The following is a 228948-nucleotide window of genomic DNA, read 5'->3' on the forward strand; positions in this document are numbered from 1 at the left end:
CGCAACCGTGGTTGGGGGTGCTCGTCCTCGTCGTTCCCACCGCGGCACTGCTGACCGCGACAGGTTTCCGGCATTACGGCCTGGGTCGGGCGGTCGCCGTAGCGGTGGCGATCACGCTGGCAGCCGCCGCGGTGAGCTGGGTAGTAGCGGTCTTCACGCTGGTCAGGGCGCTCAGCGGATCGGCGGTGGGAACGGCCTGGGCCATTCTGCTGTTCCTGACACCTGTGGTGTCGGTCCTGGCTCTGGGTGCACTGTCACTGCGTGTGGTGCCTGGCATGTCCTCAGACCACGGTGGCCGGCCCGCCGAGTGACCAAGGTCCTCAGTTGGAGGACATCGGTCATCATGGTGGGAGAACCCCTCGGACTGCGGCAACCGTCGACGTAGGTTGATCCAAAATCGTCGAGGGCGCGCACATGACCTCTATTCGCACAACCGAGCTGGCTTCGGACCCGCCGTGGACCGACGATGTCGATGCCGTCATCGACGCCGCGGCCGCGGCGTCACGGGAGTTCCGGGCGCTCGACCAGGACCGGGTCGACGCCATCGTCGAGGCGATGGTGCGCGCCGGATTGCGGGCGGCCGCCGAGTTGGCCGGCGTGGCGATCCAGGAGACCGGTTTCGGGGTGTTCGAGGACAAGGTCGTCAAGAACTACGTGGCCACCGAGTTCCTGCACGACTACCTGCGCGGCAAGAAGTCCGTGGGCGTCATCGACGAGGACGTCGAGAACAACATCTGTTACGTCGCCGAACCCATCGGCGTGGTGCTGGCCATCACTCCGGTGACCAACCCGACGTCGACAGTGTTGTTCAAAGCGATCGTCGCAGCCAAGACCCGCAACGCGATCGTGTTCCGGCCGTCGCCGTACGCGGTGCGTTGCTGTGAGCGCAGCGTGCAGGTTCTGCGCGAGGCGGCCGAGGCCGCCGGGATGCCGCGCGGCGCACTGCAGGTCATCCCCGACGCGGAGCACGCGGTGACACATCACCTGTTCGAACACCCCGAGGTGGACTTCGTCTGGGTCACCGGCGGCCCCAAGATCGTCGCGCTGGCCAACGCGTCGGGCAAGCCGGGGATCAGCGTCGGTCCCGGCAACGCGCCGATCTACATCCACCGCACCGCCGACATCAAGGGTGCGGTCGTCGACATCCTGATCTCGAAAACCTTTGACTCGTCGGTGATCTGCCCGGCCGAGCAGACCTGCATCATCGACGACGAGATCTACGACGCGACGATCGCCGAGTTCGAGCAGATGGGCGCCCAACTACTCAGCGACGACGAAGCCGCCAAGGTGGCCGAGTTCGCGTTCGGCTGCGCCGACAAGATCGCGCTGGAGGCGGTGGGGCAGAAGGCCTCGGAGTTGGCCGCCCGGGCCGGATTCACGGTGTCGCCGACGGTGAAGATCCTGCTGGCTGTGCTGCCCGCCGACCTCGACGAGTTGGCCGCCCATCCGCTGGTTGCCGAGAAGTTGATGCCGGTGCTCGGCGTGGTGCGGGCCCGCGACGTCCAGCACGGAATCGATGCCGCGGTGCTGGTCACCGAGCACGGCGGGCTGGGCCATACGTCGGCAATCTACGCCGGCGACGACGACGTCGTCGACCGGTACGCACAGGCGGTGCGGACCGGTCGCATCCTGGTCAACGCCCCGACCGCGGTCGGGGCGCTGGGCGGCATCTACAACAACCTGACGCCGACGTTCTCGCTGGGCTGCGGTACCTGGGGCGGGTCGAGCACCACCGAGAACGTCAACTACCGCCAACTACTCAACATCAAAACTGTGGCGCGTCGCCGGACCCCGCCGCAGTGGTTCCGAGTGCCGTCGAACACGTACTTCAACGAGGGCGCGCTGGACAATCTGCGCGACCTCGACTGTGAGACCGTGGTGGTGGTCACCGACGCGCTGACCGAGGAACGCGGTGTCGCCGACCAGATCCGCAGCAAGTTGCGGGCCCCGCACGTGCAGGTGTTCAGCGAGGTCACCCCGGAACCCGACGATGCGCTGATCCGGCGCGGAGTCGCGGTGCTGCAGCGCGCCGAGCCCGATGTGCTGATCGCCGTCGGCGGCGGTTCGGTGCTCGACGCCGCCAAGGCGATGCGGTTGTTCTACGAGCATCCCGAGATGAACCTCGAGGAACTGACGATGCCGTTCCTGGATCCCCGCAAGCGAGTGGCCGAGTTTCCGAGCGACCATCACCGGGTCCAATTGGTGGCCATTCCAACGACATCGGGCACCGGATCGGAGGTATCCCCGGCGGCGGTGCTGACCGTGGACGGGCGCAAGGAGACGCTGGTCGACTACAGTCTGGTGCCCGACCTGGCGATCGTCGACCCGAGCCTGACGGCGTCGATGCCGGTAACGTTGACCGCCGACACCGGCATCGACGCGTTGACCCACGCACTGGAAGCGGTGATCTCGATCTTCGCGTCGTCCTACACCGATGCGTTGTGTGCACAGGCGGTCCGGCTGATCTTCGCGGCATTGCCGCGGGCCTACAAGAATCCGCACGACCTGGCCGCGCGCACCGACATGTCCAATGCGGCAACCCTTGCCGGGCTGGCTTTTTCGAATGCGTTCGTCGGCACCAACCATGCGCTGGCGCATGCGGCCGGGGCGAAGTTCGGCATCGCGCATGGCCGCGCCAACGGCATCTTCCTGCCGCATGTGATGCGCTATAACGCCAGTTTGCCGACCAAGTTCATGCCCGCGCCTGGCTATTCGGCGTATGTGGTTCCGGAGAAATACGCCCAGATCGGTCAATTGGTCTTCGGTGGCCACGAGCCCGCGGACAGCCGTGAACGGCTGTTTCATGCGGTCGAACAGTTGTTGGACCAGCTCGATATGCCACGTTCGCTCCGGGAGTACGGGGTGCCCGAAGACGAATTCGTTGCGGCGCTGCCCGAACTCGCGATGACCGCCTTCGAGGACCTGAGTAACCGGACCAACCCGCGCATGCCGCTGGTCAGCGAGATCACCGAGCTGTTGCAGCTGGGATACTACGGTGTCGTCGCCGCCGAAAGCTAGGCAGTCGGGCGCCAGAATCCCTGGAATCCCTGATTCAGGTTCGTCGTACGAACCGGCGACAATTGCACCGGGTCGCCCGCCTCGATCATGGTGCCGTCGCCGACGATCATCGCCACGTGGCCGTCCCACACCGCGAGATCCCCGGGCCGCAGGTCGGCGGCGGTGATCGCGGCGCCGATGTCCTGCTCTTGAGCCAGGCGTGGAATATCCAGTCCCGCTTGGCCGTACGCCCACTGGGTCAAGCCGCTGCAGTCCAGTCCGACACCCGGCGTCGTCCCGCCCCACTGATACGGCACGCCGAGCTGGGTCAGTGCGTGGCGGACCGCCGACGCCGCGACCGGGTTGGGGGCCATCACCACCGTGCCGTCGGGCAACCGGACCGCCACCCCCTCGCCGAACGTCGCGGTGTCGGGGGTATCGAGGCCCTCGGGGCGGGCGAAGCCGGCCAGGTCGGCCAGCCCGCTCGAGCCGGGCGGTGCGCCACCCATCGGCGCACCCGCCAGCCCAGCGCCACCTCCGGATCCCGTCGGCGACCCGCCCGACCATCCCGCCGGTGTGGTGGGCGGCGTCGCCGGATCGCCGGAGGCGACCTCCGCCGTGTGCGCATCCAACTCGGCCTGAAGTTCCTCGACGATCGCGATGGCCCGAGCCAGCGCGTCGCGGGCCTCGGTGAGCAGTTGCTTGGCCATCCCCGGCGATTCCAGCTGTGGCTCCAACGCGGCGGCCTTGGCTTCGAACTCGTCGAGCAGGTCCTGCAACCGGCGATGCGCTCGGCTCACGGCCGCGGCGGCTTGATCGACGGTGGCGCCCAACCGTCCGGCGCGCTCAGCCGCTCCGTCGATGGCGGCCGCGGTGGACGCGGCGAATTGTGCTGCGGCCTGCGCGCCCGCGCCGGCCCAACCCGCGTCGGCGTCGCGCCAGGCCCGGTCGGCGTCGCCGGCGATGTCGGCGAGCAGGTCACGCACCCCTCCGAGCACCACGACCGGGTCGGCGGTCGGGTCGCCCGACCAACCGGGCCCGACCAGCGACTGCACGTGACGGATCGGCGCGGCCAGGGCGGTGACCAGCGGGCTGGGCATTACCGCAGTCCCGCCACCCGCACGCCGGCCTCGAAATCGGTGCTCTGGTAAGCCCGCGCCGTGGCGTGCGCGGCGTCGCAGGCGACCGACAGCGAGCCGCCCAGCGCGGTGATCGCGTGCGCCTCACTGACCGCGGCGCGGGTCAACGCTGCCAGGAACCGGGCGCCGACCGGGCCGAAGGCCGCCGCCGAACCACTGCCGACAGTGCCGAGCCGCTGCGCCACGGCGTGTAGGTCGGCTGCCTGGCTCGAGGCTGCGGTGCCGTAGCGGCGGACGGTATCGGTGTCGACGGACAAGCGCGCAAACATACGGTTAGGACGCGGGGAATCTGCGATCGGTTCCCGTTAAGGTCGACAGCCATGGACGTGCGCGTTGTCGACCACCCGCTGGCCGCGGCGCGGCTGACCACCCTGCGCGACGAACGCACCGACAACGCGGCCTTCCGTGCCGCGCTGCGCGACCTCACACTGGTGCTGGTCTACGAGGCCACCCGGGGGCTGGCGGTCGAGATCGTCGCCGTGCGCACCCCGCTGGCCGAGACCGCCGGAGCCACGCTGGCCAACCCGCCGCTGCTGGTGCCGGTGCTGCGCGCCGGTCTGGGCATGGTCGACCAAGCCCATGCGCTGATCCCCGAAGCCCGGGTCGGCTTTGTCGGGGTGGCCCGCAACGAGGAAACCCACCAACCGACGCCCTATCTGGAGTCGCTGCCCGACGACCTGAGCCGACAACCGGTCATCGTGCTGGACCCGATGCTGGCCACCGGGGGTTCGATGGCCCACACCCTGGAGCTGCTCTACGCCCGCGACGCCATCGATGTCACCGCGATCTGTGTGGTGGTCGCACCCGATGGGCTCGCCGCGATCGACAAGATCGCGCCCGATCTGCGGCTCTACACCGCGGCCATCGACTCGGGGCTCAACGACTACGCCTACATCGTGCCCGGTCTCGGTGATGCCGGCGACCGTCAGTTCGGTCCCCGCTGAGCCCATCCGCGCACCGCGGCGGCCACGTCGGACTGCAGCGCAGCCGCTCGGGCGCGCGCTGCTGCGAGCTCCCCGGCGCACCGAATCTCGATGTAGCACTTCAGTTTCGGCTCGGTACCTGACGGTCGCACCACCACCCGTACCGCCGCGGCGTCGTCGCCACCGGTGAACACCAGCGCATCGGTGGCCGGTAGCAGGTCCGAGACGCGCACCGCGACACCGGCCACCTCACCGGGCGGTCGGTGCCGCAACTGTTGCATCAGCGCGGCGGCCTGCTCGGGGCCCTGCACGCGGTGGGTGACCGCGGTCGTGGTGTGCACGCCGTGTCGGCGCGCCAGGTCGTCGAGTGCGTCGAGGACGGTGCGGCCTTTCCGGCGCAGTGCCACCACCAGATCGCAGGCCAGCACCGCGGTGCTGATGCCGTCCTTGTCGCGCACCGCTTCGGGATCCACACAGTGTCCGATGGCTTCCTCGTAGGCGTACACCAGCGTCCCGTCGACGTCGTCGTCGGCGCGGGCCAACCACTTGAAGCCGGTCAACGTTTCGACATGGCGTGCGCCGTGGGCCGCGGCGATGGCGGCCAGCATCCGCGAGGACACCACGGTACTGGCCACCACCGGGTTGTCCACTGCGCAGTGGGACAGGAGGTAATCGCCTAGTAGCCAACCGGTTTCGTCGCCGGTGAGCAGCCGCCAGCCGGCCGGCGTCGGGATCGCGACGGCGCAGCGGTCGGCGTCGGGATCCAGCGCGACCGCGATGTCGGCGTCGACGTCGGCGGCCAGGGCCAGCAGCGCGTCGACGGCACCGGGTTCCTCCGGATTGGGGAACGTCACGGTCGGAAAGTCCGGATCGGGCGGGAACTGGCTGCCGACGACGTGCACGTCGTCGAAACCGGCCAGTGCCAATGCATCACAGGCATACTCGCCGCCGACGCCGTGCAACGGGGTCAGCGCGACCCGCAGCGAACCGGCGCTGCGCCGCACCGACGCGGCGCGTTCGAGGTAGTCGCGCACCAATCCGGCCCCCGATGCCGTCACCGGCAGGCGCGCGATCTCGTCGGCGAATGGTGCTGTCGCGATGGCATTTTCGATTTCGCGGTCGGTCGGTGAGACGATCTGCAGCCCGCCGGACAGGTAGACCTTGTAGCCGTTGTCCCCGGCCGGGTTGTGCGACGCGGTGATCTGGACGCCGGCGGCCGCACCGGCGGCTCGTACCGCATAGGCCACCGCCGGCGTGGGCACCGGCGCGAACATCAGCGTGATCGCGAATCCCTGCGCCGCGAGTACCTCGGCGGCGGCCCGGCCGAACTCCGTGGACCGGTGCCGGGCGTCGTAGCCGACCACCACTGGCGCACCCGCCAGGGCGCGCTGGTCGAGGACCCGACCCAGCGCCCAGGTCGCGCGCAGCACCACCGCGAGGTTCATCCCGTTGGGTCCGGCGCGCAGCGGTCCGCGCAAACCGGCCGTGCCGAATGTCAGGGTGCGGGCGAACCGGTCGGACAGTTCGGTCTCGCTGCAGCCGGCGAGTTCGGCCGCCGCACCGGGGTCAGGGTCGTGGGCCAGCCATTCCTGCACCGAGAACATGACGTCAGTCTGCCCGCCGGGTATTCAGGACGGGTGCGCTGGTTGCTGAGGTGGGCGGTGCTGACGGGAGTGACGGTCGCGGCCGGCGTCGGGCTGACGCTGCTCGGGGTGCCGTCGGCGCTGTTGTTCGCCGCGTTGGTGGTGGGTATCGGGTTCGCGCTGATGTCGCGCACCCCGGCTACCGTCGCGCGCCCGTTCGGGCTGGCGGCGCAGGGCGTGTTGGGTGTCTACATCGGCACGATGGTCGAACCCGACGCACTGTCCACGCTGGGCGCGGATTGGCCGATTGTGCTCGCGGTGGCGGTCGCGACGCTGGCACTGAGCATGATCGCCGGTGTGCTGCTGGGCCTACACCGCGACGTCACCCCGCTGACCGGCGCGCTGGCTCTGGTCGCCGGCGGCGCATCGGGGCTGGTGGCCATTGCCCGAGAACTCGGCGGCGACGACCGGGTGGTCGCCGTCGTGCAGTATCTGCGGGTCGCGTTGATCACCGCGTCGATGCCGGTCGTCGTCATGCTGATCTATCGCGCCGACACGTCCCCGCCGGCCGCCGCCGGTCCGCAGCAGACCACCCCCTGGTATCTGAGCCTGCTGATGCTGGCCGCTCTGGTGCTGGTCGGGGGTTTCCTGGCCCGCAGGATCCGGCTTCCCGGCGCTGGACTGCTCGGCCCGCTGGCGTTGACGGTCGCGCTGGAGATCAGCGGCCTGTCCTTCGGGTTGAGCGTGCCGGTGCTGCTGGTGCAGACCGGCTACGTGCTGATCGGCTGGCAGGCCGGGCTGGCGTTCACCCGGGATTCGCTGCGCGCGGTGGGACGGCTGCTGCCGTTGGCGACGGTGCTGATCCTGGCGCTGGGTGCGGCGACCGCAGGCCTGGGCGTGGTACTGGCCAGGGTGGCCGACGTGTCGCTGCTGGAGGGATACCTGGCCACCAGCCCGGGCGGGGTCTACGCGGTGCTGGCCACCGCCGCCGAAACCGGCGCCAATGTCACGTTCGTCATCGCCGCGCAGGTGCTGCGCATCCTGCTGATGCTGTTCTGCGCGCCGCTGCTGGCCCGCGGGGTGGCCCGGCTGAGCCGACGGACTCAGAGCCGGGCGATCACCGACGACAACAACCCGCCCATCCGCGTCGCCGACTGACGGCCGGCTTCGAGCACCTCGGCGTGGCTGAGCGGCTCGCCGGTCATCCCGGCCGCCAGGTTGGTGACCAGCGAGACTCCGAGCACCTCGGCGCCGGCCTCGCGCGCGGCGATGGTCTCGTGCACCGTCGACATGCCGACCAGGTCGGCGCCCAGCGTGCGCAGCATCCGGATCTCGGCCGGCGTCTCGTACTGCGGGCCGGGCAGACCGGCGTACACACCGTCGGCCAGTGTCGGGTCGATCGCCCGGGCCACTGCGCGCAGCCGCGGGGAGTACGCGTCGACCATGTCGACGAACCGAGCGCCGACCAGCGGTGAACGGCCGGTGAGGTTGAGGTGGTCGCTGATCAGCACAGGCTGACCGACGTCGAGGTCGCCGCGCAGACCGCCCGCGGCGTTGGTCAGCACCACGGTGTGCACGCCGGTCGCGCAGGCGGTGCGCACCGGATGCACGACGTGGCCCAGATCATGGCCTTCGTAGGCGTGGATGCGGCCCAGCAGCACCAGCACTCGGTGCGCCCCGAGTCGCAGCGAGAGCACCTGGCCGCTGTGGCCCTGCGCGCTGGGCGGGCTGAAACCGGGCAGGTCGGCCATCGCGACCACCGCCGTCGGCTCACCGAGCTCAGACGCGGCCGGCGCCCAGCCCGAACCCAGCACGACGGCGACGTCGTGCTGCTCGACACCGGTGCGCTGCGCCAGCTCGGCGGCGGCGGCTTGCGCTGCGACTGCGTCCACGACGGGCAGCCTAGTTCGGCGTCGCTGCAGCAGTGAGATACTGGCGGCCATGCCCACCGCCACGTCGACTCGCGTCGAAGACGCCGTGTACCGGCGTCGTGGCGATCTGATCGAGCTCTCGCATGGCATCCACGCCGAGCCCGAGCTGGCCTTCGACGAGCACCGCAGCTGCGCCAAGACCCAGGCCCTGGTGGCCGAACGCGGCTTCGACATCACCGCTGGGGTGGCCGGCCTGGACACCGCCTTCCGCGCCGAGTTCGGTAGCGGCCCGCTGGTCGTCGGGATCTGCGCCGAGTACGACGCGTTGCCCGAAATCGGGCACGCCTGCGGGCACAACGTCATCGCCGCATCGGCGGTCGGTACCGCGCTGGCTTTGGCCGAGGTCGCCGACGAGCTCGGGCTGACGGTGGTGCTGTTGGGGACACCCGCCGAGGAGGCCGGCGGCGGCAAGGTGCTGATGCTGGAAGCCGGCGTGTTCGACGACGTCGCGACCACCGTGATGCTGCATCCCGGGCCGGTCGACATCGCCGCAGCCCGCTCGCTGGCGCTCTCGGAGGTCACGATCCGCTACACCGGCCGGGAGTCGCACGCCGCGGTCGCGCCGTATCTGGGGGTCAACGCCGCCGACGCGGTCACCGTCGCGCAGGTGGCGATCGGTCTGCTGCGCCAGCAGCTGGCGCCCGGCCAGATGGTGCACGGCATCGTCACCGACGGCGGGCAGGCCGCCAACGTGATCCCGGCGCGCGCCGAGCTGCGCTACACGATGCGCGCGACGCAGTCGGAGTCGTTGCGGGAGTTGGAATCTCGAATGGCCGGCTGTTTCGCCGCGGGTGCGGTGGCGACCGGTTGCGAGCACGCCGTCACCGAGGTCGCGCCGGCGTATGCGGAGCTGGCCCCCGATGAGTGGTTGTCGGCGACGGTGCACGCGGAGATGACCCGGTTGGGGCGGTGCCCGCTGCCGGCCGAGGTGGCGGCCTCGCTGCCGCTGGGTAGTACCGACATGGGCAATGTCACCCAGATGATGCCCGGCATCCACCCGGTGATCGGCGTGGATTCCGGTGGCGCGTCGATCCATCAGCCGGAGTTCGCGGCCGCGGCGGTGTCGGCGAGCGCGGACCTCGCGGTGGCCGAGGGGGCGGTGATGCTGGCCCGCACGGTGGTGGCGCTGGCCGAGAGTCCCGAGCAGCGCGACCGCGTGCTCGAACAGCAGGATCGGCGGGTCTCATGAGCGTGTTGGCCCACGCGGCGGCGCGCTGGCTGTCGGCCCACTACGACGAGATGGTCGGGTGGCGCCGGCACCTGCATCAGCATCCCGAGCTGGGGCGCCAGGAGTTCCAGACGACGCAGTTCGTCGCCTCCCGGCTGGCCGAGGCCGGGTTGAACCCGAAGGTGCTGCCCGGCGGCACCGGTCTGACCTGCGATTTCGGGCCCGAGCACGGACCGCGGGTGGCGTTGCGCGCCGACATGGACGCGCTGCCGATGGACGAGCGGACCGGGGCGCCGTACTCGTCGCTGGTGCCGGGGGTGTCGCATGCCTGCGGGCACGATGCGCACACCGCGGTGCTGCTGGGCGCGGCGTTGGCGATGGCCTCGGCGCCGGAGTTGCCGGTCGGGGTGCGGCTGCTGTTCCAGGCCGCCGAGGAGCTGATGCCCGGCGGGGCGCTGGACGCGATCGCTGCCGGCGCGCTGACGGGCGTATCGCGGATCTTCGCGCTGCACTGTGATCCGCGGCTGGCGGTCGGCAAGGTCGCGGTGCGGCCCGGGCCGATCACCTCGGCGGCCGATCAGATCGAGGTGACGCTGCATTCGCCCGGCGGGCACACCTCGCGTCCGCACCTGACCGGTGACCTGGTCTATGGGTTGGGCACGCTGATCACCGGGGTGCCCGGGGTGCTGTCGCGGCGTATCGACCCGCGCAACAGCACCGTGATGGTGTGGGGTGCGGTCAATGCCGGGGTGGCCGCCAATGCGATCCCGCAGACCGGCACGGTGGCCGGAACCATCCGCACCGCCAGCCGCGATACCTGGCTGACGTTGGAAGACATTGTGCGCGAAACGGTTTCGTCACTGCTGGCACCGCTGGGGATGGAGCACAACGTCCTGTACCGGCGCGGGGTGCCGCCAGTGGTCAACGAAGAGGTGTCTACGCGCATCCTCACCCACGCTATCGAAGCGATCGGCCCGGACGTGCTGGCCGACACCCGGCAATCCGGTGGGGGAGAAGACTTTTCGTGGTATCTCGAGGAGGTTCCGGGCGCGATGGCGCGGCTGGGCGTGTGGAGCGGTCGGGGCCCGCAGCTCGACCTGCACCAGCCGACCTTCGACCTCGACGAGCGCGCGCTCGGTGTCGGGGTGCGGCTGCTGGTCAACATCATCGACCACGCTTCAGGCTGACACGGGCGCTTCCCCCCCCTTAGTTGTTCGTGAGATCTCTTCCCCAAGCCGCTCCCGCGGGCTCGGCCAAGAAGCACCAAGCGTTGGGCGAGCACGCGCTCTTCACTGTCACCACCTGTCCAACCTTCAACTCGCCGATGACCACGGCGTCACCGTCGTCGTTGGATTTGTCGTAGAGGCGGGTATCGGCGTTCACCGTGGCTGTCAGCGCGTCCGGTGTTGTCGCTGGCGTGGGTGAAGGCGCTGGGGATGCAGAAGGCGGTGCCGCGGCGGGGACGCAATGGAACTTGGCTTTCGAGGACCAGGTGTTGACAGCACCTTCGCTGTTTTTGGCGGTGCCTCGGGCAGTGAGGTCATCGTCGATGTAACCGTCCCAGTGGGTTGTCAAGCCGTTGTTCCAGGTGAAATCGATGGTGATGTTGCGGCCACTGATTCGTCCGACGGCGGTACCGTTGGTCCACACCCCACTTCCGTTCTGCGTGTATCCGGCGTTACCGGAGAAGAAGTCGCCAGACTTGTCGACCACCACCGTCACGTTGTTGTTCTGCGCGACCTCCATCGCAGGGCTGTTGTAGGAGTAGCCACTGCATGCGGGTGCCAGGGGAAATTGCGGTAGCGCGTGGGCTGCCGGTGCTCCGAGGGGCGACGCCGCAGCTAGAGCTGCTACCGCAAATCCATTGAAAAGAAGTCCTTTTAATCGCCGACGGTCAGGATCTGACGGGATCGTCGCGCGCTCACGAACCGTGCGCTGCAATGACTCGAGCATGACATCTCCTGTCGTCGCGATTGGCCACTCCGAACCATCACGATGGCACTCGAGTCCGCGTCGAAGAAATAGGGTGTTTCCCTACCTCGCCATGTATGTCGCCGGCCCCCTTCCTGGGCTCACATACGGCCCGGGACTGTAACCCGGGTCACTCGCGACCGAGCGGGGTTGTCTCAACTTGATCAATTGGCTAGTCTATCTCAGTAATTCTTGACCCTCTATCGTCGAAGGCGTCTGCAGCGTAACGACTTTCGGGTAAACCTCAGGAGGAGTCGCTGGTGGACGGGCACGAACGGCCGCACTTCTACGGCATCGCCCGCTTCATTCGCCTGGCTTCGCTGCCCGTCGTCCTGATCTGGGTCGGGATCGCGGTTTTCCTCAACGTCGTGGTGCCCCAGCTCGAAGAGGTCGGCAAGCTGCGGTCGGTGTCGATGAGCCCCGACGACGCGCCGTCGGTCATCTCGATGCTGCGCATTGGGGAGGTCTTCGAAGAGTACGAGTCCAACAGCTCGGCGATGATCGTGCTCGAAGGCGAGCAGCCACTCGGCGAGGAAGCCCGCGCGTACTACGCCGACCTGATCACCGACCTAGAAGCCGACACCCGCCACGTCGAGCACGTACAGGACCTCTGGAGCGATCCGTTGACCGCGGCCGGCGCGCAGAGCGCGGACGGCAGGGCCACCTATTTCCAGGTCTACCTCGCCGGTAACCAGGGTGAGGCGCTGGCCAACGAGTCGGTGCGCGCGGTCCAGGATCTGGTGGAGGCCAGCCAGCCGCCCGACGGGGTGGCGGCCTTTGTCACCGGACCGTCGGCATTGGCGGCCGAACAGGAGGATGCCGGCAACGAGAGCCTGCGGATGGTCGAGGCGCTGACGTTCCTGGTCATCACGATCATGCTGCTGTTGTTCTTCCGCTCGATCCTGACCACGCTGGTGATCCTGGTGATGGTCGGGCTGAGCCTGATGGTCGTGCGCGGCACGGTGTCGTTCCTGGGTTTCTACGAGATCATCGGGCTCTCGACGTTTGCAACCAGCTTGCTGGTCACGCTGGCCATCGCGATCGCGGTGGACTATGCGATCTTCCTGATCGGCCGCTACCAGGAGGCCAGGGGCAAGGGTGCCTCCACCGAAGAGGCCTACTACACGATGTTCGGCGGCACCGCGCACGTCATCGTCGGTTCCGGTCTGACCATCGCCGGTGCGACGTTCTGCCTGAGCTTCACCCGGCTGCCGTATTTCAACAGCCTCGGGGTGCCGTTGGCGTTGGGCATGCTGGTGCTGATCGCGGTAGCGCTGACCTTCGGTCCGGCGGTGGTCACCATCGCCAGCCGGTTCGGTCTGCTGGAGCCCAAGCGCGCGATGCGGGTGCGCGGGTGGCGCAAGATCGGCGCGGCCACCGTGCGCTGGCCGGGCGCTGTCCTGGTGGCCAGCATCGCGGTGTCGCTGATCGGCCTGCTCGCCCTGCCCGGCTACCAGACCAGCTACAACGACCGCATCTATCTGCCCGACGACATCGAGTCCAGCATCGGCTACGCAGCTGCCGAGCGGCACTTCTCGCCGGCGCGGCTCAACCCCGAGGTGCTGATGGTCGAGACCGATCGGGACCTGCGCAATTCGGCCGACTTCCTCGTCATCGAGAAGATCGCCAAGGAGCTGTTCGCGGTGGAGGGCATCGGCCGGGTGCAGACCATCACCCGCCCGGATGGCACACCGATCAAGAGCACCTCGATCCCGTACATGATGAGCCGGCAGGGCGGCACCCAGGATCTGAATCAGAAGTACATGTCCGACCGGATGGCCGACATGCTGGTGCAGGCCGACGAGCTGCAGACCACCATCAACACGATGCAGGAGATGCAGTCGTTGATGACGCAGATGTCGGAGGTCACCATCAGCATGGTGGCCAAGACCAAGACGATGGCCGACAACGTCACCGACCTGCGCGACAACATCGCCAACCTCGACGATTTCCTGCGGCCGCTGCGCAACTACTTCTACTGGGAACCGCACTGCTTCAACATCCCGGTGTGCTGGTCGATCCGTTCGATCTTCGACCTCATCGACGGCACCAACCTGTTGACCGACAACATCCAGGAGCTCGTTCCCGACCTCGAGCGTCTCGCGCGGTTGATGCCGGAGTTGATCGCGCTGATGCCGCAGCAGATCGAGTCGATGCAGTCCCAGCGCACCATGATGCTGACGATGTATCAGACCCAGAACGGGCAACTGGAACAGATGGCGGCGCTGCGCGAGGACGCCACTGCGATGGGCGACGCGTTCAACGACGCGTGGAACGCCGATTCGTTCTACCTGCCGCCGGAGGCCTTCGACAACGCCGACTTCCAGCGCGGGATCGAGCAGTTCATCTCACCCAACGGTGAGGCGGTGCGGTTCATCATCGCCCACGAGGGAGACCCGTTGTCCCCGGCGGGTATCGAGAAGATCGACGCGCTCAAGACCGCGGCCAAGGAGGCGGTCAAGGGCACTCCGCTGGAGGGGTCGACGATCTACCTCGGCGGCACCGCGGCCACCTTCAAGGACATGGCCGACGGCACCCGGTATGACTTGCTGATCGCCGGAATCGCCGCGATCGGGCTGATTTTCGTCATCATGCTGATCCTGACGCGCGCGATCGTCGCGGCCGCGGTGATCGTCGGCACGGTGGTGCTGTCGCTGGGTGCGTCGTTCGGGTTGTCGGTGCTGGTGTGGCAACACCTGATCGGCATCGAACTGCACTGGATGGTGTTGCCGATGGCGGTGATCATCCTGTTGGCCGTCGGCGCGGACTACAACCTGCTGGTGGTGGCGCGCCTGAAAGAGGAGATCCATGCCGGGGTGAACACCGGCCTGATCCGCACGATGGGTGGCAGCGGGTCGGTGGTGACCGCGGCGGGCATGGTGTTCGCGCTGACCATGATGACGATGGCGGTCAGCGATCTGACCATCATCGGTCAGGTGGGTACGACCATCGGCATGGGTCTGATCTTCGACACGTTGGTGATCCGGTCGTTCATGACGCCGTCGCTGGCGGCGCTGCTGGGCCGCTGGTTCTGGTGGCCACAGCGGGTCCGGCCGCGGCCGGTGCCGTCGCCCTGGCCGCCACCAGTGGCGCGCGCCGACGCCCCAGCCGGGTAGCCGGGTAGCCGGGTAGGTTCAGGCGGCGCTGCCGACGTAGACGATGCCGGACGGGTGGGCGGTGGTGGCCGCGTTGACGACGGCCGCCGCGACGTCGGCGGCGCCGGTGATCTCGGCTGACACCACCGTCACGCTGATTCCGGCGTGCGCGAGATCCGATCGCATGGCGTAGAGCGCGGTTTCGCCGGCCCGCTGGCTGGCGGCGATGCCGGCGAAACCTTTGGGCACCGCCTTGTAGGGATAGAAGTGGGCCTGGTGGCTGGTGACGAACACGATCCGGGCGCCGGACGGCATCAACGGCATCGCCAGGGTGGCCAGCCGCCGCTGCGCCTGGCCGTGCGCGCGGGCCCGGGTGTCGCTGAGTGTGTGCAGACCGCCGGCGGGATGCAGGATGAGGGTGTCCAGTCGTCCGAAGCGGGCCCGCACGGTCTCGATCATCGCGGTGACAGCGAAGTCGTCGGCGACGTCGGTGTCAATGCTCGAGGCGTGGCCTCCGGCCTCGCGGATGCTGCCGGCGATGCTCTCGGCGCGGTCGGCGGCACCGCGATGGTTGAGCACGACGTGGACATCCGGGTCGGCGAGCTGGCGGGCGACGTCAGCTCCGAGGCGACCGTCGGCACCGGTGACAAGGACGATCCGCTGAGGTGACGTGCGCATGGCGGGTTCCTTTCCGTGACCGTCGGCGGTGACGAGCACTCGGAAACCACCGTACACCCTCTTTAAGAAAAGTAAGAGAAACGTAAGGTCACAGTAAGGCGGTGAATGGGTCGCGCTACGTCGACCCCGGGCCGACGTTCTTGGCCGGCCGGGTACGGATGTCGTGCACGTAATCGGCTGGGGCACCGGCGATTTCGGCGGCATCGGCCATCACGCCCAGGTAGCGCGCCGACGGCAGCCCACCCTCCCAGGCGTCGACCACATACAGCCAGGCCAGCACCGGATCGGTGTCGGTGTCCGACGACAGGCGCTCCACCCGGCACCGGATCTTCTTGTGGAAGCCCAGCTCGGAACCCTCCCAGCGGTCGAGGTTCTCCTCGTCTTCCTTGGTCATGTCGTAGAGCACCACGAACACCTTGGAGGTGGGGTCCTGCACGACGGTGGCCAGCGCACCCTCCCAGCTGATGTCCTCACCGCCGAAGGTCAGCCGCCAGCCGTGCAGCCAGCCGGTTCCGGCCATCGGGGAATGCGGGGCCCGCTGCAGCATTTGCTCGGGATGCATATTCGATCCGTAGGCGGCGTAGATCGGCACGCGAGAAGCTTAATCACATCGGCGGCGCGGCAGGTCGTCAAGATAGGTTGTAGCGGTGGTAACGCGCATCGTGATCATCGGTGGAGGACCAGCGGGTTACGAAGCGGCGCTGGTGGCCGCCGCGCACGGTCGCGATGTCACCCAGGTGACGGTCATCGATTCCGACGGGCTCGGTGGCAACTGCGTGCTCTACGACTGCGTGCCGTCCAAGACGCTGATCGCCTCGACCGGAGTACGCACCGAGCTGCGCCGCGCCGGCGGTCTCGGCTTCGACATCACCCTCGACGATGCGCCGATCTCGCTGGTGCAGATCAACAATCGGGTCAAGACGTTGGCCGCGTCGCAGTCCGCCGACATCGGCAGTCAACTGCTCAACCAGGGCGTGACGATCCTCGGTGGGCACGGCGAGCTGGTCGACGATGTGGCCGGGATGGCCAGTCACCGGGTCAAAGTGACCACCCACGACGGCAAGGTCGGTGTGCTCAAGGCCGACGTGGTGCTGATCGCGACCGGAGCCAGTCCGCGGGTGCTGCCCAACGCCGAGCCCGACGGCGAGCGGATCCTGACCTGGCGTCAGGTCTATGACCTCAAGGAGTTGCCCGAGCACCTGGTGATCGTCGGATCCGGGGTGACCGGCGCGGAGTTCTGCAACGCCTACACCGAGCTCGGGGTGGACGTCACCGTGGTCGCCAGCCGCGACCAGATCCTGCCGCACGAGGACTCCGACGCCGCCGCAGTGCTCGAGCAGGTGTTCGCCGAGCGTGGGGTCACCCTGGTCAAGAATGCCCGCGCGCAGTCGGTGACCCGGACCGAGCGCGGGGTGACGGTGACGATGACCGACGGCCGCACCGTCGACGGCAGCCACGCGTTGATCACCGTCGGCTCGGTGCCCAACACCGCCAAGCTGGGCCTGGAGCGGGTGGGTGTCGAGCTCAAGCCGGGCGGCTACATCCCCGTCGACCGGGTCTCGCGCACCCCGGCCTCGGGCATCTATGCCGCCGGCGACTGCACGGGTCTGCTGCCGCTGGCCTCGGTGGCCGCCATGCAGGGCCGTATCGCGATGTACCACGCGCTGGGCGAGGGGGTGTCGCCGATCCGGCTGCGCACGGTCGCCTCGGCGACCTTCACCCGACCCGAGATCGCCGCGGTCGGCATCCCGCAGTCGGCGATCGACGACGGCAGTGTGCCGGCCCGCACGCTGATGCTGCCGCTGAACACCAATGCCCGGGCCAAGATGAGCCTGCTCCGACACGGTTTCGTCAAGATCTTCTGCCGGCCCGCCACCGGCGTGGTGATCGGCGGCGTGGTGGTCGCGCCGATCGCCTCGGAGCTGATCCTGCCGATCGCGCTGGCGGTGCAGAACCGCATTTCGGTGACCGATCTAGCCCAGACGCTGTCGGTGTATCCGTCGCTGTCCGGCTCGATCGTGGAGGCCGCGCGCCGTCTGATGGCCCACGACGACCTGGACTGACTGTTCTGCCGTTGAGTCTGCGCTGGTGGTGGGGGTCTCTCGCACTTTTGCGCCGTGAGCGCAATCTCAACGCGCCCGGCGGGCTGCGCAGCCCAGCATCGGCACAGAGCGGCACGTAGGCTGGGCAAGTACTGACCGGTAACAAGGGAGTACTGCGTGGCTCAGCCAGAGCGGGAATCGAAACTTCAGCCCGAACAGCGCCGACGTGCCTGGGAGCGGCTGGGTAGCGAACAGTTCGACGTGGTTGTCATCGGTGGTGGAGTGGTCGGCGCCGGCGCGGCCCTGGACGCGGCCACCAGGGGCCTCAAGGTCGCCCTGGTCGAGGCCCGCGACTTCGCCTCGGGAACATCGAGCCGCAGCAGCAAGATGTTCCACGGCGGTCTGCGCTACCTCGAGCAGCTCGAATTCGGACTGGTGCGTGAGGCGCTGCATGAGCGCGAGCTGTCGTTGACGACGCTGGCTCCGCACCTGGTCAAACCGCTGCCGTTCCTGTTCCCGCTGACCAACCGGCTCTGGGAGCGGCCCTACATTGCTGCGGGCATTCTGCTCTACGATCAGCTCGGCGGTGCGAAATCGGTTCCGCCGCAGAAGCATCTGACCCGCGCCGGAGCGTTGCGCCTGTCGCCCGGGCTGCGGCGCAGCTCGCTGGTCGGCGGAATCCGTTACTACGACACCGTCGTCGACGATGCCCGGCACACCATGACGGTGGCGCGCACCGCGGCGCACTACGGCGCGGTGGTGCGCACCTCGACGCAGGTGGTGGCGCTGCTGCGGGAGGGTGACCGGGTCACCGGGGTGCGGGTGCGCGACTCCGAAGACGGCACGGTCACCGAGGTGCGCGGCCACGTCGTGGTCAACGCGACCGGGGTCTGGACCGACGAGATCCAGGCCTTGTCCAAGCAACGCGGCCGGTTCCGGGTGCGCGCGTCCAAGGGCGTACACATCGTGGTGCCACGCGACCGCATCGTCAGCGAGGTCGCGATCATCCTGCGCACCGACAGCTCGGTGCTGTTCGTGATCCCGTGGGGCACGCACTGGATCATCGGGACCACCGATACCGACTGGAATCTCGACCTGGCCCATCCCGCGGCGACCAAGGCCGACATCGACTATCTGCTGGGTCAGGTCAACAGAGTGCTGGCGACGCCGTTGACCCACGAGGACATCGACGGCGTGTATGCCGGCCTGCGACCGCTGCTGGCCGGGGAAAGCGAGGAGACCTCGAAGCTCTCCCGCGAGCACGCGGTCGCGGTGCCCGCCCCGGGCCTGGTCGCGATCGCCGGCGGTAAATACACCACCTACCGGGTGATGGGCGAGGACGCCATCGACGCGGCAGCGGAGTTCATCCCGACCCGGGTGGCGCCGTCGATCACCGAGAAGGTGCCGCTGATGGGTGCCGACGGATACTTCGCGCTGGTGAACCAAACCCAAAGCGTCGGAAAGGAATACAACCTGCACCCGTACAGGGTTCGGCACCTGCTGGACCGCTACGGATCGTTGATCGGCGAGGTGCTGGCGATGGCCGAGAAGCGCCCGGAACTGCTGGACCCGATCACCGAGGCGCCGGTGTATCTGAAGGTGGAGGCGGCCTATGCGGCTGCGGCCGAGGGAGCGCTGCATCTGGAGGACATCCTGGCCCGACGGATGCGGATCTCGATCGAGTACCCGCACCGCGGGGTGGACTGCGCCCGCGAGGTCGCCGAAGTCGTTGCGCCGTTCCTGAATTGGGGCGACGAGGACATCGACCGCGAGGTCGAAACCTATTGCGCGCGGGTCGACGCCGAGGTGCGCAGCCAGCAGCAACCCGATGACGAGTCCGCCGACGCGTTGCGGGTCGCCGCGCCGGAGGCGCGGTCGGAGATCCTCGAACCGGTGCCGCTGAATTGAGGCCCCCTCCGCTGCCGGTGCGTGACGGGCTGGGCCCGTCCCGGGTGCGGCTGCGCGGCGGGTCGGTGCTGGTCGAGATGGCCGACCGGTTCGGCGAGGCGGCTGCGCAAAAGGTGCTGGCCGGTGAGGTGTTCACCGCCGATGGGGTCGTGGTGACGGCTGCGACGGTGCTCGCGCCCGGCACCCATGTCTACCTGTACCGCGAGATTCACGACGAGGTCCCCGTCCCGTTCGACATTCCGGTGCTCTACCGCGACGACAACATCGTCGTCGTCGACAAGCCGCACTTCCTGGCGACGATGCCGCGCGGACGCCATGTCACCCAGACCGCGACGGTGCGGTTGCGCCGGGAGCTGGATCTGCCGGAACTGAGCCCGGCGCACCGATTGGACCGGTTGACCGCAGGGGTGTTGGTGTTCACCACCCATCGTCAGGTGCGCGGGGCTTATCAGACGCTGTTCGCCCAAGGAAGCGTGCGCAAGACGTATCTGGCCCGCGCGGGCGTCCGCGCGGATCTGACGTTCCCGCTGACGCTGCGCAGCCGGATCATCAAGCAGCGTGGGCAGTTACAGGCAATGCAGGTGCCGGGCGAGCCGAACGCCTCGACGCTCCTCGAGCACCACGGCGACGGACTGTACCGACTGACGCCGCACACCGGCCGCACCCACCAGCTGCGCGTGCACATGAACGCGCTGGGGCTGCCGATCTTCGGTGACCCGCTGTATCCGCACGTGATCGATGTCGCGGCCGACGACTTCAGCGCGCCGCTGCACCTGCTGGCCCAGAGTCTGGAATTCGTTGACCCGTTGACGGGTTTACCGCGGAGCTTTCTCAGCCGGCGCGAGCTGCCCAGCGGATAGGTGTGCGCTCAGATCGCAATTCCCCTCGGTCTTCCATTGCGATCTGAACGCACACCGTGGGCGTCGGGTCTCGACGCCCACGGAGCCGAACCTACGACATCCTGGCAGGCGTGCACCGGTAATTGTTGATTCCGTAATTAGTTACCGTTCGACGCGTATTTGCCGTTCTGACGTGCGGTTATCACCGCGAAGGGCCGTAACTGTCCGGCCTCCCAGTACCAATTGTCGTCGACGTCGATTACTGGCAAACCCGGTTGCCTTCGGAACCAGAGCGGTACTGGGTTTCAACGGCGCGGGTGCGCCGGGACTGCAACAATGACGGGGTTGTCGGCACGAAGGAGACGATGTTGGGCAAGTTCCTGCTCGCCGCGCTGATCATCGGCGGCGCGTTCGCTCCGGCTGTGGGCGTGGCTCCGCAGGCCCAGGCCGCGGTGTGCGGCTCGGTCGGTGGTGTGCACGTCAGCGTCAGCGGCTGCGCAGACCCGTTGTACGAACTCAACGACGTGCTGCCCCCGCCGCCGCCTCCGCCGCCACCTCCGCCACCACCACCGCCGCCGGGTGCGCCGCCACCGCCACCGCCGCCGCCACCACCACCTCCACCGCCTCCGCCGGTGTATTACGACCGCACCCCGAACGTGGATGTGTGCGCCAACGTCGGGCGCCGTATCAGCGTGAGTGGCTGCATCTAGATGGATCGGAGTGCTTTCGACCGGCTCTTCGACATGACCGGTCGCACGGTTGTGGTGACCGGAGGTACCCGCGGGATCGGATTCGCGTTGGCGCAGGGGTACCTGCTGGCCGGCGCCCGGGTGGTGGTTGCCAGTCGCAAGGCCGACGCCTGCGAGCAGGCAGCCCGCCAGTTGCGCGAACTCGGCGGTGAGGCGATCGGGGTCCCCACCCATCTCGGGGACGTCGATGCGCTGGGGCAGTTGGTGTCGCGCACTGTCGACGAGTTCGGTGGCCTCGACGTGTTGGTCAACAACGCGGCCAATCCGCTGGCGCAGCCGTTCGGGCAGATGACCGTCGACGGGCTGACGAAGTCTTTTGAGGTCAACCTGCGCGGGCCGGTGATGCTGGTGCAGGAGGCGCTGCCGCACCTGCGCGCCAGCGAGCATGCCGCCGTGCTGAACGTGGTCTCGATCGGGGCGTTCATCTTCGCGCCGATGTTGGCGATCTACGCATCGATGAAGGCAGCCATGATGTCGTTCACCCGGTCGATGGCCGCCGAGTTCGTCCAGCACGGCATCCGGGTCAACGCACTGGCCCCCGGTCCGGTCGACACCGACATGATGCGCAAGAACCCGCAGGAGGCCATCGACGGCATGGTCGGTGGGACGCTGCTGGGCCGTTTGGCCACCGCCGACGAAATGGTCGGCGCGGCACTGCTGTTGACCTCCGATGCGGGCAGCTACATCACCGGTCAGGTGATCATGGTCGACGGCGGCGGCACCCCGCGGTAAGACTCTGCCTCTCTCGCCGGTTGTGCTCTGGGGGCGGGATTTTCGCGATTTCTCCGCCCCGGGCGCACGCTCGGAGTCAGTTCTTCCGCAGGATCTTGGCGGCGGCTTCGGCCATTTCACCGCTGGTCGAGGACAGGATCTGGCTGCGGTTCTCCAGGTGCAGCGCGGCCTCCAGGCTGGACGCTTCCAGATTCGCCCACAGTACCTGCTTGGTTGACTCGACTCCGAATTTGCCGTAGCTGCACAATGTTTCGGCGATCTCCACAGCCGAGTCCACCGGGTCCTGCACCACCCGCGAGACCAGGCCGAGGTGCAGCGCCTCGTCGGCGTCGATCGCGCGTGCGGTCAGGATCAGGTCGAACGCCGGGCCCGCGCCGATGATGCGCGGCAGCGTGTAGCTGACCCCGATGTCACAGCCGCCCAAGCCGAGCTTGATGAACTGCGTGCAGAACCGCGCCGACGGTCCGGCCACCCGCAGGTCGCAGGCCGCGGCGATGCCCAGTCCACCGCCGTAGGCGACGCCGTTGACCGCTGCGATCACCGGCTGACGCAGTCGGTGGATCTTGGCGGTGAGCTCGGCGATGCGCTCCTGCCAGCGCATGCCCGACCGCGGGAATTCGGTGCCGCCGCCACTTTCGGCGGGGTTGGGGGCGCTCAGATCCAGCCCGGAGCAGAAGCCGCGCCCTGCTCCGGTCAGCACCACGACCCGGCAGGTGTTGTCGGCGCCGAGCTCGTCGAGCGCTCGGTGCAACTCCTCGACCAGCTGAAAGGACAAGGCATTGAGCTTGTCTGGCCGGTTCAGGGTCAGCACTGCGATATCGGACCGAGGGTGGGTGACTTCGAGGACGGACGACATGTCCGTACGTTAACCGCTGCGCCAGCCCGCCACGCCGACAGTGATCATGCGTAGTTGCTTGATCGCGACACTTCTGATCTGGTCGAGTGTGGCCTGGTCGTGGGCATCCTCGATGGCTTCGGCGATCACGATCATCGAGTTCACGAACAGTGAGGCAAGGACGTTGAGGTCCTCACCGCTCCACGTGTTCAACTCCGGAAAACGGGCCAGGTCGATGGCCAGTTCTGAGGTGATCAAGCGGATCTCGGTACGAATCGCATAGCGCACGACCGACACCCCGCTGTTGCGTTCGCGGCCGATGAACAGCCAGTGTTCGCGTCGTTCGTTGACGCCGTCGATCAGGATGTCCACGCTCGACTCGATGACGCGCTTGGGGTCCAGCTTGCCGGCCCGCGCACCGCGCAGCATGTCGCGCAGGCTGCGAAAGGACTCGTCGATGAGGACCAGCCCCAGGGCTTCCATGCTGTCGAAGTGGCGGTAGAAGGCAGCCGGGACGATGCCGGCCTCCCGGGTCACCTCGCGCAGGCTCAGGGCGGAGAAACTGCGTTCTTCAAGCAGCCGGAGCGCCGCGGCGATGATCGCCTGACGGGTGGCCTGCTTGCGCTCCTCGCGACTCGGCTGGTCGCGGGTGCTGCGGGAGCGTGATCTCTCGGGGCGACTGGATCGCGACCGTTCGACCCGCGGGCGATGCGTGCTGGCCACCTGTCGAGCGTACAGCCGTTTACCCAAACGCCCGCGCAAGGGCAGGCCACGACGCCGGTCCCGTGGGTGATCGTCGAAGACCGGTAATGCGAACTGACCGGTACGGACCTGCAGAGGTGCACATCAGCGCACAATTGTTCACCCAATGTGAAGGCTGCCACACCTGCGGTTGCACCCCTTGACGCGGGCCCGAAACCGGCGCACGGTGTACACATGTTCACTGAAAGTCTGACCAAGAAGGTGCGTCGGTCCGCCTTGCTGGACCTGCTGACCGGTCCGCACGGCGTCGACCGCTACACCGAGCTGGTCGACCCCACCTGGACGCGCGGCGACGCGCGTGCCCGGGTGGTGGCGGTCCGACGCGCGACGCCTCGCAGCGTCACGCTGACGCTGGCGCCGAACCGGGCCTTCACCGGATTCCGCGCCGGTCAGCACATCAACTTGTCGGTCGAGATCGACGGCCGCCGGCGCACCCGGCCGTACTCGCCGGCCAACGCCGAGTCCCACGGGCACATCGAGCTGACCATCGGGCACCACGACGGGGGTTTGGTCTCCACCCACCTCGTCGAACACGCCCGCCCCGGCATGATCGTCCATCTCGACTCCGTTGCCGGCGACTTCGTTCTCCCGGAGTCCGCGCCGAAGAAACTGCTGCTGGTCTCCGGCGGCAGCGGCATCACACCGGTCATGTCGATGCTGCGCACCCTGCGGGCGCGCGGGCACCGCGGCGAGGTCGTCTTCGTGCACTACGCCCGGTCGGCCCACGAGGCCTGCTACCGCGACGAACTCGCCGAGATCGCCGCGAGGATGCCCAACGTGACGGTGCGCCATGGTTATTCGCGCGAGACGGACGGCTCGGATCTGCACGGACGCTTCTGCGCCGAGCACGCCGGCATCGCCGATCCGGACGCGGTGTACGTGTGCGGGCCGCCGAGCCTGGCCGATGCGGTGCGCGAGGTGTTCCCCGACGCACAGTCCGAAAGCTTCGTGCCGCCGGTGTTCGACGGTGAATCGACCGGCGGGCGCGTCACTTTCGCCGCCAGCGGATTCGACGTCGTCGATGACGGCCGCCCGCTGCTCAATCAGGCCGAAGACGCCGGTCTGACCCCGGAAAGCGGATGCCGCATGGGCATCTGCTTCTCCTGCACCCGTCGCAAGTCCAGCGGCATCGTCCGCAACGTCGTCACCGGAGCGGTGTCCTCACCGGACGCCGAGGACGTGCAGATCTGCGTCTCTGCCCCGGTCGGCGACGTCGAACTCGACCTCTGATCCCGCACTGATCCCGCAACCACCATCTGGAAGGGAGCCACCCATGACCACCACCATCGAGCCGACCACCACCCCCACCGAGCCGGCCGCCACGGATCCGACGGCCCGGACGCTGACCAAGACGGTCGCCGGCAAGACGATCACGCTGACGCCCGAGCAGGCTGAGGCCTTTGGAAAAGAGCTGGATGCGCTCAAGGAGAGCGTCATCGCCGACCTCGGTGAGCGCGACGCCACCTACATCCGCCGGATGATCAAGGCGCAGCGCGGACTCGAGATCGGCGGCCGGGCCTTGCTGTTCGGCGGGATCATCCCGCCGTTCTGGCTGGCCGGCACCGCGATGCTGTCCCTGTCGAAGATCATCGACAACATGGAGATCGGCCACAACGTCATGCACGGCCAGTACGACTGGATGAATGACCCGGCGATCTCCAGCAAGGGATTCGAGTGGGACAACGCCTGCCCGGGTGACCAGTGGCGGCACTCGCACAACTACATGCACCACACCTACACCAACATCGTCGGTCTGGACCGCGACATCGGCTACGGCATCTTGCGGATGAGTTCCGACCAGAAGTGGCGGCCCTACTACCTGGGCAACCCGGTCTATGCGTTCCTGCTGATGGTGCTGTTCCAGTACGGCGTCGCGCTGCACGAGATGGAGAGCGAGAAGATCGCCGCCGGTGAGATCACGCTGACCGACAAGCGCGAGATCCTGCAGGGAATCTGGGCCAAGACCAAGAAGCAGACACTGAAGGACTACGTCGCCTTTCCGCTGCTGGCGTGTCCGTTCGCGCCGTGGGTGTTCGCCGGCAACATGACCGCGAACCTGGTGCGCAATGTGTGGTCCTACATGGTGATCTTCTGCGGGCACTTTCCCGAGGATGTCCAGGAGTTCTCCATCGAGGAGACCAAGGCTGAGACGCGTGGGCAGTGGTACTTCCGCCAGATCCTCGGTTCGGCGAACCTCACCGGTGGTCCGTTGTTCCACATCCTGACCGGCAACCTGTCGTTCCAGATCGAACACCACCTGTTCCCGGACATCCCGGCGTTCCGGCACGCGGAGATCGCCCCCAAGGTGCGCGAGATCTGCGAACGCTATGGCGTGCCCTACAACACCGGCCCGCTACCGCGGCAGTTCGCGACGGTGATCCGCAAGATCGTCAAGTTCGCCCTGCCGTTCTGACGTCGGCGGCCGGTCCGCCCGAAATAGGTAGGTCTTGTCGGAGCCGCTTCGACGTGCTGAGGTGTGCGAGGTCGGGTCTACGTCTCGGGAGGAATGTTCATGCGTGCTGCGATTGCGGCGATGACGGTGGTGGCTGCGGGTGCTCTCGGCGGTGCCGGAGTGGCCTGGGCCCAGCCCGCGACCCCGGGCGCAGGTGAGCTGACCTCGCAGCTGCGGGTGGTGCTCGATACCGGCGCGCCCAGCGCTGATCGGGCCGCCAAGCTCGCCGGCGGCCAGGCCGCGCTACCCACTGCCGACAACATCGCCAACCGGCTGAACTCCTACGGCGGTGTGGTGTCGTGGCAGGTGCAGAACCCGGTGCTCAACGGCGACCAGGTCGACGCCCAGCTGGCGGTCACGATCCCGATCTTCGGGACCAAGACCCACAACATCTACTGGGTCGAGCAGGGCGGCGCGTGGAAGCTGTCGAACCCGTCGGCCTGCGTGATCGCCAATGACGTCGCCGGGGTGGACTGCACCGTCTGATACTCCGGCGCACGTCCGCGTCACACTGGTAGTGGACGTGCGCAACGGCACCGCTGCGCGGGTGTGCGCATTCGGCGGCTGGCATCGTCCGATGAAGGACAGGTCAGGGCCGGATGGGAGGTCGAGCGGTGGCAGACCACGACGGTCGGCTGGTGGTGCCGGGGCAGACGGTCTGGCAGACGGCGCATGCGCCGCGGTTCAGCACGATCATCGACGGCGCCGACTACCTGGCCTACGTCAAGGCAGCGATGCTGCGCGCCCAGCGGCGCATCATGATCATCGGCTGGGACCTGGACTACCGGACGACGTTCGAGCCGGAGGGCGCGACGATGTCGGGGCCGAACTGGCTTGGGCTGTTTCTGCAGTGGCTGGTGTGGCGGGAGCGCCGCCTGCAGGTGTATCTGCTGAAGTCCAATCTGCGGCTGCTGCCCATTTTCGACGCGTTCTGGTTCGGTGCGGCGCCGGTGTCCTGGCTGAATCAGATCACCCCGAACCGGATGCACTTCGCGGTCGACGGCGCGCGGCCCACCGGTGCGGTGCACCACCAGAAGATCGTGGTCGTCGACGATGAGATCGCGTTCTGCGGGGGCATCGACCTGACGCTGGGGCGTTGGGACACCCGTGAGCACCCCGCCGAGGACCCGCGGCGGCAGTCGGTCGGCGACACCTACGGCCCCCGTCATGAGGTGGCGGTGGCCGTCGACGGTGACGCGGCCAAGGTGCTGGCCGAGCAGGCCCGCGACCGGTGGGCTGCGGCCACCGGCCGGAGGTTGCCGGCGGTCAGTGCTCGAGGTCAGGTGTGGCCGAACCGTCTCCCGGTGGTGTTGCGCGATGTCGAGATCGGGGTGGCGCGCACGATGCCGACGCTGTTCCAGCGCAGCGAGGTGCGGGAGGTCGAAGCCCTCAACCTCGCCGCGATCGCCGCCGCCCGCGACGTCATCTATCTGGAGAACCAGTATCTGGCGGCGCGCAGTCTGGCCGAGGCGCTCGCCGCCCGGCTCCGTGAGCCCGACGGCCCCGAGGTGGTGATCGTGCTGCCGCGCAGTTCGGAGAGCCGCTTGGAGCAGGAGTCGATGGACAGTGCCCGTCAACGGCTGCTGCGGCTGCTGTGGGAGGCCGATGAGCACGGCCGGCTCGGGGTGTACTGGCCGGCCGTCAAGGGCGGCGAGTCGGTCTACGTCCACTCCAAGATCTTGGTTGTCGACGACCGGATGCTGCGTGTCGGCTCGTCGAATCTGAACAACCGATCGTTGGGGTTCGACAGCGAATGCGATGTGGCGCTGGAGGCGCCCGACCGTGGGCGCGAGGACGTTCGACGCGAAATCATCTGGCTTCGCGATGATTTGGCTGCTGAGCACCTGGGGGTGCCCACCGTAGAGTTTCAGCAGGCGGTCGCTGAGCATGACTCGTTTCTGGGTGCGGTGGAGGCGCTGCGGGGCACCGGCCGCTCACTGCGCAAGTTCACCGAGTTCATGGTCTCGGCGGACGCGTCACCGTTCGCCGAGAACGATCTGATGGATCCCGGCCACGTCCCGCCGTCGATGACCGACAGCGTGCGTAGCCTCGCGGTCAACGTCATCACCTGGCCGCTGACCGACGCGGCGCCGTGGGTGTGGTCGCTGGCGCGTGGGTTGGTCCGTCTGATCGAGCCGGACGGCGGGGCGCCGCGTGCCGAGGAAGCCGATGTGGACGCCTATCCCGGCTCCTGACCGGCGCCGGTCACCGCTGACAAGTCGGGCACCAGAATGTGTTGCGGTCGCCGGTGCGGTCGCCGGAGATGGTGGTGCCGCAGCGTCGGCACGGTTTGCCGTCGCGACCGTAGACCCACACGTCCTGTCCGGCTCGGGTGTTTCCGGTGGTGGTGCGATTGATCCGTAACCTGTTGAGCCACAACATCTGCTGGGCGCGGCTGACCAGCCGAATCGGATCACCCACCTCGCCGACCGGGGTCGATGGTCGCAGCCCGAACACAAAACACAGCTCGTTGGCGTAGACGTTGCCGACACCCGCCATCACCTTCTGATCGAGCAGTGTCTCGGCCAGCGGCCGCGACGGCTCAGCCATCAGGTTCGCGGCGGCCACCTGCGCCGACCAGTCCGGTCCGAGCAGATCGGGCCCCAGGTGGGCGACAGCGGCCATGTCGATGGCCCGGTCGAGCACCTCCAGTACCCCGAGATCGACCCCCGACGCTCGGGTGTCGGCGGTTTCCAGCACGATGCGAATCTTGTAGGCCGGCGCCCGGACCCGACCGATCACCCATGCGCCGTCCATCTTCAGGTGGGAGTGGATGCTCGCCGCGCCCACCCGGATGAACAGATGCTTGCCGCGGCTGAGCACCTCGTCGACCACCTGACCGCTCAGGTCCACCGCCGCGTAGCGCGGCACCCGAATGTCGCAGCGGGTCAGCGTCCTTCCTTCCAGCGCTTCGCGCAGCGTCGCCGCGGCACGGAAGACAGTGTCGCCCTCGGGCATCAGCGCAGCCGCAGCCCGCGTGGCGTACGGGAGAACCCAGCGTGGACCAGCGCTTCGGCCACCAGCGAGCCACGCTGTTCGAGCACCGGTACCCCATCGATACGTTCCACCAGCAGCGCCGGAACCCGTTGCCGTGTCACAAGTTCGGCGACGGCGGCCGCTGCGGCATGGTGGGTGTGCGGGTCGGCGGTGAAACTCAGTAGCGACTTGCCGCCGCGCTCGACGAACCAGGCCAGCTCACCGTCGACAAGCACCACCAGCGCTCCTGCCTTGCGACCAGGCCGGTGGGCTTTGTCGGCGTCGGTGTCGCGGGTGGGCCACGGCAGTGCGGCGCCGTACGGGTTGGCCGGGTCGGTGGCGGCCAGCGCGATGGCGCGGTGGCTGTGCTGCTCGTCGTCGATGCTGTCGGCGTAGCTGCGCAGCCGGTCGACGGTGCTGGCGGTGGCGAACTGCGCCCCACCCAGTGATTCGACGAAATAGCCGCGCTGGCAACGTCCGGCGTCCTCCATGGTGGTCAGCACTTTGTACATCGAGGCGAACCCGCCGGCGATGTTCTCGGTGGCGACCGCGCCTTTGGTGAGCACGCCGTGACGGGCCAGCAGCTGATCAGCCTGATAGGTCGCCCGCACCGTGGTGTCCACCTCGGCGACGGGCAACAGCGACCATCGCCCTGCCACGGCAGGGTCGGTGTCGCGGTGCGCACCCAGGCTGGTGGAGCTGAGGCTGTAACGGCTCAGCCGCGGCGCACGCCGGTGCCGATGCGATGGTGCGGCAGCGCGCCGTGGGCCCGACGGGCGGGTTCCGGCCAGCAGTGCACGCACCGGCGCGAACGTGTCACCGCCGATGTGTCCGGCCCAGATCAACTGCCATAGCGCCGCTTTCAGTGATTCCGTGCTGACGCCGTCGACCGAAAGCTGCCGGAAGAAGTATGCCCCGCCGCCGCTGAGCGCATCGAGCAGCGCGCGGTGGGTCTCGGTCAGATCCAGCTCGCCGACGGCTGCCAGCGACAGCGGCGCGGTATCGGCCGGATGAAACGCCACCCAGCCATCAGCCGTCGACAGCGGCCCGACCCCGGACCACAGCACCTCACCGGCGGCCAGCAGCTCGTCGAGCATGCCCGGCTGATAGTCGCGCACGCGTTGGCCGAAGATCAACGGCTCCACGGCCGAGGCAGGTACCGGCACCCCGGCCAGCTGGTCGATCACCACGGCCAGCCCGTCGACTCCGGACACCGCGTCGCCGCCCAGCATCTGCCAGGCCGGCAGGAAGCGGCCCAGCGCCGCGGTGCTGACCGGTTCGATCTGGGCGCGCAGCGCCGCCAGCGATCGACGCCGCAGAATACGGAGCACCTCGACGTCACACCACTGTTCACCGGAATCGGCCGGCGCATCGCTGAATTCGCCGCGAATCAGCTTGCCGTCGGCGGCCAGCCGGCCCAGCACGTCGGCGGCCACCCGCACACCGAGCCCGAACCGGGTCGCCGCATCAGCAGTGGTGAAAGGCCCTCGGGTGCGGGCATACCGGGCCAGCAGCTCACCGAGCGGGTCCACCACCGGTTCCAGGAACGCCATCGGCACCCCGACCGGCACCGCCACACCGACACCGTCGCGTAGCCGGCCGATGTCTTCGACCGCGGCCCACCACGACTGCCCGCCGTAGGACACCGGCAGCGCCCGCTTGGCTGCCAGCAGGCCTTCCAGCCAGCCGCCGACGTCGTCGGCGTCGCAACGTTCCACGATTTCCGAAACCGTCAGCGGGCCCAGCAGCCGCAGCAGGTCGGCCACGCCTTCGGCATCGCGCGCGGCCCGCTCCGGTGTCAGATGCTGCAGCTGTCGGGTGGTCACCGCCATCACGTCGGCGTCGAGCAGCTCGCGCAGCTCCACCCGGCCCAGCAGTTCAGCCAACAGCGTGGGATCCAACGCCAGTGCCGCCGCGCGGCGTTCGGCCAGCGGGCTGTCGCCCTCATACATGAACGCGCCGACATAGCCGAACAGCAGCGACGCCGCGAACGGTGACGGTGTCGGTGTCTCGACCTCCAGGATGCGCACCCGGCGCTGGGCCACCCGTGACATCAGTTCGGTCAGCGTCGGTACGTCATAGACGTCCTGCAGGCATTCGCGCACCGCCTCGAGCACGATCGGGAAGTCGGGGTAATTGCGTGCCACATCGAGCAACTGGGCGGCGCGCTGGCGCTGGTGCCACAGTGGGGAGCGCTTCCCGGGATTGCGGCGCGGCAGCAACAGCGCCCGCGCCGCACACTCGCGGAACCGCGACGCGAACAACGCCGAGCTACTCACCTCGGCGGTGACCAGCGGCTCGATCTCGTCGGGTTCGAAGACGAAGATGTCGGCACCCGGGGCGGCGTCGTCGGTGTCGGGCAAGCGCACGATGATGCCGTCGTCGGAGGCAGTGGGTTTCTCGTCGATGCCGTAGCGCTCGTAGAGCCGCTTGCCGACGGCCAGCGCCAGCGGCCCGTGCACCCGCAACCCGTAGGGCGAATGCAGCAGCACCCGCCAGTCGCCGAGCTCGTCGCGGAAGCGCTCCACCACCAGCGTGGTGTCCGAGGGCACCGCGGTGGTTGCGTCGCGTTGCTCGGAGATCAGCTGCCACAGGTTGTCGATCGCGAAGGCGTCGAAACCAACCTGCTGACACCGTTGTTCGAACCCTGGACGGTCCAGCCGCGCCAGCTCGCCGGTGAACGCCCCGATCGCGGCGCCGAGTTCGGCGGGCCGGCCCACCCCGTCGCCGCGCCAGAACGGCAGCCGGGCCGGCTCTCCGGGGGCGGGCAGCACCAGCACCCGGTCGTGGGTGATCTCGGTGATGCGCCAACTCGTCGCGCCCAGCGAGATCACATCACCAGGGCGGGACTCGTACACCATCTCTTCGTCGAGTTCGCCGACCCGCGAGGGGGTTTCGGTGGCGAGGAAGACGGTGAACATCCCCCGGTCGGGGATCGCGCCGCCAGAGGTGACCGCCAGCCGTTGGGCGCCGGGCCGCGCGGTGAGCGTGCCGGCGTCGCGGTCGTAGACGATGCGCGGCCGCAGCTCGGCGAAGTCGGTCGACGGGTACTTGCCGCTGAGCAGGTCCAGGGTCGCCTCGAATGCACTGCGCGGCAGCGTCGCGAACGGGGCGCTGCGGCGCACCGTGTCGAACCAGGCATCGGCGTCGACGGTTTCCAGCGCGCACGCCGCGACCGTGTGCTGGGCCAGCACGTCGAGCGGGTTGGCCGGCACCTTCATGGTCTCGATCTGCCCGCCCAGCATCCGCTGCACGCTCACCGCGCACCCGATCAGGTCGGTGCGGTGTTTGGGCAGCAGCACTCCCTGGCTGATCTCTCCGACCTGGTGTCCGGCACGTCCGACCCGCTGCAGCCCACTGGCCACCGAGGGTGGCGTCTCGACCTGGATGACCAGATCCACCGAACCCATGTCGATGCCCAGCTCTAGACTCGACGTCGCCACCACGGCTTTGAGCCGACCACTCTTCAGCGCATCTTCGACCTCGGCGCGGGCCTCCTTGCTCACCGAGCCGTGATGCGCCCGGGCCAGCAGCGGTTCGGCCCCGCGGCTCTGGCCGCTGCCCATCAGATGTGCCGGCGCACCGCCGGCGACGGTCGGGTTGTGCGAACCCAGCTCGACGCCGAGGCGTTCGGCGTGAATCTCGTTGAGACGTGCGGTCAGCCGCTCGGCCAGCCGTCGGGAGTTGGCGAAGACGATCGAGCTGCTGTGCGCCTCGATCAGGTCGACGATGCGTTCCTCGACGTCGGGCCAGATCGAATTGTTCTCCAGATTGGCCATATCGGGCACCGGCACCTGCACGGTCAGGTCGAACGTCTTGGCCGCGGGCGGAGCGACCACCGTCGTCGGCGCCGACCCGGACAGGAACCGCGCCACCTCCTCGGGGGGCCGCACCGTGGCCGAGAGCCCGATGCGCTGCGCCGGCCGTTCCAGCAGCGCGTCGAGCCGTTCCAGCGACAACGCCAGATGCGCGCCGCGTTTGGTGGCGGCCACCGCGTGCACCTCGTCGACGATGACGGTCTGCACCCCGGTCAGCGTCTCGCGCGCCGCCGAGGTCAGCATCAAGAACAACGACTCCGGGGTGGTGATCAAGATGTCGGGCGGCTTACTGATCAGTTCCCGGCGCTTGGCCGGGGTGGTGTCGCCGGAGCGCACGCCGACGCTGATGGCCGGTGGGGCGACCCCGGTGCGCTCGGCGATGCGCGAGATTCCGGTCAGCGGTGTGCGCAAGTTGCGTTCGACGTCGACGGCCAGCGCTTTGAGCGGGGAGACGTAGAGCACCCGGGTGGTGGGTTTCGGGGCCGGGGTGCGGGCCAGCCCGTCGATGGCCCACAGGAACGCCGCCAGCGTCTTGCCCGACCCGGTGGGGGCGATGACCAGCGTGTTGTCCCCGTCGGCGATCGCCGACCAGGCTTGCGACTGCGCTGCGGTGGGCTCGACGAACGTGCCCGCGAACCACTCCCGGGTCAGCGCGCTGAACCGGGTCAGGGCACCGGCTGTCGACGACATGAGTCCATGGTGCCCGCCGGCACCGACAACGCCGTCGCACGTCATGATCGTTTCCTCCCGATATCGAGCATCGGTGCAGGTGAGCGCCTATAATCCAGGTCATGATGGCGGGGGCTGGGCGACCTCGGATTCCGGTGGTCATGCCGAACATGCGCTGGACTGCCGTGATCGCTGCCCCGGTGCTGGCGCTCACCGGCCTCGCCGTGATCCCTAACGTCGCGCCACCGTCCGCGCGGGCCGATTGCACGAGCACCGGACGGACGACGATCTGTTCGCAAGGCGAGTCGAGGGGCGTCGACACCGGTAGGGGGCCCAGCGGCGCGCAGGCACCATGGGTGCCCTATCCCTGCGAGTACGACTGGTACTTCTGCCCCAATACCTACGGCTGGACGATGGACCTCGACTACGCCGGAAGTGCCGACGACTTCACTCCGCCCGGTGGAGTCGGATGGCCTGGCTTCGGCGCTGGAACGGGCGGCGGCCCTGGGAAGGGTCAGCGCTGACCGGTGTGAACAACGCCGTCGCACGTCATGATCGTTTCCTCCCGATATCGAGCATCGGTGCAGGTGAGCGCCTATGATCCGGTCATGGTGGCGGGGGATTGGCGTCCTCGGATTCCGGCGGCAACGATGGGCCGGCCGCGCACCGCCGATCGGGTCATCAGCCGGCCGGACCTCCTCTCCCGCCTGTGCGCGACCGACGACGGCGGCATCGTCACCATCACCGCACCCGCGGGATACGGCAAGACGACCGTGGCCGCGCAGTGGGATGACCATGACCTGCGGCTGTTCGTCTGGGTCCGCATCGACCACCTCGACAACGACCCCACCCACCTGCTGCTGCATCTCGCGACCGCGGTCGGGTCGGCCACCGCCGGCGCCGAGGGCCGTCTGCGGTATCTGCGCGGACCGGGCCGGGAGCCGCTGACCCATCTGGTGCCGGCCGTGGTCGAGCTGCTCGAAGACGGTCCGGCGCTGGTGGTGGTGCTCGACGATCTGCACCACCTGAGGGCCCCGGCGGCCGTCACCGCGTTGCGCACACTGATCGACGAGGCGCCCCACACGACGACGCTTGCGTTGCTGGGGCGATCCCTGCCACCGCTGCACATGGCGCGTCGCCGGCTGTACCGTCGCGTCGCCGCGATCGAGGCCGATGCGTTGCGGTTGACCGACGCGCAGACCGCCGCGTTGCTCGCCTCGGTGCACCAGGCCTGTGATGATGCGACGACGGCCGCGGTGGCCACCTTGTGCGAAGGATGGGCTGCTGGTGTGGTGCTGGCGGCCATGGCCCTGCGGGACGGTGTTCCGCTCGAGGCGTTGACCGCCCGGCACACCATGGTCGTCGACTACGTGGTCCAGGAGGTCCTCGAGCGGCTTGACGCCGACACCGCCTCATTCCTGACCGAATCGGCTGTGCTGGAACGCTTCACCGCAGAGCAACTTGACGTGGTGTTGGATCGCGACGATTCCGATGCCAGGCTGGAATGCCTCGTCGACTACGGCAATCTGTTCCTGATTCCGTTGGACCGGGAGCGCCACTGGTTCCGATATCACCACATGTTCGCCGACGTGCTGCGCGGCAGGTTGCGTGACACCGCCCCGGAGCGCTACCGGCACTTGGCATCCCGGGCGGCGGAACTACTGGAGAGCGAAGGCGACCTCGACGGCGCGCTGATGCATGCCGTCGACGCCGGTGACCGAGCCCGCTGCGCGGCACTGGTGGGTCGGGAGGCGGTGCGCCTGGGATTCGACGGTCGCGCGGGTGTGCTCGCGCGGCGGCTGGCGCTCCTGGACGACCGCACCTTCGTCGAGTATCCGGACGCGGCGGTAGCGCGTGCGTGGCTCGGTGTCACCGCGGCCGACGCGGAGTTGATCCAGCGCTCGCTGCTGCTCGCGCACCACGCCGACGACGGCCGGCCGCTGGCTGACGGCACGCCGTCGGTGAAAGTCGCTGCCGCCCTGATCAGTTCACTGGTGGGTGTGGGCGGGGTGCACGACGTCATTCGGCATGCCGAGTCGGTCCGCGCGGCCGGCGACTACCTGGTCAATCCGTGGTGGGGTGCGGCGACGGTGATGATGGGAGCCGCGGAGTCCATGCTGGGGCGGGTCGACCGCGCCCGCGCGTTGCTGGAATCGGCGCTGCCGGTGACCGAGGATCTGCCGGGATTCCAGGCCGCCGCGCTGGCCCATCTGGCGTTGCTCGACCTGGGTGCCGGCACCGAGGACGCCGCGATCGAGCGCAGCTATCTGGCCCGAAAGCTGGCCGATAAGTTCGACCTGTGTGACGTCGTACCGATGGTCGTCGTCTATGCCACCGCCGCAGCGGTGTCATCGCGCACCGGGGATGTCGGGGGCGCACGGGAATCGGTCGCTGTCGCCGAGAGCCTGCTCAACCGTTTGGGAAATCTGGCGGCGCGCACCGCCATGCTCGGTCATGGGTTGCTGGCGTGGACGGCGGTGGTGCTCTGCGACAAGGACATGCTCAGGCGCCACCTCGACGCCGGCGAGCGCGCCCGTCTGCGGGAACCTGATGCGGTGGCGCTGGGACAGCATCTGGACCGGGTCAAGGCGATGGCCGCCGGCGGGCAAAGCCCGTTGACAGCCGCGGAGTTGCGGCTGCTGCCCCATCTGTCGACACATCTGTCCTTGCAGCGCATCGCCGAAACGTTGCTGATCGGTCGGGAGACAGCGAAATCCCAGACCGCATCGATCTACCGGAAGCTGGGGGTGTCCTCGCGCGGCGACGCCGTCGCCGAGGCGAAACGACTCGGGTTGTTGCCGAGCTGAGCCGCGGGACCGCGGCCACGATGCGTTTCACCCGTTGTGGGGGATGTGATTTCGCGTCCGGATACCTAGGCTCGACCTGCCCGGCCGCTCGATGGTGTGTGCGGAAACAGGTGAGAGGACGCGAACATGCGGTTGGCTTGTCTGATTGCTACACCGGTCCTGGCTTTCGCCGGACTGGCAGCCGTCCCGACCATCTCGCCGACGACTGCCCAGGCCGACTGCACCAGCACCGGGGGAACGACGATCTGCGCCCAAGGCGAGTCCCGGGGCGCCGACGGTGGTGGCGGACCGAGTGGGTCGGCGGGTCCGTGGGTTCCTTACCCGTGCGAATACGACTGGTACTACTGCAACGACAGCTACGGCTGGGGGATCGACTTCGACGTTGACCTCGGCGGTCCCGGTTTCAACCCTGGCGGGGGTTTCAACCCCGGCGGTGGAGGGGGGCCCGGTTTCGGTGGCGGATCCGGCGGTGGTGGCGGCGGCCTCGGGGGAGGTCGTCGGTGAGCGACGATTTCACCCAGACTGGGGGATGCCCGGCAGTCATTTGAGTTCCTAGAGTTTGATCCGTGGGCCGCCGGCTCACGGGCGATTCCGCAATGGCCGCGTCGGCGGCCAAACGCACCAAGGAGCACATGATGCGGGTTCGGTTTCTACTGGCCGCGGCGCTACTGGCGGTGCCCGCTCAGTTCATCGCGACACCAACGGCTTCAGCCGAGTGCACCACCGAGGGGAACTTCTCGATGTGCTCGCTGGGCGGACTGGACAACAACAACCAGCCGGGAGCCTACGTGCCCTTCCCGTGTGGTTACGACTACTACTGCAACGACGACTGGGGCTGGTTCATCCCCTGACAACCGGTCATCCGACCATCGACAGCGGAATCAGGAGCAAGAAATGTTGTCTCACAATACGTTCGCGCGACGCGTGCTGGTGGCTGCCGTGGGCTCCGGTGCGGTGTTGCTCAGCGCAGCTGTCCCGGCTTCCGCCCAGCCGGCCCCACCACCGCCGAACTGCACGGCCGCCGACCTGGCGGGCATCATGTCCGGCATCATGGCGGCCACGTCGGCGTACCTGTTCACCCACCAGCCGGTCAACGACTTCTTCACCTCGTTGAAGGACGTACCCAAGGAAGAGCGGCGCACAGCGTTGGTCGCCTTCCTCGACGCCAACCCGCAGGCCAAGGCCGAACTGCAAGGGATCCGCCAGCCGGCCGTGGACTTCCGGCAGCGCTGCGGCTAGCGGTCGACGGCGCGCGTCGGGCCGTAGGTGAACCAGTAGGTGCGCCCCCGCGGCTGAAGAACAGACAACGCCGTCGAGAGCACGCCCGCGGCAACGGGCTGGCGACACGTCACATCGCCTGCTGTTCGATGGCGTGGTGAATGGTGCGCACGCTCGGGCGAAAGCCGAGCCGCCGCGCCAACGCGCCATCCATCTGCAGGCGCCAGGGCTGTTCCAGCGCCTTCGACGTCGGCTCGGCGGCACTACCGGCGAGCGTGACGAGCTCGTACAGGGACGTCGGGGCCTCGTCGGTGAGGTTGACGATGCGCCCGTCCATCGCACCGGTGAGCGCGAGCCGGGTGGCGACGGCGATGTCGCGGTGATGTATCAGGCTCATTCTCTGCGCGGGATGGAATCCGGCGTTCGCGACGAGCTCGGGCAGGGATTCCACGTGACCGTCGCCGTCGCCGTAGACAAAACCGTAACGCTGGATCGCCCAGGTGAGACCGCTTTCCCGCAACGCGTTTTCGGCCATGAGCTTGCTCGCGGGGTACGCGTGCTCGGGCTCGACCGGGTCATCCTCACGACTCGGACGGGTGGCGTCGGCGTTGTAGACGTGCGCGGTGCTTGCCATGATGAAGCGTGCGTCCGGTGCATGACGCTGTGCCGCCGAGATGAGGTTGCGGGTCCCGTCGAGGTTCGTCTTCCACATCATGTCGGTGTCGGTTGTGCGAAACACCGCGGCAAGGTGGACGATCGCGTCGACGCCGGTTACGGCCGGCGCGAGCGATTCGCCGTCGGCGAGGTCACCGATCACCTCTGTCACCCCCTGAGGTGCCGTTCCCTGTCGGCGCACGACGGCGCGGCAGTCGTGGCCGTCGTCGACGAGGCGCGGCAGCAGTCGCGCGCCGATCAGTCCGGTGGCTCCGGTCACCAGGATCTTCATCACTCGTCCTTTCCCAATTGTCTTACGAGTCGCTCCGTCGCGGCTTGCAGCACTCGTATGGTGATCGCGATGTCGTCGGCGTCGATGTCGCCGAAGGCCATGGCATGTATGTGTGTCAGGTCAGGCAGGTCGCGCCAGAGCGCCTGCCCGCTGTCGGTGAGCCGCAGCAGCTTCTGACGCTGATCAGCGCTGTCGGGAATCTGTTCGATGAGCTCCTTGCGAACCAGGGCGATGACGACCGAACTCAGTGTCGCGCGTTCGACGTGCAAGATCCGTTGCAGTTCGCGTTGCCGGGTGGGTCCCGCGTGTGCGAGTTGGTAGAGCACGTACCACTGTGTGGCGCCGAGGTCGTAGGGCCGAAGCATGTCGTCCATGACCGCGCGGGCAGCGAGATAGCACCGTTTGGTCCACGCGCCGACCGTGTCGTGGTCTGTCGGCTTTTTGTCAGGCACCAGACAATACTGTCTGCTAGCAGACGAAAAGTCAATCTTGAGTAGTGGTCACCGCACGGACGCGCACCAGGAGGGAGGTCCGGCTCCGACCACGCCCGCCCTCCAGGTCGAGCGCCAACGTCATTGTCCGCCAATCCGTTCCGCGGCGAAATCGGCGCCCTGTGACGCCATACCGTTGCCCACATAAGCGCTGTGAGCTGTCCGGTCCAGGCCGCCGGCCGCGCATATCGGGTCGCGCTCGGCGCAGAGGTCCAATGTCCTGCCCTGGTAGCTGGGTCCGATCACCTGCGGTGGCGCGTCTTTGACCGCGAGATTCGTCACGAAGCTCGATGGGCGCCCGAACATGACAACCGCGGCCACGCGGTCGGCGACCCTGCCGCTGAGGGGACTGGGCATGGCGATCGGCGGCACGTATCCGGAGGGCATCGCCTCGCTGGTGGCGTAGGCGGTCACCGCCGCACCCTGTGAGTACCCGCCCAGAATGATGTCGGTGGTGGCGCAACGCTCGGTCGTGGCGTGAACACGGCTGAGGACATCGGCCACCCCTGAGGCCGCGCGGGGGAAATCCAGCGATGCCGGATAGTTCACGGCGTGCACGTTCAGGCTCTGGTCGGGCAGGCGCGCACGGAGGGCGTCGACGAATCCCTGCCCCGTCGCACCGATTCCGGGCGGCTCGAGAGTGCCGCGGGCGAAGATCACCTCGACGTCGGGGCAGTCGTCGGCCGCGGCGGCCGCGCCGGGATTGGCCAGGGTGGCAGCGGCAGAGAACACGATGGCGAGTAGAGCTGCGGCGCAGAGAGTTCGGCCGATGCGGTGGACGGCCCCGCACGCGCGTCCGTGATCAGCGAGAACGGACATGGGAAACTCCTCGTGACAGTGGTGTGGGATGACTGGCGGAGCTGGTCAGCGCAGCAGGGTTTCTGGGTGGATCGGCAGGTCGTGTATGCGGATGCCGGTGGCGTTGAAGACGGCATTGCCGATTGCGGCGGCTGATCCCACCGTTCCAAGTTCCCCGACGCCGCGAGCTCCGACGTTGCTGAAATCGGGGTCGTCGCCGTCCAGACAGATGGCGTCGATGAACGGCACATCGGCGTTGACCGGAACGACGTAGTCGGCCAGGTTGGCCGCCGCCAAGCGGCCGGAGGGTTCGATCGGATCGGCTTCCAGCAAGGCGTGGCCGATGCCGAAGATGACGCCACCGACGACCTGACTGCGGGTCGCCTTGGCGTTGATCACCCGACCGATGTCGACGACGGTGGTGAACCGCGACACCCGCGTCTCCCCGGTCATCGAGTGGACCCGTACTTCGCAGAAGTGCGCACCGAAACCGTGTGCCACGAACCGTGGAGACATGGTGTCGTCGTCGCTGTGGACGGCGATGATCTCCGAGGTTCCCATCCTGCGTAGGAGATCGGCGAAACCGATGCGCCCGTTGCCCGCTCGCAACGTACCGGCAGCGTAGGACACCGGTGTCTGCGAACCGGCCAGCGGCGAGGCCGAGTTCGTCGCAGCGGCCCTGGTGAGGTTGTCGATCGCGGCTCGTGCAGCGGTCCGGGCGGTTGGAGCCATGCTGCCGGTGGCGCGGGAGCCGACGGCGCCTGGCCCGGGCGGCAGGATGGTGTCACCGACTTCGGTGACGACACGGTCCATCGGCAGGTCCACCGCATCGGCGACCACGATCGCCAGCGCGGTGGCGGCTCCTGTGCCGATGTCCATGACACCGGATGACGCCAGTACCGTGCCGTCGTCGCGGAAGCGCACCTCGACCGCGTTGCCGGACCGGCCGGCGGCTGGGTAGATCGCGGTAGCCATCCCCACACCGATCAGCCACTGTCCGTCGCGGTTCGTAGCGGGCGTGGCTGAACGGCGTTCCCAGCCGAATCGGTTGGCTCCCAGTCGATAGCACTCGTCGAGTCTCTTGCTGGTCCACCGGCGATTGGTGCCGGGCAGCGTCGTCGCGTAGTTGCGCAGCCGCAGTTCCACCGGGTCCACGCCGGTCGCGACCGCCAGTTCGTCCATCGCCGTTTCTATGGCGAACGCTCCGGGCGCTTCGTTGGGCGCGCGCATCGCCCAGCTCGGCGGAGTGTCCAGGATGACTTGGCGCTGGTCGACGTGCAGGTTCGGGGTGCGGTACAGAGCTGCGGTGGTCTCGGCGGCAGTGCGCATCGGCCACCCACCCACGGCAGGAGCTTCGGCGTCGGATTCGTGGCTGACAGCGGTGAGTGTTCCGTCGGCGCGGGCGCCCAACCGCACGCGCTGACGCACCGCGGAGCGGTGCCCGACAATGCTGAAAACTTGGTTGCGGTTCAGGATCAGTTTGACCGGACGGTTCAGTTCCCGGGCCGCCGCGGCACCGAGAATGACATCTGACCACGGTAGTACGCGGCTCCCGAAGCCGCCGCCGACGTAGGTGGAGATGATGCGCAATTGTTCGGCGGCCAGCCCGAGCGCGCCGGTGATGCCGGCGGTGGCCCGGCCCGGAAACTGGGTGCCGGTGTAGAGGGTCAGGAAATCCTCACGCCAGACCGCCACGCATGCATGGGGTTCCATCGCCGCGGCATGTTGCGCCGGTTGGGTGACGATGGTCTCGATAGTGATCTCACTGTCGCGCAGTGCGGCGTCGATCGAGGCCACGCCGGGCGCGAGAACGGTCTGGTTCCCCGACTCCGGCATCTCGATGCTGATGCCCGGCCCGGCATCGGCAAGAGCCGTCCTCGGGGTGCGGGATCGGTAGTCGGTCCTGATCATCGCGGCCGCGTCGCGGGCGTGTTCGAAGCTGTCGGCGACCACGACGCCAATAGCTTGGCCGTAGAAGCGGACATCGTGGTCCTGCAGTGGACGGTAGCGTTCCCCGAGAGCATTCTCGGCGACGGGCTGCAGCCGCAGCGGCGCGAACGGTGTGTATATCGCCAGGACACCCGGTGCCTGCTCGGCCGCGTCGGTGTCCATGGCGGTGATTCGGCCCAAACCGATGGTGGCGGACACCAGGACGGCATGGACCAGGTCCGGTTCCTGGTAGTCGGCGGAGTAGCGCGCGGCCCCCGTGGTTTTCGGGCGCCCGTCCACGCGAGAGATTTCGCCGCCCAGCGGTGAGGGACTCATCCGAGCTCCGCAATTTCGGTAAGTGCTCGGACGATTGCCCGGCGCAGGAGATGAGGCTTGAACCCGTTGTGCCGCAGCGGCCGGGCATCGCCGGCCGCAGCTTGGGCCGCTGCGTCGAAGGTCTCCGCAGTTGCGGGCCGGCCGGTCAGTCGCGATTCCACTTCAGGTAATCGCCAGGGCACGGTGGCCACTCCGCCGGCAGCCAGGCGTGCCCGGGTGATGACCGCGCCGCGCAGCGTGATCGCCACAGCCACCGAGGTGAGCGCGAACTCATAGGATTGGCGGTCGCGGATTTTGAGATAGCCCGTCCGGGTGCCCGCAGGGAACCGGGGTGCGGTGATGGCGGTGATCAGTTCCCCAGGGTCCAAGTCGTTCTCCACCTCCGGTGTGGAGCCGGGCCTACGGTAGAACTGCTCGAGGGCGACACTGCGTTCGCCTTCAGCACTGCTCAGTTCCACCGCCGCCTCGGCGGCCACGAGTGCCACGGCGACATCACTTGCGTGGGTGGCCACACAGTCGTCGCTGGTGCCGAGTACCGCGTGGGTGCGGTTGTAGCCATCGATCGCCGAGCAACCGGCGCCGGGGCTGCGCTTGTTGCATGGCATCGATATGTCGCGGAAGTAGCTGCACCGGGTGCGCTGCAGGAGGTTTCCGCCCATGCTTGCCATATTGCGCAGTTGGGCGGAGGCGCTGAATTCCAGCGCTTGACTGACCATTGCGAAATCGCCTCGCACCGCTTCGTTTTCGGCGACGTCGGCCATACGCTCCATGGCGCCGATGCGTAAACCGTCCGCGTCGACCGTGATGCCGGTCAGTGGCAGGCCGTTGATGTCGATGACCCGCGTTGGGGTCAGCACCTCCAGCTTCATCAGATCGACCAGCGTGGTACCGCCGGCGAGGTATGCGTCAGCGGAGCCGGCGTGGGTGGTGGCTGCGGTCACCGACTCTGCCGTCGTGTAGGAAAAGGGCCGCATCTCACGACATCCGATCGCGGGCGGCCTTGACGGCCTCGACGATGAAGGGGTAGGCGCTACACCGGCAAATGTTGCCTGACATGTGTTCGCGAATCTGTTCGTCGGTGCGTGCGTGTCCACCTTCGATGACCGCTACAGCCGACATGATCTGGCCCGGAGTGCAGAAGCCGCACTGCAGGGCGTCATTGTCGATGAACGCCTGCTGTACGGGGTGCAACTCATCACCCTCGGCGAGGCCTTCGATGGTCAGGACCGCGCGGCCGTGCACGCTCGGCGCCAGGGTCAGGCACGAGAGCACCCTCCGGCCGTCGACATGCACGGTGCAGGCACCGCATTGACCGTGGTCGCATCCCTTCTTGGTGCCGGTCAACCCGATCTGATCGCGTAGCGCGTCCAGTAGCGTGGTTCGCGGATCGAGGTCGAGCGTGTGTTCCGTGCCGTTGACGAGCAAGGTGATCGGAATGGCACCGACAGCGGCGTCGACATCGGTAGGCCGGTCGGCCAGACGTGAGACCAAGACGGTGCCACCGACTGTCACCACGACAGCCGTGCCGGTCCATCCGATGAAGCTGCGCCGCGACACTCCAGACTCGCCAGCCGTGGCCGTTGCTTCAGGCCCGGGGTCCGTCGCCGTGTCGGTGGGCTCGTCTGTCATTCTGGCTCCGTCTGTTGATGAAATATCGACGTGTGCTTCACGATTGCAGCCTGCGCAGCTGCGATTCAGGGACGAGTGATCCCTGGCTAGCTCGGTCGCCATCTGAACGCTATGCGGAGCTGCGCAGGGCTGGATGCGACGCATAGCAAACACACATCTTTGACCGCTTCACCTGCAGGCCAAGACGCCTGTTCGAAATCGAACCTCTGGTGGCCGATTCGCCAATCCGTACCATGGGGGTGCGACAACGGGAACGGCCTGACGATCAGGCATGACTGAACAGAGGAGCAATGACGTGTTCGATAAGACCTTGACCAAGCGTGTGTTGGCGACGGCAATCGGCAGCGGAGCTGTGGTGATCGGATTGGCCGCGCCGGCGGCTGCCCAGCCTGCGGCACCGAACTGCACCGCGGGCGACTTCGCCAAGGTCATGTCCGGCGTCACCAACGCCAAGGGCGACTACCTGCTGGCCAACCCCGCGGTCAATGACTTCTTCACCTCGCTCAAGGGCACCCCGAAGGATGAGAAGAAGCAGGCGGTGACGGCCTATCTCGACGCGAACCCGCAAGTCAAGGCGGATATGGACGCGATCCGCCAGCCGGTGCAGGACCTGAAGAACCAGTGTGGAGACACCCCCGCCGAGAGTGAGTAGCTGAGGCGATGGCTCTCGTCGACCGGAGGCGCGCGCCCAAGCTGCCGCACCCCGGTCGACGGGTGCCGTTTCTCGGTGACCTGTTCGCGTTCGACGCGGACGCGCCGTCGCAGTCTGCGATGGCGCTGGCCACCCTGGGCGACGTCTTCGAGTTCCGCTTTGTCGGAGCGCGCTACGTAGTCGCCAGTGGTGCGGACGCGGTGATGGAGCTGTGCGACGAGAGCCGGTTCTGCAAGCACGTCGGCCCGGAGATCGACGCGCTGCGCATTGTCGGCGGGGACGGGCTGTTCACCGCCTACAACGACGAACCCAATTGGCAGCGCGCCCACGACGTGCTGATGCCGGCGTTCAGCCAGCAGGCGATGCGCCGGTACCACGCGGTGATGTGCGACGTCGCCGACGAGCTGACCGCACGGTGGGACCGGCAGACGACCGTCGACGTGTCGGCCGAAACCACCCGGGCCACGCTGGAGACGATCGGGTGGTGCGCTGCGGGCTACCCGTTCGGCGCCTTCGCCTCCGAGCAACCCCATCCGTTCGTCGAGCACATGGTGGCCGCGCTGAAGGGGTGTGACCACGTGGGGGCGTTGCGGCAGACGTTTCTGCCCCGATTCGTGGTGCGCCGCGCCGAACGCAAGGTCGCGCCGCACGCCGAGGCGCTGCACACGATCGTCGACGAGATCGTCGACCAGCGGCGCCGTGACGGGCTGGGCCACCACGACGACCTGCTCGAGTTGATGCTCGCCTCCGACCTCGAGGCCGCCAACATCCGCTATCAGTTGATCAATTTCCTGGTCGCGGGCCACGAAACCACCTCGGGTGCTTTGTCGTTCGCGCTCTATTTTCTCTCGCAGCATCCCGAGGTGGCTGATGCGGCGCGTGCGGAGATCGACGATGTCTGGGCAGACCGGGAACGACCGGGCTTCGAGCAGATCGCCAAACTGCGCTATGTGAGGCGGGTGTTCGACGAGTCTCTGCGGCTGCACCCGACCGTTCCGGGTTTCTACCGGGCTGCGCGCGAGGACACCGTGCTGGCCGGGGTGCACCCGATGCGCAAAGGTGACTGGGCGCTGGCGTTGACCATGACGTTGCACCGCGATCCGCGCTGGGGCGCCGATCCCGACGCCTTCGACCCAGACCGTTTCCTTCCCGAGCGGGTCAAGGCGCGTCCGGCGGCGCTGTACCGTCCCTTCGGCACCGGCCCGCGCTCGTGCATCGGCCGCCAGTTCGCGCTGCACGAGGCGGTGCTGCTGTTGGCGGTCGTGCTGCGTCGCTATGACCTGGAAGGCGATCCGGACTACGAGTTACAGATCGCGGAGCGATTGACGCTGATGCCCAAAAACTTCCACCTCACCCTGCGTCGGCGGTAGGTCGGCGTGGTCTACACGCCGAGCTTCAGGCCGGCGCCGGCGTCGACGAACAACTGCTGGCCGGTGACGAATCGTGCTTCATCGGAGGCCAGGTAGACGACGGCGTGCGAGATGTCCTCGGGTTCAACCCAGGGCGTGGGCATCGCCTGGAGTACCGGAAACACCAACTCGGCGTCTTCGCGCGTCGGTTCGGGTAGGTCGGGGCGGAACACCTTGTACATGGGCTGGTTGTGCAGCATGTCGGTGTTCACGTTGGTCGGGTGCACCGCGTTCACCCGGATGCTGTGCGGAGCCAATGTGAGAGCCAGCGCTTTGGTGTAATCGCGGATCATCTTCTTCGCCATGCCGTAGCCGGCGCCACCGGGTCCCTGCGGTCCGCCGCCGGTGGCCAGGTCCTTCTGGTCGATCAGCCCGGCGATGGATCCGGTCGAGATGATGGAGCCTCCGGCGGCCAGGTGGTCGAGACTGACGTGGATGGTGTTGATGACGCCGACGAAGTCGACGTCGAAGGCGTCGATGAAGCCCCGGAACGGGATGTGATTGCCCTGCGGGCAGATTCCGGCATTGGCGACCACCACGTGCAGGCCCCCGAGCTGGGCGACAGCGTCATCGAGGGCGGTCTTGAGCGCAGCCCGGTCGCGAACGTCGACAACGCCGGTGACGACTCTCTGCCCGGTCTTCTCGACCAGGTTCGCGGTCTCGTCGAGGTCCTCCGGGGTGGCCAGCGGGTATTCATTGGACTCGATGTCGGCACAGATATCCAGCGCGATGATGTCAGCACCCTCGTCGGCGAGATGAACCGCGTGGCTGCGGCCCTGCCCTCGGGCAGCGCCGGTCACCAGGGCGACTTTGCCTCTCAGTCGATTCATGCGATCCTCCCAAAGTGAGCCGATGCCGTCCGGCAATCTAGTGGATGGTAGAACACTTTTTGTTTATCTGTCACGGTGCGTGGGGTGCTCCGCCGGGCTCACATCGCGGTGCGGCTGTCCAGGCCCAGAGCGGCTGGATCACGGCTGAAGCCGCGCACCATGGCCTGCACGACGTAGGACGCAGCCAGCGAACCGCCGCGGGTGAAGACCCGTCCCTCACCCTGCACCAGCCCATTGCCGGACCAGAACGCCCGGTTGGAGTAGAGAAGCCAGTCGGTGATGTCGGCGTCGTCGTGAAATGCGATGTCGACCTTCATGATTCCGGTGGATAGGTCGTGGTGCGCCCTGGCTTCGCCGAAGCCGCGGTGCGGAAGCATGCCCGCTGCGATCGTCCAGTGGGTGGTCGACTGCGCCAGCAGGGCCGAGTGCAGATAGCTCTGCTCGGGCGCCGAGCGAAAGCGTATCCATACGTCGATCTGCGGCGGGGCCGTTCGATCGGGATCCGGGTCATAGGCGCCGTCGACGACGCGAATCTCCCGGCCGGGCATCCCGAATCCGGCGAATGGCACCGCGCGCTCGGGGCCCGGGACGTCGGGCATCGGATCGGTGTGGCGGATGGCGTCTGTCGCGCCCGAGTCGGCCAACAGCAGTCCGGTGCTCCTGAGGCTGCCGTGCTGGCTGATCCGAACCTGCGCGGTAGAGAATGTCCTCCCGCGACGCAACATGTCGACGTCCACATCCACAGGTGCCGTGAAGGACGCAGCTTTCAGGAAGATCATGGAGGCCGAAGTGACACGTTGATCGGGAAGGGTTTTCGACACCGCGACGATCGCATCGGCCAATAGCTGACCGCCTTCGACGACATCACGCTGAGTCGGTCCGTGCGCGGGTCCGGTGAACGAGTGCCCGCCCGCCGGTGAAACGTCGATCAGCCGGACGAGCTCGTCGGCGTCTCCCCAGAGCGGAAACGTCGCAGGAACCGCACTGCCGTCGGGCCAATTCTCCACCACCAGGACCTGTATGGCCGGTGAGTCAAACGATACATAGCCGGCGATGGGCGCCACCTCGCGCAGCGGGGTGGGGTACGACCATGCGACGTCGTCGACGGACTCATCTGCTCCGGTGAGGTGCCAGTAGGACGCCACGCCTTTGAAGGGGCAGGTGGTGTGCTTCGGCGACGGTGCGAGCACATCCCAGTTCACCGAGCTCTCGGGGAAGTAGAGGCGGTCGACGTGGTCGGTCTCGGTCAGTATCAGGCACGAATCACTCTCGGCGACCAGCACGTCACCGGTCCACACTTGGCCGGTGTGCGGGCAGTGCGTGATGTCGATCCGATAATCCGGGTAATCCGGCCAGGCGGATTTGACCTGTTCAGTCACTGGCCGGGAGGGGTTTGGCCTCTTTGAGTTCCAGTGCTGTCGTGCCGACGGACAGCGAACCCTTTCCGGCTTTGGTGACCAGTACTTCGGCACCGCCCGGGGTCACGTAGCGCTTGCCCATCAGGTTGCCGTCGGCGAAGGCCTCGTCGAGAGACAGCTGGGCGTCGCTGTCGACGTCGACCGGGATCATCGGAGCCCCGCCAGCGCGGAGGTCGTCGAGTTCGTCTGCGCTGCGCACGACGATCACCTGCGTGTCACAGACCTGGCTTCGCAGTCGTGCGCCGTTCTTGATCATGGGATCCTCCGGGTCGGCTAGGGGGTCATCGGAGCAGCGGGTGATTTGAGTGTCACATGTTCGAGTCCGACGTTGGGATTATCCAGCGCACTGGCGAAGATGCCTGCCATCGTGTCGGCGACACTTTCCGGGGTCATGTGTGTCGAGGGCACCAATCCGCGGGAAATCCACTCTCCAGCAACAACTCCGAGAAGTTCGGGATCGAAATCCGAGATGAAATCGGTCGGGACTGTGGCTCCGACCTCGACGCAGCTGAAGCGATAGCCGGGATGTTCCAGTCGCCATGCCACCAGACTGCGTTCCATGGCCGCCTTGCTGGCCGAGTATGCACCGAGCGCGCGGTGTGGATGGCGCACGGAGTCCGACGACAGCACCGCGACCACGGCCGACGGACTCAGTATCGGCAGGTGTGCCTGGATGATCTGGTGCACGCCGATCACGTTGGTGGACAGCACCTTCATCCAGTCTTGGGCATCGACCTCCGAGAACGCCTTGAGCGGCGCATATCCGGCGCTGATCAGCAGAAGGTCGACCTCGCCGAGCGCTTCGGCCGCAACGTGGCTGACACGGGCACAGTCGTCGGGTTCCCGAATGTCAGCCGACACCGAGGTCGCCGACACGGCGCTGGCGAGGACGTCCGGGGGCAGTTCGCGGCGTGCCACCACGACCAGGCGCGCACCGTCTGCGATGGCCCGCACGGCGAAAGCCCGGCCGATGCCGGCGGAACCACCGACGACGACCACCCGCTTTCCGGCCAGCGACCGTTCGGTCACGACGCACCCTCGGCGATCGACTTGATCTCCAGGTACTCCTCGAAACCGGCGACACCCATCTCGCGTCCGATCCCGCTCTGCTTGTAGCCGCCGAACGGCACGTCGACGCCGTAGAAGACGCCTCCGTTGACATTGACCGTGCCGGTGCGCATCCGGTTGGCGACCGCGCGAGCACGCTCGTCGGACGCGCTGACCACGGTCCCGGACAACCCGTAGCGCGAGTTGTTGGCGATCTGCACGGCGTGGTCATCACCGTCATGCGGTATTGCGACCAACACGGGTCCGAAGATCTCCTCCTGCGCCACAGTCGAATCCGGGTCGACATCGGCGAGCAGCGTCGGCTCGACGTAGAACCCGGTCGGCAGGTGGGCCGGAACACCGCCGCCGACGGCGATGGTCGCGCCCTCGTCGACGCCCGTTCGGATGTAGCCGAGCACTCGTTGCCGCTGCTCCTCACGGATCAGCGGACCCATCAGCACCGACGAGTCGGTCGGATCCCCGTACGGCCACCCCTTCAAGGTTTCGGCGAGCGTTTCGACTCCCTCCCGGTATCGCGCACGTGGCAGCAACAGTCGGGTGGTGTTGGCACAGCCCTGGCCCGCATGTGTGGTCGCGGCGAAGGCCGCCGAGGTCACTACCGAGCCGAGGTCGGCGTCATCGAGTGCGACGAGGGCCGACTTGCCGCCGAGTTCGAGGAAGAGTTTCTTGATGGTGGGTGCCGCGGCGATCATGATGCGGGTTCCGGTGGCGGTCGACCCGGTGAACGAGATCATGTCGACTCGCGGGTCCTCGCAGAGCTGCTGGCCGAGGCTGTGGTCGAGGGAGGTGACGATGTTGACGGTGCCGGCGGGGATGTCGGTGTGCTCGGCGATCAGTTGGCCGATCAGGGTGGCGCAGTACGGAGTGTCGGGAGCCGGTTTGAGCACGACGGTGTTGCCGGCCGCCAACGCGGGGATGACTTTGGCCAGGTTGATCTGGACGGGATAGTTCCACGGTGTGATCGCCCCGACCACGCCGACGGGCTCGCGGCGCACGGTGCGCCGGGTGGCGATGCCGAACGGTTCGGCGATGCCGAGGTCGGTCTCCCATGGGTAGTTCTCCGCGAGGTCGGCGACCCAGGGCAGTCCGGCCAGCGGTGCGTCGATCTGCGGTCCGTAGGTCAGCGCGATGGGACAGCCGACTTCTGCGACGGCCGTCGCGCGCAGTTCGTCGGCGTGCTTGGTCAACGCATCGTGGAGCTGGCGGATGCAGCGCACACGAAACTCGAGGTCGGATGCCCAGTCGGTGTCGTCGAAGGCGCGCCGGGCAGCCGCGATCGCGGTGTCCATGTCGGCATGTGTCGCGTGGGCGGCCACGCCGATGGTTGCTTCGGTGGCGGGGTTGACGTTGTCATAGGTTGCGTTGTCCGACGCGGCGACCAACCGTCCGTCGATCAGCATCCGCGGTTCCTGCCAGATGTCTGCCATGAACAGAACAGTAATACAAGAGATGTTCAGTTGAACAGACGCGATTCTGCAGTGGTCAGCGCAAACCGTTGACCGCGAACTTCTCGACATACTTGCGGACCGTCTCGGGCTTGGACATGTCGAACGTCTGCGCCTCGTTGACGGTGGAAAAGGAGTAGATGATGCGGGCCAGCCACTCACTGGCGGCGGTGACGTCAACCGACGCGCCGACTTCGCCTCGCTTCTGCGCCTCCCGGACGTAGGGCACGAGGAACTCGGTGGACCGCCGGACCGAGCTGTCGCCGTCGGCGATCATGTGGCGCATCAGCTCGGCGTCATCGGCCATCAGGCGGTTGCGGGTGCGGTGATCGAGCAGGATCTTCGCGTGGGTTTCAGCCATGGCGCCCAGCTTCTCGGCGAGAGTCCTTTTCTTGGTCATGGCTTCGGCCACCTGCTGGTAGAACTTCTGCGCACCGAATTCGATCGCCGCCTCGATGAGGACGTTGCGGTCCTCGAAATAGCGGTACACGGTGCCGCGCGACACGCTTGCCATGCGCGCGACGTCCTGCACGCTGGTGCGCTGGATGCCGAGCTGGGAGAAGCACTGGTTGGCAGCCTCGAGGATCTGGTTGCGTCGATCGACTTCGTCCTGATCCTCGACCTCGACGGTCGCGCGTGAGGTTGCCATGTCGCTCCTTGCCTTCGCGAGTGCCGTACGGCCGCTTCGCCAGCAATGATGCTACGCGACACTTCGTGTCCTGGTGTGCCGGCACGTCGGGGTCGGCCTGCCGGGGTGCTACAGGCCGACAAGGTCGGCGAGCAGCCGCCGCTGGAGGTCGCTGTCACCGAGGAGCATGGCTGACGACTTGGCCCGTTTGAAGTACAGGTGTGCCGGGTGTTCCCAGGTGAACCCGATACCGCCGTGCAGTTGGATGTTCGCCGCGGCCGCCCGCTGGTAGGCCTCGGTGGCGTGAGCTTTGGCCAGCGCCGCTGCGGCGGGCAGCGCATCGGGTTCGTTGTCTGCTGCATGAGCGGCGTATTGCGCTGCGCCCCGGGCGCATTCGATGTCGAGCATCAGGTTGGCGCAGGCGTGCCGAACAGCTTGGAACGATCCGATCGGACGCCCGAACTGGTGGCGTACCTTCGCGTAGGCAACCGCGAGGTCCAGACATCGCTGTGCGCCGCCGACTTGTTCGCTGGCCAGCGCGGCGGCCGCGTGCGCCAGCGCCCGCCGCAGTTCGGCTTCGCCGAGCCCCAGCCGGGTTGCGGGAGCGCCCACCAGATCGATGACGGCCTGGCGGCGGGTGGCGTCCAAGGTCGATTGCGGCCGTCTGGTGAGGCCGGCGGCATCGTCGACGCAGAACACCCCGACAGCGTCATCGGTGCGCGCCACCACCAGAACCACATCGGCGAGGTCGCCGTCGGGAACGTAGTACTTGGTGCCGTGCAGGGTCCAACCGTGATGGGACTGTTGTGCGCGGGTATCGATCCGGGCGGGGTCCCAGTGTCCTGCACGTTCGGTGAGGGCGAGGGTGGCGATCGAGGACCCGTCGGCGATCGCCGGCAGGTAGCGCCGTTTGGCGTCGTCGTCGGCACACTGGAGGAACACACCGGCGGCCAGCACGGCAGACGAGAAGTACGGCCCCGGGGTCAGCGCGGCCCCCAGTTCCTCCATGACGATCGCCAATTCGGCGTAGCCGAAGCCTTCACCGCCGAACTCCTCAGGAATGATCAGGCCCTGCAGATTGAGTTGGCCGGCCATCGCATGCCAGACCTGTGGGTCATATCCGCTGTCCGACTGCATCGCCCGGCGGACCTCCGACTCGGGTGAATGGTGCTCGAGGAACGCGCGCACCGCCGAGCGGAATTCGCGCTGCTCGGCAGTCAAGGTGAACGCTGCCGGCGTCGAGTCGGCGGTCATGTCAGGAATTCCTCGGGTCGTCGTCGGCGCGGCCGGTGGACGCGACGCGGGGCACCTCGCGGTGCCTGCGCAGGGTGGCGATCCAGGCGCCCGGGGCTGGCGGCGCCGCGACGGGCACATCGAGTCGTCCGGCACCGGCGCTCTGGAACTCCTGCCAGCTCGGGAAGGCATCATGAAAGTTGCCCTCGTGCGCGGTGGTGCCGGGCCACCGCATCTTTCGCGGGCCCAGCGGAGGCTCGGCGAGGTCGCTCTCGTACCAGAACAGCGGGGTGCGCCGCACGAAGAACCACTGTCGGTCCCGGCGCTCGTAGGTGTCCAGGTAGGCCATCAGCTCGATCACCCACGCCGATTCGGTTTCGAGCTCGTTGCGCGAGTAGACCAGCCCGGACGCATGTTCGGCGTCGTGGATGTCGATGACGTGCCCCAGCACACCGTGTGCCGTTCCCAGCAGGTCGTGGCGGAGCTCGGTGTCATACCACTGCCGAAGCGCTTGCCGACCCCGACGCCGACCGGGCACGCCCACATCGTCGACGAACAGGTTGACCAGCGCGTCGAGGTCGCGCATGTCCAGTGCGACGGCATATTTGGCCGCCAGCTGGCGGATCTCATCGAGTGCTTCCAGGCGTTCGACGCGGGCGGTGAGTTCGGCGAGGCCACCGTCGGTCACGACAGGACACCTTCGTCCATCATCTTGGTCAGCGCGCGCTTGTCGATCTTGTCGGTGGTGGTGTAGGGCAGCGGTTCGGCGTCGGTCAGGATGGCCCAGCGCTTCGGAACCTTGTACGCCGCAAGGCGGGAGCGGCACGCCGTCGCCAACTCCTCGGCGGTGGCTCGATGACCCTCGTTGAGCACGACGGCGGCGCTGACGACGGCGCCCCGCTCGGGGTCGGGCAGGCCGACCACGTAGGCGACTCGGACTTCGGGTAGCCGGCGCAACTCTGCCTCGACTTCCATGGGTGCCACATTGGTTCCCGACGTCTTGATCATCTCGTCGGTACGGCCGGCGAAGTACAGGTGGCCGTCGTCATCCCGGTAACCGGCGTCCTTGGTGTGCAGCCAGCCGTCGCGATCGACCAATTCATACCAGTGTTTGCCGATCATTCCCCGCATCAGAGCCGTTCCGCGGACACAGATCTCACCGGTCACTCCGTTGGGCACCTCGATGCCGTTTTCGTCGATCACCTTGTGCTCATAGCCGGGCGCGGACACGCCGAGCGATCCGCGCTTGGATTCGGGAACCTGCTCGTGCGGGGGCCACCAGGTGTGGCTGCTGCACGTTTCGGTCATACCCAGCTGGGCCACCCGCAGGGACGGATCGGCGGTGCGGCGCTCGGGCGGCAGCAGGACCTGTTGATATCCCTCGCGCAGATGCGACAGGTCGGTGGCGGCGAAGTCGGGGTGATTGGCCAGAGCGGGCCCGATGTGCGGGAAGCCTGTTGTGTAGGTGGCGCGTTCGCTCTCGAGGAGCCGCAACACGTGCCCGGCGTCGAACTTGTGCTCGGTGAGCACCGTGGCGCCGAACTGGAACGGACCGAGGAAGCCGAACACCAGGCCGGCCACCCAGAAGAACACCATGGGCACATAGATCCGGTCGGTCTCGCACCAGTCGTGCTCGGCGGCGATGAACCGGGAATGCGTGATCGCCGTGCCGTGGGTGTGGACGATGCCTTTCGGGTGCGAGGTGCTGCCCGAGGTGTAGATCACCAGCAGATCATCGGTGGGGCGAACGGTCTGCTCGCAGGCCGACAGGAAGTCCGGCACCACCGGTTGTGGCCACTGGGTGGGCCACGAGGTCGAGGTCGTCCCCAGCGCGAGTACGTTGCGCAACTGGGGTAGGTCCGGCGATCGCAGTGGCGACTCCAGCCCGCCCGCGGCATCGCGGATACGGCTGAGCATGTCCTTGCCGAGAATCGTCTCCATCGACAACACGGTGTGAATGTCGGCGTCGCGTAACACCCACGCCAGTTCTGCGGATTGCAGAAAGGTGTTCAACGGCACGGCGACGGCGCCGATTCTGGTGACGGCGAGAAACGCGGTCACGAACTCGGGCCCGTTGGGTGCCAGGATGCCGACCCGGACGCCCTTGGTCACTCCCAGGCTCAGCAGCCGCGCCGCCATGTCGACGGATTCGGAGTTCGCCTGCGCGTAGCTGATTCGGTCGACCGAGCCATCGGTCCGACAGGTGACGACCAGGTCACGGTCACCGTGCTGGTCGGCCACCGACGCCAGCACAACCGGGATGGTGGGCTTGTAGGGCAGCGGCGGATAGGCGAATGTCCTCATTCCACGACCCACTGCGGTTCGCGCTTTTCGGCGAAGGCGGCCATACCTTCCCGGTAGTCAGGGTGGGTCATCTGGTGCTGCAGAACGTACCGGTAGGCGACGTCGTTGGCGGCGTGCAAGCCGACGTCGAGGCTGGTCCACATCGCCTTGATGGAAGCCTGCGTGGTTGCCGGTGACAGCGCTGCGATCGACAGCGCGATCTCGCGTGCCCGTTGCTGCAGGCGCTCAGCCGGGACGACTTCGTTGACGAGGCCGATCTGGTGGGCACGTGCGGCACTGATCCTGCCGTCTTTGGACATCAGAGCCAGCTGCATGACCATCGAGAGCGGCATGCGGCGCAACAGCACTGCGGGTTCGAGAGCGAAGACGTTGCCCACCTTCAGGTGGGTGTCGATGAGTTCGGCATGGTCGGCGGCGATGATCAGGTCGGCGTCGGCGACCTGGTGCAGGCCGCCGCCGACCACCATCCCGTTGAGTGCGCAGATGACCGGCTTCCACACATTATGGTGCAGGCGGGATCCCGGGACTTTGTTCCGGATGCCGCTGGCCGCGGTGGCCTTGATGTCCTGTCCGGCACTGAACGCGCGGTCGCCGGCGCCGGTGATGATGGCCACGCGAATGTCCGGCTCGTCTCGCACCTGCCCCCACGCCCAACCCAACTCGGTGCGGGTCAGGTCGTCGGTGGCGTTCAGCCGCTCGGGGCGGTTGATGGTGATGGTGGCGACGTGTTCGCTGACGTCGAACAGAATTCGCTCCAGGTGCACTCCGAATCCTTCCGATCAGCGGGTGTGCTAAACAAAGTATCAAATAGTGTTCTATCGTACGACGGAATCAGGTCAGGGCATCCACTGGCCGCCCGACACCGAGATGAGCTGCCCGGTGATGTGTTTGGCCGCATCGGAGCACAGGAACGCGACCGTCGCGGCGATGTCCTGCGGCTCGCCCAATGCGCCGGTGAGCGTCGACTCGCGCATCGTCTCGAGCTGATCGTCGGTCTTGCGGGACAACAGCCACGGGGTGGCCGTCGTTCCGACCACGACGGTGTTGACCCGCACGCCGGACGGCCCCAATTGGACGGCCATCAGCCTGCTCAGCCCCTCGACGCCGGCCTTGGCGGCCGCGTAGGCGGGCGGACCCGTGCGCACCCCGTGCGCCGACACGGAACTGATGTTGACGATGGCGCCGGCCTTCTGGGTGACCATGTTCCGCGCGCAGACCTGGGCCATGATGAAGGTGCCGGTCAGGTTGACGGCGACAATCCGGTCCCAGTCCTCGTCGGTCTGGTCCAGAAAGGAGCCGGGCAGCGTCATACCGGCGTTGTTGACCAGCGCCGCGATCGGCCCGTGTTCGGTGGTGAGTCGACCGATCTCCCGCTCGACGGCGTCCCGGTCGGTGATGGACAGCTCGATCGGGAGCGCGGCACCGTTGCGCACAGCGTCGGTGTCGCGCGTCTGCGCGAGGGCTTTGGCGTTCACGTCGACGATCGCGACCCGGTAGCCCGCGTCCGCCAGCGCCGCCACGATCGCCGCCCCGATGCCGCGCGCACCGCCGGTGACGACGGCGAGTCCCTGATCACCCGGCACGACGTTGCCTGTCTGCCTTGACGAGACGCTCGATGCGGGTGATCGACGGGCGAAGCAGACCGACCGCCTCGCCCATCGAGGCGGTGAGATCGCCGCGCCCGTCTCCGGCCACCCACGTGTCGATGGCTGCGCGATTGGCTCCGTTGACCACACTGACCGCGAGCCTTGGGCGCAGATCGGTGTGCGGATCGGCGCCCAGGCGGATGGCCACCTCGCTGGTCATCTGCTCGATCCAATCGTCGTTGAGGCGCAACCGGGTGGCGCGCAGAGTCGGGTGGCCGGCATACATCCGCGCCCTGGTCAGGAATATCTCGGGCTGGGCGCTGATGGCTTCGGCGACCGCGGCCGACGCCTCAGCCAGCGCACCCCACAGGGATTGCGATCGAGAAGCGCGGAATCGGCGGGTGGCCTCGTGCAGTCGCTCGGCGTAGCCGTCGAAGAGGATGTCCTCTTTGGCGGCGAAGTGGTGGAAGAAGGTTCGCGGTGCGACGCCGGCGCGCTGCGAGATGAGTTCCACGGTGGTGGCTTCGTAGCCGTCGGCGTCGAAGAGTTCGAGGGCGGCATCGATCAGCGCCTGCCGGTTGCGCTGTCCGCGCATGCGTCGCTTGTCCATTGCGCTCATCCTCGCAACTGCGCGGTGCCTGAGGAAAGGGCGACGATCGATCCCTGACGCGTGCGGAAACGCACCCCGTCCTCACCGTGCCAGATCTCGGTCTGCAGCCCAGCGCCGAGCTGCACCGGCTTGGCGAACCGGCAGCTGATCGACTGCAGGCTGTCCGGGTCGCCCCGTCCGACAGCGTTGACCAGTGCCCGCGCGGCGAAGCCAAGGGTGCACAGTCCGTGCAGGAAGACGTCGTCGAAACCGAACTTGCGCGCGGCGGCCGGGTCGATGTGCAACGGGTTGCGGTCACCGCTGAGGCGGTAGATCGCCGCCTGCTCGGCTCGGACGTCGTCGTCGACGGTGACGTCGGGCGGCTGCTCGGGGTCCACGGGCGCATCAGGTCCGCGCTCGCCGCCGAAGCCGCCGGCCCCCAGCACCATGATCTGGCCGACCGCGACGAACGCCTCGCCGTCGGCATCGGCGCCCCGCGTGGTGACCTCGACCGCGGCGTGCTTGCCCCTGTCCCACACCGCGGTGATCGTGCCGGTCACGGCAAACTCGCCGCGTGCGGGCACCGGACGCGTCACCGTCAGGGACTGCGCCCCGTGCACGATGGGAAACGAGCCCAGCCCCAACAACGTTCGTAGGTCTTTGACCGCCCACCAGTTCGCGAGCAGCGCGAAGGTCGGCAGTACGGCGAGCTCGCCGTGCTCGTTGAGCAGTCGCAACTCGTCCGGTGGCCGTGCGCCGACGCCCAGCGCGTAGAGGATCGCCTCGGTCTCGGTCCACCGGTAGGTCGTGGGATCGACAACAGTGCCGACAACGTCGGTGGTCAGGGCCATCGAACCTCCGCAAGCGTGATGAACAGATTGACGTGCTGTGTTCTATCGTGCAATATAGTCGCAGTAACTGCAAATAGTTTCTGGAGTGGCCATGAAATTCGGTGTCTTCATCCTCGGCGACAAGCCCAACCACCTGTCCGACCAGGAAGTCTTCGCCAACGTGCTGGAAGAGGCCCGGTGGGCTGAGGAACTCGGCTACGACGAGGTCTGGCTGGCCGAGCATCACTTCTCGCCCTACGGCATGCTGGCTGATCTGCCGATGGTGGCAGCGGCGATCGCCGCGCAGACCGAACGCATTCGCATCGGGACCGCGTGCATGGTGGCCCCGTTCCACAATCCCATCCAGCTCGCCGAGCGCATCGCGATGGTCGACGTGCTCTCCGGCGGTCGATTCGACGCCGGATTCGGTCGCGGTTACCAGGCCCACGAGTTCAAGGGATTCGGCGTCCCGATGGACGAAGCCACCGGCCGATACCAGGAATGCCTGGAGATCGTGCACCTGTTGCTCACTCAGGAGAACGTGAGCTATCACGGGAAGTACTTCACCATCGAGGACGTCACGATCTACCCGCGTCCCGCCCAGCAGCCGGTACCGGTATGGGGCACGGTGATGAAGACCCCGTCGAGCTTCGAATGGCTGGCCGACAAGGGTTTCGGCGCCATCATCGGCAATCCCTACACCGTCGACCCCGACCTACAGGGAGCCCTGGACATCTACCTGGAGACGCAGGCCAAGAAGGGTCTGGAAGCCGCGACCGGCAACGTGTGGGCGCTGCTGAACGCGTTCTGTCACCAGGATGATTCCTTCGCCCGGACCTATCCCCGCGAGAGCGTGGAGCTCTCGATCGAGCGCCATCGCGCATACTCGAATCCGTTCGAACGCGGCGGCGACATCCCGGCCGACTACAAGGCCTACGCGGACTGGTTCGAGAAGCACGACAAGCAGAGCTACGAACAGGTGCTCAACTCGCATCTGACCCTGATGGGCAATCCCGATCGCATCATCGACAAGATGCGCACCGTCGTCGACATGGGTTGGCGCAACGTCATGCTGCGGATGTCACGAGGCGGTGCCATGGACCGGGCGAAGGTCTACGACTCGATGAAGTTGTTCGCCGACGAGGTGATCCCGGCGGCAACCGAACTCGCGGCAGCGCCCGCTTGAGCGAGGATCTCCGGGCCCGGCTACAGACGGTTCTGTCCCTGGACCCGGCGGCGCCGGCGATCGAGTCCGACGGTGTGTGGACCGACTGGGCGGCACTGCGCTCCATCGCCGACGGTGTCGAGCACCACCTCGCCGCAGCCGGCTTGGGTGCGGGATCCCCGGTGGGACTGGTCCTGCGCAATCATCCGGCGATGGTCGGCGCGCTGATCGGGGTCCTGCTGACGGGGGCCACTGTGGTGACCCTCAATGCCGCGCACGGGGACGCCGGACTCAGCGCCGACATCGCCGATCTGAATCTGGCCGCGGTCATCGCCGTCGAATCGGACTGGCAGCGCGACGGAGTTCGGGACGCGGCCGCAGGTGCCCTGGGGCTTCGCGTCACGGCGGCCCCACCCGAGGTCACCGTGCAGGACGGCCTGGAGGCGCCGGGGCCCGGTCCGTTCCGCAGCGAACCCGACGGCGTCGCCGTGGAGATGCTGACCAGCGGAACCACCGGACCGCCCAAGCGAATACCGCTGACCTACCGGGCATTCGAACGCACAGTGGCTGCAGCCAGTGCGCACTACTCGGCGTCCACCGACCAGCGGCCCCGACTGAGCTCCGGTGTGGCCATCGTCGCAGCGCCGCTGGTGCACATGTCGGGCATGTTCCGGACCCTCCTCAACATCTGCCAGGGGCGCCGGATCGCCCTGCTGGAGCGCTTCACCGTCGCCGATTTTGTCGGTGCCGTGCAACGGCACCGCCCTCGCGCGGTGAGTCTGGTCCCGTCGGCGATGGCGATGGTCCTCGACGCTGATGTCGCGCCTGAGGTCTTCGACACCGTCGAGGTGGTCACCTCGGGGACCGCGCACTTGCCGGTGGCCGTCCAAGAGGCTTTCGAGGAGCGCTACGACGTGGCGGTGCTGCCCTCGTATGGGGCAACCGAGTTCGCCGGGGGAGTCGCGGGCTGGAATCTTGCCTTGCATCGACAGTGGGCCGAAGCCAAGCGCGGAAGCGTCGGTCGTCCGCAGCGTGGCCGCGAGGTCCGCATCATGTCGGTGGACAAGGACGTCGAGGTCGGCGCGAACGTCCAAGGTCGCATCGAGGTGCGTACCGGTGACGGAGACTGGGTGCCCACCACCGATCTCGGTCGGATCGATGCCGACGGCTTCCTCTACGTCGAGGGCCGCACCGACGACGTGATCATCCGCGGTGGATTCAAGGTGGCACCGGCGGACATCGTGGATGCGTTGCGAACCCATCCGGGGGTGCGTGATGCCGGCGTCACCGGGCTGCCCGACAGAAGGCTGGGCGCTGTTCCGGTCGCCGCGGTCGAGGCCACGGCGGGCGCTGACGTCGATCCCGAGCAACTTCTCGACTTCCTGCGGGAGCGGCTCACTCGCTATCAGGTGCCGTCACGGATCATCGTCGTCGACGAACTGCCGCGCACCCCGTCGCTGAAGGTCAGCCAGCCCGGGCTTCGGGAACTGTTCTCCAGCCGTGAGGAGGTGCAGGCATGACGGGCGTCCGCGGTGTTGCAGCAATAGTCGGTGTCGCCGACGAGGTTTCACCGTCCGGAGTGATCGACGTACCCCTGCGTGAGCTCGAAGCGCGAGTCGTGCGGGCGGCGCTGGCGGACGCGGGACTGACGGTGCGTGACGTGGACGGCGTGTGCACGTGTACCGGGGGAACCCTGATGCACTCCGTCGAGCTCGCTGAATACCTGGGCATCACACCGCGTTTCACCGATGCCACCCAGACCGGTGGCGCCAGCTACGGCCTGTACGTCGAGCACGCGGCGGCGGCCATCGCAGCCGGACAGGCAGAGACCGTGGTGATCGTCTACGCATCGACTCCGCGAGCGGCCCGCAAGCGGGGTGACAAAGGGCTCGGCGTCTTCGCGACTCCTGAGCGACTGGAATGGGAAACGCCGTTTGGTGTGATGCTGCCGATCAGCGCCTATGCGCTGGCCGCGAATCGGCACATGGCCCAGTTCGGCACCACGGCAGAACAATTGGCGCAGATTGCGGTCGACACCCGCGCCTGGGCGACCCGAAATCCACGCGCACATCTGCGCGACGCCATCACCGTCGATGACGTGCTGGGGTCGGGCTACCTTGCCGAACCCCTGCACAAGCTCGAATGTTGCCTGGTCACCGACGGTGCCGCGGCGATCGTGGTGACCAGTGCACAACGGGCGCGCTCGCTGGCCAAGCCGCCGGTGCACGTGCTGGGCGCTGCTTCGGCAGCCTCGCACGCGATGATCTCGCAGATGCCGGATCTGACCGTCACCCCTGGCGCCCGGTCAGGTCCCGCGGCGTTCCAGGCAGCGGGCGTGAGCCCCGGGGACGTCGATGTCGTCGAACTCTACGACTCCTTCACCATCACCGTTCTGCTCGCGCTCGAAGATCTCGGCTTCTGCGCGAAGGGCGACGGCGGCGCGTTCGCCGGAAGCGGGGTGCTGGCCCCGGGTGGCGAGCTGCCCGGCCAGACCACCGGCGGCGGCCTGGCCTACACCCACCCCGGCGCGTTCGGTGCCTTCCTCCTCGTCGAAGCCGCCCGGCAGTTGCGGGGTGAAGGTGAGGATCGGCAGGTGCCCGGCGCCGAGGTGGCGCTCGCGCACGGGACCGGTGGGGTGCTCTCGGCGACGTCGACGGTGATCCTCGGGACGGAGGCGACGCTGTGAACGCCGAGATCTTGGATCTGCCGGTGCCTGAGCCGAGCGCGGTCTCGGCCCCGTTCTGGGATGCGACGCAAAACCGCGAGCTGCACATGCAGAGGTGCACCGACTGCGGTGCGCTGGTGTGGTATCCCCGCTTCGGGTGTCCGCACTGCGGCCACGACGACCTGCGGTGGGAACGACTCTCCGGCCGTGGGGTGATCCACGCCGTCAGCGTGCACCACCGGGCCCCGATCGCCGCGCTGGCCGACCTGGTGCCGTACTCGGTGGTTCTGGTCGATCTCGACGAGGGCGTCCGGATCATGTCCAATGTCTTCGGGCCGGCGCCGCAGGTGGGGGATGCTGTCGAAGTGGGTTGGCTGCCGCTGGCCGACGGTCGGAATCTGCCGACGTTCGAGCGCAGGTGAGTGCCGGTGCTGCCCAATCCCGAGCTGCTGGCTCGACGTCAGGCGCTGGTGATGCGCCATGTCGCTGCCGAGAACGAGCGTGATCTCGACCGAATCATGGCGACCTTCACCCACCCTCGCTACGAGATCGTGCCCACCGCAATGGTGTACGACGGTGATGAGGAGGTCCGGCAGATGATCCTGCGGCAGTGGGACGAGTTGCCGCAGATGAGCTACAGCGCCGAAGCGGTGTTCCATTCGGCGCATGGACTGGTGGTCGAGACCCGGACGACCTGCGTGGGCACCTCGGTCGACATGCTCAGCGTCAATGTCTTCGGCTTCGACGGCGAGGATCTGGTCCTGGAACGCTGCTACTTCGACCGGATGTTGTTCGCAGCGGAACTCGCCACGTTGCGTTCCTAAACGATTGAACAAAAAACGTCATATTGTAGTATCGGTGGCAGACCCGTCGAGGAGTGTGGATGTCCACCCAAACAGGTACCAGAACACTGTCGCCCGACAGTGACCAATCGTTGGCGCTGTATCGCCTCATGAGCAAGGTTCACCACGGTGACAAGCGCGTTCGCAAAGCGCTGTCCTCTGGTGAGGTGACCATGAGCTATTGGCCGGTCGACGGCCACGAGGCCATGTCCGCCGGCGCGATGCTGGCTCTCGACGACGCTGATCAACTCGTCACGACCTACCGCGGACTCGGCGACGTGCTCGCCAAGGGCATCGATCTGCGCGGCTACTTCGCCGAGATCCTCGGCCGCCGGGACGGGTTGTCCGGAGGCAAGGCCGGTGCGATGGGGATCTACGACCCTGCCCACGGAATCGCCTGGACCACGGGTATTGTCGGCGCGGGTCCGCTGATCGCCAACGGCATCGCTTTGGCGGCGACGCGGCGGGACACCAACCAGGTCGTCCTGGTCAGCTTCGGTGACGGCGCCACCAGCATCGGGTACGTACACGAAGCCATGAACATGGCCGCGCTGTGGGATCTGCCGGTGATCTTCCTGTGTCAGAACAACTCCTGGGCCGAATGCACGGCGCAGCACCGCTACACCCGGTCAACGCAACTGTCCGACCGGGCGCAGGGCTACGGGATGCCCGGTGTGACCGTCGACGGCACCGACCCGCACGCGGTGTACGAGGCGGTGGCCGCCGCGGTCGCCCGTGCGCGGTCGGGTCAAGGGCCGTCCTTCGTCGAAGCGTTGGCATATCGCCTGCAGGGCCACTATTTCGGTGACGCCATGGGCTACGCCGATCAAGACGAGTTGGCCGCGAAGCGGGCCGACCCTCCGTTTGCGCGGTTTCGGGCGCAGCTGATCGCCGACGGCGTCGCCACCGCCGCCGATCTCGACGCCGTTGACGCGGCCGTGGCGGCCGAGATCGACGCCGCATTCACCGCTGCGGTGGCCTCCCCGCCACCGGATCCCGCCGAACTCACCCGAGATGTGTTCAGCGGCAATGGCTCAGAACACTCCAACCATCGCGGGTCCGCTGCCGAGGCCTCGGACGGGGACACCGAGGAGCTCGGGTTGGTCGCGGCCATTCATCGCACTCTGGACCGGGCGATGGCCGAAGACGACTCGATCGTGCTACTCGGGGAGGACATCGGCGACCCCTCAGGTGGAGGCATGTTCAAGGTGACCGCCGGTCTGTCCAGCAAGTACGGCGAGGGCCGGGTGCTCGACACCCCGATCGCGGAGTCGTCGATCATCGGTGCCGCCATCGGCGCCTCGCTGGCCGGACTGCGTCCGGTGGCCGAATTGATGTTCATGGACTTCCTCGGGGTGGCGATGGACCAGATTGCCAACCACGCCGCGAAGGTCCGCTACATGTCGGGTGGCCGCACAGGTGCGCCGCTGGTCATCAGGACAATGGTCGGCATGGGTGCGGGTGCCCAGCATTCGCAGGCCTTCGAGGCGTGGGCGATGCACACTCCGGGGTTGAAGGTGGTGTGGCCGAGTACGGCCGCCGATGCCGCCGGCCTGTTGAAAGCCTGCTTGGCAGATGACGATCCGTGCCTGTTCATCGAATCGATGAAGCTGTACTACGGCGGCGGCAAGGGGCCGGTCCCGGTGGCCGACCATGTCGTGCCGCTGGGACAGGCCGACGTCAAACGAGAGGGCTCTGACGTCACCGTGGTCACCTACGGCGTCATGGTGCACGCCGCGCTGGAGGCCGCGCAGCAGCTCGCCGACGATGGCATATCGGTGGAGGTGGTCGATCTGCGCACGCTCGTGCCGCTCGACCTCGCGACCGTGCTCGAATCGGTCCGTAAGACCACCCGCCTGGTGGTGGCGCACGAGTCGGTCGGATTCTGCGGGCCCGGTGCCGAGATCGCCGCGACTGTCGGTACCGAACTGTTCGGTGTATTGGGTGCACCGATCCAGCGTGTTGCGGGCACCTACACGCCTGTGCCGCGCGCAGCCACTCTGGAGGCAGCGTGCCGACCGGGCGCTGCCCACCTCGTCGAAGCGATCAGGAGAATCCTGTGACGGAAGTGCGGCTGCCCAAGCCGGGTGATGCGATCACCGAGGCCGAGATCACCGAGTTCCTAGTCGAGGACGGTGCGTCGGTGACCGAGGGCGACCCGTTGTATTCGATCGCCACCGACAAGGTGGAGATGGACATCGAGGCGCCGGCCTCGGGCGTGGTGTCGTGGAAGGTCGAGGTGGGTGAAACCTACGACGTCGGCGAACTGATCGCGGTCATCGCGTGAGCGAGTTGCCGACCGAGGTCGACCTGGGGGCCGAGGAGTTGCGCGGCACAATCGACGGCGACACCTTGACCGTCACCATCGACCGCCCGGAGAAGCGCAACGCGTTGACCGCCGACGGCTACCACGGCATCAAGAAGGCGGCGATGATCGTCGCCGACGAACCGGCCCTGGACTTCCTGGTGATCACCGGCACCGGCGACGTGTTCTGCGCCGGCGGTGACATGAACGCTGTCGGCAACCCCGACCGGCGGTGGGACGCCTTCACCGAGGCCTATGACGGGACTCCGTTCGAGACACTGGGCAAGATCCCGAAGATCGTCGTCTGCGCGGTCAACGGGCTGGCACTGGGTGGCGGTCTGGTCATGACGCTCTACGCCGATCTCGTCATCGCATCCGACCGAGCTCGGATGCGGGTACCCGACCTCACCCGGGGTGTCTACGAAGCGTTCGTCGCGGCCCGGCTGCCGCAGCGGATCGGCACGTTGCGCGCCAATCACCTGATCTACGGCAACGATTGGGTGGAAGCCGACGAAGCGCAGCGCCTCGGACTGGTCGGCAAGGTTGTGGCGCACGAGGCCCTCGCCGCGGAGACCGCGGCTCTGCTGGACCGGGTACGCAACACCGGACCGGCGGCGCGGGCCGCGATGAAACGCGAAATGGCCAGGTCACTTCCCATCGTCGACGTCTCCGGGTATTGGGCGTCGATCGGAACATCCGAACAGATCGAGGCGTTCACCGCGTTCTTGCAGAAGCGGCCACCGCAGTGGTCCAGGTCGTCGGACCGGGACGCGTTCGTATCGACACGCCGGCCGGCATGGATACCGCCGCAGCCGGAATCCGAAGGGAGTGAGGACCATTGATCACCACCAGGTTCACCGAGACATTCGGCATCGAAGCCCCGATCGTGCAGGGCGGCATGCAGTGGGTTGGCCGCGCCGAACTGGCTGCCGCGGTGTCGGATGCCGGCGGTCTCGGGCTGATCACCGCCCTGACTCAGCCGACCCCCGCTGATCTGGCCAACGAGATCGCACGGGCGCGCGACCTGACCGACAAGCCGTTCGGCGTCAACCTCACGATCCTGCCGACCATCAACCCGCCGCCGTACGAGGAATACCGGCAGGTCATCGTCGACGCCGGGATCAAGATCGTCGAGACCGCCGGGTCCAACCCGGCGCCGCATCTGCCGATCTTCCACGACAACGGCATCAAGGTGCTGCACAAATGCACGTCGGTGCGACATGCCGTGAAGGCCCAGGACCTGGGCGTCGACGGCATCAGCATCGACGGCTTCGAATGTGCCGGTCACCCGGGCGAGGACGACATCCCTGGGTTGGTGCTGATTCCCGCTGCGGCCAAGGTGATCGAGATTCCGATGATCGCCTCCGGCGGTTTCGCCGACGGGCGCGGACTTGTTGCGGCACTAGCTCTGGGCGCCGACGGCATCAACATGGGCTCGCGGTTCATGTGCACGGTCGAGTCGCCGATCCACCAGAACGTCAAAGATGCCATCGTCGCCGGCAACGAGCTGGGCACGGAATTGATCTTCCGCACATTGCGCAACACCGGCCGGGTGGCCAGCAACACCATCTCCCGTGAGGTGGTCGAGATCCTCAACAAAGGAGGGCAATTCGAGGACATCGCGCACCTGGTCGCCGGCAAGCGCGGAGTCAAGGTCTATGAGACCGGTGATCTGGAAGCCGGCGTCTGGTGGATCGGCACCGCGATGGGACTCATCGACGACATTCCCGGCGCCGGCCAGGTCGTGACCCGCATCGTCGAAGAGGCCGAGCAGATCATCAGTAAGCGGCTGGCCGACGCGATCTCATGATGACTGAGCTCCCGCAAGGCACCTCGGACCTGACCGGGTGCGATGAGATCCTGGTGGCCGCAGACGGCCCGGTCCGCATCGTCACACTCAACAACCCCGGCAACGCCAACGCGGTGAACAACCGGATGCACGGTGCGTTCGCCCGGCTGTGGGCCACGCTGGGGGATGACCCCGAGGCTCGCGCTGTTCTGCTGACCGGCACCGGAGACTTCTTCTCTGCCGGTGGCGATCTCGTCGAGTGGTTGCACACCCATGTCGAGAACCCGGTCACCCGGCGCGAGGGGATGCGCGATGCCCGCCGCATTGTGCGCGACATGATCGACTTCCCGTTGCCCATCGTGGCCGCGGTCAACGGTCCCGCTGTCGGATTCGGTTGCAGTATCGCGGTGCTGTGCGACATCGTGCTGATGTCCGATCGGTCGTTCTTCGCGGACACGCACGTCGCGAGCGGCCTGGTCGCCGGCGATGGTGGATCGGTGTTGTGGCCACTTCTGATGAGCCTGCTCAAGGCCAAGGAGTATCTGCTGCTCGGTGAGCGCATCAAGGCCGACAAGGCAGTCGAGTTGGGGCTGGCCAACCGCGTGGTGGCCCACGCAGACATCAAGGCCGAAGGTCTGGCACTGGCGCATCGGTTGGCCGCTTTGCCCGCCCGCGCGGTCCAGGACACCAAACGCACGCTGAACCTGCACGCCGAGCGAGCCGTCACGGCGATACTCGAATACGGCATCTCCGCGGAGACCGAATGTTTCACCACGCCGGAACACCGCGCGGCCATCGACAAGTTCCTCGATCGATGACAGAGCGCACACCCGATTCGCTGGTCCTGGTCGAGGATCGCGACGGTGTCGCGCTTGTCCTGCTGAATCGTCCCGCGCAGCGGAACTCGCTGCGCTACGAGTCCTGGACTCAATTGGCGGAAGCACTCTCGCAGGCCGCCAACGCGCGCGCCATCGTGATCGCCGGCGCTGAAGGCTTTTTCAGCGCCGGAGGTGATTTGAAGTCAGGTCCGGCGCACGGCGCCGGACCGATGGGACCGGCCGGCCGCGTCGAGCACGCCCAGAACGTGATGGCGCAGTTGCGTGCGATCCCGGTGCCGACGATCGCCGCCGTCGAGGGTGCGGCCGTAGGTCTGGGGTGGAGTTTGGCGCTGTCCTGCGATCTGGTGGTGGCGGCGCGTGACGCGTTCTTTTCGGCACCCTTCGTCGCGCGTGCAGTGGTGCCCGACGGTGGCCTGGCGTGGCGGTTGAGCGAGCAGTTGGGACGGCAACGCGCGGCATCACTGTTGTTGCGGGGCAGTCGGTTGGCCGCCGAGGACGCGCACCGCATGGGCTTGGTCACCGATCTCACCGAACCCGGTTCGGCTGTGGATGTGGCGGTTGTGATCGCCCACGAGATCGCGGCGGCCGACACCGGTGCGGTGGAGCTCACCAAGCGGCTTCTGGCGGCCGTCGAGTCGACCCAGCTGGCGTCCTTCCAGCCGCTGGAGTTGGCGATCGCCACGGTGGCCCAACAGCGCTCGGCGGCCGACGCCGGTCGGGCGGAATTCGCTTAGCGGGGCAGGCCCAAGCCGGTGGTCGAGATCAGGTCGCGCTGAATTTCACTGGTGCCGCCGCCGATGGTATGGAGGAGGGAAAGCAGCAGCCCCTCCGAGAAGTGCCCGTGCAGCAGCGCATCGGGATCATCGGGCAGCAATGCCCCGGCCGGGCCGAGGATGCTGGCCCCCAGCTGTCGCAGCTCTGCGGTCAGCTCCGAGTGATAGAGCTTCGACAGTGACGGCAGCGCCGGATCGAGCTGGTCGGCGGCTTGCTGGTGGGCCACCCGGTAGGACAGCGCGCGCCCGACCTCGACGCGTTCGATCGCGCGTGCGAGGGCCAGCCGGTTGGCCGGGTCGGCCAGGGGGTCATGCGCCTGACCACGTTGACCGTGACACCAGTCCACCAACTCGTCGAGGTAACGCTGGGCCTGTGCGGCCCGGGTGACGTTCGAACGTTCGGCGACCAGCAGAGCCTTGGCGACCGTCCAGCCCTCACCTTCGCCGCCGACCAGGTTGGTGGCCGGAACCCGGACGCCGTCGAAAAACTCTTCGGCGAAGGTCGAGTAGCCGGTCATCGAGCGGATGGGGCGGCGGGTGATTCCCGGGGTGTTCAAATCGACCAGGAAAAAGGAGATACCGGCCTGACGCTTGCCGCCGAGCGGTGACGTGCGGGCGAGCACGAAGATCCAGTCGGCGAGGACACCGTTGCTGGTCCAGGTCTTCTGGCCGTCCAGGATGTACTCGTCGCCATCGCGGCGCGCGGTCATCCGCAGCGCCGCGAGGTCCGAACCTGCCTCGGGTTCCGAATAGCCCTGTGCCCACATCCGTTCCGAGCGCGCGATCTTGGGTAGGTGCTCGTCACACTGCTCGGGCGTGCCGAACCGGAACAGCACCGGCGCCAGCATGTTGACCCCGTTGGTGTTCACCAGCGGGGCGCCGGCGTAGGCGAGCTCCTCACGGATGACCACCTGTTCCACGACGCCCAGACCGCCCCCGCCGAACCGCGTCGGCCAGTGCGGCACGAACCAGCCCTGTTGGTGCAGCGCCTGACAGAACTGCACCGCGCGCTCGTGGCTGTCCCGCGGCAGGTAGTCGGGGTTGGCGGCGGTGTGTCGGAACTCGTCGGGAAGATTGTCGGCGATCCACTCGCGCAGCCGGCTGCGCAACTGGTCGATCTGCGGTCCGCCCCCGAGTCGGACGATGGGCGCAAGCGGCACGATTCAGACCCGGTCGGAGGGCTTGGCGGCCTTCTTCATCAGCTCGGCGACGTAGTTCTGGAACTCCTTGGAACCGGTCACGAGGGCCTGCAGGTCGTTACTGGCCTGCTGATGGGTGCGGAAACCCATCCCTTCCCACGCTCGCAGGATGCCGGCCTTGGTCGCCTGCAGGGTGATCAACGGCGCCTTGGCGATCTTGGCGGCCAGTTCCTCGACCTCGGCCTCCAGCCGGTCCCGGGGCACCACCCGGTTGACCAGTCCGAACTCGAGTGCCTGTTCTGCACTGATCTTCTGTGCGGTGTAGAGGTACTCGGCGGCGCGCTTGTAGTTCATGAAGACCCACGGCTCGAACATGGTTTCCGATCCCGGCAACCCGAAACCGGGTACCAACGGCATCTGGAACCAGGTGTCATCGCTGCACACCGTGATCTCGGGGAGCAGGGCCCAGGTGGTCCCGCCGCCGATCGCGTATCCGTGGACCTGGGCGATCACCGGCTTCGGAAATTCCCAGAGCTTGAGCACCGGCCACAGGAAGAGCTGAGCCGCCGAGCGCCAGACCTTGCCCGAGGCCTCCAGTTCGGCCTTGAACTCGGGATAGCTGCCGTCGGGGATGTGGCCGGAGCAGAACCCTTTGCCGTTGGCCTTGATGATGACGACCTTGATGCTGTAGTCGTACTGCGCGTCGTCGAGTGCTTCGTTGACGCTGTGCACCATCTCCGAGGACTGTGCGTTGGCCCGGTCCGGATTGTTCAGGATGATGCGCGCGATCGCCCCGTCCTTCTCGTAGATGACGTGGTCCAACTCTCGCGTTTCCACCTGCAAGCTCCTCCTCATTCGGCCCCGTGGCCCCTGAATGATAGTGCAATTAAACAAAACATGTAATAGTGTTTAGCGAGGAGGATGGTGACATGACGACGATGGACCTGCGCTGGGATCCGTTCGACCGCACGTTGCACGCCGAGCCCTACTCGGTATGGAAGCGTATGCGCGACGAGGCGCCGGTGTACTACAACGACCAATACGACTTCTACGCGCTGAGCCGGTTCGACGACGTCATGACCGCATCGCTGGACACCGAGACCTTTTCCTCCGAGCACGGCATCACCCTCGACATGATCACCGAGGATCCGTGGGGTCCGCCCAAAGCGATGATCATGATGGACCCGCCTGATCACACCGCGATGCGGAAAATGGTCAATCGCACGTTCTTTCGCAGCAGGATCGCCCAGCTCGAGGATCACGTGCGCCGACTGTGCCAGGGCTATCTGGATCGGCATGTCGGGTCCGGGGGATTCGACTACGTCGAGGACTTCTCGGCGAAGCTGCCCGTCATGGTGATCAGCTCTCTGCTCGGGTTCCCCGAGGAGGATCACGACAATCTGCGCGAATGGTCGGATGCGCAGGTCCACCGCGATGAAGGCAATCCCGAACGCACCGCGGCTGGAGACGAGGCTTCGGCCCAGTTGTTCGCCTACTACCGCGAACAGATCGCGCTGCGTCGCGGGCATCGCACCACCGATGTGGTCGGTGACCTGATGGCTTCGGACCTCGTCGCACCCGGAGCGGATCCACGCCAGTTGGACGACGGGGAGTTGCTGGTGTTCATCGCGATGATCAACGTCGCCGGCAATGAAACGGTGGCGCGCCTGCTCGGGTGGGCTGCCTTGACGCTGGCCCGTAACCCCGAGCAGCGGGCCACGCTGGTCGAGAACCCGGGCCTCATCGGCGGTGCCGTCGAGGAGTTGTTGCGCTACGACGCGCCTTCGCCGATACAGGGCCGATTCAGCCTGCGCGATTCCACCTATCACGACATCACGATCCCGGCAGGGTCGAAGGTGGCGCTGCTGACCGGGTCGGCCGGGCGCGATGAACGACAATACGAGCGCCCCGACACCTTTGACGTGACCCGAACGGGCATCCGTCACATCAGTTTCGGGCACGGCGCGCACTTCTGCCTCGGTGCGGCGTTGGCCCGGCTGGAGGCCAGGGTGGCGCTCGAGGAGACGCTCAAGCGATTCCCGGAATGGGAGGTCGACGAGCGCAACGTGTCCTACGTCCACACGAACTCCGTCCGCGGCCCGGCGAGCGTGCCGATCAGCCTGTGAGCACCGGGCTGACGGTTCGCACCGAGGGGGCGGTGCGCTGGCTGGTGCTGGACCGGCCCGAGGTCGGCAACTCGGTGACCCGCGCCATTCAGCGTGACCTGATCGACCAGTTGGCCGCCGCGTCCGGTGATCCGCAGATCCGGGCCGTGGTCTTCACCGCCGCCGGGGAGCGGCACTTCTGCACCGGGCCCAATCTGCGCGACCCGAACATGCGGCCTAGCCAGGACCGGATTGCCGGTGACGCGGCACGGATCCTGCGCACCGGATCGCAGGCCGTCGTCGCTGCGCTTCTCGATTGCGACAAACCGGTGATCTGCGCACTCAATGGGGTCGCGGCCGGTGTCGGTGCCAGCATGGTGCTGGCCTGTGACCTGATCATCGCCGTCGAAAGTGCCCGCCTGATCGAACTGTTCGTTCGTCGTGGCCTGGCACCCGACGGCGGAGCGGCCTACCTGCTCACCCGTAAGGTGCCGTTCAACGTTGCCAAGCGATTGATCCTCTTCGGTGAGGAACTGTCGGCGCCGGAGGCGCATCGCATCGGTCTGGTCAACGAACTCGTCGGCGACCACCGCGAGCTGGAGGCATTGACCACCGAATGGGCGCAACGTCTGGCGGGCGGACCGACACGGGCCATCGCTGCCGCCAAGGCGATGCTCAACCAGGCCCTCGATGTGGACAGGGCAGCCGCCTTCCACACCGAGGCGCTGCTCGTCGAACAGGTCGCGGGTACCGACGACGTCGCCGAAGGTGTGGCCGCGTTCACCGAGAAGCGAGACCCTGTGTTCAGGGGCCGCTGAGCACGTCGCTCAAGGGCGTGACGTGCCCGATTCGCCCTCCGGTCAGCAGCGGTTCGATGAGCAAGAGTTGACGCATCACCCGGCGATGCAGCAGATCGATCAGTGCGGCGTCCTGTCCGGGATCTGCCGCCAGCACGAAGCGCTCCAGTGCGGCGTCACCGGAAACCCGGTCGGCAGGACGTGACCCGAGCAGTTCTGCGATGTCATCGAGGTCGGCGGCGTCGACGGCGTGAGCGTAGGTGTTGACCCGATGGGTCAACCGGGCGACGGTCGCGACACTCGTGCGCTGGTATTCGGCGATGCCGGGGGTCACTTCCAGCGACTCGATCATGGCCGGCAGACCGGCGATGGCCCCGGGATAGGACGTCGGTAGGGGATCAGGCAGCGACACCGTCGACAACGCGACGTCGGCCTGTCGGGCGATGGATTCGATCGTGTGCAGCGAGAGCAGGTGGAACCATTCGATGTACTGAACGATGTCGGTCAACGGCAGGTCCAGATGCAGGAGCAGCGCGACCCCCAGCGGGGTGCACAGCGCGAACTTGGCGGTGTGGAATTCGATCGCCGCCCGGTCCAGGGGTATCCCTGAGCGCAGTTCGTAGCGCCGCAGCAGCCGACCCAAGTCGCCCATCGGCTCGGTCACGTTGCGTAACCGAAGGCCCGCGAGATCGTGGAAGACGTCGCCGATGTGGGCGAGCTCGACATCGATCAGACCGGTGATCCGGTCGTCGGCGTACATGAACTGCCCGGTGTCGCCCAACACGAAACGCGGGGTGGACCGGTGCGCCGGCACGTGGCGCCGCAGCCAGCCGATAGCGAACTCCAGCAGGGGTTCCGGGCGCTGCTTGAAGTCTCGGTAGCGCGACACAAACGTCTCGAAGTAACCGAGCGCGACGTCGTCGGGGCTGGTAGGGATCTGCAGGCCCGCGGCGGCAAATGCCGTCGGATCGATGCCGTGGGCACAGACAAGCGCATCGACGTAGTCGTCCATCACAGCGTCGATCTGCCGGTCCTCGGTGGCCCTGCACGGGTTGGGATCCCCGGGTAGCCAATCCATCACGACCGCTGACGCTTCGGGGATCTCACCGTGGATGCTCGGGACCGGGATACCGTGCGCTTCCATCACACGCAGAACCGTGGCCTCGGCTGACACAGTCGCGAAGCCGAATCCCTCACGATCGCCCCGCACATAGAGGCGCATTTCCTGACCGTCACGAGAGGCCGTCACGAACCAGGCTGGTCGCCAACGCTGTTGGCGTTCGATGCTGCGCACCGGACCGATGTTGGCGGTGATCCAGTCTTCGATGACGGCGTCTTCCACGGCTCCGGTCACCGGACAACCATAAACTGAAATGGCTAAACACTAGAACACTATGTGTACCCTTGTAAGAATAGCGAGGCCATGCGGGCCTCGTCAGTTGCTCCAGGAGACGCCTTGAGTTTGTTCGACGCATTTTCCTACCAGGGCAAGCGAGTGCTTGTCGTCGGTGGCGCCACCGGGATGGGCAACGCCACCGCACGGTTGGCGCTCGACGCCGGCGCGGAGGTCGTGGTGATGGACTACGCACCCTGTGATCTGCCGGGCGTCACGGCCATCGCTTTGAACCTGGCCGACAAGGCCGGCATCGATGCCGCGGTCGCCGAATGCGGTGGCACCGTGGACGCATTGTTCGCGTGCGCGGGTGTCGCCGACGGTCCCGGGATCGAGCGGATCAACTTCATCGGCCACCGCTATCTCATCGATCTACTACGAGGTAACGCCATGCTGCCGCGAGGCTCGGCGATCGGGTTCATATCGTCGGCGGCCGGGCTGGCCTGGCGTTCGAACATGGTGCAGCTCAACGAGTTCCTCGACATCGCGGACTTCGATGCCGCGGCTGCCTGGGCGGTCGACAACGGCTGCGCCCATTACATGTTCACCAAGCAAGCGGTGTGCGCGTATGTGGCGCGGGAGGCCATGGCTCTGATGTCGGAGGGCATCCGCATCAACGCGATCTGCCCCGGACCCACCGACACCCCGTTGGCCCAGGCGAATGCGGAACTCTGGCTTGATTTCGGCGCCGACTACCGCGCCGCGGTGGGTGTGAACGCCGCCACCCCGATGGAACAGGCCTTTCCGCTGCTGTTTCTGTGCAGCGACGCCGCCGCGGTGGTCAACGGAATCACCATGGTGACCGATTCGGGCTACTTGAGTGCCGGAATCACCGAGGTGTTCCCCGCCGGCACCCCGATGGCGAAAATGCTCCTGGACGGATGAGCGGCGGTGGGCATCGAGTTCTCCGGTCAGGTGGTCGTGATCACCGGGGCCAGTGGGGGGATCGGGCGGGTGCTGGCACGCCGCTACGCGAGGTCGGGCGCCGGCGTCGCGCTGGTCGCGCGACGTCCTGACGAACTCGCGGTGACCGCCGGCGTGATCACCGAGGAGGGCGGTTCCTGCTCGGTGCACGTCGCCGACATCCGCGACGAGGCCCAGTGCGTCGACGTCATCTCCGCCGTTGTGCGTCGATGGTCGAGGCTGGATGTCCTCGTCAACAATGCCGCCGTCCCGGGCGCCGATGAGCCGGTCAGCGAAGCCACCGTCGAGAACTGGCAGAACGTCCTGACCACCAACCTCATCGCGCCGGTGGTGCTGACCCGAGAAGCACTCTCGCGGGCGATGATTCCGGCAGGCAGCGGCAATGTGCAGTTCGTGTCATCGAGTGCGGCACGTGTCGTGCAGCCGCGCAAGGCGCACTACGCCGCAGCCAAGCTCGCCCTGACTGCGCTGGCCCAGACGCTGGCCGTGGAGGTGGGACGCACGGGGGTTCGGGTCAACACGTTGGTGGTGGGCAGTGTGGCCGGCGAACTGTTCGACACCTACGTGGCCCGCCGGTCCCGGGAAGAGGGTTTGGACGCCGGTGAGCTGCGCCGGCGCCTGGCGGGCCTGAACAAGCTTGGCAGGTTGGTGCAGCCGGACGAGATCGCCGAGGTGTCGATGTGGTTGGCCTCTGATGCCGCATCCGCGGTCACCGGCCAGGACATCGTCGTGACGGGCTGAGATGAACGTTCCCTCCGGCGCAGACGTGGCCGCGCTGCTCGCGCGCGAGGAGATCCGCACTCTTGCCATCCGGTATGCGGCGGCCATCGAGTCTCGTGACATCGAGATGATGGTCGAGTTATATTCGCCTGCAGCACGATTCGGCGAGCACGGAGACGGACCGCAAGCGCTGCGTGCGCTGATGGCCCAGAGCCTCGATGACAGCCTCTTCGCGGTCATCCTGGTCGCCAACCATTACATCGAACTCCGCGACGACACCCACGCCACCGGCCAGGTGTGGGCGCACTGCTATGCCCAGACGCGGGCGGGCGGCTTTCTCGATCAACTGATCAGATACGACGATCACTACGAGCGCATCGACGGGCGCTGGCTGTTCACCCGGCGCCGCCATCGACTTTGGTATGGAGTCGCCCACGAGAGCTCGCCCCTGGAGCAGCCTGCCGCCCGCTGGCCGCAGAGCCAGGTCGGTGTCGGTGACCTACCGTTGGCTGACCCCACCTTCTCGGCCTGGTGGCAGGATCTTCGCGATGACTGATATACGTTCTATCACAGCTGGTTTGGCCTTTCCCGAAAGTCCGATCGCCGTTTCGGACGGTTCGGTGCTGCTGTCGGAGATGGCTGCGGGCCGCATCACCCGGGTGCGTCCGGACGGCAGAACCGAAACGGTGGCCGAGGTCGGCGGCGGCCCGAACGGCGTGGCTTTGCTTGCCGACGGCCGCATGGTGGTGTGCCAGAACGGCGGGGCCCGATTCGGGCGAGGGCCCTGGCCCTACGACTTCCCGGGGTGCGCGCAGATCTTCCGGCCCATGGGTGCGCCCACCCGACCTGTGCCGCCGCAACTGCAGCTGGTCGATCCTGGTGGCGAGGTCCGCACGCTGGCACTCGACTTCACTGCCCGCGACGGCACGACGCTGCCACTGGTCCGGCCCAGCGACGTGTGCGCCGATGCCTGCGGGGGGTTCTACGTCACGGACGGCGGTACCACCCACGGCCGGAGTCGCACCATGACGGGACTCTTGTACGGCACGCCGGACGGCCGTCTGGAGGAGATCGTGTACCCACTCGAAATGCCCAACGGCGTTGCGCTGTCACCAGAGGGCGATCTGGTGTACGTGGCTGAGACGCGCACGCGCAGGGTGTGGGAGTTCTCGATGACGGGGCCCGGCCGGGTCGCCACCGGCCGCGGTCTGGCGACCGTTCCCAGCGGAGGGCCGTTGAACATCGGAGGAGCAGACGGCCTCTGTGTCGCCGCTGACGGCACCATCCTGGTGGCGACGCTGGGCGCCGGAGGGGTGACCGCCTTTTCGGCCGCAGGGGATCTGCTCGGGGCGTTGCCTCTCGACGATCCGATGACCACCAACATGACCCTCAATGCCGACGAGTCAACGCTCTATCTCACCCTCGCGTCGTCGGGCCGTCTGCTTGCCGTGGACAACTGGCGATCAGCACTCGACATACCGCAGTGAGCCTGTTCGGCAGGGAATCCGCAGTGCGGCCCGCCGGTACGCGGGCGGCGCTCGCACTGGGAACTCTGATGCCGAGCATCTGCGGCGCAGCGGTCATCGGTGTCATGGCCTCGCTGGGTCTGCCGACCGCGGGGGCGCTGGGAGATCCGTCGGTGTTGCGTACCAACATCGTTGCCGCCCTCGTCTACTCGGCGCTTTCGATACCTCCGGCCTGCGTCCTCGGATTGTGGTGGACCAGTGCGCCGGCGGCGTCGAATACGGCGTCGCGGCATGCCGTCCTGATGAAGATCCCCGCTCGCCTGACCGCGATCAGTGCGACGGTATGGACGGTCGCCGCGGCAGTGTTGGTCCTGGTCAATTTTCGGCGACCCTGGCTCGCGACGACGTTGGGTGTCTCGACGCTGTTGGGTGCCACCGTCACTGCCACACTGACGTACTGGTGGTGTACGCGGGTACTGCGCCCGCAGGTGGCCCCGGCGCTGACGCGTAACCCTCCGGTGCGCCGGGAGCGCCCCGGACTTCGCCTACGAGCGGTGGTCGCCTGGATGGTGGGCACCGGGGTGCCGCTATTGATGCTGATGTTCGTCGCAGTCAGTTCGCTTGTCGTCGACTACAGCGGGGATCGCCTCGCCATGGTGGTCCTGGGACTGGGCGGCGCCGCGGTGTTGAGCGGCCTGTTCGTCACCGCCTTCACCGCGGCCACCACCGCCGATCCGATCGATGAGGTGCGCCGGGGGATGTCCCTGATCGCCGACGGGCGCTACGACGTGGTGGTGCCGGTGTTCGACGCCTCCGAACTGGGGCTCCTGCAGGCCGGTTTCAACTCGATGGCAGAGGGGTTGCGGGAACGCGAGCGATTGCGCGACCTGTTCGGCCGGCACGTCGGACGTGACGTTGCACGGATGGCCGAGCAGACCCCGTCGCCGCAGCTGGGTGGGGTCAACTGCGATGTTGCGGTGGTGTTCGTGGACCTGGTGGGGTCGACCACGATGGCACTGGACATGACCCCGGAGGAGCTCGTGGCGGTGCTCAACCGCTTCTTCGCCATGGTGGTGGATATCGTCGAACGCCACCACGGCTGGGTCAACAAGTTCGAAGGCGATGCTGCGCTGGCGATATTCGGTGCACCACTGCCCATCCCGGACCACGCCGGTTCGGCACTGGCGGCCGCGCGGCAGCTCTGCGCAGCGATCTCATCGGGTTCGCTGCGCTTGGCGGCCGGTATCGGCGTGTCCGCCGGAACCGTGGTGGCCGGCAACATCGGTGATCCGCGCCGCTACGAGTACACCGTGATCGGCGACCCGGTCAACGAGGCGGCACGGCTCTCCGAATACGCGAAAAGCAGAGGTGGCGTCTCCGCGTCACGTTCAGTACTGGAACGGGCGGAAGCCGACGAGGCGGCTCGTTGGCGCTTCGTCGAGTCACAGGTTCTCCGAGGTCGCGACACCGCGACGGATATCGCGGCGCCCTGCAGCTAGTGTCCGGCGGCGGCAGTCTCAGGAACGTCGCGCGCTGTCCTTGGCCTCCGAGCCTGAGGTGGCGTCGCCGAGCGTGAACTGAGGGCGGTCTGGGGCGTGTTTTTCCGCCCTGGGTGCACGCTCGGCGAGAGTGGCCGCCGTGAGTGCACGCTCGGCGAGGGCTGGCGTAGGAAGTTGGCGGGCCTAGTCCTTCTTTTCCTTGTTCGCCATCTGGTTGGCGAGGTTCTCGATGAAGGCGCCGTAGCCCACACCGCCGTGATCGGACATCACAGCGTCATAGTCGTACTCCGGCGGCTCACCATTGTTGGGACGCCACCCGCTGTCGGCGGTGGTGGCCTTGAACCCCTCCTCGGGGAAGGCGTACCAGCGCCGGGCATTGAGCTCGACGATCTTGGCGGCCTCGTCATCGGGCACCGTGGCCAGCATCTCCTCGGCTCGGGCGCGACTGTTGGGCCAGAACGAGTCCGAATGCGGGTAGTCACACTCCCAGGTGATGTTGTCGATGCCGATCTGGTGACGCAGCGAGACGCCGACCTCGTCCTCGATGAAGCAGCCGGTGATGTTGCGCTTGAACAGTTCCGACGGGGCGATCGTTGGATGAATGTTCTGGTAGTACTTGTGCTTGCGCCACACGTAGTCGGCTCGCTCGATGAGGTAGGGCATCCAGCCGATGCCGCCCTCGGAGAAGGCGACCTTCAAATTCGGGTGCTTGTGGAACACCGGGGAGAAAACCAGTTCGATGGCCGCGGCCATCGACGTCGTCCCCATCAAGGTGACCATGACCGCGAACGGCGCCTCGGGAGCCGTCGACGGCGGCAACCCGCCGGACCCGAAGTGCATCACCGCGGTCATGTTGGTCTCTTCCAGCGCCGACCACACCGGATCCCAGTGCGGGGTGTGGAAGCTCGGCAGCCCGAGGTTCATCGGGTTGTCGGGCAGGCCGACCGCACGGCACCCCTTGGCTGCGTTGCGCTCGATCTCGGCGACCATCAGCGAGGTGTCCCACAGCGGGCTGATCATCATCGGGATGAAGCGCGCCGGGTCGGTGGCGCACCATTCGTCGAGCGAGAAGTCGTTCCATGCCTGCACGCCGAGCAGCGCGAGGTCCTTGTCCGTGCCCTCCAGGAACACCGTGCCGCAGAACCGCGGGAAGGACGGGAAGCACAGCATGGCGTGCACGCCGTCGATGTCCATGTCGGCCAACCGGGCCTTGGGGTCATAGCAGCCGGGGATCATGTCGTCGTAGCGCACCGGGTCGACGCCGAACTCCTCGGGGGACTTTCCGGCGACGGCGTTGAGGCCGATGTTGGGATAAGCCCGTCCTTCGTACACCCATTGGTGCATCGGCGGTTTGCCCTCGCGGGGAAACTCGACGATGCGGGGGCCGTCCTCCCGGTACTTTTTGGGGAGGCGGTCGGTCCACACATGCGGCGGTTCGATCAGATGGTCGTCGACGGACAGAAGCTTCATCGAGGGTTGCAGCGGCATCGTCGATCCTTCTCTGGAGTCTGCTGTTAGGCTCAGCAGTGAACAAAACAATTGAACACTGAATGCTCATTTGACTATAGCGCGGCCGGCGAGGAAGGGCGAACATGAATCCGAGCGATCGCATCCCGCGGGATGACTGGGCGGACCAGGACCTGCTGACGCGCAGCGAAGCTGCCGGGCGGCTGGAAGCCGAGATAGCAGAGGTGAGCAAACTGATCGCCGCCGGGCAGGGCGACGAACAGCTCGAACGCCGGCTGGCGGGCATGCAGGAGGCGCTGGCGCACTACCGGGAGCGGTGAGCACCCGCCCTGGGTAGGCCAAGCACGCGCTGAGCCACGATATTGCGCTGGACCTGCGCCGTCCCGCCGTAGATCCCCGCAGCCCGCGACCACACGTACAGATCCCACTCCAGCCCCTCGGCGAGCACCGGTGCACTGCCGCGCAGATCCATCATCGTGTGGCCGAAGGTCTGATCTGCTCGGGCCATGAGCAGCTTGTCGACCGAGCCCTCGGCGCCCGGCAGCGCGCCGCCGACGCGCTCGGTCAGCGACCGCTGCACCTTGATCTGCAAGGCGCGCAGCTCGCAGTAGGCCTCACCGAGGCGTTGGCGCGCCGACGGGGTGTCCGGCAGGATTCCGGAGCGGACGTCGGCTTCCAATGCCCGCAGCTGGACGGCCAGCCGGCTGATCCAGTTGATGTCACTGGGCCCTCGCTCGTAGGCCAGCAGCTGGTTGGCAATCGACCAGCCCTGCCCCCGCTCACCGAGCAGGTTCGTCGCCGGCACCTCGACATCGGTGAAGGTCACCTCGGCGAACTCGCGGTTGCGCGCAGCGTTGACGATCGGGGACACCTCGATACCCGGCGTCGACATCGGCACCAGCAGCACCGAGATCCCCTGGTGTTTCGGGGCGTCGGGTTCGGTGCGGCACAGCAGGAAGCACCAATCGGCCACCGCGGCGAAACTGGTCCAGATCTTTCGTCCGTTGACCCGGAACGCCTGCCGGCCGTCGACCTCGACAGCATCGGCTCTGGTTCTGAGGCTGGCCAGATCTGACCCGGCCTCCGGTTCGCTGAAGCCCTGGCACCAGCGCACCGCACCCGACAGCAGACCCGGCAACAGGTCAGCGCGCTGCTGCTCGGAACCGAACAGTCGCAACGCATTCGACAGATGCCCGACACCCTCGATCGGCGGAGCGCCGGCACGGCCGAGCTCGTCGTTGAGGATCGCCTCGTAGATCGGCGACAGGCCGTGGCCGCCGTACTCCCGGGGCAACGACAATCCGATGTAGCCGGCGTCGTAGAGCGTGCGGTGCCACGCATTGGCGGCGTCGGCTCGGGCGCCCGGGTCGTCGGGTACCTCCGCGTCGGCGGCATGCTCGTCGAACCAGGTTCGTAACCGGTCGCGGAACTCGGCTTCTTCAGTGGTGTCGGTGAAGTCCATGATCCTCGCTAGGTCAATGCCGGGTCGGTCAAGCGCATGTCGGCGATGGCCGGATAGTGTGCGGACTCGTCTCCGAAAAGTCTTCGCCCCAGCAGCATTCGGCGCAGACGCAGATGCGCCAGGTGCTCCCAGGTGATCGAGATCCCGCCGAGCACCTGCATCGAGGTCTCCACCACCTCGCGTCCCGCAGCCGAGGTGTAGGCCTTGGCCGTCCGCGCAGCCAGCAGGGCTTGGTCGGGTGGCAGGTGGTCGACCGCCCAGGCGGCGTGCCACACACAGCTGCGCGAGCCTTCCACCCGGATCAACGAATCGGCGAGCAGGTGTTGGATGGCTTGGAAGCTGCCGATCGGCACACCGAACTGGACGCGCTCGCCTGCGTAACGCACCGCATCGTCGAGTGCACCCTGCATCACCCCGAGGAGGTCGGCGGCCACGGCGGTCAGCGCCAGGGCCTGTACCCGGGCCCACCGGTCGGCATCGATCGGGTTGCCCACCGGTGTCGCGGTCTCCGCGTCACCGGCGACGCTGACCGCGCGCATCGCGCGGGTGAGGTCCAGGCCGCTGTCACCGGCGCTGCCTTCCAGCGGTGCAATCCGAATCGTGCGGTTGTGGCCGGCGGAGACGGCGAACAGCGCGTGGGTCGCCCCGGCGGCATCGAGCGCGATACCGGATCGGCCGCAGCCCGCGAAGTCGGCCAGATCCGACGCGAGCACGGGCGCCGGTCGCATCGTGCCGTCGGCGACCAGCTCGACCTCCTTCTCGGCGCCGGCAGCGTGCAGCAGTTCGATGGACACGACCGCCTGTCCGAGTGCGGGCACCGCGGTCAGTGTGCGCGCGAGTTCCTCCAGTGCCACGGCGGTTTCGACACCACTGGGCTCCAGGCCGAAGACCTCGGGAGCACGCAGCGCGGGCAGGCCGAGCTCGGTGACGCGCTGCCATTGCCTATCGAGGCGGTCTCCGGAGGCGATGTCGTCCGGTGTGGCGGTGGCCATGGACTCGGCCAGTCGCGCCACCGTGTCGCGCAGCAGTTCCTGTTCGGTCGTCAACCCGATGTGCATGGCCGGGCGCCTAACCGTCCTCGTGCAGGGTCAGCGCCACCTTGGGGCACAGCGAAACCGCCTGCCGAACCGCATCCTGGTGGTCGGCCGGTATCGGATCGGCGATGACCACCGCCAGGTCTGCGTCGTCGAGTGCGAAGACGTCGGCGGCCAGGCCGACGCACACGGCATTCGACTCGCAGAGATCGCGAATCACCTCGACGCGCATCGGCCACCCCTTCTGCGATCCCACGATGAAAGCTCTGTCACAATATTGGATGATAGAACGATAATTGTTCAATTGTTACATCACTCAGGAGGAATCATGGCACGCCTCGACGATCGCAACGCCCTGGTGACCGGCGGCGCTCAGGGACTCGGGCGGGCCATCAGCCGTCGGTTGGCGGCCGAGGGGGCTGCTGTCACCATTGTCGACCTCAACGAGGAGAAGGCCGCCGAATGCGTCGCGCTGATCGAGAAGGACGGCGGGGTCGCTCGATTCGTGCGGGCCAACGTGGCCAAGCGCGAAGACATCGCCAGTGCCGTCGAGGCGTCGGCAGCCGACGGGCGGCTGCATGTGCTGGTCAACGCCGCGCAGTACTTCGCGATGCCAAAGGCGCTCGAACTGGTCAGCGACAAGGACTGGGAACTCTCCGAGGCGACCGGTCCGAAGGCGACCTTCCGCTTCATGCAGCTCGCGCATCCGTATCTCAAGGCGGCCGGCCGGGCCTCGGTGATCAACTTCGTGTCGGGTTCGGCGTTGGCCGGGATCGCCTACACCGGCCCGTACTCCGCAGCCAAGGGGGCCATCGGCGCGTTGACCAAGGTGGCGGCCAACGAGTGGGCCGCCCACGGTATTCGGGTCAACGCGCTGTGCCCGTTCGCGTTGACCGACGTCCAACGCGACATGATCGGCACCGAGTGGGACAACTACACCAGGACCGCCGAGGCGTCACCGATGAAGCGCGGTGCCGACCCCGAGACCGAGATCGCGCCGGCGGTGGCGTTTTTGGCTTGCGATGATTCCGCGTTCGTGACGGGAACGGTGTTGCACGTCGACGGCGGGATGACCGAGCTGTCGACGGTCGACTACGCGAAGTCGCCGGGGGTGTTCGGCTGACCGGGCCGCCTCAGCGGAGCGTCATCTCGACGCTGGTGTAGCCGCGCACGGTCGCCGTCAGAGTTCGTTCGTGGGACCCGATGGTGTACCGCGGGAATCTGCGGGCGATGTGCTCGAACACCATCTGGGCTTCGCGGCGGGCCAGCCACTGTCCGAGGCAGATGTGGATTCCCCAGCCGAAGTACACGTCTGTGCCGCGCGGACGATCCAGCAGGAAGCGATCGGGATTCTCGTAGCGACGCTCGTCGCGGTTGGCGCTGCCCAGCAGCAGCAGGACCCAGTCGCCGGCGTCCATCGTGACGTCGTGCAAGGTGACCGGGCGGGTCAGGGTGCGCGCCACCCAGTGGCTCGGAGTGTCGTAGCGCAGCGCCTCGTTCACCGCGGTGGGGATCAGGCTGTGGTCGTCGACGATGCGTTGCCATTGATCGGGATGGTCGTGCATGGCGACCAATCCGTTGGAGATCAGCTTCTGAGTGGTCTCCGAGCCCGCGGCCGAGAGCAGATTGCAGAACATCAGCACCTCGTGCGGTGTCAGCGCCCGATCCTGCGCGACTTCTGGGTCGTGGAACGTGGCCTGCAGAACGATGCTGATCAGATCGTCACCGGGCGTCGCGCGGCGCTCCTCGATGAGCTCGCCGATGTAGGCGCTGATCTTGCGGTTGGCCTCGATGGCGCTGGCCGGCATCGCGACCTCACCTTCGTTGCGGGTCAGGAACGCCTCCCACCAGACGCGCAACTGTTCGCGGTCGGCCTGTGGCACGCCGAGCAGGTCGCCGATGACATCGGTCGGCACCGGAAACGCAAAGGCCTCCATCGCATCGATGGTGGTTCCGGCCTGAAGCCGGTCGAGGTGGCGGTCGACGGTCGCCTGCAGTGCGCTCTCCATCGCGGCGACAGCGCGTGGGGTGAAGAATCCCTTCAGGACGCCTCGGATGCGGTCGTGGCGGGGCGGGTCCATCGAGATCACCGAGTACTTGCGGCCATCGTCGTCCGGATTCTCCGGTGCGGGACCGAGTTTCGAGGAAAATGTCTCCCAATCACGGAGCGCACCCGCGACATCGTCGAAGCGGGACAGCACCCACCATCGCTGGTCGGGATCCCGATAGACGGGTGCTTCGTTGCGCAGACGCCGGTACACCGGGTAGGGATCGTCGAAGACCGCCTTGGAGAACGGCGAGTACATCAGCTCACTGGTGGTGGGCACCGCTAAACCTTATCACCGGATGAAACAATCGGACGATATCTGACTAGTTGACTAGTCCTCCGAGCGGGTGCGCTCGATGAATTCGAGCAGGTTCCCGTCGGGGTCGGTCAGCATCATGGCCCGGTTCGGGCCGAAGCGGACGGTGCGCGGTTCCAGCAGCCGACCCCCGTGCTCGACCACGGCTGCGGCCAGCGAGTCGATGTCATCTACCCGGAAGGACAAGTGGGTGAAGCCGAGCGCGTTCATCGCGCGTGGGTCGGTGTCGCCGATCACGGCGGGCCGGGTGTAACCGATCAGCTCGAGTCGGAAGCCGTCGCGGTGCAGATACACCAGATCCAGGATCAGATCGTCGACGTCGAGCAGACGCGCGGTCGCGTCGTCGGCGACGTGCATCTCGCCGATCTTCTCGAAGCCCAGCGCTGAACAGTAGAATTCGGTGGCACGCTCGATGTCGCGCACACAGACCCCGATGTGGGTCAGGCGGTGTCCGGACATCACGGCGCCAGGTCGTCGAGCAGCGCGTTGTGTTCACCCAGCCGGGGTGCGGGCCGTGTCGGTCCGGCGGGGCCGGCGCCGAACAGATAGGGCGCTCCGGGGTAGACGACGGTGCGGCCCAGGTCGGGGTGCTCCATCGGTACCTGCATACCGCGGGCCACGGTGTGCTCGTCCTCGAAAGCCTCGTGTGGGGCGAGGATGGCCCCGGCCGGAAAGCCCCGCTGCTGACTTTCGACGAAGAATTCCTTGGCCGGCAATCGCGAAGCGATCAGCCGGATGGCTTCGCGGGCCGCACTGACGATGGCCGTCGTCTCGTCCTCTTCGCCGATCGCGGCAAGGTCGACGGCCTCCTCGCGCTCGGCGGCCATCTCCAGGAAAACGGCTTCGGGCAGTTCCTCGACCAGATCCAGGTCACCGAGCCATGCGCGCAGGCCGGCGAACTCTTCGGGCTTGCGCGGCAGCACTCCGGTGGTCGCGTAGTGCCCGTCAGCGCAGCGCACCTGCACCGGCGCGCTCGGCACCGGGCCGGCGTGCCGTCCGGTCTGGCGCGTACAGATCATGTTCTTGACCAGCCAGTAATAGGTCGTCTGCTCGCAGGTTACGTTGCACGCCGCGGTGACGTTGACGTCGACGAGCTGCCCGGAACCGGTGTGATCGCGGTGCGAGAGCGCGATGAGCGCACCGAGTGCGGCGTACATGCCGCCGATGTTGGCCGACTGATCCCCGGCGCCACGAATGGGTGGGATGGTGTGATCGTCGTAGCCGCAATTCCACAGCGGCCCGGCTCCGGCCAGCAGCGTCAGGTCGGTGACCGGGTCGTCGGCGCGGACGCTGTTGAGGCCGAACGGGGTGACCGACACCCAGACCAGGCCCGGGTCGGTGCGCGCACACTGCTCGTAAGTGAGGGCGCCGCCGGCCACCCGATCGCCTCCGGCGAGCACGATATCCGCACCGGAGAGGAGCCGGCGGAGGTTCCCGATACCTTCGTCGGAGTCGAGATCAAGTGTCACACTGCGCTTTCCGGCGCTCAATCCGAACCATCGCAAGCTGCGATCGACGCCGGGTTCGTCGTCGACGAAGGGCGGCCGGCGTCGGTGTGCGCAGCCCTGTGGCGGTTCCACGACGATGACATCGGCGCCCAGCTCGGCCAGTGTCCGACCGGCCACCGGGGTGAACTGGTCGACGATCTCGATGACCCGCAGGCCGGCCAACGTGCTCAGATCACACCCCGCTTCGCCCAGTCCTCGATGGTGTCGTCGTCATGTCCGAGCAGTCCGCCGAGGATCTCACGGTTGTGCTGGCCCAGCATCGGCGCGCTGCGCTCGATCTGCCATGGTGTCGCCGAGAAGGTCAACGGTATGCCCTCCACCCGGACCGGCCCGATCCTGGGGTGAGTCACGGTGGGAAACAGCCCCATTCGCGTGAGATCAGGATCCTGGTCGATCCGCTCGGGCGGGCTCTTGACCACGCTGGCCGGGACCCCCTCTCCGATGAGGTCCGCGGCCAGTGCCGCGGCCTCACGGGTCGCGGTGCAGGCGCTGATGATGTCGTCGAGTTCGTCGACGGCGGCCAGCCGCTTGGGCAGGGTGGCGAATCGGTCCGATGTCAACGTGGCCTCGTCGAGCACCTTGGCCAGCAAGGCGAGTTCGCGGTCGTCGCGGCAGCACAGCGCAACCCACCGATCCTCGCCGAGGCAGGGGTAGATGCCATGGGGTGCGAACTCCCCGAAGTCGGCGCGATTACCGCCTGCCCGGGTCGGCCGTCGATTGACGGTCCAGTCGAGGATCTCGGTGGGCAACATCGCCATACCGGCGGGGACCGTCGCCAGGTCCACATGTTGTCCCTGCCCGGTGCGGTCGCGGTGGTGCACGGCGGCCATGATGGCCACCGTCATGTAGAAGGCCGATCCGTGGTCCATGTAGGAGAAACCCCACCCGGCCGGCTCTTCGTCGGGAAGGCCGGAGGTGAACGTCAGCCCGCTGACGCCCTGCACGATCGGGCCCCAGGTCTTGAACTCGCGGTAAGGCCCGGTGTGACCGAACCCGCAGTTGGAGACGTAGACGATGTCGGGCTTGATCCGCTGCAGCTCGTCGTAGCCGAAACCGCGATGCTCCATCACTCCCGCGGCGAAGTTCTCACACACCACGTCGCTGACCGAGATGAGTTCGCGCAGCAGCTCTTTGCCCTCGTCGACACGCAGGTTGAGGGTCACACCGTACTTTCCGACATTGTGGTTGTTGAAGCCGGCGCCGAGATCTACCCCTCGGCGTTTGTCGACGTAGGGCCCGACGCCGCGCAGCGCATCCCAGAGGCCGCGGGTGACCGGATCCTCGACCCGGATCACCTGGGCGCCGAATGCCGCCAGGATTTTCGTCGCGCCCGCGCCGGCCAACTGCCCACTGAGGTCACACACCCGGAGGTGAGACAACGCGCCCGTCACCAGGCAACCATATCGCAAAGGTACAAATAGTGTTCTACTGTTCATGCTGGCGTCGACGAGAGAGGCGAATATGAGCGGACCGATGACCGGGGTGCGGGTGCTCGAAGTCGCACAGTGGACCTTCGTACCAGCGGCCGGTGCCGTGCTCGCCGACTGGGGCGCCGACGTCGTCAAGGTCGAACATCCGCAGACCGGTGATTCCCAGCGCGGCCTGCGACAACTGGGCCACATCACCATCGACGGCGACCGCAATCCGGTCATGGAACATGCCAATCGCGGCAAACGCTCGGTGGCCATCGACATGTCGACCCCCGATGGACATGAGTTGCTGATGGACATCGCCCGCTCCAGTGACGTCTTCTTGACCAACTTCCTGCCCGATGCGCGCAAGAAGCTCCGCATCGACGTCGATGACCTGCGGGCGGTCAACCCCGACATCGTCTACGCCCGGGGCAGTGCCTACGGACCGCTGGGACCCGACGCCGCGACCGGCGGTTACGACATGACCGGGTTTTGGAGTCGCGCGGGGGGAGCGCTGGGTTCCACGCCCTGTGACTTGGACGGTGTGGTGCCGCAGCCGGGTCCTGCCTACGGCGACTCGATCGGTGGATTGACGATCGCCGGCGGCGTCGCGGCGGCGCTGTTCGAGCGTGAACGTACCGGACATGCTCGGGTCGTGGACATTTCGCTGCTGGGCGTGGGCGTATGGGCGTCCGGCGTGGCGATCAACGCCGCGCTGGTGAGCGGACAGCCATGGCAGACCAACCCCGCCGGTGCCAACGTCACGCCGAACAACCCGCTGGTCGGGTTCTACCGGACGAGCGACGGACGCTTCCTCGGGCTGTCCATGTTGCAGGGATTCCGCTACTTCGCAGAGTTCTGTCGCCGGATCGGCGTCGCTGAACTCGCCACCGACGAACGCTTTGCCGACCATGCTTCGCTGGCGGCCAATGCGCCGGCGGCCACCGAGGTGCTGCGGGCGGCCATCGGTGCACAACCGCTGCAGCATTGGCGCACTGTGCTCGACGGCTTCGACGGCCAGTGGGCGCCGGTGCAGAACACCGCGGAGGTGGCCGCCGACCCGCAGGTGCGGGCCAACGGCAACATCGTCGCGGTGGAGCATGACGGTCAGAGCTACGAGCTGGTGGCCAGTCCGGTGCTCTACGACGAGACCCCCGCACAGCTGGCGCCGATGCCGGAATTCGCCTCCCACACCGAGGAACTCATCCTCGAGCTGGGCGGGGACTGGGACCGGATCATGGCGCTCAAGGAGAGCGGCGCGATCGCCTGATCATGCGCGCAGCACTGCCGCCGCACACGATCCGCCGCCGCCGACCGCCTGCACGAGTCCGGTGCGCGGTTCACCCACCTGCCGAGATCCGGCCTCGCCGCGCAGCTGAGTGACGATCTCAGCGGCCTGGGCGAGTCCGGTCGCGCCGATCGGGTGGCCGCGGGCGATGCAGCCGCCGTCGGTGTTGGTCGGCAGCTCCCCGTCGCCGGCGAGCCCGCCGGCCTCGATCAGGCCCGGCATCCGGCTCGCGTCCACCAGCCCCATCGCGATGAGCGCGGTGATCTCCTCGCTGGCGCACATGTCGTGCAGGGAGACCACATCGACCTCGGTGGGCTCGATTCCGGCCCCGGAGTAGCACCGCTGGGCAGTGCGGGTCAACTGCGAGGGTGGGCCGACGACAGGTCCGGTCAGCGGCCACTCGGGGTCGGCGGGCCAACTGGTCTGTTCGATGGCCAGCACGCTCACCGAGCGCGGCGTCGGGTTGGCGGTGACGACGACGGCAGCGCCACCGTCCACCGATGCGTGGCACATCATCTTGGTCAGCGGATCGGCCACCATCCGGGCCGACAGCACGTCCTCGACCGTCACCGGATCATCGCGGCGCCTGGCCGCGAGCGGGTTCAGGCGGGCCTGATTGTGCGACTTCGCGGCAACGGCGGCGATCACCTCCGGTCCGCAGCCGGTGTCGTGCAGCCAGCGCGCTGCCTCGATCGCGTAATGCGTCTGCGGCGGGAATCGGTCCCAAAAGCCCACAGCCGCGGGCACCACACCGCCGGGCTCCAGTGCCGTGGTCTTCTCGTAGCCGATCGCCAGGGCCGCCGCGCAGCGGCCCGAAGCGACCGCCCACACCGCGTGCCGCAGCGCGACGAGACCACCTGCCGATGCGCTCTCGGTTGCCGTGACCGGGATCCCGGTGCGCCCCAGGGTCAGTGCCACTGTGATCCCGGTCTGCGGGGGCGCCAGCGCGGAGGCGGTGAACACCTCGCCGATATCGGTGTAGTCGAGCCCGGCGTCCTCGAGGGCCTGTTGTGCGGCGGCGACGCCGAGGTCGGCCAGCGGCGTGTCGCCGTGCCGGCCGAAGGGGGTCAACCCGACGCCGGCCAGATGGGTGCCCGTCACGACGCGTCCGTGACGAACATGGCGATCGCCTCGTCGTCGACGGTGCGGGTGGTCAGTCGGCCCGCCGTTCCCGGCGCGGGACGGGCACCGTCGACCAGCACCTGCAGCCGCTCGGTCTCGGTGTCCACCCACGCCACGCTGTAGCCGTCGGCTCCGGTGATCGGCGACGTCGCCGGGACGAACGTCGAGGACCACACGGTGGCCGCGCGGTCAGTGGGCGGTGTCGACATGTTCGGTCCTCTGCTGGTCGGCGTTGAGACTTCCCAACGCGGGTGGCGGGGCCAGGTTTACTGGTCCGGTGTCGCCGAAACGCCACGGCAGCCCGACCAGGCGCGCGGGGGACAAGTCAGGGTCGGGATGGTCGATCTCGGGGAAGAAGCGCCGGGCGGCCAGATGTGGGTCGGTGACCAAGGTGTCGGCGCGCCGCACGACGGCCGAGTCGATGCCGGCGCTGTGCAGTTTTGATGCCGCGTCCTCGGCCCGGTTGGTCCTGATCAGTGCCGCGACGGTGTCGGCGTGCTCGCCTGCGCACTGTTCGCCGCGCAGTTCGACCGCGACCCAACGGTCGTCGGTGGCGAGGCGGACCTCGCGGAGCACACGTCCGGCGTCCGCAGCGCCGTCGATGGATGCGGCGGCGAGATACTCCGACACTGTGGTGGCGACGACCTCGGCCATCGACAGGTCGACGACGGCGCCCGAGGTCCGGCGCGGCCCCAGTGCCCACGCCGCGATCACCAGTGCACCGATCACCGACGACAACGGATCGGCCAGTACCGTGCCGACGCGCGCGGGGGTGCCGTCCCTGGTGGTGGCCAGTCCGGCCAGCCCGCCGTAGGACTGGACGTTGTTGGCGTACACCCGGTATCCGGCCAGCGGGCCGTCCGAACCGAACCCGGAGACGCGCAGCGTCAGTCGGCCGCGGTCGGCGTGGTCGGGCGGGTCGACACCGAGTCGTCTCAGCCGGCTGGATCCGACATTCTCGATCAACACATCGGAGTCGGCCAGTATCGCGGCCACCTCGTCGGCGGCCCGAGAGGGATTGAGCAGCGCGCTGTGCTTGGAGTGGTTGGCCACCGCGAAGTACGCGCCGCGCTCCGGTCCGGCGACGCCGTCGGCGAAGGGACCGCTGCGGCGGTAGATGTCCAGGCGGTCAGGGTCTTCGATGCGGATCACGTCGGCGCCCATCGCTCCGAGCAGCGCACCGACGATCGGCCCGGCGAGCACATGGGTGAGCTCGGCGACCCGCAGTCCCGCCAGCCCGGCAGGGGCAGCGTCGGCCGCGGCCCGGCCGGCGGTGATCGTCCACGGCGGGCCGAGCACGGTCGCGTCGTGGCCGCCGAGCTGCACCCTGCGCAGCGAATTTCGGTGCGCAAGTTGCGGTGATGTCAGTAGCTCAGCGGGGTGGTTGACCGGCGTGGACGGCACCCCTCGGGCTTGCAGGGTGGCCGCGCAGTCGGCCTTGAGTCGGGTCGACGTCCACTCGGTGACGTGACGGTTGATCAGATCGGCATGTTCGATACGGGAAGGCCGCTCGTCCAGACCTGCCGCCCAGGCGGGTTCGCCGAGCGCGGCGCGCAGTCCGGCCCACTGGTGGTTTTCCACCGCGGTGATTCGAACCAGCCCGTCGCGGCAAGGGAACACCCCGGACGGCGCCAGGTAACGACCGCTGCCGGCGCGGCCCGGGCAGCGATAGAGCACATGGGCGCACTCAGGAAGTGCTGCGGTGAAGATGACCGCCTCCTGGGCCGACACGTCGACGACGACCTCGCCGCCCTCGCTGCGGAGCCGGTCGAGGCCGTGCAGGGCGGCCAGCGCTGCGACAGCACCGACGGACTTGCACGCCACATAGCCCGGCGCGGGCACCGGCGCGCCGTCGCCGTCTTCGATCGTGGCCATCAGCCCGCCGCTGGCCTGCGCGACGATCTCGCTGCTGCCGTCGTGGTGGCGGCGCGGGCCATCGGCGCCGAACGGGGTGATCGTGACGAGGACGGTTCCTGCGGCCGGTTCGGGCAGGGGGTCGGTGCCGTCGGCGATGACGATGTCATAGTCGCCGCCGGCGAGGTCGGTCGAGGCCGAGACCGCCTTCTGCCGGTCCATGACGAGGTCCACCGCGGCTGTCGGGCCGTCCGGGGTATCCAACACCGGGCCGGACCGTTCGGGGCGTGGCGCCGGCACCCGAGTGACCTCCGCACCGAGCATGGCCAGCAGGCCGGCCGCTGCAGACCCTGCGATGCCGGTGCCGGTCTGGCAGACGCGGACGCCGGACAGGAACGCGTCGGGGGCGGTGGCGTCGCTCAACCTATGTCAACTCCTGGGATGCGGGCAGCTGTCCGACTGAACAGAACAAGTAGACAATGTTCGTTCAAGTGATTTCTACCAGGTTTGACCCGGAATCAGAATCACAGATTCACACAATGTGTTCTATTGTCTCATCTATGGCGATCACCACGGCTGTGTCCGAAGCCCGCTTCGACGAGGCTTCCTTCTACCTCGGCGACCCCAACTCCACGTTCCGCGAGCTGCGCGAAACCGAGCCGGTGTACTGGTACGAGCGCGGCAAATTCTGGGTGGTGACCAAGTACGACGACATCAAGTCGATCTCGGCACGTCCGGAGAAGTTCAGATCCGAGCGCATCGCGATCATGATGGATCTGATCGCCCACCGGGAGGGGCGTGATCCGCAGGGTTACGGGGCCCGGGGCATCCTGTTCATGGACCCGCCGGAGCATCGCGCGCACCGCAAGGCGCTCGGGGTCCGGTTCACCCCGGCGGCGGTCGCCAAGCTGGAGACCCGGGTGCGCGAGGTGATCGCTTCGATCTTCGATGACCTGCCAGACGGTGAGTTCGACTGGATCGAGCGGGTCGCCGAACCGTTCCCGGTGTATGTGTTCGCCTACCTGCTGGGTGTGCCGGAAGCGGACTGGGCCAAGGTCGCGGGCTGGGCCACCACCATCGCGAAGGTGGGTAGCGGGGTGGCCGAGGACTCCGACATGGAGCTGATCTTCGGTGAGGTGGCGCCCTATCTGATGGATCTGGTCGCCCAACGCGCCAAAGAACCCACCGACGATCTGCTGTCGATGCTCTCGCAGGTGCGCATCGACGGCGAGCCGTTCAACGAGATCCAGGTGATGACCTACGCCCTGACCCTGTTGGCTGCGGGCAGTGAGACCACGCAGAGCCTGATCGCCGGGATCGCTGCGTGTTTCGACGCGCATCCCGACCAGGCCGAGCAGGCTTTCGCCGACCCCGAGGTCGGCACCAATGCGGTCGAAGAGGTCCTGCGCTGGTGGACACCGGTGATGAGCATGGCGCGTCAAGCCGCTCACGATGTCGACCTGCGCGGCGCCGACATTCGCGCCGGCGACGGGCTGCTGTTGGCCTATGCATCGGCCAATCGCGACGTCGACCACTGGGGCCCCACGGCTGAGCAGTTCGACGTGCACCGTCCGGACGCGGCCGGGCACCTCGGCTTCGGGGTGGGCGAGCACTTCTGCATGGGCGCGGCGTTGGCGCGCCGGGAAGCCCGGGTGGTGCTCGATGAGGTGATCAAGCGGGCCAGCGGGATTCGTGTCACCGGCGAGGGTGTGCTGCGACCCTCGGCGCTGGTGCACACCTACGACCGACTGCCGGTCACCCTCGACTACCGCTGACCACCGGCCCGCTCAGCGGGACCGCAACCAGTCGGCCACCACGTCGCGGTGCTGGGCGCGGGTGCCCAGGGTCGCAGCCAGCGTGGCGGCCCGGCGCAGGTACACGTGGGCGTCGTGCTCCCAGGTGTAGGCGATGCCCCCGAACACCTGGGTGGCGCCTTCGGGGATACGTCGCAGCGTGTCGATGGCCCAGAACACTGCCAGTGACACCAGTGCCTCGGCGTCGGGATGCTGCAGCTCGAGCGCGTCGGCGGCACGGTGGACCAGGGCCCGGGCGACCTCGATGACCGATCGCTGTTCCACCAGGCGGTGCTTGATGGCCTGCCGAGCGCCGATGGGACGCCCGAACGTGACCCGCATCTTCGCGTAGTCCACCGCGGCGTGGTGGGCGGCCGAGGCCGTGCCGATCAGCTCGGCCACGGTGGCCAGCCGGGCTCGTGCGACCGCGTCGCGGTGCCGGTTGACGGCCTCGGTGCCGGTGGCGATCTCCTGGAACGGGGCGGCGTCGACGACGATGCTCGCGGCCGGGCTGTGGTCGAGTGGGCACTCGGTGCGGCGTTGCACGCCGTCGCCGGCGACATCGACGGTGCCGAGCACAAATTCACCGTGCCGGGAGGCCAGGACGACCAGGTGGTCAGCCACTGCGCCGTAGGGCACCAGCTGCCAGTGGCCGCAGACACCGTCGTCGGACATGGTGGCGTCGACGCCGTCGAGCAGGACGGTGATACCGCTTCCGCAGCGCCGTTGGCACCAGTTCGCAGCTGCGGCGATGGCCAGCGGAACGGGTGCGACAACAGTCCCGATCGCCTCGGTGAGCACGCACAGCTCACGGATGCCGCCGCCACCGCCGCCGTGGGACTCTGCCACCAGAACGTCGGGCCATCCCATCTCGGCGACCGTGGCGCACAGGTTCTCGTCGAAGGCCGGCGCGGGGTCGTCGAGCAGCGCACGGGTGCGTCCGGCGCTCCATGCCTGCTCGACGATGCGCTGCACCGTCGATCGCAGGTCGTCCAATTGTGCTGCAGTGTCGGCGATCTCATCCAACGAGGGTTCACGGGTCACGGGGCAGCCCCAGCAGTCGCTCGGCGATGACATTGCGTTGGATCTCAGAGGTCCCGGCGCCGAAGGTCGCAGCACGCATCAGCAGGTAGCTCTTGGCCACATTGCCGCCCTTGATCGCCGACGGGGAGCCGCGCTCCAGCGTGCCGAGCTCCCCGGCGAGATCGAGGCCGAAATTGGCCATCGCCTGGTCGAGTTCGGAGGTGAGCAACTTCGCCATCGACGCCTCGGGCCCGGGGCTCACGCCACGGACCCCGGCCGCGGTGGCCTGGGCGGAGATCTGGCGAAGTGCTTCCACCTGGGCGGCGAACCGCACCAGCTGATCGGCCACGTAGGAGTCGTCGAAGCCCCTGTTGCTCAGCGCATTCGGTTCGGTAGCCATGCGGACCAGGATGTCGAGTCGGCGCTCGATGCGATGGGTGCGGCTCTGCCCCACCCGCTCATACCCGAGGGTCGACTTGGCCACCCGCCAACCCTGGTGCAGCGGACCCAGCACGTTGGCCAGCGGCACCCGGGCGCCGTCGAAGAACACCTCGCTGAACTCGGCGTCACCGGAGATCTGACGGATGGGGCGCACGTCGATGCCGGGCGTTGAGAGGTCGGCGAGCAGGTAGCTGATGCCCTCGCGCGGTGCGGCATCCGGATCGGTGCGGGCCAGCAGATAGATCCGATTGGCATAGTGCGCCTTGGAGGTCCAGACCTTCTGCCCGGTGACCACCAACTCCTCGCCCTCGATCACCGCCCTGGTGGTCAGCGACGCCAGATCGCTTCCGGCGTCCGGTTCGCTGAAGCCCTGACACCAGACATCCTCGGCCGACAGGATCCGAGGCAGATAGTGGGCCCGCTGTTGCGGGCTGCCCCACTGGATGATGGTCGGACCGAGCTGGTTGATGGCGCTGCGGTTGATCGGCTCGGGCGCGTGCGCGGCTGCCATCTCCGCGCTGAAGATCAGCTGTTGGACCGGGGTGGCTCCGCGACCGCCGTATTCCTCGGGCCACGAGATCGCGGCCAACCCGGCCTCGTGAAGTCTGCGCTGCCACAACCGCATCCGGTCCAGCCGATCGGACTCGGTGCGCGCACCCGAACGAAAGTCCGGGGTCAGGGCTGACGCGAGGAAGCGCTGGACTTCATCGCGGAACCCACGATCGGCCGGCGTCAACGGGACGCCGTAATCGCGGTCGCTCACGGCCGATCCTGCGCCGCCGCATCCGCCAGCCAACCGGCCATCAGGGTGTACACAGTCCTGATCGCCTCCTCTGCCTCCTCCTGCGGTCCGCAAGGGTCGTAGTCGACGTGCCATGTCAGCACCGAGTCGTGCGGGTGCTCACCCTCCTCGACATTCACCACAGCCTCGAAGCGGCTGACCGGAAGTGGGCTACCGGCCACGGTGTAGCCGATTTCTCGGCGCTGCGCCCGCACATGGGTGAGCGTCTCGACCACCGGTTGGTCTCCGGACCCGTGGATGAACCTGCGCATGCCGATCCCCTCGCCGTCGGTATCCACCTGGGTGGTGACCGGGATCCAGCTGACATCGGCGAAATCGGAAAGAAGCTCCCAGATGCGCCAGGCCGGCGCCCCGACCTCTTTGGCGACAGCGATGTGCGGCATGAGAAGACTTTAGCAGCCGACTAAACAAATAATCGTCTAGTGTTCTAGTGTTCAAAAGCGAACGGGAGGCGGCAGCATGGCTGAGGAGACTGGCCAGTTCACGGTCGACGAGGACTGGGTGCGCTACGACGTCGTCGAACCCCACATCGCGGTCATCACGATCAACCGGCCCGACAGGCGCAACGCCATCCTCTCGCCCGACATGCACACCCTGTTCAAGGACCGGCTCGATCGGGCCGAGGACGACGACGACATCAAGGTCGTTGTCCTCGCTGCGGCGGGCAAGGATTTCTCCAGCGGCGACGACGTGCGGCGACTGCCCGTCGAGAAGGCCGGACTGACGAAGGACAAACGGCTTCCGCAGACGGCCCGGATGGGCAATGCGCGACGGTTGCATCGGCATCTGACCAACTGGTTGGAGTTTCCCAAGACGGTGATCGCCGCATGTCAGGGCGCCACCATCGGCGCGGGAATGAACCTGGCGCTGGCCGCGGACATCCTCGTCGTCTCCGAGGATATGTACCTGGCACGACCGCAGGCTCGGATCGGGTTCGCCGGATTCTCCACGGCCATGCCGCTGGCGCTGCTCAAACTCGGACCGAATCGCGGTTACGAGGCGATGATCACCGGCCGCAAGGTGGCTGCGGCCGAACTCAAGGACTGGGGAGTGGCTGCCTCGGTGGTACCCGCCGCCGAACTCCACGATGAGGCGATGCGCTACGCGCGCGCCATCGCCCACCATTCGGCAGACGGGCTGATGATCGGCAAGCACGCGCTGATCACGTTCTGGAACGCGGTCGGCATGGCGCAGTTCGCCGACTGGGTCCCGATGGGCCACACGGTTTTCACCAATCTCGCCTGGCGTGAAGACGAGTTCAACTTCATGAAGGAACGTGGCATTCGGGGCGGGCGCGAGGCGATGGCCGAGCTGGAACGCCGTTACGCGCAGTGGGGCTTCGAATGACAGCACTGCGCAGTGAATGGAACAACAAATAAACAATTCATGTCTTAGTGTTCTGTAGACTTATGCATGTCGTTAAGGAGAGATGATGGGTGTACTCGACGGTCGGACCGCGCTGGTCACCGGCGGTGGTCGCGGTATCGGTGCCGCAGTGGCCGAGGGCCTGGCAGCCGAGGGCGCGGCGGTGATGGTGTCGGACGCCGGTGTGTCCGTCGACGGCAGCGGGCGTGATGCCGGGCCCGCGCAGAGCGTGGCGGCCGCCATCAACGACCGCGGCGGCAAGGCGTTCGCCGACACCACCGACATCACCGATTTCGCCGCTTGCGAGGACTTGATCAGCCGGGCGGCCGCGACGCTCGGCGGATTCGACATCATGGTCAACGCCGCGGGCATTCTGCGCGACGGGATGGTCTTCAAGATGAGCGAGGCCGACTTCGACTCGGTCGTCGCCGTGCATCTGAAAGGCACGTTCAACCTCACCCGGCATGCCGCGGCATGGTGGCGCGAGAACCGGGGCGGCCAGTACCGGCTGATCAACTTCACCTCGATGTCGGGGTTGCAGGGCGCGCCCAGCCAACCCAATTACGCCGCGGCCAAGATGGGCGTCGTCGGGCTGACGTTCTCGTGTGCCAACGCGCTCAAGGGCTACGGCGTCCGCAGCAATGCCATCGCGCCGATCGCCGGTACCCGGATGACCCAGGGCATCAAAGGTGGCGGCAGCATGGACTATTCGGCGCAGAACACCCGGTTGTCGCCGCAGAACGTGGTGCCGCCGGTGGTCTATCTGGCCAGCGAGCAATCCGACTGGCTCAATCGACGGGTCATCTTCGCCGGCAATGGCCGGATCAGCCTGATGTCCAACCCGGTGGTGGAGCGCGAGATCGTGTCGGCATCGGGGTCCTGGGACATTCCGACGGCGTTCGCCGAGATCGAGACCTCGTTCAAGGAAGCAGTGCTGTATCCCAACATCTTCGACAAGCCACCGGCCAGCTGAACATGAGGAAGGGGGTTGCGCGGTGACCGTTTTCGAGCATGCCACCGACACGTCGACCCGAGGTACCGTGCCGCCGAAGTACGCTTGTGGGCAGACTTTTGTCCCCAAGTCGCGCTACATCGACCCCGAGTTCCTGCGCCTAGAACTGGACCGGTTGTTCACCCAGGTGTGGCAGCCGGCGTGCCGGGAGGAGGAGGTGCCCGAGCCCGGGGACTACTACGAGTACACCGTCGGCCGCCAGTCGATCATGGTGGTGCGCCAGAAGGACCGCAGCGTCAAGGCGTTCTACAACGCGTGCACGCACCGGGGAATGAAGGTCGTCCGCGGCTCGGGGTGTGCCGCGGGGGGCGACCTGCGGTGTGAGTTCCACGGTTGGCGCTTCGCCTTGGACGGTCGGTCGTCGTTCGTCCCCTCGCGCGACGAGTTCCTGGAGCGACCTCGCGACCAGTGGTCGTTGCGCCCGGTCGCGGTCGGCACCTGGGGCGGGTGGATCTTCATCAGCATGGCCGAGGATCCACCGGACCTGCTCGAATGGCTCGATCCGCTGCCCACTGCGCTGGAGCCGTTCCGGCTGCACGACATGCGATTCCGCTGGCGCAAGCGGACTCCGCTCAATGCCAACTACAAGACCGTCATCGATGCGTTCATCGAGGGCTACCACACGCCGGGCACCCACCCGCAGACGTTGCGGGCAGCCCAAGGCCCGCGCCCTCCCGCGGATCCCGCCGCGCCGCAGGAGTTCGTCTACGCGCCGTACACGCCGACCATCCGGTATCGCAATCACTCCCGCTTCATCTACTCCCAGCGCCCGGACAGCGGGGACCGTGACAGCGCCCGCAAGGCCCAAGCCGCCCGGCCGGAGGTCTTCGCCAATTCGATGCAGTATCAGTACCTCGAAGTGGGATCGCTGGTCACCGAGCGGGATTACCGCGCGGCACGCCGGCTGGCCACCATGGAGCCCAGCGAGGTCCCACCATTCGTGCTGTACCACCAGATGTGTGAGGAGTTGGCGCTCGCCGAGGGCGTCGATTTCCCGAAGATGTCAATGGAGCAGTACTTCGCCGGCAATGGGGACTGGCATGTCTTCCCGACTCTGGTGCTCCTGGTGGAGAAGTCGTGCGTGCTGGGTTACCGGGTGCTGCCCGACGCCGAGGATCCCAATCGTTGTGTCTTCGAGATGTTCTCCCTTGAGCACTTCGCCCCCGGTGAGGTTCCCGACACCAGGTGGCTGGAGGTCGAGCGGTGGCAGGACCACGACGGTTGGGGTGAGCTGCCCACCCAGGATCTGCGCAACATCGATGCGATCCATGCCGGGTTGCACTCCCGCGGCTTCGACGGCCTGTGGTTGAACACCGAGCAGGAGATGTCGATTCGCAACGCGCACGCGATTGCCGACCGGTTCATCTTCGGCGTGGACGACGGCCAGGGCACTGCCGGCGATGGCTGAGCAGGCGCCGACGTCTCGGCCGCTGCCGGCGCTGACCGCCCTCAACCGGCCCTACTGGACGTCCGGTGCCGACGGGGTGTGGTCGTTGCAGCGCTGTCCCGACTGCGAGCGGCTCATCCATCCGCCCACCATGCGCTGCCAGTACGATCACGCGGTTCCTGAGTGGGTGGCATTGTCCGGTCGCGGAGTCGTCGAATCCTGGACGGTCAATCACCATCCGTTCTTCCCGGGCATCCCGACCCCATATGTGATCGCATTCGTCAATCCAGTGGAGGACGAGCGTGTCCGGGTGCTGACGAACCTGGTGAACGTGCAGCCGGAGGAGGTCTTCGGCGGGATGCCGGTGCAGGTCACGTTCGCGGTGGGCGACGACGGGGGAGACGACGTCGTGCATCTGCCGCTGTTCACGCCGGAGCGCTGATGGCGGGCCGACTGACACGCGAGGTCATCATCAGCGGTATCGGGCAGTCCGAGGTGGGTCGCCGGCTGGGGCGGGATCCGCTGCAACTCACCGTCGATGCGTGTCTGGCCGCGGTTCAGGATGCCGGGCTCACCCTTGCCGACATCGACGGCCTGACCACCTATCCCGGGGCGTCGATGGCGGGGAAGGGGTTCTCGGGGGCCGGGGTGCGCGATGTCCACGACGCCCTCGGTATCCGGCCCAACTGGGTGGCCGGCGGCACCGAGTATCCGGGGCAACTCGGTGCGGTGGTGGACGCGATGCTGGCTGTCTCGGCGGGTTTGGCCAATCACGTGCTGTGCTGGCGCAGCATCTGGGAAGGCACCGCGCAGGGCGCCGACCGGCGGCGGGGCTACAGCGTCCCGGCGGGCAGCCGGGCGGCTGGTCAGCTCGGGTGGCAACTGCCTTACGGCGCGTCGGCGGCCAATCTGGCGGCGCTGCAGATCCGTTCGCGGATGCAGCGGTTCGGCCTGACCCGCGAACAACTGGCGCAGATCGCGATCGTGCAACGATCCCACGCCGCGCTCAACCCGCAGGCGATCTACACCGAGCCGCTGGACCTGCAGGGCTATCTCGACGCGCGGATGGTGTCGGATCCGCTGTGTATGTACGACTGTGACATCGCGTGTGACGGCGCCACCGCGTTCGTGGTCTCGCGTGCCGAGCACGCCGCCGCGCTCGATCATCCGGGGGTGGTGGTGGAGGCACTCGACTGTGCCCACCACGACCGGTTCCTCTGGGAGGGCGGCCAGGACATCGCCCGGCTGAATTCGCGGTGGTCGACGATCTGGGACCGTACCGACTTCACTGTCGACGACGTCGACTGTGCCTCGCTGTACGACGGTTTCAGTGTGTTCGTGTTGTGTTTCCTGGAAGATTTCGGGTTCTGCGGCGTGGGTGAGTCCGGGGACTGGGTGGCCGACCCGCAGCGTTTCTCGCTCGGCGGGCAGGTGCCGATCAACACCGCGGGCGGGCAGCTGTCCGGAGGTCGGCTGCACGGCTTCGGGCACCTGCACGAGGCGTGTGTCCAGGTCCGTGGCCAGGGTGGGGCGCGTCAGGTCACCGATGCCGATCTGGTCGCGTGCGGGGTGGGCGGAGCCAACAGCGGCACCACGATGATGCTGCTGCGGCGCAGCTGAAAAGTGGGTGATTCAGGTGGCTTTGCCGCCGGTCATGATGGTGGCCATGCGGGCCTTCATCTCCCCGTAGGTCATGGCGGTGGCGCCGGGTTTGGGAATCCGATGGGTTTCCACCGTGGGGGTGGACAGATCCAACCCGGCAGTCAGCGCGCGAAGTGCCGCGACGGTGCAGTTCTGCCGACCTCGTCGATCGACGCCGAGGTACCCGAAGGCGGTAGCGGCGTTGCGCCAGCAGATGGCCTCGATCTCGTCGTCGGTGCAGCCGTCGAGTTCGGCGGCCAGTTGCTCGGGCGCGTCCGGCCAGCTGCTGTCTGAGTGCGGGTAATCCATCTCCCAGCAGATGGTTTCGACACCGATGCGATGGCGGTTCTCGATCCCGACGCGGTCCCGGATGAAGCAGGACAAGAAGTTGGCGCGGAACACGTCGGTGGGGGTTCGCCCGTCGCCGAGGTCATCGCCGGTCCAGGCGCGTTGGCGGGAGTAGACGTCCTCGAAGCGCTCCAGCAGGAACGGGATCCAGCCGATGCCGCCTTCGGACAGCGCGAACTTGACCGTCGGGAAGTCCCGGACCACGCGGGAGAACAGCAGGTCGGCGGTGAAGCGGCCGGTGTCCAGCGCCAGCATCGAGTTGTAGGCGAGGTAACTGGTCTGATCGGACGGGACGGGCACGCCGCCGCCGGTGCCGATGTGGATGTTGACCACGGTCTGGTTCTCGCAGACGGCCTCCCACAGCACATCCCAGTGCCGATCCTGCCACGGTGGTTGGCCGTAGTTGGCAATGTGCTGGGGCACGGTGACCGCGCGGCAGTCCAGCGCCGCGAGCCGCCGGACTTCGGCCGCAGCTGCCGCCGGATCCCAGAGGGGGAGGATTCCCATCGGGATGAAGCGGTCGGGGTGGCGACCGCACCAGTCCTCGAGATGCCAGTCGTTGTAGGCGCGCACCATCACCGCCGACACGTCACGCTGGCCCCGGAAGGTGAACAGGGCGCCGGAGATCGTCGGGAAGGACGGGAAACACACCGAGGCCAGCACTCCGGCGGCATTCATGTCGTCGACGCGGGCGTCGACGTCGTAGCAGCCGCGGCGCATGTCCTCGAAGCGCGAGGGCTCGAAGCCCCACTCGTCATTGGGCCGGCCGGCGACGGCGTTGAGGCCGATGTTGGGCAGCCGCATGCCGTCGTAGACCCAGCAGACCGAACCGTCGGCGTCCTCGATGATGCGGGGTGCGTCGTCACGGTAGCGGGCGGGTACCCGGCCGTCGAACATGTCGGGCGGTTCGACGGTGTGGTCGTCGACGCTGATCAGCACCAAGTTCGTCGGGTCAATCGTCATGGACAGCCTTTCGCTCATCCTCAACGATAGAACAGAGGATGTGCGAATGTTCAGAGATCGCCGCGCAGCGTCCGTTGATATCGCCGCATCCCGGAGATCCAGCGGTCGTAGTCAGATCCCTTGTGTCGGTACATCTCCAGCAGTTCGGGGTGGGGCAGCACCAGGAACCGGCCGGCCTGCACCGCCTCGACGGTCACCCGCGCGACGTCGGCGGCGCTGATCACCGCCGCGGACTGCTCGATCGACGACGCACCCAGCCGCGCGTCTGAGTCATCGACGTCGCGGATCGCCTGCAGCAGTGGTGTTTCCACGCCCAGCGGACACACCAGGCTGACCCCGATGCCGTCGTCGCCGTAGCTGACCGCCAACCATTCGGCGAAACCGACCGCGGCGTGCTTGCTGACCGCGTACCCGGCCGCGCCCAACTGGGTCAGCAACCCCGCGGCCGAGGCCACCGAGACGAAGTAGCCCGACCCCCGAGCCTGCCAGCCCGGCACCAGCAGTCGCGCCGCGCGGATGTGGGCCCGCAGGTTGACGTCCAGGATCACGTCCCAGTCGGCGTCGGCTCCCAGACCCGGCGCCCCCATCACCCCGGCGTTGGCGACGTAGAGGTCGACCGACCCGAACTCGGCTTCGGCGACAGCGATCATCGACTCGATGCCGGCGACCTCGGCGGCGTCGGCGCGCACGGCGACGGCCTGACCGCCGGCCTGGGTCACGGCAGAAGCGACGGCGGAGGCGTCGGAGAGGTCCCCGATGACCACGCGCACCCCGTGGGTGGCCAGTTCGGCGGCCAGCGCCGCGCCGATGCCCGAGCCGCCGCCGGTGACGATCGCCGTGGTGCCGTTCAGATCCATGCAATCATCATGGCGCAGTGAGCCGCCGGATGATCGAGCGCAGCCGGGGCAGATCGGCCCCGGCGACCAACTCGCAGCCGTGCCGCTCGGCGAGCGTGCGCGCCGCGGGCGTGAACTCGTGGTTGGTGACGACCATGGTGCGGGTGCAGTCCTGCATCGGTGCGCCGGCGACGACTTCCTGCACCGCCGCGGCGCCGACCGGCCGGGACAGCCGCTTGCACTGCACCGCGACCCGGTGCGGGCGGCGCCCGACGATCAGATCGACGCCCCAGTCGCCGGTCATCGAGGTCATGATCACCGGCACCCCGCAGGAGCGGGCGATGCGCGCGACGTAATCCTCGAACTCGGTGCCCGACATCGCCATGCTCGCCGGGTCTTCGCGCGGTGACGGGGTGGCCGCCCCGGAGAACAGTCCGAGCAGGAACCGCGGCACCAGCGGGGCCAGCAGCGCGACCACCACACTCCACCCGATACCGAGGCCGGTCAGGTACGCGGTCAGCCCCGCGGCGAGCGCGAATGCTGCGTAGAGCTTCCAGACCACGGCGCGAAGCCTAAACCGGGCCTGTGACGTTACCCACCCGGCGAGGAACAGCAATGAGCCCGGTCGGCGAACCGACCGGGCTCAGAGCGGGGATTGATCTACTGCTCGGACTTCTGGCGCTCCTCAGCGGCTTTGGCACCGCCGCGAGCTGCCTCGGCTTCGGCTTCCTTCTTCGCCGCGTCCTGCTGCGCGTCGGCCTTGTCCTGTTGGGCCTTGCCCTCGCGGACCATGTCATCGCGGCCGGTCACGGTCCCGATACCTTCCTTGGCCTTGCCCTTCACATCCTCGACGACGCCCTTGATGCCTTCTTCGGGGCCGCTCTTGTTGTCATCGCTCATGTGGCTACCTTCCGGTGTGGTGTCAGTGTTGACTTCTCCGGACTCGCAAGCCGGATGCAGAAAGACTTCCCAAGCCGCCGGGGGGCTAAACGGGTGACGCCCGTCTCACCGAACAGCCCTGATCGACAAGACAATTCAGGCGGTGTTTGGGTTATGCACAGGCTGGGGTATCACAGCCGGACCATGAGATGTTCCGCATCGGGCCAGGTAGTGCTACTGCATCATCGGCGCCAAGATCAAGAACGCCGCCGTGTAGATGGCCACACCGGCCAGCAGCAGCGCGGCGAGCACGATGGCCGACACCACCAGAATGCGGCGCAGCGGGCGTCGTCGGGCGTCGGCCGGTTCGCGGTCATCCATGGGGGGCGGTTACCCGAGGCGGGTAGCTGCCTAACTTTGTCCACAGTGCATAGATGCCCGGAGCACCCGTGAATAGCGGGGGAGTTGGCTGGGGTAGTCTCGCTTCGACGTTTCCGGGAGGTCAGATGGCCGAAGTCGCGAGCCAGAGTGTTGATCAGCGTTATAGCGCGCAGTCGGTGGAACTCCGGGTGGCAGCCACGCTGGAGAACCTGGCGGTGCTGCGCACGCTGGTCGCCGCGATCGGCACCTTCGAAGATCTCGACTTCGACGCCGTGGCCGACCTGAGGTTGGCCGTCGACGAGGCGTGCACCCGGCTGATCCGCTCGGCGGTCGCCGATTCGACGCTGCTGCTGGTCGTCGATCCGCAGCCCGAGGCGCTGATGGTGCATGCGTCCACGACGTGCGACAGCTCCGACATCCTCGCCCCGGGCAGCTTCAGCTGGCACGTGCTGAGTTCGCTGACCGACGAGGTGACGACGTTCGCCGATGGCCAGTCGCCCCAGGGTCAGGTATTCGGAATCTCGATGACCACGAGGCGAGCGAGTTCGTTGCAGTGACGCGCTCGTCGTCGAAGGGCTCACGACCGAGCTCTGAGTATGCCGACGTCGCGGACATGTTCCGGACGCTGGCCGACCTCGAGGAGGGCTCGGCCGCCTTCCAGCGGCAGCGTGACCGCATCGTGGAGCGGTGTCTGCCGCTGGCCGACCACATCGCCCGCCGCTTCGACGGGCGCGGTGAGCCGCGCGATGACCTGGTGCAGGTGGCCCGGGTCGGTCTGGTCAACGCTGTCATCCGGTTCGACGTCACCGCCGGTTCGGACTTCGTGTCCTTCGCGGTGCCGACCATCATGGGTGAGGTCCGCCGCCACTTCCGGGACAACAGCTGGTCGGTCAAGGTTCCGCGCCGCCTCAAAGAGTTGCATCTGCGGCTGGGGGCGGCCACCGCTGAGCTGTCGCAGCGACTGGGCCGCGCGCCGACGGCGACCGAGCTGGCCGCCGAGCTGGAAATGGACCGCGACGAGGTGATCGAAGGCCTGGTCGCGGGCAGCTCGTACAACACGCTGTCGATCGACAGCGGCGGCGGTAGCGGAAACGAGGATGCCCCCGCGATCGCCGACACGCTCGGTGATGTCGACATGAGCCTTGATCAGATCGAGAACCGGGAAGCGTTGCGGCCGCTGTTGGAGGCGTTGCCGGAGCGCGAGCGCACCGTGCTGGTGCTGCGGTTCTTCGAGTCGATGACCCAGACCCAGATCGCCGAGCGAGTCGGCATCTCGCAGATGCACGTCTCGCGGCTGCTGGCCAAGTCGCTAACTCGACTCCGGGATCAGCTCCAGTAGCTGCGGCGGGTCGTTGTGCACTGCGGTCAGTGCGGTGGCGACGTCGACGCAGATCGGCAGGGCCGAGTCCGGATCGCAGATGCGCAGCAACCGGTCCACGGCCAGGCTCGGGACCAGTGCCCAGCGGATGTCCTCGGCCGCGCAGCGCACGTTGAGCGTGTGCAGCGCGGAGAATCCGGCGGTGGCGAAGAAGCTGAGCCCGGACAGGTCGACGACCAGCCACTGGGTCTGATCGGCGTCGCGCAGGGCGAAGTCGATGAACTGGTTGCAGTTGGCGGCGTCGAGTTCGCCGCGGGCCGACACCACCGCGGTCGAGGGTTGCGGTCGCTGGGTTTCGAACTCAGCGGCGTGGCAGGTCAGCTGGTCATGGGGTGCTTGGGGGGCAAGTGAGGGCATGGTGACTCCATCAGTCGATGTCTCGTGCTGTGGTTCACGCCAAGGGGGCCCTGTGTCTGAAAGCCGTGCGCGTCCTGCCGCGGCAGGTCCGCGTTCGATGACGTACCGGAAAGGGCTGTGCGATCAACCCGTGCCACTGACCCTACGCGCTTGTGGTGATCTTGGACAATGTTTCTAAGGCGATGTTCACAATTCTCAGGAAAACAATTGACGGTGCTGTCGGCATGAACAGAGTGCAATAGTGAAAAGTTCTGGCGTGCATGGCATTTCGATGGGACTCTTGCTCGCGGCGGGTGCCGGGACCCGGTACGGGATGCCGAAGGTGCTCGCCGAAGACGGTGCGTGGTTGCGCGCCGGGGTCGCCGCACTGCGCGACGGCGGTTGCGCCGACGTCGTCGTCGTGCTGGGGGCCGCGATCATCGACGTGCCCGCGCCGGCCCGCGCCGTCGTCGCCTCGAATTGGGTTGCCGGAGTGAGTGCTTCGGTACGCGCCGGCCTGCTGGCGGCCTCCGGCGAGGCCGGTTTCGCGGTGATCACCACCGTCGACACCCCTGATGTCGGCGCTGCCGCGGTTCGCCGGGTGCTGCAGTCGGCACGCGCCTCGCAGTCCGGGCTGGCGCGCGCGACCTACCGTGGGCGACCCGGGCATCCGGTGGTCATCGCCCGCAGGCACTGGCCGGCGCTGCTCGACGTGCTGGGTGGGGATGCCGGCGCGGGACCGTTCCTGAACGCTCGCGACGATGTCGTCGCGGTGCCGTGTGCGGATCTGGCCACCGGCGCGGACGTCGACGAGCGCTGACGTGTCCACCGATCGGGGGAACGACTTTTCCCCCGGTGCCTCATCCGATCGCCGGACAGACCCGTCGCCGCAGGTGAGCGATAGTTTTCTCAGCGGCGGAACCTGCCGAACAGACAGAGAAAAGGCGACATCATGAACCGAATCAAGTGCCTGGTCGCAGCGCCGCTGGTGTCGGCCGGAATCCTCGTCGGTGTCACCTTGGCGGGGGTCGGCACGGCCGGCGCGGTGACGAACACCGACGGCCACGCCGCCATCACCGTCGTGCCCGACACGCGCACGTACCGATGATGGCTTATTTGGGGCAAGTCTGGCCGGGTTGGGCATACCATTTTCGGTAGAACAGCGCGCCGACCAGCGAACCCCTTCAGCCACCCATATCTGCAGAGGTCACGGACACTCCAGGGTCCGTGGCCTCTGCCTTTTGGTTCACAGCATGGCCGCGGCGAACCGGCGGACGGCTTCGGCGCCGGTCTGGCCGGCGTCCTCGCAGCCGGGCCGGCAGCGCACCGCGACCTCGCCGGTGGCGGGATCGAGGGTGACTTCGGACAGCAACTCCCCGGTGGTGGGCTCACACACCGCCCAGGTGTATCGGGTCTCGGACTGCCAGCCACCGGCGGCCACCTCGACGTGGTCGGGGCGGTGTTCCCCGAGGTCGGCCAGCGCGGGTCGGTCGTCGACCCGGTCGTCGGCGCGAAGCGCGCGCAGATACCAGGCGCCGGCGTTGATCTCGACGGGTTCCACGCCGCTCAGCCTGCCATGACAGGGATCGGCCCCGCTCCGGGGGCAGTGCGCCGCAGCGGGGCCGTTCCACCCCTCGGTGTTGTGGTGCCGTCGCCGTGCCCGGCAAACGACACCGTCAATGGGGCGAATCTATACCGCCGCGGCCCGGTATCGGAAGTGTTTCTGTAAAAAGCAATTCCGCTACATTTGGTCGCGTAAGCGGCGGCGAGGTGGTGCAGCCAGCTAAGTGCCTCCGAAAAGACAAGACCCGTCGCTCAGCAGCTGAGCGACGGGTCTTGTGCCCGTGCGTTATTCGCTCTTGAGTTCGCAGACCACGGTGCCCTGGGTGACCGCGGCGCCGGGCTCGACGGACAGCCCGGTGACCACACCGTCTTTGTGCGCGGTGACCGGATTCTCCATCTTCATCGCCTCGAGCACGACCACCAGATCGCCGGCGGACACCGTCTGGCCTTCCTCGACGGCAACCTTGACCACGGTGCCCTGCATCGGCGCGGTCACCGAGTCCCCGGAGGCGGCCGCTCCGCCGGCGCCGCCGCGTTTGCGTGGCTTGGGCTTCTTGCGGATGGCGCCGGACGGCGAGGCGACACCGTTGCCGAGCGCGAGGTCGCCGGGCAGCGACACCTCCAGGCGACGGCCACCGACCTCGACCACAACGGTCTGACGGGGGATGGTGTCTTCCTCGTCGATCGGGTCACCACCGGTGAACGGCTCGATGGTGTTGTTCCACTCGGTCTCGATCCAGCGGGTGTGCACGTCGAACTTGGTGCCGTCGCCGATGAACGCCGGGTCGGAGACCACCGCGCGGTGGAACGGAATGACGGTGGCCAGACCCTCGACGTGGAACTCGGCCAGCGCGCGGCGCGACCGTTCCAGGGCTTCCTCGCGGGTGGCGCCGGTGACGATCAGTTTGGACAGCATCGAGTCGAACTGGCCGCCGATGACCGATCCGGCCTCCACGCCGGAGTCCAGGCGCACGCCCGGGCCGGTGGGGATGTCGTAGCGGGTGACCGGGCCCGGCGCGGGCAGGAAGCCGCGGCCGGCGTCCTCACCGTTGATACGAAACTCGAAGGAGTGCCCACGCGGGGTGGGGTCCTCGGTGATGTCGAGGGCCTCGCCGTTGGCGATCTTGAACTGCTGGCGCACCAGGTCCAGGCCGGAGGTCTCCTCGGTGACCGGGTGCTCCACCTGCAGGCGGGTGTTGACCTCCAGGAAGCTGATCAGACCGTCCTGGCCGACCAGGTACTCCACGGTGCCGGCGCCGTAGTAGCCGGCTTCCTTGCAGATGCGCTTGGCCGACTCGTGGATCTCCTTGCGCTGCGCGTCGGTCAGGAACGGCGCCGGGGCCTCCTCGACCAGCTTCTGGAAGCGGCGCTGCAGCGAGCAGTCGCGGGTGCCGGCGACGACGACGTTGCCGTGCATGTCGGCGATGACCTGCGCCTCGACGTGGCGCGGCTTGTCGAGGTAGCGCTCGACGAAGCACTCGCCGCGGCCGAACGCCGCGACGGCCTCACGGGTGGCCGAGTCGAACAGTTCGGGGATCTCCTCGATGGTGCGGGCCACCTTCATGCCGCGGCCGCCACCGCCGAAGGCCGCTTTGATCGCGACCGGCACGCCGTACTCCTTGGCGAACTCCACGACCTCGTTGGCGTCCTTGACCGGGTCCGGGGTGCCGGGCACCAGCGGGGCGTCGGCGCGCGCGGCGATGTGGCGCGCGGTGACCTTGTCGCCGAGGTCGCGGATGGACTGCGGGCTGGGCCCGATCCAGATCAGCCCGGCGTCGAGCACGGCCTGGGCGAAGTCGGCATTCTCGCTGAGGAACCCGTAGCCGGGGTGGATCGCGTTGGCTCCGGACTTCTTGGCGGCGTCGAGCAGCTTTTCGAACACCAGGTAGGACTCGGCCGACGTCTGGCCGCCCAGAGCGTAGGCCTCGTCGGCGAGTCGTACGTGGGGCGCGTCGGCGTCGGATTCTGCGTACACCGCCACGCTCTCGAGTCCGGCGTCCTTGGCTGCTCGGATCACCCGGACGGCGATCTCCCCGCGGTTGGCGACGAGCACCTTGGAGATCTTTGAGCTGGCGTGACTGGCCACTGAGCCTCCTGATGGCGTGTTTTCTAAGAGCGTCTTTAAGAATGTATCTCGGGGCAGTTTATGCGCACGAATTGGGAGGTCGGCGAGCCGGTCCCTTACCCGTCAGTAACTCCGTAAGCGTTTGACTCGGTAGCGTCGAGGTAGACCACGACTGACGACCGGAGTAGATATGCCTGACTCACAGTCAAGGCCGAAACTGTTCGAGTTGGCTGCGCTGGTGACCGACATTCAGCAGCGGTCGATGAACACCGAGGCCGGTCTGACCGAACTGGTCGACAGCGCGACACGGATGGTGCCGGGCGCCCAGTACGCCGCCATCACGCTGGTCCGGGAATCCTCGCAGGTGTCCACGCTGGCGGCCACCCATCGCTATCCGGCGATCCTCGACGAGATCCAGCATCGTCATCAGGACGGGCCGTGCCTGTCCGCGGCGTGGGAGCACTTCATCGTGCGGGCAGACGACCTTTCCACCGAGCAGCGCTGGCCGCACTACTGCCGGGAGGCGATCGCGCGCACGCCGGTGCGGTCGGTGATCTCCTTCGAGATATTCGTCAACGAGACGATGCTCGGTGCCCTGAATTTCTACGCCGAGCAGCCGCGAGTGTTCGGTGCGGAGGCTCAGGAGAACGGCATGGTCGTCGCCACCAACATCGCTCTGGCATGGGCGATGCTGCGCAGGGAGGAAGAGTTCCGCAGCGCGCTGGCTTCCCGCGATCTGATCGGGCAAGCCAAGGGCGTCATCATGCAGCGGTTCGGTATCGATGCCGTTCAGGCATTCGAGCTGCTACGACGGTTGTCGCAGGACGCCAACGTCAAGCTGGTCGAGGTGGCGCGACGGTTGCTCACGGCGGATTTCCCGCCGGCAGACGGGTGAGTAGTGCGGGTTTAGCGCAGGCCGCCGCGGATCCCGGTGTGCCAGGTGCCATTGAACGAGTCGGCGCGGGTGCCGGCGACGCGACCGGGGACCGCGATCATCGACTGACGGACGTCGCCGTGGGCGTTGACTTCGAGCAGGTCGGAGCCGCGCACGTCGCCGTGGGTGGAGTTGTTCTTGACCACGCCGATCCCGTTCTGGGCCTGGTTGCTCTGGACGCCCGGGTTGGGCCGGATGACATCGGCGTTGGCGGTGGCGGCGCCGACGGCGGCGAGGGTGCCGAATGCGGCCAGCGCGATCACACTTCCCATACCGAGCTTCTTGCCGATGCGATTCGCGGTGTTCTTGGCCATGATTGGCGCGTCTCCCTCAAACGTTTGCGGTCTACCAGGCTCCGACCCTATCAGTCGGTCCCCGGGTCAGTAGGGTCCTTCGTCACGGGCCAGCGTGAGCGGCAGCGAAAACACCGCTGCTCGCAAGGCTATTCGCAATTATATGAATTTGCGTTACATCAGCCGTCGTTTGATTCGCGCCAACATCGCCGACATGCCGCGCAGCCTTAGCGGGCTGATCAGCTTCGCCAGCCCGAGTTCGGTGTAGAAGTCGTCGGGGACGGCCAGGATGTCCTCGGCGGATTGCCCGTCCAGCCCGGTGGCCAGGATGGCGGCGAATCCACGGGTGGTGGGCGCTTCGGCGGGCGCGCTGAAGTACAGCCGGACGTGGCCGCGGTCGGCGGCGTCGACATGCAGGAACAGCGGAGACTGGCACTCCGGCACCGGTTCCATCGCGGCTTCTTCAAGGGTGGCGGGCAGTTCCGGTAGCTCACCGGCGAATTCGAGCAGCAGGGCGAGCTTGTCCTGGCCGTCGACGTCCTTGAAGTCGGAGACCACCTCGGCCAGCGCGGCCGGCATCGCGGTCATGTCGTGCCCGGTGCCTCACCCGGCTCGTCGCCGACGGCGACCGGAACCCGCACGGCGTTGCCCCATTCGGTCCAGGAGCCGTCGTAGTTGCGCACGCCGGACAGGCCGAGCAGGTGGGTCAGCACGAACCAGGTGTGGCTGGAACGTTCCCCGATGCGGCAGTACACCACCGCGTCGTCCTCAGGCTTGATGAACCCGTAGAGCTCTTCGAGTTCGGTTCTGGGACGGAACTTTCCGTTGTCCAGCGCGGCTTTGGCCCACGGGATGGAAACCGCGGTGGGGATGTGGCCGCCGCGCAGCGCGCCTTCTTCGGGATAGTCGGGCATGTGGGTGCGCTCGCCGGTGTATTCCTGCGGGGAGCGGACGTCGATCAGCGGCTGGCTGCCCAGCACGCCCAGCACATCCTCTTTGAACGCGCGGATGGGGGCGTCGTTGCGTTCCACCACGGGGTAGCCGGTGGACTGCTTGGTCGGCACGTCGAGGGTGGTGTCGCGGCCGTCGGAGATCCACAGGTTGCGGCCGCCGTCGAGCAGGCGCACGTCGGGATGGCCGAACAGGGTGAACACCCACAGCGCGTAGGCGGCCCACCAGTTGCTCTTGTCGCCGTAGATCACCACGGTGTCGTCGCGGGCGATGCCCTTGCGGTTCATCAGGTCGGCGAACTGCTCACCGGTGATGTAGTCGCGCACGCATTCGTCGTTGAGGTCGGTGTGCCAGTCGATCTTGACCGCGCCGGGGATGTGGCCGGTGTCGTAGAGCAGCACATCCTCGTCGGATTCGACGATGGCCAGGCCGGGCCGGCCGAGATTGCCCGACAGCCAGTCGGCGGTGACCAGCCGTTCCGGGTGGGCGTAGGACTGCAGGGCGGGGCTGGGATCAGGCGGTAGCGGCACGTGGTCAGCCTACCGCTGGGGCAGGTAGGTGCCCGCGTGCGTGGGCCGGCAGCAGTCGGTCTCCGCGGACGCGCCGTAGGCGTCGGGTCGCGCGGCGTAGGCGATCAGGCTGACGGTGACGAGCACCAGTGCGGCCACACCGGCGACCTTGGTAGCGCGCTCGACGACGAACAGGCCGTGTTTGAGGTCGCGGCGCACCTCGCGGATGACTCCCGGATGCGCGTAGCGGATCGGGGTGTCGACGAAGTGGTGCAACGCGATGGCCAGACCGAAGGCCAGCGCCAGCACCGCGGCGTCGTAGTACACGCCGGCGCTCATCACCGCGGCCAGCAGCACGATCACCGGCCAGTGCACCAGGTAGAGCGAGTAGGAGATGTCGCCGACGTAGAGGAAGGCGCGGTTGCGCAGCGCAGGCTGAAAGACCGGTTCGCGACCCACCCCGGCGGCGATGATCAGCAGGGTGCCGGCGACGGGCAGCAGCGCCCCGGGTGCGGGGAATGCCGTGACGTCGACCAGCAGCACGGCGCTGGCGGCCAGCACCCCGACGCCCATCCAGGACAGCACCGGCCGGATCCGGTCCGGTATCTGGGACAACGCACCGACCGCGGTGGCCAGCAGCGCGCCGGCGCCCAGTTCCCACAGCCGCGCGAAGGTGCCGAAGTACGCCCAGTGGGGCGAGGTGGCGGTCTGGTAGAACGCCCAGCCCAGCGAAGCGGCGGTCACAGCGCCGACAACGACGGCGGTGGCGACGGCGAATCGTTGGTCGCGCCACTGGCTGCGGACCGCGACCACCGTAATGATCAGGATCACCAGCGGTAGGACGATCAGGAACTGTTCTTCGATCGACAGCGGCCAGAAGTGCAGCAGCGGCGACACCGACTCGGTGGCTGCCGAGGTCGCGACAGCCTGGCCAGCGAAGTGCCAGTTGGCCAGGAACAGGAACGCGAAGGCGGCGTCGAGGCCAACCTGGTCGGCGCGTGCCGGAGGGAACAGATACACCGACGCAGCAAGCGTGATCATCAGCACCAGTGAGGCGGCCGGGATGATGCGCCGCGCCCGATCGGCGTAGAACCGCTTGAGAAATGGCGCGCCTTCGGCTGCGGCGGTGGTCAGCAGAACATGGGCGGCAAAGAAGCCGGCAACGACAAGGAAGACGTCGATGCCGATGAATCCGCCGCGTGGCCAGCCCCAGAGGTGGAAGCCGAAGACCGCCAGCACGGCGACCGCTCGCAAACCTTGAATATCAAGCCGATAGTTTGCTCGTGCTGCCCGGCGTAGCCGCCGCTCCGTCGATTCACGGTATCTTTCCAGCGGTCTAGTCACGATTCAGCCCCCCAGCCGATTTCTTCGCACGCGACAATAGCTTCGCTATTTTCGCAGATTGACGGCGAATGGCAACTCGGCATGCGCTGGATCACCGGATAGCGATCAGCGCGCGTCGCCGGCCGCTGCGGATCGGCCCCTGCCGAAATCGGCAATGGTCTACCCTTGTGGGCACTTTCGGAGGTCGGGTTCACGGAGAGGTTGAGACCATCAGCAAGAAATTGCTTGCATCCATGGTGACGGTGGGCTTGGTTTTTGGCGGGTTCGGTGGAGCTGCCGGCGTCGCCGCACCCGCAGCTGCCCAGAACCCCGCCCCGGTGTGGGTCATGCCCGATGTCCGGGGGATGCTCCTGCAGCGAGCGGTCAATGCGGTGTCGAGCATCGCCGCACCGGAGGAGCTCACCTTCCGCTATGTGGACACCAAGGGCGTGCGCGAGGTCAAGAACCTGACCAACTGGACGGTGTGCGCCACCTCGCCGAGCCGCGGCAGTCGAATCAACCCGGAGACCAAGCGGGTGATCATGGCCGTCAAGCGCGCCGCCGATACCACCTGCTACTGATCCAGCAAACCGCTCGATCGCTTCGCTGGGCCATGCTGAGCCGGTAGTTAGGTCGTACGCGGTCGGGTCCAGCGACGGGGGAGCCGTGTGGGGTGGGTTTGCTGTCCGGCTCGAGTTCGGTCGGGAGTGACGGCGAGATTTGCCCCTCGGGAGGGTCTGGATACCGGTAATCGCCCGGATGTCCTTGGAAATTCTGGGAATTTCGGCGCTTCCGTTTGACACGGAGGCCGTTAGCTGAGAGGCTCTCAGCATCATCACAGGTTGCTGAACCTTCTGGGGGGAATCACAGACATGAATGCCATCGCTACAAAATTCAAGGTGACGGCCGCGGCTCTGGCGCTCGGAGCGGGCGCTGCCCTGACCCCGGCAGTGGCGCATTCGGCTCCCGCGGTGCAGGTTCCGGCGGCTCCGGTGCAGCAGGTGGTCGGCGGTGTGGCAGAAGCCCCCGGTGATTTCATCTACTACTCGCGGGTGGTGTCACTGCAGGTGCTGGCCGCGAACATCCGGTTCACCTCAGCAGTGTTGGAAAGCCGGGCCAACCGCCTGCAGGCCTACGCTGCCGCATACCCCAACACTCTGTTCGGCCAGTGGGCCGCCCAGGCCGCGCAGCGCACCCTCGAGCGGCGCGCCGCCTACGGTGCCCTGACCTTCAGTGCCTGCCGCGGGGACAGCGGCATCCAGGTCGGCCCGTACGGAACGGTGACCTCGGGTCCCTGCTAACAGCTGAGACCCCTCTGAACGACTCGTAATCAAGGTCGGTACGTCCTGACGTACCGGCCTTGATTATTGCTATTTCTCGCCGTTAGCCGCCTGCGGGGCATCCCATATGTCGGCCATCGATAGTCCCGTCGCGGCGAGCATGCTGCGCACCAGCGGCAGGCTGATCCCGATGACGTTGGAGGGATCGCCCTCTATGCGGTCGATGAACCAGCCGCCCAGACCGTCTAGCGTGAATGCGCCGGCCACGCCGACGGGTTCACCGCTGGCGACGTAGGCGCTCAGTTCGTCGTCCGATGGCTGTGCGAAATGCACTGCGGTACTGCGGGTATCGCTGTCGGTGTGGGTGATGACGCCCCCGGAGATGCGCAGCAGCGCGTGCCCGGTGAGCAGATGCCCGGTGGAGCCGGCCATCGAACGCCACTGGTGCGCCGCGGCCTCGGCGGTGCCGGGCTTTCCGCACAGCGTGCCGTCGAGGAACAGCATCGAATCGCAGCCGAGCACCACGCAGTCGGCGGTCAGGTCGGCCGGAAGCTTCGCTGCTACGTCGACGGCCTTGGCGTTGGCCAGTTTGGCCACGACCGCCTCGGGCGCGGTGTCGGGCCACAGCGCGCCGATCACCGCGTCCTCGTCGACGTCGGAGACCACGACGACGGGGTTGATCCCGGCCTGCTGCAGCACCCGCAGTCGACCGGCCGACGCCGAACCCAGAACGATCCGGGTCATCGTGCTCGGTGGTTTTCGCGCACGCGGCTCATCTGCGCATGTGCATGCGCTCCAGCAGGGTGACCCGCTGCCAGCTGGTGTGCGCGTAGCGCAGTTTGTCGATCGGGTGACCCCACGGGTTGAGCTCCTGTGGCCCGGGCTCCTGCGGTCCGGCGCCACCTGCGCAACCGAGCACGGCCACCAACGCGGCGATCTCTTCGACCGACGGGTTGCCCTTGAGCACCTGGAAGTGCGGCTCCGGCGGCGGCGGGTCGTCGATGGTCATGTCCCGCGGATCGGAGACCTCGACGATGTCGGCGTCATGGTTCATCAGCGAAAGTCCTTGTCTGGCAGGCGGGTACAGCCGGATCTAGAGCGGGATGTTGCCGTGCTTCTTCGGCGGGGTTTGGGTGATCTTGCGCTCCAGCAGGCGCAGCGCGGTGCCGATGTAGCCGCGGGTGTGCGAGGGCGGGATCACCGCGTCGACGTAGCCGCGCTCGGCCGCGACGTACGGGTTGACCAGGGTGTCCTCGTAGTCCTGCTGCAGCTGCAGGCGCAGTGCCTCAACATCCTGGCCGTTCTCCGCCGCTTCTTTCAACTGCTTGCGGTAGACGAAGCCCACCGCGCCGGAGGCGCCCATCACCGCGATCTGAGCGGTCGGCCAGGCCACGTTGACGTCACAGCCCATGTCCTTGGAGCCCATGACGCAGTACGCCCCGCCGTAGGCCTTGCGGGTGATGACGGTGACCTTGGCGACGGTGGCTTCACCGTAGGCGTAGAGCAGCTTGGCGCCGCGCCGGATGATGCCGTTGTACTCCTGGTCGGTGCCCGGCAGGAAGCCGGGCACGTCGACGAGCATGACGATCGGGATGTTGAAGCAGTCGCAGGTGCGCACGAAGCGGGCAGCCTTCTCCGAGGCGTTGATGTCCAGGCAGCCGGCGAACTGGGTGGGCTGGTTGGCCACGATGCCGACCGGGCGGCCGTCGATGCGGCCGAAGCCGACGATGATGTTGCCCGCGTAGCCCGCCTGGACTTCGAGGAACTCCTCGTCGTCGAGGATGCGGGTGATGACCTCGTGCATGTCGTAGGGCTGGTTCGGCGAGTCCGGGATCAGCGTGTCGAGCTCGAGGTCGGCGTCGGTCAGGCTCTCCTCGATGGGGCCGGGGTGCGGGGCCGGGTAGCGCGGGGGCTCGGCGTAGTTGTTGGGCGGCAGGTAGCCCAGCAGGTCACGGACGTAGTCCAGCGCGTCCTGCTCGCCGGAGGCGACGTAGTGCACGGTGCCCGACTTGGCCATGTGGGTGTGGGCGCCGCCGAGTTCTTCCATCGTGACGTCTTCGCCGGTAACGGTCTTGATGACGTCGGGGCCGGTGATGAACATCTGGCTGGTCTGGTCGACCATGATGACGAAGTCGGTCAGCGCGGGGGAGTAGACGTGCCCGCCCGCGGCGGCGCCCATGATCAGCGAGATCTGCGGGATGACGCCGGAGGCCTTGATGTTGTTGTGGAAGATGCGGCTGTAGAGGCCCAGGGACACCACGCCCTCCTGGATGCGGGCGCCGGCACCGTCGTTGATGCCGATCAGCGGGCGGCCGGTCTTGATCGCCAGCTCCTGAACCTTGACGATCTTCTCGCCGTAGACCTCGCCGAGGCTGCCGCCGAACACGGTGGCGTCCTGGCTGAAGATGCACACGTCGCGGCCGTCGATGGTGCCGTAGCCGGTGACCACACCGTCGCCGGTCGGGCGGTTCTTCTCCATGCCGAAGTTCTTGCTGCGGTGCTTGGCCAGCGCGTCGAGCTCGACAAACGAGTCCTCGTCGAGCAACGCGAGGATGCGCTCGCGTGCGGTGAGCTTGCCTTTGGCGTGCACCTTCTCCACGGCGGCCTCACCGACCGGGTGCAGGGCCTCCTCGGCGCGCTGGCGCAAGTCGGCCAGCTTGCCGGCGGTGGTGTGGATGTCGATCTCGGGGGCGGCGCCGGGCGTCGAAGAAGATTCAGTCACGCTGGTCATAACAGGTGATGCTAACGGCGTGATGTCTGCGCGTCGCGACCGACCCTTATTAAGCCCTTAAGAACTGTGGTCGGACCCTCGGGCGCGGCGGTCTGAGTAGGTGATTGGTAGCCTGCGGTCAACCGCCGACGGCGCTAGGGGAGGGCTCGGCTTATCACTCGCAGACACCGCCTGCGGCCAGGTCGGCTGCGCACCTGGCTTGCGGTGATCGCGCTGGGCTACGCCGTGCTCGCCCTGGTAATGCGCACGCTGCCGTTGGCCAGCAACATCGCGCTGCTCATCGCGGTGAGTGCGCCCTACGCCGTGCTGGTGGCGGTGGTCGTGTTTGTGGTTGCGCTGCTGCGCCGCCGGGTGGTGCTGTCCCTGGTGGCGGTGGTGCTGGTGGCGGTAAGCCTTGGTGTGCAGCTGAATTGGTACTTCGGAAACCGGGTTACCGATCCGGTCGACGGGGTGCAGATTCGGGTTCTGTCGGCCAACCTGCGGGAGGGACGTGCCGATATCGCATCGCTGGTCGATCTTGCCAACGACGGCGCCGATGTCCTGGCGTTCTCGGAATTGACCCCGGACTGGGTGCGGCAGTTCTATGCGGCCGGAATGCGCAAGGCGTTCCCGCATTCGCTGCTGGTGCCTGCGCCAGGGGCGGGGGGAATCGGGATCTGGAGCCGCTACCCGCTGAAGCGGATCGCACCGCTCAAAGGTGGAAGCATGATCGTGGCCCGGGCTGACATTCCTGGCTTGCCGACTGGAACCATCGTGGCCGCAGTGCACGTGATGAACCCGCTGACCTTCTACGGGCGGGCGTTCGACGAATGGCGCTCCGGCATCACCGCCGTGCGGGCCAGGATGGCAGACCTCGCCGAAATCGCCGGGGCGGCACCGGTGCTCATCGCCGGAGACTTCAACAGCACACCCGATTTGCGACAGTTTCGCGACTTGCTTGATCAGGGATATCGGGATGCCGGAGCTCAGACCGGGTCTGGTTGGGGGCCGACGTTTCCGTCGACGCGCTGGATACCGCCACTGGTCACCATCGACCACATCCTCACCAGGCACGCGCAGGTCACGTCCCTACGCACCGTCGTGATCCCCCGCAGCGACCATCGTGCACTTCTGGCCACACTTGTGGCACCGATCACAACATGACAGATGCTGCATAAAGCGCCGCCAATGGATTTCGTAGCAAACTCTATGTCAGCGAAAGTTTGCGCTCGAAAGGGCTGATCTTGAATGGGCGATGCCTCGACGGACGGTGGGGGTCATAGATCTTGAACTGCAGTTCACCGGTAGTTACACCGGGTTAACAAAGAAACTCGCCGATCGAAATCGGTTGACAGTCCGGAGGTGGTCTGGGATGCTTCCAGCAACACGAAGGACTTGGAACCTTTTTGGGGGGAAAAATGAATGCGCTCGCAACGAAATTTCAGGTAGGGGCCGCCGCGGTGGCGCTCGCCGCGACCACCGCGCTGGCTCCGGTGGTCGCCAGTGCCGCCCCAGCGGTGCAGGTTCCGGCGGCCCCGGTAGCCCAGGCGGTCGGGGAACTTCCGCAGGCGCCGGGTGATCTGCTCTTCTTCTCACAGGTCGCATCGCTGCAATTCATCGCGTCGAACATCCGGTTCCGGTCGTTCACGCTGGAGAGCCGGGCAACCCGCCTTCAGGCCTACGCAAATCTGTACCCCGGCACCTTCTTCGGGAATTGGGCTGCGGCCACCGCGGAGCGCCTCCTTGAGCGCCGTGCCTACTACGGCAACGTTTCCTTCAGCGCATGCCGCGGGGGCAGTGGTATCGTCGTCGGACCGTATGGGTCGGTAACGGGGGGACCCTGCTAGGAGGTCGCAGGGCTCTGAATACAAACAGTCAATACTTGGTGCTGAAGCCTGCACGTCGCCTTGGCGACGTGCAGGCTTCATCTGTACACAGGGAATTCTGAGTGCGATTTTTTCCGCGACGACGCGAACCTGACCATGACTCCGACGACGGAGACGACTACGACGAGGACCGGCGCAGGCTTGCCGGCTTCGTTCGCCGTCGCGAATTCCTCTGGGGCGCCGGGCTACTGGCGGTGGTGGTGCTCGCGTTGGTCGCCTGGGTGGCCACCGGGGCCTTCCAGGCCAAGTCGAATCTGGAACAGGCCCGTAGCAGTGCGCAATCCGCCAAAGATGCGTTGCTGGACGGACAAACCGAGGCCGCGTCGGCGTCCGCCGACGAAGCGCTCGACGCCGCGCAGGCAGCGCGCAATGCCACGCATTCCGTCGCGTGGAACATCGCCGCTGCACTGCCCTGGCTGGGAAGCCCGTTCAAGACCGGCCAGCAGGTCACCGATGTCGTTCTCGGTCTCGCGTCGGACGTTCTCCGGCCGGCAGCCGACGTCGGACTGACCATCTCGCCGGATCGGCTGTATCAGGACGGTCGCGTCGACGTCGAACTTCTGCGCAGCCAGGAACCGCAGCTCAGCGAACTGTCGACCAATGCCAAGCGTCTCAATGACGAGGCTGGCGCCATCTCGGACCCTCGATACATATCGCTGCTGAGCGATGCGCGAACTCAACTGCAAAGCCAGATTTCCGGCATCACCTCCATCATCGAGAACACCGCGCTTGCTGCACGATTGGCGCCATCGATGATGGGAGCGGACGGACCTCGGAGTTATTTCATGGCGTTCCAAACGAACGCGGAGGCACGTGGTACCGGAGGACTGCTCGGCGGATTCGGAATCCTGCGGTTCGACAACGGTGTGGCGAGTGTCGACACCCTGGCGTCAAACTTGGACCTCGAGGAGGCCATCGCGCCGATCGACCTCGGACTCGAGTACGACCAGCAGTACGCGTACGCCGAGCCGTTCACCGACTTCCGCAACAGCAACCTGAGCCCGCACTTCCCCTACGCCGCTGAGATCTGGAAGACAATGTTCGCCGAGCGAACCGGCGAGAACGTGGACGGTGTGATCGGCATCGACCCCGTGGCGTTGAGTTACATCTTGGGTGCCACAGGCCCGGTGACGATGCCCGATCGTGAGGTCGTCTCGCGGGAGAATGTCGTAGAACTGACGGAATCGACTGCCTACCTGAGGTTCCCGGAGGACCAGGTTGCACGTAAACAGTACCTCCAAGACATCGCCAACGCCGTCGTCGACAAGATGACGGGTACCGTTCGCTCGCCTAGGCAACTGCTAGAAGCGCTCGGTAAGGGTGTCAACGAGCGCCGTATCGCTGTCTGGAGCGCCAATCCAGAAGAGCAAGAGATTCTTGAGGAAACCTCGCTGGCCCACGTGCTTCCGGGCGATGACGCTCCATACGCCGGGGTGGTCGTGAACAATCTCGGCGGGAACAAGCTCGACTACTATCTGAGGACAGAAATCGAATACTCTGCAGACGAATGTCGTGGCGAGACAAGGGCATCCACGGTCAACGTACGATTGACGAATACCGTGCCTGACGCTGAACCGCTGCCGGATTATGTGGCCGCTGCTGCGGGTCTATCGCCTGAGTTGCTCATTGAGGTTCCCAGAGGCACGAACATCGCCTCGGTGCGACTCTTTGCGACCAAAGGTGCGGAGTTATCTAGCGCCATTCTGAATGGTGAACGTGTGCCTGCGATCCTAAATACGGAGCGTGGACACCCGGTGTACGAGGTTCAAGTAATCATTCCGCCCGGGCAAGCCGCCGACATTAGCTTCCAGATGTCCGAGCCAACTGTGCCGGGACCGCCCCGAGCTCCGAGTCAGCCGTTGGTCGAGACCGTAGTGCCGAAGATGCAGGTGCCGGAATGTTCAGAATGAATGTCGGGTCACTGGCGTCCAAGACAACCTCGAATAGTGTTTGGACGTACCCCTCGGGGCTCAAGATGCGCGTCTGGACGCAGCGCTCAGCAGTGAAGGGACCGCGTTGAATCTCCACGATTTTGTCAAGCTACTGCGCGCTCGGTGGATCACCGTGTGCGTAACCATCGCAGCAACATTGCTAGGTGCGGTTGCGTTTACGCTCATGACTACACCCCTATATGAGGCATCAACGCGCCTGTTTGTTTCCACAACGGCTGGCGCTTCGCTTGCTGAAACATATCAGGGCAACCGATTTTCACAGGAGCGGGTCGTCTCGTACGCGGAGCTCTTGATGGGGGAGACACTGGCTCAACGAACGGTCGACAAGCTGGGGCTAGACATGAGTGCCAGTGAACTTGCTGCAAATGTCAAGGCCACAGCGAAGCTCGACACCGTCCTGATCAATGTGGCAGTTCTCGATAAGTCCCCAGTACGCGCTCGGGATATTGCAAACACCCTCTCAGACGAGTTCGTAAGCATGGTCCGCGAGTTGGAAACCCCAGAGGGCGGGGACCGGCCAGACTCCCGTGTCGTGGTGGAACAGCGTGCATCCATCCCAAGTAGTCCCGTGCTGCCGAAGGCGGAAACAAATATTGCGGTCGGGCTGATTCTGGGCGTCGTTTTGGGGATCGGCTTTGCGCTCGTTAGAGATCTGCTCGATAACACAATCAAAGAGAAATCACAACTAGAAGAATTGACACAGACAGGGATTGTCGGCGCTGTGCCACTCGACAAAGAACGCCGTAGGCACCCGGCAATAGCCTTTGACTCGGATAACTCGCCTATCGCGGAGGCTTTCCGAAAGATCAGGACGAACCTGCAGTTTCTCGCTGTCGATAATCCGCCGCGTGTAATCGTTGTCACAAGTTCTATGCCCCACGAGGGCAAATCCACATCCGCGATTAACATAGCACTTGCTTTAGCCGAGGCAGAACACAACGTCGTTTTGGTTGACGGTGATATGCGACGCCCTATGTTGCACAATTATTTGGACCTAGTCGGACCGGTCGGGTTTAGCACCGTGCTGAGTGGCGGCGCGCCTCTAGCTCAGGCCCTGCAGAAGACTCGCTTTCCAAATCTTTCTGTATTGACGTCCGGAACTGTGCCACCGAATCCAAGCGAGTTACTCGGGTCGCAAACTGCGAAGAACTTGCTTAGCGAATTGCGCGCAGAATTCGACTACGTCATCGTTGATTCGACGCCGCTGTTGGCAGTAACAGACGCGGCAATTCTGGCAGCAAGTGCAGACGGAGTGATAATCATTGCACGATATGCGCAAACAAGGCGTGAGCAGTTAGGTAATGCGCTGGCCAGCCTCGAAAATGTCGGCGCGCCGTTACTTGGCGCGGTGTTCACTATGGTCCCGACTCGCGGGAACGCTTCTTATGGTTACGGCTACGGTTATTATGGAGAAGAAATTTCAGCGCGAGCACCCAAGAAGGCGCAGGCGGGAAGTCTCGCACGAATATCGAAGGGTGTTATGTCGCCCTATGCGGACAAGAAGGGGAGCAACGGCTAGATTGAGATGGCTGACCTGCGAAAAGACTGCCTGTTCGTTTCATCGGATAATCTCTCTAGATGAAAAGTTACATAAGCGCCTATCGAGAAAAGCGCAGCTGAAACGTGGTAGGCACTCGATACGAATCTAATCGAGTGACGTCATCTTGGGAGATCTGTTTCGCTCGTGCGTCAAGAAAGTAGAGAAGGGATCTCGAATCGGCGGTAGGTAGTCCTTCGGCCGGCGCGCGGCAGGGACCTTGCCTTACGACCCGGGGCCAAATCCACCCTTATACTGGGGCCGATTCACATCGCCATCCGGCGGCAAAGTTCGATCATCGGGCGTATCGCATCCGCGATCTGGGTGCCTACCGCGGCGAAGTAGTCGGGGTCGCGTCCGATTGGATCCGGCACGTCCATCACTTCACTCGTGTCCAACTGCGGCCGCAATGCGGCAAGGTCAGCCACGTCCCTTGGGTCGTAGTCTGCGATCAGCTGGGCAGCTTCGTTGAGCATAAAGGTCCTGTGGAGTTGTCGAGGTGCAAGTTCGAGGACGGCGTCGCGATGCGTTCGGGTCATAGTCACGATCAGGTCGGCTGCCGATGCGATCCGCGGCGTTAGTTGACGTGCGGAAAAGTTCGACGCATTGCCACCGAGGCTCTCCAAGACAATTGCGGCATCGGGATGGATTGGCTGCGAAATCACCGCTCGGGTGCCTGCACTGGATGCGACGAAATCCGGGATTGCGAGCTGCGTCGCGCTCATTTCGGCAAGCCGCTCGGCCGTCGGTGAGCGGCAGATGTTTCCCGTACATACAAAGAGGACGTGCAGGTTGGCTCCTAGGTGTTGACGGTTTCACGACACTTGGGTGCGCCCAGCGTCCGCGGTCACTCTGTGCCGCCCGTGCGACGCACGGCGTAAATCGAGTTCGGACGTGACCGCCGCGATGTCACTCTAACGCTGCGACAACGTTGTTCGCTCTCTCCTCGGGTATGTAGAACGTATTTTTGTCACCGAGCTGGTCGATCTTCATCCGTCTGCCCTTGTAAGCAGCACGCCGGTAATCCTCTGCAAAAAGGACTTCCTCGTGGGGGTTGCCGGGCCCGTTCTCGAGCAAGAAAATCGGCCGATAATATCGGATGGTCTGAAGGCCACCCCGCAATACAGCGGTCTCAAATCCCTGGACATCAATCTTGACCAAGTCAGGCCGAGTTTCGACTTCGTCCCAAACTCGCACTTCGCAACGAACTTTTTCGATCTTCAAATGCCGGTCGTTGAAGCCGTATATACGGTCGGAATTCAGCCAATCGTGGGCTGAATCCCAGTCGAACGAAGCCAGTCCATCGAACATGAATCCACGGTAGTACGGGACGTAAAGGTCGAAATGGCCGTTCTCCGACCCGAGACCGAAGGGCTTGATTGTGACCTCTGGATCGTCGGCATATTCGCTGGCAAGCCACTGCGCAAAGACGGGGTTGGGCTCAAATGAAAAAATAGGAGCTGTTTTGTCATATAGCCTGAATGATGCGACGGTTTGGCCTCGATTCCCGCCGACGTCCAAAAATTGACGTCCGTGCCTAAGTGGGAGGTGTTCGAATGCCCGGTAACACGGGTCAGACGGCATATGCCCAACTTCACGCAGTTTTCGCTGCCCCCAAGCTTTTACGCCGAGTAGGGGTGCTGCATAGGTTTGGGCGGTTCTAAGTGCCTTCTTGAACCCCAAAGAATCCTCCCCGATTGCAATCAGGAACTTGTCATCGCCCAACCTATCACCATTCGATGCGCTCCAACACTGGCGATTGCGCCGAAGGCTTGTGAAAACTCACATATATTTCGTGACGCGTGGTTGGATCGACGGCCAACGAGGTAGTCGCGCCTATTGAGTGTCGCGTCCTGAAGGTGACTAAATGGGTCTGCTCACGCAGGGGGAGGTGGGAGAGGTTGTAGGTTCGCGTGGTGAAGCAGCCAAGCTGACGCTATTACCATTGGTGCGCTATAGTGCGCCGGTGCCGGCGACCCAACAGACGAGGGCACTGATAGATGCGGCTTTGCATCGGTCCCAAAATCTATGCGTGTCGAAAGGGATGTGTCACGGGGCGGGCCAAAGTGGCTCGGGGCAAATCCATGTGCTCACGGCGGCGCAATATGGTGCACGTGGGATCGGAGCAATAATTGCTTGTCCCCCATGTCAGAAGTTCAACTCTTGCAGAGTCGGGGCGTCGGGTATTTTGCAATGAACCGTCGGGTCGTCGAGCTGGCTGCTGATCAGGCAGTTTCTAGTCTTACGACATTCGCCCTATCGATCTATGCCGCCCGAGAAGCGACGGTCGATGACTTCGGTGTGTTCGCAGTGGCGTATGCGCTGTTCTGGGCACTGATGGGAACCACGCGAGCATTCGTCGGCGAAGTCAGTCTGATTATTGGTACTGAGAAGCTGGACGCCACCGGCCAGTGGCGGTCCTTCAGTGCCACGACGTCTCTTGTTGCGGGTACCTTTTCGGCTGCTGTGTTGTTCCTTGGCTGCCTGCTCATCGGATCGCCGGATGCGCTTGCTATCGGTTGGACCTTCGCCGTGGCCGCGCCTATTGCGTTTCTCGGAGATGGTCTTCGCTACGTGGCTTTCACCGATGATGCGCCAGGCGACGCATTGAAGCTGGACGCGGTTTGGCTGGTTGGGGCGCTGCTCGGGCCACCGCTGATCGGCCTGACAGGGCTCCCGTCGATCCCAGCGGCGATTCTTGGCTGGGGCCTTGGTGCTGCTCTTGGCACTGGCCTTATGTTCAAATTACGGCCCTGCTGGAGGATGAGGCTGAAGGGGTGCCTGAGGTGGGTCGCCGATCGTCGGCTCGTGGGAATCCAATATGCAGCGGACTTCCTGGCCAACAACGGTATCGGTCAAGCAGTTACAGCACTAGTCCCGCTGGTCTCGAGTCTGGCCGTCGCGGGCGCACTCCGCGCCGGCGGCATCATCCAGGGGCCGCTAAACGTCGTGTACTCGGCGATGATGGTGTTCTTGATTCCACGTGCTCGCAGATCGCTTTCGCCGCATCGTCTCCTCCCATCGCCGGCCCCATTCGTCATCGTTTGCCTAACCGGATTTTGCGGGCTTTATGCCGCCGCCGTGCTGCTCATGCCTGATAGTTGGGGCGAGTTTCTACTCGGGCCAAGCTGGCATATGGGGCGGCTGGTATCCCCGTTGCTCATCGCAGCCTACGTCCTGGGTGGGATTGCGCAGATCTTGGTCCAGATAATGAGACTTCGTGACTCGGCCGGATTGGTGGTACAGGTCAGAGTCTTTGTCGCAGTGCTGACGTCGGTTGGAGTCCTTACCGGCGCAGCCTTCTTCGGCGCGGTAGGTGCGGCGAGCGCATTTGCGCTGTCTGCATTGATTGCGATCGTTCCGTGGTGGGTTGCTCTTGTGCATTCACGCAGGAAGTTCGGAGGAGACTCTTCCTGATCGCGACGGCGTGAACGTCGCGATCAGGAACTCCTACGGGCGGTAGCTAGTTGACCGCCGTTATTCAGACAGACCCTGGAATCGACCCAGCTGATGGTGCTATGCGTTGCTACTCTGTTATTCATGCGAAATGACGGTCGGTATCCGCCGCCGGGTCTGGCTGGGAAAGCGCTTGCGATTATCCAGCTGAACGTGTTCAGCGTTTGGCTGAGCATTGTGAACCGATTCTCGCGCAGCCCCGTTGTCGGGTCTTGCGACGTCGATGTCTCGATAACGACTTACGGCGACCGAGTCAGCCGTGTTTACCAGACGCTCGAGACGATTGGACGGGGTTCAGCACTGCCGCGCAAGGTAATCCTTTGGCTCGAAGACCAGGATGTTGTCAATGATCCTCCGCCAGCACTGCGACGACTGAAGCGGCGCGGCCTCACGATCAGACACTGCGCTGGGTATGGGCCTCATACCAAATATTTCCCCTACGTAATGGAGGAGAGGCTCGAGCGACCGCTTGTAACTGCTGACGATGACGTGCTGTATCCCCGCGGATGGTTGGCAGATTTGGTAGCATCCCATCGCCCAAACGAGGTCACGGCCTATAGAGCTCGTGTGATGAACGAGGGTCCCTACATTTCGTGGGAGACGTGCACAAGCGCTGACCCATCCGAGAATCTGTTGGCCTTAGGAGTTTCGGGTGTCATCTATCCCACGAAGGTACTTGTCGCCCTGCGGGATCGCGGCGATGCATTCAGGCAGGTGTGCCCGCACGCTGATGACTTTTGGCTCCACTTTGCCGCAGTCGCCTCGGGCTTCCCCACTCGCCAGCGATCAGAAACAGCCGCTCGGTGGTGGCCGGTGCAGCCGCTCTTGGGCAGTACTGCGTGGTGGCGGATGCGGCCAAAGGAGCGAGGGCTTTGGATCCAAAACCAGCTCAACGGAGGCAACGACGCGATAGCGGCTGCAACGGCGGATGCGTGGCTGGCGCCACGTGCGGGCGGGTCGCAGCTGGCCCCCCGTAGCTCGTCGCCCTAAGTCGGCCCGGTCTCTCGCGTAGCGTCCTTCAAAAGAACCGCCGCCGCCGCGTCGATATCGACCTCAGCGCTGCGGTCACGACCATACTCCGTCCACCCGACCGTGATGGTGCGTGCCGACAGTCTGACTGAAAGCGCATTAATCGCAATCTCATTCGCGGGTGAAATCAAGGTAGCCATGACGACTGGCAACTCGCCGGAGCAATGTGAGCTTATCCACCAAGCCGGTGAACGGCCCTCTTCCTGGTTGGACCACCATCCTCGATTAGTCTCTTCGCTACCTCGCTCTGCCATAATCCTCAAGGGCAAGGTGGCCGCATGGTGGAGTCGGGCTACTTGTGACCCGTCACGCAGGAGCAGGTGGCCGTCATCAGTCGGTACGGCGGTCAAGCTTGGATGAAGGGGCCAATTCTGTTCGCAGGAATGCTGGCCATTGCCGGTGATCAGATCGATAACCAGCTGTGTGTCTTCGTCTGGTGATGCGACAAGCCAACGCCGGTGCATTACGCTGCCGGGCAGCCGTGCGTATCCATCGTGTTGGGCATCGACGATGCCGGCGTCGAGATTTACCCCCAAAGTCTGGACGCGCGCATGCTGCAGCCACAGGTATGGCCCACCGATAACCGATTGATCTTGTTCATCAATACAAACCGTTGCGTGCGCGCGCGTCCCCCGCGCGACGCCGCGCCAGCCGGGATGCCCGTAGTAGCTCCCGGTCCCCGGGTCGGAGATGAGATCCTTGCCGTCGGCGGTCAAAGTCACCGCCAACGCATCGCTATGGCCATGCGCCGCAGTAGAGAGATAGCCCAGGGGCCCAATATCCATGGTGGCTCTGCAATTTCGACTACGCAGGACCACGAAACCCCCTTCGGGAGCGACGAAGCTGGACCCGTATGCCGGTGCTTGTTCCCCAGAACCCTCGGTCGCAATAGACCAGGGGGTAGTGGCGGCTGCAAGTCCGAACCATAGTGAATCGACACTCTCGGAGCCAGCCGTGAATCCCGCGGGGGTGAAGCCCGAAGCGGCCATCATGCCAACGTGATCCTCTAGGTTGCGAGCGGGCTGAGCCCCGAACCGTAGCGCGAAGCCTTCGTCGTCGTCGCCAAAGCGCGGTGCTGGTTCGCCTTCGGTGATCAAGGCGGATAGGAACGAGGAGCTGCGGGCGACAGCCCGGACGAGAGTTGCGGGGGCCGATCCGTCGCGCTGGATCAGCAGCACTGTCACGAGATGCAGCAATTCGACCGTGAACATCTGATACGAGACTGATTGCTCGGCACCGACGCCGTCGGAGAGGACCTGCTTGGTGGCCTCGTCGGATAGAACCCCGACCGCTTGTCGCTCCCACCTTTTGGAGCCTCGCAGCTCGGGAAACATGATTGCGACAGTCGCGAGGCCTGCCATCTCACCTATGAGGTGGTTGTTTGCTGAACTGAAAAGGGATCGATCCACCCAGCACCGGCGTGCAGTCTGCGCCAAAACGCCGACGATCCGGCCAAATCGTTCGACGGTCAGTTGAGGTGCATCACGCAACCCCTGTAGCGCGATGGAAATGGAGACCGCGCGCAAGCTGGCCTCGAATGACCCACACCAGGCGACCCCTCGTCCGGGCGGGTTTTGGTCGATCCAGGTGTCCAAGTGTTCGAAAGCCGCCTGGCTGTAGCGGTCGTCCCCGGTGAACAGCCAAGCTTCTGCCAGCCACACAAGATGTTGCAGGCGATTGACCCGCCATATCCAGGCGATGTCGCCGGGGAGCGTCCGGTAGTTGATCCGGTTCGAAGGAAGGGTTGGGTAACGGATGTCGGTGGTCGGGTCGTGATTCCAGTCAATCGGGCGCCCCGCGGAGACCTGAGGGTATCCAGGAAACCAGAAGACGAAGTCAGCGGTGCGGTTCGCCGCATTCACCACCTCGGCGACAAGATCCTCATGCCGCTGCGAAATAAGTTGAGCTCGTTCACGATCCAGGAGTATCGGTCGATTACGGCAGTCGCGAAACGAAGCGAGTGCATCTGTCCAGTTGTGGTATCTGGACTCGAGGGCGCCGGTTGTGGAGGTGCGCGCCACGACCGGGATACGGTTTCGGGTCGTCTGCTTTAAACGCCATATCACTTCACGCGCCTGCATGACACGAAGTCGCCGATACAACCACCAGAGATCATGCATTGGCCGGACCGCAGGCCGAAGTGCGAATGGCGGTGATGGATCGGCTCCTCATGTCATGGATTCGAGGGTTTTCGCCGACACCTCGTGACCCCATTTGCGAGTAGCTCTCAGTAGCGGGCGGTAGAGGGCGCTCAGGTCCTTCGGGACGTCGCTGAAATTCTCGGCATAGTCGTCCCGAACAAAGAACGCGTTTGCGCCCTGAGCGCTGCAGGCCACCGGGAAATAGCCGAAACTTTCAAACAATGCGGCAAATGCGGAGAGCGAAGCACCAAAATAGTCACCCTCAGTCCAGGTGTGCTCGTCGTTGTAGTCCATCACCCATCGCGAACCAACAGGAAAGCGCGCGTTGTACTCCGATATCCACACACGGGGTCGAAGGCCTGCATTCAGCAGTTCTTCCGTGAAGTGGAAGTCGTTGCCGTCCAAGTCGAGCGATACCACGTCCACGTCGGCCAGGGAGATCTCCGAAGATCGCTCCACGCGGGCCAGTGCGGTTTTGGCGAGGGCGACGATCGTCTCACGGAAGATCCAGGCTCGCTCGAAGGCTAGTCGCCCGCCCGGACGGGGCTCGAAGATGAGCTCCTCACCGCTGATCCACGCTCCCGACCAGCCCAGAGACAGCAGTATCAAGGTGTTGCACTGCGAACCGTCACCGACCCCGAATTCAACGAAGACACCATTCGACGGTGAATCAATTCTCTTGAGAATCTGCTCCAGAATTCCGTCTTCATCCGCCTGCGACCAGTACCGCCGCGGGCTCGCCGTCAGTGGATTGTCGGAGCGATCGGTGAGCAACGTCCATGAATTGGTCGCCGAAAGCAGTCGAAGTTCCTCCAGCGTGCTCCAAGCCCTCCGAAGGCCGGATTTCACGCGCTGAGGTGTCACGCTAGCCATGGTTATATCCCTTCGTCGCTGCCGTTTCCCCACCGCGCCGACACGGCTATCCATGCACAACCCGGACAACGGCGATAGCCACGATCTCTAGTGGCGGGCAAATTGTTCGCGCAACTGGAACGAGCAGTTCGCCCACGTAACCGCCCCCGACGCCAATGACGCCTCCCCGATCGAGGAACACGCCCGGAATCCTATCGGACCATGCCTATCGCCGTCGCCACGGACTCGCAAGCATTTGACGGGCTAACGGGGCACATCAAAGCCTCCCGACATGACCGGGGCGGTTCACCACGATCGAGTCGCCTCGCAAAGCCGCGGATGGGCATTGCATTCCCCAGAGACGCCGATTAGGTGGCTTCTCGTGGGTGCATCGTTGAGAATGGGCGGCATGGATGTCAGTATCTTCGGGTTGGGTTACGTTGGCGCGGTTTCCGCGGCGTGTTTGGCATCAGACGGTCACAACATAACTGGGGTGGATCCCAACGAGACAAAGGTTGACCTGATCAACTCCGGTCAGACACCGATTATCGAAGCTGATATTGGGGACATGATCGCCACGGCGGTGCAGTTGGGCCATCTCGGCGCGACGACGGAGGTGCGCAAAGCCGTACTGACAAGCGATCTCTCACTGATATGCGTCGGCACGCCCAGCCAGCTCAACGGCAACTTGGATCTGAGTTATGTCCGAAGGGTGTGTGAACAGATCGGAGAGGGTCTGCGAGAGAAGGACTCCTATCATGTGGTGGTCGCACGTTCGACAATGCTGCCGGGCAGTATGCGCGGTGTCGTCATCCCGACGCTGGAGGCTGCGTCCGGTAAGAATGCGGGTATCGATTTCGGTGTCTGCGTCAATCCCGAGTTCCTCCGCGAGGGCACCGCAGTGTGGGACTATTACAACCCCCCGAAGACGGTAGTGGGCGAGACCGACGAGCTGGCCGGAGAAACGTTAATCTCGCTCTACGGCGGGATCGATGCGCCTATGATCCGGACCTCGATCGAAGTCGCGGAAATGGTCAAGTATGCCGATAACACCTGGCACGCGGTGAAGGTGGCCTTCGCAAACGAGATAGGTGCAATTTCGAAAGCGGTGGGAATTGATGGCCGCCAAGTGATGGACATATTTTGTCAGGATACGAAGCTCAACCTGTCTGCGTACTACATGAAGCCCGGTTTCGCTTTCGGCGGGTCATGCCTTCCGAAGGACGTGCGCGCGCTGACCTACAAGGCTCGTGCTCTGGATCTCGACGTACCGCTCTTAAATGCTGTTCTGCCGTCCAACCGGCGCCAGGTGGACCGTGCTATCAGCATGATCACGTCGCATGGCAAACGCAAGATCGGTGTGCTCGGGTTTGCCTTCAAGGCCGGCACCGACGATCTGCGCGAATCGCCCATTGTAGATGTGATCGAGTACTTGATTGGAAAAGGCTACGACCTGCGCCTGTACGACGGTAATGTCAGCATGGCAGCACTCACGGGCGCGAACCGCGACTACATTCTTAACCACATTCCACACATCTCACGACTGATGGTGGAGAGTATTGATGATGTAATGGAGTTCGCCGAGACGATCGTAGTAGGAAACGGGGCTAGTGAATTTCGCGCGAAAGTCGCCAATGCCCGAACGGATCAGGTCGTGGTAGACCTTGTGCGCGTGGCCGACCACGTGAGTAACGATACCTACGATGGTATCTGTTGGTGAGCCTCCAGTGACGCGCGAAGCGACTCACGGGCATCGTGTTTTGATCTTGGTTGAAAACCTGCCGTCGCCGTTCGACAGGCGGGTGTGGCAAGAAGCGACCACGTTACGGGCACATGGTTGGCAGGTCAGCATAATCTGCCCCACTGGCAAAGGTTACGAGAAAACCTTCGAAATCATCGACGGAATAGCGATTTACCGCTATCGCCTTCCCGCGGAAGGCGAGGGAGCTCTCGGCTATCTGGCAGAGTACTCAGCCGCCCTATGGCACACGTTCCGTCTGGCGTTCAAGGTCCGGCGCGACCGTGGGTTCGATGTCATCCATGCCTGTAATCCGCCGGACTTTCTGTTCTTGGTGGGCGGGTTCTTCAAGATCCTCACAAAATCTCGCTTCCTGTTCGACCATCACGACGTCAACCCCGAGCTCTACGAGGCGAAGTTCGGGCGCCGCGATCTCTTCTGGCGGTTGATGGTCGCGTTAGAGAGGATGACATTTCGAAGTGCCGATGTCTCGATCGCTACCAACGAGTCGTATCGACGCATCGCGATCGAGAGAGGGGGCATGGATCCCAAGCGTGTATTTGTGGTGCGAAGCGGCCCGGTGCTGGATCGTCTCAAGATCATGCCACCGAAGCTTGAATTGAAGTGCGGCAGGAAATATTTGGTCGGTTATGTCGGAGTTATGGGCAAGCAGGAGGGAATCGATCTACTCCTGCGAGCGGCCAAGCACCTCATTGAGGACATGGGTCGCGACGACGTGCATTTTGGTCTGGTGGGCGGCGGCACCTCGCTTGAGGAAATGAAGCAGCTGGCGCAGACCCTGAACGTGGATGACTATGTGACATTCACCGGCCGTGTTCCGGACATGGACCTGCTCGAGATGCTCAACACGGCCGATGTCTGCGTCAACCCGGACGTGGCGAACGAGATGAACGACAAGTCGACCATGAACAAGATCATGGAGTACATGGCATTAGGGAAGCCGATCGTTCAGTTCGACCTGACCGAGGGGCGGTACTCAGCAGGCGAGTCGTCGCTATACGCGGCGAAGAACGATCCAAAGGACATGGCCCGAAAGATCGTGGAATTGCTCGATAATCCGGAGCTGCGGGCACGTATGGGTGCCTTCGGTCGAGCTCGAGTTCAGAAAGAACTCGCCTGGGAGTACGAGGTTCCCAATTTGCTCCGGGCCTACGACGCAGTGATGGCGGACGCCTGAAGGGCAGGGACTACGGCGATTCCGTCGACTCGCTTGGGGGATGGTTTTCAGGCCTCGGTTCGGCTGGTTCGCGGAGCTGTTAGACCGCCACCAGGGGTGAGCAAACGAACAAGCGTTGTCGGTGGTAGTCCCGCTTCGGTCGGGTGCTCGGTCGTCTCCTCATTGAGCGCGATCTCCAGGACCCGTCTTGGCCAGCTGCTTGAGCCGCCCGTCGGGCTCGGTCAGCGACAGGCTCTATTCCTGGGCCTGCTTCTTGGTCATATCACCCAGTGTTGTCGTCGCGGCGCCTTCCTCGCTTAGCAGCGCTCAGCGTGCAAGTGCCGTAAACGTCGCTTTTCGCGATACCGCGCTGGATGGCGTTCCTTACTACCACCTAGGGTCTGTGCGCCGCGAGTACGGCCAAGACTAAACCGATTCCAACTACGGGGCTCGGACGAAACATGTCCGAATGCCTCCGAATCGGTTTCTGCCCAACAGCAATGTGGTGACCATATTCTTCGTTGCGTTTGTGGCGATGACCGGCTGAAGGTCGGCGTCCACCACGTAGTTGCGCGTCGATTGGTCGCGCACCCAATCGGTGAAATTGATGGCCAAGCGCTGCGATCGGCGGCCCCGGCTACGCTACTCTCGATCGACTGTAGCGTATGGCGCTGATGATTCGAATGCGTACATTCGGAGGGGGTCGGACGGATCTTGGCAGTTGATACGGACCACGAGCGAGCACCAACTCGGACCTCGGTCCCTCTCCTCCGGGTTGGGGGATGCACGGTATTTGCTATCACCTACGCGGTGTACTTCGCGGTCGGGTCTATGAACCTTGCTCCGTTTAGGGGGAGAGTGGGTCCGAATGTTCTCTGGCTGGCCGCGGGCGGGCTTGTTTGTTTCGGTTTGGGGGTGTGGGCACGAACGCTTGTTAGTGCCAGGCCTACGTCGGATGCGAATGCAGCATCATCACGGGTAGTACAGGATGTCGCGGGTTGGCGCGCGGCTGCTGTTCCCTTGGGCTTAACTGGAGTGGCGGCCGCAATTGGAATCGTCGCCCAGCTTGGGGAATTGCCAATCCTAGCTGGGGATCGTCGAATGGGGGCCTCGGGCTATCTCTCGACGCTTTTAACTGGATGCATTTTAGCCTTGGTTATTACCGGCGGTCATGCGCTGGCGACTCGTAAATGGAGGCTCATCGCCTATTGCGTCTTGGGTTCGGGATTGCTCATTATTCTTGGCTATAGAACATTCCTCCTCGTGCCACTGCTCACTCTATTCTTTACGGCAAGAAATTTGGGGATGGTCCGCTTAAAAGCGAGATGGTGGTTAGCCGGTGGAATATTGTTATACATCCTGTCCTGGCTTGCCTTTTACCGCTTTGGCGCAGGAAAAGACGCGTTATTTCGATCGCTAATGAGGTTAGGAATGCCGCCTGAATACAGGCACATAATTCCAATATGGATGACGCCGTATGAAGGCACAGCAATATTGGGTCGACTGATGGATAGATTCCCGGCGAATTGGGATTACCAACGTGGACAGCTATTCTTATCGACGTTCGAAACTGTTCTTCCTGGGCCTCAACCAGGAGCTCGAACGTTGATTGCTGAGTACGTTGGAGGGCGCCCCGGCGTCACAATCACACCATCGATATTGGGCCAGCCGTACGTCGACTTCGGTGTGGTTGGGGTGGCGGTTTACATGCTATTGGTGGGCTTCGCCCTAAAATCGATATGGATCTGGCAGGCATCGTCGTTGACCTGGGCACCCCGCGTCGCCGCAGCGTACGTTCTAGTGGTCCTTCTTCTCAGCATCCATAATGGCCTTTTCGATCTAAGTATGATTCTTAGTTCTCTATTCATGCTGTGGTGGGCGCGTCACTCGGAGATGCGGGCAGTGGTCGTCGGCGACTTCACTACGAAGCGAGCTATGTCGATGAACTAACATTCATTACCGCTCAGAAGAGCGTAGATCCGGCTGGCGCGTCGTTGCCGCGGTAATGCACGGTTATCACTCCCTGCGGGATAGGTCATGCGGGAGCCCCCGAAGAACCCGGGTTCGTCAAGATCTGTGTGAATAGTTATGCCGTATCGGTTTATTTGGTCGCGTAGAGAGGGAGTCAGGCGGGGGATTAGATTGCACTGGCGTCGAGCGCTTCGGTAGCGGCACGTTCCTGAGCGCCATGTTGTTTCCTCGTCATCTCGGTTGATATTGCGGACGGCCAGATGCGGCAGTGTCATCGCTGTGGAACGTTGTGTGCGGGACGCAGCTGCACCAGGATCACCACCTTTTTCGGCCTTTTGCGCGCAACCTAGTGCCGTTGATTTGCTTTGCGGGTTAGCCCAGTAGCCGCGGACGCGCGCCGCGTGTGTTACCTAAGCGTCGAGCGAACGGCTGTCGGCGGACATGAAAAAATGCCCGCAGGCGGACATGAAAATGCCCATGCGCGGCCAATAAGAACTGCCCACTGGCGGACATGAAAGTGCCCGTTGGCGGCCATGAATCTGCCCAGACCGCGTCATCCCGCTCCGGCGCGCCAAGCGACGGGGCGGCCTCTCCTGCGGTTTCGATGTCGATGCCAAGTCGAACCGACAACCCCAGGAGAGACCTACTTTGAAGTCTGACGGAGAACTCATGGAAATACTCAATGCCTACGACCTGACCGGGTCCTACCGTGCTGCCGCCGAGCTGTGTGGGTGCTCGCACCACACCGTCAAGAAGGCCGTCGAGGACCGCGACGCTGGTCTGCCGCCGGCGACCCGGCGGGCCCGGATGATCGACGACTGGCGCGATCTGCTGGAGGGCTGGGTGTCTGATTCGAAGGGCAAGATCCGCGGCGACAAGGCCCACGACAAGCTGGTGGCGCTGGGATACACCGGTACCGACCGCACCACCCGCCGAGCGCTGGCCGAGATCAAAGCCCAATGGCGACTGGGCAATACGCGCGTGCACCGGCCGTGGATCACCGAGCCGGGACTGTGGCTGCAGTACGACTTCGCCGACGGCCCGCTGGTGGCCGGCCGCAAGATCGTGCTGCTGGTGGCGTGGCTGGCGTGGAGCCGCTACCGGGTGGTGATCGCCTTGCGCGACCGCACCGCACCCAGCGTGTTCGCCGGCCTGGACCGCATCTTTCGCATTATCGGGGGTGCCCCGACCTATCTGCTGACCGACAACGAGAAGACCGTCACGACCGGACACATCGCCGGAGTCCCGGTCCGCAACCGGGCCGCGGTGACCTTCGGCCGCTATTACGGCATCTCGGTGCTGACCTGTGAGCCGGCCGACCCGGCCTCCAAAGGTGGGGTGGAAAACGCGGTCAAGCTCGCCAAGGCCGACATCGTGCCCACCGATACCAACCTACTGCCCCAGTACGACTCGTTCGCCGACGTCGAGGCGGCGTGCGCCGGGTTCACCACTGAGATCAACGCCCGGACCCACCGCGCCACGGGTCGCCGTCCGGCCGAGATGCTCACTGCAGAACGCCCGGCCCTGCACGCCATCCCCGATCTGCCGCATACCGCCGCGCTGGGGGTGACCCGCCGGGTTCCCGACAACACCCCGATGGTCACCTTCAACCACTGCCAATACTCGCTGCCGGCAACACTATTGGGACAGACCGTCTGGATCCGCTATCACGACGGGACCGATGAGGTGGTGATCTGCGCTCTCGATGACGGCGGCCCCGTGGAAGTGGCCCGACACCACCGCGCCACCCCCGGCAGTCCCGCCATCGACGATGACCATTTCCCCGACCACCGCGACAAGGTTCCCGGTGATTACCGGGTGCGGGCCCGCACCGTCAGTGAGCAGACCTTCCTCGCACTCGGGCCGGGTGCGGCGGTGTGGCTCAAAGAAGCCGCCGCCGTCGGCACCGAACGCATCCTGCAGAAGATGGCCCACGCCGTCGAGCTCTCGGCGTTGGCCGGTCGCGCTGATGTGGACTGGGCGCTCGGGCATGCCGCCGTGCACGGCCGCTTCGCTACCGGTGATCTCGACTCCATCCTCGCCGCCAAAGGCCTGGACCTAACTCGGCGTGGCGCCGGTGAACACACCTCGCTGGCGCAAGGCACCAGTGGGTGGAACCTGTTCGGCCGCACCATCATCGATGCCGGCGAGGCGGGCATCGCATGACCACCACCACGATCACTACCGCACCGTTGCCGGCCGAGGTGGAGTCGTTGATGCGTGCGTTGCGGTTGCCGCACGCCCGAGCCGTCGCCGCCGACGTGCTGGCCACCGCCCGCGCCCAACGCTGGGACCCCACCGAAGTCATCAAAGCCCTGCTGACCGAGGAAGCCGCCGGCCGGGCCCGCTCCATGCTGGCCTCCCGCCGCAAAGCTGCCGGCTTCCCGACCGGCAAGACCTTCGACGCCTGGGACCCGACGGCGTCATCGATCCCGTTGCCCACCCAGCAGGCGCTGCAGACCCTGGAATGGGTCGGGCGTCGGGAGAACCTGGTGGTCTGCGGGCCCGCCGGCACCGGCAAGACCTTCTTCCTCGAAGCCCTCGGGCAAAAGGTCATCGAAGCCGGCATGCCAGTGGCGTGGTTCACCCTCGAGCAGATCGGAGTGCTGGTGCGAGCGCACCGCGCCGATGACACCCTGGGCAAGGCCGTGGCCAAGATCGTGCGTGCTGAGCTGGTCGTCATCGATGACGTAGGACTGTTGCCGGTCGGCGCGGATGCCGCTGAAGGGCTCTACCGCATCGTGGAGGCGGCCTACGAACGCCGCTCGGTGGCGATCTCGTCGAACCTGCACCCCAGCGGATTCGATGAGCTCATGCCCAAGACGCTGGCCACCGCGACCGTGGACAGGCTGCTGCACCACGCGCACCTATGCCAAACCAGCGGCGATTCCGTGCGCCTGGCCCAAGCCCTGCACGGGAAAGGAGTCCACCCCTTGACCTGACCGACCCAGCCGGTGGCGAACACACCCTCATGGGCAGATTCGTGTCCGCCACCGGGCAATTCTTAATGGCCACCTACGGGCAGTTCTCCTGTCCGCCCACGGGCACTTTCAAATGTCCATTGACAAACGGCTTCGCTCGCCATCGGTAAGCCGCTGCCGAGGGACCCCAAGTTGCACCTTCGTCAGCCCCTGAGATGGGGGGTTGCCGAGCGAAATTGTCGCTTGTGTTGAGCTGCGGGAGTGCGTGGGGTTAAAGTTGCAGCACAGGGGGAAAGCGTGGGGGGGATTTATGACGGCGGTCAATGACCAGATTGAGGTCGCAGCAAATGTCGTGCCGGTGCCGAACAGGCTGCCTGCATGGCAAACGAGCTACGCACGCCGGTTGATAGCGATTGACGCGCTGGCGGTGCTGCTCGCGATCGGGCTGGCGCAGTGGCTGCGGTTCGGGGCGAGTGCGCCCGACATCGCGTCGTACCGATACTTGGACTACACCATCGTCTCGGTAGGTATCGCGTTCATCTGGCTGGTTGCGCTCTCGATCAACCATTCGCGCTCGGAGCGAGTTATCGGAACAGGCGCCGAGGAGTACCGGCGCGTCGTTCTCGCCACCCTCGCGGTCTTCGGCGGCATCGCGATCGTCTCGATGCTGTTCAAGCTTGAGATTGCGCGCGGCTATCTGGTGATCGCCTTGCCTGTGGGCATTCTGCTGCTTGTCTTGTTTCGCTGGCTGGCCCGGCTGGCCATTCGCCATGTCCGGCAGAAGTACGGCCGTTGCATCACCCGCGTTCTGGTCGTCGGAAGTCCCGCTGCGGTCCGTGACCTCACCACGTCACTGGCCCGGGAATCGTCGTCCGAATATGAGGTTGTCGGTGCCTGCATCCCAAGCCTGATCCCACGCAAGCAGATTCACGTCCCCGGCGTGGGCATCATCCCCACCTTCGGTGACGAATCCAATGTTGTGGACGCCGTGACCGCCACGAACAGCCATGCGGTCGCCGTGACGGCGACTGAGCGCCTGAACGGCCGCGGAATCCGCGACCTGTCCTGGGAGCTCGAAAAGCTCGACATCGATCTGTTGGTGGCGCCGGGCGTCGTCGATGTCGCCGGCCCCCGCCTTCAGATGCGTCCGGTGGCCGGATTGCCGCTCATTCATGTCGAGAAGCCGCAGTATCACGGCGCGAAGCGGTTCCAGAAACGCCTCTTCGACGTTTTGTTCTCCGGCGCAGTGCTGCTCTTCGGCGCCCCGATTCTGCTGGCTGTGGCGCTGGCGGTGAAGCTGACCAGTAGAGGCCCAGTGTTCTACCGGCAAGAGCGCATCGGCCTCGACGGCCAGCCGTTCCAGATGATCAAGTTCCGCACCATGGTCGACGGTGCCGACAAGATGGTCGACAAGCTCGCCGCGCTCAACGAGAGCGACGGCGGGGTGCTGTTCAAGATCCGCGAAGATCCCCGGGTTACCCGCGTCGGCAAGATCCTGCGCAAGTACAGCATCGACGAGCTGCCGCAGTTCATCAACGTCCTCAAGCGCGACATGAGCGTGGTCGGGCCACGGCCACCGCTGGCCAATGAAGTCCGAACCTACGACGACCACGTGATGCGCCGCCTGCTCGTCCGCCCGGGCATCACCGGACTGTGGCAGGTCAGTGGCCGCTCCGATCTGTCCTGGGAAGACACCGTCCGCCTCGACCTCTTCTACGTCGAGAACTGGTCGATGATCTCCGACCTGCTCATCGCCATCAAGACGGTCAAAGCGATGTTCAGCCACTCCGGCGCCTACTAGCCCGGACTGCGCCAAAAAGCCTTGCCGCCTACCGGCCCAGTAGCTGTCTGAACCAATCGGTGACGCGGTCGCGAAAGTCGCTGTCGGCCAGGCGGAATCGCACACACTCGCACTTCGAGCAGTCAGTTCCGGCTCGGTAATGTTCGTGAGCTGCCCGGTGGTGTCCGCACCGGCAATCCCCCTGGGGCACGAAAGAGAATTTACGCCCCCACCGCGCCCGTCCCGGCAAATTCTTCAACTCCGCAACCACAATGTGGCGCAGTTGACCGTTGCGCGAGACCAACGGCCCACTCGCTCAGTAGAGTGCTGCCGTGGGCTATCCCGAGAACGTGCTGGCCAGAGACGAACACGTCGTCCTGCACCGTCATCCGCACTGGGGCCGGCTGGTCTTCCCGGCCGTCTTCCTCATCATCGCCACCGCCGCCGCGTCCCTGCTCGCCGGCTACGTCAACACCCTGGACTGGGAGCCGACGGCAAAGAACGTCGTCTTCATCGTCATCGCCGCCATCTGGTTCCTGCTCATCGGCTGGCTGTCGGTCTTGCCGTTCCTGAACTGGTGGACCACACACTTCGTCATCACCGACCGCCGGGTCATGTTCCGCCACGGTCTGCTCACCCGCTCCGGCATCGATATCCCGCTGGCCCGCATCAACAGCGTCGAGTTCCGGCACGGCCTCATCGACCGGATGTTCCGCAAGGGCACCCTGATCATCGAATCAGCATCCCAAGACCCGTTGAGCTTCAGTGACATCCCGCAAGTCGAGCGCGTGCACTCACTGCTCTATCACGAAGTCTTCGACACGCTGGGCTCCGAAGAATCACCCAGCTGAGCCGGTTCTTGGCGCCGCCGCCACCACAGCGCCGCGGCCACCGCCAGCAGCGACAGCACCAGAACCCCGGCCGCGACCAGCCACCACCGGGACCCGCCGGGGTCGTCCTGGGTGCTCGGCGGTGAATCCGCCGCGCCGATCGCCAGATTGGTCACCTCGCCGTCAGGCCCGGCCGCCAGCACATCCCCGGTCAGGCTCGCCAGCCCGTCCGGCTGCGCATTGAGGTAGTCGAACACCGGCTCCACCAGCGACCACGCCCCGCTGGTCGTGACCAGCATGACGGTGCGGTCCCGCGGTCCGTCGGCGAACACCTGCACCGAGCCCAGCCCGCGGTTCACGTCGGCCCGCAGCTCCCGCGCCAATCCGACCTGCACCTGCGTGCCCTGCCCGCCGACCGGTGGCCGCAACGACGTCCGGTCCACGGTTGCGGAGTTGGCCACGATCAAAGCGCCCGTGCTCGAGTTGGCCGCATCGTTGACGTCGACCACCCGCGGCGCCAGCGGTGCCCCGGTCAACCGCGCGACCGCGGACACCGCCCGCACCGCGTAATCGAGCTGATCGGGGCTGCTGCCGTCGAACGCCACCAGAAACTCCGGGGCCAACTCCGAGGGCACCGCACCGAACCCACCCAGCGGGTCGCCGCCGCGGCGCACCGTCACCGTCGACCGCGGATCCAGCTCGAAGGCCACCGGCGCGATCGCCGGGTTGCACAGCTGGCGCGGACTGAACGTCAGATCGAAGTCCAGGCTGATGCGCTGACGCAGGAACTCCGCCGGCACGTCGAACGTCACGTCCAGCCGACCCGTCTCGGTCAACGGCACCGCCGTGACCGCCTGACCGTTCACGCTGACCGACACGCTCGCCGAATCCAGCTCCGCCACCGGGGTGTGGGTAGCCAGCAGCTGCATCCGCAGACCGTCGACGCGCCCCGACCCGAACGCCGCGCGATCCACCCCGACCGTCAACGTCGCGGTCCGCAGCACCGACGCGGCACCGCTGATGCCCAGCTCCTCGAAAGTGAACTCGTCGCCCTGCGCACCGGCGACCGCACCGGCCTGGTCCACCCGCGCCTGGGGCACCTGCACCAGCGACTGCACGTCGGCGACCATCAGCGCCGCCTGATCGCTGAGCTGATTCCCGCGCCCGGCCACCCGCAGAAACACCTCAGCCCGGTCCGGATTCACGACGGTCAACCCGGCGTCCCCGCGCTCCACCACCACCGCGCGGGTGAACTGCGGCGCCGGCGGGGGAGTGGCCCCCCGGGGCTGATCCACCACGGTGATCGCGACCGGCTGCGGTCGGTAGAGCCGCGTCACCGCCGAGGCCAACGTCAGCGCCGCCTGCTTCTCGGCATCGTCGGCGTCGACGGGGGTGTAGATCGTCAACCGCTGCAGCACCGGCGGGAAAAAGTTCGCGATCGACGTCGGCGCCGGTTCGGCACCGGTGAACACCGCCGACAAATCACTGAGCATCACCTGCTGGCCCAGGCCGCACCGATCCTCAGCCGACATCAGGGGCTGACGCACCGTGAACGACAACCCCATCCCCGTCGGGTTCACCTGCGCGGCCGAGATATCCACGTCGAAGGGCACCACAGCCTGCTCTGGCACCACCGCGGGCAGCGGCACCGTGGCCAGGAACCGGCCTGTCCCGCTGAGGATCTCGACAAATCCGGCGGCGTAATCGATAGGCGCGTGAATTAACCCACGCAACCGCAGCGGGGAGAAACCCGACGGTACCGGCACCGTGAACTCCTGGCCGACGTTCGCTCCGGACAGCGTCAGCCGTTCCGGCAGGCCCAGCGACCGCCACGGCAACCCCACCTCCGGGCCGGCGGCCGGATCGGAATTGAGCGGGTCGGCCGAGGCCACCTGAGCCGCACTTAGCGACGCCACCAGCGCCAGCGACAGAACCATCGCGACAACCCGGCGAATCACGTTGATCAGAAAGAATTCTCGATGCGTCATCGACCCGCCATCCTCATTACGCCACATCCCGCGCCGGAGGTTACCGGCAAACCCGGTGACGGCGTCAGACAATGAGAGCGCATTCGCGGGTTTGCCCGCGAAATCATGCCGGGCAACTAGCATATTGATCGCATCGAGGGTCAGGACGGAGCGCCGCAGAAGTTGTCTGTACACGGGTCGAAAGTGATGGCTCCGGCAATCGCGCTGATCTCCAACGTGGAAACGCGCCTGGTGATGGCCAAGCTGGTCGCCGGCGCCGCCGTCGGTCTGCTCCTCGGTGCGCTGCTGGGCGGGTTGGCGTTCAGCGCGATGGGCTCCGACGCCACCGCCACCGCCTTTCTGCGGCTGCGCAACCCGGCGGATCTGTCCGCAATCGCCGGCGGCGCGGTCCAGAACACCCCCGACACCTCGGGTAACCACACCGATTTCGCCGCCGGGGAGATCGCCTACCTCTCCGGGGAGGGCTTCGCGCAGGCCGTCGGCCGCAAAATGGCCTTCGACAAACCCGCTGAGATGACCATCGCCCAAGCCAGCGACTCGTCGATCGTGTCGATCACCGCCACCAGTTCCTCTGAGGGTGAAGCGATCCGCACCGTGCAGACCGCCATTGACATCTACAGCGACGACCTCGAGCAGCGCATCGACCAACAGCTGCGGCTGATCCTGCCGCAGCTGACCCGATGGCAAGAACAAGCCGCCGACCCGGTGCGCGTGGCAGAACTCGAACGGATCCGCGGCAGCGTCGAATTGCAGGCCGCCGACGCCAGCGCGCTGTTGGTCGTCCAGCCGCCCACCCCGAACTACCCCAGCTCGCAACAGTGGCTGATCGGCGCCGTCCTCGGTGGTCTACTCGGCGCGTCGGCGGTGGCCGGTTACCTGCTGACCCGGCGGCGGCGCACCGGACGCGCCGCGCTGCTGCCCACCCTCACCGACGGCGTCGACGGTGTGCTGGTGCCGCCGGTGAATCTTGACGCCCTCGGTGAGGAACGACTGCGCCTGGCGCGCAGCCTCTACGCCCAACTGCCCTCGACGCAGCCCGACCGCCAGATCCTCGTCGTCGGGGCATCGGCGTCCTCCGGCGGCGCCGCCGTGGCCGCCCTGCTCGAAGCTGCCGCCACCGATGGCGCCCGGGTCGTCTCCAGCGGCGTGGTCGGCGACACCACGCTGACCCCTGCCGTCATCGCCGCCGCCACCGACATCGTGCTGGTGGCCCGCCTCGACGCCGACACCGCGCCGCACGCGCTGGCGCTGCAATCGGCCACCGCGTCCAGCGACGCCCCGACCGCGGCGTTGTTCACCTACCGTCGGCCCCGCCTCGGGAGGCGCCGCGCCGGGCAACACGAGCGAGACGAACGGTGAACCCCGCGATCGTGCACGAACGGCTGACCGAGATCGCCGGCTCGGAGAACGTCGTCACCGAACTGGCCCGCCAGTGGCCCGAGGCGCCGGTCACCATCCCGATCGTCGAGCCCCGCGTCGACGCGCTGTTCGCCTCCCGGGTACGCACCGGCGCGCTGTCGACGGCCTACCGGCGCGTCGGCTACCGCAGCTACGCGCCGCTACTGCCGCTGGTTCCGGCCTGGTACAAGCGCCGCGACTTCGGCCCGGCCGACGTCGTGATCATCAGCCACCACGCATTCGGGGTGGCCGCCGTGCACGCCGCCGGGACCCGGCCCACCGTCGCCTACGTGCACTCACCGGCCCGCTGGGCGTGGGACAAAGACATGCGCCGCGAGGAGGCGTCGTCGCTGCCCGGCCACCTGGCCCTCGACGTGCTGTCCCGGCTGGCGATCCGCACCGAGCTCGGCGCCGCCGACAAGATCACCACCATCGTGGCAAACAGTTCGGCTGTGGCCCAACGCATCCGCAACCACTGGAACCGCGAATCCACCGTCGTGCACCCGCCGGTCAACGTCGACTTCTACACGCCCGACCCCAGCGAACCCAGGGAGGACTACTTCCTGCTGCCTGGCCGGCTGGTTTGGTACAAACGGCCCGACGTGGCGATCCGGGCCGCGGTGGCCGCCGGGGTCAAGCTCGTCGTCGCCGGCGCCGGTCGCGATGAAGCCAAGTGTCGCAAGCTCGCCGACGGCGCCGACGTCACGTTCCTGGGCCGGGTGTCCGACGACGAGTTCCGCCGGCTCTACCGCCGCGCCCGCGCGATGGTCATGCCCGGCGAAGAGGACTTCGGCATCACCCCGGTCGAAGCCATGGCGTGCGGCACCCCGGTGATCGCCCTCGGGGTCGGCGGCGCGCTCGACAGCGTCGTGGAAGGACGCACCGGCACCTTCGTGCACGGCAACGACGACGGCGACGTGGTCGCCCACTTCGCCGACGTGTTCGCGTCGTTCGACCCCGGACACTACGACCCGGCCACCATTCGGGCCCACGCCGAGGGGTTCTCACCCGAGACCTTCCGCAGCGCCATGGCTGAGGTGGTGGGGCAGACGCTGGCGACCCACCGCGATGGCTAGCAGCAAGCACCTCCAGACCGGCATCCAGGTCCTCGCCGGCCTGGCGCTCAACGTGTTCCCGGCCATCTTCATCGCCATCTATGCGCGCATCGCCCCGATCGAGACCCAGGGCTTCCTCGCGCTGGCCCTGGCGATCGGTGTCTACATCGCGCAGTTGGTCAACGCGTTCGTCGTCGAAGGCCGGCTGGCCACCCCCGACGCCGAAGGCGATCTCGGGCTACCACTGTGGGTGGTGCTCGTCGCCGGCGCTGCCGCCGGACTGCTGGTGTTCGGGCCCGCGGTCGCGTCCTCGCCGGTGCTGATGGGCAGCGCCATCGGGGTCATGACCGGGCTGTTGATGTCGCGCTCGATCGGGGTGGTGCAAGGAGCATGGCAGCGCGAAGGCCTCGGTGCGACGGCGCTGATCATCGCCAGCGTGCTCGCGCTGTGGATGTCCACCCAGGACAACCCCCATTGTGTGCGGGTGCTGGCCGTCGGCGCGTTCCTCGCGGTGCTGATCCGGTATCAGCCGCGCAACACGCTGCCGCACTTCGGGTTTCCGCCCGACGTGCGGCGCTCGGGCTGGGTGACCGCCGAGACCGCCGTCGTCGGCGCGGTGCAGCCGGCCATCACCTCGCTGCTGCTGGTCATCGTCGGACCGGCGGCTTCGGTGACCTTCCGCGTCATCTCCACCGTGGCCGGCGCGCTGGAACCGATCCTGGCCTACGGCCGCTACCGACTGCTGGCCCACGGCCACCGCGGTGAGCTCAAGCCGTTCGTCGCGGTGTTCCTCGTCGGCGCGGTCATCGTGCTGGCCGCAGCATTCGGCGGTCTGGGCCTGCTGGTGTTCGGTCCAGCCTGGGCCGGTGTCGCGGCGGCCGCCATGCTGTTGGCGGTGCTGTGGAAAGCCGTGATGTTGCTCTCCACGGTGCCGTTCGCCGCGCTGCGCAAAGCCGGCAAGACCGTATTGGTGTTCTGGATCCGCGGCGCCAGCACCATCGTCTACCTGGTGATCAGCGTGGCCGTGCTGCTGGTGTGGAAGAACACCGTGGCGATCTTCGCCGCCTTCGTCGTCGCCGAACTGGTGACCGCAACGGTCTACCACTACGCCGCGGTGCGCGGCGCCCCCGACTATGCGGCCACCTTCCGGCTGCGTCGCGTACGGACGCCGTGATGCTCAGCACTGTGGGATTCCGCCCGGTGATGTCGTCACGGGCACCGGCGTGGTTCAACCCGACGACGTTCATCCTGGCTCCGGTGCTGGCGTCGATGCTGGCGTGGGCCGGTCTGGTGGCCGCCCACCAGCTGGGTGCGGGCACCAGCTCCGAAGCGCTGAACGGATTTTCGGTACCCGCACCGGTCACCAGGCCCGGGGTCGCGCTGCTCGTGCTGTGGTATGCCGCGATCGTGATGGTGTCGATGGTCGGCTACTGGTGGGGCGTGCAGCGCGTCCGGCCGGTCACCGGCGACGAACGCACCCACACCGTGTGGTTCCAACGGCGGTACTTCTTCTGGCTGCTGGCCGCCGGCGCGGTCGGTGTCGGCTACTCGTTCATGAAGGTCGGCGGGATAGGCGCGATCGTCGAGTCTCTGACCGCCCAGACCGCCAACGACTTCAGCAACGCACTGTCCGGGTTCGCCGGGCCGCAGACACTGCGCTACGCCACCATCCTGGCCGCACCGATCGGAATCTATCTGTGGCGCAAGAAGATCATCGGCTGGGGCTACATGCTCTCCGGCGTCATGTTGTTGTTGGCCAATGCGATGATCGCGTCCCGGCTGGCGCTGCTGATGGCGTGCGTGGTGTACCTGGCCGCCTGGGTGCGCGGACGCACGCCGGCACCGTCGACGTCGGCGTCGCGGGCCCGCGCGTTGATCGCGATCGGGCTGATCGCCGTCACCGGCTTCGCGGCGCTGACCGTGCTCAATTACACTCGCAACGCGAACTATTACCGCGACGCGGGAGTTGAGAACCCGGTCGCGATGAACTTCTACCAGTCCGGTGCGTATCTGGCTGTGCCGGCACAGGTTTCCCTCGGAGTCGCCGACGCGATCGGCAGCGGCGCCTGGGAGAAGCGAGTCAGTCCGGCCGAATCGCTGGGTGCGGTGCAGCCGACCTTCCTGCAATTCAACAAAGTCGCCAAGGACGACAGTTGGAAACAGTCGGCGGTGTACGGGCACTCGGTGACCTTCGCCGGCAACTTCTTCACCAACTCGGTGTTCGCCGACACGTACTCCGAATACGGGCTGTGGGGCTGGTTCTACACCATCCTGGCCTACGGCGTGGCCGGCTACCTGTTCGCCCGAATGTTCAGTCTCACCCCGGTGCTCGCGGCCTCGTCGGGGGTGGTCGCCTACTGCTTCTTCGAAGTGTGGCGGGTGCAGATCCTGATCTACGGCATCGTGATCTTCCTGCTGCTGCTCACCGCGGCCAGTGCCTACCTGGCGCTGCGGGTACGCCCACCTCAGGAGCAGTGAATGCCTGAATTTCCCTGCGGGGTGTGCACTCTGAGTTGCTTGATCACCACCGGGTGCCGGCCGCACTGTGGTGCGGGGGTGACCGCAACGGGATGCCAGGACGCCGGCGCGCCCGCCCACCCCAGCTCCAGATCGTCGATCGCCCCGGAGCCATGCAGCATCACCGCCGGTGCCGGCGTGGCCTGACGGTGGTCGGGTTTGTCGATCGTCACCGCCAACCGGCGCACCGCCAACCGTTCAGCCTCGCGGGCGCGGAACACCACCACCGGTTCGGCGTGGCGGATGCTGACCTCACCCAGCGACACGTCGTGGGCGCGGTGCAGGCCCAGGCCGCCGTTACCACCGGAACCCGACCCGGATGTGATAACGCACTGCTCGATGTGCAATCCCCGCATCGGTTGGGCCGCCAGCGATTCGGCGTGCACCGCCCAGTTGTCGCAGCCGTCCAGGTGGGCCCGGCCGACATGGACCCCGAATTCGGTGAACCGCGCGTCCCCGGATTCTCCGGGCCGGGCCAGCAGGTGGATCCCGGTGTGACAACCCGTCGTCGCGACATCGTCGATGCGGATGTCGCGGCTGGCGACGTAGTGCCAACCGACATCGGTGCCCGGTTCGGCGGAATCGACCATCACCGCCGAACCCGTCTGCACCCCGGTGACATCGAGGCCGCTGATACGCACCTGCTGCGCGCCGGCCAGCCGCACACCGTTGGCCCGCCCGGCCCGCACCGTCACGTCGCGGACCTCGAAGTCGGTGTTCGACCACGGGGTCAACTCTGGGAACGCGAACGTGGCTTCGACACTGTGGTAGGAGAATTCGCGGTCGTAATAGGTGACCAGCGCCAGACCGTCATCACCGGTCTGCGTGGTGTGCACATCGCGCACCCGCGCATGCCGGCACGCGTTGAAGTGCAGCCCGTCAGCGCCGCTACGGCTGACCCGTAGATTGCGCACCGAGATGTTGGCCGCACCTAGCATCACCACCCCGGTCTGCGGACTGTTCTCGACCACACAATCGCTGACGGCGACGCCGGTGACCGGCCCTGCCTGGCTTTGCCAATTCCGAGGGGTCCCCAGATCGGGCATCCCCTCCACCCGGATGCCGTCGCCGAGGGAGCGCTGCGAGCCTTGTGTCCAGCGGATAGTGATGTTGCGCAATGAGATTCGTGACGCGGGCCCGCGCACCAGAATGCCGTGACCGGTGCCGGTGCGGTCGCTGGGCTCGACGTTGTCCATCAGCAGTTCGGCACCGGGGGCGAAGTCGACCGCGGCGTTGGTCACCCCGGTCACCACGACCGCGGCCATCCCGGGCGGGAAATGCTGGGCGAAGCGATACCGCCCCGGCGGAAAATGCAGCGTGCCGTGCGACCGCAGAGCCGCGGCCGCGGACTGGATGGCCTGCGAATCGTCGGTGACGCCATCGCCTTTGGCGCCGAAGTCGCGGACGTCGAGCACGCCGCGCGAGCCGCAGCCGGGCAGCGCGACCAGGCCCGCGGCCAGCGGCACACCGGCCAGCAGGCGACGGCGCGAGATCGTCATGTCGTGGCGAGGTCGGCGCAGATCGCGTCGGCGGCCGCGGTGGCGCAGATCTGCTGCTGGCGTTGCCGCACATGGGCATGCCCGCGCGCCGCGAGCTGCGCGCGGGCGTCGTCGTCGGCGCAGTACCTGCGCAGCAACGCGATCAGCGCGTCGCGGTCGTGCGGATCGAAGTAGTCCGCGCCGTCCCCGCACGTCTCCCGCAGCGCCGGGATGGTCGAGGACAGCACCGCGGTGCCCGAGGCCATCGCCTCCAGCGGCGGCAGACCGGCACCCTCGTACAGCGAGGGCATGATCAGCAACTGCGCCGAGGCGACCAGGGCGCGCAGCACCGCGAAATCGACCTGCCCGGTCACCACCACCCGATCCCCGCCGGCTTCAGCCAGGAGGCGCACCCGGTCGTCCAACGTCCGCAGCGATGCACCGCCTCCCGCGATCACCAGCCGGTGCGGGACGGAGTCGGCGATCGCGGCGAACGCCTCGATGACCAACGGAAGGTTCTTGTGCCGCTTGGAGTTCCCGACATACAGCAGGAACGGTCCCGACACCGGGGACAGGGTGCGGTCGACCGGCTCAAACCACACCTCGCCGACCGGGATCGGTGTCACCAGCACCCGCGCCGAATGCACGATGCCGGTCAGCGTGGTCTTGGTGGCCTCCGACGGAGTGAAGATGCGCCGGCAGTACCGGGCATCGGCGGCCAGCATCGCCCGGGCATAGGCGCGTTTGGCCGCACTCTGATCGCTGACCTCGCGGGGTAGCAGATGGATCGTGTCGTGCACCGTGGCGTAGAGCTGCACACCGCGATTGCCCGGCAGCAGACGCGCCAGCGGGAACGGGTAGTGCGGAACCCACACCGCGCGCGGCTTCGTCGCGGCGAAGGCGCGCCGCCACACCAGCTGCTCGGCCGGTGTGTACATGCCCGCGTTGATGGGGGAGGCGTGCACCACGTCGGTACCGGCCGCCAGCGCCGGAACAGTCTCGGGATCGGCCAACACAGACAGCCGCAGCCCGTGCCGCGCGGTGACGGATTGCAAAGCCGGCAACTGCATCCGAATGTAGGTGCCGATGCCGCTCTGCCGGATGTGGCGGGCGTCGAAGAGGACGTCGGTGGGGCGGCCGCTGCTGCGCTGTTCGGGCACGTCAACAGGCTACGGGGTCTGGTCGGTGTCTTGCGGAGAACCTTTTCTTCAACACCTGTTAATTAAACGGGCTTTCGATTACCGTTCGTCGCGTGAACGCTTCGGTGCGCAGGTTCGACGACTGGCTCAACCGTGCCCTTGAGCGGCTGGCCAAAGACGCCGGCGAGGATGTCGAGACCTACATTTTCCGTGCGGTCGGCGCCCGAATGCTCCATGAGCTCAAGCACGCCGAGAGCCCGGACCTGGAGGCCGCTCGCGCCCACCTCGCCGAGGTCGGTGTGTTTGCCGACGATGCCATGCCCGATGTCTCTGCGGTGATCAATGATCCCGCCCGACTGCAGGCGCTCTATGCCACCAAATTGCTCGACACCCCACCGGAAGAGGTCTACGACCGCATCACCCGCGCTGCCGCCGACGCGCTGGACGCGCCACACGCCGCGGTGTCGCTGATCGACGTCGACCGGCAGTTCCTCAAGAGCACCGCCGGAATGGACTTGACCTCCGACGAGGAAAGGCAGACGACACTGCCGCGGTCGGTCTGTCAGTACGCCGTGGCAAACGGCACCCCGCTGGTGATCGACGATGCCCGCCTCGACCCGGTGTTCCGGAACCATCCAGCGGTCGTGGACGGCACCGTCGTGGCCTATCTGGGTATTCCGCTGACCGACAACGCCGACAACTCCATCGGCACGCTGTGTGTCTTCGACACTCAGGCGCGCCAGTGGCGCTCCGGCCACGTGCAGGTGCTCAGTGATCTCGCAGCACTGGCCGCCGAACGCATCTTCGGTCACTGACCTGGAACAAATTCCCCGCAAGAACGGTGTGGCAAATTTGGCTACGCGACCCCTTGTGTCTGCTCCAGCAAAATTCTGACTCCGCTTTCTCATTTAGGTTGGAATTCCGCGTTCCGGCCCGGGAAATTCCCTACAGTGACTTCCAACAGGTGGGTTCAGGGGTATGGGGATGGTGTTGGAAGCCGAGACGGACGTCGACCGGCCGACCGGTCGCGCGACCGTGCCGCAACTGCGCGCGGTGCCGCCGTTGCGCGAAGATCAGACGCGATCGCCCCGATGGATCGAGGCTTTGCGCGCGGAGCGTGGCTTCATCCCGCTGACCATCGCGCTGGACGTCTGGGCCGGGTTCTGGTCGGTGATGCTTGCCTTGAATCTGACCAACGCCAGCATCGACCCGCGCCCCATCGCCCCACTGTCGCTACTGTTCGTGCCGATCGTCATCTTCGTGCTGTTCACCCGCGGCATGTACAAACGCAAACTCAGCCACAGCTTCCTCGACGACCTCGAACCGCTGATGACCAGCATCGCCGTCGCGGCGCTGGCGACGCTGACCATCCTGATGATCCTCACGCACCCCCTGCCGGTGGGCACCATTGTGCCCGAATACGTTCGGCCCAGCGAAGTGATCGTGCGGACTTGGCTGTGGGCGGTCGTCTTCTTCATCACCGTGCGCCTGGTTCGGTCGATCTGCCAGCGCTACCTACGCCGCAAGTACAACTTCGGATCCGCGGCGCTGATTGTCGGCTCCGGCTCCGTCGCCCGGCAGCTGATCGGCCGAATGCGCCAGATCCCCGACTACGGACTGCATCCGGTGGGCCTGCTCGCCGAAAACCGTCCGGCTGAGGTGGATGCGCTTGGGGTGGACTACCTGGGTACCCCGGCCAATCTTGAGATGGTGGTGCGCTCAACAGGAGCCTGTGAACTGATCATCGCGCCGTCTACCGAGTCCGACGAGGAGCTTGCCCGCACCGCGCAGGAAGCGCAGAACCTCGGAATGCGGGTGCGGGTGGTGCCCCGGCTGCTCGACGCCGTCGGCGGTGGCGTCTATATCGAACACCTCGGCGGGGTGCCGCTGATGGTGATGTCGCGCACCGACCCGAAAGGCTGGCAGTTCACGTTCAAACACGGACTGGGCCGGGTGCTGGCCGCGCTCGGTCTGCTGTTGATCTCGCCGATCTTCCTGGGCCTGATGCTGGCCGTGAAGCTCAGCTCGCCGGGGCCGATCTTCTTCCGCCAGCCCCGGGTGGGCCGCGACGGAAAAGTGTTCGACTGCCTGAAGTTCCGCAGCATGCGCCCCGAAGACCCGAACGCCGCGAAGTTCCAACTCAAAGAGGGCGCGGCACCGGGCGGCGTCGAGGGCGAGGACCGGCGCACCTGGATCGGCAAGATCATGCGCAAGACCTCGCTGGACGAACTGCCGCAGCTGCTCAACGTGGTCAAGGGTGACATGACCCTGGTCGGCCCGCGCCCCGAGCGTCCCGAATTCGTCGAGCTGTTCGAGATGCAGATCCGCCGATACGGCGATCGGCACCGCGTCAAGGCCGGCATCACCGGCTGGGCCCAGGTGCACGGCCTGCGCGGCCAGACCTCCATCGCCGACCGTGCCGAGTTCGACAACTACTACATCCAGAACTGGTCGCTCCTGCTGGATTTCAAGATCCTGTGCCTGACCGTATTGGCGGTCCTGCGGCCCACCGAAGACTGACCCGATGTCCTCCGCGCCGGCTCACGTCGGGTTGATCCCCGACGGCCTGCGCCGCTGGGCCGACGCACACCACACCACGCTCACCGAGGCCTACGAGCTCGGTGGGCACAAGGTGATCGAGATCCTGCTGACCCTGCAGCGCCTCGGCGTGCACACGGTGTCGATCTACAACCTCAGCCGCCTCAACCTCGGCCGCCGCGACGACGAACTCGACGCCGTCTACACCGCGTCGCTGCAATTCTTCAGCGAGCTGATCCCCGCGCACTTCGACCCAGCGTCATGCAGTGTACGCGTGCACGGTGACCTCGACCTGCTGCCCCCGCGCTACGTCGACGCCGCACGCCGCGTCGAAAAGCTCATGAGCGGCAGCGGGTTTCGAATCAACATCCTGGCCGCGTACGATGCCGTCGACGAACTGCGGGCGGCGTGCCGGCAGGCGACCGCCGAGGGCTGCGACATCGCGGACGCCTTCGAGATCGGCGAGGTGGACCTGGTCATTCGCAGCACCCCCGAACCGTTGCTCAGCGGATTCCTGCCGCTGCAAAGCCAATACGCCCAGCTGCGCTTCCTGACCACACCCCTCAACGAGCTGTCCGCACAGGACATTGAGGACATCGTCGCCGAATACCGCCGCATGCCCCAACTTCGGGGGCGGTGATGTCGAGAACCCCGCTGATCATCGGCGCCGGGCCGGCCGGCCTGACCGCCGCACTCGAGCTGACCGGCCGCGGTGTCACCCCGCAGATCTTCGAAGCGACCGGCGCCGTCGGCGGACTGGCCCGCACCCCCACCGACGGGCAGTGGCGCATCGACCCCGGCGGGCACCGCTTCTTCACCAAAAGCGAAGCGGTGTCCGACTTGTGGCGATCCCTGCTGCCCGACGACCAATGGATCGCGGTGCCGCGTAGCTCGGCCATGCTGGTGGACGGGCATCTGGTCGGTTATCCGCTGCGCGGGCGAGACCTGGTGACACAGATGGGGATCTGGCGCGGCATGCGCGGACTGGGCAGCCTGGCGTGGTCGCGTGCGCGACGCACCACCCGGCTGACCGACCAGCCGGCCAACTTCCGGGCTTGGGGCACCGAGGAATTCGGCCGCTACTGGTACCGGATGTTCTTCGACGGGTACGTCCGCAAGACCTGGCTGACCGAACCCGCCGAACTGTCCAGCGACTGGGCGCTGCAGCGCATCAAACCCATCGCGTGGCGGCGGCGCAACGAGTGGGTCAAACAAGACGTCTTCCGTTATCCGCGGCGCGGTCCCGGCCAGCTCTGGGAAGCCGCCGCCGAACGGCTCGCCCAGAGCGGCGTCGTCACCTCGCTGAACTCACGGGTCGAGCACCTGCGCTACGACGGGCGGACCTGGGTCATGCAGCTGGCCGACGGCCACACCGTCACCGGGGACGCGGTGTTCTCCAGCATGCCGCTGGGCGCGCTGGTCCATGTGCTCGACCCGCAACCGCCCAGCTACCTGCGCAGCGCGGCCGCGTCACTGAAACACCGGTCGCTGATCACCGTCGCCGTCGCGTTGAGCAAGCCCTACGACATTCCGTACAACTGGGTCTACACACCCGGACCCGGTGTGCACGCCGGCCGGATCCAGAACTACCGGCGATGGTCGGAAGGCCTGGCCCCGGACGGCTGGGACGGCACTTTTTTGGGTTTCGAGTACTTCATCGGACCCGGCAGCCCGCGCTGGGGCGCCAGCGACGAGCAGCTCACCGCGCTGGCCACCGAGGATCTGCAGACCCTGGACCTGGACCCGTCGACGATCGAGAAAATCATGTTCGTGCGCTCGCGGTTCGCCTACCCGATCCACGACCCGACCCGCGACCGCAGCGTCGTGCGCATCCGCGACTACCTGCGCGAGCACTACCCGTCGCTGCACCCGATGGGACGCAACGGCATGCACCGGTACGACAACCAGGACCACGCGATGCTCAGCGCGATGCACAGCGTCGGCCGCTACTTCGGGGAGCAGGTCACCGACCCCTGGCACGTCAACACCGAACGTCAGTACCACGAAACCGGGCTACAGAATTAACCCCAATTAAGACGTCTTGGACACGTTGTCGTCGTCGTGTAGCCGGGCACGCATCCGTCGTCGCCGCGACTGCCACAGCGGGGTCACATTGTCGGCCTTCGGCGGGTGCCGCAGCTCGTACTCGTCCTCCAGCGCTTCGGCGATGCCGCCGGTGGTCAGCGCGGACTCCAGGGCCTTGTCCGGATTGCGCGCGAACTCGTCGGGGAAGACGAACCGGCGGAACGCCCAGAACCGGAACGCCATCTGCAGCAGATTGCCGATGATGTAGGCCGAGATGAAGTCGGCGACGTTCTCCACGGCCAGCGAGACCATCGGCACCCGCAGCATGAACACATAGCTCGACACCCACAGCGGGGCCATGCTCAGCAGCACGCCCACCCCGCTGACCCCGAAGAACAGCAGCGCCTCGTGATGGCGCTCACGGCCACCCCGGTCGCGGAAGCTCCATTCCCGGTTCAGGATGTAGGACGCGATGACCGCGACGATGCCGGCGATGATCTTCGCCGTCACCGGCTTGGGTTCCAGAATCGTCAGCTTGAGTGTGAAGAAAATCGTCATGTCGATGACGAACGTGGTCGCCCCGACAATCGCGAATTTGATGAACTCGTGGTGCCGCTCGGCGAACGGACGCATCGGCCGTGGCAGGCGCTTGATCGTCGCATCGGCAAAGGACACAAGGAGCCAGTTTACGTAAATGCCGGCCGCAATGCCGCATCGCGTCGTAACCGCAGGTCACAGCGACGTCGTCGGTCGTGACACCATGGTGCCGTGCCAAGGAACTCCGCGTCGCCGCCTGTCGTCGCCATGATCGGCGGCGGCCAACTCGCCCGCATGACCCACCAGGCCGCGATCGCGCTGGGACAAACCCTGCGGGTGCTGGCGCTACGGGACGACGAATCAGCTGCTCAGGTCACGCCCGACGTCGTTCTAGGGTCCCACACCGATCTTGAAGCGCTGCGCCGGGTGGCTTCCGGTGCCACGGCGCTGACCTTCGACCACGAGCACGTGCCCGGTGAGTTGCTCGAGACGCTGATCGCCGACGGAGTCGCGGTCTACCCGCCGCCGTCGGCGCTGATCCACGCACAAGACAAGCTGGTCATGCGACAGAAGCTGGCCGACCTCGGCGCGCCGGTGCCGCGGTTTACCGCGGTGACCTCGGTGGACGATGTCGACGCGTTCTGCGCGTCGGTCGGCGAGGCCGTCGTCATCAAGACCGTGCGCGGCGGCTACGACGGCCGCGGCGTGGTGCTTCCTGCGTCGTTGTCCGAGGCACGCTCGGTGGTTTCGCAGTATCTGTCCGACGGGGTCGAGGTGATGCTCGAGGAACGGGTCGCGATGCGCCGCGAGCTGGCCGCGCTGGTCGCCCGCTCACCCTTCGGGCAGGGCGCGGCGTGGCCCGTCGTCGAGACCGTCCAGCAGGACGGCATCTGCGTCACCGTCATCGCCCCGGCACCCTCGCTGTCACCCGCGCTCGGCGCGGAGGCGTCCGAGCTTGCGCTGGGCATCGCGTCGTCGCTGGGAGTTGTCGGCGTGCTCGCGGTCGAGCTGTTCGAAACCTCGTCCGGTTCGCTGCTGGTCAACGAGCTGGCGATGCGGCCGCACAACTCGGGCCACTGGACCATGGACGGGGCGCGCACCTCGCAGTTCGAGCAGCATCTGCGCGCGGTGTTGGACTATCCGCTCGGGGATACCTCAGCCCTGGCGCCGTGGACGGTGATGGGCAATGTGCTCGGGGCGGCGTCGACGCCCGCGATGTCGATGGATGAGCGGGTGCACCACCTTTTTGCGCGGATGCCCGACGCGCGGGTGCATCTGTATGGCAAGACCGAGCAGCCCGGTCGCAAGATCGGCCACGTCAACTTCGTCGGGTCCGCATTGGAGGCCTTGCGAGAGCGTGCAGACCTCGCGGCACACTGGTTGTCGCACGCAGTCTGGACCGACGGATGGGATCCGCACGCATGACACCTCGGGTAGGCCTGATCATGGGCAGTGACAGCGACTGGCCGGTGATGTCCGACGCCGCATCTGCACTTGCGGAATTCGACGTGCCGTTCGAAGTCGGCGTGGTCTCGGCGCACCGCACGCCCGCGCGGATGCTGTCCTACGCCTCCGAGGCGGCCGGGCGCGGCATCGAGGTGATCATCGCCGGGGCCGGGGGAGCAGCACACCTGCCGGGCATGGTCGCCTCGGCCACGCCACTGCCGGTGATCGGCGTGCCGGTGCCGCTGGCCCGCCTGGACGGACTGGACTCGCTGCTGTCGATCGTGCAGATGCCGGCCGGAGTGCCGGTGGCCACCGTGTCGATCGGCGGCGCGCGCAATGCCGGTCTGCTGGCGGTGCGGATCCTCGGGTCTGCTGACGCTGGGTTGCGGTCGCGGATGGTGGCGTATCAGGAGTCGCTGGAACAGCTGGTGCTGGAGAAGGACTCGGCGCTGCGCAAGAAGCTGTTGGGGGAGTAGGCGCTTTGGGTCGTTGAGTCTGCGCTCGGGGCGGAAAAGTGCGAGTAGGGCCCGCCGCTAGCGCAGTCTCAACGAGGGGCTGTGGAGTCGATGTGGCCTGTGGATAGTCGGCGAAGTCCAGGGTCAGCAGTGACACGCTTTCTCGTATGGAGGTTTTCGTCGGCAGCGAAGCCCTGCGCGAAGGTGTGCTGACCCGTCACGAGCTCAGAACCCACTACTTGAGAGTCTTTCCTGACGTCTACGCTGCCAGGTTTGCCGGTCTCACCCTCGACGATCGGACGCGGGCGGCATGGCTGGGGTCGCACCGCGAAGGCGTGATCGCCGGACTGGCGTCAGCCCTGCACGGAGCGAAGTGGGTAAAAGACGACGCCGCAATTGAATTGAACTGGCCCAACCATCGCGCACCGGCAGGCATCCTCACCCGCAAAGATTCGCCGCTGGACAATGAGGTCACTCGTATCCGGGGCATGGCCGTGACGGTCCGCCGCCTCGCCGAATTCCACCGCCGTAACCGAGGACTCAGGCGTCTCGACAAGGTGCTCGATCTAGTCGATGCCGGCGCGGAATCACCACAAGAGACGCGACTACGGCTGCTGCTGATGCGGGAGTTCCCGCGGCCCGCCACCCAAATCCCTGTCATGAGCCCTGGCGGATTTCCGCGGTACTACCTCGACATGGGTTGGGAGGACATCAAAGTCGCCGTCGAATATGACGGAGAGCACCACCGCACTGACGACGTCAGCTATCGCAAAGACCTCGCGCGAATCGAGTACATCCAGTCGTTGGAGTGGATCGTCATCAGAGTCGTGGCCGGTAATCAGCCAAAGCAGATACTGGCCCGCGTCCGGGCAGCGCGGGCGTCCAGACTCTGACGGGAGTTGCGTCCGGCCCTGCCGGCCCCCTAAGACCCCCCAGGCGACTCGCGGGAGGGGGATTTGCTGGTCGGTATTGGGGGATGGGCGCAGAATAGGCTTCGGGTGGGGATGTGGAGGGGCCGATGACCGTGCGAACTGTGGCCATTGCGGTGTTGGTAGCTGCGGCCGTGTTCGTCGGCGCGGGCCCGGCCGGTGCACGGCCGGCCGATTCGGCCTCACCGCCCCCGGTGAATTTCAACGGCGGATGCGGGCTGGTTGCCTATCCCGCCACCGGGGTCCGCGGGATCGTCACGGTCACGGCAGGGCCGGTCGCCTGCATCGAGGCGATGCGTATCGTCGACCGCTACCTGCATGACCCGACGGTGCCCCACGCCGGGACCATGTGGTCTTCGGAGTTCGAGGGCTGGCTGTGTGTCACGCCGACCTCCGATGTCGCTGACGAGTACGGCTACCTGACGTCATGTCTCGACGGCCAGGGAAGCGAGATTCAGGTGACCTCCGAGCGTGACACTGAAGGATTTGCGCCGGTGTTCTGTGATCCGTCGGCAATCGCCACCGATATCGGTGAGCAACTCAGTGTCCAACGCTGCTACGGCACATGGGCATACGTCAGCACCCATCCCCGGGGCGGCGCGCAATCACTGCTTCGCCTCGTCGACGGAGCATGGACGCGTTACACGGACATACCGACCGACATCTGCCGGCCACAAGCTGAGGACGATGGGGTGCCGATACCGGAGTTGCACAGCTTCGTGTGCTGAATTTTTGCCGTGACGTCCGTCACTGGCGCGCAGCGACGTGTCAGGAAGCCCGAACGATGACGAGCGGCTCGCTGCTGTGCACCGGTGCCGCCGCGGGGTAGTGGCCCGTCTGCGCAGCGTGCATGCCCGCATCAACAACCGCCGAGGCGCGCAACCAGCGAGGAGTACCGTTCCAACCACAGTCGCAGTGCGCGGTACGGCGGAATGCCGGGCCATCGATGAAGTACTGTATGGTTCGGAAGGTACCCAGGCAATGTGAGAGCGAACCACCTCTCCCGCTGAGGTTTACCTGAGAAGCCGAATTCGCGCAGCGACGCAGACCAGCTAAAGTTACCCGCGAGTAGCAAGGAGATGAAGATGGCTAGTTGGGCCGGAGATCCGTCCTTCGATTTGTTCCAGTTGCCCGAGGAGCACCGCGAGCTGCGTGATGCGATCCGCGCGCTGTGCGAAAAGGAGATCGCGCCGCACGCCGCCGACGTCGACGAGAACTCGCGCTTTCCCCAGGAAGCACTCGACGCGCTGGTGTCGTCGGGCTTCAACGCCGTGCATGTGCCTGAGGAGTACGGCGGTCAGGGCGCCGACTCGGTCGCGGCATGCATCGTGATCGAAGAGGTCGCCCGAGTCGACGCCTCAGCGTCGCTGATCCCGGCAGTCAACAAGCTGGGCACCATGGGCCTGATCCTGCGCGGGTCCGACGAGCTCAAGCAGAAGGTGCTCCCGGCGATCGCCTCCGGTGAGGCGATGGCGTCCTACGCACTCTCCGAGCGGGAAGCGGGCAGCGATGCCGGCGCCATGCGCACCCGGGCCAAGGCCGACGGCGACGACTGGATCCTCAATGGCGCCAAGTGCTGGATCACCAACGGCGGCAAGTCTTCCTGGTACACCGTGATGGCGGTGACCGATCCCGACAAGGGCGCCAACGGCATCTCGGCGTTCATGGTGCACGTCGATGACGAGGGCTTCACCATCGGACCCAAGGAAAAGAAGCTCGGCATCAAGGGCTCACCCACCACCGAGCTGTACTTCGAGAACTGCCGTATCCCGGGCGACCGCATCATCGGCGACCCGGGCACCGGATTCAAGACCGCGCTGGCGACGCTGGACCACACCCGTCCGACCATCGGCGCGCAGGCTGTTGGCATCGCCCAGGGTGCGCTGGACGCATCGCTGGAGTATGTGAAGGACCGCAAGCAGTTCGGCAAGTCGATCAGCGAATTCCAGGCCGTGCAGTTCATGCTCGCCGACATGGCGATGAAGGTCGAAGCGGCCCGGCTGATGGTCTACAGCGCCGCGGCGCGCGCCGAGCGCGGCGAAGGCAACCTCGGGTTCATCTCCGCGGCGTCGAAGTGTCTGGCCTCCGATGTCGCGATGGAGGTCACCACCGACGCCGTGCAGCTGTTCGGCGGGGCCGGTTACACCGTGGACTTCCCGGTGGAGCGGATGATGCGTGATGCCAAGATCACCCAGATCTATGAGGGCACCAACCAGATCCAGCGCGTGGTGATGAGTCGAGCGCTGCTGAAATAGCGGTTCTGACCGCGAGGGTGCACTCAGCGTCGTTCGCAGGTACCGCGAGCTACCGTGAGTGCACTTTCGCGGCCGCGACAGGGGCGAAACTGCCGACCTAGCGGCGGGTCGACGACTTGTATCCTCGCGTCATGGAGTCCGACGATCTGGAGCCACGGGTCGCCAGTCTGGAAGAGCAGGTCCGCGACCTCAACCGACGCGTGCGTTCCAGCGAACAAGACGCCGCGGCCGCCAGGGTCCTTGCCGGGGCAGCCGATCGCGATGTCGGCGAGATTCGCGGCGAGATCCGTGACTTTCGGCGTGCCACCGCGTCGAGTTTCAACGCCATGCGTGAGGACTTCGCCGATCTGCGACAAGACTTCACAGATCTGCGGCAAGCTTTCACCGATCTGCGCCACCACGTTGACGGACAATTCGCTGAGGTCAAACGTGGGTTCGCGCACATCCGCGGGGTGCTGGATGCGACTGCCGCCGGCCAGCAGCAGATCGTCGAACTGCTCAACGGCTTGATCGCTGACCGCGACAAGGGCTGACCGCGAGGGTGCACTCAGCGTCGTTCGCAGGTACCGCGAGCTACCGTGAGTGCACTTTCGCGAGCAGGTACCTCAGCGCAGGTGGGTGATGTCGCCGGCCGACACGGTGGCCGTCGTCCCCTGTGAGTCGATCAGTAGCCGCCCGCTGTCGTCGATTCCCGTTGCCGTGCCCACGATTTCAGCGTCTCCCGGCAACAACGCCCGCACCTGCGACCCGATGGTCGTGCTGACCCGCCGATAGTCCTGCGCCAACGTCGGATCGCTTCCCCCACGCCAGCGGGCTATCAACCCGTCGAGCGCGCTCAACAAGGTGCCGGTCAGCGCGGTCCGGTCCGCGTCGACACCGAGCATGGCCAGCGATACGGCCCCCGGGTCGGGCAGCGAGTCGTCGGTGAAACCGACATTCAGACCCACCCCGACCACGACGACCGTCCCGGCCACCTCGGCCAGAATCCCCGCCAGCTTGCCGGTGCCGACCAACACGTCGTTGGGCCACTTCAACCCGGCGTCGACGCCGACCGAGCGCACGGTCTCGACTACGGCCAAGCCGGTGATCAGCGGCAACCAGCCCCACGCCGCCGGCGTCACCCCGGCAGTGTCGACACCGACCGACATCGAGATCTGCGATCGCGGCGGCGCCGACCAACTACGTCCATGACGTCCACGGCCCGCGCTCTGATGTTCGGCCAACAGCACCGCACCGGCGATGTCCTCCGAACCTGCCCGGGCGACCAGGTCAGCATTCGTCGACCCGGTCTCCTCGACGACGTCCACGCGTCGCCAGATCGTGTCGGCAACGGACGCGCGGAGCTGTTCGAGATCCAGTGGTGCAGGCACGCCTAGAGGTTAGTGCGCGAGGTCTCCAGCGACTCCAGCACCTGCGCGGGCAACGCGTGCTCGGCAGTCACCCGGTTCAACGCCCCGAAGCCGGCCACGAAGGCCAGCATCGCGCCGAAGGCCCACAGGTTGCCGACCGCCCATTCCCAGGTCGTCGTCGTCGGCGCGACCTGCAGCCAGTACACCGCAATCGCAACCAGCGCGTACCCGCAATAGATGTTGAATCGGCCCGCTGAGCTGGCACGCCAGCCGGCATGGCGCCGGTTGCGCCAATGCCAGACGCCGAGCACGGCGACCACAGCGATCGCGGTGAAGGTCGACTCCATCGGCGCCCCTCCTGTTAGCTGGGGTCCGCGTCAGCGGGTGGTGCGGAACCAAAGTTTGCCAAAACTGTAACAGTCTGTGGCTTCCGAGTGTTCCACCCGAAGATTTGAATTGGGTATGAATCGGAAAACAATCTGGTCAGCGAAGTGTCCGCGTCACTCGCTCGGTTTCGCTGTGGCGAGCAAGAAGGTCCTCTTTAGAGTTCGCCACTTGTACCAGTGATGCACCAGTTGCGTACACCGACAGCAGTCGTTCGACGATGTCGTCGGCGCTGTTCCAGGCCAGCACCGACAGCACCCGGTCGGTCGCAGAGAATCCGGATGATTGCCCCGTCGCCTGCGCCGCCGCCAGCACCTCGTTTGCCGATCGGCCCTCCAGCGCAGCTCCCGGCGCCGTCTCGGGCACGATCTGGTCCCCGTGCACCCGCACCGACGTCGCATAATCGGTCACTCCGACCGGCAGATCAGGCGCCGGCTTACCGAACGGGTCCAGCGACAGCACCGCCACCTCACCCATGCCGACTGAGGCGTCGGCCTCGTCGAGACGGTCCGCGGTGCACAGTGCGATGTCGGCCTCCCCGCCCAGCACGACCTCGGCCCCGATCCACCACACGCCGAACAGCACCGCCGCGGTCTGCCAATGCGCCGGTAACAGCACCGCCACTCGGCTGCCCGGCCCGGCGCCCAACTCGTCGCGTAGCAGATTGGCGGTCTTGGCGGCCCAGTTGGCCAGCGTCGCCGTCGAGCACTCGATGCGCTCACCGGTCGCGTCGTCGTAATAGGTGATCCGCGGGCCGGCCGGATTATTGGCCAGCAGCGGATCGAGAATGGCCGAGCTGACGTTCGTCACCTCAGTTGACGCACTCTGGATCGTCGGAGCCGGCCGTGATGATCGGCGACGCCGCCGGCAACGCCTCGCCGCCGGCCTGCGAGGTGACCGGCGCCGACAGCATCACATCGGTGCCGTCCAGGCCCGACCCGGGACCGGTGTAGTCGTCGGCGAGCACCACCCGCACCACGTCCGCAGGCACTGCGGTGTTCTCCACGACCGCGATCCCACCGAGTTCGTCGGCCACCGCGCGGGCCCCGAGATCACCCGAGCTCGCGGCCTGCACCTGCGTCGTCGTCACCTTGGCGGCCTCGTTGTTGCCGACGGGCCCCGGCGTGAAGCCCCGGCTGGTCAGCACGTGCGCCACCGCGGCGGCCAACCCGTTGATGTCGGTGTCGTTGTACACCTCGACGGTGGTCTTGTCCGGGCTGTAGGCCAGTTCCTCGGTGTTGCCCTGGTCCTGCTCGTGCAGCAGGCCGTCGATCCACTCGCGCACCGCGCTGGGGTCCACCCGCACCACGCTCTGCATACCGTCGTCGCTCCACCCGGCCTCTTCGAGGATCGGGATGGTCGCGAACGCGACATTGCCGCCGGCCAGCTTGGTGAACTGCTCGGCGAAATCCATGATGTTCCAGCCGTCGGAGAGCACCACCGAGCGCTGCACCGCCTGCTCCAACCGATTCAGCGTGGCCGGGCTCGACAACGTCTTGCTCGAAATGGCTTCGTGGGCCAGCGAAGCCATGAAAGCCTGCTGTCGGGTGACCCGGTCCAGGTCACCGCGCGGCAGATCGTGGCGCTGCCGCACAAAGCTCAACGCCTGTGGCCCGTCCAGCTTCTGCCAACCCGCCGGGAAATCTGCACCCGAAAGCGGTTCGTAGACAGCCTGTTTCAGGCATACGTTGACCCCGCCCAAGGCATCGGTGATCAATGCGAAACCGAGCAGCCCGATTTCGGCGTAATGGTCGACCGTCACCCCGGTCAGGTTGGCCACCGTCCTGATCAACGCTTCGCGACCGGCCTCAGCAGCCTCGACCTGAGCCACGGCCGGGTCCTCACCCTGCTGCTCGACGAGCTGCTTCATGGTTTCCAAGTGCACGTCGCCATAGACACCGTTGATCTTCATCTTCCCCAGACCCGGCGCCTCGACATAGGAGTCGCGGGGAATCGAGATGGCCGTCGCGGACTGACCGTCATTGGGGATACGCACCAAGATGATGGTGTCGGTGCTCGTCGAGATGTCGTTGCCGGCGCGCAGCGTGGCGAGCTCTTCCTGAGTCAACGGATTGCCATGCGCGTCGGTGCGACTGTCCATGCCGACCAGCAACACATCGACCGCGCCGTCCTCGCCGCCCTCGCCCAGCACCACCGAGCTGATGTGGTTGATCCCAGACTCGAACGAGCGGATCTTGCCCCACGCCACACCGGTGCTGACGACCACGGCCAACGCCACGATCGCCGACACGACACGGGTCATGTGCGCAGTAGGCATCGGACCAGGCTATCTGCGCCAGGCCTCGATGCGGCGTAGCGCAGACCGGCGTGCCAATATCGTGACGTGACCGGGAGAATCGTGATCACCGGCGCAGCCGGCCTGGTAGGACGCGTGTTGGCAGGTCAAGCAGCACAGCAGGGCCGAGACGTGGTGACGCTCACATCCAGCCAGTGGGACATCACCGATCCGGCCGCGGGCGCGTCGGTCGTGCGCTCCGGCGACGTCGTCGTCAACTGCGCCGCCTACACCAAGGTCGACGCCGCCGAAGCCGAACCCGAGCGTGCCCACCTGGTCAACGCCGTCGGCGCCGGCAACGTCGCGCGGGTGTGCGCCCGCGCCGGCGCCGCGCTGATCCACCTGTCCACCGACTACGTCTTCGACGGAGCGCTGCGGCGCCCCTACGACATCGACGACCCCACCGGCCCGGTCAGCGTCTACGGCCGCACCAAGCTGGCCGGCGAACAGGCCGTCCATGCCGAGCTGCCTGACGCGTGCGTGGTGCGCACCGCGTGGATCTACGAAGGCCGCGACGGCACCGACTTCGCGGCCGCCATGCGACGCGCCGCGCTGGGGGAGGGCACCGTCGACGTCGTCGCCGACCAGATCGGTTCACCCACCTACGTCGGCGACCTGTGTGCGGCACTGCTGCAGATCGCCGACGGCGTGCGCGCGCCGTTGCTGCACGCCGCCAACGACGGCGCCGTCAGCCGGTTCGAGCAAGCTCAAGCCGTGTTCAGCTCGGTGGGCGCTGATCCGGCGCGGGTGCGGCCCGTCGACAGCTCCCAGCATCCCCGGCCCGCGCCGCGCCCGGCCTACTCCGCCTTGTCGGCGCAGAAGTCGACGCTGGCCGGGCTGAGCCCGCTGCGGCCATGGCGGGAGGCGTTGGCCGCGGCGCTACTCTCTAGCCCGTGACATCGGTGAGCGACGGGCTGTTCGTCGTGACGGTGACGTATTCGCCGGGCCCGCATCTGGACCGATTCCTCGCCTCGCTGTCGCACGCCACCGACCGTGATGTGACCGTCGTCATGGCCGACAACGGATCCACCGACGGCGCCCCGGAGGAAGCCGTCACGCGCTACCCGAACGTGCGGCTGCTGCGCACCGGCGCGAACCTGGGCTACGGCTCGGCGATCAACCGGGCCGTCGCCGAATACGGACTGACCTCCCAGGAGTTCTTCGTCGTCGCCAATCCCGACGTGCAATGGGGACCGGGCAGCATCGACCTGCTGCTCGACGCCGCCACCCGCTGGCCGCGGGCCGGCTCACTCGGGCCGCTGATCCGCGACCCCGACGGATCGGTGTATCCCTCAGCGCGACACCAGCCGTCGATCATCCGCGGCGGCATGCACGCCGTCATCGGGCCGTTGTGGCCGTCCAACCCATGGACCGCGGTCTACCGCCAAGAACGTGAGGACCCCAGCGAACGCGCCGTCGGCTGGCTGTCCGGATCATGCCTGTTGGTGCGCGGCGCCGCCTACGCCGAGATCGCCGGATTCGACGAGCGCTACTTCATGTACATGGAAGACGTCGACCTCGGTGATCGCCTCGGAAAGGCCGGCTGGCAGAACGTCTACGTGCCCTCGGCAGAGGTATTGCACGCCAAGGGCCACTCCACCGGCCGCGACCCGGCCCGCAATCTGGCCGCGCACCACGTCAGCACCTACACTTTTCTGGCCGATCGGTATCCGCGACGCTGGCAGGCACCGTTACGGTGGGCTTTCCGGGGGGCTCTGGGGGCGCGGTCGCGGTTGGTGGTGCGCAGTTCTCTGAGGTCCCGGCGTTCGCAAGCGAAAGGGCGGCGTTGATGGTCAATCCAGCCGAAGTCGATGCAGTCATCCTGGTCGGTGGACTGGGCACCCGATTGCGGCCGTTGACGCTGTCGGCGCCCAAGCCGATGCTGCCGACCGCCGGGCTGCCGTTCCTGACCCACCTGCTGTCGCGGATCGCCGACGCCGGTATCGAACACGTGGTGCTGGGCACCTCCTACAAGGCCGGGGTGTTCGAGTCCGAGTTCGGCGACGGCTCGAAGTTCGGACTGCAGATCGACTACGTCGTCGAGGACGAGCCGCTGGGCACCGGCGGCGGTATCGCCAACGTCGCCTCCCGGCTGCGCCACGACACCGCAGTGGTGTTCAACGGCGACGTGCTGTCCGGCTGCGATCTACCCGCGCTGCTGGACTCGCACTTCGAGCGCAACGCCGACGTGACCCTGCACCTGGTGCGCGTCGGCGACCCGCGGGCATTCGGTTGTGTGCCAACCGATTCCGATGGCGTCGTGACGGCGTTTCTGGAGAAGACGCAGGATCCGCCGACCGACCAGATCAACGCCGGCTGCTATGTGTTCAAGCGTTCGGTGATCGACGCGATCCCCAAGGGTCGGGCGCTGTCGGTGGAGCGTGAGGTGTTCCCGCGTCTGCTCACCGAGGGACTGAAGGTGTGTGGGTATGTCGATGCCAGCTATTGGCGCGATATGGGTACACCCGAGGACTTCGTGCGTGGCTCGGCGGATCTGGTGCGCGGGATTGCGCCGTCGCCGGCATTGACGCATCAGCGGGGGGAGAAACTGGTGCACGACGGGGCGTCGGTGGCCCCGGGCGCGCTGCTGATCGGCGGCACGGTGGTGGGCCGTGGCGCCGAGATCTCCGGGGGCGCAAGGCTTGACGGCGCGGTGATCTTCGACGGAGTGACGGTCGCGGCTGGTGCGGTGATCGAGCGTTCGATCATCGGCTTCGGTGCCCGGATCGGGCCGCGGGCGCTGATCCGCGACGGCGTGATCGGCGACGGCGCCGAGATCGGGGCACGCTGTGAACTGCTGCGTGGTGCCCGCGTCTGGCCGGGCGTGATCATCCCCGATGGTGGCATCCGCTTCTCCACCGACGTTTAGGCTTGCGCGAAAGTGCCTTCAGCGTAGTTGCGGACGCGTCGTCGCTACGCTGAGTGCACTCTCGCGATCAGCAGGCTGTGGATAACTCATGCCGGAGCGGTCGCCCTGTCGGCCATGGATCGCAGGCTTCCGGTATGGGAAGAGTGTTCGTAGGTACAGAAGCAGTCGCGAGCGGCGCAGCCACGCCCGGCGAACTGCGGTACACGTATCGGCGTCTGTTCCCGAACGTGTATGTCCCGCGCGATGAAGCGCCGTCGCTGACTGTCCGAACAGTCGCGGCGTCGCTGTGGAGTGGGCGACAGGGTGTGATCACCGGACGGGCTGCGGCGGCATGGCACGGTTCCCGATGGGTTGATTCGTCGGTGCCGATCGAATTGGTCCACGACTGCAAGCGGCCGCCGACCGGGATCATCACGCGCAACGAGCGTATCGCCGAGGACGAATACGTCCTTTGCGACGGGCTGGCCGTCGCCACAGTTGAACGCGCCGCCTTTGACCTGGGCAGGTTTCTGCCCTTCGCCCGTGCCGTCGAGCAGCTGGACGCACTGGCCAACAGAACCGAACTGACGGCTGATGGCGTCCTGGCCCTCGCCGAGCGTTACCAGGGCGCCCGAGGAACCCGGAGGCTCCGGCGTGCGCTCGACATGATGAACAGTGGTGCTCAGTCGCCGAAGGAGACGTGGCTGCGGTTGCTCCTCATCCGGGCAGGGTTTCCGCGACCGGAGACTCAGATACCGGTCTTCGACGACTATGGTCACGCGTTCGCATACCTCGACATGGGCTGGAAAGACCTCGGAATCGCGGTGGAGTACGACGGAGACCACCACCGCGAACGGGCCCAGTACCGATTCGACATCCAGCGGGTGCGCAAGATCGAGGATCGCGGCTATCTGCACATCAAGGTGATCAACGAAGACCGTGATGCGGAGATCATCGCGCGAGTCCGCCAGGCATGGGCCCTCCGCGAGAGTGCACTCACGGTAGCTCGGCGGGCGTCGTGACTACGCTGGCGGCACTTTCGCGGCTAACGACATGAGTTGGGTAAGGCCGAAGTCGGTGTCGTCGGGCAGGTCGTCGAGCGGCCACCAGCGCAGATCCAAAGACTCGTCGCTGCGCTGGAACTCCGCACCCGGCGGGGCTTGAGCGACGAACTGCACATCGAGATGGCGCGTCGGCACACCCAGCGAGCAGGTCACCGGATGCACATGCAGGGAAACGGGCATCGACGAGATGGTCAGACCGACGATGCCGGACTCCTCGGTCGCTTCCCGTAGTGCGGCCGCCACCAGCGTGGAATCTTCAGGCTCGCAATGCCCACCGAGCTGCAGCCAGCGTCCGATGCGCGGATGCAAGGTCAACAACGCATGGCGGCGGGTGTGGTCGAGCACCAGCGCCGACGCTGTCACGTGCCCGGGAACACACGACCGCAGGCACGCATCCGGGCGGGCATCGAGAAACGCCAATACCGCGAACCGGGTGGAATCCAACGCGGGCTCAGCCGGCTGCCACGTGCTCAATACGTCCACAGCCGACTGGTGCAGCGTCATCGTCGCACCAGCAACTCGTCGACATCCACCGGATCGCGCGGGGTCAGCGGCTGCAAAGGATGCCCGATCGCGATGGCGCCCAATGGTTCCCAATCATCGGGCAGGTCGAGCACCGAACGCACCAGCTCCGGGGCGAATATCGTCGAGCCGATCCAGCAGCTGCCCACGCCACGCGTGGCCAACGCCACCAGCAGCCCCTGCACGGCGGCGCCGACCGCGACGGTGAACATGGTGTGTTCGGCCGCGGTGCGCCGGGCGTCCGGATAAGAGTGCACCCCGTCGGGGACCAGGAACGGGATCACCAATTCCGGCGCATCGTAGAGAATCTGGCCGCGGGCCACCCGACGCTCGACAGACGAGGGGTCACGGCCGTCGCCGAGCAGATCCGACCGCCACTGCTCCTTCATCTGATCCAGCAGATCCACCCGCACCTCGCCGTCGCGCACCCACACGAAGCGCACCGGCCGGGTGTGGTGCGGCGCCGGTGCCGTCAACGCCTCAGCGACAGCGTCTTCGATGACCCCTGCGGCCACCGGCTCGGCGCTGAACTCCCGCACCGACCGGCGCAGCAACAGCGCCTGCGAACGGCCCAGCGCGATGGCCTCTTCGGTGCCCAGCCAGAACAGGTCTTCCTCGCCGGCACGCACCAGTGCGCGCGCGGTGGACCCGTCGTCGGGCAGCCGCAACCCGCGCACCACCGCCACCGGCACCCCGGTCAACTTGCCTTTCACCAGATCCGCTGCGGCGGCGATCTCGTCAGCCACCGCGATCTCGGTGACGATCAATTCGTTGCCGTGCTGGTCGTGTTCACCGGCGTAACCGTGCAACACCGTCAACCCGGCCGCACCGATCGCCACATCGGTCTGACCGGTGCGCCAGGCCCGGCCCATGGTGTCGGTGACCACCACACCGACCGTCACCCCGAGGCGCTCCCGCAGCGCAGCCACCAACGCCGCCGCACTGCCGTCGGGATCGACCGGCAGCAGCGCCAATTCGTTGGAGTCGACGTTGGAGCCGTCCACCCCCGCGGCGGCCTGCACCAGACCCAACGCGTTCTCGGTGATCAGCGTGCGGCCCTTGCGGGCCAGCACTCGAACGGCTTCGGTGTCGATCAACCTGCGTCGCAGTGCATCCCGGTCATCCGGGTCGGCCGGCGCGACGACCATACGGCCCTCACACTTGGACAGCACCTTGCTGGTGACGACGACGACGTCGTGGTCGGCCAGCCAGGGCGCGGCCTTCGCGATCGCCGAAGCCAGGTCATCGCCCGGACGGAACTCCGGCAACCCGGGAACCGGCAGTATCTCCAGTCGCGCCGAACTGCCGTGGTCGGTCACAGGGTGATCCCGGCCAGGTCCAGCCCCGCATTGACCATCTCGGCGGTCACCGCGGGGTCGGTCATCAACAGCGGCACCGCGCGGACGTCGATGCCCGGAACGTCGGCGGTATCGCCGGTGTGCACCAGCCAGCCGTCCAGGATGCCGGTCGCCGACCGGGCCCCGTAATGCGCGGCCACCGCCGCGGAGGTGCTGTCCACACCCATCACCGACAGACACGCATCAGCCATACCGCGCAACGGCTTTCCGCCGATGATGGGGGAGTAGCCGATCACCTTGGCCGAGGTGGCCCGCAGCGCCGCGCGGATCCCGCCTACCGCCAGGATCGTGCCGATGCTGACCACCGGGTTCGACGGCGCGATCAGCACCACGTCGGCACCCTCGATGGCCTCGGTGACACCGGGAGCGGCCTTGGCCTGGTCGGCGCCGATGAACGCGAAGCTCTCGGTGGGCACCTGCGCGCGGTAGCGCACCCACCACTCCTGGAAGTGGATGGCCTTCTTCTCGCCGGTCTCCGGATCGCTGATCACGACGTGGGTCTCGCTGCGGTCGTCGCTGGCCGGCAGCAGCCGCGCGCCGGGATTCCAGCGCTTGCACAACGCCTCGGTCACCGCCGAGAGCGGATAGCCGGCCCGCAGCATCTGGGTGCGCACCAGATGGGTGGCCAGGTCGCGGTCGCCCAGGCCGAACCAGTCGGGCTGCACGCCGTAGGCCGCGAGCTCCTCCTTGGCGTGCCAGGTCTCGTTGCGGTGCCCCCAGCCGCGCTCGGTGTCGATGCCGCCGCCGAGGGTGTACATGCAGGTATCCAGATCCGGACAGATCCGCACACCGAACATCCAGGCGTCGTCGCCGACGTTGACGACGGCCGTCAACTCGTGGTCGCTATCATCGGAGCCGAACTGTCCCAGGCCCAGCAGATGCTGCACTCCGAGCAGAAAACGTGCGCCTCCGACGCCGCCGACCAGAACCGTCACCTTCACAGGGACCGAGACTAAGCCGTGCGGTCCAGACCCGTGACGGGTGGGGCGTGACAGACACACCACAGCGCGACGCGCCGATTTGTCGTCACGAAATGGTATGAATTCCTGTTCTAGCGCTTGACCGGGGTAGCTATCGCGTGTGTAATCACACCAGTGTCATTCGCGGTTTCCCACCGGATTCGGTGTCGCAGACCGAGATTCGATCACTTGTTCGAATTGGGTGGCCACATGGTAATAGTGTCGGCTGGCATTTTACGGATCTACGAGACTGTGAGGAGGGGAACATGGCTTTTGAACAGGCCGATTTCGGTGAATCGGTGAATTTCGACATCAGGCTCCTCGGCTCGGTGGGAAGTGCGCCGCACATCCAGACCGAATCGACACCTGCGATGAATGCGCGCCCGCAATTGAGCTTGGTGCCCGATCGATTTGACGAATTCGGCGACGATTCCGAGGTTGCTGAAGATCAATGGCAGGAACGGGCGCTGTGCGCTCAGACCGACCCCGAGGCGTTCTTCCCGGAGAAGGGCGGCTCCACCCGCGAGGCCAAGCGCATCTGCATGGGTTGCGAGGTGCGCGACGAGTGCCTGGACTACGCCCTGGCCCACGACGAGCGCTTCGGCATCTGGGGCGGCCTGTCCGAGCGGGAGCGTCGTCGTCTCAAGCGCGGAATCATCTGACCCAACAGACACTCTAGTCGTCATCGATCGTCGGGTCGATGACCGACGGCTCCACCCCCAGATAGGTGGCCACCTGGGCCACCAGCAGTTCGTGCAACAGCTCGGTCAGCTCGACGGTGTCTTTGGCCCGTCGCTCGATCGGCTTGCGGAACAACACAATTCGGGCCCGCGTCGAGTTGCCGCGAACGTCCACCCCGGCAGGGATGAGGCGAGCCAGCGCGATCGGACCGTCGGCCACCACCTCGGCAGGCCACTGCACCGTGTGCGGGTCCTTCGGGGCGATCCGCGGAATCTCGTCGACGGCGACATCGAGCGCCGAGACCCGATCGTGCCACCGTCGCTCGATGGGCTCGTAGGCCTCCAGCACCGCCATGTCGAAGCGCTCGGCGCGACTGCGCCAGCCCGGAACGGACGGCGGGAGTAGTGGTCCACGCATCTCCCGGCCCCGCCGCGAGCCCCGATGCCTGCGCACGGTCACGAAAAAGATCGTAACGGTTGAGCTTCGGCCGCCTGCCGGCTGCGCGTGTCCGGCGCACCGGGAGCGACGGGCCACGATAACCTTCCGAGCGTGAATGTTCCCCGTCGCTGCTGCCGGCCTGGGTGCCCTCACTATGCGGTCGCGACGCTGACCTTCGTCTACTCCGACTCGACAGCTGTCGTCGGGCCTCTCGCGACCGTGTCTGAGCCGCACTCCTGGGACCTGTGCGTGATGCACGCCAGCCGCATCACCGCACCGCGCGGCTGGGAGCTGGTGCGCCATGCCGGTCCGCTGCCGACGCTGCCCGACGATGACGACCTGGTGGCATTGGCCGACGCGGTGCGGGAGGGCCGCGACGGCGCCGCAGCCGCGCACGGCTTCACCACCGGATTCAGCGACCCGGTGACCGGAGCGCACGGCGGCGCGTTGATGGCGCCGCCGGCACGACGACCGGAGACCAACGGACGTCGCCGCGGACATCTGCGAGTGCTGCCCGACCCCACCGACTAGGTCGATGTAGTACCGGTGCCCGACGGTGGCGACGGCTAGGCTGGACGTCAACCAGTCTGGAGTCCAAGGAGCACTATGTCCCGGCCCGCCGAGGCAGTACAGCGCGTCATCAAGGCCTACGACGTGCGTGGCCTCGTGGGCTCCGAAATCGACGAGCAGTTCGTCAGCGAGGTCGGTGCCGCGTTCGCCCGACTGGTCCGTGCCGACTCCACCCAGGTGGTCATCGGCCACGACATGCGCGCGAGTTCCCCGACGCTGTCGGATGCCTTCGCCGACGGCGTGCTGGCCCAGGGGCTGGACGTGGTGCGCATCGGTTTGGCCTCCACCGATCAGCTGTACTTCGCCTCCGGCCTGCTCGACTGCCCGGGCGCGATGTTCACCGCCAGCCACAACCCGGCCGCCTACAACGGCATCAAGCTGTGCCGCGCCGGCGCCAAACCGGTCGGCAAGGACACCGGGCTGATCACCATCAGCGACGAGGTGATCACCGGCGTCCCCGGTTATGACGGTCCGCGCGGCACCCTCTCCGACCGTGATGTGCTCGCCGACTACGGTCAGTTCCTGCGGTCGCTGGTCGACATCGACGCGGCGCGTCCGCTGCGGGTCGCCGTCGATGCCGGCAACGGCATGGCCGGCCACACCACTCCGGCCGTGCTGGGATCGATCCCGTCGATCACCCTCGAACCGCTGTACTTCGAACTCGACGGCACTTTCCCCAATCACGAGGCCAACCCGCTGGACCCGGCCAACCTGGTCGATCTGCAGTCCTACGTGCTCGAGACCGGGGCCGATATCGGATTGGCATTCGACGGCGACGCCGACCGCTGCTTCGTCGTCGACGAAAAGGGCCAGGCCGTCTCACCGTCGGCGGTCACCGCGCTGGTCGCCGCCCGCGAACTGACCCGCGAGATCGGGGCGACCGTGATCCACAACCTGATCACCTCGCGCGCGGTGCCCGAGCTGGTGACCGAGCGCGGCGGCACACCGGTGCGATCCCGGGTCGGCCACTCCTACATCAAGGGGCTGATGGCCGAAACCGGGGCGATCTTCGGTGGCGAGCACTCCGCGCACTACTACTTTCGCGACTTCTGGGGCGCCGACTCCGGGATGCTGGCCGCGCTGCACGTGCTGGCCGCGCTCGGTGAACAGGACCGGCCGCTGTCGGACATGATGGCCGACTACCAGCGCTACGAGGCTTCCGGCGAGATCAACTACACCGTGACCGATGCGCCCGCGGTCGTCGACTCGGTGCTGCAGGCATTCGTCAGTCGCACGCACGCCATCGACCACCTCGACGGGGTGACCGTCGACCTCGGTGACGGCAGCTGGTTCAACCTGCGTATGTCCAATACCGAACCGCTGCTGCGGCTCAACGTCGAGGCCCGGACCGTCGAGGACGTCGCCGCTCTGGTCGACGAGATTGGTGCCCAGATCACCTCGGGGACAAAGGAACTGACGTGAACGCGGGTTCGCTGTCGGCCGCGGTCGTGGATCTCGATGACACCGAGGGTCTGCTGACCGCCGACCGCGACGGTCTGCTGCGGGCCGCGTCGATGGCCGGCGCGCAGGTCCGCGCCACCGCGGCCGCGCTCGACGAAGGCGTTTTCGATTCACTGCGCGCCGACGGCCCGCCGCGCACCGTGGTGTGGGTGGCCGGACGGGGCAACGCCGAGACCGCGGCCGCGCTGCTGGCCGCGCTGCTGGGCGGGACGATCGGCGCGCCCCTGGTGGTCGCGGCCGAGGCGCCGCCCTGGCTCGGCGCACTGGACGTGCTGATCGTCGCCGGTGACGACCCCGCTGACCCCGCCCTGGTCTCGGCGGCTGCCACCGGGGTTCGCCGCGGCGCCCGCGTCGTCGTCGTGGCCCCCTACGAAGGCCCGCTGCGCGACGCGACCGCGGCCCGCGCGGTCGCGCTGCCGCCACGGCTGCCCGTGCCCGACGACTTCACGCTGGTGCGTTACCTCGCTGCCGGCCTGGCCGTGCTGCTGACCACCGCGCCCGGGTTCACCGTCGACCTGAGTGCGCTGGCCGACGAGCTCGACGACGAGGCGCTGCGCAACAGCGCCGCCCGAGACACCTTCACCAATCCCGCCAAGGAACTGGCCCAGCGGATGATCGGCCGTGATGTCGTGCTCGCCGGTGACACCGCCCCGATGCGGGCGCTGGCCCGGCACGGTTGCGCGGTGATGTTGCGGCTGGCCTACCGGTCGATCGGCGCAGCCGGGCTGGCCGATGTGCTGGTGGCCCTGGCCGGCGGGTGGGGGAGCGCCGGCGGCGCGGCCCCTTCGATCTTCCACGACGACGAGTTCGACGGGCCGTTGCCGGACCGCACCCGCACCGTGGTGCTGACCACCGACGCCGACCGGCCGGCGGTGTCGGCGCGGTTGCGCGGTTTCGACGACGTCGACGTGATCAACGCCGGCGACGTGCCAGACATCGGGGCGAGCAGGGGGAATCAGGAGGCGCCGGGTTCAGCAGCGATGCCCGCGACCGCGCGTCCTGAGCAACAAGTTGCGCTGTTGGCCGTTCGCCTGGAGATGGCGGCGGTCTATCAGCGGTTGATTCGAGGTTGAGGCGAGTGCATCTGCTGAGGGGAGCGGTGCGGACCTACGCGTGGGGTTCGCGAACCGCGATTGCCGAGTTCACCGGGGCGCCCAGTCCGACGCCCCATCCCGAGGCCGAACTGTGGTTCGGTGCGCACCCCCATGATCCGGCCTATCTGCAGACCGGTGACGGGGAGCGCTCGTTGCTCGACGCGGTGCGGGGCAATCCCGAAGGGGAACTGGGTGCTGCGCTGCGGGGCCGGTTCGGCGACACGTTGCCCTTCCTGGTCAAGGTGCTCGCCGCCGGCGAACCGCTGTCGTTGCAGGCCCACCCCAGCACCGAACAGGCGATCGAGGGATTCGAGCGCGAAGACCGCCTCGGCATTCCGGTGTCGGCGCCCAACCGCAATTACCGCGACCGCAGCCACAAGCCCGAAATCATCGTCGCGCTCAGTCAATTCGAAGCGCTGGCCGGGTTCGCGCCGGCGGCCCGCTCGGTGGAACTGATGCGGGCTCTCGATGTCGCCGAGCTCGACCCGTACATCAACCTGCTGTGCGGACAGCCCGACGCCGACGGCCTGCGGGCGCTGTTCACCACGTGGATCACCTACCCGCAGCCCGACCTCGAGGGACTGGTGACCCGGGTACTCGACGGCGCGATCAGCTATGTGTGTTCCGGTGCAACAGAATTCGCGCGTGAAGCCAGGACCGTGCTGGAGCTCGGTGAACGCTATCCCGGCGACGCCGGTGTGCTGGCCTCCCTGCTGCTCAACCGGCTGTCGCTGAACCCCGGTGAGGCGATCTACCTGCCGGCGGGCAATCTGCACGCCTACCTCGAGGGAGTCGGAGTCGAGGTGATGGCGAACTCCGATAACGTGTTGCGTGGTGGTTTGACGCCCAAGCACGTCGATGTTCCGGAACTGCTGCGGGTGCTGGACTTCGAGCCCGCCCGCGAGTTGCTGGTGCCGACCGAGCTGCGCGGGGACGGCGCCGAACTGGTGTACCGCACCCCCGCGCCGGAGTTTGCAGTGTCGGTGCTGACCGTCGACGGGGATCGCCTCCGGCACGAAATCGACGCCCCCACCGAACATGACGGCCCGCAGATCTTGCTGTGCACCCAGGGAACGGTGACGGTGTTCGCCAAGGGTGATTCGGTCACCATGCAGCGGGGTGCGGCGGCATGGGTGGCCGACGACGAGGGTCCGATCCGGTTGTCAGCTCAGGAGCCCACCCGGTTGTTCCGCGTCACCGTCGGGTTCTGAACCCGTTCGGCGGCCCACAGTCGCAGATTGTGCTTGACGGTGCGACCGATCAGTTTCCCCGAGGGCACCATGTAGAGGCTGTCGAGCAAACTGAATCGCCGCAGAAACCATTCGGCCAGAACAGGATCGGTCTCCGCGGCGCCGAGGAATTGGTCGAATAGCGCGCCCACAGGTCGATACCACCACGGTGCGAAGCCCGCAGCCCCGTGCATCGTGTGATCGCCGATCGCGTTCATCGTCCACACCGGGTAGGTGCGCTTGGCGACGGCTCGCGCGAACGTCGTCGCGATGTCGTCTTCCGGGCCCTGCAGTGCCCGCCGTAGCTGGGCGGCCTGTAGCGAGGTCATCGTCATACCTTGGCCGAAAGTGGGATTGAAGCTCGCGACCGCGTCGCCGAACGGCAGGATGCCCGCCGGGAAGCGGTCGAGTTTGTCGTAGCGACGCCACCGGCTGGTCGGGTACTTGTGCAGCGCCACCTCCGAAATTGGCTGCGCCTGGCCGAGAGCCTCGCTGATGTGGGGCGGCAGTACTTCTGCGGCCAGCGCGCGCATGCCGTCGAAATCTCTGGGCGGTGCCACTTTCGCGACTCCGAACGTGGTCAGACCCCAGGTGCCGTCCTCGTAACAGAGCATGCCCAAGCCCAGGGGCTGCGCGCGCGATGCTCCGGCCACCACCACCTTCTCGGCGATCAGACCGTCGGGAATATCCAGCGCCACACTGGCATAGCCGATACCGACATGCACCGTGTTCTCCTGTGGGCGCTCAAAACCCCACTGCTGCAACCAGGCCGGCAGTCGGGTGCCCCGGCCCGTCGCGTCGACGACCAGATCGGCATCGATTGTCGCACCGTCGTCGGTGCGCACGCCTGTGACGCGGTGACCGTCGGACACGGGTTCGTCGACGCCGCGGTGCAGCACCGTGACGTTGGGCAGACTGGTCACCCGCCGACGGATCTGCCACTCCAGGTACGGCCGGCTGGGCACGTAGGCGGTGAACTCGTCCTGCAGACGGTGCGCCGTGCCGAGCACATGGCCGGCCGCACCGAAGTGGATGCAGTCCGGCCGGTTCTCCAAGATCGGCACGCCGGCGGCCACCAGGTCGTCGAGCAGTCCGGGAAACAGTGACTCGAACTCCTGCGCGCCGCGTGCCATCAGCAGGTGCACGTGGCGTCCCTGCGGGACGGCCGGCCGGTGACCGGGTTGATCGGGCAGCGTGTCGCGTTCGAGCACCGTGACGCGATCAGCGAAGTCCGACAGCACCGTGGCCGCACAGCATCCGCCCAGACTGGCCCCGATGACGACCGCGTGTTTGAAAGTCCGCCCCATGGGGTGAAGGTAGTCCGATACATTCCGCTTCAAACATGACGAAATGAGGACGGCCGATGACCGCGGAGCCGACGGCGCCGATCCCCAGCAGGTGGCGCACCAAATCGGTAGAGCAGTCGATTGCCGACACCGACGAGCCCGACACCAGGCTGCGCAAGAACCTCGGCTGGTGGGACCTGACGGTCTTCGGGGTCTCGGTGGTGATCGGCGCCGGCATCTTCACGATCACCGCGTCCACCGCTGCCAACATCACCGGCCCGGCCATCTCGGTGTCGTTCATCCTGGCTGCCATCGCGTGTGGGCTGGCCGCGCTGTGCTACGCCGAGTTCGCCTCGACGGTGCCCGTCGCCGGCAGCGCCTACACGTTCTCCTACGCCACCTTCGGCGAGTTCGTGGCCTGGATCATCGGCTGGGACCTGATCCTGGAGTTCGCCGTCGCGGCGGCGGTGGTGGCCAAAGGGTGGTCCAGTTATCTGGGCACGGTGTTCGACTTCGGCGGCGGTATCACCGAAGTCGGTGGGCTGCAACTGGATTGGGGCGCGCTGCTGATCATCGCGTTCGTCACCGCCATCCTGGCGTACGGCACCAAGCTGTCGGCCGGGGTGAGCCTGGCCATCACCGTGGTCAAGGTCGCGGTGGTGCTACTGGTGGTGATCGTCGGATCGTTCTACATCAAGGCCGCCAACTTCACCCCGTTCATCCCGCCCGCCGAGCCGGGCGAATCCGGCCGCGGCAGCGGCGGCGTCGAGCAGTCGTTGTTCTCGCTGCTGACCGGCGCCGAGGGCAGCAACTACGGCTGGTATGGCCTACTGGCCGGCGCGTCGATCGTGTTCTTCGCCTTCATCGGTTTCGACATTGTCGCGACCACCGCCGAGGAGACAAAGAATCCCCAACGCAACGTGCCGCGCGGCATCCTGGCCTCGTTGGGCATCGTCACCGTCCTCTACGTCGCTGTCGCTGTTGTGCTGGCCGGCATGGTCAGCTACCGGGACCTGCGCGAGGAGCCGACGAAGAATCTGGCCACTGCCTTCGCGATGAACGGCGTGGACTGGGCGGCCAAGGTGATCTCGATCGGTGCGCTGGCCGGGTTGACCACCGTGGTGATCGTGTTGGTACTGGGCCAGACCCGGGTGTTGTTCGCGATGTCGCGCGACGGGCTGCTGCCGCGCCAGCTGGCGCGCACCGGGTCGCGCGGCACACCGGTGCGCATCACGCTGCTGGTCGGATTCGTGGTGGCGGTCACCGCGACGGTCTTCCCGATCGGCAACCTCGAAGAGATGGTCAACATCGGCACGCTGTTCGCGTTCGTCATGGTCTCGGCAGGGGTGATCGTGCTGCGGCGCACCCGCCCGGACCTCAAGCGCGGATTCCGGGCGCCGTGGGTTCCGCTGCTGCCGATCCTGGCGATCATCGCGTGCGTGTGGCTGATGCTGAACCTGACCGGACTGACCTGGATCCGGTTCGGCATCTGGATGGCCCTCGGTGTGGCGGTGTACTTCCTCTACGGTCGCCGGCATTCACTGCTCGGCAAACGCGCCGCAGCTACGACGCCCACCCGCTGAGCCCGGGCGCCACACCGCCGGGCGCCGGCCCGGTCGACGGCGAGGTTCTGCCCAACTGTGCAGCGAATGGACTGCACACGTGGCACAGGCTGGCGTTCAAGGTCGGATAGCCGCAGGCCGGGCAGCAGGATGCGGGTGCCGGACCAGGGGTGAACGCTGGCATTGCTGCTCCTCTCGTCGATGCCGATTTGTTACCCCGTCGGCCGATATTTACTCCTCAACAAATTTGAATCCTTCTGTTTTACAAAACATGCTTTTGTGTCTAGACATCCGACAAATACCGCTCTATAGTCAAGGTCGAGCCAGTGATCGCACTCACAGGAGGAGGCAACCCGGTGACCATGCAAGACACACCGCAGATCGACGTGGAGCAGTGGCGTGACAAAAAGCGCTACCTCTGGCTGATGGGGCTCATCGCCCCCACCGCGCTGTTCGTGATGCTGCCGCTGGTGTACGCGTTCAACCAGTTCGGCTGGCACGGTGCGGCGCAGGTGCCGTTCTGGATCGGCCCGATCCTGCTGTTCATCCTGTTGCCGACGCTGGACCTGTTGTTCGGCCCGGACGGGCAGAACCCGCCCGACGAGGTGATGGAGCGGCTGGAGAACGACAAGTACTACCGCTATTGCACCTATCTGTACATCCCGTTCCAGTACGCCAGCGTCATCCTCGGCGCCTACCTGTTCACCGCGTCGGACCTGAGCTGGCTCGGCTTCGACGGTGCGCTGAGCTGGCCGGCCAAGATCGGTCTGGCGCTGTCGGTGGGCCTGCTCGGCGGGGTGGGGATCAACACCGCGCACGAAATGGGCCACAAAAAGGAGACATTGGAGCGCTGGCTGGCCAAGATCACCCTGGCGCAGACCTTCTACGGGCACTTCTACATCGAGCACAACCGCGGACACCACGTGCGGGTGGCCACTCCCGAAGACCCGGCCTCGGCGCGCTTCGGTGAGACGTTCTGGGAGTTCCTGCCGCGCAGCGTGATCGGTGCGCTCAAGTCCGCCTGGGAGCTGGAGGCCAAGCGCCTGGAGCGCGCCGGCAAGAGCAAGTGGCACTGGTCCAATGACGTGCTCAACGCGTGGGCGATGTCGGCGGTGCTCTACGGCGCGCTGGTCGCGGTGTTCGGCTGGGCGCTGATTCCCTACATCCTGATCTCGGCGGTGTTCGGCTTCTCGCTGTTGGAGACGGTCAACTATCTCGAGCATTACGGTCTGCTCCGGCAGAAGCTGGAGAACGGTCGCTACGAGCGTTGCGCGCCGGCGCACAGCTGGAACTCCGACCACATCGTCACCAACCTGTTCCTGTACCACCTGCAGCGGCACAGCGATCATCACGCCAACCCCACCCGGCGCTACCAGACGCTACGCAGCATGGAGGGTGCACCGAACCTGCCCAGTGGCTACGCGTCGATGATCACGCTGACCTACATCCCGCCGCTGTGGCGCAAGGTGATGGACCACCGGGTGCTCGACCATTACGACGGCGATTTGAGCCGCATCAACATCCACCCGCGGGTGCGTGACAAGGTGCTGGCCCGCCACGGAGGCCGCGGGTGAACGGCTACCGCTGCCCGGGGTGTGACTACGTCTACGACGAGGCCAAAGGTGCGCCGCGGGAAGGCTTCCCGCCCGGCACGCCGTGGGAGGACATCCCCGAAGACTGGTGCTGTCCGGACTGCGCGGTGCGCGAGAAGCTCGACTTCGAACCGGTGTGAACCCCCGTTGAGACTGCGCTCAGGGCGCAAAGTGCGAGTGCGCCTCGCCCTGAGCGCAGTCTCAAACGCCCTGAGCGCAATCTCAATCCACAGAAAGGAAGAGCGATGGACTACAAGCTGTACGTCTGCGTGCAATGCGGCTTCGAATACGACGAAGCCAAGGGCTGGCCCGAAGACGGCATCGCCCCGGGCACCCGCTGGGACGACATCCCCGAGGACTGGAGCTGCCCGGACTGCGGCGCGGCCAAGTCGGACTTCGACATGGTCGAAGTCGCGCGGCCGTGACCGCGGCTCGGGCGACGGGAAGCGATAATGTCGCGACTGTGGCCAAGCCTGCGACACAGCGCATCACCTACGCCGAGGCGTCGCGGGTGCTGTTGCGCGACTCGATCCTCGACGGCATGCGCGAGCTGCTGCTCACCCGCGACTGGTCGGCGATCACCCTGTCCGATGTCGCCAAGGCCGCCGGCATCAGCCGCCAGACCATCTACAACGAGTTCGGATCCCGGCAGGGGCTGGCGCAGGGCTACGCGCTGCGGCTGGCCGACCGGCTCGTCGACCAGATCAACGACGCGATCGGCAACAACATCGGCGACCTCTACGCCGCCTTCCTGCAGGGGTTCCGCGACTTCTTTGCCGAGTCGGCCGCCGACCCGTTGGTCATCTCGCTGCTCACCGGCACCTCCAAGCCGGACCTGCTGCAGCTGATCACCACTGACAGCGCGCCGATCATCACCCGCTGCTCGGACCGCCTGACCCAGTCCTTCGTGGAGAGCTGGGTGCGGTGCAGCCAGGAGGACGCCGGCGTACTGGCCCGAGCCATCGTTCGGCTGGCGATGAGCTACATCTCGATGCCCCCGGAAGCCGACCATGACGTCGCCCGAGACTTGGCCCGATTGATGACGCCGTTCGCCGAACGCTACGGTGTTATCGATACCCCGTAGCTGTCAGTGCGCCGCCGCTTCCGAAACGCATGAGCGCCTGTCCCGCGAGCCCGCAGGCTACCGGTGTCGCCACGCACAGCTGTGCGCTCACAGGCAATGACGAACGACATATATAAGGGGCTCTCCATGACTGGACCCAAACTGACCGCCGACAGCCGCAATGGCATCGACTACAAGGTCGCCGACCTGTCGCTGGCCGAATACGGCCGCAAAGAGATCGGCCTGGCCGAACACGAGATGCCGGGCCTGATGGCGCTGCGCCACGAATACGCCGAGGTGCAGCCCCTCAAGGGTGCCCGGATCTCCGGCTCGCTGCACATGACCGTGCAGACCGCGGTGCTGATCGAGACGCTGACCAGCCTCGGCGCTGAGGTCCGGTGGGCGAGCTGCAACATCTTCTCCACCCAGGACCATGCCGCGGCCGCGGTCGTCGTCGGCCCGCACGGCACCCCCGAGGAACCCAAGGGCACCCCGGTGTTCGCGTGGAAGGGCGAAACCCTCGAGGAGTACTGGTGGGCCGCCGAGCAGATGCTGACCTGGCCGGGCGAGCCGACCAACATGATCCTCGACGACGGCGGTGACGCCACCATGCTGGTGCTGCGTGGCGCGCAGTTCGAGAAGGCCGGCGTGGTGCCGCCCGCCGAAGACGACGATTCGGCCGAGTACAAGGTGTTCCTGAACCTGCTGCGCGAGCGCTTCGAGACCGAGAAGGACAAGTGGACCAAGATCGCCGAGGCGGTCAAGGGTGTCACCGAAGAGACCACCACCGGTGTGCTGCGGCTCTACCAGTTCGCCGCGGCCGGTGAGCTGGCCTTCCCGGCGATCAACGTCAACGACTCGGTCACCAAGAGCAAGTTCGACAACAAATACGGAACCCGCCACTCGCTGATCGACGGCATCAACCGCGGCACCGACGTGCTGATCGGCGGCAAGAAGGTGCTGATCTGCGGCTACGGCGATGTCGGCAAGGGCTGCGCGGAGTCGCTGGCCGGTCAGGGTGCCCGGGTGGCCGTCACCGAGATCGACCCGATCAACGCGCTGCAGGCGCTGATGGACGGCTTCGACGTGCGCACCGTCGAGGAGGCGATCGGCGAGGCCGACATCGTCATCACCTCGACCGGCAACAAGGACATCATCACCCTCGACCACATGAAGGCGATGAAGCACCAGGCGATCCTGGGCAACATCGGCCACTTCGACAACGAGATCGACATGGCTGCTCTCGAGCGTTCGGGCGCCAAGAGGATCAACATCAAGCCGCAGGTCGATCAGTGGATCTTCGACAGCGGCAAGTCGATCATCGTGCTCTCCGAGGGCCGTCTGCTCAACCTGGGCAACGCCACCGGACACCCGTCGTTCGTGATGAGCAACAGCTTCTCCAACCAGGTCATCGCCCAGATCGAGCTGTGGACCAAGAACGACGAGTACGACAACGAGGTCTACCGCCTGGCCAAGCACCTCGACGAGAAGGTCGCCAAGATCCACGTCGAGGCGCTCGGCGGCACGCTGACCAGGCTCACCAAGGATCAGGCGGAGTACATCGGCGTCGACGTCGAAGGCCCGTACAAGCCGGAGCACTACCGCTACTGAGCATGGTGATTTCGGCGCGCAAACGCACCCTGGCGGTGCGTTTGCGCGCCCGAATCGCGCTCGGTGCGTGCGTGCTGCTGGCGCTGACCGGGTGCCAACAGCAGCAGACCGACACCGAAGACCCCGCACCTCGACCGGCGCTGGAAGTCCGCCACGACACCGAGGAACTGGCTCGGATCTTCCCGCCGCTGGGCGAGCCGCTGTCGGCGTCGTGGATCACCTGGGACAACACCGACCTGGCCGACGGATCCGCGGTGCGGGTGGTCTGGACCGACGCCGTCGTCGACATCGCGCCCGAAACGATGACCGACCTGGTCGAGGGGAACTACACCGAAGAATCCGATCAGCGGCCGGCCGTGCAGAAGGTTCTCGAACCAGCGGTGCCGCCGGGGCCGTTTCGCACCGGCGTGGACCTCAACATCATTTTCGGCGCCAACGAGAACAGCACCCGAGTGTTCCTCGACGAACAGACCAACACCGTGGTGCTGCAGTCCTACCGCATGGAACGGGCTTAGGCTCGCCGGCGTGCTCATCGTCATCGAGGGAGTCGACGGGGCGGGCAAACGCACGCTGACCGACGGGTTGCGCTCCGGATTCCAAGCCGCCGATCGCTCGGTGGCCCACCTGGCGTTCCCGCGCTACGGGGTATCGGTGCACGCCGATCTGGCCGCCGAAGCACTGCACGGTGCGCACGGCGACCTCGCCGACTCGGTGTACGCGATGGCGGTGTTGTTCGCGATGGACCGGGCCGGTGCCCGCGCCGACATCGAGCGGCTGTGCGCGGACAACGATGTGGTGATCCTCGATCGGTACGTGGCCTCCAACGCCGCCTACAGTGCCGCGCGGCTGCATCAGGGCGCCGACGGCGACGTGGTGGGCTGGGTGCGCGATCTCGAATACCGCCGGCTGGGACTGCCCGCCCCGGATCGGCAGGTGCTGCTCGACGTGCCGGCCGAACTGGCCGCCCAACGCGCGGTGAACCGGGCCGCCCAGGACGCCGACCGCGCCCGCGACGCCTACGAGCGTGACGACGGGCTGCAGCGCCGCACCGGCGCGGTCTACGCCGAACTCGCTGCGGCGCACTGGGGCGGCCGCTGGGAGGTGGTGGGGCCCGACGTCGATCCCGGCGAGCTGGCAGACCGGTTGCTCGCCGAAGCGTTCTGACTGCGCGGTAGACACCCAGCGGCTATGCTCCCGTCACGGGGGTCGCTCAGGCGACATGGGCAACGGGGGATATCGATGACTACCAGCGTCGGTTCATTGGCACTTCTCGACGACGTGGTCGGCCGCCTGCGCTCGGCGGGTGAGCAATTCGACCGGGGCAACCTCGCCGCTGCCACCGCGCTGGCCGGACAGATCCGCGAGACGGTGCGGCTGATCGACGAGCTGGGCCTGACCGGCCGGCTGACCTGGGTGGATACCGCCGGCGTACCGAACCCCAAAACGCAGTGCGCCACCGCATGCCTGGCCCTGACGAAGGTCGGCAACAAGTCGGTGGGCCATTGCGAATACGTACCGAAGATGAGTCTGTATCCGCCCGCGCCGATCCGCACCCGCGACGGTGGTCACATCGACCGTGGCTCACGGATCCCGTTCGAGCACTGGTGGACCAACCCGGTGCTGCGCGACGTCGACGGCACCGAATACTCCCGTCGGCAACTGGTGCTGAACATGGCCACGCGGCGCGGAGGTGCCGACTCCAGCGACCCGGTGCCGGCCAGCATCCGGCAGATCGCCTACGAAGTGCTGCAGTCGATCGCCCAGCAGCACACCGTCATCGACGACCCCGCCTTTCGGTTAGCGGGCTGACCCGGCCTTAGCTGACCCGTGCTCCATGGGCCGGACTTTGGGGGCGCCACCGGCCAGCTATCGGCGACGTCTGCCGGCGATTTTGCGTCTGCCACGTGAAACGCCCGGTGTGGTAGCACCGGTTTATCGCAATTCGGTGCCACCATGGACACCATGAGGCAAAGGATCCTGGTCGTCGACGACGACCCATCGCTGGCCGAGATGCTCACCATCGTGTTGCGCGGTGAGGGCTTCGACACCGCGGTCGTCGGCGACGGCACTCAGGCGTTGACGGCTGTGCGGGAACTGCGGCCCGATCTGGTGCTGCTGGATCTCATGCTGCCCGGCATGAATGGCATCGACGTGTGCCGAGTGCTGCGCGCGGATTCCGGTGTGCCGATCGTGATGCTGACGGCCAAGACCGACACCGTCGACGTCGTCCTCGGGCTGGAGTCCGGCGCCGACGACTACGTGATGAAGCCGTTCAAGCCCAAAGAGTTGGTCGCCCGGGTGCGGGCGCGGCTGCGCCGCAACGAGGACGAGCCCGCCGAAATGCTGTCCATCGCCGACGTCGACATCGACGTTCCGGCGCACAAGGTGACCCGCAACGGCGAGCAGATCTCGCTGACGCCGCTGGAGTTCGACCTGCTGGTGGCGTTGGCGCGGAAACCGCGTCAGGTGTTTACTCGTGATGTGCTGCTCGAACAGGTGTGGGGCTATCGTCACCCCGCGGACACCCGTTTGGTGAACGTGCATGTCCAGCGCCTGCGGGCCAAGGTCGAGAAAGACCCGGAGAACCCGCAGGTGGTGTTGACCGTTCGAGGAGTGGGATACAAGGCCGGACCCCCGTGAGTTTTCACGGCTCCGCCGTGGGCGCGACCGCTCGGCGGTCGCCGTGATCTTCGGCTCGCGGCGGCGTATTCACCGCCGCTCGGCGCCGCTGATCCGAGGGCTGGGCGCACTCGGTCGGGCGATCAGCCTGGCGTGGCGACGCTCGCTGCAGCTGCGGGTGGTGTCGCTGACCTTGGGTCTGTCGCTGGCTGTCATCCTGGTGCTGGGCTTCGTGCTGACCAGCCAGATCACCGACCGGATCCTGGAAGTCAAGGTCGGCGCGGCGACCGAGGAGATCGAACGCGCCCGCACCACCGTCAGCGGAATCGTCGGCGGCGAGGAAACCCGCTCCCTCGACAGCAGCCTGCAACTGGCCCGCAACACCCTCATCGACCGCAAAGCTGACGCCGGGCCGGGGCTGGCCGGCGCATTCGACGCCGTGCTGATCGTGCCCGGGGACGGGCCGCGCGCGGCCACCGCGGCCGGGCCGATCGACCAGATCCCCGACACCCTGCGCGAGTTCGTCAAAGCCGGTCAGGTCAGCTATCAGTACTCCACCGTGCACGCCGACGGCTTTGCCGGACCGGCGCTGATCGTCGGCAGCCCGACGTCCTCACCGGTCACCAATCTCGAGCTGTACCTGATCTTCCCGTTGAACAACGAAGAATCGACGATCGCGCTGGTGCGCGGAACGATGGTCACCGGCGGCGTGGTGCTGTTGGGGTTGCTGGCCGCGATCGCGCTGCTGGTGGCGCGCCAGATCGTGCTGCCGGTGCGGTCGGCGTCGCGCATCGCCGAACGGTTCGCCGAAGGGCACCTCAGCGAGCGGATGCCGGTGCGCGGTGAGGACGACATGGCCAGGCTGGCGGTGTCGTTCAACGACATGGCCGAAAGCCTGCACCGCCAGATCACCCAGCTCGAGGAGTTCGGCAACCTGCAGCGGCGCTTCACCTCCGATGTCAGCCACGAACTACGCACGCCGCTGACGACGGTGCGGATGGCCGCCGACCTGATCCACGACCACTCCGAAGACCTCGAGCCGGCGCTGCGTCGCTCGATCGAACTGATGGTCAACGAACTCGACCGGTTCGAGTCGCTGCTCAACGACTTGCTCGAGATTTCCCGCCACGACGCCGGCGTGGCCGAACTGGCGGTCGAGGCGGTCGACCTGCGCACCATCGTGCAGAGCGCGCTGGACAACGTGGGCCACCTGGCCGAGGGTGCGTCGGTGGAGTTGGTTTTCGACCTGCCGTCTGACGAGGTGATCGCCGAGGTGGACCCGCGACGGGTGGAGCGCATCCTGCGCAACCTGATCGCCAACGCGATCGATCACGCCGAGCACAAGCCGGTGCGCATCCGGATGGCCGCCGACGAGGACACCGTCGCGGTGACCGTACGCGACTACGGGGTGGGCTTGCGGCCCGGCGAAGACAAGCTGGTGTTCTCCAGGTTCTGGCGGGCCGACCCGTCGCGGGTGCGGCGCTCCGGGGGCACCGGGCTGGGCTTGGCGATCAGCATCGAAGATGCGCGACTGCACCAGGGTCGCCTGGAAGCATGGGGTGAACCCGGTAAGGGGGCGTGCTTCCGGTTGACGTTGCCGCTGGTGCGCGGCCACAAGGTGACCAGCAGTCCGCTGCCGGTCAAGCCGATCGACGAGCCGCCGGTTGCCGGACGGTTGCGCGAGCCCGCGGAGGAATCCGTGTGATGCGCCTCCTGATCTCGGCACTGGCGGTGGTGGCGATGGTGGTGAGCGGATGCGCCGGTGTGCCCAGTTCGTCGTCACCGCAAGCTATCGGCACGGTGGAACGGCCCGCACCGCCGAGCCTGCCCAAGCCCACGCCGGGGATGGATCCCGACGTGTTGCTGCGTGAATTTCTCAAAGCCACCGCAGATCCGGCGAACAGGCACCTAGCCGCGCGGCAGTTCCTGACCGAATCGGCGTCGAGCACCTGGGACGACGCGGGCAGCGCGCTGCTGATCGACAACGTCGTCTTCGTCGAGAACCGTTCGCCGCAAAGGGTTTCGGTGACGATGAAAGCCGATATCCTGGGTTCGTTGTCGGATGTAGGGGTGTTCGAGACGGGGGAGGGCGCGCTGCCCGATCCGGGGCCCATCGAACTGGCCAGGACACCGGACGGGTGGCGCATCGATCGTCTACCCAATGGAGTGTTCCTGGACTGGCAGCAGTTTCAGGCCACTTACAAGCGGCACACGTTGTACTTCGTCGACCCGACCGGCAAGACCGTGGTGCCTGATCCACGCTATGTCGCGGTGTCCGACGCCGACCAGCTGGCCACCGAACTGGTCAGCAAGCTGATCACCGGGCCGCGCCCGGAGATGGCCAAGACCGTACGCAACCTGCTCGGGCCGCCGCTGCGGTTGCGTGGGCCGGTGACACGCGCCGATGGCGGTCGTACCGGCGTCGGTCGCGGTTACGGCGGGGCGCGCATCGATCTGGAGAACTTGTCGACGACCGATCCGATCAGCCGTCAACTGCTTGCTGCACAGGTGATTTGGACATTGTCGCGGTCGGGGGTCAACGGGCCGTATGTGATCAACGCCGACGGCGCCGCGCTCGACGACCGGTTCGCCGAAGGCTGGAACACCGTCGACGTCGCCGCGACCGATCCGGGAGCCGCCGACGGAGCCGCGGCCGGCCTGCACGCTCTGGTCGGTGGATCCTTGGTGTCACTGGACGGTCCAAGGGCGCCTCGGGTACCGGGTTCGTTCGGTCAGATCCCGGGACAGACCGCCGCATCGCTGTCCCGCAGCGGGCAGGAAGTGGCGTCGGTCATCACGCTGCGCCCGGGCGCGCCCGACGTCGCCTCATCGCTGTGGGTTGGGCCCTTGGGCGGCAACGCTTCCCAAGTCTTGGACGGGCGCACGTTGAGCAGACCGTCGTGGGCGCTCGACGATTCGATCTGGGTTGTGGTCGACGGGCTCAACATCGTGCGGGTGATCCAGGATGCGTCGGGGCAGCCGGCGCGGATTCCGGTGGACTCGTCGCCGGTGTCGACGCGGTTCCCCGGGGTGATCGGCGAGATGCAGTTGTCCCGCGATGGCACGCGGGCTGCCCTGGTGGTCGAGGGACGGGTGATCCTGGCCGGGGTGGAGCAGACGCCCGACGGCGGTTACATGCTGACCTATCCGCGACGGCTGGGATACGGGTTGGGCGACAGTGTGGTGTCGTTGTCGTGGCGGACCGGTGACGACATCGTCGTCACCCGGACCGACCCGCAGAGTCCGGTGTCCTACGTCAACCTCGACGGGGTCAATTCCGATGGGCCCAGCCGCAACCTGCTGATGCCGGTGACCACGGTGGCGGCCAACCCGTCGACGGTGTACGTGGCCGATCAGCGAGGCGTGCTGCAGCTCTCCGGTGCAGGCGCCGAGGGTGAGCCGGGCTGGGTGGAGGTGCGGCCGTTGATGGCCGGCGGTGCGTTGCCGGTGCTGCCGGGATGACGCCGGTGTTTCGCCGCCGGACGGCGCTGGCCGGTGCAGGCTTGGGAGCAATCGCGGTCACGGCGTGTTCGGGCGCAGAGCCAGTTTCGCGGGAGCCGGGCGAAGAGATCGTGGCGGCCGCCGATGTCCCGGTCGGGTCCGGGGTGATCGTCGGCGACGTGGTGATCACCCAACCCGCAGCGGGGCAGTACCAGGGGTTTTCGGCGATCTGCACGCATACTGGGTGTCTGCTGAACAAGATCGACGACGCAACGATCAACTGTCCGTGCCATGGCAGTCAGTTCAGCCTCGACGGTGCCGTGGTATCTGGACCTGCCCAGCGGCCGCTGACGACGGTTAACGTTCGTGTGCAGGGCGATTCGATCGTGTGGGGCTAACCTGTTTGCTGAGGTGGGGGAGGGAAAATTGGTGTCATCGTGGGGGTTGGAGGGCCGGTAGCATGGCCGGTCATGGGGTGTGATCGCCGGGCTGGTGGGGTCGGATAAGCGTGTCCGTGCCGCCAATACCGCCGGGGGGCGGTCCTGAGTCTTACCGACGGCGCTGGGTCATCGTCGGTGTCGCGTTCGCGGCGGTGGTGGCTCTGGTCGTCGGGCTGCTGGTTTGGCAGGGCAGGGCCGCTGACAGTCCCTCGGTTGCCGATGACGGACTGGATCGGACGGTGGGGCTGCTGACCGAGAAGGATCCCGTCTGCGACGACTGGATTCGGTATGCGAATGAATTGGCGGCTGCAACGGAGGAATGGTCCGCGATCGACAAGACAATCTCGGCCGGACGATGGACCCCTGAACAGCGTGCAGTCGTCGAGCGTGCTGCAGAGGCAATGGCACTCGCAGCGAATCAATTTGAATCGATATTGCCCACGGCTCGGAACGTTGTATTGCAGGAACTGATCGCTCAATCGATCGTATTCTGGCGCAAATTTGTGGACCGGGTGCCCATTTACGCCCGAGCAGACTCAGTGATTGCTGGAGTTGCGGGCAATTTTGGATCGGCAACGACCTTCATGTGCACTGCTGCGCCGATCGTCCTAGCGAGAAACTTCACAAACGAAACCGCAACGTCTTCAGCAGAACATCCTGGTGACTTGACGCCCTTCATCTCTGCCACTGATGGGGTCTGTCAAGAATTCGTTGCGTTGTTAGATCGTCAAAATAGAGTGTTGCGAGGGTGGGCTTCCGGCAACCCTGCTGTCCCGGCCGCCGATTGGACCGCTGATGAACGGAAACTGAATGAGGCGGCGATCCCAGTGCTGGAAGCCGACGCATTGCAAGCGCGAATGATGGCCGAAGGCACCGACAATTACATTCTCTCGGACCTCTTGACTACATACCGTGCGTACTTGCGTGCGTTTACACAAGCCCTACCGGAGTACGAGCCGGACGACGGTCAATTATGGAAGGTCGCCACCTTTCTCGGTGGCGGTATAGGTGCTGCGTGTAGGGCCCCGCTGTGAGTTGGTGGCAAACAGATCGGCACACTGGTGCGTACGGTGGCCGCACGGTCGTGCCGCCGGCGTGGCCTGAAGTCGACGAGCAAATGCTGGCGAAAGCCGCTCTCGAGTTTGAGACGGTCAGAGACGAGATTCGCACATCGGTCATTCCCGCCCTGAGAATCCAAATGATGTCGATCGCCGATGCTTGGGAAGGGGGCGGGTCCGAAGCAGCCCTCCGCGAAGCTAGCGCGATAATTAGCCAACATGAGCGGAACGCGAACCTTGCCGATGGAATATCGAAGAAGCTTCGCAGTATGGAGAACTCAGTCCTGAAGACAAAAATTGCGGCGAACGGTAATGCCGATTCAACTCAAAAAGATTGTGAGGAAACAAGCCGAACCACTGCGGACCCGGCGGTCGCGGAGACGCTGAATGAAGGGAGGGTCGGCGTTGGATTGAGTGAGAACATGCAACTCGTGTCCTCAAATGCCGTGGAGCTTGCCGGAAATATTGGGGCGCCGCCGGGCACACCTGGGGGTGACGGCAAGATGCCTGGCGACATGCTCCCGCCGACTGTGGTAGGCGACGAATCATGGGGAAGTAGCCACTACGATCCGAAGCAATCTAGTGCGCCGCAGTACTTCCATGCCGGATATTCCACGAGTGAATCCGCTACGGGTGGCGGGCGCACTGCCGGTAGTCCGCCCGGCCACAGCATGGTTACACAGCCGGTGAATCCTTCTGGCAAATCAGCTGTACCGCCATCCGCCTCCCCGGCAAGCCCGGGTCAACAGGCGCCGCAAAGCGGCTCGGGCGGTCTCGTCGGAAGTTCGCCCGGCGGCGGCTCGTCCGGGATAGGCGGCGGCAGTGGCGGTTCCGCTGGGTCGTCAATGGGATCGTCTTCGGGTTCAAGCTCTGGCGGCGGTTCAGGGTCAGGTTCCGGGAGTGCCGTCAAGGGCGACGCCAGTAGCGTGACGGGTTCCTCCGGCACGGCCTCGCCCGCTGTCTCGGGCGCCGCTGGCGACAAGTCCGCCGCCACGGCCGCTCGGCCGTCAGGCGGCGGTATGCCCTCGGCCCAGCCCATCGCTCAGTCGCCGTCTGCGCCCTTGAGCGCGCCGGCTCCCGCGGCACCACCGGCTCCGCCGCCCGCGCAGCCCGCAGCTCCGGCAGCGACCACACCGGCGTCGTCACCAGGCGTCACTGGCACATCGGGCGGCAGTTTCGGCAGCGCCCCGGCCGGCGGTGTCCCCTCCAGTGGAGCGCCCGTCGCACCTCCGGTGCCGCTGGGTCCTCCGACCACCCCTGGAGCTCCGGCCCCGGTGCCACCTGGAACGCCAGGCGCCGGCGCCGCACCTGCTCTCGGTGGGCCGGGCGTGGCCCCGGCATCTGCCAGCACCACCTCATCTGCGGCTGGGCCTGCGCCCGTTCCGGTTTCGGCGGCGCGCGCAGAACGCGACGCGGTCGCGACCGCGGCGACTGCCGCCGCGCTGCGTCGCCAACAGCGCGGCAATGATCCCACCCAACTCGCGCGCCGCATCGCAGCAGCGCTGAACGTCAACATCTTCGACTTCGGTTTCTACTGGGTCACCGGCCTCACCACCGACAACACCATTGTGGTCGCGAACAGTTACGGCATCGGCTATATCCCCGCGAATGTCCGTTTGCCGGAAGGTGTTCAGATGGCCACCGCCGACGAGTCCATACCCGCGGCCGACCGCGCCCGCTGGGCCACCTACCCGATTCTTGCCGTGCAGGGATGGGCCCAGCATCACAATCAGCGACTGCGACTGGTGATCGCCACCGAGGATCAGTTCCACGGATTCGACCCCGGCGTTGCCAAGATCGTCCTACAGCCGGAAGACGTCCCCGAGGACGGGACAATGCAGGGCCGCGATCGTCTTGAGGTCATCGCGTTCGGTGCCGCGGCGACGCTGGCTGCCACCACCGACGACAACCTGTCGAAGCTGCTGCCACCGGCGCACACGGATAGTTCTGCGCCAGAGAGTAATTCGGCTGAATTGTGGTTCGAAGTCTGTAAACCGCTGATGAGTACGTCCACCGCACGGGTCGGTGCGCACCTAGCGGCCATGCAGACCTATTCCGATCACGCGATGCGCTCGGCCCTCCACGCGGCGCAGATTGCCACCGAGGTAGCCGAGCAGCGCAATGCCATCACCGACTGGGTCTACTGGCAGCACGAGAACAGCATCATCGCCGAAGCGATCGCAGCGACACCGGTAAGTAGCTGAGCTGCCGCAGATTACACGTCGATCGGGTTGACACGATCGGTGCCACGCTCGTCCTCTGCCACCGACTCGGGCACTCGCTCCTCCGCCGACTCCCCGGACTCGGCGCTGGAATCTGCCGCCAGCTGCTGCTCTGCGTTGGCGAACTGGTCGAGCGTCGGCGCCGAAGCGTTGTCACCTTCAGACGTCTCGAATTGCCCTGTCATCTGGGAGATTTGCTGTACCGCGCCTTGCGCGCCCTGCATGACTCCCTGCGGCGCCGATGCCGCCATTCCGGCCAGCTGCGCCGGCGCCTGGGCTACCTGGCTGCCCATCTGCATCGCGGTACTCATGAACTGCCCAGACTGGCCGCCCGCCCCTGCGCCACTGCCTGCCGTCGCCGCGGCCGTCGAAGGAGCCAGCTGCGTGTCGGCGACCGTGCGGATCTCCTCGCCGCCGCTCTGATCAGTCGACTGATAGGCAGCGCGAGCACCGGACAGATTCGCCGCGAACCGCTGCTCTCGCGCGTGAGTCTCGGCCACCGCGGCGGTGAGTTCGGCTGAGATCCCGGGCATGACCGCCGCGATCATGGTGCTCATCGGGTCCCCGCCGGCCGGGATGCCCGGCACCGGCGGGACGCTGACAACCGCGGGGTCCCACGTCAGCGCCGGGGGATCGACCTTCAAGGGTGGTGGATCGCCCATGGGTCCCCTTTCGCCGCGACATTCAGCGTTGAGATTACCGGAGTTCCCTAGGGGTTATCCGCGTCAGATTTCGAGTGGGGGATTTGTCACCCGGTCTGCGCAGACTGCCGCCATGACAGAGCCGTTCATCGGCAGCGAGGCCCTGCGCGCCGGCCGCCTGACGCGTCACCGGCTGCGCACCGACTTTCAGCCGATTTACCCAGATGTGTACTTGCGTCCCGGGGACCCCTTCACCGCCGCCACCCGGGCGCAGGCGGCCTGGCTGTGGACACGGCGCGAGGGCGTCGTCGCGGGCCGATCCGCCGCGGCGCTGCACGGAGCGAAATGGACTGACCCACGGTGGCCCGCGGACCTCCTGTGGACGAATCGCCGTGCGCCGCGTGGAGTCCGCGTGTGGTCTGATCGTCTCGCCGACGACGAGATCCAGGTGTGCGGCGGCATCACGGTCACGACGCCGGAGCGCACCGCGCTGGACATTGCGTGCCGCTACCCGCCACTGCATGCCGTCACCGTGCTCGACGCGCTGACACGGGCAACCCGACTCAAGGCCGCCGATGTCGACGTCCTGACGGAGCGCTACAAGGGCCGCCGCGATATTCGACGAGCACGGGAGTCGCTCGACCTTCTCGACGGAGGTGCGGAATCTCCCCAGGAGACGCGCATCCGACTAATGGTGATCCGCAACGGGTTTCCTCGCCCGGAGACTCAGATCCCCGTCTATGACGACTTCGGTGCCTTGGTCGCCGTGCTCGACATGGGGTGGAAGGACCTCAAGATCGCGATCGACTACGAGGGCGACCACCACCGGTCGACGCGCGAGGAGTTCAACAAAGGGATCCGCCGCCACGATGCCGTCACCGAACTGGGCTGGGACGACATTCGGGTGACAGCGCTCGACAGTGAGGGCGGGGTCATAGGGCGGTTGGCGGACAGTTGGCGTCGTCGGTTGTGCGGCTAGGGCGGAGATTCGGGCGATTTTCCGCCGTGAGCGCACAACGGGCGAGGATGGCCGCCGTGAGCGCACGCTCGACAGTGAGGGCGGGGTCATGGGGCGAGTTGCGGAGAGTTGGCGTCGCCGAACGTGCGGTGAGGGCGGGAATTTGGGTGTTTTTCCGCCGTGGGTGCACGTTCGGCGCGCGGGACCGCGCCGCGAGCGGAGGCATGTCACACTGCCCGAGCACACTGGCGCCATGCTCGATCTCATTCTGCCGCTGCAGTGCGGCGGTTGCGGGGTCGCCGGATCGAAGTGGTGCCCGATCTGTGCCAGGGAGTTGGCTGTCAGACCTGACGAACCACACGTCGTCACCCCTCGGGTCGACCCCGGAGTCCCGGTGCTGTCGCTCGGCCGCTTTGCCGGCTCACGACGGAGAGCCATCGTGGCGGTGAAAGAGCACGGCCGCGCCGACCTGGTCGCGCCGCTGGCGACCGCACTCGGCGATGCGCTGAACAAACTCGTGACGTGGAGCGTCCTGGAGATCCCGTTGACCGTGGTGCCTGCACCCACCCGTCGCACTGCTGCCCGCCGCCGCGGCGGTGACCCCGTCACCAGAATCGCGGAAAAGGCGGTCGCCCAATTACCCGACCTCACCGTCACCCCGGCGTTGCACCTGCGTGCCTTCACCCGCGACTCGGTCGGACTGTCCAGTGCTGACCGTCAGCGCAACATCGCCGGTCGCATCCGGGTGAGCAGGCCGGTCAGTGGCCATGCGATCGTCGTCGACGACGTGGTGACCACCGGCTCGACAGCCGCAGAATCCGTCCGTGCCCTGCAAACGTCGGGGGCCGACGTCCTCGCCGTCGTCGCGCTGGCCCACGCGTGAACAGTTTCTCCGCGATCAACCGGACATGAAGATGTGAAAACGAGTGTGTCGAATCAGTGGCCGACTGGGTAACTACGGACTACCGTCGGCACCAACAGCCCGTGAACATCTCACGGCGGCGCTCAGCACGCGAGACGCCGGTATCGCGCCAGCGGTAGGAGGTGATTGCCCGACACCTTGCACCGGCGAGCGGCGAAACCAGGTATGGCGCGTCGGTGCGATTTCGTATTCGTATCAGCATGCACGCAAGGTCGTGCACAGGCGAAAGAGGATCGAGTTGCCCAGCACGTCAAGGAATTCCGTGGAATCCAAGAACACGATGGTGATCGACGACGAATCGTCGCAACCCACTCCCAACGCCGAGGTTGTGGTCAAGAGCCGCAACGTCGAGATCCCGGACCATTACCGCGTCTACGTCTCCGAGAAGCTGTCACGGCTGGAGCGATTCGACCGCACCATCTACCTGTTCGACGTCGAGCTCGACCACGAGAAGAACCGGCGCCAGCGCAAGAACTGCCAGCATGTCGAGATCACCGCGCGCGGCCGGGGCCCTGTGGTCCGCGGCGAAGCGTGCGCCGACAGCTTCTACGGCGCCTTCGAGGCAGCCGCGAGCAAACTCGAGGCACGGCTGCGCAAGAGCAAAGACCGCCGCAAGATCCACTACGGCGACAAGACCCCGGTGTCGTTGGCCGAGGCTACCTCGCCTGAGCACCTGGAGCGCGCCTTCGCCCCGCCGGCCCAGGTCACCGCCGCCGAGCCGCACAGCGAGCTTGAGCTCGACGACCACACCCCTGGCAGGATCGTGCGCATCAAGGAGCATCCGGCCACCCCGATGACCGTCGACGACGCGCTCTACGAGATGGAGCTCGTCGGCCACGACTTTTTCCTGTTCCACGACAAAGAGCACGACAAGCCGACGGTCGTCTACCGCCGCCACGCCTTCGACTACGGGTTGATCCGGCTGGCCTGACACCCACCACGAGTCCCCCGGAGCGCAGATCCGGGGGACTCGTGCTGTGCATGACCAGGGATTTCGGGATGTCCCCTACGATGGGGTGGATCTGAAACCGCACATATTCCCGAACCACAGAGGATCAACCACGTGCTTCTCGACAAGTTGCTCCGTCTCGGCGAAGGCCGCATGGTCAAGCGCCTCAAGGGGGTGGCTGACTACGTCAACACCCTGTCCGACGACGTCGAGAAGCTCTCCGACGCCGAACTGCGCGGCAAGACCGACGAGTTCAAGACGCGCATCGAGAACGGCGAAAGCCTCGATGACCTGCTGCCCGAGGCGTTCGCCGTGGCCCGCGAAGCGGCCTGGCGAGTGCTCAACCAGCGCCACTTCGACGTCCAGGTGATGGGCGGCGCGGCGCTGCACTTCGGCAACGTGGCCGAGATGAAGACCGGTGAGGGCAAGACCCTGACCGCCGTGCTGCCGGCCTATCTCAACGCGCTGGCCGGCAAGGGCATGCACATCGTCACGGTCAACGACTACCTGGCAAAACGTGACGCCGAGCAGATGGGCCGCGTCCACCGCTTCCTGGGCCTGGACGTCGGCGTGATCCTGTCCCAGATGACGCCCGACGAACGTCGCGCCGCCTATAACGCCGACATCACCTACGGCACCAACAACGAGTTCGGGTTCGACTACCTGCGTGACAACATGGCGCTGCGACTCGAAGACTGTGTGCAACGCGGCCACGTCTTCGCGATCGTCGACGAGGTCGACTCCATCCTCATCGACGAAGCCCGCACCCCGCTGATCATCTCCGGCCCCGCCGACGGCGGTTCCAGCTGGTACACCGAGTTCGCCCGGCTGGCCCCGATGATGGAAAAAGACGTCCACTACGAGGTGGACATCAAGAAGCGTGTGGTGGGCGTCCACGAACTCGGCGTCGAGTTCGTCGAGGACCAGCTCGGCATCGAGAACCTCTACGAGGCCGCGAACTCACCCCTGATCAGCTACCTCAACAACGCGATCAAGGCCAAAGAGCTCTTCGAGCGCGACAAGCACTACATCGTCCGCAACGGCGAGGTGCTCATCGTCGACGACTTCACCGGCCGTGTGCTGGTCGGGCGCCGCTACAACGAAGGTCTGCACCAGGCCATCGAGGCCAAAGAGCAGGTGGAGATCAAGGCCGAGAACCAGACCGTCGCCACGATCACGCTGCAGAACTACTTCCGGCTCTACGACAAGCTCGCCGGAATGACCGGTACCGCCGAGACCGAGGCCGCCGAGCTGCACGAGATCTACAAGCTCGGCGTGGTGTCGATCCCCACCAACAAGCCGATGATCCGTGCCGACCAGTCCGACCTGATCTACAAAACCGAAGAGGCCAAGTTCATGGCCGTCGTCGATGACGTCGTCGAACGGTATGAGAAAGGCCAGCCGGTCCTGATCGGCACCACCAGCGTGGAGCGCTCGGAGTTCCTGTCGCGCCAGTTCCAGAAGCGGCGCATCCCGCACAACGTGCTCAACGCCAAGTTCCACGAGCAGGAAGCCGGCATCATCGCCGAGGCCGGCCGACTCGGCGCGATCACGGTGGCCACCAACATGGCCGGTCGCGGTACCGACATCGTGCTCGGCGGCAACGTCGATTACCTGCTCGACCGGCGCCTGCGTCAGCGCGGACTCGACCCGGTCGAAACACCCGACGAGTACGAACAGGCCTGGCACGAAGAACTGCCGCACGTCCGCGAGGAGGTGGCTGCCGAGGCCAAGGACGTCGTCGCCGCCGGCGGTCTGTACGTGCTGGGCACCGAACGCCACGAGTCACGCCGCATCGACAACCAGCTGCGCGGCCGCTCGGGCCGTCAGGGCGACCCCGGCGAATCCCGGTTCTACCTGTCGCTGGCCGACGAACTGATGCGCCGCTTCAACGGCGCGACCCTGGAGACGCTGCTGACCCGGCTGAACCTGCCCGACGACGTGCCGATCGAGGCCAAGATGGTCTCGCGGGCGATCAAGAGCGCCCAGACCCAGGTCGAGCAGCAGAACTTCGACATCCGCAAAGAAGTTCTCAAGTACGACGAGGTGATGAACCAGCAGCGCAAGGTCATCTACGCCGAGCGCCGCCGCATCCTTGAGGGCGAGAACCTGGCCGACCAGGCCCACAAGATCCTGCGCGACGTCATCACCGCCTACGTCGACGGCGCCACCGCGGAGGGCTACTCCGAGGACTGGGATCTGGAGAAGCTGTGGGAGGGCCTCAAGCAGCTCTACCCGGTCGGTATCGACCACCACGACATGGTCGACTCCGACGCCGTCGGGGAGCCCGGCGAGCTGACCCGCGAAGAGCTGCTCGACGCGTTGGTGGCCGACGCCGAACGCGCCTACGCCGAGCGGGAACGCCAGATCGACGAGATCGCCGGCGAGGGCGCCATGCGCCAGCTCGAACGCAACGTGCTGCTCAACGTGCTCGATCGCAAATGGCGCGAACACCTCTACGAGATGGACTACCTGCGTGAGGGCATCGGCCTGCGTGGGCTGGCCCAGCAGCGTCCCGAGGTCGAATACGCCCGCGAGGGATACGACATGTTCATCGGCATGCTCGAAGGGATGAAGGAAGAGTCCGTCGGATTCCTGTTCAACGTGCAGGTCGAGGCCACCCCGGCGCCGGCCGTGGCCCCGGTCGCGCCGCCGTCCGGACTCGCCGATTTCGCCGCTGCAGCTGCCCAGCAGGGCGGTGGGGTCGCGACCAAGCAGCGCCCGGTAGCTGCCGGCGCCGCCGGAGCGGGCCTGCGTGCCAAGGGCATCGACGACAGCCAACAGCCGCTGACCTACTCCGGCCCGGCCGAAGGCGGTGGGGTGGAGATCAAGCGCACCGGAGGTGCCAATCCGAACGGCGGCGGCAAGCCCGCCGGCGGCTCGCGCCGCGAACGTCGGGAAGCAGCACGTCAGCAGAAGTCGGGCGGCAAGCACGCCAAGCGGCGCTGAGACAGCTCACCCGATCTGCAGCGCGACAATGCGCCAGCCGTCCCGGTAGCGCTCAATGCGCGCGGCGATGGCGTGCACCCGCCCGGCGCGGTGGAACGAACCGAACACCTCCACCGCGCCGACCTCGGTGTCCGGACCTGCCACGTCGACCGCGCGGGAGCGCACCCGCAGCATCGACGTGCTCGCGGTGCGGGTCGCCGCAGCGCGGGCGATGACGCGCTCGGCCAGCACCGGAGTCATCAGCGGGCGCAGCTGCGCCACCGGACGGCGCCGATCGATGACCTCCAGCAGCTGACGGAGCGCGGTCTCGGCGAACACCACCGCCGACCTGGGCGGCGTCGGCTCCCGCGTCCCGGAGGGACGACGCACCGGCCGCGGTGTCAGGCGGTGCAGGGCACCCGCGGCCGGGGTCGGACACAGTCGGTCGGATCGCGACGGCGCCGGTTCGAAGTCGATGACCCGCGCGACGATGAACTGCTCAGGGGTGACCGATGAAGCGGGCATGCATTCTCCAGCGAGGTGAGAACGGACAGGAATTCTGCTGGAGAGTGGCAGACCACCACATCATTGCATGGGTATCCGACCCCTTCGAGCACCTGTTATGCGAGCCATCCGGTGGTGCCCGTAACGTGTCAGCGTCTGTCGTGGGCGGTGTGAAGGGAGGCGACCAGCGCAGTGGTGACCAGATTGTCGGCGGCCGACGCGTCCTTTTTCCGCCTGGAGAACTCCTCGACTCCGATGTACGTCGGATCGCTGCAGATCCTGCGCAAGCCCCGCAACGGCCTGAGCTACGAGACGCTGCTGAACACCGTGGAACGCCGGCTGCCGCAGATTCCGCGGTACCGGCAGAAAGTACGCGAGGTCAAGTTCGGGCTGGCCAGGCCGGTCTGGATCGATGACCGCGACTTCGACATCACCTACCACATCCGGCGGTCGGCACTACCGTCGCCGGGAAGCGACGCCCAGCTGCACGACCTGATCGCCCGGCTGGCCGCCCGGCCGCTGGACAAGTCCCGCCCGCTGTGGGAGATGTACCTGGTGGAGGGGCTGTCCAAGGGCCGTCTGGCGATCTACACCAAGTCCCACCAATCATTGGTCAACGGCATGACCGCCTTGGAGATCGGCCACGTCATCGCCGATCGCACCCAGAAGCCGCCGGAGTTCGGTGAGGACATCTGGATCCCGGCCCGCGAGCCCAGCGACGGCCAACTGCTCTTCGGCGCGCTCGGTGAATGGATCACCAGGCCCACCGCGCAAGCCGCCGCGATGCGCTCGGCGCTCACCGAGACCGTCACCAACACCGGGGAATTGATCGACCTGGGTCGTCGAGTGGCCGATGTGGCACGCACCGTCGCCCGCGGAACCGCCCCGAACAGCCCGCTCAACGCCACCGTGTCGCGCAATCGCCGGTTCTCGGTGGCTTCGGGCAGCCTCGACGAATTTCGGCTGATCAAGAACCGCTACGACTGTGACATCAACGACGTGGTTCTGGCCGTCGTCGCCGGCGCGCTTCGCAACTGGCTGCTCTCGCGCGGTGAGCCGGTATCGGCGACCTCGACGGTGCGCGCGATGGCCCCGATGTCGGTCTACGCCGACGCCGAGCTGGATTCCACCGCGCCCGGCCAGGCGGTCAACGACGTCGCCCCGTTCCTGGTCGACTTGCCCGTCGGCGAAGCCAACCCGGTGGTACGGCTGTCCCAGATCGCGCACGCCACCGAGTCCCATCCCACCGCGTCCAGCCTGGTCGACGCACGCTCGATCGTGACCCTGTCCGGCTTCGCCCCGCCGACCCTGCACGCCATGGGAGTTCGCGTCGCAACCAATTTCTCGGCGCGCCTGTTCAACCTGCTGATCACCAACGTGCCCGGCGCCCAGAAGCAGATGTACATCGCCGGAACCAAGCTGCTGGAGACCTACGCGGTGCCCCCGCTGCTGCACAATCAGGCGCTGGCCATCGGCGTCACGTCCTACAACGGCATGCTGTACTTCGGCATCAACGCCGACCGCGACGCGATGAGCGACGTCGACATGGTGCCCAGCCTGATGCAGGAAGCACTCGACGAGCTCATCGACGCCGCGCGCTGACCTCCGGCCGCCGGACATCGTGTCAACCGTCGGCGATGCCCGGGGCGGCGAGTGCCGGGACAGCATCCTCGCGGTGCAGCACTGACCTTGCCGCAACGCCGAATTGGTGCAGTTTGTCGATGACCGTCTGTCCCTGCGGTGTATGACCCCAGATGCTGATGCCCTGGTAGGTGGTGGGTTTCCAGGTCGATTCGTCGACGACGATCGGATTCCAGCCGACCTCCCACTCAAACCCCGACGGCGTCAGCGCGTAATAGGACAGCTCCTTGTCGTTGGTGTGCTGCCCCACCGAGAGCGCCATGTCGAAGCCGAGTTGTTTGACACGCTGATATGAGGCAACCATGTCGTCCAGCGTCGCCACCTGCACGTTGACGTGCTGCACCCGCGTGCGAATCGGGTTGACGGGCAGCAGCTTCACCGAGGCGACCGCGACGGAGTGGTGCCGCTCGTTGACCCGCAGAAAGCGAATCTTGAGCTTCATGCCGTTGATCGTCTCGTCGATGTAGTCGGACAACCGGGCGTCGAACACGTGGCTGTAGTAACCCCGGACCAGGTGGGGTTTCGTGGTGGTGAGGGCGACGTGGCCCATACCGCCTGCGCCGGTGACGAACCCGCTACCGGGGATGGTCAGCGGCAACGGGGTGGTACGCACGCGGGTGTAGACCTCCTGCGTCAACCCATTGGGGCCAGGAAACCGCAAGAATCGTTCGACACCACGCAGCTTGGCGTCCGCGTCGGTGCCCGCTGAGGTGGGCACGCCATGGTCGGCGACGCGGCGGGCGATCTCGTCGAAGGTGAGGTGATCGTCGAGGTGCCACCCCAGCGCCACGACATCCTCGGCCGGCCCCCGCCGCAGTAGCACCCGACATTCGTTCGCGTCGAGGCGAAATCGCATCGCGTCGGAGTCCATGTCGTCGACATGCATCCCGATCGCGTCCCCGCCGAATCTTCGCCAGTCGTCGAATCTCTGTGTCTCGATGACGATGTAGCCGAGGTGGACGTTGCCGAACACCGACGTCGCGGCGGCGGTCATCGCTGTCCTTCCAGGAAAGCGGCTGTCACGGCGTTGAAGAGGTCGGCGCGCTCCCACTGAACCCAGTGGCCGGTGTTGGCGGTGATCAGCACATCCGCGTTCGGCATCCGATCGCCCAGCATGGCTGCGCCGCTCGGCTTGTTGATCTTGTCGTCGCGGCCCCAGATCACCAGCGTCGGTGTGGAAAGCTTCGTGAGGCGGGCATCACGGGTGAAGTCCATCCGGATCAGCGTGCGTAGACCGGAGGGACGCTGCAGCGGCGGGTTGGCGACGACCTCGGGATCGATCGACGCGCGATGCCGAGATTCGATCAGCTCTTCCGGCACCGCATCGCCGTCGTGGACGAGATACGTCCGGATGAACGTGCGGAGTTTGTCGAGGCTGGGCCCGTCGCCGCCGTAATAGGCCAGCAGGCTCTTCAACCCGTCAGTGGGCAGCCCACGCGTGGTACCGACGCCGCCGGGCCCCATCAGCACCATCCTGTCGACCCGCTCGGGCGTGTCGAGCGCGAGCCGCAGCGCGCACGCCCCGCCATAGGAGTTGCCGACCAGATGGGCTCGGGGGATCTCGAGTCGGTCCAGCATCCCGCGGATGTGGTCGGCGAGGTAGCCGAACGGATCGCTGCCATCGACACCCTTGGCCGACCGACCATAACCCGGCAGGTCGGGAACGATGACGCGGAACCGCGCGGCCAGCGCATCGACGTTGCGGGAGTAGTTCGACAAACCCGATGCGCCGGGGCCACCGCCGTGCAGCAGGACGACCGGGACGCCGGCGCCCTTCTCTACCATGAAAATGTCTTTGCCGTTGACCCGAACCGTGCGTTCGGTCATTGTGCTGCTGGTCATTTCGCTTCCCTTACGCCGTGAAACCAGCCGGGGGAGCCGGCAATGGTTGGCCGGCTTCTGCGCCGGCGTAGATGAACCCGTCGGGGCGCACGACGACGGCCGATGCGCCCTTCTTCTCGAGCCAACGGACCAGCGAGGAGTCGCTGTCGACAAGGGAATCCGGGCTCGGGGCCGTCTCAGCCGGCGTGATCTTGAGCACGGGAACGCCGGCGGATCGCCAGGCCCGGAAGTCCGAGGGCGGGCCGAGGTGAAGAACCGTCCAACGGCCACCCACGATGTCGTCGAGGTGCACGGTGTCGCCCTTCTCGTCGACAACCCAAGGCTGGGGGATCAGCCACCCGGTCGCGCCGTTTCCGTTCTTGGCCACGAACCCGTCGGTGTAGCGCGCATCGGGAATCCACCGATGGTTGCGCAACCACGTCAGGGTGTAGGGCACTTTGGTGAGTGTCCGGAAGAAGTGGTTGCGCGCAGTGGCACGCCAGCGGTTGCGCTGGATGATGAGCTTGCCGATCTTGACCGCGCGGTTGGTCACCTCCGTGACGTGGGGCAGCCGCTCAACCTGATAGGAGTCGAGTACCGACTCGGGCAGCCTGCTGCCCAACACTGCGCCGAGCTTCCAGCACAGGTTGGCCACATCGCGAACCCCGGCGCACATGCCCTGACCGATCCACGGCGGCATCGCGTGGGCGGCGTCGCCGGCCAGGAATACCCGTCCGACTCGCCACCGGTCGGCGAACCGGACATGGTGGCTGTAACAGGCGTAGCCCAGGATCCTGACGTGGTCCTCGTCGATTCCCTGCGCCCGCAGGACCTTCCAGATCTCCTCTTCGCGAAGCAGGTCGCGTTCGTCCTCGCTCTCGTGCACCGGGAACTCCCAGCGATGGTGGCCCAGCGGGGTGGGGCAGTCGACGGTGGGGCGGGCGGGATTGCAGTGGAACCGGAGCCGGTCATGTCCCGGCCACTCCTTGAGCACCTTGGTGTCGATGACGATCCAGCGCTCGGCAAACGTCTTGCCGCTGAACCCGACGCCGAGCTGGGTTCGGATTGCGCTCGACCCGCCGTCGGCGGCGATCACGTAGGACGCCCGGATCCGCCGGAATTCGTCGACTGTGAGGTCGGCGAGCATCAACTCGACATGATCGGCGCGCTGAACGAGGCGCAGGCATTCGTGTTGGAGCAGCAGAGTCACGTTGGGGAAGCGGTCGACACCGTCCCGTAGCACCTGCTCGAGGGCGGGTTGATAAATGAACTGTTGAGGGGGATGACCGTTGCCGCGTGAGGTCGGAAGCAACTGAACGAACGGCACACCCTTGGCGTCGACGAAGGTCGCTCCGCACCCCGGCTGCATGTCGGCGTTGAGCCGATCGGCGAGTCCGATGTGCTGCCAGATGCGCACCACTTCTTCGTCGGTGGAGATCGCTCGCGCCCGCGCATAGATGTCGGGATCCCTTTCGACCACCACGACGTTGACCCCCATTTGCCCGAGCAGATTGGCGGCGGTGACGCCGACGGGGCCGTAGCCGACGATCGCAACGTCGTACGTCATCTGATCGCTCACGATCGGCCCCTTCGCCGCGGTTCTTAATGTAGTGATCCATACAGTAAGCTGTGGGTAGCGTGATCGTCAACACCGTCGAGGAGGCAGCGTGACGGAGACCAACCCCAGCAAGGGTCCGAAGGATCGACCGCGGCGCACCCGCGCCAACGGCGAGCAATCCCGGGAGCGGATCCTCGACGCGGCCACCGAAGTCGCCACCGAACGCGGCTATGACGGCACCACCATCTCCTTGGTCAGCAAGAAGAGCGGGCTGCCGCCAACCTCGATCTACTGGCACTTCGCGGACAAGGACGATCTGATCGCGGCGGTCATCGAGCGCAGTTTCGCCCGCTGGGTCGCGGCACTGGACTGGCCCGGCGCCGAGGCGCTCGAACAGCGCGCGAGGCAGATCGGGCCGCAGGTCGCCAAAGCGCTGCTGGACGCGCCGGACTTCATTCGCCTGGGCTTGATGTTGGCGCTGGAGCACCGCCCGGTGGAACCGCGGGCACGGGAGATGTTTCTTCAGGTCCGGGCCGAGGCGTTCCGGCGCTTCGCCGAGATCGTGCGGGGGCTGGCTCCCGAATTGGACGACGAGGGTGTGCGACTGATCACCACGTACGCCATTGCCGGCGCCGATGGCCTGTTCATCGCCAAGGAGGTCGGCGGCGACTCGGTGGACCTGATCAGGTTGTTCGATCTGCACGCGCGGATCGTGTTCGAAGCCGCGGTGAAACTGGTCGCCGAGGAACGCCAATGACTATCGCCCACGACCGGTTGGCCGATGCCGCAGATCTTCTCTACGCGGCCCAGATTCAGGTGGCGCCCATCCCGCCACTGATCCAGACGTGCCCGGAATTGGCTGTGGCCGAAGCGTATTGGATACAACGACGCAACATGGCTCGTCGTATCGAGGCGGGCGCGGCGCTGCGGGGCCACAAGATCGGCCTGACCTCCGCGCCGATGCAACAACTGCTCGGTGTCGACGAGCCGGACTTCGGCTTCATCCTCGACGACATGATCCTGGCTGACCGAAGCCGAGTTCCGGTGGCCACCTTCTGCGCCCCGCGGGTGGAACCCGAGGTGGCGTTTCTGTTGGGGGCGCCGCTGCGCGGACCCGGTGTGACGGCGGCCGACGTGATGGCTGCTACCGAGGCGGTGGCGCCCGCACTAGAGATCGTCGACAGCCGCATCGCCGACTGGCGCATCACGCTGGCCGACACCATCGCCGACAACGCGAGTTCCGGCGCGGTGGTGTTGGGGCAGTGGGTGCCGATCGATCACGCCCCACGGTTGCCGGACACCACTGCCATCCTCGCGGTCAACGGCGCGACGGTCGACTCCGGCGCCGGCGCCGCAGTGATGGGTGATCCCGCCGCCGCGGTCGCCTGGTTGGCCAACGCCCTCGCCCGCTACGACACGGCCATCGATGCCGGTCGGTTCGTGATGTCGGGCTCCTACACCGGCGCCCCGTTCGTTGCCGCCGGCGACCGAGTCTCGGCCCAGATCAGCGGGCTCGGCGCCGTCTCAGTGAGCTTCGAATAGCACCCGGGGCAGTGATCGCGTCTGCGCGGTTAGTCTCAGCTGGTGCGCGTCTACGTCCCCGCCACCTTGGCGATGTTGCAGCAGCTGGTCGCCGACGGATCGGTGCGCCCGGTCAGTGGAACCGCATTCGCGGTGACGCCCACCTTGCGCGAGGCCTACTCCGACGGTGACGACGAGGAGCTGGGCGAGGTCGCCCTGCGGGAGGCGGCGCTGGCGTCGCTGCGACTGCTCGACCAGGAGGCCGAGTCGGGACTGCCGCCGCGGCGCGCGGTGCTGGAAGCCGATGCCGGCGACGACGACGTCACGCTGCGCGCCGACCTCGACGACGCCGTGGTGCGGATCTCGGGAGACATCGCGCTGAATCGGGTGATCGCCGCCTACGTCGACAACGGCGCGGCAGAAGAAGCGGTCCGGGCGGCCATCGAGGTCATCGACGCGGCGGATCTGGGCGACGAGGACGCCGAACTGACCGTCGGCGACGCGCAGGACCACGACCTCGCGTGGTACGGACCACAGGAACTCCCGTTCCTGCTCGACCTGCTCTGAGGGCTCTGTCCGGTACCGTAAGTTACGGTACCGTAGGTACGCATCTGCGGGTACCGAGTTCACGCACACCGGGCAGGAGCCGTCATGGCCAAGAACACCGTCAAAACCTCGGCCAGGGTCGCCGACACCGTGCGGCCGAGCATCGCCGGGGCCAAGGGCAGGCCCGCTCTACAGCTGTTGCGGACGTTGGCCGGTCGGGTCACCACGCCGCTGCTTCCCGACGATTACCTCAAGCTGGCCAATCCGCTGTGGTCGGCACGTGAGCTGCGCGGCAAGATCGTCGAGGTCCGGCGCGAAACCGAGGACTCCGCGACCCTGGTGATCAAACCGGGTTGGGGGTTCTCATTCGACTACCAGCCGGGCCAGTACGTCGGCATCGGCGTGCTCGTCGACGGTCGGTGGCGGTGGCGGTCGTACTCGCTGACCGGAGTTCCTGCCGAGCGCGGGAGCGGTGGCACCCGCTCGCGCATCATCACGATCACGGTCAAGGCCATGCCCGAGGGGTTCCTGTCGACGCATCTGGTCGGTGGGGTGGCGCCTGGCACGATCGTGCGATTGGCCGCCCCCCAGGGCAACTTCGTGCTGCCTGACCCGGCGCCGGGGTCTGTGTTGTTCCTCACCGCGGGTTCGGGGATCACCCCGGTGATGTCGATGCTGCGCACACTGGTGCGTCGCGGCCAGCTCGGCGCCGCCGGACACATCGTGCACGTGCACTCGGCGCCGACCGAGGCCGATGTGCTGTTCGCGTCCGAATTGGCCGGACTCCAAGACCGGTTCGACGGTTACCGGCTCTCGGTTCGGGCAACCCGCTCGCAGGGCCGATTGGACCTGTCCCACCTCGACGAGGTGGTGCCGGATTGGCGGGAGCGTCAGACCTGGGCATGTGGGCCTGCGGAGATGCTGGAGTCTGCCGAGCGCACCTGGTCGGCGGCGGGGCTGTCCGACCGGCTGCACCTGGAGAGGTTCGCGGCCTCGCGGGCTGCGGCCCACGGCAGCGGCGGCACGGTCGAGTTCGCACGGTCGGACAAGACGGCGCTGACCGACGGTGCGACGTCGCTGATGGAAGCCGGGGAGCAGGCCGGCGTGCAGATGCCGTTCGGCTGCCGGATGGGGATCTGTCAGTCGTGCGTGGTGGGTCTGCTCGACGGCCACGTGCGCGACCTGCGCACCGGAATGGAACACGATCCGGGGTCGCGGGTGCAGACCTGCGTGACGGCGGCGTCCGGTGATTGCGTTCTGGACGTGTGAGGTTTACTGGGTAGTAACCTACGGGTACGTAGGTTACGGTAGCGTAGGTAGGCGAGAGGAGGCTGGATATGGCGATCACCGACGTACCCGAGTTCGCGCATCTCACCGATGCCGACATCGAGAGCCTTGCGCACGAACTCGACACGATCAGGCGAGACATCGAAGACTCTCGCGGCGAACGCGACGCGCGCTACATCCGCCGCACCATCGCTGCGCAGCGCGCGCTGGAGGTCACCGGCCGGCTCCTGCTGGCCGGAAGTTCCAAGCGGGCCTTCTGGTGGGCAGGCGCCACCACGCTGGGCGTGGCCAAGATCATCGAGAACATGGAGATCGGGCATAACGTCATGCACGGTCAGTGGGATTGGATGAACGATCCCGAGATCCACTCCTCGACGTGGGAATGGGACATGAGCGGGGCGTCGAAGCATTGGCGCTTCACGCACAACTTCATGCACCACAAGTACACCAACATCCTCGGGATGGACGACGACGTGGGTTACGGCGTCATCCGGGTCACCCGTGACCAACGCTGGCGGCCGTTCAACCTGAGCAACCTGTTCTTCAACACCCTGCTGGCGGTGGCCTTCGAATGGGGAGTGGGCCTGCAGCATCTGGAGCTCGGCAAGATCTTCAAGGGCCGCGACGACCGCAAGGCGACGATGGGGCGGGTGCGCGAGTTCGGCGTGAAGGCCGGCAACCAAGTGGTCAAGGACTACGTCGCCTACCCGGCCCTCACCTCGTTGTCCCCGCACGCCTCCTTCAAGTCCACCCTCAAAGCCAACGCGGTGGCCAACGTCATCCGCAACGTGTGGGCCAACGCGGTCATCTTCTGCGGGCACTTCCCGGACGGTGCGGAGAAGTTCACCAAGACCGACATGGCCGGGGAGACCCGCGGCGAGTGGTACCTGCGCCAGATGCTGGGCAGTGCGAACTTCGAGAACGGCCCGGTGCTGCGCTTCATGAGCGGCAACCTGTGCCACCAGATCGAACACCATCTGTTTCCGGACCTGCCCAGCAACCGGTACTACGAGATCTCGGTGCGGGTGCGCGAGATCTGTGACAAGTACGACCTGCCCTACACCACCGGCAACTTCGCTGTGCAGTACGGCAAGTCGTGGCGCACCATCGCCAAACTGTCGCTGCCCGACCGGTTCTTGCACGACACCGCCGACAACGCGCCCGAAACCCGCAGTGAAGCGATGTTCGCCGATCTGCCCGCCTCCGAACGCCGCGGCCTGAAGTCGGCGATCGCGGCGGTGCGTGAGCGGCGCCGCGCCAAGCGAGCCGAGAAGGCCGAGCTCAGATCGGCGGCCTGACACCGCGAGGCTGCGTTGAGGACGGGATCCGCTCTTCCGCCCTCGACGCAGCCTCGCGTCAGGCTCAGTCCGGCACGTAGTCGAAGGTGTCCGGGTCGGGGCCGATGCGGCCCGAGCCGCCCTTGTCCAGCGCCGAGACCGCGGCGAAATCGTCGTCACCGAGCTCGAAGTCGAACAGCGCGAAGTTGTCCCGGATGCGTTGCTCGGTCACCGATTTGGGGAAGACGATGTCACCGCGCTGGATGTGCCAGCGCAGCACCACCTGAGCCGGGGTCTTGCCGATCGACTCGGCGATACCGGTGATGGCCGGATCATCGAGCACCTTGCCCTGCGCAATCGGCGACCACGCCTCGGTGGCGATGCCGTGCTCCCGTCCGTAACCGCGCACCTCGTCATTGGCGAAGTACGGATGCACCTCGATCTGATTGACCGCCGGCACGGTGCCGGTTTCGTCGGCCAGCCGCTGCAGATGGGGGATCTGGAAATTAGAGACGCCGATGCTGCGTGCGCGCCCGTCGTTCTTGAACTCCTCCAACGTCTTCCACGTCGAGACGAAGTCGCCGTCATACAGCGTCGGCAGTGGCCAGTGGATCAGGAACAGGTCCACGTAATCGAAACCGAGCTCGGTCAACGTGGCGTCGAATGCACGGCGGGCGTCGTCGGGTCGGTGGTAGCCGTTGTTGAGCTTGCTGGTGACGTACACCTGCGAACGGTCGATGCCGGAGTCGCGCACGGCCTGGCCGACACCTTTCTCATTCTGGTACATCTGAGCGGTGTCGATGTGGCGGTAGCCGATGTCGAGCGCAGTCCGGACCGCCGAGGCGGTCTCGTCGGGCGCAACCTGGTAGACCCCGAACCCCAGCTGCGGGATGCGGGTGCCGTCGTTCAGTGCGATTGCAGGTACTTCAGTCATAGGGATTCACTCTGCCTTCCTCTGCCCTCTTCCGCCTGTGCGTGCCCCACCGGTGCGGCATGCAAACACATCGCCACAGAGCTCGCTCACGTCTCGCGCAGCGCGGTCAGCAGGCGCCGGGTGGCACCCACTCGTGCCGCGGCGGGGCCGGTCAGTTCGTCCAGCGCGCACTCGGGATCGGCCGGTGGCCCCATGTGCCCGCAACCGCGCGGACACTCGTCGATGGCCTCGGCGAGGTCGGAGAACGCCAGCACCACATCGTCGGGTGCGATGTGGGCCAGCCCGAACGACCGGATACCCGGGGTGTCGATCACCCAGCCGCCCGACTGCAGCGGCAGCGCCACCGACTGCGTCGAGGTGTGCCGGCCCCGGCCGATGTCGGTGACCGCGCCGATCGCCCGATCTGCTTCGGGCACAAGGCGATTGACCAACGTAGACTTGCCGACCCCGGAATGCCCCAGTAGGGCGGTGACCTTGTCGGTCAGCAGCGACTCGACTGCGACCAGCGGATCGTCGCGACCTGCGGTGGTGATCACCAGGTCCAGGTCGGCGAACTGCTCGGCGAACGGTCCGGCCGGCGCCAGGTCGGTCTTGGTCAGGCACAGGATCGGCGCCAGCCCACCGGCGTAGGCGGCAATCAGCGCACGCTCCACCAACCCGGCCCGCGGGGGAGGGTCGGCCAACGCCACCACGATCAGCAACTGGTCGGCGTTGGCCACCACCACCCGCTCGGTGGGGTCGGTGTCATCGGCGGTGCGGCGCAACACCGTTCGACGAGGACCGCGGCGCACGATACGAGCCAGGGTGTCGGTACGACCGGACAGGTCACCCACGATGTCGACATCGTCTCCGACCACGATCGGAGTGCGGCCCAGTTCCCGGGCCCGCATCGCAGTGACGTGACGTGCCGGGTCTCGGCCGAGAACGCACCCCCACCGCCCGCGGTCGACGGTGACGACCATCCCCTGCTGGGCGTCGGCGTGCTCGGGGCGGGTCTTGGTCCGCGGCCGGGTACCGCGTCCCGGGCGCACCCGGACATCGGATTCGTCGTACTCACGCCGACCCAAGGGTCAACCTCGCGGCTGGTCGGTCTGACCGGCCAGCATGTCGGCCCACAGTGCGGTGAACCGTGGCAGCGTCTTGGCGGTGGTGCCGATGTCCTCGACCTCGATGCCGGGGACCCGCAGCCCGATGATCGCGCCGGCGGTGGCCATCCGGTGGTCGGCATAGGACTGCCACACCCCGCCGTGCAGCGGCTGGGCGGTGATGGTCAGCCCGTCCTCAGTCTCCTGGCACTGACCACCGATCCGGTTGATCTCCGTGCTGAGCGCGGCCAGCCGATCGGTCTCGTGTCCGCGCAGGTGCGCAATGCCGCGCAGCCGCGACACCGACCCGGAGGCCGCCAGAGCCGCCAGCGCTGCGACCGACGGGGCGAGCTCACCGACGGCGCGCAAATCGACGTCGATGCCGCCGTAGCCGGTAGCGCCCTGCACCTCGAGATACGCGCTGCCGGTGCGCACCTCGGCGCCGAAGCTGGTGAGGATGCCCACGATGGCATCGGCGGGCTGGGTGCTGGTCGTCGGCCAGCCGGTGAGTCGCACCGAGCCACCGCTGACCACCGCCGCGCCCAGAAACGGCACCGCGTTGGACAGATCGGGCTCGATCATCCAGTCGCGTGCGGCGATCGGTCCCGGCGCGACGCGCCAGCGGTCGGGCGCGGAGTCGTCGACGTCTACCCCGGCATCGCGCAGCATCGCCACCGTCATCGCCACGTGCGGCGCCGACGGCACGGCCCCGCCGGTGTGCACGATCGTCAGCCCGTCGTCGAACGCGGCCGCCGACAACAACAACCCCGAGACGAACTGTGACGAGCCCGAGGCGTCGATGTCGACGGTGCCCCCGCGCACCCCGCCGGTTCCGCGCACCGTGAACGGCAGACCGTCGCCGTCGACATCCACGCCCAGTGCGCGCAGCCCGTCCAGCAGCGGCTTGATCGGCCGGGCCCGGGCCTGCTCGTCGCCGTCGAAGGTGACCGACTCGCGGCCCAGAGCGGCGATCGGGGGGACGAAACGCAGCACGGTGCCCGCCAGCCCGCAGTCGACGCGCGTCCCCGGCGCTGCGGCCAGCTCACCGCCGACCGTCAGCGCGGTGTCATCGGCCGGATCGGCCCCCACGTCGACGCCCAGGGCCCGCAGGGCCCCGATCATCAGGTCGGTGTCGCGGCTGCGCAGCGCACCGGACAGGGTGGAACGACCCTGCCGAGTCCCGAGGGCCGCCAGCACCAGGGCCCGATTGGTCTGGGACTTCGAGCCGGGCACCGTCACGGTCGCATGGATGGGCGTGGACGTCGACGGGGCCGGCCAGGTGGTCACCGGTTCATTCTGGCTTGTCGGGAGTTTCTGCCACCATGGGGACCATGTGCGGGCGATTCGCGGTGACGACCGATCCGGCGCTGCTTGCCGAGAAGATCAAGGCCATCGACGAAACCACGGGGTCGGGAAAGAACTCTGCGGCCCCGAACTACAACGTCGCACCCACCACCACGGTGGCTACCGTCGTCAAACGGCACACCGACCCCGACGACGAGTCGACACGGCGGGTGCGGCTGATGCGCTGGGGTCTGATCCCGCCGTGGACCAAGTCCACCGAGGATGGCAGCCCGGACAACAAGGGACCGTTGCTGATCAACGCCCGCTCCGACAAGGTGACGACGTCGCCGGCGTTCCGCGGTTCGGCCAAGAACAAGCGTTGTCTGGTGCCGATGGCCGGCTGGTACGAGTGGATGGGCCAAAAAGGCTCCAAGACACCGTTCTTCATGTACGCCGGCGATGGCGAACCGCTGTTCATGGCCGGTCTGTGGACGACGTGGCGGCCCAAGGAGGCATCGTCGGACGTCAAGCCGCTGCTCAGCTGCACCATCATCACCACCGACGCCGCCGGCCCGCTGGCCGAGATCCACGACCGGATGCCGCTGACCATCAGCACCGACGATTTCGACCACTGGCTGGACCCTGACGCGCCGATCGACGAAGGTCTGCTGCGTGGCCACGGTGACCTCGACCGCATCGAGATTCGGGAGGTGTCCCGACTGGTCAACAGCGTGCGCAACAACGGACCCGAGCTGATCGAGCCGGCCCAGCCCGAGGCCGAGCAAGGCACCCTGCTTTGACCCGGCCGCTGGCCGACCCGGAAGTGGTCGATGCGCTGGCGTTCGATCTGCGCTGGGCCGGCTACACCACCGACGGCGTCACCGACCTGCTCGGCGCCGACGCCGGCGCGGCGTTCAGCCGAGGACTGTGGTGGTCGGCGCTGCGGGCCACCGAACGCGCTACGCCGGAGCTGGAGCCGCTGGCGATCCTGGTGCGACTGTTTCTGCTCGGCACCGAGGAAAGCCGCGAGCGCGTTGCGCTGGCGCTGCCCAGTGCCGGGCTGGACGCACTGCTCGCGCACGGCGTCGTCGAACCCGCCGGTGCCGGCGCGTTGCGGGCCGCGCTGGACCTGCGCCCGCACAGCGACGGCGCCCGCGACTACCTGGTGGCCTCCGACCAGGACGCCGCGCTTCGGCCCGGACCGGTGCGCCGCGACCACGTGCTGGGCATCGGCGGTGCATCGGTCTCACTGGCACATGCGGTGGTGCGCACCCCGGTCGGACGCGCGTTGGACCTCGGCACCGGATGCGGCATCCAGGCGCTGCATCTGGACGCGCACTGCGCCGAGATCGTGGCCACCGACACCAACGACCGGGCCCTGGCGCTGGCGGCGGTCACCGCACGCCTCAACGGGATGTCGTGGGATCTGCGGTGCGGCAGTCTGTTCGAGCCCGTCGAGGGGCAACGCTTCGATCTGATCGTGTCCAACCCGCCCTTCGTCGTCGGGGTCGGGGCACTGGACTACATCTACCGGGACTCGGGCATGGTCGCAGACACACTGTGCGAGAACCTGATCCGGCAAGTGGGCGACCATCTGGAGCCGGGTGGCACGGCGCAGATCATGGCGAACTGGATTGTGCGCGACGGGCAGGACTGGCGCGATCGGGTGCGCGGATGGCTGGCCGGCACCGGCCTGCACGCGTGGGTGGTGCAACGCGAGTTCGCCGACCCGATCAGCTATGTCTCGCTGTGGACCTCCGATGCCGGCGAACTACCACAGGATGCGGCGCGCCGCGGTGGGCAATGGCTGGACTGGTTCGCCGAGCAGGACATCGCCGGTGTCGGGATGGGCATGATCACCGCTCGCGCTCCCCGGGTCGGCGAGACGCGTCCGGCGGATGTGGTGCTCGAAGAGATCACCGGCGCCGGGGAGGCGCTGACCGGGCCGGAGGTGGACGCGTTCTTCGCCCGCCGCGAATACCTGCACGACACCGGTGACGACCAGTTGCTGGCCGCCCGGCTGACCACCGCGCCGGTGTTCCTGGAGGAGCAGTCGCTGCCCGGGCCCGACGGCTGGCAGGTCGTCGGCGCCGCCGTGCGTCGCCCGGGCGGTCCGGGCGCGGTCCTCGGCGTCGACGAGGTGTCGCGCGCGCTGCTGGCCGGCTGTCGTGGCGAGGTGCCGCTGGGCACGCTGATCGAGCTGCTGGCCGCCCATCACGGTGTGACGGCCGACGCGCTTTCGGGTGCCGCGCTGCCGGTGGTCCGCGAGGCGATCGGGCGGGGAATTCTCTACCAGGCGCAGTGAGGGTTCATTCGCGCAGTTTCGCGGTGACCACCACATAGGGTGCGGTGAAAACCACCGCCCCGGTGGGCTCGACGTGCGGCTGCAGCGCTTTCTCGAACTCCCCGGCCAGCGTGTCCTGCACGGCGGATTCGACCCGGCGGAAGGTCTCCACGTGCACCGGTGACTCCGCGCGCAGGAAATGCAGCGCCGCGTCCATCGACGCGAACTCCCACCGGTGTCTACCACTCTGGAGGTCGATCTCGTCGAAATGCGGAGCCAAGCGAGCGGTCAGCATGTCGGCGTCGCCCCACTGATCGGGGGAGAAGCCCGACGATGCCGGTGGCCCCAGCACGGTGACCACCGGATCGAACAGCGGGTTGCTGCTGTCCCGGACCCAGGCCGAAAACGCAAGGACACCAGTGGGTTTGAGGACCCGGGCCAGCTCGGTGACCTGGGCGGCGGGGTCGACGAAGATGATGCCCATGTTCGAGACCGCGGCATCGAAACCCGCAGCCGGCAGACCGGTGTCGGAGGCGTCGCCGACGCGCCAGGTGACGGATTCGGCGCCGCTGCGCTGTTCAGCGATGGCGAGCAGTTCGGGGGTGTAGTCCACCCCGGTGACCCGAGCGCCCCGCGCGGCTGCGGCCAGCGCGGCGCTGCCCGTTCCGCAGGCGAGGTCGACCACCGCGGCGTCACGCAGGGAATGCAGGCGTTCGGCCGCGTGGACGACCTCTTCGCCGATCGGGGCGATCCGGTCCCCGACCGCGTCGTAGCGTCCAGACGACCAGATTGTCATGCGCTGAGGTTAGGCCAACTGCCCGCGAAAGTGCGGTCTCCGTAGTCAGACAGGGGGCGGCGACTACCGTGAGAGCACTTTCGTGGGAATCACGGGCCGGTGTAGCCGGGCGGGTTGGCGCCCTCGACCCAGAAGTCCACACCGAGCTCGGCGCCGGGCACACAGTCGTACACCGACAGGTCGGTGACGCCGGACTCCAGCAGCACGTCCTCGCACAGCAACGTGTTGCCGGTGAACGTCGAGGGTTTGGTCAGCACGGCGTACGCCGCATCGGAGTACACCTCGGGTTTGCGCGATCGGGCCATCGACTCGTCGCCGCCGAGCAGGTTCTGCACCGCCGCGGTGGCCACCATGGTGCGCGGCCACAGCGTGTTCGACGCGATACCCGCATCGCGCATCTCTTCGGCGATACCCAACGCGCACAACGTCATCCCGAACTTCGCCATCATGTACGGGGTGGGGCGCAGCCACTTGGATTCCAGCAGGATCGGCGGCGAGAGCGTCAAGATGTGCGCATTGTCGCGGCCCTTCATATGTGGGATGCAGGCCTGCGACACCGCGTAGGTGCCGCGCACCTGGATGCCGTTCATCAGATCGAACCGCTTGAGCGGCACGTCCTCGATCGAACCCAGGTTGATCGCCGAGGCGTTGTTGACGCAGATGTCGATACCGCCGAACTGTTCGACGGCCCTGGCCACGGCCTCGGTGACCGAGTCTCCGTCTCGGATGTCGCCGACGATCGGCAAGGCCTGCCCGCCGACCTCCTCGATCTCCTTGGCCGCGGTGTAGACGGTGCCGGGCAGCTTGGGATGCGGTTCGGCGGTCTTGGCGACCAGCGCGACATTCGCCCCGTCAGCGGCGACACGCTTGGCGATCGCCAACCCGATACCGCGGCTGGCTCCGGAGATGAACATGGTTTTTCCCGCTAGCGACATGGGGCCAGCCTAGATCGCCCGGATGTCGGCGACGGCTGCGTTGGTCAACCGCACCAGATCATGCGGATCCAGCCCTACCTCCAGCCCGCGCTTGCCGGCGCTGCACCACACCCGGTCCCACTGCAGCGCCGAGGCGTCCAGCACCGTGGGCAGGGCTCTGCGCTGGCCCAGCGGAGAGATACCGCCCACCACGTACCCGGTCGCGCGCTGAGCGGACGTCGGGTCGGCCATCGTCGCTCGTGGGGCACCCAGGGCCGCCGCAGCCGCTTTGAGGGACAACTTCGCCGACACCGGCAGCACCGCCACCCCCAGGCCGGTGGGCAGCGACACGACGAGTGTCTTGAAGATCTGGTCGGCGGCCACACCGTCGCGGGCCAGTTCGTCGACGGCTTCGGCGCCGAACGACGCGCTGCGCGAATCGTGGCGATACTGCAGCACGCTGTGCGGCGCCCCGGCGGCCACCAGGGCGGCGATTGCCGGAGTCGCCGAGCGAGCCACCGGCACAGACTAAGCCCGTACGCGGGAACAACGGCCCCGGCGGGTGGTGTTGTCCCCGGTGGCGCGCACCGACGATGCGTGTGGGCCGAGCAGATTATCTGGGGCTTGTCACGGGCAGCCTCTAGGATCGGCGGAAGGGGATAGCTGGTGCCAACGTTGGCCTTGAAGGACCCCGAGGTCCCGGTCGTACTACCGGGCCTCTTCGGTGGCGCCACGACAGAAGGGACGGTGTTCCCCACGATGACCGACACCGACGGGTTGGCCACAGAGGCCACCCTCGACGGGAAAGACCTCGACGGACACACCAGACCGGCGCGCGAGGAGACCGACGCCGAGCTGACTGCCCGGTTCGAACGCGATGCGATCCCGCTGCTCGACCAGCTCTACGGCGGCGCCATGCGGATGACACGTAACCCCGCCGACGCCGAGGACCTGCTGCAGGAAACGATGGTGAAGGCCTACGCCGGGTTCCGCTCGTTCCGCGAGGGCACCAACCTCAAAGCCTGGCTGTACCGGATCCTGACCAACACCTACATCAACAGCTACCGCAAGAAGCAGCGTCAGCCCGCGGAGTATCCGACCGAGGAGATCACCGACTGGCAGCTGGCGGCCAACGCCGAACACACGTCGACCGGACTGCGTTCCGCCGAGGTCGAGGCGCTGGAGCTGCTGCCGGACAGCGAGATCAAGGAAGCTCTGCAGGCGCTGCCCGAGGACTTCCGGATGGCGGTGTACTACGCCGACGTCGAAGGCTTCCCGTACAAGGAGATCGCCGAAATCATGGACACACCGATTGGGACGGTGATGTCGCGGCTGCACCGCGGCAGACGCCAACTGCGTGAGTTGTTGAGCGAGGTAGCCCGTGACCGCGGGTTCCTGCGCGGTGAGCAGGTCGACGCAGCCGAAGGGGTCACGTCATGAGCGAGAAAGAATTCTCCGCAGAGCAGGCTGAGGCCGAGGAGCGATGGCGGCCGCCAGTGGGGCCGGTCGACCCCGAGCACCCCGAGTGCGCGGCGGTGATCGCCGAAGTGTGGACGCTGCTCGACGGCGAGTGCACCGCGGAGACCCGCGACAAACTGCGCCAGCACCTCGAGGAATGCCCGACGTGCCTACGCCACTACGGCGTCGAGGAACGCGTCAAGCGACTCATTGCCGCCAAATGCAGTGGCGAACGTGCCCCGGACAGCTTGCGGCAGCGGCTGCGCATCGAAATCAGTCGCACCACGATCATCCGCGGCTGACCAGCCCCGCTGCGACCCCAGGACGGGAGCCGCAGCGCTGGCGCCTAGCGACCTACCGACTTCGAGCCGGCGTTGGGCCGCTTGCCGTGATTGGCCTTCGAGTGCTTGCGGTCGCGCTTCTTACGGCCACGCTTGGCCATGATGAACCTCCAACAGGTCGGTGGGTGTGAGCCCGCGAGCGGCGGGTCGGTTGCGTCCCATTGTCGCACGGCCTGCCGACAACACTTCTCCGCCCGCCAGCGGCCTTGCAGGACCGGCGACAGCCGTTGTGGTTCGATAGACGCGACAGGCACCAGCCGTAAGGGAGTGGGGTGAAGATGGCCGAGGACGTTCGCGCGGAAATCGTGGCCAGTGTGCTCGAGGTCGTGGTTAACGAGGGCGATCAGATCGGTGAAGGCGACACCCTGGTGCTGCTCGAGTCGATGAAGATGGAGATCCCGGTGCTCGCCGAGGTCGCCGGGACCGTCAGCAAGGTCAGTGTGGCCGTCGGTGACGTGATCCAGGCCGGCGACCTGATCGCCGTCATCAGCTAGCCAGCTGCCCCGGCCACCCATCCCACCCAGCAGCCAGTTTCGTCATGTCGACCCTCGGTGACCTGCTCGCCGAACACACCGTGCTGCCCGGCAACGCCGTCGACCACTTGCATGCGGTGGTCGGAGAGTGGCAACTGCTGGCCGATCTGTCGTTCGCCGACTACCTGATGTGGGTGCGTCGCGACGACGAGATGCTGGTGTGCGTGGCACAGGTGCGGCCCAACACCGCCCACACCGTGCTGCTCACCGACGCGGTGGGCAGCACCGCCGAGCCCGAAGACCTCCCGATCGTGACCGACGCGTTCCGATCCGGGGCCATCGGACGCGTCACCGTCGACGGCCACGACGGCGCCCCGGGTCTCAACGTCGAGGCCGTCCCGGTGCGCCACGAGAACACCGTCGTCGCGGTCCTGACCCACCAGACCTCACTGGCGCCGCGCCAGGCCAGCCCACTGGAAGCGGCCTACGTCGACTGTGCCGGGGACCTGCTGCACATGCTCTCGGAGGGCACCTTCCCCAACGTCGGCGACCTGGCGATGTCGCGCTCCAGCCCGCGCGTCGGGGACGGCTTCATCCGCCTCGACGAATCCGGCGTGGTGGTCTTTGCCAGCCCCAACGCGCTCTCGGCCTACCACCGGATGGGTTTGACCGCAGAACTGGAAGGCCACAACCTGGTCGCGATCACCCGCCCGCTGATCTCGGACCCGTTCGAGGCCCAGGAGCTGGCCAACCATGTCCGGGAATCGCTGACCGGCGGGTCGAGCATGCGGATGGAAGTCGACGCCAACGGTGCGGCCGTGCTGGTGCGCACGTTGCCGCTGGTGGTGCACGGTGCCCCGGTGGGCGCCGCGGTGCTGATCCGCGACGTCACCGAGGTCAAACGCCGGGATCGAGCGCTGCTGTCCAAGGACGCGACGATCCGCGAGATCCATCACCGCGTCAAGAACAACCTGCAGACGGTGGCCGCGCTGCTCAGATTGCAGGCCCGACGCACCACCAACCCGGAAGGCCGGGAGGCACTGATCGAGTCGGTACGCCGGGTGTCCTCGATCGCGCTGGTCCACGATGCGCTGTCGATGTCAGTCGACGAGGAAGTCAACCTCGACGCGGTGGTGGACCGCATCCTGCCGATCATGAACGACGTCGCCATCGTCGATGCACCGATCCGCATCAACCGCGTCGGCGAGCTCGGCGTGCTCGACGCCGACCGCGCGACCGCGCTGATCATGGTGATCACCGAACTGGTGCAGAACGCGATGGAGCACGCCTTCGACGCCACCACCAGCCAGGGCTGTGTCACGATCCGCGCCGAACGTTCCGCCCGCTGGCTCGACGTCGTGGTCCACGACGACGGCCGCGGTCTGCCCGACGGATTCAGTCTGGAGAAGTCCGACCGCCTCGGCTTGCAGATCGTCCGGACCCTGGTGTCAGCCGAACTCGACGGCTCGCTCGGTGTGCACGAGGGCGCCTCCGGCGGCACCGACGCGGTGCTGAGGGTGCCGATCGGGCGACGTCCTCGGGTCAGCCAATACTGAGAAATGGCCGTTTGTCCGACCGATTGGTCAGGTGGTGACCATTGGCTGCAAATGGTGCAAATGCCACCGAATTGTCGCGACATAGTTACGGCCCCGACTTGCGTCGGGGCCGTAAACAGCGCGAGTCAAGCGCGAGGACGCGATCTAGACCCCGGTACGGGCCTTCGTCCGAGCATTGCGGCGCTTGAGCGCGCGACGCTCGTCCTCGCTCATCCCGCCCCACACACCGGCATCCTGGCCGGACTCCAAAGCCCAGCTCAAGCACTCGGCGGTGACGGGACAACGGGTGCATACCAGCTTTGCGTCAGCGATCTGGGCGAGCGCCGGTCCGCTGTTCCCGACCGGGAAGAACAGCTCCGGGTCCTCGTCGCGACAGACGGCCTTGTGGCGCCAATCCATGAGTGTGACTTCCTTTCATATGCGCAGCAGGGCGCACGAGATTTACTTCGGCTGTTAACGCGAGCGCACAGAATGTTTCTGCGCTGTTGCATCCGATGCTTTCACAGGCTCAACGGATGTCAATAGAAGTTCGTTAACACGTGGGCTATCTCACTACGGTGGTCCGTTACCGGACCCATAACCCCGTTGTACTACGATAAACCCACCTGCGCCCAAAAACCTCGCTGTGAGATAGCTTGCATTTGGCGTTTGCGCAGATCAGAGCCTGTTTTTTGGTTCGCTTGGCGGCGGTGCGATGACAGCGAGCGCGTCCGGCACCGCGACGAAGTGCATGGTTTCGCGCTCACCGAGGTAATCCCCGTCGATCTGGCAGGACACCGGCGTGGTGCTCGTCACCGTCACCCACGCCACATCGTCGTCGCGCACCAGATGCTTGGCTGTGATCTTGGGTTTGCGCGAGAGCATCTGACGCACCAGCCCCAAGTTGGCCCAGACATTCATGCTGGTGGTGGCGAAAACACCGAGCCCGGTCTCGAACGTGGTGTCCGGGTTGGTCCACACCGGTCGGGCGTTGGCGTAGGTCCACGGGCTGGAGTTCGACACGAACGCAAAGTGCACGCCGGCCACCGGCTCGCGGCCGGGCAGGCGCAGCGTCAGCGTCGGCTCCTTGCGCACACTGGCCAGCACCTCGCGGATCGCGACACGGATGTAGCGCGCCGCGGTGACTTTGCGGCCGCGGGCGCGTTGTGCCTCCACCGCGGCCACCACGTCACCGTCGACACCCATCCCGGCGGTGAACACCCCCCAGCGCTCGCCGCAGTCCATCAGTCCGATGCGCCGCCAGGTGCGGGTGCGCCGGTAGTCGCTGAGCAGGTCCACGAGTTGGTTGGTGGCCTCGATCGGATCGGGACTGATGCCCAGCGCGCGGGCGAACACGTTGGCCGAGCCGCCCGGCACCACGCCGACCGCCGGGCCCGCGCCGGTGGGGCCACATTCACCGAGGATGCCGTTGACGACCTCGTTGACCGTGCCGTCGCCGCCATGCACGATCAGCACGTCGACTCCGGTGCGGGTGGCCTCGCGGGCCAGTTCGACGGCGTGACCGCGGTGATCGGTGTGCGCGACGGTCAGCGACACCCGGCTCTCCAACGCATGGGCCAGCAGGTCACGGCCGGCCGGCGTCGTCGATGTCGCATTCGGGTTGACGATCAGCACGGCACGCACGGGGCTTGAGCCTAACCGGCCCGCCGGAAGCGCCGGTACCGTACAACGGTGACCGAACGTCGACTGCTTCTCGTCAACGGGCCGAACTTGAACCTCCTGGGTACCCGTCAGCCCGAGGTGTACGGAACGACAACGCTCCCCGAGATCGAGGCGCGGGTGCGCGAGGTGGCCGCCGAGCTGGGCTTCGACGTGCGGGCGGTGCAGAGCAACCACGAGGGCGCGCTGGTCGACGCGATCCAGGCCGCGCGCACCGACTGTGTGGGCATCGTGATCAACCCCGCCGCCTACAGTCACACCTCGATCGCCCTCGCCGACGCGTTGCGCTCGGTGGCGCTGCCGGTGGCCGAAGTACACCTGAGCAACATCGCGGCCCGCGAGCAGTTCCGCCACCACTCCTACATCTCGGCAGTGGCCGAGGTGGTCATCGCCGGCGCCGGACCGCTGGGTTACGAGTTCGCCGTGCAGTTCTTCGCCGACCGGCTGGGACGCTGATGCCTCCCGCGGTGCGTATCGCCGGTTCCATCGCCGCCCTGCAGGGCCTGCTGGCCCTGGTGGTGGCCGGCGTGCTGATCGTGCGGGAGGCGGCCGGACACCACGAGGAGGCGATCAGCGGGTACGGCACCGCGGGATGGTTCGTGATCGTGGGTTCGGCGGTGCTCGCGGCCGGTTGGGCGTTGTGGACCGGACGCCGATGGGGACGCGGCATCGCCGTGTTCGCCAACCTGTGCCTGCTCGGGGTGGCCTGGTATGTGTTCAGCTCGGGCCGGCTGTCCTACGCCATCCTGGTGGCGGCGGTGGCGGTCACCGTGCTGGGGCTGCTGTTCAGCCGCTCAGCGGTGCATTGGCTGACTCAGCCCGGACCGGAGGACGACTCGGCGGCCAGTTCGGCCAGCCGCGGCCCGGACACCCGGTAGGTGGTCCACTCGTCCTGCGCAGCCCCGCCGACGCTGTCGTAGAGCGCGATGGCATCGACGTTCCAGTTCAACACCGCCCAGCTCAGGCGGGTGTAGCCGCGCTGCACACATTCCTGGGCCAGGGTCGCGAGCAGCCGCCGGGCCAGCCCGCGCCTGCGGAACGCCGGGCGCACGAACAGGTCCTCCAGGTAGATGCCGGCCACCCCGTCCCACGTCGAGAAGTTGCGGAACCACAAGGCGCCCGCCGCGATCTGACCGTCCACCTCGACCACATGACCGAACACCGCCGGCTCGGGGCCGAAAAGTGCTTCGCGCAACTGGTTTTCGGTCACGGTGCACTCGTGCGCGGCGCGCTCGAACTCGGCGAGCTCGTGAATGACGGCGGTGAGCTCGGCTTCGTCGCCGGGCCGCGCAACGCGAATGGTCTCACTCACTGCTGACTCCCAACGCCGACAGAATCGTCGTGAATTTCGTGGTGGTTTCGGTGACTTCCTCGTCCGGGTCGGATTCGGCCACGATACCCGCCGCCGGAATGCGCGAGGGCGCTGCGCCGGTCGGCGGAAAGTTGCGCACCCCGGATCGTCACCACCCAGCGGCCGTCACCGCGCTGGTCACACCATCCCACCGCGCCGGCGTAGAACCCGCGGTTGCCCTCCATCTCGGCGATCATCGCCACCGCGCGTTCGGTAGGCGTCCCGCCCACAGCCGGGGTGGGGTGCAGCGCCAGCGCCAAATCCAATGCAGTGGTTGATCTTTGGCGCAACGTGGCCGAAATCGGTGTCGACAGGTGCCACACCGCGGCGGTTCTGCTGAGTTCGGGCTGCGGCGCGACAACAAGGTCGGTGCACAACGGCTCCAGCGCCGACCGCAGCGCGTCGACCACCACCTGGTGCTCGTGCCGGTTCTTCGCCGAATCAGCCAGCGCCGCACCGTTTTCCTGGTCGACATCCGAATCGGGGGAGCGGGGTGCCGAACCGGCGAACGGGCGGCACCACACCCGCTGGCCGCGGCGGGCCACCAATAACTCCGGGCTGGCCCCCACCATGGCCGTGCCGGAGTAACCCTCGCCGGCGCCCGACAGGTCGACCAGATACTTGGTCGCCTCGGCGTCGGCGCCGTGGAGGCGGTGCAACACCGTGCGGGCGTCGATCGGTGCGTCGGCGCTCAACTGCAGGGCCCGGGCCAGCACCACCTTCTGCAGACCTCGGGCCGGGTCGGACAGCCGTTCGACCGCTACTGCCACCCGCCGGCGGTGCTCCTCGGCATCAGGTGACATGCCGACCACCCGCACCGTGGGCAACTCCCGCAGCGGCCAATCCGGCAGCGCATCGGCGAACTGCACGCTCTGCGGGCGGATCAGCGCGGCTGGTGCCGAGAGGTCAAAGGGCAACGCGCCCATGACGATCGGGGTGCTGTGTGAGGCCAGTGCGGCCCGTGCGTCGGCGATGCGCGCAAAGGTGGTGTGGACCCCTTCGCCGACCACCACGCCGTCCGGGCCGGCGAAGACGAACGACGGTTCGCGGGTCACGTCGAGTCCGGATGGCCGGTCAGCCCCTGCGCGGTGAGCTGACGAACGCCGTGCTCGAACGCGCACACCGCGATCGAGGCTGCCGGCATCGCGAAACGGATGCCCTCGTAGACAGGCTGCTCGATCCACCGGGTGATCACCGCCCGGGAGAAGTGCCCGTGCCCGACGAACACCACGTCGCGCGTGGCCATGTGCCCCAGCGCCATCACGATGGCCTGGTCGGCACGCTCACATACCTGCGCCGAGGTCTCCCCGCCGGGGCATCCGTGCGTCCACACCAGCCAATTCGGAACCGTCTGGCGGATCTCGACGGTGGTGGTGCCCTCGTAGTCCCCGTAGTCCCACTCGCTGATCAGCGGATTGACCTCGTCGACGGCCAGGCCGGCCAGTTCGGCGGTGCGCCGGGCGCGGTGGCGGGGGCTGCTGACGACGAACGGGTCGCGTAGTTGCAGCGCCGCCAGCGTCGCGGCCGCGGCCGCGGCCTGCCGGGCGCCCCGCTCGGTCAGGTCCAATTCGGTGTGACTGGTGTGCTGGCCGGTCATCGACCACTCCGTCTCGCCGTGGCGAAGCAGAATCAGCCGGTGCTGCAGGAGGCCCACACCCGTCGATTGTGCCGCACCGGCAACCGGCCCTGCGCGGCGCGGTCCGCAGCGGGCACCGGTTTTGACTGCGCATGACACACTGGTCGGTGTGACGCGAGTACTTGCGGTCGCCAATCAAAAGGGTGGGGTCGCCAAAACGACGACGGTGGCGTCGCTCGGTGCGGCGATGGCGCAGCTGGGCAAGCGGGTCTTGCTCGTGGACCTGGATCCGCAGGGCTCGTTGACGTTCTCGCTGGGCCAGGATCCCGACAAGCTGCCGGTTTCGGTGCACGAGGTACTGCTCGGCGAGGTCGAACCCGGTGTCGCGCTGGTCGACACCCCGGAGGGCATGACACTGCTGCCGGCCAACATCGATCTGGCCGGCGCCGAAGCCATGCTGCTGATGCGCGCCGGCCGCGAGCACGCCCTCAAACGCGCGCTGGCCAAGATCAGCGACGGCTACGACGTGGTGATCATCGACTGCCCGCCGTCGCTGGGGGTGCTCACACTCAACGGCCTGACCGCTGCCGATGAGGCCATCGTGCCGCTGCAGTGCGAGACGCTGGCCCACCGCGGCGTGGGACAGTTCCTGCGCACCGTCTCCGACGTCCAAGCGATCACCAACCCGGACCTCAAGCTGCTGGGCGCGTTACCCACGCTCTACGACGCGCGGACCACGCACAGCCGCGACGTCGTGCTCGACGTCGCCGACCGCTACGACCTGCCGGTGCTCTCGCCACCGATCCCGCGCACCATCCGGTTCGCCGAGGCCAGCGCGTCGGGTTCGTCGGTGCTGACCGGGCGCAAGAACAAGGGTGCGATCGCCTACCGCGAGCTGGCCGCCGCGCTGCTCAAGTACTGGAAGAGCGGCAAACCGCTGGCCACCTTCTCCCCGGAGATCTGAGCAGCCACCTCAGCCCAGCGCGACGATCTCGCCGCCGCGCTGTTCGAGCAGCATCGACCCGGCCACCGCGGGCACCACGGGCCCGTCCACCGGGGCTCGCTGCATCGGGATGTGGCGGTCACCCGCGCCGGTCACCGGGTCGAACACGTCGTAGCCGCCGGTGACCGGCACCATCAACCGGCCGGCCATGATGGTCGCCGGCCCGATCGGGGCGTTGTCGCCGGCCGCAGCGACGGTGTACTTGTACTGAAGATCGTTGGCGGAGAAGACCATCAGAGTGTCACCGGTCCACCAGGTGATCAGGTCACCGACCCGGGAGACGGTGGCCTCGGGCACCGCCGGCGAGGTCACCACCGTGCTGGCGATCGTGATACCGGCGTCGTCGACGATGTCGACCCGGGGCGCCGGGGTGGCCACGTACACCGCCGTCGTCGTCCCGGCAACCGCCACCACGCGGGCCCCGCTGCCCTCGGGGACCCCGTTCTGCTGGACGTACTGGACCTCCGGGACGTCTTCCTCGTCGGAGGGGCGCAGCAACGTCAAGCGCAGATCGGCCTGATTCCCGCAGGCTTCCAGCACCGAGACCGCCGACGAACTCGCGGCCGCCGAGACCAGCCGGCACAGCGGGGTGGCCGGTACGTCGGGCTTGATCGGCGCATCGAGTGCGCCGTAGCTGAGCATGCGCACCATGTCCGAGCGCCATACCTCCAGCCGGGTCGGGCCTGCCGAGAGCACCGTCGTGCCTTCGGCCGACAGGCGGACCTCCCGGTCGGCGTAGCTGCTGCGGGCCGGTCCGCGCATCCCGGTCTCGGCGTCGACGGTGCTCACCTGCCCGCACCCGCGGCTGTCCGGATACACCGCCACCGCGTAGTCGTACACCCAGCTCACTCCGCACAGGTCGCGGTCACGGGCGTAGGACCACAGCGGGTCCCCGGTGCCCGGATCGCGTCCCTGCACAGTCTGTCGGTCACCGGTGACCACCGCCCCGGCCACCACCAGCGGCTGGCTGGTCTTCGGGCTGGGCGCGCTCCAGCGCTCGGTCAGAACGTCGGGAACTGTCGCCGCGGGCTCCAGAGGAGCCACCGGAGCGGCGGCGGGGGTGCTGATGGTCGCGCGTGCGTCGCTGTGCCACCAGACCAGGGCCGCGACCAGCGTGACGACCGCAACGATCGTCGCTGCCGCCACCAGGTCCGCCCGGGTGCGGCGTTCGGGTCTGACCATCGCGCGCCGGAACGTCCTAGCTGCTCTGGGCGGGCGTGGCGGTCTTGTTGGGGCGGCGGCGCCGACGACGGCGACCCGACCCCGAGCGCGCCTCGGCTGCCTGGCCGTTCTCGCTGATGTTGTCGCTGCCGCTGTCGGAATCGGCCGGCGTGGCGGCATCCGGACCGTCGGGATGCCCGTCGACCTGCTTGCCGCCCCGGGTGCGCCGGCGGGTGCGGTCGCGGGTGGGCCGTTCGCTGCGCTCGCGGGGAGCACGGGGCTCGCGCGCAGGCTTGTCGGCCGTGCGCTTCGGCTTGCCGATCGAACCGCCGGCGTCGGTCGGGATCTTCAACTCGTCGTAGAGGTGCGGCGAACTGGAGTACGTCTCGGCGGGGTCGGGCGTGTCCAGGCCCAGCGCCTTGTCGATCATCGACCAACGGGGCAACTCGTCCCAGTCCACCAGCGTGACCGCGATGCCGGTCTTGCCGGCGCGGCCGGTGCGCCCGATGCGGTGCACGTAGGACTGCTCGTCCTCGGGGATCTGGAAATTGATGACGTGGGTGATGTCGTCGATGTCGATACCGCGGGCGGCCACATCGGTGGCGACCAGCACGTCGACCTCACCGGTACGGAACGCCTTGAGCGCCTTCTCGCGTGCGCCCTGGCCCAGATCGCCGTGCACCGCGCCGACCTTGAAGCCACGCTCACCGAGCTCGTCGGCGACCTTCTGGGCGGTGCGCTTGGTGCGGGTGAAGATCATCGTCGCGCCGCGGCCCTCGGCCTGCA

At 66.7% G+C, this 228948-nt stretch carries 224 protein-coding genes and 1 pseudogene (2 of these 225 only partly in view); 126 read left to right on the plus strand and 99 right to left on the minus strand.

The window, feature by feature from the left end:
• On the plus strand, positions 1-311 hold the 3' portion of the coding sequence (locus KXD98_RS06005; protein WP_260762400.1) for a hypothetical protein. The gene continues 100 nt to the left of window position 1, outside the view; 311 of the gene's 411 nt are visible here — the last part of the coding sequence; its start codon lies off the left edge, out of view; the stop codon is at positions 309-311.
• Between the two features lie 103 nt (positions 312-414).
• Entirely contained in the window at positions 415-3018 is a 2604-nt protein-coding gene (adhE, locus tag KXD98_RS06010) for a bifunctional acetaldehyde-CoA/alcohol dehydrogenase (RefSeq protein ID WP_260762401.1), read from the plus strand.
• On the opposite strand, the gene KXD98_RS06015 is transcribed toward adhE, so the two are convergent.
• Positions 3015-4097 (minus strand): C40 family peptidase, encoded by a 1083-nt coding sequence (locus KXD98_RS06015; RefSeq protein ID WP_260762403.1) that lies wholly within the window; start codon positions 4095-4097, stop codon positions 3015-3017. The two genes, adhE and KXD98_RS06015, sit on opposite strands and share 4 nt — an antisense overlap.
• Complete coding sequence (locus tag KXD98_RS06020; RefSeq protein ID WP_260762405.1) at positions 4097-4393, minus strand: type VII secretion target; 297 nt, start codon at positions 4391-4393, stop codon at positions 4097-4099. Before KXD98_RS06020 ends, KXD98_RS06015 begins: the two co-directional genes overlap by 1 nt.
• Before the next feature lie 63 nt (positions 4394-4456).
• Here KXD98_RS06020 and upp point away from each other — a divergent pair, with 63 nt between their 5' ends.
• Positions 4457-5080: a uracil phosphoribosyltransferase gene (gene upp / locus KXD98_RS06025; protein ID WP_260762413.1), complete on the plus strand. Its 624-nt coding sequence runs from the start codon at positions 4457-4459 to the stop codon at positions 5078-5080.
• On the opposite strand, the gene KXD98_RS06030 is transcribed toward upp, so the two are convergent.
• The gene (locus KXD98_RS06030) at positions 5062-6663 is read right to left on the minus strand and encodes a phospho-sugar mutase (protein WP_260762416.1); all 1602 of its coding nucleotides are present in this window, start codon (positions 6661-6663) and stop codon (positions 5062-5064) included. The two genes, upp and KXD98_RS06030, sit on opposite strands and share 19 nt — an antisense overlap.
• A 42-nt stretch (positions 6664-6705) precedes the next feature.
• Between KXD98_RS06030 and KXD98_RS06035 the strand changes: the two genes are divergently transcribed.
• A complete protein-coding gene (locus KXD98_RS06035) occupies positions 6706-7800 on the plus strand; it encodes an AbrB family transcriptional regulator (RefSeq protein WP_260765011.1) in 1095 nt (364 codons plus the stop codon).
• On the opposite strand, the gene KXD98_RS06040 is transcribed toward KXD98_RS06035, so the two are convergent.
• Entirely contained in the window at positions 7746-8585 is an 840-nt protein-coding gene (locus KXD98_RS06040) for a purine-nucleoside phosphorylase (RefSeq protein ID WP_396882535.1), read from the minus strand. The two genes, KXD98_RS06035 and KXD98_RS06040, sit on opposite strands and share 55 nt — an antisense overlap.
• On the opposite strand from KXD98_RS06040, the gene KXD98_RS06045 reads away from it, so the two are divergent.
• Both KXD98_RS06045 and KXD98_RS06050 read left to right on the plus strand, forming a co-directional pair.
• Positions 8584-9762: a M20 family metallopeptidase gene (locus tag KXD98_RS06045; protein WP_260762422.1), complete on the plus strand. Its 1179-nt coding sequence runs from the start codon at positions 8584-8586 to the stop codon at positions 9760-9762. The two genes, KXD98_RS06040 and KXD98_RS06045, sit on opposite strands and share 2 nt — an antisense overlap.
• Positions 9759-10928 (plus strand): M20 family metallopeptidase, encoded by a 1170-nt coding sequence (locus KXD98_RS06050; protein WP_260762424.1) that lies wholly within the window; start codon positions 9759-9761, stop codon positions 10926-10928. The genes KXD98_RS06045 and KXD98_RS06050 overlap by 4 nt, the downstream gene beginning before the upstream one ends.
• A 19-nt stretch (positions 10929-10947) precedes the next feature.
• On the opposite strand, the gene KXD98_RS06055 is transcribed toward KXD98_RS06050, so the two are convergent.
• Positions 10948-11694 (minus strand): hypothetical protein, encoded by a 747-nt coding sequence (locus tag KXD98_RS06055; RefSeq protein ID WP_260762426.1) that lies wholly within the window; start codon positions 11692-11694, stop codon positions 10948-10950.
• Between the two features lie 278 nt (positions 11695-11972).
• On the opposite strand from KXD98_RS06055, the gene KXD98_RS06060 reads away from it, so the two are divergent.
• Positions 11973-14828 (plus strand): RND family transporter, encoded by a 2856-nt coding sequence (locus tag KXD98_RS06060; RefSeq protein ID WP_260762427.1) that lies wholly within the window; start codon positions 11973-11975, stop codon positions 14826-14828.
• 18 nt (positions 14829-14846) lie between these two features.
• Here the strand turns inward: KXD98_RS06060 and KXD98_RS06065 are convergent, their stop codons facing one another.
• Together KXD98_RS06065 and KXD98_RS06070 are read right to left on the minus strand one after the other, a co-directional pair.
• Complete coding sequence (locus KXD98_RS06065) at positions 14847-15485, minus strand: SDR family oxidoreductase (RefSeq protein WP_260762429.1); 639 nt, start codon at positions 15483-15485, stop codon at positions 14847-14849.
• A gap of 115 nt (positions 15486-15600) precedes the next feature.
• Positions 15601-16077 (minus strand): gamma-glutamylcyclotransferase, encoded by a 477-nt coding sequence (locus KXD98_RS06070; protein WP_260762432.1) that lies wholly within the window; start codon positions 16075-16077, stop codon positions 15601-15603.
• Between the two features lie 55 nt (positions 16078-16132).
• Here KXD98_RS06070 and KXD98_RS06075 point away from each other — a divergent pair, with 55 nt between their 5' ends.
• From KXD98_RS06075 to KXD98_RS06095, 5 genes are all read left to right on the plus strand, one after another.
• Positions 16133-17548 (plus strand): NAD(P)H-quinone dehydrogenase, encoded by a 1416-nt coding sequence (locus KXD98_RS06075; protein ID WP_260762434.1) that lies wholly within the window; start codon positions 16133-16135, stop codon positions 17546-17548.
• Between the two features lie 156 nt (positions 17549-17704).
• Positions 17705-19435, plus strand: coding sequence for a glycerol-3-phosphate dehydrogenase (glpD, locus tag KXD98_RS06080; protein WP_260762438.1), 1731 nt, complete (start codon positions 17705-17707; stop codon positions 19433-19435).
• Positions 19432-20295 (plus strand): pseudouridine synthase, encoded by an 864-nt coding sequence (locus tag KXD98_RS06085; RefSeq protein WP_260762441.1) that lies wholly within the window; start codon positions 19432-19434, stop codon positions 20293-20295. The genes glpD and KXD98_RS06085 overlap by 4 nt, the downstream gene beginning before the upstream one ends.
• A 344-nt stretch (positions 20296-20639) precedes the next feature.
• Positions 20640-20984, plus strand: a complete 345-nt coding sequence (locus KXD98_RS28405; RefSeq protein WP_313901271.1) for an RNA-binding protein — start codon at positions 20640-20642, stop codon at positions 20982-20984.
• Positions 20985-21755 (plus strand): SDR family NAD(P)-dependent oxidoreductase, encoded by a 771-nt coding sequence (locus KXD98_RS06095; protein ID WP_260762443.1) that lies wholly within the window; start codon positions 20985-20987, stop codon positions 21753-21755. It begins immediately after the preceding gene.
• A gap of 76 nt (positions 21756-21831) precedes the next feature.
• On the opposite strand, the gene KXD98_RS06100 is transcribed toward KXD98_RS06095, so the two are convergent.
• The gene (locus KXD98_RS06100) at positions 21832-22611 is read right to left on the minus strand and encodes an enoyl-CoA hydratase/isomerase family protein (RefSeq protein WP_260762445.1); all 780 of its coding nucleotides are present in this window, start codon (positions 22609-22611) and stop codon (positions 21832-21834) included.
• 9 nt (positions 22612-22620) lie between these two features.
• The gene (locus KXD98_RS06105) at positions 22621-23313 is read right to left on the minus strand and encodes a TetR family transcriptional regulator (protein WP_260762447.1); all 693 of its coding nucleotides are present in this window, start codon (positions 23311-23313) and stop codon (positions 22621-22623) included.
• A gap of 213 nt (positions 23314-23526) precedes the next feature.
• Here KXD98_RS06105 and KXD98_RS06110 point away from each other — a divergent pair, with 213 nt between their 5' ends.
• The 4 genes from KXD98_RS06110 to KXD98_RS06125 all read left to right on the plus strand — a co-directional run bounded on the left by KXD98_RS06110 (position 23527) and on the right by KXD98_RS06125 (position 27999).
• Positions 23527-24582, plus strand: coding sequence for a ferredoxin reductase (locus KXD98_RS06110; RefSeq protein WP_260762448.1), 1056 nt, complete (start codon positions 23527-23529; stop codon positions 24580-24582).
• Positions 24583-24625: 43 nt separating this feature from the next.
• Positions 24626-25765, plus strand: a complete 1140-nt coding sequence (locus tag KXD98_RS06115; RefSeq protein ID WP_260762451.1) for an acyl-CoA desaturase — start codon at positions 24626-24628, stop codon at positions 25763-25765.
• 99 nt (positions 25766-25864) lie between these two features.
• Complete coding sequence (locus KXD98_RS06120) at positions 25865-26290, plus strand: hypothetical protein (RefSeq protein ID WP_260762452.1); 426 nt, start codon at positions 25865-25867, stop codon at positions 26288-26290.
• Positions 26291-26403: 113 nt separating this feature from the next.
• The gene (locus tag KXD98_RS06125) at positions 26404-27999 is read left to right on the plus strand and encodes a phospholipase D-like domain-containing protein (RefSeq protein WP_396882544.1); all 1596 of its coding nucleotides are present in this window, start codon (positions 26404-26406) and stop codon (positions 27997-27999) included.
• A 10-nt stretch (positions 28000-28009) separates the two neighbouring features.
• Here KXD98_RS06125 and nei2 read toward each other — a convergent pair whose 3' ends face one another.
• Positions 28010-28762 (minus strand): endonuclease VIII Nei2, encoded by a 753-nt coding sequence (gene nei2 / locus KXD98_RS06130; protein WP_260762456.1) that lies wholly within the window; start codon positions 28760-28762, stop codon positions 28010-28012.
• Entirely contained in the window at positions 28762-33288 is a 4527-nt protein-coding gene (locus tag KXD98_RS06135) for an ATP-dependent helicase (protein ID WP_260762458.1), read from the minus strand. Before KXD98_RS06135 ends, nei2 begins: the two co-directional genes overlap by 1 nt.
• A gap of 101 nt (positions 33289-33389) precedes the next feature.
• Here KXD98_RS06135 and KXD98_RS06140 point away from each other — a divergent pair, with 101 nt between their 5' ends.
• The 5 genes from KXD98_RS06140 (at position 33390) to KXD98_RS06160 (ending at position 37313) form a co-directional block, all read left to right on the plus strand.
• Entirely contained in the window at positions 33390-33791 is a 402-nt protein-coding gene (locus tag KXD98_RS06140) for a hypothetical protein (protein ID WP_260762461.1), read from the plus strand.
• A 63-nt stretch (positions 33792-33854) separates the two neighbouring features.
• Entirely contained in the window at positions 33855-36074 is a 2220-nt protein-coding gene (locus KXD98_RS06145) for an AAA family ATPase (RefSeq protein ID WP_260762462.1), read from the plus strand.
• A 126-nt stretch (positions 36075-36200) separates the two neighbouring features.
• Positions 36201-36578 carry a hypothetical protein gene (locus KXD98_RS06150; RefSeq protein WP_260762463.1) on the plus strand — a complete coding sequence of 126 codons (378 nt, stop codon included), beginning with the start codon at positions 36201-36203 and terminating at the stop codon, positions 36576-36578.
• 62 nt (positions 36579-36640) lie between these two features.
• Positions 36641-36925 carry a hypothetical protein gene (locus tag KXD98_RS06155; protein ID WP_260762465.1) on the plus strand — a complete coding sequence of 95 codons (285 nt, stop codon included), beginning with the start codon at positions 36641-36643 and terminating at the stop codon, positions 36923-36925.
• Between the two features lie 43 nt (positions 36926-36968).
• On the plus strand, positions 36969-37313 hold the full coding sequence (locus KXD98_RS06160; RefSeq protein ID WP_260762468.1) for a heme-binding protein: 345 nt from the start codon (positions 36969-36971) through the stop codon (positions 37311-37313).
• Between the two features lie 109 nt (positions 37314-37422).
• Here the strand turns inward: KXD98_RS06160 and KXD98_RS06165 are convergent, their stop codons facing one another.
• The 6 genes from KXD98_RS06165 to KXD98_RS06190 all read right to left on the minus strand — a co-directional run bounded on the left by KXD98_RS06165 (position 37423) and on the right by KXD98_RS06190 (position 43421).
• A complete protein-coding gene (locus tag KXD98_RS06165; protein ID WP_260762470.1) occupies positions 37423-38238 on the minus strand; it encodes an NAD(P)-dependent oxidoreductase in 816 nt (271 codons plus the stop codon).
• A complete protein-coding gene (locus tag KXD98_RS06170; RefSeq protein ID WP_260762472.1) occupies positions 38238-38690 on the minus strand; it encodes a MarR family winged helix-turn-helix transcriptional regulator in 453 nt (150 codons plus the stop codon). The genes KXD98_RS06165 and KXD98_RS06170 overlap by 1 nt, the downstream gene beginning before the upstream one ends.
• Positions 38691-38810: 120 nt before the next feature.
• Positions 38811-39548, minus strand: coding sequence for a cutinase family protein (locus KXD98_RS06175; protein WP_260762474.1), 738 nt, complete (start codon positions 39546-39548; stop codon positions 38811-38813).
• 45 nt (positions 39549-39593) lie between these two features.
• A complete protein-coding gene (locus KXD98_RS06180; RefSeq protein WP_260762476.1) occupies positions 39594-41792 on the minus strand; it encodes a xanthine dehydrogenase family protein molybdopterin-binding subunit in 2199 nt (732 codons plus the stop codon).
• A complete protein-coding gene (locus KXD98_RS06185; RefSeq protein WP_396882550.1) occupies positions 41789-42766 on the minus strand; it encodes a xanthine dehydrogenase family protein subunit M in 978 nt (325 codons plus the stop codon). Before KXD98_RS06185 ends, KXD98_RS06180 begins: the two co-directional genes overlap by 4 nt.
• Position 42767: 1 nt before the next feature.
• Positions 42768-43421 (minus strand): (2Fe-2S)-binding protein, encoded by a 654-nt coding sequence (locus KXD98_RS06190; protein WP_396882552.1) that lies wholly within the window; start codon positions 43419-43421, stop codon positions 42768-42770.
• Positions 43422-43716: 295 nt separating this feature from the next.
• Between KXD98_RS06190 and KXD98_RS06195 the strand changes: the two genes are divergently transcribed.
• Together KXD98_RS06195 and KXD98_RS06200 are read left to right on the plus strand one after the other, a co-directional pair.
• On the plus strand, positions 43717-44073 hold the full coding sequence (locus KXD98_RS06195) for a heme-binding protein (RefSeq protein ID WP_260762481.1): 357 nt from the start codon (positions 43717-43719) through the stop codon (positions 44071-44073).
• Between the two features lie 8 nt (positions 44074-44081).
• On the plus strand, positions 44082-45443 hold the full coding sequence (locus tag KXD98_RS06200) for a cytochrome P450 (RefSeq protein WP_260762483.1): 1362 nt from the start codon (positions 44082-44084) through the stop codon (positions 45441-45443).
• An 11-nt stretch (positions 45444-45454) separates the two neighbouring features.
• On the opposite strand, the gene KXD98_RS06205 is transcribed toward KXD98_RS06200, so the two are convergent.
• The 13 genes from KXD98_RS06205 to KXD98_RS06265 all read right to left on the minus strand — a co-directional run bounded on the left by KXD98_RS06205 (position 45455) and on the right by KXD98_RS06265 (position 57434).
• Entirely contained in the window at positions 45455-46312 is an 858-nt protein-coding gene (locus KXD98_RS06205; protein ID WP_260762485.1) for a mycofactocin-coupled SDR family oxidoreductase, read from the minus strand.
• A gap of 98 nt (positions 46313-46410) precedes the next feature.
• Positions 46411-47691, minus strand: coding sequence for a DUF427 domain-containing protein (locus KXD98_RS06210; protein ID WP_260762487.1), 1281 nt, complete (start codon positions 47689-47691; stop codon positions 46411-46413).
• Positions 47684-47986: a hypothetical protein gene (locus KXD98_RS06215; protein ID WP_260762488.1), complete on the minus strand. Its 303-nt coding sequence runs from the start codon at positions 47984-47986 to the stop codon at positions 47684-47686. The genes KXD98_RS06210 and KXD98_RS06215 overlap by 8 nt, the downstream gene beginning before the upstream one ends.
• A 17-nt stretch (positions 47987-48003) precedes the next feature.
• The gene (locus KXD98_RS06220) at positions 48004-48759 is read right to left on the minus strand and encodes an SDR family oxidoreductase (RefSeq protein ID WP_260762490.1); all 756 of its coding nucleotides are present in this window, start codon (positions 48757-48759) and stop codon (positions 48004-48006) included.
• Entirely contained in the window at positions 48756-50225 is a 1470-nt protein-coding gene (locus tag KXD98_RS06225) for an aldehyde dehydrogenase (protein WP_260762492.1), read from the minus strand. Before KXD98_RS06225 ends, KXD98_RS06220 begins: the two co-directional genes overlap by 4 nt.
• 55 nt (positions 50226-50280) lie before the next feature.
• Positions 50281-50892, minus strand: coding sequence for a TetR/AcrR family transcriptional regulator (locus KXD98_RS06230; RefSeq protein ID WP_260762494.1), 612 nt, complete (start codon positions 50890-50892; stop codon positions 50281-50283).
• 108 nt (positions 50893-51000) lie between these two features.
• Positions 51001-52125: an acyl-CoA dehydrogenase family protein gene (locus tag KXD98_RS06235; protein WP_260762496.1), complete on the minus strand. Its 1125-nt coding sequence runs from the start codon at positions 52123-52125 to the stop codon at positions 51001-51003.
• Between the two features lies 1 nt (position 52126).
• Positions 52127-52792, minus strand: coding sequence for a nuclear transport factor 2 family protein (locus KXD98_RS06240; protein WP_260762498.1), 666 nt, complete (start codon positions 52790-52792; stop codon positions 52127-52129).
• Entirely contained in the window at positions 52789-54408 is a 1620-nt protein-coding gene (locus tag KXD98_RS06245; protein ID WP_260762499.1) for a class I adenylate-forming enzyme family protein, read from the minus strand. Before KXD98_RS06245 ends, KXD98_RS06240 begins: the two co-directional genes overlap by 4 nt.
• Positions 54405-55172, minus strand: a complete 768-nt coding sequence (locus tag KXD98_RS06250) for an enoyl-CoA hydratase/isomerase family protein (protein WP_260762501.1) — start codon at positions 55170-55172, stop codon at positions 54405-54407. The genes KXD98_RS06245 and KXD98_RS06250 overlap by 4 nt, the downstream gene beginning before the upstream one ends.
• A gap of 72 nt (positions 55173-55244) precedes the next feature.
• Positions 55245-55991 (minus strand): SDR family NAD(P)-dependent oxidoreductase, encoded by a 747-nt coding sequence (locus KXD98_RS06255; protein ID WP_260762503.1) that lies wholly within the window; start codon positions 55989-55991, stop codon positions 55245-55247.
• Positions 55981-56604, minus strand: coding sequence for a TetR/AcrR family transcriptional regulator (locus KXD98_RS06260; RefSeq protein WP_260762505.1), 624 nt, complete (start codon positions 56602-56604; stop codon positions 55981-55983). The genes KXD98_RS06255 and KXD98_RS06260 overlap by 11 nt, the downstream gene beginning before the upstream one ends.
• A gap of 5 nt (positions 56605-56609) precedes the next feature.
• Complete coding sequence (locus KXD98_RS06265; RefSeq protein ID WP_260762506.1) at positions 56610-57434, minus strand: MaoC/PaaZ C-terminal domain-containing protein; 825 nt, start codon at positions 57432-57434, stop codon at positions 56610-56612.
• A gap of 91 nt (positions 57435-57525) precedes the next feature.
• Between KXD98_RS06265 and KXD98_RS06270 the strand changes: the two genes are divergently transcribed.
• Genes KXD98_RS06270 through KXD98_RS06320 form a run of 11 tightly spaced genes read left to right on the plus strand, consistent with a single transcriptional unit; the run spans position 57526 to position 67752 of the window.
• Positions 57526-58599: an LLM class flavin-dependent oxidoreductase gene (locus KXD98_RS06270; protein WP_260762508.1), complete on the plus strand. Its 1074-nt coding sequence runs from the start codon at positions 57526-57528 to the stop codon at positions 58597-58599.
• Positions 58596-60098 carry a class I adenylate-forming enzyme family protein gene (locus tag KXD98_RS06275; RefSeq protein ID WP_260762510.1) on the plus strand — a complete coding sequence of 501 codons (1503 nt, stop codon included), beginning with the start codon at positions 58596-58598 and terminating at the stop codon, positions 60096-60098. The genes KXD98_RS06270 and KXD98_RS06275 overlap by 4 nt, the downstream gene beginning before the upstream one ends.
• A complete protein-coding gene (locus tag KXD98_RS06280; RefSeq protein ID WP_260762511.1) occupies positions 60095-61264 on the plus strand; it encodes an acetyl-CoA acetyltransferase in 1170 nt (389 codons plus the stop codon). Before KXD98_RS06275 ends, KXD98_RS06280 begins: the two co-directional genes overlap by 4 nt.
• Positions 61261-61665: a Zn-ribbon domain-containing OB-fold protein gene (locus tag KXD98_RS06285; RefSeq protein ID WP_260762513.1), complete on the plus strand. Its 405-nt coding sequence runs from the start codon at positions 61261-61263 to the stop codon at positions 61663-61665. Before KXD98_RS06280 ends, KXD98_RS06285 begins: the two co-directional genes overlap by 4 nt.
• Before the next feature lie 6 nt (positions 61666-61671).
• Complete coding sequence (locus tag KXD98_RS06290; RefSeq protein WP_260762516.1) at positions 61672-62067, plus strand: nuclear transport factor 2 family protein; 396 nt, start codon at positions 61672-61674, stop codon at positions 62065-62067.
• Positions 62068-62126: 59 nt separating this feature from the next.
• Entirely contained in the window at positions 62127-64148 is a 2022-nt protein-coding gene (locus KXD98_RS06295; protein ID WP_260762518.1) for a dehydrogenase E1 component subunit alpha/beta, read from the plus strand.
• On the plus strand, positions 64145-64372 hold the full coding sequence (locus tag KXD98_RS06300) for a biotin/lipoyl-containing protein (RefSeq protein WP_260762519.1): 228 nt from the start codon (positions 64145-64147) through the stop codon (positions 64370-64372). Before KXD98_RS06295 ends, KXD98_RS06300 begins: the two co-directional genes overlap by 4 nt.
• Complete coding sequence (locus tag KXD98_RS06305; protein ID WP_260762520.1) at positions 64369-65232, plus strand: enoyl-CoA hydratase/isomerase family protein; 864 nt, start codon at positions 64369-64371, stop codon at positions 65230-65232. Before KXD98_RS06300 ends, KXD98_RS06305 begins: the two co-directional genes overlap by 4 nt.
• A 56-nt stretch (positions 65233-65288) precedes the next feature.
• The gene (locus KXD98_RS06310; protein WP_260765013.1) at positions 65289-66200 is read left to right on the plus strand and encodes a nitronate monooxygenase family protein; all 912 of its coding nucleotides are present in this window, start codon (positions 65289-65291) and stop codon (positions 66198-66200) included.
• Positions 66197-66997 (plus strand): enoyl-CoA hydratase/isomerase family protein, encoded by an 801-nt coding sequence (locus tag KXD98_RS06315; RefSeq protein WP_260762522.1) that lies wholly within the window; start codon positions 66197-66199, stop codon positions 66995-66997. The genes KXD98_RS06310 and KXD98_RS06315 overlap by 4 nt, the downstream gene beginning before the upstream one ends.
• Complete coding sequence (locus tag KXD98_RS06320; protein WP_260762524.1) at positions 66994-67752, plus strand: enoyl-CoA hydratase/isomerase family protein; 759 nt, start codon at positions 66994-66996, stop codon at positions 67750-67752. The genes KXD98_RS06315 and KXD98_RS06320 overlap by 4 nt, the downstream gene beginning before the upstream one ends.
• Here KXD98_RS06320 and KXD98_RS06325 read toward each other — a convergent pair.
• Both KXD98_RS06325 and KXD98_RS06330 read right to left on the minus strand, forming a co-directional pair.
• Positions 67749-68951: an acyl-CoA dehydrogenase family protein gene (locus tag KXD98_RS06325; RefSeq protein WP_260762526.1), complete on the minus strand. Its 1203-nt coding sequence runs from the start codon at positions 68949-68951 to the stop codon at positions 67749-67751. The two genes, KXD98_RS06320 and KXD98_RS06325, sit on opposite strands and share 4 nt — an antisense overlap.
• 3 nt (positions 68952-68954) lie before the next feature.
• Positions 68955-69785 (minus strand): enoyl-CoA hydratase/isomerase family protein, encoded by an 831-nt coding sequence (locus KXD98_RS06330; protein WP_396882563.1) that lies wholly within the window; start codon positions 69783-69785, stop codon positions 68955-68957.
• Positions 69786-69859: 74 nt separating this feature from the next.
• Here KXD98_RS06330 and KXD98_RS06335 point away from each other — a divergent pair, with 74 nt between their 5' ends.
• Entirely contained in the window at positions 69860-71056 is a 1197-nt protein-coding gene (locus KXD98_RS06335) for a cytochrome P450 (protein WP_260762528.1), read from the plus strand.
• Complete coding sequence (locus tag KXD98_RS06340) at positions 71053-71853, plus strand: enoyl-CoA hydratase/isomerase family protein (RefSeq protein ID WP_260762529.1); 801 nt, start codon at positions 71053-71055, stop codon at positions 71851-71853. Before KXD98_RS06335 ends, KXD98_RS06340 begins: the two co-directional genes overlap by 4 nt.
• On the opposite strand, the gene KXD98_RS06345 is transcribed toward KXD98_RS06340, so the two are convergent.
• Complete coding sequence (locus KXD98_RS06345) at positions 71840-73186, minus strand: phosphotransferase (protein WP_260762531.1); 1347 nt, start codon at positions 73184-73186, stop codon at positions 71840-71842. The genes KXD98_RS06340 and KXD98_RS06345 overlap by 14 nt on opposite strands.
• Before the next feature lie 102 nt (positions 73187-73288).
• Between KXD98_RS06345 and KXD98_RS06350 the strand changes: the two genes are divergently transcribed.
• Genes KXD98_RS06350 through KXD98_RS06370 form a run of 5 tightly spaced genes read left to right on the plus strand, consistent with a single transcriptional unit; the run spans position 73289 to position 77834 of the window.
• The gene (locus tag KXD98_RS06350; RefSeq protein ID WP_260762532.1) at positions 73289-74110 is read left to right on the plus strand and encodes an SDR family oxidoreductase; all 822 of its coding nucleotides are present in this window, start codon (positions 73289-73291) and stop codon (positions 74108-74110) included.
• Between the two features lie 6 nt (positions 74111-74116).
• Positions 74117-74890: an SDR family NAD(P)-dependent oxidoreductase gene (locus tag KXD98_RS06355; RefSeq protein ID WP_260762534.1), complete on the plus strand. Its 774-nt coding sequence runs from the start codon at positions 74117-74119 to the stop codon at positions 74888-74890.
• Between the two features lies 1 nt (position 74891).
• Entirely contained in the window at positions 74892-75425 is a 534-nt protein-coding gene (locus tag KXD98_RS06360) for a nuclear transport factor 2 family protein (RefSeq protein WP_260762537.1), read from the plus strand.
• A 22-nt stretch (positions 75426-75447) separates the two neighbouring features.
• A complete protein-coding gene (locus KXD98_RS06365; RefSeq protein WP_260762539.1) occupies positions 75448-76356 on the plus strand; it encodes an SMP-30/gluconolactonase/LRE family protein in 909 nt (302 codons plus the stop codon).
• 23 nt (positions 76357-76379) lie between these two features.
• Positions 76380-77834 carry an adenylate/guanylate cyclase domain-containing protein gene (locus KXD98_RS06370; RefSeq protein ID WP_260762540.1) on the plus strand — a complete coding sequence of 485 codons (1455 nt, stop codon included), beginning with the start codon at positions 76380-76382 and terminating at the stop codon, positions 77832-77834.
• 183 nt (positions 77835-78017) lie between these two features.
• Here KXD98_RS06370 and KXD98_RS06375 read toward each other — a convergent pair whose 3' ends face one another.
• Positions 78018-79322, minus strand: a complete 1305-nt coding sequence (locus KXD98_RS06375) for an amidohydrolase family protein (RefSeq protein ID WP_260762542.1) — start codon at positions 79320-79322, stop codon at positions 78018-78020.
• A 104-nt stretch (positions 79323-79426) separates the two neighbouring features.
• On the opposite strand from KXD98_RS06375, the gene KXD98_RS06380 reads away from it, so the two are divergent.
• Positions 79427-79621, plus strand: coding sequence for a hypothetical protein (locus KXD98_RS06380; RefSeq protein ID WP_260762544.1), 195 nt, complete (start codon positions 79427-79429; stop codon positions 79619-79621).
• Here the strand turns inward: KXD98_RS06380 and KXD98_RS06385 are convergent.
• From KXD98_RS06385 to KXD98_RS06395, 3 genes are read right to left on the minus strand one after another with little or no spacing between them, the layout of a single operon-like run.
• Positions 79606-80763 (minus strand): acyl-CoA dehydrogenase family protein, encoded by a 1158-nt coding sequence (locus KXD98_RS06385; protein WP_260762546.1) that lies wholly within the window; start codon positions 80761-80763, stop codon positions 79606-79608. The genes KXD98_RS06380 and KXD98_RS06385 overlap by 16 nt on opposite strands.
• An 8-nt stretch (positions 80764-80771) precedes the next feature.
• On the minus strand, positions 80772-81821 hold the full coding sequence (locus KXD98_RS06390) for an acyl-CoA dehydrogenase family protein (RefSeq protein ID WP_260762548.1): 1050 nt from the start codon (positions 81819-81821) through the stop codon (positions 80772-80774).
• A 10-nt stretch (positions 81822-81831) separates the two neighbouring features.
• Positions 81832-82053: a ferredoxin gene (locus tag KXD98_RS06395; protein ID WP_396882570.1), complete on the minus strand. Its 222-nt coding sequence runs from the start codon at positions 82051-82053 to the stop codon at positions 81832-81834.
• 72 nt (positions 82054-82125) lie between these two features.
• Here KXD98_RS06395 and KXD98_RS06400 point away from each other — a divergent pair, with 72 nt between their 5' ends.
• Complete coding sequence (locus KXD98_RS06400; RefSeq protein ID WP_260762550.1) at positions 82126-82920, plus strand: SDR family NAD(P)-dependent oxidoreductase; 795 nt, start codon at positions 82126-82128, stop codon at positions 82918-82920.
• Between the two features lie 10 nt (positions 82921-82930).
• On the opposite strand, the gene KXD98_RS06405 is transcribed toward KXD98_RS06400, so the two are convergent.
• From KXD98_RS06405 to KXD98_RS06420, 4 genes are read right to left on the minus strand one after another with little or no spacing between them, the layout of a single operon-like run.
• Positions 82931-84124 carry a cytochrome P450 gene (locus KXD98_RS06405; RefSeq protein ID WP_260762552.1) on the minus strand — a complete coding sequence of 398 codons (1194 nt, stop codon included), beginning with the start codon at positions 84122-84124 and terminating at the stop codon, positions 82931-82933.
• A 51-nt stretch (positions 84125-84175) separates the two neighbouring features.
• Entirely contained in the window at positions 84176-84619 is a 444-nt protein-coding gene (locus tag KXD98_RS06410) for a VOC family protein (protein ID WP_260762553.1), read from the minus strand.
• Positions 84619-85830 carry a CoA transferase gene (locus KXD98_RS06415; protein ID WP_260762556.1) on the minus strand — a complete coding sequence of 404 codons (1212 nt, stop codon included), beginning with the start codon at positions 85828-85830 and terminating at the stop codon, positions 84619-84621. The genes KXD98_RS06410 and KXD98_RS06415 overlap by 1 nt, the downstream gene beginning before the upstream one ends.
• Positions 85831-85835: 5 nt before the next feature.
• Positions 85836-87059, minus strand: coding sequence for a CaiB/BaiF CoA-transferase family protein (locus tag KXD98_RS06420; protein WP_260762558.1), 1224 nt, complete (start codon positions 87057-87059; stop codon positions 85836-85838).
• 70 nt (positions 87060-87129) lie between these two features.
• Between KXD98_RS06420 and KXD98_RS06425 the strand changes: the two genes are divergently transcribed.
• Entirely contained in the window at positions 87130-88350 is a 1221-nt protein-coding gene (locus KXD98_RS06425; RefSeq protein WP_260762560.1) for a CaiB/BaiF CoA-transferase family protein, read from the plus strand.
• Here KXD98_RS06425 and KXD98_RS06430 read toward each other — a convergent pair whose 3' ends face one another.
• From KXD98_RS06430 to KXD98_RS06440, 3 genes are read right to left on the minus strand one after another with little or no spacing between them, the layout of a single operon-like run.
• Entirely contained in the window at positions 88351-89469 is a 1119-nt protein-coding gene (locus tag KXD98_RS06430) for a thiolase family protein (RefSeq protein ID WP_260762563.1), read from the minus strand. It lies immediately after the preceding gene.
• Entirely contained in the window at positions 89466-89699 is a 234-nt protein-coding gene (locus KXD98_RS06435) for a hypothetical protein (protein ID WP_260762564.1), read from the minus strand. Before KXD98_RS06435 ends, KXD98_RS06430 begins: the two co-directional genes overlap by 4 nt.
• Complete coding sequence (locus KXD98_RS06440; RefSeq protein ID WP_260762566.1) at positions 89680-91767, minus strand: CoA transferase; 2088 nt, start codon at positions 91765-91767, stop codon at positions 89680-89682. The genes KXD98_RS06435 and KXD98_RS06440 overlap by 20 nt, the downstream gene beginning before the upstream one ends.
• Positions 91768-91904: 137 nt before the next feature.
• Between KXD98_RS06440 and KXD98_RS06445 the strand changes: the two genes are divergently transcribed.
• Positions 91905-93119 (plus strand): cytochrome P450, encoded by a 1215-nt coding sequence (locus tag KXD98_RS06445; RefSeq protein ID WP_260762567.1) that lies wholly within the window; start codon positions 91905-91907, stop codon positions 93117-93119.
• Between the two features lie 12 nt (positions 93120-93131).
• Here the strand turns inward: KXD98_RS06445 and KXD98_RS06450 are convergent, their stop codons facing one another.
• Genes KXD98_RS06450 through KXD98_RS06460 form a run of 3 tightly spaced genes read right to left on the minus strand, consistent with a single transcriptional unit; the run spans position 93132 to position 95786 of the window.
• Complete coding sequence (locus KXD98_RS06450) at positions 93132-94181, minus strand: acyl-CoA dehydrogenase family protein (protein ID WP_260762570.1); 1050 nt, start codon at positions 94179-94181, stop codon at positions 93132-93134.
• Positions 94171-95364 carry an acyl-CoA dehydrogenase family protein gene (locus tag KXD98_RS06455; RefSeq protein WP_260762572.1) on the minus strand — a complete coding sequence of 398 codons (1194 nt, stop codon included), beginning with the start codon at positions 95362-95364 and terminating at the stop codon, positions 94171-94173. Before KXD98_RS06455 ends, KXD98_RS06450 begins: the two co-directional genes overlap by 11 nt.
• Entirely contained in the window at positions 95361-95786 is a 426-nt protein-coding gene (locus KXD98_RS06460) for an SRPBCC family protein (RefSeq protein ID WP_260762573.1), read from the minus strand. The genes KXD98_RS06455 and KXD98_RS06460 overlap by 4 nt, the downstream gene beginning before the upstream one ends.
• Positions 95787-95862: 76 nt before the next feature.
• Between KXD98_RS06460 and KXD98_RS06465 the strand changes: the two genes are divergently transcribed.
• The 5 genes from KXD98_RS06465 (at position 95863) to KXD98_RS06485 (ending at position 100787) form a co-directional block, all read left to right on the plus strand.
• Positions 95863-96750 carry an enoyl-CoA hydratase/isomerase family protein gene (locus KXD98_RS06465; protein WP_260762575.1) on the plus strand — a complete coding sequence of 296 codons (888 nt, stop codon included), beginning with the start codon at positions 95863-95865 and terminating at the stop codon, positions 96748-96750.
• Between the two features lie 82 nt (positions 96751-96832).
• Positions 96833-97741, plus strand: coding sequence for an SDR family NAD(P)-dependent oxidoreductase (locus tag KXD98_RS06470; RefSeq protein ID WP_260762577.1), 909 nt, complete (start codon positions 96833-96835; stop codon positions 97739-97741).
• 22 nt (positions 97742-97763) lie between these two features.
• Positions 97764-99188, plus strand: a complete 1425-nt coding sequence (locus tag KXD98_RS06475) for an aromatic ring-hydroxylating dioxygenase subunit alpha (RefSeq protein WP_260762579.1) — start codon at positions 97764-97766, stop codon at positions 99186-99188.
• On the plus strand, positions 99181-99609 hold the full coding sequence (locus KXD98_RS06480; protein WP_260762581.1) for a Zn-ribbon domain-containing OB-fold protein: 429 nt from the start codon (positions 99181-99183) through the stop codon (positions 99607-99609). The genes KXD98_RS06475 and KXD98_RS06480 overlap by 8 nt, the downstream gene beginning before the upstream one ends.
• Positions 99609-100787, plus strand: coding sequence for a thiolase family protein (locus tag KXD98_RS06485; RefSeq protein ID WP_260762583.1), 1179 nt, complete (start codon positions 99609-99611; stop codon positions 100785-100787). Before KXD98_RS06480 ends, KXD98_RS06485 begins: the two co-directional genes overlap by 1 nt.
• Positions 100788-100799: 12 nt before the next feature.
• On the opposite strand, the gene KXD98_RS06490 is transcribed toward KXD98_RS06485, so the two are convergent.
• The 5 genes from KXD98_RS06490 to KXD98_RS06510 all read right to left on the minus strand — a co-directional run bounded on the left by KXD98_RS06490 (position 100800) and on the right by KXD98_RS06510 (position 104215).
• Complete coding sequence (locus KXD98_RS06490; RefSeq protein WP_260762585.1) at positions 100800-102119, minus strand: amidohydrolase family protein; 1320 nt, start codon at positions 102117-102119, stop codon at positions 100800-100802.
• A 50-nt stretch (positions 102120-102169) separates the two neighbouring features.
• Positions 102170-102976, minus strand: coding sequence for an SDR family oxidoreductase (locus KXD98_RS06495; RefSeq protein ID WP_260762586.1), 807 nt, complete (start codon positions 102974-102976; stop codon positions 102170-102172).
• Between the two features lie 7 nt (positions 102977-102983).
• The gene (locus KXD98_RS06500) at positions 102984-103517 is read right to left on the minus strand and encodes a restriction endonuclease (protein WP_260762587.1); all 534 of its coding nucleotides are present in this window, start codon (positions 103515-103517) and stop codon (positions 102984-102986) included.
• 98 nt (positions 103518-103615) lie between these two features.
• Positions 103616-103855: a CsbD family protein gene (locus KXD98_RS06505; protein ID WP_260762590.1), complete on the minus strand. Its 240-nt coding sequence runs from the start codon at positions 103853-103855 to the stop codon at positions 103616-103618.
• Positions 103856-104068: 213 nt separating this feature from the next.
• Positions 104069-104215, minus strand: coding sequence for a hypothetical protein (locus tag KXD98_RS06510; protein WP_260762592.1), 147 nt, complete (start codon positions 104213-104215; stop codon positions 104069-104071).
• 125 nt (positions 104216-104340) lie between these two features.
• Between KXD98_RS06510 and KXD98_RS06515 the strand changes: the two genes are divergently transcribed.
• Both KXD98_RS06515 and KXD98_RS06520 read left to right on the plus strand, forming a co-directional pair.
• The gene (locus KXD98_RS06515) at positions 104341-104772 is read left to right on the plus strand and encodes an ATP-binding protein (protein WP_260762594.1); all 432 of its coding nucleotides are present in this window, start codon (positions 104341-104343) and stop codon (positions 104770-104772) included.
• Positions 104773-104828: 56 nt separating this feature from the next.
• Positions 104829-105554 (plus strand): RNA polymerase sigma factor SigF, encoded by a 726-nt coding sequence (locus KXD98_RS06520; protein WP_260765015.1) that lies wholly within the window; start codon positions 104829-104831, stop codon positions 105552-105554.
• On the opposite strand, the gene KXD98_RS06525 is transcribed toward KXD98_RS06520, so the two are convergent.
• Positions 105525-105950, minus strand: coding sequence for an STAS domain-containing protein (locus KXD98_RS06525; protein ID WP_260762596.1), 426 nt, complete (start codon positions 105948-105950; stop codon positions 105525-105527). The genes KXD98_RS06520 and KXD98_RS06525 overlap by 30 nt on opposite strands.
• A 271-nt stretch (positions 105951-106221) precedes the next feature.
• Between KXD98_RS06525 and KXD98_RS06530 the strand changes: the two genes are divergently transcribed.
• The gene (locus tag KXD98_RS06530) at positions 106222-106749 is read left to right on the plus strand and encodes an NTP transferase domain-containing protein (protein ID WP_260765016.1); all 528 of its coding nucleotides are present in this window, start codon (positions 106222-106224) and stop codon (positions 106747-106749) included.
• 132 nt (positions 106750-106881) lie between these two features.
• Positions 106882-107037, plus strand: a complete 156-nt coding sequence (locus KXD98_RS06535) for a hypothetical protein (protein WP_260762598.1) — start codon at positions 106882-106884, stop codon at positions 107035-107037.
• 138 nt (positions 107038-107175) lie between these two features.
• Here KXD98_RS06535 and KXD98_RS06540 read toward each other — a convergent pair whose 3' ends face one another.
• Positions 107176-107490 (minus strand): hypothetical protein, encoded by a 315-nt coding sequence (locus tag KXD98_RS06540; RefSeq protein WP_260762600.1) that lies wholly within the window; start codon positions 107488-107490, stop codon positions 107176-107178.
• A gap of 288 nt (positions 107491-107778) precedes the next feature.
• A complete protein-coding gene (locus tag KXD98_RS06545; protein ID WP_260762602.1) occupies positions 107779-109578 on the minus strand; it encodes an acetyl/propionyl/methylcrotonyl-CoA carboxylase subunit alpha in 1800 nt (599 codons plus the stop codon).
• A gap of 169 nt (positions 109579-109747) precedes the next feature.
• Between KXD98_RS06545 and KXD98_RS06550 the strand changes: the two genes are divergently transcribed.
• A complete protein-coding gene (locus KXD98_RS06550; RefSeq protein ID WP_260762604.1) occupies positions 109748-110452 on the plus strand; it encodes a GAF and ANTAR domain-containing protein in 705 nt (234 codons plus the stop codon).
• Between the two features lie 11 nt (positions 110453-110463).
• Here the strand turns inward: KXD98_RS06550 and KXD98_RS06555 are convergent, their stop codons facing one another.
• The 4 genes from KXD98_RS06555 to KXD98_RS06570 form a co-directional block, all read right to left on the minus strand.
• Positions 110464-110805: a hypothetical protein gene (locus KXD98_RS06555; RefSeq protein ID WP_260762606.1), complete on the minus strand. Its 342-nt coding sequence runs from the start codon at positions 110803-110805 to the stop codon at positions 110464-110466.
• A 153-nt stretch (positions 110806-110958) separates the two neighbouring features.
• Positions 110959-111372: a SufE family protein gene (locus tag KXD98_RS06560; RefSeq protein WP_260762608.1), complete on the minus strand. Its 414-nt coding sequence runs from the start codon at positions 111370-111372 to the stop codon at positions 110959-110961.
• Positions 111369-112265 carry a sulfurtransferase gene (locus KXD98_RS06565; RefSeq protein WP_260762609.1) on the minus strand — a complete coding sequence of 299 codons (897 nt, stop codon included), beginning with the start codon at positions 112263-112265 and terminating at the stop codon, positions 111369-111371. Before KXD98_RS06565 ends, KXD98_RS06560 begins: the two co-directional genes overlap by 4 nt.
• A 9-nt stretch (positions 112266-112274) precedes the next feature.
• Positions 112275-113498, minus strand: coding sequence for an acyltransferase (locus KXD98_RS06570; RefSeq protein WP_260762610.1), 1224 nt, complete (start codon positions 113496-113498; stop codon positions 112275-112277).
• A 332-nt stretch (positions 113499-113830) separates the two neighbouring features.
• Between KXD98_RS06570 and KXD98_RS06575 the strand changes: the two genes are divergently transcribed.
• Both KXD98_RS06575 and KXD98_RS06580 read left to right on the plus strand, forming a co-directional pair.
• Complete coding sequence (locus KXD98_RS06575) at positions 113831-114148, plus strand: hypothetical protein (protein ID WP_260762611.1); 318 nt, start codon at positions 113831-113833, stop codon at positions 114146-114148.
• Positions 114149-114466: 318 nt separating this feature from the next.
• Positions 114467-114868, plus strand: a complete 402-nt coding sequence (locus tag KXD98_RS06580) for a hypothetical protein (RefSeq protein ID WP_260762612.1) — start codon at positions 114467-114469, stop codon at positions 114866-114868.
• Between the two features lie 69 nt (positions 114869-114937).
• Here KXD98_RS06580 and KXD98_RS06585 read toward each other — a convergent pair whose 3' ends face one another.
• From KXD98_RS06585 to KXD98_RS06595, 3 genes are read right to left on the minus strand one after another with little or no spacing between them, the layout of a single operon-like run.
• Positions 114938-115591, minus strand: a complete 654-nt coding sequence (locus KXD98_RS06585; RefSeq protein WP_260762613.1) for a nucleoside triphosphate pyrophosphatase — start codon at positions 115589-115591, stop codon at positions 114938-114940.
• A 28-nt stretch (positions 115592-115619) separates the two neighbouring features.
• Complete coding sequence (locus KXD98_RS06590) at positions 115620-115901, minus strand: acyl-CoA carboxylase subunit epsilon (protein WP_260762614.1); 282 nt, start codon at positions 115899-115901, stop codon at positions 115620-115622.
• Positions 115902-115940: 39 nt separating this feature from the next.
• Positions 115941-117578, minus strand: coding sequence for an acyl-CoA carboxylase subunit beta (locus KXD98_RS06595; RefSeq protein ID WP_260762615.1), 1638 nt, complete (start codon positions 117576-117578; stop codon positions 115941-115943).
• 204 nt (positions 117579-117782) lie between these two features.
• Here KXD98_RS06595 and KXD98_RS06600 point away from each other — a divergent pair, with 204 nt between their 5' ends.
• The 4 genes from KXD98_RS06600 to KXD98_RS06615 all read left to right on the plus strand — a co-directional run bounded on the left by KXD98_RS06600 (position 117783) and on the right by KXD98_RS06615 (position 122914).
• On the plus strand, positions 117783-118721 hold the full coding sequence (locus tag KXD98_RS06600; protein ID WP_260762616.1) for an endonuclease/exonuclease/phosphatase family protein: 939 nt from the start codon (positions 117783-117785) through the stop codon (positions 118719-118721).
• A gap of 254 nt (positions 118722-118975) precedes the next feature.
• Positions 118976-119404, plus strand: coding sequence for a hypothetical protein (locus KXD98_RS06605; RefSeq protein ID WP_260762617.1), 429 nt, complete (start codon positions 118976-118978; stop codon positions 119402-119404).
• Positions 119405-119637: 233 nt separating this feature from the next.
• Positions 119638-121353 (plus strand): DUF4012 domain-containing protein, encoded by a 1716-nt coding sequence (locus KXD98_RS06610; protein WP_396882587.1) that lies wholly within the window; start codon positions 119638-119640, stop codon positions 121351-121353.
• A gap of 106 nt (positions 121354-121459) precedes the next feature.
• On the plus strand, positions 121460-122914 hold the full coding sequence (locus KXD98_RS06615; protein WP_260765018.1) for a polysaccharide biosynthesis tyrosine autokinase: 1455 nt from the start codon (positions 121460-121462) through the stop codon (positions 122912-122914).
• A gap of 284 nt (positions 122915-123198) precedes the next feature.
• Here the strand turns inward: KXD98_RS06615 and KXD98_RS06620 are convergent, their stop codons facing one another.
• Both KXD98_RS06620 and KXD98_RS06625 read right to left on the minus strand, forming a co-directional pair.
• The gene (locus KXD98_RS06620) at positions 123199-123657 is read right to left on the minus strand and encodes a protein-tyrosine-phosphatase (RefSeq protein ID WP_313901272.1); all 459 of its coding nucleotides are present in this window, start codon (positions 123655-123657) and stop codon (positions 123199-123201) included.
• Between the two features lie 184 nt (positions 123658-123841).
• Entirely contained in the window at positions 123842-124657 is an 816-nt protein-coding gene (locus tag KXD98_RS06625) for an FkbM family methyltransferase (RefSeq protein WP_260762619.1), read from the minus strand.
• Positions 124658-125125: 468 nt separating this feature from the next.
• On the opposite strand from KXD98_RS06625, the gene KXD98_RS06630 reads away from it, so the two are divergent.
• A complete protein-coding gene (locus KXD98_RS06630; RefSeq protein WP_260762620.1) occupies positions 125126-126349 on the plus strand; it encodes a hypothetical protein in 1224 nt (407 codons plus the stop codon).
• A 1025-nt stretch (positions 126350-127374) separates the two neighbouring features.
• Here KXD98_RS06630 and KXD98_RS06635 read toward each other — a convergent pair.
• A complete protein-coding gene (locus tag KXD98_RS06635) occupies positions 127375-129537 on the minus strand; it encodes an alginate lyase family protein (protein WP_260762622.1) in 2163 nt (720 codons plus the stop codon).
• A 48-nt stretch (positions 129538-129585) separates the two neighbouring features.
• On the minus strand, positions 129586-130431 hold the full coding sequence (locus KXD98_RS06640; RefSeq protein ID WP_260762624.1) for a hypothetical protein: 846 nt from the start codon (positions 130429-130431) through the stop codon (positions 129586-129588).
• A gap of 361 nt (positions 130432-130792) precedes the next feature.
• Between KXD98_RS06640 and KXD98_RS06645 the strand changes: the two genes are divergently transcribed.
• The 7 genes from KXD98_RS06645 to KXD98_RS06670 all read left to right on the plus strand — a co-directional run bounded on the left by KXD98_RS06645 (position 130793) and on the right by KXD98_RS06670 (position 140848).
• On the plus strand, positions 130793-132130 hold the full coding sequence (locus tag KXD98_RS06645) for a nucleotide sugar dehydrogenase (protein WP_260762626.1): 1338 nt from the start codon (positions 130793-130795) through the stop codon (positions 132128-132130).
• 7 nt (positions 132131-132137) lie between these two features.
• Positions 132138-133346, plus strand: coding sequence for a glycosyltransferase family 4 protein (locus KXD98_RS06650; protein WP_260762630.1), 1209 nt, complete (start codon positions 132138-132140; stop codon positions 133344-133346).
• Positions 133347-134156: 810 nt separating this feature from the next.
• Entirely contained in the window at positions 134157-135275 is a 1119-nt protein-coding gene (locus tag KXD98_RS28495; RefSeq protein ID WP_396882593.1) for a hypothetical protein, read from the plus strand.
• 669 nt (positions 135276-135944) lie between these two features.
• On the plus strand, positions 135945-137462 hold the full coding sequence (gene istA / locus KXD98_RS06655; RefSeq protein WP_260759569.1) for an IS21 family transposase: 1518 nt from the start codon (positions 135945-135947) through the stop codon (positions 137460-137462).
• Entirely contained in the window at positions 137459-138238 is a 780-nt protein-coding gene (istB, locus tag KXD98_RS06660) for an IS21-like element helper ATPase IstB (RefSeq protein WP_260759568.1), read from the plus strand. Before istA ends, istB begins: the two co-directional genes overlap by 4 nt.
• Positions 138239-138527: 289 nt before the next feature.
• The gene (locus tag KXD98_RS06665) at positions 138528-140018 is read left to right on the plus strand and encodes a sugar transferase (protein WP_260765020.1); all 1491 of its coding nucleotides are present in this window, start codon (positions 138528-138530) and stop codon (positions 140016-140018) included.
• A 311-nt stretch (positions 140019-140329) separates the two neighbouring features.
• Complete coding sequence (locus KXD98_RS06670; protein ID WP_260762633.1) at positions 140330-140848, plus strand: PH domain-containing protein; 519 nt, start codon at positions 140330-140332, stop codon at positions 140846-140848.
• On the opposite strand, the gene KXD98_RS06675 is transcribed toward KXD98_RS06670, so the two are convergent.
• Complete coding sequence (locus KXD98_RS06675) at positions 140803-142815, minus strand: cellulose biosynthesis cyclic di-GMP-binding regulatory protein BcsB (protein WP_260762634.1); 2013 nt, start codon at positions 142813-142815, stop codon at positions 140803-140805. The genes KXD98_RS06670 and KXD98_RS06675 overlap by 46 nt on opposite strands.
• Before the next feature lie 186 nt (positions 142816-143001).
• On the opposite strand from KXD98_RS06675, the gene KXD98_RS06680 reads away from it, so the two are divergent.
• The 4 genes from KXD98_RS06680 to KXD98_RS06695 are packed head-to-tail and all read left to right on the plus strand — an operon-like array spanning position 143002 to position 147746.
• Positions 143002-144174 carry a hypothetical protein gene (locus KXD98_RS06680; RefSeq protein WP_260762635.1) on the plus strand — a complete coding sequence of 391 codons (1173 nt, stop codon included), beginning with the start codon at positions 143002-143004 and terminating at the stop codon, positions 144172-144174.
• Positions 144171-145289 carry a glycosyltransferase gene (locus KXD98_RS06685; protein WP_260762638.1) on the plus strand — a complete coding sequence of 373 codons (1119 nt, stop codon included), beginning with the start codon at positions 144171-144173 and terminating at the stop codon, positions 145287-145289. The genes KXD98_RS06680 and KXD98_RS06685 overlap by 4 nt, the downstream gene beginning before the upstream one ends.
• Positions 145282-146442, plus strand: a complete 1161-nt coding sequence (locus tag KXD98_RS06690; protein ID WP_260762639.1) for a hypothetical protein — start codon at positions 145282-145284, stop codon at positions 146440-146442. The genes KXD98_RS06685 and KXD98_RS06690 overlap by 8 nt, the downstream gene beginning before the upstream one ends.
• Positions 146442-147746, plus strand: coding sequence for a hypothetical protein (locus KXD98_RS06695; RefSeq protein ID WP_260762642.1), 1305 nt, complete (start codon positions 146442-146444; stop codon positions 147744-147746). The genes KXD98_RS06690 and KXD98_RS06695 overlap by 1 nt, the downstream gene beginning before the upstream one ends.
• Here the strand turns inward: KXD98_RS06695 and KXD98_RS06700 are convergent.
• Entirely contained in the window at positions 147734-149284 is a 1551-nt protein-coding gene (locus tag KXD98_RS06700; RefSeq protein WP_260762644.1) for a glycosyl hydrolase family 28-related protein, read from the minus strand. The genes KXD98_RS06695 and KXD98_RS06700 overlap by 13 nt on opposite strands.
• Positions 149281-150423, minus strand: a complete 1143-nt coding sequence (locus KXD98_RS06705) for a glycosyltransferase family 1 protein (protein ID WP_260762647.1) — start codon at positions 150421-150423, stop codon at positions 149281-149283. Before KXD98_RS06705 ends, KXD98_RS06700 begins: the two co-directional genes overlap by 4 nt.
• Positions 150424-150515: 92 nt before the next feature.
• On the opposite strand from KXD98_RS06705, the gene KXD98_RS06710 reads away from it, so the two are divergent.
• The 4 genes from KXD98_RS06710 to KXD98_RS06725 all read left to right on the plus strand — a co-directional run bounded on the left by KXD98_RS06710 (position 150516) and on the right by KXD98_RS06725 (position 154965).
• Entirely contained in the window at positions 150516-151217 is a 702-nt protein-coding gene (locus KXD98_RS06710; RefSeq protein WP_260762648.1) for a GAF domain-containing protein, read from the plus strand.
• Positions 151218-151386: 169 nt separating this feature from the next.
• Complete coding sequence (locus KXD98_RS06715) at positions 151387-152922, plus strand: sugar transferase (protein WP_396883121.1); 1536 nt, start codon at positions 151387-151389, stop codon at positions 152920-152922.
• A gap of 4 nt (positions 152923-152926) precedes the next feature.
• Positions 152927-153580: an undecaprenyl diphosphate synthase family protein gene (locus KXD98_RS06720; protein ID WP_260762652.1), complete on the plus strand. Its 654-nt coding sequence runs from the start codon at positions 152927-152929 to the stop codon at positions 153578-153580.
• Complete coding sequence (locus tag KXD98_RS06725) at positions 153580-154965, plus strand: NAD(P)/FAD-dependent oxidoreductase (RefSeq protein ID WP_260762654.1); 1386 nt, start codon at positions 153580-153582, stop codon at positions 154963-154965. Before KXD98_RS06720 ends, KXD98_RS06725 begins: the two co-directional genes overlap by 1 nt.
• 6 nt (positions 154966-154971) lie before the next feature.
• Here the strand turns inward: KXD98_RS06725 and KXD98_RS06730 are convergent, their stop codons facing one another.
• Positions 154972-155640 (minus strand): GtrA family protein, encoded by a 669-nt coding sequence (locus KXD98_RS06730; protein WP_260762656.1) that lies wholly within the window; start codon positions 155638-155640, stop codon positions 154972-154974.
• Between the two features lie 129 nt (positions 155641-155769).
• Between KXD98_RS06730 and KXD98_RS06735 the strand changes: the two genes are divergently transcribed.
• The 6 genes from KXD98_RS06735 (at position 155770) to KXD98_RS06760 (ending at position 161120) form a co-directional block, all read left to right on the plus strand.
• On the plus strand, positions 155770-156927 hold the full coding sequence (locus KXD98_RS06735) for a 5-(carboxyamino)imidazole ribonucleotide synthase (protein WP_260765021.1): 1158 nt from the start codon (positions 155770-155772) through the stop codon (positions 156925-156927).
• Positions 156924-157424: a 5-(carboxyamino)imidazole ribonucleotide mutase gene (gene purE, locus KXD98_RS06740; protein ID WP_260762658.1), complete on the plus strand. Its 501-nt coding sequence runs from the start codon at positions 156924-156926 to the stop codon at positions 157422-157424. The genes KXD98_RS06735 and purE overlap by 4 nt, the downstream gene beginning before the upstream one ends.
• Positions 157425-157570: 146 nt before the next feature.
• The gene (locus KXD98_RS06745; protein ID WP_260762659.1) at positions 157571-158296 is read left to right on the plus strand and encodes a hypothetical protein; all 726 of its coding nucleotides are present in this window, start codon (positions 157571-157573) and stop codon (positions 158294-158296) included.
• A gap of 125 nt (positions 158297-158421) precedes the next feature.
• Entirely contained in the window at positions 158422-159060 is a 639-nt protein-coding gene (locus KXD98_RS06750) for a hypothetical protein (RefSeq protein ID WP_260762661.1), read from the plus strand.
• A 357-nt stretch (positions 159061-159417) separates the two neighbouring features.
• A complete protein-coding gene (locus KXD98_RS06755; RefSeq protein WP_260762663.1) occupies positions 159418-160587 on the plus strand; it encodes an acyl-CoA dehydrogenase in 1170 nt (389 codons plus the stop codon).
• Positions 160588-160718: 131 nt separating this feature from the next.
• Complete coding sequence (locus KXD98_RS06760) at positions 160719-161120, plus strand: hypothetical protein (protein ID WP_260762666.1); 402 nt, start codon at positions 160719-160721, stop codon at positions 161118-161120.
• Positions 161121-161192: 72 nt separating this feature from the next.
• Here KXD98_RS06760 and KXD98_RS06765 read toward each other — a convergent pair whose 3' ends face one another.
• The 4 genes from KXD98_RS06765 to KXD98_RS06780 all read right to left on the minus strand — a co-directional run bounded on the left by KXD98_RS06765 (position 161193) and on the right by KXD98_RS06780 (position 164598).
• A complete protein-coding gene (locus KXD98_RS06765; RefSeq protein ID WP_260762667.1) occupies positions 161193-161957 on the minus strand; it encodes a biotin--[acetyl-CoA-carboxylase] ligase in 765 nt (254 codons plus the stop codon).
• Between the two features lie 2 nt (positions 161958-161959).
• Entirely contained in the window at positions 161960-162283 is a 324-nt protein-coding gene (locus KXD98_RS06770; protein WP_260762669.1) for a hypothetical protein, read from the minus strand.
• Positions 162284-162419: 136 nt separating this feature from the next.
• Complete coding sequence (locus KXD98_RS06775) at positions 162420-163130, minus strand: TIGR03089 family protein (RefSeq protein WP_260762670.1); 711 nt, start codon at positions 163128-163130, stop codon at positions 162420-162422.
• A 1-nt stretch (position 163131) separates the two neighbouring features.
• Positions 163132-164598, minus strand: a complete 1467-nt coding sequence (locus KXD98_RS06780; RefSeq protein ID WP_260762675.1) for an LCP family protein — start codon at positions 164596-164598, stop codon at positions 163132-163134.
• Positions 164599-164664: 66 nt separating this feature from the next.
• On the opposite strand from KXD98_RS06780, the gene rfbD reads away from it, so the two are divergent.
• The 4 genes from rfbD (at position 164665) to KXD98_RS06800 (ending at position 168486) form a co-directional block, all read left to right on the plus strand.
• The gene (rfbD, locus tag KXD98_RS06785) at positions 164665-165513 is read left to right on the plus strand and encodes a dTDP-4-dehydrorhamnose reductase (RefSeq protein ID WP_260762677.1); all 849 of its coding nucleotides are present in this window, start codon (positions 164665-164667) and stop codon (positions 165511-165513) included.
• 5 nt (positions 165514-165518) lie between these two features.
• Positions 165519-166406 carry a glycosyltransferase family 2 protein gene (locus KXD98_RS06790; protein WP_260765022.1) on the plus strand — a complete coding sequence of 296 codons (888 nt, stop codon included), beginning with the start codon at positions 165519-165521 and terminating at the stop codon, positions 166404-166406.
• Complete coding sequence (locus KXD98_RS06795; protein ID WP_260762678.1) at positions 166406-167485, plus strand: NDP-sugar synthase; 1080 nt, start codon at positions 166406-166408, stop codon at positions 167483-167485. Before KXD98_RS06790 ends, KXD98_RS06795 begins: the two co-directional genes overlap by 1 nt.
• Positions 167486-167619: 134 nt before the next feature.
• Entirely contained in the window at positions 167620-168486 is an 867-nt protein-coding gene (locus tag KXD98_RS06800) for a hypothetical protein (protein ID WP_260762680.1), read from the plus strand.
• Here the strand turns inward: KXD98_RS06800 and KXD98_RS06805 are convergent, their stop codons facing one another.
• The 3 genes from KXD98_RS06805 to cofD are packed head-to-tail and all read right to left on the minus strand — an operon-like array spanning position 168487 to position 171349.
• Complete coding sequence (locus tag KXD98_RS06805) at positions 168487-169032, minus strand: NUDIX hydrolase (RefSeq protein ID WP_260762682.1); 546 nt, start codon at positions 169030-169032, stop codon at positions 168487-168489.
• Entirely contained in the window at positions 169029-170369 is a 1341-nt protein-coding gene (locus KXD98_RS06810) for a coenzyme F420-0:L-glutamate ligase (protein ID WP_260762684.1), read from the minus strand. The genes KXD98_RS06805 and KXD98_RS06810 overlap by 4 nt, the downstream gene beginning before the upstream one ends.
• A complete protein-coding gene (cofD, locus tag KXD98_RS06815; RefSeq protein WP_260762686.1) occupies positions 170366-171349 on the minus strand; it encodes a 2-phospho-L-lactate transferase in 984 nt (327 codons plus the stop codon). The genes KXD98_RS06810 and cofD overlap by 4 nt, the downstream gene beginning before the upstream one ends.
• 413 nt (positions 171350-171762) lie before the next feature.
• Here cofD and KXD98_RS06820 point away from each other — a divergent pair, with 413 nt between their 5' ends.
• Positions 171763-172029 (plus strand): WhiB family transcriptional regulator, encoded by a 267-nt coding sequence (locus KXD98_RS06820; protein WP_260765024.1) that lies wholly within the window; start codon positions 171763-171765, stop codon positions 172027-172029.
• A 13-nt stretch (positions 172030-172042) separates the two neighbouring features.
• On the opposite strand, the gene KXD98_RS06825 is transcribed toward KXD98_RS06820, so the two are convergent.
• On the minus strand, positions 172043-172465 hold the full coding sequence (locus tag KXD98_RS06825; RefSeq protein WP_260765026.1) for a metallopeptidase family protein: 423 nt from the start codon (positions 172463-172465) through the stop codon (positions 172043-172045).
• A gap of 132 nt (positions 172466-172597) precedes the next feature.
• Between KXD98_RS06825 and KXD98_RS06830 the strand changes: the two genes are divergently transcribed.
• The 4 genes from KXD98_RS06830 (at position 172598) to manA (ending at position 176822) form a co-directional block, all read left to right on the plus strand.
• Complete coding sequence (locus KXD98_RS06830; RefSeq protein ID WP_260762688.1) at positions 172598-173017, plus strand: DUF3499 domain-containing protein; 420 nt, start codon at positions 172598-172600, stop codon at positions 173015-173017.
• 75 nt (positions 173018-173092) lie between these two features.
• Positions 173093-174478 (plus strand): phosphomannomutase/phosphoglucomutase, encoded by a 1386-nt coding sequence (locus KXD98_RS06835; RefSeq protein WP_260762690.1) that lies wholly within the window; start codon positions 173093-173095, stop codon positions 174476-174478.
• Entirely contained in the window at positions 174475-175590 is a 1116-nt protein-coding gene (locus KXD98_RS06840) for a TobH protein (RefSeq protein ID WP_260762692.1), read from the plus strand. Before KXD98_RS06835 ends, KXD98_RS06840 begins: the two co-directional genes overlap by 4 nt.
• Positions 175591-175595: 5 nt before the next feature.
• The gene (manA, locus tag KXD98_RS06845) at positions 175596-176822 is read left to right on the plus strand and encodes a mannose-6-phosphate isomerase, class I (protein WP_260762694.1); all 1227 of its coding nucleotides are present in this window, start codon (positions 175596-175598) and stop codon (positions 176820-176822) included.
• Here manA and KXD98_RS06850 read toward each other — a convergent pair.
• Positions 176780-178147, minus strand: coding sequence for an NAD(P)/FAD-dependent oxidoreductase (locus KXD98_RS06850; protein WP_260762696.1), 1368 nt, complete (start codon positions 178145-178147; stop codon positions 176780-176782). The two genes, manA and KXD98_RS06850, sit on opposite strands and share 43 nt — an antisense overlap.
• A 56-nt stretch (positions 178148-178203) precedes the next feature.
• Here KXD98_RS06850 and KXD98_RS06855 point away from each other — a divergent pair, with 56 nt between their 5' ends.
• The 14 genes from KXD98_RS06855 to KXD98_RS06920 all read left to right on the plus strand — a co-directional run bounded on the left by KXD98_RS06855 (position 178204) and on the right by KXD98_RS06920 (position 191488).
• Positions 178204-179709 carry an APC family permease gene (locus KXD98_RS06855; RefSeq protein ID WP_260762697.1) on the plus strand — a complete coding sequence of 502 codons (1506 nt, stop codon included), beginning with the start codon at positions 178204-178206 and terminating at the stop codon, positions 179707-179709.
• Between the two features lie 341 nt (positions 179710-180050).
• Positions 180051-181262: an alkane 1-monooxygenase gene (locus KXD98_RS06860; RefSeq protein ID WP_260765027.1), complete on the plus strand. Its 1212-nt coding sequence runs from the start codon at positions 180051-180053 to the stop codon at positions 181260-181262.
• A complete protein-coding gene (locus KXD98_RS06865) occupies positions 181259-181420 on the plus strand; it encodes a rubredoxin (RefSeq protein WP_260762699.1) in 162 nt (53 codons plus the stop codon). The genes KXD98_RS06860 and KXD98_RS06865 overlap by 4 nt, the downstream gene beginning before the upstream one ends.
• Positions 181421-181525: 105 nt before the next feature.
• Complete coding sequence (locus KXD98_RS06870; RefSeq protein ID WP_260762700.1) at positions 181526-181705, plus strand: rubredoxin; 180 nt, start codon at positions 181526-181528, stop codon at positions 181703-181705.
• Positions 181702-182364, plus strand: coding sequence for a TetR family transcriptional regulator (locus tag KXD98_RS06875; RefSeq protein WP_396882609.1), 663 nt, complete (start codon positions 181702-181704; stop codon positions 182362-182364). Before KXD98_RS06870 ends, KXD98_RS06875 begins: the two co-directional genes overlap by 4 nt.
• A 126-nt stretch (positions 182365-182490) precedes the next feature.
• A complete protein-coding gene (gene ahcY, locus KXD98_RS06880) occupies positions 182491-183954 on the plus strand; it encodes an adenosylhomocysteinase (protein ID WP_260762703.1) in 1464 nt (487 codons plus the stop codon).
• A 2-nt stretch (positions 183955-183956) separates the two neighbouring features.
• Positions 183957-184469: a hypothetical protein gene (locus tag KXD98_RS06885; protein WP_260762705.1), complete on the plus strand. Its 513-nt coding sequence runs from the start codon at positions 183957-183959 to the stop codon at positions 184467-184469.
• A gap of 10 nt (positions 184470-184479) precedes the next feature.
• Positions 184480-185118, plus strand: a complete 639-nt coding sequence (locus tag KXD98_RS06890; RefSeq protein WP_260762706.1) for a dTMP kinase — start codon at positions 184480-184482, stop codon at positions 185116-185118.
• Between the two features lie 75 nt (positions 185119-185193).
• Positions 185194-185763, plus strand: coding sequence for a hypothetical protein (locus KXD98_RS06895; protein WP_260762709.1), 570 nt, complete (start codon positions 185194-185196; stop codon positions 185761-185763).
• Positions 185764-185907: 144 nt separating this feature from the next.
• On the plus strand, positions 185908-186594 hold the full coding sequence (gene mtrA / locus KXD98_RS06900; protein ID WP_098005155.1) for a two-component system response regulator MtrA: 687 nt from the start codon (positions 185908-185910) through the stop codon (positions 186592-186594).
• 43 nt (positions 186595-186637) lie between these two features.
• Positions 186638-188278 (plus strand): MtrAB system histidine kinase MtrB, encoded by a 1641-nt coding sequence (gene mtrB, locus KXD98_RS06905; protein WP_260762716.1) that lies wholly within the window; start codon positions 186638-186640, stop codon positions 188276-188278.
• On the plus strand, positions 188278-190035 hold the full coding sequence (gene lpqB, locus KXD98_RS06910) for an MtrAB system accessory lipoprotein LpqB (protein ID WP_260765028.1): 1758 nt from the start codon (positions 188278-188280) through the stop codon (positions 190033-190035). The genes mtrB and lpqB overlap by 1 nt, the downstream gene beginning before the upstream one ends.
• Positions 190032-190412, plus strand: coding sequence for a ubiquinol-cytochrome c reductase iron-sulfur subunit (locus KXD98_RS06915; RefSeq protein ID WP_260762717.1), 381 nt, complete (start codon positions 190032-190034; stop codon positions 190410-190412). The genes lpqB and KXD98_RS06915 overlap by 4 nt, the downstream gene beginning before the upstream one ends.
• A 197-nt stretch (positions 190413-190609) precedes the next feature.
• Positions 190610-191488 (plus strand): hypothetical protein, encoded by an 879-nt coding sequence (locus tag KXD98_RS06920; protein ID WP_260762719.1) that lies wholly within the window; start codon positions 190610-190612, stop codon positions 191486-191488.
• Positions 191489-192554: 1066 nt separating this feature from the next.
• On the opposite strand, the gene KXD98_RS06925 is transcribed toward KXD98_RS06920, so the two are convergent.
• Positions 192555-192767: a hypothetical protein gene (locus KXD98_RS06925; RefSeq protein ID WP_260762721.1), complete on the minus strand. Its 213-nt coding sequence runs from the start codon at positions 192765-192767 to the stop codon at positions 192555-192557.
• 73 nt (positions 192768-192840) lie between these two features.
• Here KXD98_RS06925 and KXD98_RS06930 point away from each other — a divergent pair, with 73 nt between their 5' ends.
• Positions 192841-193716: a secretion protein EccK gene (locus KXD98_RS06930; protein ID WP_260762723.1), complete on the plus strand. Its 876-nt coding sequence runs from the start codon at positions 192841-192843 to the stop codon at positions 193714-193716.
• Between the two features lie 11 nt (positions 193717-193727).
• Here the strand turns inward: KXD98_RS06930 and KXD98_RS06935 are convergent, their stop codons facing one another.
• On the minus strand, positions 193728-194396 hold the full coding sequence (locus KXD98_RS06935) for a PE domain-containing protein (protein ID WP_260762725.1): 669 nt from the start codon (positions 194394-194396) through the stop codon (positions 193728-193730).
• 112 nt (positions 194397-194508) lie between these two features.
• Here KXD98_RS06935 and KXD98_RS06940 point away from each other — a divergent pair, with 112 nt between their 5' ends.
• The 4 genes from KXD98_RS06940 (at position 194509) to secA (ending at position 200153) form a co-directional block, all read left to right on the plus strand.
• Entirely contained in the window at positions 194509-195354 is an 846-nt protein-coding gene (locus KXD98_RS06940; RefSeq protein WP_260762727.1) for a type IV toxin-antitoxin system AbiEi family antitoxin, read from the plus strand.
• Between the two features lie 232 nt (positions 195355-195586).
• Positions 195587-196216: a ComF family protein gene (locus KXD98_RS06945; RefSeq protein WP_260762729.1), complete on the plus strand. Its 630-nt coding sequence runs from the start codon at positions 195587-195589 to the stop codon at positions 196214-196216.
• 319 nt (positions 196217-196535) lie between these two features.
• Entirely contained in the window at positions 196536-197186 is a 651-nt protein-coding gene (gene hpf, locus KXD98_RS06950) for a ribosome hibernation-promoting factor, HPF/YfiA family (RefSeq protein WP_260765030.1), read from the plus strand.
• 171 nt (positions 197187-197357) lie between these two features.
• Positions 197358-200153, plus strand: coding sequence for a preprotein translocase subunit SecA (secA, locus tag KXD98_RS06955; RefSeq protein WP_260765035.1), 2796 nt, complete (start codon positions 197358-197360; stop codon positions 200151-200153).
• Positions 200154-200159: 6 nt separating this feature from the next.
• Here the strand turns inward: secA and KXD98_RS06960 are convergent, their stop codons facing one another.
• Positions 200160-200657 (minus strand): Rv3235 family protein, encoded by a 498-nt coding sequence (locus tag KXD98_RS06960; protein ID WP_260762731.1) that lies wholly within the window; start codon positions 200655-200657, stop codon positions 200160-200162.
• A 171-nt stretch (positions 200658-200828) separates the two neighbouring features.
• Here KXD98_RS06960 and KXD98_RS06965 point away from each other — a divergent pair, with 171 nt between their 5' ends.
• Positions 200829-202238: a wax ester/triacylglycerol synthase family O-acyltransferase gene (locus KXD98_RS06965; protein ID WP_260762734.1), complete on the plus strand. Its 1410-nt coding sequence runs from the start codon at positions 200829-200831 to the stop codon at positions 202236-202238.
• Between the two features lie 22 nt (positions 202239-202260).
• Here the strand turns inward: KXD98_RS06965 and KXD98_RS06970 are convergent, their stop codons facing one another.
• From KXD98_RS06970 to KXD98_RS06980, 3 genes are read right to left on the minus strand one after another with little or no spacing between them, the layout of a single operon-like run.
• Positions 202261-203271, minus strand: a complete 1011-nt coding sequence (locus tag KXD98_RS06970) for a VOC family protein (protein ID WP_260762735.1) — start codon at positions 203269-203271, stop codon at positions 202261-202263.
• Positions 203268-204119, minus strand: a complete 852-nt coding sequence (locus KXD98_RS06975) for an alpha/beta fold hydrolase (protein ID WP_260762737.1) — start codon at positions 204117-204119, stop codon at positions 203268-203270. The genes KXD98_RS06970 and KXD98_RS06975 overlap by 4 nt, the downstream gene beginning before the upstream one ends.
• A 10-nt stretch (positions 204120-204129) precedes the next feature.
• A complete protein-coding gene (locus tag KXD98_RS06980) occupies positions 204130-205665 on the minus strand; it encodes a bifunctional 3-(3-hydroxy-phenyl)propionate/3-hydroxycinnamic acid hydroxylase (RefSeq protein WP_260765036.1) in 1536 nt (511 codons plus the stop codon).
• 100 nt (positions 205666-205765) lie between these two features.
• Here KXD98_RS06980 and KXD98_RS06985 point away from each other — a divergent pair, with 100 nt between their 5' ends.
• The 5 genes from KXD98_RS06985 to KXD98_RS07005 all read left to right on the plus strand — a co-directional run bounded on the left by KXD98_RS06985 (position 205766) and on the right by KXD98_RS07005 (position 210308).
• Positions 205766-206413 carry a TetR/AcrR family transcriptional regulator gene (locus KXD98_RS06985; protein ID WP_260762739.1) on the plus strand — a complete coding sequence of 216 codons (648 nt, stop codon included), beginning with the start codon at positions 205766-205768 and terminating at the stop codon, positions 206411-206413.
• Complete coding sequence (locus KXD98_RS06990) at positions 206410-207198, plus strand: 2-keto-4-pentenoate hydratase (RefSeq protein WP_260762741.1); 789 nt, start codon at positions 206410-206412, stop codon at positions 207196-207198. The genes KXD98_RS06985 and KXD98_RS06990 overlap by 4 nt, the downstream gene beginning before the upstream one ends.
• Positions 207199-207237: 39 nt before the next feature.
• On the plus strand, positions 207238-207744 hold the full coding sequence (locus KXD98_RS06995) for a DUF6912 family protein (protein WP_260765037.1): 507 nt from the start codon (positions 207238-207240) through the stop codon (positions 207742-207744).
• Positions 207745-207828: 84 nt separating this feature from the next.
• On the plus strand, positions 207829-208992 hold the full coding sequence (locus KXD98_RS07000; protein WP_260762743.1) for a ferredoxin reductase: 1164 nt from the start codon (positions 207829-207831) through the stop codon (positions 208990-208992).
• A 68-nt stretch (positions 208993-209060) separates the two neighbouring features.
• Positions 209061-210308, plus strand: a complete 1248-nt coding sequence (locus tag KXD98_RS07005; protein WP_260762745.1) for a fatty acid desaturase — start codon at positions 209061-209063, stop codon at positions 210306-210308.
• Positions 210309-210372: 64 nt separating this feature from the next.
• Here KXD98_RS07005 and KXD98_RS07010 read toward each other — a convergent pair whose 3' ends face one another.
• The 3 genes from KXD98_RS07010 to aroA all read right to left on the minus strand — a co-directional run bounded on the left by KXD98_RS07010 (position 210373) and on the right by aroA (position 213593).
• Positions 210373-211221, minus strand: coding sequence for an aldo/keto reductase (locus KXD98_RS07010; protein WP_260762746.1), 849 nt, complete (start codon positions 211219-211221; stop codon positions 210373-210375).
• Between the two features lie 86 nt (positions 211222-211307).
• Positions 211308-212288 carry a ribosome small subunit-dependent GTPase A gene (gene rsgA / locus KXD98_RS07015; RefSeq protein WP_260762748.1) on the minus strand — a complete coding sequence of 327 codons (981 nt, stop codon included), beginning with the start codon at positions 212286-212288 and terminating at the stop codon, positions 211308-211310.
• A gap of 3 nt (positions 212289-212291) precedes the next feature.
• On the minus strand, positions 212292-213593 hold the full coding sequence (gene aroA / locus KXD98_RS07020; RefSeq protein ID WP_260762751.1) for a 3-phosphoshikimate 1-carboxyvinyltransferase: 1302 nt from the start codon (positions 213591-213593) through the stop codon (positions 212292-212294).
• Between the two features lie 44 nt (positions 213594-213637).
• On the opposite strand from aroA, the gene KXD98_RS07025 reads away from it, so the two are divergent.
• Entirely contained in the window at positions 213638-214390 is a 753-nt protein-coding gene (locus tag KXD98_RS07025; RefSeq protein ID WP_260762753.1) for an SOS response-associated peptidase, read from the plus strand.
• Complete coding sequence (locus KXD98_RS07030; protein ID WP_260762755.1) at positions 214387-215895, plus strand: class I SAM-dependent methyltransferase; 1509 nt, start codon at positions 214387-214389, stop codon at positions 215893-215895. The genes KXD98_RS07025 and KXD98_RS07030 overlap by 4 nt, the downstream gene beginning before the upstream one ends.
• 4 nt (positions 215896-215899) lie before the next feature.
• Here KXD98_RS07030 and KXD98_RS07035 read toward each other — a convergent pair whose 3' ends face one another.
• The 3 genes from KXD98_RS07035 to KXD98_RS07045 all read right to left on the minus strand — a co-directional run bounded on the left by KXD98_RS07035 (position 215900) and on the right by KXD98_RS07045 (position 218103).
• Positions 215900-216670 carry a class I SAM-dependent methyltransferase gene (locus KXD98_RS07035; RefSeq protein WP_260762757.1) on the minus strand — a complete coding sequence of 257 codons (771 nt, stop codon included), beginning with the start codon at positions 216668-216670 and terminating at the stop codon, positions 215900-215902.
• 89 nt (positions 216671-216759) lie between these two features.
• Positions 216760-217605, minus strand: a complete 846-nt coding sequence (locus KXD98_RS07040) for an NAD(P)-dependent oxidoreductase (protein WP_260762758.1) — start codon at positions 217603-217605, stop codon at positions 216760-216762.
• A 9-nt stretch (positions 217606-217614) separates the two neighbouring features.
• Positions 217615-218103 carry an aminoacyl-tRNA deacylase gene (locus KXD98_RS07045; RefSeq protein WP_260762759.1) on the minus strand — a complete coding sequence of 163 codons (489 nt, stop codon included), beginning with the start codon at positions 218101-218103 and terminating at the stop codon, positions 217615-217617.
• 240 nt (positions 218104-218343) lie between these two features.
• Here KXD98_RS07045 and KXD98_RS07050 point away from each other — a divergent pair, with 240 nt between their 5' ends.
• Both KXD98_RS07050 and rsrA read left to right on the plus strand, forming a co-directional pair.
• The gene (locus tag KXD98_RS07050) at positions 218344-219024 is read left to right on the plus strand and encodes a sigma-70 family RNA polymerase sigma factor (RefSeq protein WP_396883127.1); all 681 of its coding nucleotides are present in this window, start codon (positions 218344-218346) and stop codon (positions 219022-219024) included.
• The gene (rsrA, locus tag KXD98_RS07055; RefSeq protein WP_260762760.1) at positions 219021-219344 is read left to right on the plus strand and encodes a mycothiol system anti-sigma-R factor; all 324 of its coding nucleotides are present in this window, start codon (positions 219021-219023) and stop codon (positions 219342-219344) included. Before KXD98_RS07050 ends, rsrA begins: the two co-directional genes overlap by 4 nt.
• 44 nt (positions 219345-219388) lie before the next feature.
• Here rsrA and KXD98_RS28500 read toward each other — a convergent pair whose 3' ends face one another.
• Positions 219389-219484, minus strand: a complete 96-nt coding sequence (locus KXD98_RS28500; RefSeq protein WP_006245863.1) for a 50S ribosomal protein bL37 — start codon at positions 219482-219484, stop codon at positions 219389-219391.
• A 177-nt stretch (positions 219485-219661) separates the two neighbouring features.
• Between KXD98_RS28500 and KXD98_RS07060 the strand changes: the two genes are divergently transcribed.
• Positions 219662-219877 (plus strand): biotin/lipoyl-binding carrier protein, encoded by a 216-nt coding sequence (locus KXD98_RS07060; RefSeq protein WP_260762762.1) that lies wholly within the window; start codon positions 219662-219664, stop codon positions 219875-219877.
• A gap of 44 nt (positions 219878-219921) precedes the next feature.
• Complete coding sequence (locus tag KXD98_RS07065; RefSeq protein WP_260762764.1) at positions 219922-221412, plus strand: sensor histidine kinase; 1491 nt, start codon at positions 219922-219924, stop codon at positions 221410-221412.
• Positions 221413-221556: 144 nt separating this feature from the next.
• On the opposite strand, the gene whiB1 is transcribed toward KXD98_RS07065, so the two are convergent.
• On the minus strand, positions 221557-221811 hold the full coding sequence (whiB1, locus tag KXD98_RS07070; RefSeq protein ID WP_260762767.1) for a transcriptional regulator WhiB1: 255 nt from the start codon (positions 221809-221811) through the stop codon (positions 221557-221559).
• A 258-nt stretch (positions 221812-222069) separates the two neighbouring features.
• On the minus strand, positions 222070-223035 hold the full coding sequence (locus tag KXD98_RS07075) for a diacylglycerol kinase family protein (RefSeq protein ID WP_260762769.1): 966 nt from the start codon (positions 223033-223035) through the stop codon (positions 222070-222072).
• A 48-nt stretch (positions 223036-223083) separates the two neighbouring features.
• Between KXD98_RS07075 and aroQ the strand changes: the two genes are divergently transcribed.
• A complete protein-coding gene (aroQ, locus tag KXD98_RS07080; protein WP_260762771.1) occupies positions 223084-223527 on the plus strand; it encodes a type II 3-dehydroquinate dehydratase in 444 nt (147 codons plus the stop codon).
• Positions 223527-223949, plus strand: coding sequence for a hypothetical protein (locus KXD98_RS07085; RefSeq protein ID WP_260762773.1), 423 nt, complete (start codon positions 223527-223529; stop codon positions 223947-223949). Before aroQ ends, KXD98_RS07085 begins: the two co-directional genes overlap by 1 nt.
• Here KXD98_RS07085 and KXD98_RS07090 read toward each other — a convergent pair.
• The 3 genes and pseudogenes from KXD98_RS07090 to KXD98_RS07100 all read right to left on the minus strand — a co-directional run bounded on the left by KXD98_RS07090 (position 223886) and on the right by KXD98_RS07100 (position 226076).
• Positions 223886-224383 (minus strand): GNAT family N-acetyltransferase, encoded by a 498-nt coding sequence (locus KXD98_RS07090; protein ID WP_260762775.1) that lies wholly within the window; start codon positions 224381-224383, stop codon positions 223886-223888. The genes KXD98_RS07085 and KXD98_RS07090 overlap by 64 nt on opposite strands.
• A pseudogene (locus KXD98_RS07095) lies at positions 224376-225477 on the minus strand (isochorismate synthase MenF). The gene KXD98_RS07090 and the pseudogene KXD98_RS07095 overlap by 8 nt, the downstream one beginning before the upstream one ends.
• Complete coding sequence (locus tag KXD98_RS07100; RefSeq protein WP_260762776.1) at positions 225474-226076, minus strand: acid phosphatase; 603 nt, start codon at positions 226074-226076, stop codon at positions 225474-225476. The pseudogene KXD98_RS07095 and the gene KXD98_RS07100 overlap by 4 nt, the downstream one beginning before the upstream one ends.
• Positions 226077-226167: 91 nt before the next feature.
• Between KXD98_RS07100 and KXD98_RS07105 the strand changes: the two genes are divergently transcribed.
• A complete protein-coding gene (locus KXD98_RS07105; RefSeq protein WP_396882627.1) occupies positions 226168-226962 on the plus strand; it encodes a ParA family protein in 795 nt (264 codons plus the stop codon).
• A 9-nt stretch (positions 226963-226971) separates the two neighbouring features.
• On the opposite strand, the gene KXD98_RS07110 is transcribed toward KXD98_RS07105, so the two are convergent.
• Together KXD98_RS07110 and KXD98_RS07115 are read right to left on the minus strand one after the other, a co-directional pair.
• Entirely contained in the window at positions 226972-228183 is a 1212-nt protein-coding gene (locus tag KXD98_RS07110) for a hypothetical protein (protein ID WP_260762777.1), read from the minus strand.
• 16 nt (positions 228184-228199) lie between these two features.
• A protein-coding gene (locus tag KXD98_RS07115) for a DEAD/DEAH box helicase (RefSeq protein WP_260762779.1) crosses the window boundary here: on the minus strand, positions 228200-228948 show its 3' end. It continues 766 nt past the right edge of the window; only the last 749 of its 1515 coding nucleotides appear in the window; its start codon lies beyond the right edge, outside the window; the stop codon is at positions 228200-228202.

Source organism: Mycobacterium sp. SMC-4 (genome assembly GCF_025263265.1).
In the GTDB taxonomy this organism is placed as follows: domain Bacteria; phylum Actinomycetota; class Actinomycetes; order Mycobacteriales; family Mycobacteriaceae; genus Mycobacterium.

Coding starts and splice junctions, on each gene's coding strand:
- KXD98_RS06030 (WP_260762416.1), bottom strand. CDS start 6,663: ATGTTCTCGGTGCAGGAATGGCTGGCCCACGACCCTGACCCCGGTGCG.
- KXD98_RS07050 (WP_396883127.1), top strand. CDS start 218,344: ATGACCGACACCGACGGGTTGGCCACAGAGGCCACCCTCGACGGGAAA.
- KXD98_RS06800 (WP_260762680.1), top strand. CDS start 167,620: ATGGGAAGAGTGTTCGTAGGTACAGAAGCAGTCGCGAGCGGCGCAGCC.
- KXD98_RS28405 (WP_313901271.1), top strand. CDS start 20,640: ATGTTGGGCAAGTTCCTGCTCGCCGCGCTGATCATCGGCGGCGCGTTC.
- KXD98_RS06980 (WP_260765036.1), bottom strand. CDS start 205,665: ATGACGTACGACGTTGCGATCGTCGGCTACGGCCCCGTCGGCGTCACC.
- KXD98_RS06115 (WP_260762451.1), top strand. CDS start 24,626: ATGACCACCACCATCGAGCCGACCACCACCCCCACCGAGCCGGCCGCC.
- KXD98_RS06595 (WP_260762615.1), bottom strand. CDS start 117,578: ATGACCAGCGTGACTGAATCTTCTTCGACGCCCGGCGCCGCCCCCGAG.
- KXD98_RS06585 (WP_260762613.1), bottom strand. CDS start 115,591: ATGACCCGGATCGTTCTGGGTTCGGCGTCGGCCGGTCGACTGCGGGTG.
- KXD98_RS06015 (WP_260762403.1), bottom strand. CDS start 4,097: ATGCCCAGCCCGCTGGTCACCGCCCTGGCCGCGCCGATCCGTCACGTG.
- KXD98_RS06265 (WP_260762506.1), bottom strand. CDS start 57,434: ATGGCCCTGACCACCGACGTTGTCGGCACTGTTGTCGATCCCACGACC.
- KXD98_RS06065 (WP_260762429.1), bottom strand. CDS start 15,485: ATGCGCACGTCACCTCAGCGGATCGTCCTTGTCACCGGTGCCGACGGT.
- KXD98_RS06200 (WP_260762483.1), top strand. CDS start 44,082: ATGGCTCTCGTCGACCGGAGGCGCGCGCCCAAGCTGCCGCACCCCGGT.
- KXD98_RS06230 (WP_260762494.1), bottom strand. CDS start 50,892: ATGGCAACCTCACGCGCGACCGTCGAGGTCGAGGATCAGGACGAAGTC.
- KXD98_RS06445 (WP_260762567.1), top strand. CDS start 91,905: ATGGCGATCACCACGGCTGTGTCCGAAGCCCGCTTCGACGAGGCTTCC.
- KXD98_RS06185 (WP_396882550.1), bottom strand. CDS start 42,766: ATGCGGCCCTTTTCCTACACGACGGCAGAGTCGGTGACCGCAGCCACC.
- KXD98_RS07025 (WP_260762753.1), top strand. CDS start 213,638: ATGTGCGGGCGATTCGCGGTGACGACCGATCCGGCGCTGCTTGCCGAG.
- KXD98_RS06125 (WP_396882544.1), top strand. CDS start 26,404: ATGGGAGGTCGAGCGGTGGCAGACCACGACGGTCGGCTGGTGGTGCCG.
- KXD98_RS06695 (WP_260762642.1), top strand. CDS start 146,442: ATGCTCAGCACTGTGGGATTCCGCCCGGTGATGTCGTCACGGGCACCG.
- KXD98_RS06295 (WP_260762518.1), top strand. CDS start 62,127: ATGTCCACCCAAACAGGTACCAGAACACTGTCGCCCGACAGTGACCAA.
- KXD98_RS06990 (WP_260762741.1), top strand. CDS start 206,410: ATGACTATCGCCCACGACCGGTTGGCCGATGCCGCAGATCTTCTCTAC.
- KXD98_RS06560 (WP_260762608.1), bottom strand. CDS start 111,372: ATGACCGCGATGCCGGCCGCGCTGGCCGAGGTGGTCTCCGACTTCAAG.
- KXD98_RS06045 (WP_260762422.1), top strand. CDS start 8,584: ATGCCCACCGCCACGTCGACTCGCGTCGAAGACGCCGTGTACCGGCGT.
- KXD98_RS06745 (WP_260762659.1), top strand. CDS start 157,571: ATGGAGGTTTTCGTCGGCAGCGAAGCCCTGCGCGAAGGTGTGCTGACC.
- KXD98_RS06160 (WP_260762468.1), top strand. CDS start 36,969: ATGTTGTCTCACAATACGTTCGCGCGACGCGTGCTGGTGGCTGCCGTG.
- KXD98_RS06780 (WP_260762675.1), bottom strand. CDS start 164,598: ATGCCTACTGCGCACATGACCCGTGTCGTGTCGGCGATCGTGGCGTTG.
- KXD98_RS06795 (WP_260762678.1), top strand. CDS start 166,406: ATGGTCAATCCAGCCGAAGTCGATGCAGTCATCCTGGTCGGTGGACTG.
- KXD98_RS06225 (WP_260762492.1), bottom strand. CDS start 50,225: ATGGCAGACATCTGGCAGGAACCGCGGATGCTGATCGACGGACGGTTG.
- KXD98_RS06385 (WP_260762546.1), bottom strand. CDS start 80,763: ATGGACTTCACCGACACCACTGAAGAAGCCGAGTTCCGCGACCGGTTA.
- KXD98_RS06380 (WP_260762544.1), top strand. CDS start 79,427: ATGAATCCGAGCGATCGCATCCCGCGGGATGACTGGGCGGACCAGGAC.
- KXD98_RS06425 (WP_260762560.1), top strand. CDS start 87,130: ATGAGCGGACCGATGACCGGGGTGCGGGTGCTCGAAGTCGCACAGTGG.
- KXD98_RS06140 (WP_260762461.1), top strand. CDS start 33,390: ATGATGGCGGGGGCTGGGCGACCTCGGATTCCGGTGGTCATGCCGAAC.
- KXD98_RS06280 (WP_260762511.1), top strand. CDS start 60,095: ATGACGGGCGTCCGCGGTGTTGCAGCAATAGTCGGTGTCGCCGACGAG.
- KXD98_RS06215 (WP_260762488.1), bottom strand. CDS start 47,986: ATGATCAAGAACGGCGCACGACTGCGAAGCCAGGTCTGTGACACGCAG.
- KXD98_RS06480 (WP_260762581.1), top strand. CDS start 99,181: ATGGCTGAGCAGGCGCCGACGTCTCGGCCGCTGCCGGCGCTGACCGCC.
- KXD98_RS06960 (WP_260762731.1), bottom strand. CDS start 200,657: ATGCCCGCTTCATCGGTCACCCCTGAGCAGTTCATCGTCGCGCGGGTC.
- ahcY (WP_260762703.1), top strand. CDS start 182,491: ATGACTGGACCCAAACTGACCGCCGACAGCCGCAATGGCATCGACTAC.
- KXD98_RS06470 (WP_260762577.1), top strand. CDS start 96,833: ATGATGGGTGTACTCGACGGTCGGACCGCGCTGGTCACCGGCGGTGGT.
- KXD98_RS06400 (WP_260762550.1), top strand. CDS start 82,126: ATGGCACGCCTCGACGATCGCAACGCCCTGGTGACCGGCGGCGCTCAG.
- KXD98_RS06535 (WP_260762598.1), top strand. CDS start 106,882: ATGAACCGAATCAAGTGCCTGGTCGCAGCGCCGCTGGTGTCGGCCGGA.
- KXD98_RS06760 (WP_260762666.1), top strand. CDS start 160,719: ATGGAGTCCGACGATCTGGAGCCACGGGTCGCCAGTCTGGAAGAGCAG.
- hpf (WP_260765030.1), top strand. CDS start 196,536: ATGGTGATCGACGACGAATCGTCGCAACCCACTCCCAACGCCGAGGTT.
- KXD98_RS06940 (WP_260762727.1), top strand. CDS start 194,509: ATGACAGAGCCGTTCATCGGCAGCGAGGCCCTGCGCGCCGGCCGCCTG.
- KXD98_RS06530 (WP_260765016.1), top strand. CDS start 106,222: ATGGGACTCTTGCTCGCGGCGGGTGCCGGGACCCGGTACGGGATGCCG.
- KXD98_RS07005 (WP_260762745.1), top strand. CDS start 209,061: ATGGCGATCACCGACGTACCCGAGTTCGCGCATCTCACCGATGCCGAC.
- KXD98_RS06040 (WP_396882535.1), bottom strand. CDS start 8,585: ATGGCCGCCAGTATCTCACTGCTGCAGCGACGCCGAACTAGGCTGCCC.
- KXD98_RS06755 (WP_260762663.1), top strand. CDS start 159,418: ATGGCTAGTTGGGCCGGAGATCCGTCCTTCGATTTGTTCCAGTTGCCC.
- KXD98_RS06555 (WP_260762606.1), bottom strand. CDS start 110,805: ATGGCCAAGAACACCGCGAATCGCATCGGCAAGAAGCTCGGTATGGGA.
- KXD98_RS06190 (WP_396882552.1), bottom strand. CDS start 43,421: ATGACAGACGAGCCCACCGACACGGCGACGGACCCCGGGCCTGAAGCA.
- KXD98_RS06360 (WP_260762537.1), top strand. CDS start 74,892: ATGAACGTTCCCTCCGGCGCAGACGTGGCCGCGCTGCTCGCGCGCGAG.
- KXD98_RS07035 (WP_260762757.1), bottom strand. CDS start 216,670: ATGACAATCTGGTCGTCTGGACGCTACGACGCGGTCGGGGACCGGATC.
- upp (WP_260762413.1), top strand. CDS start 4,457: ATGGACGTGCGCGTTGTCGACCACCCGCTGGCCGCGGCGCGGCTGACC.
- mtrA (WP_098005155.1), top strand. CDS start 185,908: ATGGACACCATGAGGCAAAGGATCCTGGTCGTCGACGACGACCCATCG.
- KXD98_RS28500 (WP_006245863.1), bottom strand. CDS start 219,484: ATGGCCAAGCGTGGCCGTAAGAAGCGCGACCGCAAGCACTCGAAGGCC.
- KXD98_RS06270 (WP_260762508.1), top strand. CDS start 57,526: ATGAAATTCGGTGTCTTCATCCTCGGCGACAAGCCCAACCACCTGTCC.
- KXD98_RS06620 (WP_313901272.1), bottom strand. CDS start 123,657: ATGAGCGCGACGCAGCTCGCAATCCCGGATTTCGTCGCATCCAGTGCA.
- lpqB (WP_260765028.1), top strand. CDS start 188,278: ATGCGCCTCCTGATCTCGGCACTGGCGGTGGTGGCGATGGTGGTGAGC.
- KXD98_RS06935 (WP_260762725.1), bottom strand. CDS start 194,396: ATGGGCGATCCACCACCCTTGAAGGTCGATCCCCCGGCGCTGACGTGG.
- KXD98_RS06320 (WP_260762524.1), top strand. CDS start 66,994: ATGACAGAGCGCACACCCGATTCGCTGGTCCTGGTCGAGGATCGCGAC.
- KXD98_RS06245 (WP_260762499.1), bottom strand. CDS start 54,408: ATGAGGACATTCGCCTATCCGCCGCTGCCCTACAAGCCCACCATCCCG.
- KXD98_RS06335 (WP_260762528.1), top strand. CDS start 69,860: ATGACGACGATGGACCTGCGCTGGGATCCGTTCGACCGCACGTTGCAC.
- KXD98_RS06150 (WP_260762463.1), top strand. CDS start 36,201: ATGCGGTTGGCTTGTCTGATTGCTACACCGGTCCTGGCTTTCGCCGGA.
- KXD98_RS06870 (WP_260762700.1), top strand. CDS start 181,526: ATGGACTACAAGCTGTACGTCTGCGTGCAATGCGGCTTCGAATACGAC.
- KXD98_RS06435 (WP_260762564.1), bottom strand. CDS start 89,699: ATGTCGACACCGCCCACTGACCGCGCGGCCACCGTGTGGTCCTCGACG.
- KXD98_RS06110 (WP_260762448.1), top strand. CDS start 23,527: ATGTTCACTGAAAGTCTGACCAAGAAGGTGCGTCGGTCCGCCTTGCTG.
- KXD98_RS06635 (WP_260762622.1), bottom strand. CDS start 129,537: ATGCATGATCTCTGGTGGTTGTATCGGCGACTTCGTGTCATGCAGGCG.
- KXD98_RS07010 (WP_260762746.1), bottom strand. CDS start 211,221: ATGACTGAAGTACCTGCAATCGCACTGAACGACGGCACCCGCATCCCG.
- KXD98_RS07040 (WP_260762758.1), bottom strand. CDS start 217,605: ATGTCGCTAGCGGGAAAAACCATGTTCATCTCCGGAGCCAGCCGCGGT.
- KXD98_RS06410 (WP_260762553.1), bottom strand. CDS start 84,619: ATGTCCGGACACCGCCTGACCCACATCGGGGTCTGTGTGCGCGACATC.
- KXD98_RS06510 (WP_260762592.1), bottom strand. CDS start 104,215: ATGGATGACCGCGAACCGGCCGACGCCCGACGACGCCCGCTGCGCCGC.
- KXD98_RS06860 (WP_260765027.1), top strand. CDS start 180,051: ATGCAAGACACACCGCAGATCGACGTGGAGCAGTGGCGTGACAAAAAG.
- KXD98_RS06175 (WP_260762474.1), bottom strand. CDS start 39,548: ATGTCCGTTCTCGCTGATCACGGACGCGCGTGCGGGGCCGTCCACCGC.
- rsrA (WP_260762760.1), top strand. CDS start 219,021: ATGAGCGAGAAAGAATTCTCCGCAGAGCAGGCTGAGGCCGAGGAGCGA.
- KXD98_RS06680 (WP_260762635.1), top strand. CDS start 143,002: ATGGCTCCGGCAATCGCGCTGATCTCCAACGTGGAAACGCGCCTGGTG.
- KXD98_RS06675 (WP_260762634.1), bottom strand. CDS start 142,815: ATGACGCATCGAGAATTCTTTCTGATCAACGTGATTCGCCGGGTTGTC.
- KXD98_RS06605 (WP_260762617.1), top strand. CDS start 118,976: ATGAATGCGCTCGCAACGAAATTTCAGGTAGGGGCCGCCGCGGTGGCG.
- KXD98_RS06975 (WP_260762737.1), bottom strand. CDS start 204,119: ATGACCAGCAGCACAATGACCGAACGCACGGTTCGGGTCAACGGCAAA.
- KXD98_RS06310 (WP_260765013.1), top strand. CDS start 65,289: ATGCAGTGGGTTGGCCGCGCCGAACTGGCTGCCGCGGTGTCGGATGCC.
- KXD98_RS06495 (WP_260762586.1), bottom strand. CDS start 102,976: ATGGATCTGAACGGCACCACGGCGATCGTCACCGGCGGCGGCTCGGGC.
- KXD98_RS06100 (WP_260762445.1), bottom strand. CDS start 22,611: ATGTCGTCCGTCCTCGAAGTCACCCACCCTCGGTCCGATATCGCAGTG.
- KXD98_RS06735 (WP_260765021.1), top strand. CDS start 155,770: ATGATCGGCGGCGGCCAACTCGCCCGCATGACCCACCAGGCCGCGATC.
- KXD98_RS06485 (WP_260762583.1), top strand. CDS start 99,609: ATGGCGGGCCGACTGACACGCGAGGTCATCATCAGCGGTATCGGGCAG.
- KXD98_RS06590 (WP_260762614.1), bottom strand. CDS start 115,901: ATGAACCATGACGCCGACATCGTCGAGGTCTCCGATCCGCGGGACATG.
- KXD98_RS06525 (WP_260762596.1), bottom strand. CDS start 105,950: ATGCCCTCACTTGCCCCCCAAGCACCCCATGACCAGCTGACCTGCCAC.
- KXD98_RS06915 (WP_260762717.1), top strand. CDS start 190,032: ATGACGCCGGTGTTTCGCCGCCGGACGGCGCTGGCCGGTGCAGGCTTG.
- KXD98_RS06165 (WP_260762470.1), bottom strand. CDS start 38,238: ATGAAGATCCTGGTGACCGGAGCCACCGGACTGATCGGCGCGCGACTG.
- KXD98_RS06720 (WP_260762652.1), top strand. CDS start 152,927: ATGTCCTCCGCGCCGGCTCACGTCGGGTTGATCCCCGACGGCCTGCGC.
- KXD98_RS06805 (WP_260762682.1), bottom strand. CDS start 169,032: ATGACGCTGCACCAGTCGGCTGTGGACGTATTGAGCACGTGGCAGCCG.
- purE (WP_260762658.1), top strand. CDS start 156,924: ATGACACCTCGGGTAGGCCTGATCATGGGCAGTGACAGCGACTGGCCG.
- KXD98_RS06855 (WP_260762697.1), top strand. CDS start 178,204: ATGACCGCGGAGCCGACGGCGCCGATCCCCAGCAGGTGGCGCACCAAA.
- KXD98_RS06690 (WP_260762639.1), top strand. CDS start 145,282: ATGGCTAGCAGCAAGCACCTCCAGACCGGCATCCAGGTCCTCGCCGGC.
- KXD98_RS06205 (WP_260762485.1), bottom strand. CDS start 46,312: ATGAATCGACTGAGAGGCAAAGTCGCCCTGGTGACCGGCGCTGCCCGA.
- KXD98_RS06235 (WP_260762496.1), bottom strand. CDS start 52,125: ATGACCGCCGACTCGACGCCGGCAGCGTTCACCTTGACTGCCGAGCAG.
- whiB1 (WP_260762767.1), bottom strand. CDS start 221,811: ATGGATTGGCGCCACAAGGCCGTCTGTCGCGACGAGGACCCGGAGCTG.
- KXD98_RS06700 (WP_260762644.1), bottom strand. CDS start 149,284: ATGACGATCTCGCGCCGTCGCCTGCTGGCCGGTGTGCCGCTGGCCGCG.
- KXD98_RS06520 (WP_260765015.1), top strand. CDS start 104,829: ATGTTCCGGACGCTGGCCGACCTCGAGGAGGGCTCGGCCGCCTTCCAG.
- KXD98_RS06945 (WP_260762729.1), top strand. CDS start 195,587: ATGCTCGATCTCATTCTGCCGCTGCAGTGCGGCGGTTGCGGGGTCGCC.
- KXD98_RS06665 (WP_260765020.1), top strand. CDS start 138,528: ATGACGGCGGTCAATGACCAGATTGAGGTCGCAGCAAATGTCGTGCCG.
- KXD98_RS06095 (WP_260762443.1), top strand. CDS start 20,985: ATGGATCGGAGTGCTTTCGACCGGCTCTTCGACATGACCGGTCGCACG.
- KXD98_RS06390 (WP_260762548.1), bottom strand. CDS start 81,821: ATGCACATCGGGTTGACGACCGAACAGGAACTGCTGCGCGACACGGTG.
- KXD98_RS06550 (WP_260762604.1), top strand. CDS start 109,748: ATGCCTGACTCACAGTCAAGGCCGAAACTGTTCGAGTTGGCTGCGCTG.
- KXD98_RS07065 (WP_260762764.1), top strand. CDS start 219,922: ATGTCGACCCTCGGTGACCTGCTCGCCGAACACACCGTGCTGCCCGGC.
- KXD98_RS06885 (WP_260762705.1), top strand. CDS start 183,957: ATGGTGATTTCGGCGCGCAAACGCACCCTGGCGGTGCGTTTGCGCGCC.
- KXD98_RS06725 (WP_260762654.1), top strand. CDS start 153,580: ATGTCGAGAACCCCGCTGATCATCGGCGCCGGGCCGGCCGGCCTGACC.
- KXD98_RS07110 (WP_260762777.1), bottom strand. CDS start 228,183: ATGGTCAGACCCGAACGCCGCACCCGGGCGGACCTGGTGGCGGCAGCG.
- KXD98_RS06375 (WP_260762542.1), bottom strand. CDS start 79,322: ATGCCGCTGCAACCCTCGATGAAGCTTCTGTCCGTCGACGACCATCTG.
- KXD98_RS06490 (WP_260762585.1), bottom strand. CDS start 102,119: ATGACGATTGACCCGACGAACTTGGTGCTGATCAGCGTCGACGACCAC.
- adhE (WP_260762401.1), top strand. CDS start 415: ATGACCTCTATTCGCACAACCGAGCTGGCTTCGGACCCGCCGTGGACC.
- KXD98_RS06715 (WP_396883121.1), top strand. CDS start 151,387: ATGGTGTTGGAAGCCGAGACGGACGTCGACCGGCCGACCGGTCGCGCG.
- KXD98_RS07000 (WP_260762743.1), top strand. CDS start 207,829: ATGGCCAAGAACACCGTCAAAACCTCGGCCAGGGTCGCCGACACCGTG.
- KXD98_RS06315 (WP_260762522.1), top strand. CDS start 66,197: ATGATGACTGAGCTCCCGCAAGGCACCTCGGACCTGACCGGGTGCGAT.
- KXD98_RS06135 (WP_260762458.1), bottom strand. CDS start 33,288: ATGTCGTCGACAGCCGGTGCCCTGACCCGGTTCAGCGCGCTGACCCGG.
- KXD98_RS06750 (WP_260762661.1), top strand. CDS start 158,422: ATGACCGTGCGAACTGTGGCCATTGCGGTGTTGGTAGCTGCGGCCGTG.
- KXD98_RS06640 (WP_260762624.1), bottom strand. CDS start 130,431: ATGGCTAGCGTGACACCTCAGCGCGTGAAATCCGGCCTTCGGAGGGCT.
- KXD98_RS06050 (WP_260762424.1), top strand. CDS start 9,759: ATGAGCGTGTTGGCCCACGCGGCGGCGCGCTGGCTGTCGGCCCACTAC.
- KXD98_RS06895 (WP_260762709.1), top strand. CDS start 185,194: ATGACTACCAGCGTCGGTTCATTGGCACTTCTCGACGACGTGGTCGGC.
- KXD98_RS06465 (WP_260762575.1), top strand. CDS start 95,863: ATGGCTGAGGAGACTGGCCAGTTCACGGTCGACGAGGACTGGGTGCGC.
- KXD98_RS06260 (WP_260762505.1), bottom strand. CDS start 56,604: ATGGACAAGCGACGCATGCGCGGACAGCGCAACCGGCAGGCGCTGATC.
- KXD98_RS06825 (WP_260765026.1), bottom strand. CDS start 172,465: ATGCGTGGACCACTACTCCCGCCGTCCGTTCCGGGCTGGCGCAGTCGC.
- nei2 (WP_260762456.1), bottom strand. CDS start 28,762: ATGCCCGAGGGCGACACTGTCTTCCGTGCCGCGGCGACGCTGCGCGAA.
- istB (WP_260759568.1), top strand. CDS start 137,459: ATGACCACCACCACGATCACTACCGCACCGTTGCCGGCCGAGGTGGAG.
- KXD98_RS06515 (WP_260762594.1), top strand. CDS start 104,341: ATGGCCGAAGTCGCGAGCCAGAGTGTTGATCAGCGTTATAGCGCGCAG.
- secA (WP_260765035.1), top strand. CDS start 197,358: ATGGTCAAGCGCCTCAAGGGGGTGGCTGACTACGTCAACACCCTGTCC.
- KXD98_RS06970 (WP_260762735.1), bottom strand. CDS start 203,271: ATGACCGCCGCCGCGACGTCGGTGTTCGGCAACGTCCACCTCGGCTAC.
- KXD98_RS07060 (WP_260762762.1), top strand. CDS start 219,662: ATGGCCGAGGACGTTCGCGCGGAAATCGTGGCCAGTGTGCTCGAGGTC.
- KXD98_RS06460 (WP_260762573.1), bottom strand. CDS start 95,786: ATGCCGCACATCGCTGTCGCCAAAGAGGTCGGGGCGCCGGCCTGGCGC.
- KXD98_RS07085 (WP_260762773.1), top strand. CDS start 223,527: ATGCCTCCCGCGGTGCGTATCGCCGGTTCCATCGCCGCCCTGCAGGGC.
- KXD98_RS06180 (WP_260762476.1), bottom strand. CDS start 41,792: ATGAGTCCCTCACCGCTGGGCGGCGAAATCTCTCGCGTGGACGGGCGC.
- KXD98_RS06770 (WP_260762669.1), bottom strand. CDS start 162,283: ATGGAGTCGACCTTCACCGCGATCGCTGTGGTCGCCGTGCTCGGCGTC.
- KXD98_RS06330 (WP_396882563.1), bottom strand. CDS start 69,785: ATGAGGAGGAGCTTGCAGGTGGAAACGCGAGAGTTGGACCACGTCATC.
- KXD98_RS28495 (WP_396882593.1), top strand. CDS start 134,157: ATGAACCTTGCTCCGTTTAGGGGGAGAGTGGGTCCGAATGTTCTCTGG.
- KXD98_RS06630 (WP_260762620.1), top strand. CDS start 125,126: ATGAACCGTCGGGTCGTCGAGCTGGCTGCTGATCAGGCAGTTTCTAGT.
- KXD98_RS06120 (WP_260762452.1), top strand. CDS start 25,865: ATGCGTGCTGCGATTGCGGCGATGACGGTGGTGGCTGCGGGTGCTCTC.
- KXD98_RS06505 (WP_260762590.1), bottom strand. CDS start 103,855: ATGAGCGATGACAACAAGAGCGGCCCCGAAGAAGGCATCAAGGGCGTC.
- KXD98_RS06850 (WP_260762696.1), bottom strand. CDS start 178,147: ATGGGGCGGACTTTCAAACACGCGGTCGTCATCGGGGCCAGTCTGGGC.
- KXD98_RS06835 (WP_260762690.1), top strand. CDS start 173,093: ATGTCCCGGCCCGCCGAGGCAGTACAGCGCGTCATCAAGGCCTACGAC.
- KXD98_RS06055 (WP_260762426.1), bottom strand. CDS start 11,694: ATGCTCGAGTCATTGCAGCGCACGGTTCGTGAGCGCGCGACGATCCCG.